We start from the raw sequence: 228,743 nt of genomic DNA, 5'->3' as shown, positions 1-228,743 counted from the left end.
TGAGCCGAAGCTGAGGATGCATTTATTGCATGGTAGCAGAGCGTAGTGTGACATAGTTCCATGTGTCCTTATCGTCCCTCGGGACGTATTGGACACAAGGAGCTTTCTGTGAAGCTGGCGCGTGAGCGATCCGGTGGAGAGATCACTAGTGAGAATGATGACATGAGTAGCGACAAAGAGTGTGAGAGACACTCTCGCCGAAAGTCCAAGGGTTCCTGCTTAAAGCTAATCTGAGCAGGGTAAGCCGACCCCTAAGGCGAGGCCGAAAGGCGTAGTCGATGGGAACCAGGTTAATATTCCTGGGCCAGATGGAAGTGACGGATCTCGAGGGTAGTTCATCCTTATCGGATTGAATGGGCTGCTTAGAGGTCCCTGGAAATAGCTCCATCGCTAGATCGTACCCTAAACCGACACAGGTGGACAGGTAGAGAATACCAAGGCGCTTGAGAGAACTATGTTGAAGGAACTCGGCAAAATACCTCCGTAAGTTCGCGAGAAGGAGGCCCGGTTTCTAGGCAACTAGAGGCTGGGGGCACAAACCAGGGGGTGGCGACTGTTTATTAAAAACACAGGGCTCTGCGAAGTCGTAAGACGACGTATAGGGTCTGACGCCTGCCCGGTGCCTGAAGGTTAAAAGGAGGGGTGAGAGCTCTGAATTGAAGCCCAGGTAAACGGCGGCCGTAACTATAACGGTCCTAAGGTAGCGAAATTCCTTGTCGGGTAAGTTCCGACCTGCACGAATGGCGTAACGACTTCCCCGCTGTCTCCAACATAGACTCAGCGAAATTGAATTACCGGTCAAGATGCCGGTTACCCGCGGTTAGACGGAAAGACCCCGTGCACCTTTACTACAGCTTCACACTGGCATTAGGCCGAACATGTGCAGGATAGGTGGTGGGCTTTGAAACCGAGACGCCAGTCTCGGTGGAGCCTCCCTTGAGATACCACCCTTGTTCTGCTTGATGTCTAACCGCGGACCGTTATCCGGTTCCGGGACCCTGTGTGGCGGGTAGTTTGACTGGGGCGGTCGCCTCCTAAATCGTAACGGAGGCGCGCGAAGGTTGGCTCAGAGCGGTCGGAAATCGCTCGTTGAGTGCAATGGCAGAAGCCAGCCTGACTGCGAGACTGACAAGTCGAGCAGAGTCGAAAGACGGCCATAGTGATCCGGTGGTCCCAAGTGGGAGGGCCATCGCTCAACGGATAAAAGGTACGCCGGGGATAACAGGCTGATACTGCCCAAGAGTCCATATCGACGGCAGTGTTTGGCACCTCGATGTCGGCTCATCTCATCCTGGGGCTGGAGCAGGTCCCAAGGGTACGGCTGTTCGCCGTTTAAAGAGGTACGTGAGCTGGGTTTAGAACGTCGTGAGACAGTTCGGTCCCTATCTTCCGTGGGTGTAGGATACTTGAGAGGAGTTGCCCCTAGTACGAGAGGACCGGGGTGAACGATCCACTGGTGGACCAGTTGTTATGCCAATAGCAGTGCTGGGTAGCTATGATCGGACAGGATAACCGCTGAAGGCATCTAAGCGGGAAGCCCCCCTCAAAACAAGGTATCCCTGAGAGCCGAGGTAGACCACCTCGTCGATAGGCCAGAGATGTAAGCGTGGTAACACGTTCAGTTGACTGGTACTAATTGCTCGATAGGCTTGATTTGATCCAGTAGAAGCAAGACTTCAACTTATCAATCAAAAGCATACACATACAATCAGTTGTACATGACTTGGAACAAACAACGCTCAGCACTTCAGTGGTGACAGCGCAGGAACAGGTATCCCACAGATACCCTACCTCCCGCCGTCCCTCTTAAAAGCAGAGCGCTTGAGGACTTTATTTGGTTTGGTGATCATAGCGCGAGCAAAACACCTGGTCCCATCCCGAACCCAGCCGTTAAGTGCCGTAGCGCCGATGGTACTGCGTCTTAAGACGTGGGAGAGTAGGTCATCGCCAAACCTAATAAGGTCCTCAAATCAGTATCTCTCAACGATGATCAAAATTAAACAAAACCGCCGCAGCTCATAGAGCAGCGGCGGTTTTGCTTTGTGAGGCGGTGGTGTGAATGTACCCCCAAAATGGCCTTCCGAATTTTCGCGACGCAAATGGTACGGGCGCTGCTTAAAATCTCAAGAAAAATATGACTTTTATGTGCGAATCTCCTTGCAGCACCCCCATCATAAGTTTAGAACCTACTTATTGGCGCGGGATGGAGCAGCCCGGTAGCTCGTCAGGCTCATAACCTGAAGGTCGTAGGTTCAAATCCTACTCCCGCAACCAATAAACAAAGGCCTACAGCGTTCATCGCTGTGGGCCTTTTTTTCTGTGTCCGTGCAGTGTCCGGAAATGCGTGTGAGCATAAGAGTCAGAAAAGCTGACCGAAGTAGACCGTACCCCTTTATTTAGGGGAGAAAAACGCCTGCTTAGGGTCCTGCCGCGAACACGCGACTCGCGTTTGCAGAAACTGATCTGGTTTTAAGTGGTGCACGTGAATTCTTGGACCTTTTCAAACCTATTAATCGCTTCGGCATAAGTCGACATTGAGCGTGGATTTGGGTGCGGAGATGAGCCCAATGTTCGGTCGGACTGGAGTCCCTTAGGGCCAACCAGGCGTATCAGAAAGTATAGTCTGCTCTACCCGTCTGGTTCAGCACGGCAACGTGTCTCGTGATGAGGTTCTGAACGTTTCCTGCTTGAACTGTAGATTTCCACGCAGAAGTGAGCCGGGTTTTCCATCGAGAAGTGAGCCACCTTTAAGTTATGTTTCGGGTGTCAGGCTCTGGTCAATGCATGATTGTCCTCCCTCTTTTTCTGCGCCGCTACGGCTGCACTGGCTTTGAAGCGGAAGCTATCGTTTCCGGTCTCCAAGATGTGGCAACGGTGGGTTAGGCGGTCGAGGAGTGCGGTCGTCATCTTAGGATCGCCGAAGACGGTAGCCCATTCGCTGAAGCTCAGGTTCGTGGTGATGACGACGCTGGTGCGCTCGTAGAGTTTGCTGAGCAGATGGAAGAGCAGCGCGCCGCCTGATGCACTGAACGGCAGGTAGCCAAGTTCGTCCAGGATCACGAGATCCAGGCGGACGAGGCTTTCGGCAAGATGCCCAGCTTTGCCTTTTGCCTTCTCTTGCTCGAGCGTGTTGACGAGCTCGATGGTCGAGAAGAAGCGAACCTTGCGGCGGTGATGTTCGACAGCCTGCACGCCAAGGGCTGTCGCGACATGCGTTTTGCCGGTGCCGGGGCCACCGATCAGCACAACGTTCTGGGCACCATCCATGAACTCGCAGCGATGCAGCTGCCTTACAGTGGCCTCGTTGATCTCACTGGCCGCAAAGTCGAAGCCTGACAGTTCTTTATAAGCCGGGAAGCGTGCCGCCTTCATGTGATATGCAATGGAGCGCACCTCCCGTTCTGCGACCTCAGCCTTCAACAACTGGGCAAGCATCGGCACCGCAGCGTCGAATGCTGGTGCGCCTTGTTCCATGAGGTCGGTGACAGCTTGCGCCAGGCCGTGCATCTTCAGGTTGCGGAGCATGATGATGATGGCGCCGCTGGCGGGATCATGACGCATGATGACCTCCGGCGGTCCGGGCCCGCAGACCATCATAGCGTTCGACATTGGCTTCTGGTTCGCGCTGAAGGATCAGCGCCTGCTGCGTATCGATGTCGGGCCCGCCGACCGTCTTTCCGTCGATAAGACGGTGCAGAAGGTTCAGCACATGGGTCTTGGTCGCGACACCTTCAGCCAGGGCCATTTCCACGGCGACCAGCACAGCCTGTTCGTCGTGATGCAGAACCAGCGCCAAGATGTCGACCATCTCCCGGTCACCGCCGGGGCGACGCAACATGAGATCTTGCAGCTGCTTGAGGGCTGGAGGGAATTCGGAAAAGGGGGCACCGTTCCGCAAGGCACCGGGCTTGCGCTGGAGAACGGCCAGGTAATGCCGCCAGTTGTAAATCGTGCGTGGTGGCAATTGGTGGCTGCGCTGGATCACCCGCGTATGTTCGCACAGGATCTGTCCTTCGGCGGCGATCACCAGATGTTCAGGATAAACCCGCAAGCTCACCGGGCGGTTCGCAAATGACGCTGGAACGCTGTAGCGATTGCGTTCAAAGCTGATCAGACAGGTCGGCGATACCCGCTTGCTATGCTCGACAAAGCCATCGAATGCGGGTGGTAATGGCATCAGAGCTGCTTGTTCGGCGGCCCAAACGTCAGCAACGCTCCCGGGTAATGCTGCGTGCGGGATCTTACCCCATAATACGACACACTGCTGTTCCAGCCAGTCGTTCAGAGCCGCAAGATCGGGGAAGTCCGGCATGGGTTGCCACAGTCGATGTCGGGAATCCTGCACGTTCTTCTCGACCTGCCCCTTCTCCCAGCCTGCGGCCGGATTGCAGAACGCTGGCTCAAATACATAGTGGTTCGCCATTGCGAGAAAGCGCATGTTGACCTGTCGCTCCTTTCCGCGACCGACGCGATCGACTGCCGTCTTCATATTGTCGTAAATCCCGCGCCCCGGGATGCCACCGAAGACCCGGAACCCATGCCAATGAGCGTCGAACAGCATCTCGTGCGTTTGTAGCAGATAGGCTCGGACCAGAAAGGCACGGCTGTGCGACAGCTTGATGTGGGCGACTTGCAGCTTCGTGCGCTCACCACCCAGAACGGCAAAATCCTCGCTCCAGTCGAACTGGAACGCCTCGCCCGGGCGGAACGAAAGCGGCACAAAGGTGCCGCGCCCCGTCGTCTGCTGATCCCGTTGCCGATCGGCCCGCCACTCACGCGCAAAAGCCGCAACCCGGCCGTAGGACCCGTCAAATCCGAGAACCATCAGATCGGCATGCAATTGCTTCAGCGTGCGCCGCTGCTTGCGCGACTTGCCGGCCTCCGCCTTCAGCCACCCGGTCAGCTTGTCGACGAACGGATCGAGCTTACTTTGCCGCTCCGGCGTCGTGAACTGCGGCTCGATCGTGCCCGCGTTCAAATATTTGGTGATGGTGTTGCGCGACATCCCCGTGCGACGCGCGATCTCGCGGGTCGATAGTTTCTCGCGCAGTGCCATACGTCGAATGATGTTCAAAAGTCCCATGTGTATCACTCCAATGTCCCCCATTGCGCATCGCGCTGGAGGAAAGGTCACATGGCTCAAATCTCAGTGGAAATTATCTGCTCACCCGGCTCACTTCTGCGTGGAAATCTACACCACTCGGCTGAGGAGGAGAACCGCATTGTTTTGGCCGGATTGCGCGGGGAGGAAAGCATCTCGGCGTTATGTTGCTGCGAGGGCATCTCTGACAACCTATACTACACGTGGTCGAAGGAATTGGTTGAGGCTGGAAAGGGTCGTTTTCCGGCGACACAGCGTGTCAGGCGACATCGCTTGAGGTATAGGAGTTGCGATCGGAGGCCATGGCTCTAAAGGATTGCGTGGCCGACCTCCCCCTTGAGAACCGTCTGCTCATAAAAGCATGATAGGAGCTGGGGAGTTCGAGGGATGAGGTTTCTACTACCCGACAGTCGGCGCTTGCTGCGATGAGAGGGCAGAAATCTAGAAGCTGGAGGTCATTCGCACGGTTAAGGGATCACACCTACCCCTAAAAAGTACCCTTGATATGCTGGGCATCCCGCGCACGACATTTAACCGATGGTATGACCGCTATGTCGAAGGCGGCCTTGATGTATTGGCGGACCGCGCGCCTCGGCCCAAATCGGTCTGGAACCGTATTCCGCAGGGCCCGCGGGATGATCTGATCGAGTTTGCGCTGGAATATGAGGCGCTGACCAGAGCAGTTCAAAGGTAAAACGATCGCCATCAACCAGATGCTCCTCCTTGAACGCCAGATCGGGGCCTTCGTCGAATATTGCAATAACCAGCGTCACCACAGGAGCCTGAACAACGTCATACCAGCCGATGACTACTTTAGTAGGGACAAAGCCATTCTAAGAGAATGAGAAAAAATCAAGGAACAGCCAATCCAATGCCGCCGCTTGAACACCAAAAACAAACCGCATAATCAATTACGCAACCGAGCCAGAGCCTCCAATGCTCAAACTGCTCTGATGTCCCATTTTATGTGACGACGGGCGCGGAACCAATACCAAACCGATGAAACCCCTTACTCAAGCAGAACCAATATATATGGTATGCCACAACAGAGATAAATGCCCACGACCAGTCGGAGGTCTATAGGTGATTCCCCCTTTCTACTTCGCTCTCGCAACCGTCCTTCTTGTGGCGCCTAAGACCCTCGACCATCATTCTGATGCTAGAACATTGGTGACTGCTGATGCCATGTTCAGCATGAACATAAATGATGGCACGCAAGCCGATGGGCCAGGGCTGGCGTTCGGCTTGAACGGCATCACAGATTGGTCGACACAACAGCCATTCATCAATGTATTCAAAACCGCCCGGCCTTGGATCGGTCATAATGAGGGGCGTTGGGGTGGTACGGAGGCGGAGGATCTGGACGCCATGGGGGTGCTTGATCAGAGCGGCTGGCCGACGGAAATCCCCGACGGTCTCACGAGTATAGAAACCTTCATCCTTACCGAATTGCCCGAAGAGGCGACCCATGCGGCGGGTACCTATCATCTGAGCTATGAAGGCAACGGCGAGATCCAGATCGTTAACGGCTCGAATGTGGACTACGAGGGTGGCACGATCACATTTGACTATACGCCCAATAACGGCAGGCTAATAGGCGTGCAGATCCATGAGACTGATACGTTGGACACGGGGGACTACATCCGCGAGATCGAAGTGGTTCATACAGACAATTTGCACGCTCATACCAATGGCGCAATCTTCAATCCGTTGTGGGTTGATGTCATCGATGATGTGCATGCCCTGCGCTTTATGGATTGGATGAATACGAATAATTCAAAGGTCTCGTCTTGGGAAGATGCGACTGGCGTAAACAATTACACTTACGCGTCCGGCGCGCCTGTAGAGATCATGGTGGAATTGGCGAACCAGACTGGCACCGAGCCTTGGTTCACCATTCCTTACCACGCAGATAGCGACTATATCGAGCAGTTCTCAACCTATGTACGCGACTTCCTCAGACCTGAATTGCGGGCGCATTTTGAATTGTCTAACGAAGTCTGGAACTGGCAGTTTGAGCAGGCGCACCAATCCCACGCAGATTCCGTCGATCGCTTTGGCGTCCAGCACGGCGATGGCTGGGTCCAGAACTATGGCGCCAAATCTGCCGAAATGGCCGAGGTCCTTGATAGGATCTTTGCGGATCACGAAGATCGGCTTGTGAAGGTAATAAGCACGCAGACGGGCTGGCTGGGGCTGGAAGACGCCATCCTCAACGCGCCAGCTTGGCAGGAAATGGGTAACGCGCCTCCATACCAAAGCTTTGATACCTATGCGATCACGGGATACTTTGATGGTGGTCTCGGCGGGGACAAGGCAGAGACGGTGCGCGATTGGATCTCTCAGAGCCGCACCGCCGCTGAGACCGCTGCAGACGATCAAGACCTTCTAGGCCAAGCGCGCGCTGCATGGATCGAAGAGCATCAATATGATGTGGCCAATGAGCGCGCCATTCAAGAACTACGGGATGGAACGGTGACTGGCGATAACACCGGCTCTCTGGTCAAATTGATGGAGGTTTTTGAGTACCACGCCAAAGTTGCCCAAGGGCACGGCCTCGATTTAGTGATGTATGAGGGCGGTACGCATATCGTTGGCATTGGAGAGAATGTCGACGATGAAGACCTATCCGAGTTCTTTCAGCAGCTTAACTATTCCGACGGAATGGGCGAACTGTATGGCGAACTCTTGAACAACTGGGAAGCCGCAGGTGGCAGTCTGTTTAATGCTTTTGTCGATGTCGGACGCTCTAGCAAATGGGGAAGCTGGGGGGCTTTGCGTCATTTAAATGATAAAACTGCGCGGTATGAACAACTGATGGCATTTAACAAAGCACACCCGCGCCGCTGGAATGGAGATCTGCCAAATACTCGCAGCGGTTCAGTCGAGCCTGTTGTGGTCAAGGGTTCAGAAGAGCCAGATTGAGCGTAGCTTCCTTCCCACCATAAAAAACATAATTTAATCAGCAGGCTGACATCCGTGCTCATTTGCAGTCTGCTGCGCCGTGGAGCCAGCCGGAAGGCCCTAGCAGCAGGACAGCCCGAAGATGAACAAACCACGCGTACTTGTCATGGCAGAGGCTGCAAACCCTGAATTGGTAAGTGTGCCGCTGGTCGGCTGGTCCTTGGCCAATGCTCTGCGGAGCGTGGCAGATGTACATATCGTCACGCAGGTTCGTAATCGCGATGCTTTCCTTCGGGCGGGGCTGAAAGAAGGGACAGATTTCACCAGCGTAGATACCGAGAAGGTCGCCGCACCGCTTTGGCGTTTTAGCAAACTTTTTGGCCCCGGCGCTTGGACTGCAAAGCAAGCACTCTCTGCCATCCCAGATGCATATTTTGAGCGGATGGTCTGGCAGCGGTTCGGCGCCGGCATCACGGCGGGCGAGTGGGACATCGTCCATCGCGTTACGCCGCTTACGCCGACCAAGCCCAGCTATGTGGCGCGCCAATGCGCAAAGGTTGGGGTTCCTTTTGTATTGGGCCCGCTTAATGGCGGTGTGCCTTGGCCAAAGGGGTTTGACAAAGAGCGCCGCCGCGAAGGGGAATGGCTGTCGTATGTGCGCAGTGCTTACAAGCTGCTTCCCATGCGGGGGGCTACGTTAACGGCGGCTTCTGCCATCATGGTGGGATCAAAATTTACAATGGGTGAAATCCCGCAGGTCCATTCTGCAAAGACAATATACCTTCCCGAGAATGGCATCGATGTTGAGCGTTTCCATCTACAGGCTGCGCCAGCGGCAGGCGATGGCCCGCTGCGAGCCTGTTTCGTGGGGCGAATGGTGCCTTACAAGGGGGCCGATATGTTGATCGAGGCTGCTGCGCCCTTACTCAAAGCGGGCAAGTTGACGCTTACGTTAATTGGCGATGGCCCTATGCTGCCGGAGCTCAAGCAAAGCGTTGTGTCCTTAGGCCTTGATGGCACCGTTGAATTCTCTGGCTGGTTGGTGCACGCGCAAGTTCAAAAGGTTATGGCATCCTGTGATCTATTAACCTTCCCTTCTATTCGTGAATTTGGGGGGGGAGTCGTTTTGGAGGCGATGGCCTTGGGCCTGCCGCCGTTGGTGGTGGATTATGCCGGCCCCGGGGAGCTGGTGCAATCTAAGTGGGGGTACACGATCCCAATCGGGCCGCGTGCGGACATCATAAGGGATCTGCGCGATGCGCTTGAGCAACTTATCATCGAACCGCAGGAATTGCTTAAAAAAGGAATGGCGGCCCGTGCCCGTGTTGAGGAAACCTTCACTTGGTCACAGAAAGCGGCGCAAGTCGCCCAAGTCTATGACTGGGTGCGCGCACCAGTAGGCCCGGCACCGACCCTTATTGATTGAGCGCTACGAGAAGTCTTAACCACGGCTCGGCGCGCAACTTTGACCGATTGCGCCCAATGGACTGGTGAAGCAGAACGGAAAGCTAAAGCCAACCCACCGCAGCCCATACACCAAACGCGCGATTTTCCTGCCCGGCGTGGGGTTATTGGCAGCAAACTCTTGACTTCCCGACCGTCAAACGGTGTACCTGCCCAAAACCTGAATTAGCCCTAGGAAGGGACCATCATGCACGCCTATCGCAGCCATACCTGTGCCGATCTGAGCCTTGAGAACAAGGGTGACAATGTGCGCCTGTCCGGCTGGGTGCACCGGGTACGGGATCACGGCGGCGTGCTGTTTCTCGACCTGCGCGACCACTACGGCATTACCCAAGTGATCTGCGACCCCGACAGCCCTGCCTTCGCCGAAATGGAGAAGGTCCGTGCAGAATGGTGCGTGCGCATCGACGGCACGGTAAAGGCGCGGGATGAAAGCTTGGTTAATCCCAAGCTGCCGACAGGCGCGATCGAAGTCTATGCGCGTGAGATCGAAGTGTTGGGCTCTGCTGCCGAACTGCCGCTGCAAGTATTTGGCGATCAAGAATATCCCGAGGAAACGCGCCTGCGGTATCGTTACCTCGACCTGCGTCGTGAGAAGATGCAAAAGAACATGACGATGCGCTCGGATGTGGTCACCTCGATCCGCAAGCGCATGTGGGATCAAAACTTCCGCGAATTCCAGACGCCGATCATCACCGCCTCCTCCCCCGAAGGCGCGCGCGATTTCCTCGTGCCGTCGCGTCTGCATCCGGGCAAGTTCTATGCGCTGCCGCAGGCGCCGCAGCAGTTCAAACAGCTGCTCATGGTCTCAGGCTTTGACAAATACTTCCAGATCGCGCCTTGCTTCCGCGACGAAGACCCGCGCGCTGACCGTTCGCCGACCGATTTTTACCAACTCGACATGGAAATGTCCTTCGTCACCCAGCAGGATGTATTCGATACGATCCAGCCGGTCATCGCGGGCGTGTTCGAAGAGTTCGGCGGCGGCAAGAAGGTCGACGAGACATGGGAGCAGATTTCCTACAAAGACGCCGCCCTGTGGTATGGCTCCGACAAGCCCGACCTGCGCAACCCTATCAAGATGCAGGTCGTGTCCGACCATTTCCGCGATTCCGGTTTCGCGATCTTTGCCAAATTGCTAGAGCAGGACGGCACCGAAATCCGCGCGATCCCCGCGCCCACAGGTGGCAGCCGCAAGTTTTGCGACCGGATGAACGCCTTTGCGCAAAAGGAAGGTCTGCCCGGTATGGGGTATATCTTCTGGCGCGATCAGGGCAACGGCATGGAAGCCGCTGGCCCTCTGGCCAAGAACATCGGCCCCGAGCGGACCGAGGCAATCCGCCAGCAACTTGGCCTTGAAGTCGGCGATGCAGCCTTCTTCCTTGGTGGTAAGCCCAAGTCGTTTGAAGCGGTCGCAGGTCGTGCGCGAAACGTGATCGGTGAAGAGTTGAATCTCACCGATAAAAACCGCTTCGCCTTTGCATGGATCGTTGATTTCCCGATCTACGAAAAGGACGAAGAAACCGGCAAGATCGACTTTGAGCACAACCCCTTCTCGATGCCGCAAGGCGGGATGGAAGCGCTTCAAGGTGATCCGCTTAAGGTGTTGGGGTACCAGTATGACCTTGCATGCAACGGTTATGAACTGGTGTCGGGCGCAATCCGAAACCACAAGCCCGAGATCATGTTCAAAGCCTTTGAGATCGCCGGCTATGGCGAAGATGAGGTGCGCAAGCGCTTTGGCGGCATGGTTAACGCCTTCCAATACGGCGCACCGCCCCACGGTGGTTGTGCGGCAGGCATCGACCGGATTGTCATGTTGCTGGCAGAAGAGGCGAACATCCGCGAAGTGATCCTGTTCCCGATGAACCAGCGCGCCGAAGACCTGATGATGGACGCCCCCAGCGAGCCCACCAGCGATCAGCTGATGGAGCTGGGTCTGCGGGTCATCCCGCAGGAGTGAACCTGTCTAAATGAACGTCACCCCCGGTTCAGTCGGGGGTGATATTGCCCGGAAGGATGCCCAGCACCAGAACCGGGCAGCCGCCACTGCGCCCGGCGGCGATGCGACTGATCAGCTTGTGCGTGCCAGTGGTGCTGGCTCCGAATTTCGCGCTTACGGTTTTGTCGGTCTCATTGCCGAATTTATCCAAGCAATTTCCCAGTGATTTGAAAAAGTCGTTCGACAATTCACGTGTCACGATGACCCCTACGTCTATGACGCCAGCCTCAAAAAAGCTGCGGAAGGCATAGAGATCGCGGTCGTAGGTCTGGTCTTTGCTGTTCCACTCATAGTCAAAGGCCACGCGTGCGCGCCAGAAGTCGACCATATGGTTGTGGATGAAATCTTCGCGGATGATGCGGTCGACTTCGGGGGCACTGTCGCCCTTGCCGGCGGTCAGTTGCACCAGCAGGTCCGCTTTGATCCGCACTTCCTCATGAAAATTCTCAGCCGCCGCATACTCCGCGAAACGGGTGGTTGCCGACATGCGGTTGCCCCCCGGTGCGCGGATTTCGCTGCGGCTGATCGTGAACTGACGCAGCACGCGGATGATCGCAGCAAGTTCTTCCGGCGCGCGCTGTTGCAGCACGGCAGCGGCGCTGCGGTAGCTGGTGACGGAATAGCGGTCGCGCAGATCGGCAGGCAGCAAGTCTTCGACAAGCCTGTCGCTGTCGAAAACCGCATCGTCGATGCGCCGCGCCAGATTACTCAGCCGCGACACTGGAATTGTAGCTGTAAGTCTTCCAATCGGGCTTGTAATCCGCTTCGGCCTGATTGCCCCAAACGGTCCAACCCTCGCGCACACCGCGCCCAAAAAGTTCGAGGTAGGGGCCCCAAGAGCAGCTTTCGATCAGTTCATATTGCTCATCCGGTTTGCGCGAATGCTCGCGTTTACGGGTCTGCATCATGTTCACCTGACGCCGTCCGGCATCCAAGGTGCGCACGTTCTTGCCGCGCACGCCGAACAGCAAAATTTCGGTCACGTTGCGGAAATAGAACCCCACACCGCGCCCGTCACTGCCGCCATCTTTGCGGATTTTGTGCCAGACGATGTTGGATTTATATTCAAATCCCCAAGCCTTGAGAACCTGCAGTCCTTCAGGCAGCAGCGCGTTTGGCACCCACATGTAACAATGCGCGCGGTCTTCGAGGTGATCGGCCACGGGCAGGGCGCAGATATCCTCAACCGTCATCGTGGGATAACGGGCCAAGCGCTTATGCTCGGGCGCGACCTTGCCGGTGCGGTTGGTGAAGCGCCACGGCGGGTCCGCCATGACGCATCCAAACCGGTCTTTGCCCAGAAAGTCGCGTAGGTCTTGTGATGGATTATCGCTCATATCCAATATATTGCGTTTCCCTGCGCTTTCTTGCAACCGCAACCTGCCCTTAGGGGCTGGATATCCACAAGAACGTTAAGGGAACACATCTAGCAGGTGCAACTGGCTTGGGTCAATCCTCAAGGCTGTCTTCGCGTTTTTTATCAATGAGCTTGGCTTCCTTTTCCTTGCGCTTCAGGAACTTGTCGCCAAATTCGTCGTTCTGCTCTTTACCGATAACCTTCTTGGCGCGGGTGAAAAGCTCGTCTTCTTCCTCGTCCATGTGATGCTCATAATCATGCTTGAGCTGCTTGAAACGAGTCAGCCAAGCGGAGGACGACATGTCAGTTTCGCGCAACTCTTCCATGATGTCGTCAAGCTGCTGGTGCTCATGGACGGAATGGCGCGCGTGATCTTGGCCCCATGTTTCAGACATTAGCTTGGAATAAAACGTCTCTTCCTCGGCTGCGGCATGGGATTTTACGTCATGGTAAAAACGGTCCCAAGCGTCACGGCGTTCGGCGCTGTCGCCTTCTGTGTCGACAATGGTGTTGAGCAACGCGCGATGGTCGTCATGATCGTCTTTGATCGCGTCATAGATGGAGGGCATGGGAAATATCCTTCGGTGTTACCTGTTGGTAACGCCGCAGGGGCAGGCGGGTTCCCGGCTTAAAAGACCACGGCAGCAGCCGCTTGGCTTGCGATCCGTTGAAAGGGGCCATCTGCTTGGGCGTGGACCGCGGCTGCGATAACAACCAAAAGCCCAAAGATATTGGCACCGACAACGATCCAATCGACCGGCTTTTCGGCCTTTGTTGTATGTCTGGTGTCTGTCAGGCTCATCTCACCCTCCTAGGGTGTCGGTTCGATCTATGCATAATGCTGAAGGTTGAATGTGGCATGAATGTGTAAACAGGGGGCCGAGAGAGGGGTCTGTGGCGATTAATTCAAGTTTATTCATCTTGGCGGGCTTGAAGGCGCAGTGCATAACTTAGCCCATGAAGAGCAAACCAGCCGAACGCCCTGTCGGGGCCCCTGTCGAAAATTGGGCACCCCCCGCGCGGCCCAGCGGTGAAACGCTGGCCGGACAGCATGTGTTGTTGGAGCCCCTTTCGGCAGAGCGTCATGCCGCGCTTTTGTACCGCGCCTATGCGGGAGAGGACCACGTTTGGGATTACCTGCCCTATGGGCCATTCTCTTCGGCCTCCCAATACCACCGCTGGGTGCGTGACAGTGAGGGGAAGGCCGATCCCTATTTCTTTGCCGTCAAAAGCCTTGCGCAGGAGCAATGGGTGGGGGTGGCAAGCTTCCTGCGGATCAATCCCGAAGCAGGCAGTATAGAAGTTGGCCACATCAACTTTAGCCCCGCTCTACAGCGCACTCCGGCGGCGACAGAGGCAATATTTCTGATGATGCAATGGGCCTTTGACGCAGGGTATCGGCGGTTCGAATGGAAATGCGATGCGCTGAACGGTCCTTCTCGTCGTGCGGCGCAGCGGTTGGGGTTAAGCTATGAGGGTGTCTTTCGGCAGGCCACGATCGTAAAGGGGCGCAACCGCGACACTGCTTGGTTCGCCGCGGTTGATGCAGAGTGGCCCGCATTGAAAGAGGCGTTCGAGGCTTGGCTTTCCCCCCGTAATTTCGACGCGCATGGACAGCAGGAGGAACGTTTGGGCGATCTGACCCGCCTTGTCCGCGTTGCGAGCGATCCAGCGCTTTAGGCGGCCCATTCGCCGATGGCGTTAAATTGCTATCCTTTCGGCCAACCGGTGCTGGATCATCCCCGCAATATCGGCGGTTTCCGGGCCTGCGGGTTGTCCAAGCGCGCGTTTATGGGCCAATGCCCGCGCCGCTTCTTCCAATCGAAGGTCATTTGCCGAACGGGCCACACCGCAAAGAAATTGCGCTACATAGTCAAGCGTTTGATCATTGGGATGGTCCCCCAGCACACCTGCGATATGGGCGATGTCATCTTGAAACCCGATTAGGTCAGGGGTGACATACTCATCAGGGAGGGCACGTGGCCCAAGCGGGCGGCGCTCTTCGGATAGGGCAGCAAGAATGGCCTGCTGAAAGGACGAAAGCGATGTAATCGGCTTGGCCAAAAAACCATCCACACCAGCGGCGCGGGCGTCAGGTTCTTTATGGATGTCGCCAGAGATGGCGATGATCGCTTCGACCCGCGGTGTGCTTTGTGTCAGTTCGGCGATCAAATCCAACCCGCAGCCATCCGGCAAGCCAAGGTCAACCAGCGCGACGGTGGGGCGGTAGACCTGCAAGTGCCGCCGCGCAGAGCGCAGGCAATCCGCACGCCTGATCCGCGCGCCGGAACGCAGGCACAGCAGGCGCATCGCCTCACAGGCAAAGCGGCTGTCCTCTACCACTAGAACGGTAAGGCCCAGCAGCGGTCGCTCCGCCGTGGGGGTGAGGGTCGGTCTTTCAAAGGGGTCGGTATCGTCCATCATCGCCTCCAACAACAACTGCGGTGCCATCGTTACGCCGTTTTGGCTAACGACGCGTTAACGTGACGCATTGTTGTTCATCGGGTGTGCGGGCATAAAGCGGGCGAAACACGAGGAGCATCCAAGATGATCGGACGTCTTAACCATGTGGCCATCGCCGTGCCGGATCTCGAAGCGGCGGCGGATCAGTATCGCCACGCGCTCGGCGCCAAGGTCGGCGCGCCGCAGGCCGAACCGGATCACGGGGTGACCGTGATCTTCATCGAGCTGCCAAACACCAAGATCGAACTGCTGCACCCGCTGGGCGATGACAGTCCGATCAACGGCTTTTTGGAAAAGAACCCGGCGGGCGGCATCCACCATATCTGCTATGAGGTCGACGATATCATCGCGGCGCGCGATCACCTGAAATCCACCGGCGCGCGGGTGCTGGGTTCGGGCGAGCCTAAGATCGGCGCCCATGGCAAGCCGGTGCTGTTCCTGCATCCCAAAGATTTCAACGGCGCGCTCGTCGAGCTTGAGGAGGTCTGAGCATGGGTATCGTTTCTGGCCTCGTGCTATTTGCCATTATTTGGTCGATGTCGTTCATGATCGCCCTGCCAATCCGGGTGCAAACCCAAGGGGACGCGGGCGAGGTGGTTCCGGGCACCCACGCGGGCGCGCCCGAGCAGCATCATTTGGGCCGCAAGGCGCTGTGGACTACGCTGGTTGCTGCGATCATCTGGGCGATCTGCGCTACGATCATCCTGTCGGGCTGGATCAGCGTGGCGGATATCGAAGGCTGGCTGCATCCGAATGCGGCACCAACGCATGGTACAGGTGGGTAAAAGTCGCCGCGCCTAGGATCGGGATCAGCAGGTTCAGCAGCGGCACCGACAGCGGCACCGCCATCAGCACCCCGGCCATCCAGATGGTTCCCGCATGGCGGCGGCGCAGGCGCTTGGCCTCGTCCCGCCCATGGCGGCGCAGCGCGGCTAGAGTGAAATATTCGCGCCCCAGTAAGAACCCGTTCAGCCCCCAAAAGATGAACAGCGCTGCCGGGGCGAAGAGCAGGTATAGCACCAGCGCCAGCAGGTTTGCCCCTACCAGCACGCCCATGAAGTTGACGGTATCGCGGATCGCATCGCCGATGCCGACACGGTGAGCTGGGGGCAGATGCGGGTAGTGCACCTCTTCCACCGCATCGGCCACGTCATCGAGAAACATCGAGGTGATCGCCGAGGCGACGGGCACCATGAGAAAGACCGAGAGGACCATCAGCAGGATCAGCGCGCTCCAGCTCAGCAGATCGTCGAGCCAGTTGACCTCGCCCAATACCGGAAGCCAAGCGTCTTCGGGCGTAATCCAATCCACCAGATAGGCAAAGCCCGCTGTGGCCGCGACCAGCAGCGCCAGCGACAGGCCAACGCCGAGTAGCACCACCTTGCGAAAGCGCGCATCGCCCAACTGGCCAAGCGCGCGGGTGAAGGACCGCAGGATCGTGCTTACAGCCATGTCGTGATCTCGTCGATGTCAGGACGCGGGCGTTCTGGTGGGGCGGCGGTTTCGGTGCCGATATGGATGATCCCCGCGATGCGCTCATGCGGGGCGAGGGCAAGGCCTTCCTCCATGAATCCCCGGTCGTGGCTAGCCCACCCGCTGAGCCAATTCGCGCCCCAACCCGCGGCGAGGGCGGCGTTGAGCAGCGCAAGGCAGACGGCCCCGGCGGAGTAGGTCTGCTCTAGTGGTGGGATCTTGGGTGAAGGCTTTTGCACCTCAATCACCGCCACAGCGAGGTTGCCTTGATCGAACTGGCCGCGCCCCTTGGCGATGTCCTCAGGCGCAAGGCCAAGAGCCACGCCACGTTGCTCAGCCACTTCGGCCAATCGCGCCATTGCCGCGCGGTCGATGACGACAAAGCGCCACGGCTCCAGCTTGCCGTGATCCGGCGTGCGGGCGGCGGCGGTCAGAAGCGGGCGCAGGGCCTCGGCATCGGGCACCGGCAGCCCAAGCGTCTTGGCCGGGCGCGAACGGCGGTTTTGCAGAAAGGCGAGGGCGGCGGGATCAGGTGTCGGCATTGCGGTCTCTTACAGGTCCAGTTCCCGCGCCATATCGTCAATCGACTGGCGCAGGAAGGCGTCAAAGGCAGGCGAGGGTTGGCGGGCATGCAGGGCGCGGGCCATTGGATCGGGCGCGTCGATCTTGCTGCCGCTGAGCGCGGCAATCGTGGCATGGCCACAGAAGGGGACATAGGCCTCGGAATAGCCGCCCTCATGCACCAGCACCAGCTTGCCGTCACAGACATTTTCAGCGGTGTCGCGAATGCGCTTGGTCATCTCGGCAAAGGTGTCGGCGGTGGCCTGCATCCGCGCCAGCGGATCGACAATTGCTGCGTCATAGCCGCAGGCGACGATAATCATGTCGGGGGCGAAGGCCTCGATCGCGGGGATCACCACGCGGTCCATCGCATGTAGGTACGCGGTGTGGCCTGAGCCCGCGTGCATCGGCAGGTTGATGTTATGGCCTTCGCCAGCACCGCGCCCGCGATCTGCCAGCGCGCCCGTGTCGATGGGGTAATTCCCCTCTTGGTGCAGAGAGATCGTCAGCACGTCATCGCGATCATAATAGATCGCCTCGGTGCCATTGCCGTGGTGCACGTCCCAGTCCAGCACGACGACGCGCTTGGCCAGCCCCTTGGCCTGTGCGGCCTCAATGGCGATGGCGATATTGGCCAACAAGCAGAACCCGTTGGGCAAATCTGGCAGGCAGTGATGCCCCGGCGGGCGGCTGAGCGCATAGGCATTGTCGAGATCGCCGCGTGCCACGGCATCCACCGCGGCGACGGCCAGCCCGGCAGACAACGCGGCCAGTTCATAGCCGCCGCGGGCGAAGGGGACCGCATGGCCCAATTCCCCGCCCCCCGCGTCAGAGAGGCGCTTGAATTCTCCAAGGTAAGTTTCCGGATGCACCCGTGCCAGCGCCTCGCGGCTTGCCGGGGCGGCGCTGCGGGTGTCGAGTTCTGCAAACAGGCCCGTTACCTCCATGAGGTTCTTCATCCGCCGCTTTGTCTCAGGATTCTCGGGAAGACCGCCAGCGGCCAAGGGCTGCACCAACCCGCCCACCGGCATGGTAAATGCGTAGTTCCCGCCCGCGTGCCAAAAGCAGCGTTCATCCCAGAAAAAGCCCGTTGTCATGCTGTGATCCCCTTTATTGTTGCGGGGAAGTTGGCGCAGGGCGGCGGGTTTGTCCATGGGCGGATGGGGGTGAACGCGCGCGGTCGTTTTGGGACAGCGGCGGGATGCGGTATTTGGAAAAGGATGAAGGGGGGAGGGGCGCGTGGTTTGACCGCTTAGCTCTGGGCGCGAGCCTAGCGCCTTGGGGAAAGACGCTAGGTATCGGCGGCCGGTTAGCCGACCATGCCGATGATTTCATAAGTGCGTTTGAGGATCGGCGCGGTGATTTCGCGGGCTTGTTCGGCGCCACGGGCCAAGATGCGGTCGATTTCGCTCGTGTCGGCCATCAGGCGCTGCATCTCTGCGGTGATCGGGCCCATCTTGGACACGGCAAGTTCGGCCAGCGCGGGTTTGAAAGTGCCGAACTGTTGGCCGCCCACCTCGGTCAAGACTTGATCGATAGTTTGATCGCTGAGTGCGGCGTAGATGTTCACAAGATTGCGCGCCTCGGGGCGGTCTTTCAGGCCTTCGGCCTCGGACGGCAGGGCATCTGGGTCGGTCTTGGCCTTGCGGAACTTCTTGGCGATCGTATCGGCATCGTCGGTCAGGTTGATGCGGCTGGCGGGGGAGGGATCGGATTTCGACATTTTCTTGGTGCCGTCGCGCAAGGACATGACGCGGGTTGCTGCCCCTTCGATGACCGGTTCAACCAGCGGGAAGAAATCGACGCCGTAGTCATGGTTGAACTTCGCGGCGATGTCGCGCGTCAATTCAAGGTGCTGCTTTTGGTCTTCGCCCACAGGTACATGGGTGGCGTGGTAGATCAGAATGTCGGCAGCCATCAGCGCAGGATAGGCAAACAGGCCCAGCGAGGCGGCTTCGGCATTTTTGCCTGCCTTGTCCTTCCACTGGGTCATCCGGCCCATCCAGCCCATGCGGGCCACACAGTTGAACACCCAAGCCAGCTGCGCGTGTTCAGGCACTTGGCTTTGGTTGATTAGGATGGATTTTTCCGGGTCGATGCCAGAAGCAATGAAGCCAGCGCAAAGTTCGCGGGTGCTGCGCTTGAGGTCTTCGGGTTTCTGCGGGACGGTGATCGCGTGCAGATCGACCATACAGTAGATGGACTGAACGCCTTGGTCTTGCGCATCGGCAAAGCGTTTTAGTGCACCCAGATAATTGCCCAGATGCAGGTCGCCCGAGGGCTGAATGCCGGAAAACACGCGCGGGGTGAATTGGGTCTCGGACATAGGACGCACCTCTGGGCTGGAAAGTCTTGCGCGGCAGGCTTACTTCTGGCCGCGAACCCCGTCAAGGAGCGCCCATGCAAGACCCTGATCTTCAGCCCCCCGTGAACCCACTGCCGCCGGCAGTTGTTGTGTTGTTTCTGGCCATCGCCGGGGTCGAGGGGGTGCTATCGCTGGCCGAAGCTGGGCTGGTCGGCGGCCCCGGTGCCGTAGGCTGGCGGCTTGGGCTGGTGCGCGACTATGGGTTTTCGGGGCTGATCTTTGACGCGATGATCGGCGCGGGGCAGTTCCCGATTGAGCATCTTTGGCGTTTCGTGACCTATCCGTTTATCCATTTGGGCTTTACCCATGCAATCTTTGCCGTGGTGTTGCTGTTGGCCTTGGGGAAACTGGTGGCCGAAGCGATGGGGCAGTTGGCATTTGTCGTTATTTTTGTCGTGTCGGGCATCGGTGGTGCATTGGTCTATGGGGCGTTGTTGAACGATCCGGTTTGGCTGGCTGGGTCTTATCCCAGTGTCTACGGGCTGATCGGGGGCTATAGTTTTGTGATGTGGCGGCGGCTGCTTGGCTCAGGCGGGCCGCAGTATCAGGCGTTCACGCTGATTGCGCTATTAATGGGGCTACAGCTGTTTTGGGGCATCTTTTTTGAGACTGGCTTGTTGTGGGTTGCGGAACTTGCTGGGTTCTTTTGTGGCTTTGGTCTCAGCTTTCTGGTCGCGCCCGGAGAATGGGCGCGACTGAGGGCGCGGCTGCAGCAGCGTTAACCGCGCCGCATTGCACCTTTGAACTCGGACAGACGGAAGGCGCCGATCAACTGGCCAATGCCGAAGTAGCTGATCGCGGCAATCACAAGCAGCAGCACCAGTGCCAGGCCGCGCCACCATGGCAGGCCCAGCATCGGTTGAAGTGCCGCGTTGCCCAGCCAAAGGGCGACGCCCATCGCCGCAGAGGCGATAAGGATGCGCCAGATGCGTTTGTGGAAACGCGCATCGAATTTAGCCGCCGCGCCATAGCGCCGCGCGCCGATGGCAAGGCAAGCGAACATTGTCCAGCCAGCGAGTGTCGCGGCAATGGCGGGGGCAAGCCAGCCAACCCAAGGGGCCAACCCTACGGCAAGTGCGGCGTTCACCACCATGGCAACCACGGCGAAGCGGAAGGGACGGTGGGTGTCTTCGCGGGCGAAATAGACCGGTTGCAGGATTTTTTGCAAGACAAAGGCGGGCAGGCCGAGGCCGTAGATCATGACCGCAGTCGCAATGGCGGCAGTGTCGTCCACGCTTGATGCGCCTCGCTCAAAAAGCACGGTTACCAATGCGAAGGGAATTACGATCAGCGCCACAGCCGAGGGGATGGTCAGCGCGAGGGAGATTTCTGCTGCGCGGCTCAGCGCGGTTTGCGCACCATCGTTGTCGCCCGCGCGCAGACGACGCGAGAGGTCGGGCAGCAGCACGATGCCCACGGCGATGCCGACAACGCCCAGCGGCAATTGATACAGGCGGTCCGCGGCAAAAAGCCATGAAACGGCTTTGTCATATTGGCTGGCAACCAGTTGGCCCACCACAAGGTTGATCTGCATGACACCAGAGGCAAGCGCGGCGGGCAGGGCGATCACGATCATCGCGCGCATGTCGGGGGTCCAGCGGGGCCGCGAGGGGCGCAGCGCAAAGCCAGCTTGCGCTGCCGCGCGCCACGTCAGTGCCAATTGCGCCACACCTGCCAGCGGGATCGACCAGACCAGCCAAAGCGCCACTTCACCCCCAGTGAGGGTGGCAAAGGTCATCGCGGCGATGACAAAAATGTTCAACAAAACAGGCGCGGCGGCCGCGACGGCAAAGCGTCCCGTGGCGTTCAGAATGCCCGAAAACAGCGCCGCTAGCGACATGCACAGGATATAGGGGAAAGTGATGCGGCCAAAGCCCACTGTGAGGTCAAAGCGCGCATCGCCGCTGAACCCTTCGGCAGTCAGCCAGACCAGACCGGGCATAAAGATCATGCCCAAGGCTGTCAGCGCCAATACGACCAGCGCCAGCCCGTTAAAAGCATCGCGGGCAAAGGCGCCGGCGCCTTCCTCGCCCTCAAGCTTTTTGGCGAACATCGGGACGAAGGCCGCGTTAAACGCGCCTTCGGCAAAGAAGCGGCGGAACATATTGGGCAGGCGGAACGCCGCAACAAAAGCATCCATCACTGGGCCGGGGCCGATCAGCGACAACAGCAGCACTTCGCGCATGAAGCCAAGCACGCGGCTGAGCAAAGTCCAGACACCGACGGTAAAAAAGCCGGACATAAGACGTATAGGTTTCATCGGGGGAGCCTTAAGTTGCGCTGGGGTGATCCCTAGCGCGGGTGCTCAACCTGTGCAATCGGAGTGAATGGCCCCCAAAGCCCACTCAACCTGCTTTGGCGGTGCGGCGCTTATCCACCGGTGGGGTAGATGAAGCCATTTATGGGATAGGTGCTGCCAAAGGCGCCCGGCTGGCTTTCCAATCGCACGGAGGACCAGTCATTGCTTTTTGATACGTCGATCACTGCCATCTTGAGCGAGACTTCGTTGCGCTTCCAATTGGCGTGATCTACCCGAATCTCGCGCGGCGAGACCACATCGGAAACCACAGCGATATGCCCCATTGGCATCGACCCGGTGGCGCTAAAAGCCATCACGGCACCGACGACAGGATCATTGCCCCGCGGATAAAGCCCTTTGGCTTTGCCCCACCATGTCTCTGCGTTGCCGCGAATCTGAATGCCGCTGACATTGCGGGCAAAGGGCACACACCAAACACGTTGGCCCTTAGCGCGCATGTCCTTTGCGGTCTGGACGGCCATAAAGTGACGCTCGGGGTTCAGGCCGCCAAAGTCAAAACTTTCAGGGACATCAGGCGCTTTAGCACAGGCTGCTGTTAGCAAAAGAGTGGCGCAGAGGGCCATAAGGCCTCGGTTCGGCAGTGCGGCGCGTGTGACGCTCATATGTCCCTCATTCATGGAATCCCGCGCTGGTGCCGGGTTGCTTGGGATTTTGAGGATCCGACGTCAAAAGCAAAGCGCGGAAATGCCGATTGGCAAGAATCTGCCGGTTGGCCAAGGCCGAAGGAACTTACCCCTCGGCCCGCTGAACCCCGGCGGCAATCGCTTCGCGCAGGCGTTTCTCTAGGGTGCGCTGTTTGGCTTCGGTATAGTATTTCAGGCCGAACATGTCTTTGACGTAGAAGGTATCGACCACCTGTTCGCCATAGGTCGCGATCACCGCATTCGCGATATAGACGTTTGAGGCAGCCAGGGTGCGCGTCAGATCATACAACAGGCCGGGGCGATCACGGGTGTCGACCTCAATGATCGTATAGATTTCGGACCCTTCATTGTCGAAGGTGATATGCGTTGGCACCTTGAAAGCGCGTTCACGCTTCTTGACCTTATCGCGGGACTTCAACGCATCACGTGCGACGATCTCCCCCCGCAGGGTCTTTTCAATTGTGTCGCGCAGGCGGGGCAGGCGCGAGGCTTCATAAGCGTTGCCTTCGCTATCTTGTATCCAGAAAGCATCGGTCACGAAGCCGTCTTTGGTGGTATAGCTGCGCGCGTCGACGACATTGGCCCCTACCAGCGCGAGCGCGCCCGCAAGCCGTGCAAAGATGCCCGGATGGTCTGCCATGACGAAGCTGGCACGGGTCGCGCCGCGGTCTTCGTCAGGGTGCAGGTCAATGCGGATGTCGTCGTCGCCCATGCCGCGCAGCAGTTCGGCAAAGGCAACATGTGCCGTGACGTGCAAGCCCTGCCAATAGGGCGGGTAATGCCGTGCCGTTTCTTGCTGCAATACCTTGCGGGGCCATTCGGAAAGCGCGGCCCGCAAGGCTTTCTTGGCCTCCGCCCCCCGATTTTCGCGGTTGAGGTCTTCAAGCCCGGTTTCCAACGCCCGCTCTGTCTGACGGTACAGCGCCCGGATCAGCACCGCTTTCCAGTTGTTCCACGTGTTTGGCCCAACGCCGCGTATGTCGCAGACCGTCAGCACACAAAGCAGGTCGAGCCGTTTGACCGTCTGCACCGCCTTGGCAAAATCGCGCACCGTGCGCGGATCGGCAATGTCACGTTTCTGCGCCATGTCCGACATCAGCAGGTGATAGCGTACCAGCCACTCTACCGTGTCGACCTCATCACGCTTTAGGCCCAACCGCGGGCCGATCCGCCGCGCGAGTTTGGCCCCGATGATTGAGTGATCCTCGGGCCGCCCTTTGCCGATGTCATGCAGGAGTAGCGCCACATAAAGCACCTTGCGATTGACCCCGCGTTTAAGGATCGAGGACGCGACGGGTAGCTCTTCCTCCAACTCGCCTTTTTCGATCCGGGCGAGGTTGGCGATACATTGGATGATATGTTCGTCCACCGTATAGGAGTGGTACATGTTGAACTGCATCATCGCGACGATCGGCTCAAACTCGGGGATGAAGGCGCCCAAGACGCCCAATTCGTTCATCCGCCGCAGGGCGCGTTCGGGATTGCCGTGTTTGAGCAACAGATCAAGGAAGATGCGCCGCGCTTCGGGGGTGCGCCGCATGTCGTCGTCGATCAGCGCGAGGTTGGCTTTGATCAACCGCATGGCGTCGGGGTGGATTAACATCCCCGTGCGCAGCGCCTCTTCAAAGATGCGCAGCAGGTTCAGTTTATCTTGCAAAAATTCGTGGTCATCCTTCACCGCAATGCGGTTGTGCACGACTTGAAACCCTTCGCGCATCTTCGGGCGGCGGCGAAAAATGCGTTCAAGCAGCGGTTCGGCCTTCATATGTGAGGCTTCCAACCCGCTGACAAAAATACGGGTCAGATCGCCGACCGCCGTGGCATGCCGGAAATAGGCCTGCATAAAGATCTCGACGCCGCGCCGCCCGCCGATGTCTTGATAGCCCATCGCCTGTGCGACCTGCACCTGCATGTCGAAGGTCAATTGCTCTGTCGCACGGCCTGCCAACAGGTGAAGGTGCCCGCGCACCGCCCAGAGAAAGGCCTCGGCATCGCGGAATGTGTCGTATTCATCGGCACGGAAAACGCCCAAATCAACCAGATCGGCAACCCGGTCGACATCATGGATGAACTTGGCGATCCAGAACAGTGAATGCAGGTCGCGCAGCCCGCCTTTGCCTTCTTTGACGTTGGGCTCCACCACATAGCGCTCACCCTGTTTTAGGTGGCGGTTGTCGCGCTCTTCAAGCTTAGCTTCGATGAAATCTTTCCCTGCACCAGAGAAGAGGTCATTCTTGAGCCGCTCCGAAAGCTCCTCGGCGAGGAGCGCATCGCCGTCGATAAAGCGGTTTTCCAAAAGCGCGGTTTGAATGGTGTAATCATCGGCCCCAAGCCGCAGACAGTCTTCGATCGTGCGGGTGGCATGGCCGACCTTCAGTTTCAGATCCCACAGGATATAGAGCATCGATTCAATGACGCTCTCTGACCAAGCGGTGGCCTTGTAGGGGATGAGGAACAGCAGGTCGACGTCGGAATGTGGTGCCATCTCACCCCGGCCATAGCCGCCCACGCCAATCATGGCGAGCCGTTCGCCGTCGGTCGGGTTCGGATTGGGATGCAGCACTTGCGTGGCGATCTGCAAAACGCAGCGCAGCAATTGGTCGGTAAGATAGGTGTAGGAGGATGTCATCGCCCGCGCGTCAAACGGCGATTCAGCAAAGTTCATGGCGATGGCCTTGCGCCCTGCCCCTTGTGCGTCTCGGATCAGAGGAACGATCTCGCCCCGCAGGGCGGCCCCTTCGAGCGTGCTATCAAGCTGCGAGAGCGCCTGCCAAATGGCCGCGTCGTCAAAGATTTGTTCGGGCGCGCAAATCAGGCGCGGGTGCCTACGCGCGCCTGATGTTGTTGTCGGTTTTGCCAGGTCCAATTCAGAAACCAGCCCCACCAAAGCCACGCGGTGCCGGGTCTAGCACAACGACACGGCTGTTGCGGATGGTGGCCACGGCCAAGGCACGTTCATTGGTGCCGTCGCGGCGCAGGCGGAAGATGCCACTGGCGCCTTGGAACCCAGCTCCTTGGGTCAGTGAAGCACCGGAAAGCGCATTGGATTTACCACCCTTCACCAAAGATCCGACCGCCGCGATTCCGTCAAAGGAAAGCCCAGCCAGCGGATGTGGCTCGCTACCATAGGCGGACTTGTAGCGGTTGGAGAAGGCGCTGCTGGCGGCCGCATCAGGCAGAGCAAACCATCCGCCCTGCACACCGGATAGGTCCAGCGTCTGCTGCGGGATATCCCAGCGGGTTAGACCCACATATTGTGTGGTCGCAGTTTGAATACCCGCTTCGGGGAGAAGCTCCGCGAACAGCGGCAAAGCACTTGCCGAGGACGTCGTGAGAAACAGAGCATTCGCACCGCTGCTTTCGACCGTTGCTTTGACCCGTGGCACGGCAGCCACAACCGATTCTTGGCTAAGCGCGTAATCAACGGTGCCGGCCAGCGTCGCGCCATTGGCACTGATCGCCTGCATGATCGCATCACGGCCCAGTTGGCCGGCAACATCTTGACCATGCAGAATGACCATTTTGTCTTTGCCATTGCGCTTGGCAAAGCTCACCAAACGGTTGGCAGTGTTGGCAAAGGTTGGCCCAAGCACAAAGACGTTGCCACCCGCGATGGTCGGATTGTTCGAGAACGAGATCACGTTGACGCCAGAAGAGGCCACAGCCACGCCTGCCGCATTCGCCGCCTCGCCGTAGACCGGCCCAAGGATGATCTTGGCCCCTTCATTCACAGCCTGCGCAGCAACGGCGGCCGCTTTGCTCGCATTGCCAGCAGTGCCGTAGACGCGCAGGTCAATTTCGACACCATCAAGATCGCGCATCGCAAGGCGTGCGGCGTTTTCAAGGTTTGTAGCCAGCAGTTCGTCGCTGGCGGACCCGCCGCGCGGCACCAAAAGCGCCACGGGAACGGGCGCAGATGTATCAATCTTTGGGCCGCCCGAATTGGCGCCAGACATGGCGACGGGCTGACAGGCTGCCAAAATGACCGCAAAGAGAGGCAGCAATAGCAGGTGCATCTTCTTGCGGAAGGCTCGGAAACAGGCAATCATTTGTATTCACTCCCCGGTGGTGGCAAGACGACGACGGTCGCCGGAACATGGCCGCGATCATAGTCACTGCGAAAGGCGGGTCCAGCGTTGAAATTCCTCAAGACAGAGCTAGCCCCGGGACTGTATTTCGTGGGCGTCCCAATCGGCACGGCGCGCGATATCACGTTGCGCGCGCTGGACACGCTCGCCTCGGCGGATCTGTTGGCGGCAGAGGACACCCGCAGCCTGCGCCGGCTGATGGAAATTCACGGTGTGCCACTTTCAGGCCGCAAGGTTCTAGCCCTGCATGATCACAGCGGCACATCCGTGCAAGAGCGGCTTATCGCGGCAATCCGAGAGGGCAAATCGGTCGCCTATGCGTCCGAGGCCGGGATGCCGCTTATTGCCGATCCGGGCTTTGAATTGGGGCGTGCCGCCGCCGCCGCCGGGGTGATGCTGACCTGCGCTCCCGGCCCCTCAGCGGTGTTGACGGCGTTGGCGCTGGGCGGTTTGCCCACAGATGCATTTTTCTTTGCGGGCTTCCTGCCCAATAGCAAATCTGCGCGTATTGCCGCCTTGGAAAAGCTGCGCGATGTGCCGGGGACTTTGGTTTTCTACGAATCACCAAAGCGGCTTGGGGCGATGCTGCGCGATGCTGCAACCGCGCTGGGCGCAGAACGACAGGCTGCGATGTGCCGGGAGTTGACTAAGAAATTTGAAGAGGTTCAACGCGATACGCTGGAAAACCTAGCCGAGATTCATCAAGCGAAAGCGCCAAAAGGTGAGGTGGTCGTGCTTATTGATCGCGGTCGTTCAGATTCTGTTAATCAAGTTGACCTAGAAACTGATTTGCAACGGGCGCTGAAGGAACTGTCGATGCGCGATGCTGTCGATTTGGTGGCGCAGGCGCATGGTCTGCCCCGGCGGCAGGTCTATCAGGCGGCATTGGCGCTCGGCAAAGATTAGTACAACGGTCGGACTGATGGAAATGGCGCAGAGTGAAACAGGGATGATGCGAACTGCAGCCAAGCGTCAACGGGGCCGCATGGCCTATCATGCCGGGATCGCTGCCGAGAATAGGATCGCGCAAGACTATGAAAGACGTGGCTTTGCCATCGCACGTCGTCGCTGGCGTGGCCGCGCCGGAGAGATTGATTTGATCCTGCGTGATGGGGCCGCCTTGATCTTTGTTGAGGTGAAGCAAAGCCGGAGTTTCGCACGCGCGGCGGAAAGCCTTTCACCCCGACAGATGCGGCGTATCTACCGCTCTGCCGAAGAATTTCTTGCCGGTGAACCTGCTGGCAGCCTGACCGAAGTGCGCTTTGATGTGGCACTCGTTGACGGGCAGGGGGCGACCGAAATCATCGAAAACGCCTTTGGCCACGGCTGACCCATTGCGCATAGGCCCCTGCTGCGCCATCTAGGAAATGATCCCTCAAGCCTGCGCCGCTGGTCCGGGTTGGGTCATGACCATGGTAAGCAGCAGGGAGACTCCGATGAAGATCGCCTTTCAGATGGACCCGATCGGGGACGTGAACATTAATGCCGACAGCAGCTTTCGGCTTGCCGAAGAAGCGCAAGCGCGGGGGCATGAACTGTTTTTCTACACGCCTGATCATTTGGCTTATCAAGAGGGGCGGATCACGGCGCGGGGGTATGACTTTACCGTGCAGCGTGTGCAGGGAGACCACGCCCACTTCGGAGAAGAGCGAGAGGTCGATCTGGCCGACTTTGACGTGGTATGGCTACGTCAAGATCCGCCGTTCGACATGCATTACATCACGTCTACCCATCTATTGGACCGGCTGAAAGAGACCACACTGGTGGTCAACGATCCCTTCTGGGTGCGGAACTACCCAGAGAAACTGATGGTGCTCGACTTCCCGCAACTGACGCCTCCGACCACGATCGCGCGTGATCTCTCTACGATCAAAGCCTTCAAGGCCAAGCATGGCGATGTGATCCTAAAGCCGCTTTACGGCAATGGCGGGGCTGGGGTGTTCCGGCTTGATGCCAATGACCGCAATCTGACCTCTTTGCATGAACTCTTTACCGGATTTTCCCGAGAGCCGCTGATCGTGCAAAAATTTCTGCCTGCCGTGTCGAAGGGGGACAAGCGTGTCATCCTTGTGGACGGAGAGGCCGTGGGCGCAATCAACCGTGTTCCAGCAGAGGGTGAAACGCGGTCGAACATGCATGTGGGCGGGCGGCCAGAGAAGGTCGGGCTAACCGAACGTGATCTAGAAATTTGCGCGGCCATCGGCCCCTTGCTGAAAGAAAAGGGTCAGGTTTTCGTCGGCATCGATGTGATCGGCGACTACCTGACAGAGATTAACGTGACCTCTCCCACCGGCATTCAGGAACTGGAACGGTTTGACGGTGTGAACATCGCTGGCAAGATCTGGGAGGCAATCGAGGCCCGCCGCGGGTGAGCCTGCGTCAGCATCTGTTGAACCGTTGCCTGCGCTTGACTGAGAAACCTTTTTTGGCGCGGGCAAACCCTCAGATTTTGAGGGCCACGATGGAGATGCAAGCGCGGCTCTTTTTCAGGGGGCCGCGTGGCGTGCGAGCGGATTGGCGGGATTTGCCGGGCGCAGGGTCGGCGCTCTGGCTTACGCCGTCGTGCGTTCTAGAAAACCGCGTTATCCTTTACATCCATGGCGGTGGATTTGTATTTGGCAGCCCTGAGACCCACCGCGCCATGGTTGCGCGATTGGCCTTGTTAACCGATGCGCGGGCAGTGCTGCCGCGCTATGGCCGGGTGCCCGATGCGGTCTTCCCCAAACCTGCGGAAGATGTCCGTGCGGCTTGGAATGCGCTGCGCCAAATGGGCATTGCGGCACAGGATATCGTGATCGGCGGCGACAGCGCGGGGGGTGCCTTGGTCTTTGATCTGCTGGCGCAGCTTTGTGGTGAAGGGGCCGCGCTGCCTGTTGGGGCCTTTGCGTTTTCACCTTTGCTGGATATGACTTTTTCAGGCGGCAGTTTTTCAAATAATGCCGAAAGCGACGTGCTTTTGCCTGCGGTCCGCGCAGCAAAGATGGCGCAACTTTACCTTCAAGGGCAAAGCGCAACCAGCCCGCGTGCCAGCCCGCTTTTCGCTGATTTCAACAACGCCCCGGCAGTCTGGCTTACCGTAAGCGACAGCGAGATTCTGCGCGATGACAGCCAGCGTTTCGCCGCGCGACTGCAGGAGGCGGGCGTGCCCGTTACCTTGGAAGAGGCCCATGATTTGCCCCATGTCTGGCCGTTGTTTCAGAACCATCTGCCAGAAGCGCGGCAAACTCTTGCCTCCCTCGCCGATTGGATCAACGCCCTGCCGCGGGATCGGGCAGGCGAAAACTGATCGCTTCGGCCATATGGGGGCGGCGTACCTCCGCCACGCCCTCCAGATCCGCGATGGTGCGCGCCACACGCAACACCCGGTGATAGCCGCGCGCGGAAAGCCGGAAACGTTCTGCGGCGCGGATCAGCAGTTCGCGGGCTTCGGTGTCTGGGCTTACGATTGCTTCTAACATGTCACCCGAAACATCGGCGTTGGCCGACATCCCGCCCTGCCCGGAATAGCGCGTGAGTTGTCGTGCCCGGGCGGCGGCGACCCTTGTGGCGACCTCGGCAGAGCCTTCGGAGCTTGGGGGCAGGTTAAGGTCTGTATAGCTGACCGGTGGCACGTCGACGCGCAGATCAAAACGGTCCATCAGCGGGCCCGAAATGCGGCCCATATAGTCTTCGCCGCAGGCTGGAACACGGGCGCAGGCGCGAGCCGGGTCAGGTAGATAGCCGCATTTACAAGGGTTTGCCGCGGCCACCAGCATGAAACGACAGGGGTATTTCACATGGGCGTTGGCGCGGGCGATCATCACCTCGCCCGTCTCAATCGGCTGGCGCAGGGTTTCAAGCACCGTTCGAGTAAACTCGGGGAACTCATCCATGAAAAGTACGCCGTTGTGGGCCAGAGACACCTCGCCGGGACGCGCGTGGCGCCCACCGCCAATGATCGCGGCCATGGACGCGGTGTGATGTGGCTCGCGGAAGGGGCGGCTGCGAGATATGCCGCCTTCGTCCAGCAGCCCAGCAAGCGAGTGGATCATCGAAGTCTCAAGCGCCTCGGACGCGGTGAGTGGGGGCAGGATGCTGGGCAGTCGCGCCGCCAGCATGGACTTGCCCGATCCCGGTGTGCCAACCAGCATAAGGTGGTGTCGCCCTGCGGCCGCGATTTCCAGCGCACGTTTGGCGCGCTCTTGACCTTTGACTTCGCGCAGGTCGCGGCCCGCCGCGATCAGGGGAACCTCGCCCGGTTCTGCCGGGGTGATCGGCACCTGCCCGGTGTAATGGCGAACCACATCACCTAGATTAGCGGCGGCGATGACCTGCGTTTTGCCCACCCATGCGGCCTCTGCCCCTGACCCTGCGGGGCAAAGCAGGCTGCGGTCATGGGTGGCGGCGGCCATTGCGGCGGGTAGGGCGCCGACAACGGGCATCAGCGTCCCGTCGAGCGAGAGTTCTCCCAAGGCCACGATGTTTTGGGTGATGTCATCAGGCAGGATATCAAGCGCCGAAAGAAGCGCCATTGCGATGGGCAGGTCGAAATGGCTACCTTCTTTGGGCAGGTCAGCGGGGGAGAGATTGACGGTGATGCGCTTTGACGGCAGCGCGATTGCCATGGCGCCAAGGGCCGTGCGCACGCGGTCGCGCGCCTCTGACACCGCCTTGTCGGCCAGCCCCACGATGGAAAAGCCGGGCAAGCCTGCTGTCATCGCACATTGCACTTCGACAAGTCGCGCTTCTACCCCCTGAAATGCGACCGTATAGGCCCGCGATACCATCGTCCGTTCTCCCGCCTTGCTATGGTTAATCGGTAAGCAAGACGGGTTTAGGAATGGTTAACGCAGGTCTTAGTCAGGAGACCGGCCAGTTCCGTTTGGGCAGACCAAGCTCATAGGGGAACGGGTCATATTTGGTTTCCAACCCGGCGGCGCGCCATGCCTTAAAGGCTGGATCGTTGATCGTAGTCTCGCAATACGTTCGTGCCTCAGCCGAGACGGGCAGGTCATAACCGATGATCCGCGCGGCGACCGGCGCATAGAATACATCGGCCAACGAATAGTCACCGAAAAGCCATGGCCCACCACTCTGGGGCTGGCTGCGGGCGTGGCGCCAGAGGTCTTCGATACGCTCTAGGTCTTGCCGGGTGTTGGCATCTGGGGCGAAGGCCTCCCACACATGTTCCAACTGCATCGGGCAGGCTCCGCGCAGCGCGCCAAAGCCTGAGGCCATGGCGGCACATAGCCAGCGTGCAGTCGCGCGTGCGGCAGGATCGGCGGGCCAAAGCCCGGCTTCGGGATGACGTTCGGCCAGTGTTTCTGCCATGGCCAAACTTTCACCCACCACCGTGCCATCAGGCAGACGAAGCACCGGTACCAGTCGCGCGGGCGCAAGGGCGGCGAGATCATCCACCATGGTCCCGCTGTAGAGGCCCGCAAGATGCGTGCGGTACGGCAGATTGAATTTTTCAAGCATCAGCCAGCCCCGGAGGGACCAGCTAGAGAAGGTGCGATCGCCGATATAAAGATCATATGTCATAGGCGGAAAATACTCAGAAGCGGGCGGTCAAGCAAAGCGCTTTGTACGGTCCAAGCTTGCTATGGCGTGTGATTGACCGCTTTGATCTGCCAATTGCCGCTTTCATGCACCAAATGCGTGACGGAGAGATTGTCGATTTTATGGGCCATCGCCTCAAGAGGGCCGCCGCCCTGAGCTTGCTGAACTTGCGTCAGGATCACGCCAAAATGCGCCACGGCAATCACATGCGCTTGCGGGTATGCGGTGTTGATCCTTGCGACCACCCGATCGACGCGGGCTTTGGTCTGGTTCCAGCTTTCACCCTCCGGCGCGACGACATCGCCGGGCGTTTCCCAATAGGCACGGCTGAGGTCGGGGTCGCGGGCGGAAACTTCGGAAAAATGCATCCCGTCCCATGCACCGAAATGCAATTCGCGTAGATCAGGTTCATGGGGCAGGCGGCGGCGCGCGGGCTGTTCTAAGGCATCCGCAGTATGGGCGGCGCGGATCAGATCAGAGGACAGCAGGAGCGCGTCATCAGGTAAATGCAAATTCAGCCGCGCCAGTCGCGGCGCATCGGACAGGTCAGCGGGCACATCGCGCCAGCCGACGAAGTTTTTCTCATGTGTTGGTCCGTGACGCACCCAGTGCCAAGTGGTCATGGCATTTCGCCTTTCAACAGCTGTGGCAAGCCGACAACGACCTGAACGACCGTCTCTGCCTCTGCGGCCAATGCGATGTTCAACCGGCCCTGTGCCTCGCGGAATTGGCGGGCCATGGCGTTATCGGGCACGATCCCCTGACCTACCTCGTTAGAGACGATGACCCAATGCGCCGCACAGTCGCGCAAGGCCGCCAAAAGCGTCGCCTGCGCCGCATCCAAATCGCCGCCTTCCATCAAATGATTGCTAAGCCACATGGTTGCACAGTCAATCAGCACGATTTCGCCAGCAGGCAGTTTCGCCAAGGGTTCCGCCAGATCAAGCGGGCATTCGACAGTGCGCCACCCTGCATCTCGTCTTGATTGATGCTTGTTCACACGTTCTTGAACTTCGTCATCCCAGATGCGCCCGGTGGCGAGGTAAGTCTTTGGCAAGCCACATGAATTTACAAGCGCTTCTGCCCATTCTGACTTCCCCGAAGCCGCGCCGCCTAGGGCAAAGGTATTTCTTGGCAACATCTTCTCACCAAATATTTGAACCAAATGGCATAGCTCTGCGTATCTCTCTCAACGGCGCATAACAAGCCAAGCCATGCTCTTAGGGGGATATCCAAAATGTCATTGCAAACCGCACGCGAATTCTCACTTACCCGCACCGCTATGAAAGCCGAGCTGCTCGATGCCGATACAGAGCTTCGATTGGCCTATGCGTGGCGTGACCAGCGGGACGAGGCCGCGCTGCACCGTTTGATCACCGCCTACATGCGCCTTGCCATTTCCATGGCCGGCAAATTCAAGCGCTACGGTGCCCCGATGAACGACCTGATCCAAGAGGCGGGTCTGGGCCTGATGAAGGCCGCCGACAAATTCGACCCCGACCGTGGCGTGCGTTTCTCGACCTATGCGGTTTGGTGGATCAAGGCGAGCATTCAAGATCATGTGATGCGCAATTGGTCGATGGTGCGGACCGGCTCGACCTCCTCGCAAAAGTCGCTGTTTTTCAACATGCGCCGGGTGCAAGCCCGTCTTGAGCGTGAGGCTTCTGCTGTGGGTGAGACGCTGGACAAGCACCAACTGCGCCAGATGATCTCAACCGAAATTGGTGTGCCGCTGCACGATGTCGAAATGATGGAAGGCCGTCTGTCGGGTTCTGATTATTCGCTGAATGCGACCCAATCTGCCGAAGACGAAGGCCGTGAGTGGATCGAAGCGCTGGCCGATGAAAGCGCTCAGGCCGCTGAGCGGGTTGAGGAAGAGCACGACACAGCCCAATTGCGGAACTGGTTGCTGACGGCGATGCAGGGGCTTTCGGAGCGTGAGCAGTTTATCGTCCGCGAACGTAAACTGCGTGATCCTTCGCGCACCTTGGAGAGCCTCGGTGATGAGCTGAGCCTCAGCAAAGAGCGGGTGCGTCAGTTGGAAGCCGCCGCCTTTGGCAAAATGCGCAAGTCGCTAGAAATGCAATCGCGTGAGGTCTTTGCTTTCTTGGCCTGAGCCGCAGCTCTGACACCACTGGGGCTGGCAGATTGCTGCTGGCCGGATTAAGGTTTCCCGAATGCAATCGGGGGGCCTTTATGCTGTCGGGCAAACATATTCTGCTGATCATCGGGGGCGGCATCGCCGCCTATAAAACACTCGATCTGATCCGCCGCCTGCGGGAGCGTGGGGCGAAAGTGACCCCGGTGCTGACCCGCGCAGGCGAAGAGTTTGTGACTCCGCTGTCGGTTTCCGCGCTGACTGGCGTGAAGGTGTTTCGCGATCTTTTTGACCTCGGGGATGAGGCCGAAATGGGCCATATCCAACTTAGCCGCGCTGCTGATCTGTTGGTCGTGGCCCCGGCCACCGCCGATCTGATGGCTAAGATGGCGCAGGGGTCAGCGAATGATCTGGCGTCTACGCTACTCCTCGCCACTGACACGCCCGTTCTGCTTGCGCCCGCGATGAACGTGCGCATGTGGCAGCACCCGGCGACGCAGCGCAACATTGCTACCTTGCGGGGCGATGGCATTGCGATGGTCGGCCCGAATGATGGCGATATGGCCTGCGGTGAATTTGGCCCGGGGCGGATGGCCGAACCGCTTGAGATTGTCAGCGCCGTTGAGGCGCATCTGGCGGACGGGCCGCTGAAGGGCAAGCGCATCGTCGTCACGTCGGGCCCCACGCATGAGCCGATTGATCCAGTGCGCTATATCGCCAACCGTTCTTCCGGCGCGCAGGGCACGGCGATCGCAAGGGCGCTGGCGGCAATGGGGGCCGAGGTGGTGTTTGTCACCGGACCGGCAGAGGTGCCTCCGCCCGAAGGCGTCGAAGTGGTGGCAATCCAAACGGCACAAGAGATGATGGAAGCGGTCGAGGCTGCCTTGCCTGCCGATGCCGGTGTTTTTGCAGCAGCGGTGGCTGATTGGCACGTTGAAGGGGCAAGCGACCGCAAGCTCAAGAAATCCAAGGACGGGTTGCCGACGTTGTCCTTCGCTGAAAACCCCGACATCCTAAAAACCATAAGCCAACGCACCGAAGGTCGTCCGGCGCTCGTGGTCGGCTTCGCCGCCGAGACCAATGACGTGCTGGCCCATGCCACCGCCAAACGCGCGCGCAAAGGTTGCGATTGGATCGTGGCCAATGATGTTTCTCCCGGCACCGGGATCATGGGCGGGACTGAGAATGCCGTGACGCTTATCACCGATGACGGTGCCGAGGATTGGCCGCGTATGGGGAAAGATGCGGTGGCCGCGCGGTTGGCCCAACGTATCGCAGCCGCGCTGGCCTGAGGGGAGATTATGACCACGATCAAACTTCGCTGGGCCGAAGACGCAGACCAAAACTTGCCGCTGCCCAGCTATGAAAGCGCCGGCGCTGCCGGGGCGGATCTACGCGCGAACCTGCCCGGCGGCGCAGTTACGTTGGCCCCCGGCGCGCGTGCGTTGGTTTCAACCGGTTTGCATATGGCAATCCCGCAGGGCTTTGAGGTGCAGGTCCGGCCCCGCTCTGGGCTGGCGCTGAAACATGGGATCACGCTGATCAACAGCCCCGGCACCATCGACAGTGATTATCGCGGTGTGGTTGGGGTGATCCTTGGCAACACGGGGACTGAGGCATTCACGGTGGAACATGGGGCGCGTGTGGCGCAGATGGTGGTCGCGCCGGTGGTGCAAGCGGGGTTCGATTTGGTTGATAACCTCAATGCAACATCCCGTGGTGCGGGCGGTTTCGGCTCCACCGGGGTGGCCTGATGTTGGCGGTTCTGATTATTGCCTCGGCCCTTTGGTTCGGTGGCGGCGTGCTGGGCATTCCGCGCGGGCTGCGTGCGGGGCTGATCGCAGTGATGTATGTGGCCTTGGTGGCGCTGCATCTGGTTTTCCCGGCAGATCACCCGTTGCGGCTGTCCACGGGCGGCAGCGCCGCACCTTGGCTGCTGCTGGGGGGCTTTGCGGTCTTGGTGGTTCTTTATCGGCAGGGGCTGAACACCCTACGCGCCCGTGCCAATCCGGAGCCTGAGACCCCAGCCACGGATAGTTTTTCCGACAGTGAACTCAACCGCTATGCGCGTCATATCGTATTGCGTGAGGTTGGCGGTGCCGGGCAGAAGGCATTGAAGAATGCGAAGGTGCTGGTTGTCGGGGCAGGCGGGCTTGGTGCGCCTGCGCTGCAATATCTTGCAGCGGCGGGTGTGGGCACCATCGGGGTGATCGACGATGACGAAGTGGAAAACGCCAACCTGCAACGGCAGGTAATCCACAAGGACGCTGCCATCGGCACGCCCAAGGTGTTCTCGGCCCAAGCAGAGATGACCGCCCAAAACCCGCATATCACCGTGCGCCCTTATCATCGTCGCCTGACTGACGAGATCGCCGCCGAACTGGTGGCCGACTATGACCTAGTGCTCGACGGCACCGACAATTTCGACACCCGCTACCGCGTCAACGCCGCTTGCGTCGCGGCAGGTGTGCCGTTGATATCAGGCGCGCTGAGCCAATGGGAAGGGCAGCTTAGCGTCTTTGATCCCGCGCGCGGCGCGCCTTGTTATCGTTGTATCTTCCCCAAGGCCCCTGCCGCCCATCTGGCCCCCTCCTGTGCCGAGGCCGGGGTAATTGGCCCGCTGCCGGGTGTGATCGGCACGATGATGGCACTAGAGGCGGTTAAATTGATTGCCGGTGCGGGTAGCGTGCTGCGCGGGCAGATGATGATCTATGACGGGCTGTACAGTGAGAACCGTCAGATTGCCATTACCCGGCGCGAGGGCTGCGAAACCTGCGGCGGGTGATTGCAAGTCTCTCAGGCTCCCCCCATTTAGGGTGCAAAGGAGACTTTCATGACAAATCCGCTGCTCGCCGAGTGGGATACACCCTTCGGCATCGCCCCCTTTGACCGTATTTCCGACGATGATTTTACCCCCGCATTGCAAGAGGCGCTGGTCGCCCATCGGGCCGAGATCGACGCCATCGCCAGCAACGCTGACGCGCCCACCTTCGCCAATACGGTTGAGGCGCTAGAGGCCTCGGGCCAAGCGCTCGACAATGTGCTGAGTGTATTCTTCACCGTCGCAGGGGCCGATAGCAACCCGGCGCGCGAGGCGTTGCAGCGCGACTTCTCGCCCGAACTGGCAGCGCATCAATCTGCCATCTCTGGTAATGAGGCGCTGTTCGCGCGGATCGCGGCGGTCTGGGAGGCGCGAGATGCGCTGGACCTGACCCAAGAACAGGCGCGGGTCTTGATGCTATCCCACCGTGGCTTTGTCCGCGCAGGTGCGGCGCTGACAGGCGATGCTGCGGAACGTATGAAAGAGATCAAGGCGCGGTTGGCGGTACTGGGCACGCAGTTCACGCAAAACCTGTTGGCGGATGAGCGCGCATGGTTCATGCCGCTGGATGAGGGCGACCTCACCGGCCTGCCTGACTTTGTGACCGACACCGCCCGCGCGGCGGGGGAGGAAAAGGGCGCAGACGGCCCGGTGGTCACGCTCTCGCGCTCGCTGATTGTGCCTTTCTTGCAGTTCTCTGACCGGCGTGATTTGCGCGAGAAGGCGTTTCGCGCATGGGAGGCACGCGGGGCCAATGGTGGTGAGACCGACAACCGTGCCATCGCGGCTGAGACCTTGGCACTGCGCGAAGAACGCGCAACCTTGCTCGGCTATGACAACTTCGCGGCCTACAAGCTGGAAACGGAAATGGCGAAGACGCCAGGCGCTGTGCGCGACCTGTTGATGTCGGTCTGGAAACCCGCCAAGGCACAGGCAGACGCCGATGCCGAGGTGCTGACTGCGCTGATGCGTGAGGACGGGGTGAATGGCGCGTTGGAACCGTGGGACTGGCGCTACTACGCCGAGAAGCGCCGCGCGGCGGAGCATGATCTCGATGAGGCGGCGCTAAAGCCTTACTTCCAGCTCGACCGGATGATCGATGCGGCCTTTGACTGTGCCAATCGGCTGTTTGGGTTGGAGTTCGCCCCGCTCGACGTGCCGCTCTACCACCCCGATTGCCGGGCGTGGGAGGTGACGCGCGAGGGCAAGCATGTGGCGGTTTTCATCGGGGATTATTTCGCGCGCGGCTCGAAACGCTCGGGCGCGTGGTGTTCGGCGATGCGCGCGCAGGCGAAGTTCCCGCGCGCACAGGCGCCGGTGGTGATCAACGTCTGCAACTTCGCCAAAGCCGATCCGGCGCTACTGTCCTACGACGACGCGCGCACCCTGTTTCACGAGTTCGGCCACGCGTTGCACCAGATGTTGTCGGACGTGACCTATGAAAGCGTCAGCGGCACCTCGGTCGCACGGGATTTTGTAGAATTGCCAAGCCAGCTTTATGAACACTGGCTGGATCAGCCCGAAGTGTTGGAGCAATTCGCCACGCATGCCCGCACTGGCGAGGCGATGCCGCGCGCGATGCTCGACAAGGTACTGGCCGCCGCGACATTCGACATGGGGTTCCAGACGGTGGAATATATCGCCTCGGCGCTGGTCGATCTGGAGTTTCACGATGGCGCGGCCCCGGCTGATCCGATGGCGCGACAGGCCGAGGTGCTCAGCAGCATCGGCATGCCGCAAGCGATCCGGATGCGCCACGCCACGCCGCAGTTCGCGCATGTCTTCGCCGGAGACGGCTATTCCAGCGCCTACTACAGCTACATGTGGTCTGAGGTGATGGACGCCGATGCTTTCGCTGCTTTCGAGGAAGCGGGTGGCGCCTTCGATGCCGAGCGGGCTGAGGCGTTGGAAGCTCACATCCTCTCGACCGGCGGCAGCCGTGATCCGGCTGAGCTTTACACGGCGTTCCGGGGGCGTTTGCCGGGGGTCGACGCGCTGCTCAAAGGGCGTGGGCTGGCCGCCTAGGGCGAAAACCGGGGCCGGGGGTCAGTACCCCCGGTCGCGGTCCACGACATGCAGCAGCGGCTCACCAGCCTCGCTGCGGCGAATGTTTTCGGCAATCACCTCCGAGGCCGTGTCGTTTCGCGTCGCGGCCGCGATATGCGGGGTCACGGTGACATGCGGATGCGCCCAATAGGGGTGATCCTCGGGCAGCGGCTCTACCCGGAAGACATCAAGCGTCGCATGGGCGATCTGGCGGCTATCCAGCGCTTCAAGCAGGGCGTCATCGTCAATCAGCGGCCCGCGACCGGGGTTGATGATGAAAGCCCCCTTGGGCATCTGCGCCAGTGTTTCGGCGTTCAGCACGTTTTGCGTGGCGGGCGTGTCGGGCATCAGCAGTACGGCGATCTCGGCGCCCTTCAATGCCTCGGTCAGACCATCATCACCATGCAGGCAGTGCACGCCTTCGATCGACTTTGCGCTCCGCGACCAGCCACTGACGTCAAAGCCAAGCCTAACCAGCGCCTTGGCCACCGCCTGCCCGAGGGCGCCAAGCCCAAAGATCGCCACGCTGCGTTCGCGTGCCAGCGGCTGATCACGCGGCTCCCATTTGGCATCTTGGCGGAGGATGTCGATATCCAGCCCTAAGTGATAGCGCAGCACATGGCCCGTGACCCATTCCACCATGCCATGTGTCAGGCCGAAATCGACCATGCGGGTCAGGGGGACCTTGAGCGTCTCATTGCCGGTGATTTTCTCCACCCCGGCCCAGAGGTTCAGCACCGCTTTGGCGCGGGTATAGGGCGTGAAATCCTGCAAGTCGCTGTTGGGGGCATAGACGATGTAATCGACCTCTTCGGGCGGGAATTTGGTGCCAAGTTGAAAATCTTCGGCCAGCGCTTGGTTTAGCGCCTTGTTCAGCGGCGCTTCGTAGCTGGTCCAGCGTTCGGCCTTGGCAGCGAAGAGAATGTTGATCGTCATGAGTTACCTCGGTCTATGAACATGCGCCGACTGAACAAATCCGAAGGCCAAGAGCAGCACCAGCATGGCAGAACCACCATAGCTGACCATCGGTAGCGGCACGCCGACCACCGGGGCAAGCCCCATAACCATCGACATGTTAACGGCGAAAAAGAGAAAGAAATTAAGCGCGATGCCCAAGGTCAGCAGGCTTGCAAAACGGTCCTTGTTCTTGACCGCAGAGACCACGCAGAACAGGATGATCAACGCATAAAGACACAAGAGCGATACGCCCCCGACAAAGCCGAATTCTTCGGCCAATGTGGTAAAGATAAAGTCGGTATGTTTTTCAGGCAGGAAGTTCAGCCGCGACTGCGTGCCCTGCATATAACCGCGCCCCGACCAACCGCCAGAGCCAAGCGCGATCTTAGATTGTGTGATGTGATACCCCGCCCCGAGCGGATCCTGACTGGGATCAAGGAACGTATCAATGCGGCGATATTGGTAGTCTTTCAGCAATTGCCACGGCGTGCCGCGCGATTGAAAGACGGCTGTGACCAACCCAATGGCCGCCGTAATGACGGCAGCGAAATAGGCCCAGTGCACCCCGGCGAGAAACATCAGCCCGCCCCCCGCCGTAAGCAGCAGGATCGACGTGCCCAGATCGGGCTGCTTCAGCACCAGCGCGGTTGGCACGACGATGATCAAGATCGGCAGCAGCACCCAGAAAGGGCGTGACACCTTTTTAACCGGCAGCCAGTCGTAATAGGCGGCCAGAAACACCACCAACGTGATTTTCATCAACTCTGACGGTTGCAGCCGCATAAAGCCGATGTCGATCCAGCGCTGTGCGCCCATGCCGACAGAGCCAAATAATTCCACCGCGACGAGCAGCACCAGCGTCGCCCCATAGGCCACCCCCGATAGGTTGCGCCAGAGCCAGATCGGCACCATCGCCACGGTGAACATGATTGCCATGCCAATGCCAAACCGCTTCATCTGCGGCTCAGCCCAAGGGTTAAAGGAACCGCCCGCGACTGAGTAGAGCATCAAAAAACCAACGCCCGCGACACTGGCCAACAGGATCGCCAGCGGCCAGTTCATAAACAGGATTTTGCGCAGCCCCGTGGGGACGGATTTGACCGTATGTTCAAGATAGCTCATGCCTGATCGTCCCCTTCCGCGCTGGCGGCGGTTTCGGGGGCGGTATTGCGCAGTTCTTCTTGTTGGGTGGCGATGCGACCCCGGTCAGACTTGGGGTAGGCCTCCAGCGGCGGCTCGCCCCCGGCCATGGCCTGCAACATCACATCGCGCGCAATCGGCGCCGCCGCGGTCGAGCCGCCGCCGCCGTGTTCCACCAACACGCAGGCCGCATATTTGGGTTTGTCGTAGGGCGCAAAGCACACAAAAAGCGCGTGGTCGCGGCGTTCCCACGGCAGGTCGGCGTTGCTGGTCACGCCCCGCGCGCGTTCGGCAGCGGTGATGTTGCGCACCTGACTGGTGCCGGTCTTGCCTGCCATGCGCATCGTGTCGTCGATGATGCGACTGCGATAGCCAGTGCCGCGGCGGTCGTTCACCACGTCGTACATCGCCTTGCGCAATTGGCGTAGGTTGTTTTCGTTCATGCCCATCGGCTCACCGGCACCGCTGGGCTGCTCCACCCCGTCGATGGATTTGATCAGCCGTGGCGTCACGGCGCGCCCAGTGGCAAGCCGTGCGCTCATTACCGCCAATTGCAGCGGGGAGGAGAGGGTGAAACCCTGCCCGATGGAGGCGTTGACTGTGTCCCCCACGACCCAATCCTCACCTCGGGCCGAGCGTTTCCACTGTTTTGTGGGCGCAAGCCCGCCCGCGACCGAAGACAGCGCCAGATCATGTTTAATCCCCAAGCCAAAGCGGTTCGCCATGGCGGTGATCTTTTCAATCCCGACCTTCACCGCGAGGTCATAGTAATAAACGTCGCATGAATGCTTAAGCGAATCTTGCAGATCAACCCAGCCGTGGCCTGCACGCTTCCAGCAGTGGAAACGCCGCCCCGCGACCTCAAGATGGCCGGGGCAATAGGCCGTGTCTTCTGGGGTGACGATACCGTCTTCGATGGCGGCAAGCGCCACGATCATTTTGAAGGTCGAGCCCGGCGGATAAGTGCCCTGCACGGGTTTGTTCACCAAGGGCCGGTATTTAGAATTCAGCAGCGGGTTGTAGTCCGCCGATGAAATGCCGCCGATAAAGAGGTTCGGATCATAGCTGGGCGCCGAGGCGAGCGCTGCCAGATCGCCGTTTTCACAGTCAATAATTACCACGGCAGCGCTTTCCTCGCCCAAACGGGCCTGCACATAGCGTTGCAGGTTGGCATCCACGGTCAGTTGTAGGTCCGCCCCTGCCTGACCTTCGCGGCGCTCAAGTTCGCGCATCACGCGGCCTGTAGCGTTCACCTCGACATGTTTTGTCCCCGCAGAGCCGCGCAGCAGGCTTTCGGCGCGGGCCTCGACATTGATTTTGCCGATTTGGAAACGAGGGATACGCAGCACCTGATCGGGGTCTTCCAGCGCATCAAGGTCCGCTTGGCTTACCCGGCCCACGCGGCCCACCACATGCGCAAAATCAGCACCGCGCGGGTAGACGCGGGTCAGGCCCACTTCGGGTGTGACACCGGGCAGAGCAGGGGCGTTTACGCTGACCTTGCTTACGACCTCCCAGCTGACATCATCAACGATGGTGACCGGCAGGAACGGGGCAGAGCGGGCCATTTCGGCCATCGCACGCTCGCGGGTCTCGTTGTCGATCTCAATGACTTGGGCCAAACGCTCCATCACCGCCGCCACGTCGCCCGCATCTTCGCGCACCATAACGATGCGGTATGAGGGGACGTTATCGGCAAGCTGTACGCCGTTGCGGTCAAAGATCTCGCCCCGGGACGGCGGGATCAGGCGGATGTTGATTCGGTTCTCTTCTGCCAGCAGGCGGAACTGGTCGGCTTGATCGACCTGCAAATAGCGCATTCGGGCGGCCAGTCCGCCCATGAACAGCAGTTGCGCGCCCCCCAACAGGGCAGCGCGGCGGGTCAAGCGCGTGTGGTTTGCATCATTGTCGGCGCGGTTGCGTCTCATTTCATCGGCCTCCGATCACACCCGTTTCCCATGTGCATCAAGATCGCCCGGTGCGGTCTTGCGCACGCCCATGATACCATGTGTTACCGCCACAAGCAGCGGATAAGCGAGTATCGTCAGTGCCAATTCCGTGAGGCTGAGAGTCATAGCAGGCGTGGGGATAAGAGCGAGACTCAGAAGGATGCGATTGGCAAAGATGATCATGGTTAGAATCATGGCCACGGTCAGCCATTCGGCGGCAAAGCTCGCATCGCGCAGGTGTCGCCCTCGCGATTTAAGGTTCTCAACCCCGATTAGCGCTAAGACGGCCCAAAGGCCCGGCGGGCGTTGGAGCAGTAGGTCCGCCAGCAGAAAGACCAGCGCCAGAAACAGAGCAGGCACATACTCAGGTCGCCGCAGCCCCCATGCGCAGGCAAAGCCTAGCAGTAGGTCCGGCCCGGCCCAGCCGCGCGGTGTCGTCTCTAGCGGCAGCAGGTGAAAGAACAAGATCACCAACCCCAAGGCGACAAAGCCCATGCGCATAAGCCACAGGCGGCTGCGCGACAGATCGGTCATTGTTCTAGCCCCACGGGGGCCGCCGGTTCGGCCAAGGGACCATCAGAGGTGATAACATGCGCGGTATCAGGCACTTGTTCGTTGCCGTGGTGGCGCAGAACCCGCAGGAACTCCAGCCGCTCGTAATCTGCGGCCAGCCGCACCCTCAACCGTCCACCGGGGTCTGCGGCAACTTGGCCAATCAGGATGCCCGCCGGGAAAACCCCGCCATCGCCCGAGCTGATCACCCGGTCACCGGGGCGGACCAATTCACGGTTCTCGATGAAATCGAGCGGCGGCGCGGCGCTGTTGTCGCCTGCCACGATGGCGCGTTGTCCCGAAGGCTGGATGGTCGCCGGAATGCGACTGGAGGCGTCGGTCAAGAGGATCACGCGCGCGGTGTTCTTGCCCACACCCGCAATGCGGCCCACAAGGCCAATGCCGTCCATCGTCGCCCAACCCTCGACCAGCCCATCGCGCGCGCCGACGTTCAGCAGTACCGATTGGCGATAGGGCGATCCGCTGTCGGCCAGCACCGTACCGGTGATGAAGGTAAGCCGGGGGTCGAGCCGGACGTTGTTCAGATCCAGCAGGCGGGCGTTCTCTTGCTCAAGCTGAAGGGCTGCTTCTTTCCACGCCTGCATCTGACGCAATTCCGAGCGCAGCTCGCGGTTCTGTTCGCTTAGCCGTTGGTAGCTTTGAAAATCGCGCAGCAGGTTGATCGTGCCGGTCACCGGGGCCATGGCCCAATCAAGATTCGGCACGAAACGATCCGTCACCTGCGCGCGGAAGCGTTCAACGCGGGGGCTGTCGATGCGCCAGAGCAGGAAAATTCCGACCAGCGCCAACACCAGCACAGCCAGCAGCAACCGGCGCAAGGGGCCGGTGAAATCGCTGGAACTGGAACGGTCTTTGGGCATCTGTGCCGAAACTCCCACCCGGTCAGGCGGGGCGGTGTCGCCGCGTGCCGGGTCTGGCTAACTTGCCAGTGTTAACTGTCGTAGTCGATCGCGTGGCGCAGCTGTTTCTCGTATTCCAGCGCCTTGCCGGTGCCGAGGGCCACGCAGTTCAGCGGCTCATCCGCGACTGAGATCGCAAGGCCGGTCTGTTCACGCAGCGCCAGATCAAGATCACCCAGCAGCGCACCGCCGCCGGTCAGCATCACGCCCCGGTCAACGATGTCGGCGGCCAGATCAGGTGGGGTGGTTTCCAGCGCGGTCATCACCGCCTCGCAAATTTGCTGCACCGGTTCGGCCAGCGCCTCGGCGATCTGCGCTTGGGTCACTTCGATTTCTTTTGGCACGCCATTCAGCAGGTCACGGCCCCGGATCTGCATCGAGGTGCCGCGCCCGTCGTCGGGCATCCGTGCCGTACCGATGGAGGTCTTGACCCGCTCGGCAGTCGTTTCACCAATCAGCAGGTTCTGCTGGCGGCGCAGGTAGCTGATGATGCCTTCGTCCATCCGGTCGCCGCCGACGCGGACAGAGCGTGCGTAAACGATGTCGCCCAGCGACAGCACCGCAACTTCGGTGGTGCCGCCGCCGATGTCGACGACCATGTTACCGGTTGGGTCGGTGATTGGCATCCCTGCACCGATGGCCGCAGCGATAGGCTCCGCAATCAGCCCGGCGCGGCGCGCGCCAGCAGAAAGCACCGATTGGCGGATCGCGCGTTTCTCAACCGGGGTCGCACCATGCGGCACGCAGACGATGATCTTGGGTTTGGAAAAGGTCGAACGCTTGTGCACCTTGCGGATGAAGTGCTTGATCATTTCCTCGGCGGTGTCGAAGTCGGCAATGACCCCTTCGCGCATCGGGCGGATTGCCTCAATGCTGCCGGGCGTCCGGCCCAGCATCAGCTTGGCGTCTTCGCCCACGGCGAGCACTTTCTTGACGCCGTCTTTGACGTGATAGGCCACAACCGAAGGTTCGCTGAGAACGATGCCCTTACCCTTGACGTAAACCAGCGTATTCGCGGTGCCGAGGTCGATCGCCATATCGGAGGAGAACAGGCCGCGGAATTGATCGAGGATGGACATAACAGTAGCGGAGCCTTGCAAATATTCGGACAGGCCCGCCAGCATGGGACCACGCGCGGGCTATTGGCTCTTATAGGGCGCACGGGGTCAGGGTGAAAGGGGCAAGACCGCAAAGGTGGCGCGATATTGCCGCCGCGCTATCATAGAGCGGTATATTTAGGGCACAGCACAGGCGGAGGTCGGCGATACCATGCAAAAGATACAGACACTTGGGGTGCATCACATCACCCTCACCGGGGCGGACCGACAAAGCTCGATCGACTTCTGGGAGGGGGTCTTGGGGATGCCTTTCATCTTTGACCAGCCCAATTTGGATGACCCGGACGAGGGGCATCTCTATTTCGATCCGGGCGATGGGCGGCTGATCACGATTTTCACCAATGAGACCCGCAAGCGGGTGCATAACCGCACGCCGATGGATCCGGGCTGCGTGCATCATCTGGCCTTTGAGGTGGACCGCGCGATGTTTGACCAAATCCCCGAGCGGTTAGAGGCGCGGGGCATCGGGCATTCGGGCGTGAAGGATCGAGGCTTTATGCATTCTGTCTATTTCAAGGATCCGCTGGGTCTGTTGATTGAACTGGCCTGCTACACCTTCATCCCGCCGCGCGGGTCGAGCCATGCCGAGGTGATGCTGGAGGCGCATAAGCTGCGGGTTGCGGCGGGGGATGATCATATCCAGCGGCAGCATTTGGCGGATGCGGTGATCAAGATTGTGGAACGGGGGCAGGCGTCGCTGAGTGCGGATCGCGGGGCGAAGAACCCGTATTGATCGTTGGGTTTCCGGTGATGACTGCCACCCCAGCCCGGAATCAAGCCGCAGGCGCCGGGCCATCGCCTGCCCGCCCCTCGGGTAGGCGATTTGGTGAGGCTGGGTGGCACATTGCAAAAACACATCATCGCTGAACCATAAAGTGGCACGAGGCAATGTTGGATCGCCAACCCGCGGGCAGGCGATGGCCCTATAGGCAAAAGGGCGGGGTTTCCCCCGCCCTCCGCATCAACTCACATCTTTGTAGTTAATCTCACGCTTGTCCGTGCCGCCCTTCTCACGCCGCACCAGCAGGCGGTTCAGCGCGTGGATATAGGCCCGCACACTCGCCACTACAGTATCGGTATCGGCAGATTGGCCGGTCACGATGCGGCCCTCTTCCTCCATCCGGACGGACACCGTCGCCTGCGCGTCGGTGCCTTCGGTGACCGCATGCACTTGGTAAAGCTGCAAGCGCGCGGTGTGCGGCACCAGTGCCTTGATGCAGTTGAACGCCGCGTCGACGGGGCCATCGCCCGTTTGGTTCGTGCTCTGCTCTGCGCCATCCACCTCAAGCACCATGTCGGCGGTCTGCGGGCCATCGGTGCCGCAAACGACCTTCATCGACTTAAGGCGAATGCGGTCCTCTTCGGGGTCAGTCGCGGTGCGCATCAGCGCAATCAGGTCATCCTCGTAGATTTCCTTTTTACGGTCGGCCAATTCCTTGAACCGCACGAAGACATCCTTAAGCTGGTTGTCCCCCAGTTCAAACCCGAGGTCTTCGAGCTTGGACCGCAGCGCCGCGCGGCCCGAGTGTTTGCCCATGACGATATTGGTCTCGGTCAGACCCACATCCTCGGGGCGCATGATCTCAAAGGTTTCGGCGTTTTTGAGCATGCCGTCTTGATGGATGCCGCTCTCATGGGCAAAGGCGTTCTTGCCCACGATGGCCTTGTTGAACTGCACTGCAAAGCCCGAGACCGTCGCAACGCGACGCGAGATGTTCATGATCTTGGTGCTGTCGATGCGCGTCTCATAAGGCATGATGTCATTGCGCACCTTCAGCGCCATGACGACCTCTTCGAGCGCCGTGTTGCCCGCGCGTTCGCCCAGACCGTTGATGGTGCATTCCACCTGTCGCGCCCCGGCCTCGACAGCGGCAAGGCTATTGGCCGTCGCCATGCCCAGATCGTTGTGGCAATGGGTGGCAAAGATGATCTCATCCGCGCCGGGCACGTTTTCGAGCAGTTTGGCGATCAGATCGGCGCTTTCGCGCGGGGCCGTATAGCCCACGGTATCGGGGATGTTGATCGTGGTGGCCCCGGCTTTGATGGCGATCTCAACAACACGGTAGAGGTAATCAAGCTCAGTCCGTGTAGCATCCATCGGCGACCATTGCACGTTGTCGCAGAGGTTGCGCGCGTGGGTCACTGTTTCATGGATGCGGTCGGCCATCTCATCCTGGGTCAGGTTCGGAATGGCGCGGTGCAGGGGCGAGGTGCCGATGAAGGTGTGGATGCGCGGCTGGCGGGCGTGTTTCACGGCCTCCCAGCAGCGGTCGATATCGCCCAATTGCGCGCGGGCAAGGCCACAGATCACGGCGTTCTGGCTTTGGCGGGCGATCTCGCTCACCGCGTTAAAGTCGCCTTCGGAAGCGATGGGAAAACCTGCTTCGATGATGTCGACGCCCATCTCATCCAAAAGCTGCGCGATCTCCAGCTTTTCGGCATGGGTCATCGTCGCCCCGGGGGATTGTTCGCCATCCCGCAAGGTGGTGTCAAAAATCAACACACGGTCCTGTTTCGTCATATCGGTCATCCTGGGTTCTTTCTTTGCTGGTATCCTTGGCGCGCAACACATCCCTCTGAGCGGGCGCGCCGAAGGGCACGCTCAGAGGCGAATTAGGTGCAGCAAGTTGGCGCGCAGCAGGCCCGCGCAGTAGCGCGGCAGGGTCGGGATATGGACGGCCTGTGTCATGCGGATAGTTATACGCCGGTCTTTTCAAATGAAAAGGGGGTGTTGAGGGTTTTGTTTGCCCACGCGACTGCACCACCTATCTGCCTATGATAAAGGGAGATGCGGATGCAGCGACAAGCGATACCACGGGAGGCGACAGCGTGAGCGCGCGGGTGCTTGTGATCGGGGCCAGCGGCGGGATCGGCGCGGCGCTGAGCGACACCTTGCGGGCGCGCGGGGATGAGGTAACGGCGCTCTCTCGCGCCCACGATGGGCTGGACCTTAGGGATGAGGCTTCGGTGAATGCGGCGCTGGAGGGGCTTACCGGCCCTTTCGACGCGGTGATCGTCGCCACAGGCGCTTTGGAGATTGACGGCTCTACCCCAGAGAAATCCATCAAGGCAATCTCCCAAAAGGCGATGATGGACCAATTTGCCCTGAACGCGGTTGGCCCGGCCCTCATATTGCGCCACGCGGCCAAGCTGTTGCCGCGCGACCGTCGGGCTGTCTTTGCTGTGCTTTCGGCGCGGGTCGGCTCTATCGGGGACAACCGTTTGGGCGGCTGGATCAGCTACCGCAGCGCCAAGGCGGCGGTGAACCAGATCGTCCATACCGCCGCGATTGAACTCAGCCGCAGCCATCCGCAAAGCATGTGCGTGGCGCTGCACCCCGGCACGGTTGAGACACCCTTTACCGAGAAATATCTGGGCCGCCATCCGGCGGTGCCGCCGGGGGAGGCTGCGGACAATCTGCTGCGGGTGATCGACGAGCTGACCCCGGACAATAGCGGCGGGTTCTTCGATTGGGCCGGAAAGGCGGTGCCGTGGTGAGCCGTTTGATCTTGGTTCTGGGCGATCAACTCTCCCTCAACCTGTCATCGCTACGCGAGGCCGACAAGGCGCGCGATGTGGTGGTCATGGCCGAAGTGGCGCAAGAGGCTGAATATGTGCGCCACCACCCCAAGAAGATCGCGCTGATCTTTGCTGCCATGCGCAAATTTTCCCGCACGCTGGAGAATGACGGCTGGACCCTCCGCTACACCCGGCTGGACGACCCTGAGAACGCAGGCTCTATCGTTGGAGAACTGCTGCGCCGCGCAGAAGAAACCGGTGCGGATGAGGTGATCGTGACGGAACCGGGGGAGTGGCGTCTGATCAGCAAGCTGACCCATGCGCCGATCCCCACCCGCCTTTTGCCAGACGACCGTTTCATCGCCAGCCGCAAACGGTTCGAAGATTGGGCCGAGGGGCGCAAAGCGCTGCGGATGGAGTATTTCTACCGCGAGATGCGCCGCGAGACCGGCCTGTTGATGGAGGGCGACGATCCAGCAGGTGGCAAGTGGAACTTTGACCACGACAACCGCAAACCACCGAAAGAGGGGCTGGACGTCCCCGAGCCGCTCAGCTTTGCGCCGGATGCTGAGACTCAAGCGGTGCTGGACCTTGTTGAGGCCCGCTTTGGGGACAATTTCGGTGATCTCCACCCCTATGACTTTGCCACAACGCGCGAGGAGGCCCTGCAAGTCTTGTCGCATTTCATCGCCCGCGCCCTGCCACAGTTTGGCGATTACCAAGACGCGATGTTGCAGGATCAGCCCTATCTCTTTCACGCGCTGATCTCCCCTTACCTTAACCTCGGCTTGTTGGACCCGATGGAGGTCTGCCGGGCCGCGGAACAAGCATGGCTGGAGGGCGACGTGCCAATCAACGCCGCCGAAGGGTTCATTCGCCAGATCCTAGGTTGGCGGGAATATGTGCGGGGCATCTATTTCCTTGAAGGGCCGGGGTATGTGGCGCGCAACGTGCTGCGCCATGACCGCGACTTGCCTGCCTTTTACTGGGGTGCCGACACGCAGATGAATTGTCTTCGGCAAGCCATCGGGCAAACGCAGAAATACGCCTATGCGCATCACATTCAGCGGCTGATGGTGACGGGAAATTTTGCCCTGCTGGCTGGGATTGATCCGCATCAGGTGCATGAATGGTATCTAGAGGTCTACGCGGATGCCTATGAATGGGTCGAAGCGCCTAATACCGTGGGGATGAGCCAGTTTGCCGATGGCGGGGTGATAGCCTCGAAACCCTATGTTTCGTCGGGAGCTTACATCAACCGGATGTCGGACTATTGCAAAGGGTGCAGCTATAGCGTCAGCGCGAAGGCGGGCGAGAAAGCCTGCCCGTTCAACCTGCTTTATTGGCACTTCCTTGACCGTCACCGTGAGCGGTTTCAGGGCAATGCGCGGATGAGAAATATGTACGCGACATGGGGCCGCATGGATGCGGACCGTCGTGAGGCGATCTTGCGCGATGCGGGCAACTGGTTGCAGCGGTTAGAGGCCGGGGAGACGGTCTAGGCCCGGTCAGCCTTCGGGAGTGGGCCGTGGCGGATGGATATCTTGACTGTCCTGTGGCGCCTCGGTGCGGTCGAACATGCCATAGTCACGGATCACATGGGCAATGCGCAGGTGATAGTCGGTAAAGATCCCCGCGCGCCCTGCCGCCTGCGCGCCGCGATGCGCGGTCAGCTTGCGCCAGTTCTGCACTGCCTCTTCATCACGAAAGAACGAAAGCGACAGCAGCTTTTCGGGGTTGGCCAGGCTCTGGAAACGCTCGACAGAGATAAAGCCGTCGACCTCCTCCAAGAGAGGGCGCATCTTGGCCGCAATATCGAGGTATTCCGCACGGCGGTCGGGGTGGGGGAAGACTTCGAAAATGACGGCGATCATGGTGGCTCCCGGCGGTTGCTGCCCCATGCTAGCCCTAGTTTTCGGACAAAGAAAAGGCCCGGAGATCACTCTCCGGGCTTATGAGATCGCGCACAGCCATCCTATCGGACTAAACGCGTATGACGCAGAGACGGCGGCGGTGGTACTGATGTCTTTACGCCTTAGTCAATCAGTGCCTTGACCAAAAGCGTTGCCGCCGCGGCGAGGTAAATGCTGTCGCCATGCGCGATGTAAACTTCGTCGCGGCGAGGTTGGGGGAGGCCCCGTGTGCGCCAGTTGTTGATAACGACTACTTCTTTTTTGCTGAAATGGTGACCGATATCATGTTGATGGTGCCGCTTCGTGACCTTCTTGGCATTGTGTTTCACCACCTTGGCCTTGCGGCTTTGCTTTGAAGCTTTGGCCTTATGGTTTTGCTTCTCCACCTTCACCTTATCGTTTTGCTTTACCGTCTTTGTCTTGGCGTTGTGACCGTTGTTTTCTTGAACGACTACTCTTTCCGCCACGGCCGTTTGCGGCAGGGCGGTCATCGCGGTGATCGTCAAAGCAAAAATAGTCATGCATCGTTTTATGAAGGTCTGCATTGGGTCCATCCTTGTTGTTCAGTCCTTCTTGAACGTTCCAACAGGATATTTCCGTCGGTCGCCAGACGGGTGGCAATGCTAGGCTTTCCAAAAGGGCGCACGCACTGCCGTGAGCCGGGGGCCGGGGGCGGACCGGTTATTCTGTGACGGACGGGTGGCAATTTGCGCTGCGACCTCTTCTGCGGTCTGCCCTTCGTAACCGGCCGCCACGCAATCATGTACGCTGCCGTTATCATCCAAAAGAATCCGCAGGATGCCGTCCAAAGCGCTATCTTTTGGGATGAGCTTCAACACAGGCAGTGCTGCATCTGCGGGCCCTTGCATCCAATCGCGGTGGGTCTCATTGCGCCAGTGACAAAGCGCCTGAACCTCGGTCTGGTATAGGTCTTTGACAGGATTGAAATCGCCCCTCGGGACCGGCGCGGCCCCCATCGTTGCGACGGTCTTATTCTGTGGAGTGATCAACAGTGCCCCGGCATCATCCGCCAAGACGTGCAGCATCATACCGCGTAGGCGGGGCGCGAAAGCATCTGTGCTTACCTCTGCCCCAAGCGCGGCCAGATTGTCGTGCAGCGCGGAATGCACGCGCCCCTCCTCAGGGATCGCAATCCGGCGAACATTCTCTGGCCCCAAAGCATCCAGCGCAATGGCCGTTGCCAGCGCGGCATCATTCCCTTCGGCCTGTTCGATAAACACCTGAGTGGCGCCCGTTTTCGCAACATGGTCCCGCAGGCCCACGACCATCGCGCGGTAGTCTCGTTCAGGCGCTTCTGGTTGAGGCGCGAGAGTGCCTGCCGCGATTTTCCAGCCGTCCGTCCCACGCTCTAAGTCGACATGGGCGATGGCGTCGTCGAATGCGGGCAGTTGCAGCGCCAGCCTGCCGCCGGGGTTCAGCGCGAATGAAGCACCATCAAACACCTGCTCTTCCTGTCCGCCGGTCATATTGAGGTAGATCAGCGGCAGCTCAGTCTCAATCACCCGCGCGACCATATGGTTTAGCCGCCGGTCCATCGCACCGCGTAGATGGGGTGCGGCATTTGGGATCAAAAGGAACTCGGCCCCGGTCTCGGCCTGTGTTTCGGCCACATCGCTTTCCCAGCCATCCGCGCCGATAGGAGAGCCGATGCGCAGCCCGTCCACCACATAGGGGCCGCTGATCGGGCCAGCGTCGAAGTGAGAGCGTGGCGCGAGGCTGTGTTGAAGCACCCGCTGGGCGATCTTGCCGTCCTGCAAAATCAGGTAGGCGTTATAGACCTGCGTGCCCTCGACCCACGGTGCGCCGAGTGCCAGTGCAGGGCCATCTGCGCAGTGCTCGGCAAGCGTTTTCAAATGAGCCAGTACATCACGTTGAAAGGCAGGGTTGTGATGCAGCCTTTCGGCATCATGCCCGGTCAGGAACAACTCAGGCAGAGCGACCATCTGCGCACCTGCGTCGCGGCCAGCTTCCCACGTTTTGCGTGCCAGTGCCGCATTTCCCGACAAATCACCGACAGTCGGGTTTAATTGCCCAAGGGTGAGGCGAAAGCGGTCTGTCATAGCATGGCTCCGGGCTGGCTGGCGTTTGTCGGATGTAGCAGATCGGCGCAGTGGCGAAACCCCTGTGCGCCTGTGTGCCGCAGCGCATGCGCCGGGCTGGATCGGCCGAAACCGGCGTGCCCGTCTTGCAAACACGTTGCCTCTGCTTCCTATCACCCGTAACCTCAGGGCAAATGACACTTAACGAGATCGGGAATTTCCGCCCATGTTGCACCGCAGCCTGCCCCTCTGTCTGATCGCTCTTCTGGCCACACCGCTTGCGGCGCAGGACGGGCAGGTGCTGACCAAGGAATATGACGACGGCGGCATTTATGAGGGCACGTTTCAAGGCGGCCTTCAGCATGGCACCGGCACCTATAAGCTGCCCAACGGCTATGAATATTCCGGCGAATGGGTTGAAGGCGAGATCAAGGGCGAAGGCGTCGCGCGCTTCCCCAATGGGTCGGTCTATGAGGGTAACTTTGCCAAGGGCAAACCCGAAGGTCTGGGCAAGATCACCTTTGCCGATGGCGGCACCTATGAGGGCGAGTGGGAAGCGGGCGCGATCATGGGGCAAGGCGTGGCGATCTACGCCAATGGCGTGCGCTATGAGGGCGCGTTCCGCAATGCCAAACACCACGGCAAGGGCGTGATGCAAAGCCCCGGTGGCTATGAATACAAAGGCGATTGGGTCGATGGCGTCAAACAGGGCGTCGGCACGATCACCTACCCCGATGGCGCGGTCTATGAAGGCGAGATCGAAGGCGGCAAGCGCAGTGGCGAGGGCACGCTGACCATGCCCGACGGGTTGGTCTATGTGGGCCTGTGGAAAGACGGCCAGATCGACGGGACCGGGACGCTGACCCAGCCCAACGGCGATATCTACGAAGGCACGCTGGTCGCGGGCCGCCGTGAGGGCAAGGGCAAGGTCACCTATGAAAACGGCGACACCTATGAAGGCGACTTTAAGGATGACCGCCGCGATGGGCAGGGCACCTTCACCGGCACCGATGGCTATGTCTACACCGGCTCTTGGGTCGCTGGGCAGATCGAGGGGGAGGGTCAAGTGACCTATCCCGACGGATCGGTTTACGTTGGCACCTTCCGCAATGATTTGGCCGATGGCATGGGCAAGATCACCTATCCCGATGGATCGACCTATGAAGGCGCTTGGCTGGCAGGCGTGATCGAAGGCGAAGGCATCGCGACCTATACCAACGGCGTGGTCTATGAGGGCGAATTCAAAGACGCCCGCAACCATGGCCAAGGGGTGATGACCTATGCCGACGGCTACCGCTATGAGGGGGGCTGGCAGGACGGTCAGCGCCATGGTCAGGGCAAGGCGACTTATCCCGATGGCACTGTCTATGAGGGCGCATTCGCCGACGGCCAGCGCCACGGTCAGGGCAAGATCACTATGGCCAGCGGCTTTGTCTACGAAGGCGATTGGACCGAGGGCGAGATCGAAGGGCAGGGCGTGGCGACCTATGCCAATGGCGATGTCTATGAAGGCACCTTTAAAGCAGGCAAACGGCAGGGCAACGGCACCATGCGCTATGCCAGCGGTGAAGAAGCCTCGGGCGATTGGGAGAACGGCGCGTTGAGCGATGGTACGTCCGAAGAACCGTCGGCAGATGCGCAAGTCACTGAGCCTGCTGCCGAGGCCGTGCCAGCGGATGACGCGCCGGAAGAGAGTGCAGAAGATGAGAGCACAGCGGTCACCCCAGCCCAAAACGCAACAGCAGCAGACGGCGGCTGACCCCCGCCTTTGCTGGACAACGCCCGCGCCCTGTGGCAAGCCCGCGCGCAACAGGAGTACGCCAGATGTCCAACCCCACCGTCACCCGTTTCGCCCCGTCCCCCACTGGCTATATCCACGTGGGCAACCTGCGCACCGCGCTGATGAACTACCTCATCGCGCGCAAGGCAGGCGGCACTTTTATCCTGCGCATTGACGACACCGATCCCGAGCGCAGCCGCGAAGAGTATGTCGACGGCATCAAGCAAGACCTTGAGTGGCTGGGGCTGGAATGGGACCGGGTCGAGCGCCAGTCCGAACGGTTGGACCGCTACCACGCCGCCGCCGAGGACCTGCGCGAAAAGGGCCGTTTCTACGAGGCGTTCGAGACGCCGACAGAGCTGGACCTCAAGCGCAAGAAACAGCTCAACATGGGCAAGCCGCCGGTCTATGACCGCGCCGCGCTGAACCTCTCCGACGATGAGAAAGCCGCGCTGCGCGCCGAGCGTGGCGATGGTGTTTGGCGGTTCAAGCTCGATCACCAGCGGATCGAATGGGATGACGGTATCTTGGGCGATATCTCAATCGACGCGGCTTCGGTTAGTGACCCCGTACTGATCCGTGGCGATGGGCAGATCCTTTATACCTTGGCGAGCGTCGTGGACGACACCGAGATGGGCGTGACCCATGTGGTGCGCGGGTCGGACCATGTGACCAACACCGCGACCCAGATCCAGATCATGCAGGCGCTCGGCAATGGGGCGGTGCCCTCGTTCGCGCACCACTCGCTGCTCACCGGCCCGCAGGGCGAGGCGCTGAGCAAACGCCTTGGCACGCTGGCCCTGCGTGATCTGCGCGAGCAGGGGGTTCAGCCCTTTGCGCTGTTGAGCCTGATGGCGCGGTTGGGGTCCTCTGATCCGGTGGAGCTGCGCACGGATATGGCGGAGTTGATCGAGGGTTTCGACATCAACCGCTTCGGCTCGGCGCCGACCAAGTTTGATGTGCAGGATCTGTTCCCGCTGACCGGGCGCTACCTGCAGCAACTGCCGCTTGAGGCCGTGAAAGGCGACATCATCGCCCTTGGCGTGCCGGAAGACAAAGCCGCGCAGTTCTGGGCGGTCACGCGCGAGAATATCTCGACGCTGAAGGATTTGGGTCCGTGGTGGGCCATGTTCCGCGACGGGGCCGAGCCGGTGATTGCCGAGGAAGACCGCGAATTCGTGGCTCAGGCCATGCTGCTGCTGCCGGAGATGCCCTTTGACGAGCACACGTGGTCAAACTGGACCGCTGCGGTCAAGGAGGCCACCGGGCGCAAGGGGCGTGGGTTGTTCCGGCCCCTGCGTTTGGCGCTGACGGGGCAGGAACACGGGCCAGAGATGGCGCAGGTTCTACCGTTGCTCCAGACCGTCAAAGCACGCGGCTGAGGTGGGCTGAGGGCATTCGGGGGCGCTGCCCCCGGACCCCCGCGGGTATTTGAAAAAGGATGAATTAGAGCGGTTAGAAGTTCTTCTTTGTGAAGGGGACTTCGTCGCGCGATTTCACCTGTAGCGACAAGCGGTCGATGTGGTGATCGACGACGGCCGTTTCTTCTGGCGTTAGGGTCTGGTGGCGCGGGTAGAGGGGCGCTGCGCGGTCGTCCAGAATGGGCGTGTCCCAGCCTTCGGTGGTGTCAAAGAAGCGCGTGGCGCCATCGGTGCCGAACTCGCGTAGGAAGCCTTGGACCACAACATCAAGATAGCTTAGCAGGATGACGTGATCGCCGTGGTCGACCGCGATTTCCAGCGGGATGGCGTAATGGGCGATGTCGGGTGCAGGGACCATATCATGGATCACGGCACCGCCTGAGGCGTGGCGTTCGTAGCTGTATTCACGCTGGTCCAGCGCCGCCCAATCCGCGCCCGGCACGGCGGCGATGAGACCGTCGATCCGGGTGCTTTGATCTTGCACCACGGAGAGGTAGACGATGTCGCGCCCTTCGGCGCGGACCCATTTGCGCCGCCAGCCGTCAAGCCGGGCAGGCCGGGCATCGGGGTAGGCGTGGGTATTGCGATTCACGAGGCTGCCGTAGCCGAAAAAATAGGGGGTCATGCGCGAAAGGTCCTGTATTTGTCGCGTGCACCAAAACATGTGTCGTATCCGGCCACAAGCATGCTTGACGCAGAGGTATGCGGCGGCATACGAAAGGCGCAATCGTCACGGGAGAATCGGTTAACACCGGTGCCGAAGGAGCAACCGCCCCGGAAACTCTCAGGCCCCAGGACCGCGACGTGACCAAAGACTCTGGAGAGAGGCGCGGATGCGCCCGCCGAAGGGATAACGATCTCAGGCGGAAGGACAGAGGGGGCATCATGCGCGGCATTAGCGGCGCTAAGGTGCCGGCGTGGTCAAAAGGTCATCCGGAAGCGACAGGAAAGGCGAACCGGATGAGCGATCTCAAGCAGACGGCATTGCATGATTTGCATGTGGAACTAGGGGCCAAGATGGTGCCCTTTGCGGGCTATTCGATGCCCGTGCAATACCCCCTTGGTGTGATGAAGGAGCATCTGCACACCCGCGCCGCCGCCGGGCTGTTTGATGTGAGCCACATGGGGCAGGTCGCGCTGCGGGCCAAATCTGGCAGCTATGAAGATGTGGGCTTGGCGATGGAGACGCTGGTGCCGGTCGATGTGCTGGGCTTGGGCGAAATGCGCCAGCGCTATGCGATGTTCACGGATGCCACCGGCGGTATTTTGGACGATCTGATGTTGGCCAATCTGGGCGATCATCTTTTTGTCGTGGTCAATGCGGGTTGCAAGGATGACGATATTGCGTTGATGAAATCAGCGCTTTCAGAGACCTGCGAGATTGAGGTGTTGAATGACCGTGCGTTGCTGGCTCTGCAAGGGCCGCAAGCCGAGGCCGCGCTGGCGCGGTTGCAGCCCGCTGTCGCCGATATGAAATTTATGGATGTGGCGCAGGGCGTCGACATTGACGGGATCAAGGTCACGATTTCCCGTTCGGGTTATACCGGCGAAGATGGCTATGAAATCTCGGTTGCCAATGATGACGCGGAGGCGCTGGCGCGTAAGCTGTTGGCGCTGAAGGAGGTCGAGCCTATCGGTCTGGGCGCGCGTGACAGTCTGCGGTTGGAAGGCGGGTTGTGCCTCTATGGGCATGACATCGACACCACGACTACGCCTGTTGAGGCGGCGTTGAACTGGGCAATTCAGAAGGTGCGCCGCAATGATGGTGAGCGCGCGGGCGGTTTCCCGGGTGCGGGTGTGATTTTGCAACAGCTCGCTGACGGTGCGCCCCGCAAACGCGTGGGGCTGCTGCCCGAAGGTCGGGCGCCGATGCGCGAAGGTGTGGCGATTTTCGATGCTGCCGAGGGCGGCAATGAGGTTGGCACGGTGACCTCTGGCGGCTTTGGTCCGACGGTTGGCGGGCCGGTTGCCATGGGCTATGTCACTGCCGAGCATGCGAAGGTCGACACGCCGCTTTGGGGCGAGGTACGCGGCAAGCGCTTGCCATTGACTGTCACGAAAATGCCGTTCGTTGCGGCGAACTTCAAACGCTGAATCTACACAGGGAAATCCAACATGAAATTTACCGAAGAACATGAATGGCTGCGCGTCGAGGGTGACGAAGTGGTCGTAGGCATCACCACTCATGCCGCCGAGCAGCTTGGCGACGTGGTATTCGTGGAGCTGCCCGACGAAGGCACCACCGTCAGCAAGGATGACGAGGTTGTGGTGATCGAATCTGTCAAGGCGGCGTCGGATATCCTCGCCCCTATCGATGGTGAAATCACCGAGGTGAACAGCACGCTCACGGACAACCCTAGCATGGTCAACGACGACCCGCAGGGCGAGGCGTGGTTCTTCAAGATGAAGGTCTCTGACGCGAGCCAAATGGACGACTTCATGGACGAAGCGGCCTACCAGAAATTCATCGGCTAAACCGCCGCGCTGCTGATCACCTGCGTCGCCCGCTTTGGGCGGCGCGCCACAAACAGGGGGCGCCACTGCCGCGCCGTGACGAGGAACCCGATATGAGCTTTAAGCCGACCGAATATTTGCCCTATGATTTCGCCAACCGGCGTCATATCGGCCCGTCCCCTTCCGAAATGTCGCAGATGCTCGACACCGTAGGCGCCGAAAGCCTTGATGCGTTGATCGACGACACGCTGCCCAAGGCAATCCGCGCCAAAGAGCCGCTTGATTTCGGCAAGGCGATGAGCGAGCGCGAAGTGTTGGAGCATATGCGCACGATTGCTGGCAAGAACAAGGTGCTCACCAGCCTCATCGGGCAGGGCTATCACGGCACCGTCACGCCGCCTGCGATCCAGCGGAATATTCTTGAGAACCCCGCGTGGTACACCGCCTACACGCCCTATCAGCCCGAAATTTCTCAAGGCCGTTTGGAAGCGCTGTTGAACTTCCAAACGATGATCAGCGACCTGACCGGTCTTGAGATCGCCAACGCCTCGTTGCTGGACGAAGCGACAGCCTGTGCCGAAGCGATGACCATGGCGCAGCGCGTGTCGAAATCCAAAGCCACGGGCTTCTTTATCGACCGCGATTGCCATCCACAGAACATCGCCGTGATGAAAACGCGCGCCGAGCCTTTGGGCATCGAAATTATCGTCGGCGATCCCGACAAGATGGAAGCCAACAAGGTCTTTGGCGCGATCTTCCAATACCCCGGCACCTATGGCCATGTGCGCGACTTTAGCGATCATATGACCGCGCTGCATAACGCCAAGGCCATCGGCATCGTTACCGCCGATCCGCTGGCGCTGACGCTGTTGAAAGAGCCGGGCGCGATGGGGGCAGATATTGCTGTTGGTTCGACCCAGCGGTTTGGCGTGCCCGAAGGTTATGGCGGCCCGCACGCGGCGTATATGGCCTGCAAAGACGCGATGAAGCGCGCCATGCCGGGGCGGATCGTCGGCGTGTCGATCGACGCGCACGGCAACCGCGCTTACCGCCTATCCCTGCAAACCCGCGAGCAGCACATCCGGCGTGAGAAGGCGACCTCGAACGTTTGCACCGCGCAGGCGCTGCTGGCGGTGATGGCGTCGATGTATGCCGTGTTCCACGGGCCGGAAGGCTTGAAGGCCATCGCACAGCGCATCCACCGCAAGACAGTGCGTCTGGCGAAGGGCCTGGAGGCCGCGGGCTTTGACGTGCAGCCCGAGAGCTATTTCGACACGGTCACCGTTGAGGTCGGCCCCTTGCAGGCCGCGGTGATGAAATCCGCCGTGGACGAAGGCATCAACCTGCGCCGTGTGGGCGGGACCAAGGTTGGCATCACACTGGACGAGCGCACCCGTCCCGACACCATCGAAGCGGTCTGGCGTGCCTTTGGCATTCGTCAGGCGGATGACGATTTTACGCCTGAGTACCGCCTGCCCGATGCGATGGTCCGCACGAGCGACTACCTCACGCACCCGATTTTCCACATGAACCGGGCCGAGACCGAGATGATGCGCTACATGCGCCGCCTTGCGGACCGTGATCTGGCGCTTGACCGGGCGATGATCCCGCTGGGGTCTTGCACGATGAAGCTGAACTCGGCGGCTGAGATGATGCCGGTGACGTGGCGTGAATTCTCGCTGATCCATCCCTTCGTGCCCGCCGATCAGGCGCTTGGCTATCAGGAAATGATCGACGATCTGTCGGACAAGCTGTGCGAGATAACCGGCTATGACGCGATCTCGATGCAGCCGAACTCGGGGGCGCAGGGCGAATATGCGGGGCTTTTGACCATCGCTGCGTATCACCGTGAGCAGGGACAAGGGCACCGGAACATTTGCCTTATTCCGATGAGCGCCCATGGCACCAACCCGGCTTCCGCGCAGATGGTGGGCTGGAAGGTCGTGGTCATCAAGACCGCCGCCAATGGTGACATCGATCTTGACGATTTCCGCGCCAAGGCCGAGCAGCACAGCGAAAACCTCGCCGGTTGCATGATCACCTACCCGTCGACCCACGGCGTGTTCGAGGAAACCGTGCATGAGGTGACCAAGATCACCCATGACCACGGCGGCCAAGTCTATATCGACGGCGCCAATATGAACGCGATGGTGGGCCTGTCGCGCCCCGGCGATCTGGGCGGCGACGTGAGCCACCTGAACCTGCACAAGACCTTCTGCATCCCGCATGGCGGCGGCGGCCCCGGCATGGGGCCCATTGGTGTGAAGTCGCACCTGATCCCGCATCTGCCGGGTCATCCGAATGACGAGGGCGCGGCTGTTTCGGCGGCACCTTATGGTTCGCCTTCCTTGCTGCCGATCTCTTGGTCCTACTGCCTCATGATGGGCGGGGACGGGCTGACACAGGCGACCCGCGCGGCGATCCTCAACGCCAACTACATCGCCAAGCGGCTCGAAGGGGCCTATGACGTGCTCTATAAAGGGCCGAGCGGTCGGGTGGCGCATGAGTGCATCATCGACGTGCGCCCCTATGAGGAAACGGCGGGCATCACCAACGAAGATGTCGCCAAGCGGCTGGTTGACTGCGGCTTCCACGCGCCGACAATGTCATGGCCTGTCGCGGGCACGCTGATGGTGGAACCGACGGAGTCGGAGACCAAGGCCGAGCTTGACCGCTTCTGCGATGCGATGTTGGCGATCCGCGAAGAAATTCGCGAGATCGAAGAGGGCCGCATGGACCGCGCCAACAACCCGCTCAAGAACGCGCCGCATACGGTCGAAGATCTGGTGGTGGAATGGGGCGACCGGCCCTACAGCCGTGAGCAGGGCTGCTTCCCTCCCGGTGCCTTCCGCGTCGACAAATACTGGCCGCCGGTCAACCGCGTCGACAACGTGCATGGCGACCGCAACCTGATCTGCACCTGCCCACCGTTAGAAGACTACGCCGAAGCGGCTGAGTAATCAGGGCACTAAGAAAGTCAAAGGGCGCGGGATCATTCCTGCGCCCTTAGCATATCCGCAGGTCGTGCGTTCAGCGCCTTTAGCGCAAAGCCCAAGCCCGCCAGTACCGTCGCCAACACGCCGCCCGCGATGATCATCAGCGCATTGGGCCAGACCACGGCGAAATCGGTCTCCATGACATAATGACTTACCGCCCAGCCCCCGGTGATCCCGGCCAGCAGTGCCACCGCACCGGCAAAGAGACCGAGCAAGGCCGCCCGCAGCACAAAGCTAGTGGCGATGGCCCGGCGTGATGCGCCCATGGTCTTGAGCAGCGCCGCCTCATAGCTGCGCGCGCCGGTGCCTGCGGCGGCAGCGCCGATCAGCACCATGAAGCCGGTAGCGAGCGTCGCCAGTGCGCCAAAGGAGATGGCCGAGGCCAGCCCGGCAAGCACCGCAGCCACGCGGTCGATGGCGTCCCGCACCCGGATCGCGGTGATGTTGGGGTACTCGCCGGCAAGGTCGCGCAGGATCGCCGCTTCGGCCTCAGGCTCGGCATAGACGGTCGAGATGAAACTATGCGGCGCGCCTGCGAGGGCAGCGGGATTCATTGTCAGGACAAAACCGATCCCGGCGGTGGAGAAATCGACCTCGCGAAAGCTGGCGATTGTGCCGGTGATGTCGCGGCCAAGGATGTTGACAGTAAGAGTGTCACCCAACTCCACCCCGATCTCTTCGGCCTCTTCGGCGGCAAAGCTGATGAGCGGCGGGCCGTTGTAATCTTCGGGCCACCATTCGCCTTCGGTGATCCGCGTGTCTTCGCCCGGCAGAGCGGCATAGGTCACGCCCCTGTCACCACGCACGACCCAATGATCGCCCGCGACTTCGCGGGCAGGGCGGCCATTGATCTCGGTTATCACCCCGCGCAGCATCGGCGCGCTTTCGATGCGCGAGACCGCCGGATCGCCTTCCAGCCGCGCCGTATAGCCCGGCATCTGATCCTTCTGGATATCGACAAAAAAGTAAGAGGGCGCCACATCCGGCAGGTTGCCCGAGATCGCGCGGCGGAGGTTGCCGTCGATCTGGCCCACGGCGGCGAGCACGGACAGCCCCAGTCCAAGCGCCAGCACGACTGCCGTGGCCCCTTCGCCCGGCCCGCCAATCGCGGCCAGCGCCCACCGCAGCCGCGGATGCCCGCGTGCGCGTCGGGCCGCGGCGCGGGAAATCAGGCGCAACAGGGCAGCAGCGAGCGCCAGAACGGCCAGCGTCGCGGCCAGCCCGCCAAGGGTCCAAAGTGTGAGGGACCATGATCCGTTGAACCAGCCCGCGAGCGTCAGCAGCGCCGCTAAAAGCGCGGCAATGGCGATGAGATAGGGCACAGCAGGCCAGGGCGATTGGCGCTGCCAGTCATCGCGGAACAGGGTCGCGGCGCGTACGTCAGCGCTGCGGGCAAGCGGCCAAAGGGTGAAGAGCGCGGCGGTTAGGAGGCCATAGAGCGCGGCTTCGATCAGGGGCATGGGATAGATTGCGAAACGGGCGGGCAGGGGCAAGCTGGCCTCGATCAGCGGCGACAGCAGCAACGGCAGTCCTGCGCCGATCAGCAGGCCAAGCGCCACACCCATCACGGCCAGTATACCCACTTGGATGAAATAGGTTTGAAAGATCGTCGCCCGCGTTGCCCCCATTGCGCGGAAGGTGGCGATCACGGCGGTCTTGCGCTGCAGATAGGCACGCACAGCGGCGGCCACACCGACGCCTCCAACCGCCAGCCCAGAAAGCCCCACCAGCACCAGAAACGCGCTGAGCCGTTCGACAAACCGCGCCACGCCGGGTGCGCCGTTGCGGGCATCGGTCCAGCGCATCCCGGAATCGGCAAAGCGCTCTTTCGCCTCGGCTTCAAGCGGGTCAAGGGCGGTGCCGTCGGGCAACTCTAGTCGGTATTTGCTGTTGAACAGCGTACCAGAAGCCAGCAGCCCCGACCCTTCGAGTGCATCGCGCAGAACCAGCGTGCGCGGGCCAAGGGCAAAGCCGCTGGCGGCGGAATCCGGTTCGCGTTGGATCAGAGCAGAGAGGGTAAATTCTGCCTCACCAAGAGCGAAAGTATCACCGGGAGCGAGTGCGAGGCGGTCGGCCAGCGCCCGCTCCATCACCGCGCCGGGCAGGCCCGTGGCGTCGCGCGCAAGGGCGTCGGCAAGGGGCATGGCGGGGTCCAGTACCATCTGCCCAATCAGCGGATAGAGATCATCAACGGCTTTGACCTGCGTCAGCGCGCGCTCGGATGTGTCGCCTTGGCCTTTCACGGCCATTGAACGGAATTCGACAATCTCGGACACGCGCGTCGCCCGTGCGGCCATCCAGTCACGCTCATCCGCGTTGGCGAAACGATAGGTGAAATCAAGCTCTGCATCGCCGCCCAAAAGTGCGGCTCCTTCGGCTTCCAACCCTGCTTCGATCGCCGCGCGGACAGAGCCGACAGCGGCCAGCGCGGCCACGCCAAGCGCAAGACAGGCCAGCAGTAGGCGAAAGCCACGCAATCCACCGCGCATTTCGCGGCGGGCGAAACGGGCCGCGAGGGACAGGCTCATGCGAGACGCCCGTCGGCCAATTGCACGACTCGGTCGCAGCGTCTGGCCAGATCATCGGCATGGGTAACTAGCACCAGCGTCGCGCCATGGCGGTCGCGTAGCTCAAACAGCAGGTCCATGATCGCGGCCCCATTGCGGCTGTCGAGGCTGCCTGTCGGCTCATCCGCCAGCAGGATCGCCGGGCGCGGGGCGGCGGCGCGGGCGAGGGCCACGCGTTGTTGTTCGCCGCCTGACATCTGGGCGGGGTATTGATCAATCCGGTGGCCAAGACCGACGGCCTCCAACTCGGTGCGGGCGCGGTCAAAGGCGTCCTCCGCCCCTGAAAGCTCAAGCGGGGTGGCGACATTTTCCAGCGCGGTCATGGTCGGGATCAGGTGAAAAGACTGAAAGACGATCCCCATGCGGCCTTGCCGAAACTGGGCCAAACCATCTTCACGCAACGCGCTGAGATCATGGCCGAGGGCCATAACCTTGCCGTCCGTGGCACGCTCCAACCCGCCCATGACCATCAGCAGCGAGGATTTGCCCGATCCGGACGCCCCGGTTAGCGCAATGCTCTCGCCCTGCTGGACCTGCAGCGAAATGCCGCGCAGGATATCGACGGTTCCGGCATTGCCCTTGAGGCTCAGCGTGACATCTTGAAGGTCATAGACAGGGTTGCTCATCAGGCCGCCTTTGTTCTGAGTATCAGTTGGATATGGAGGTCCGTGGAGGATGCGCAAGGTATTGATCTGTTTTGCCTTTATTTTAGGCAGCGCCGCACAGGCCGAGGAGGTTGTGATCGCCGCCCTTGGCGATAGCCTGACCCAAGGCTATGGCCTGCCTGCCGAGGAAGGTTTCGTGCCGCAATTACAGGCATGGCTGGACGCCGAAGGTGTCGACGCGACGATCGTGAACGCGGGCGTTTCGGGCGACACGACGGCGGGCGGCCTTGCACGGGTTGATTGGACTCTGACGCCCGAGGTTGACGCGATGATCGTGACGCTGGGCGGCAACGACATGCTGCGCGGGCTGGACCCGGCGCAGGCGCGGGGCAATATCGACAGCATCCTGACTGCGGCGAAAGGTGTCGATGTGGACGTGCTGCTTGTCGGCATGTCGGCACCGGGGAACTACGGGGCGCAGTACAAAGCGGATTTCGAAGGGCTGTACCCTAAATTGGCCGAAGAGCATGAGACACTGTTTTACCCCGACTTCTTTAACGGGCTTCTTGCTGAGGAAGCGGGGGCGGCGTCGGCGCGAAGTGAGACGATCCGCCGGTATTTCCAAGTCGATGGCATCCACCCCAATGCCGAAGGTGTGGCGTTGATCGTAAAGGACATCGGTCCCTCGGTCGCCAAGCTTGCCGAGCAAGTCGCCGATAAGCACTAACAAAAAACGGACGCCGCAGCGTCCGTTTCAACCCTAAACAGTGGCCCGTTCAGGCCAGCGCGATATTGCTCGCGCTTTCGCGGCCATCGCGGCCTGCTTCGACATCAAAGGTAACCTTTTGATTGTCGGCCAGCCCGGTGAGGCCTGCGCGCTCAACGGCGGAAATATGAACAAAAATGTCTTTGCCGCCGTTATCGGGCGCGATAAAGCCGTAGCCTTTTGTCGTGTTGAACCATTTTACGGTGCCAGTAGCCATGACCCGTGTCTCCCTCTCTGTGATCTGCCCGCAACATGCGGCAGCGCGGCTCGGTCGAATTCGTGATCGCTGGAGCCTTAGGGCAGCCGGGTCGAAAAGTCTTCGCGTCGCAGTTGTGATATTGGAACCCCTGTTTTTAAAATCAAGGATTTTTACGGGCGCATAGGCTCCGAGCAAGGAAGCGCCCATGAAATATCATCTGCCTGTTACAAAACTGGCAGTGCTGCGGGGTTTGTGCAGTAAGGCTCATTTTCAAAAATTTACCAGTTGATAAAAAAATGATTCCATGTGAGCATTTTTAAAACACCAAGAAAACGACAGGGATTTTGATATGGCACATGATGTCTTTGAGCCGGGGATTGTTCCGGGGCGGCTGGCGCCGCAGAACTACAACGAGGGGTTTTCGGACCTGCATCCGCCTTTGGATGAGCATGAAGCGTTGGTCGCGGCGGATCGCTGTTACTTCTGCCACGACGCGCCCTGCATGACGGCCTGTCCGACCGATATCGACATCCCGCTGTTTATCCGCCAGATCGCCACAGGCACGCCGGATGCTGCGGCCAAGACGATCCTGAGCCAGAACATCCTTGGCGGCATGTGCGCGCGGGTCTGCCCGACAGAGACCCTCTGCGAGGAGGTCTGTGTGCGCGAGGTGGCCGAGGGCAAGCCGGTGCTGATTGGCCAATTGCAGCGTTATGCCACGGATCATTTGATGGCGCAGGGCGTGCATCCATTCGAGCGGGCAGCGGCCACAGGCAAACGCATCGCCGTTGTGGGCGCGGGGCCAGCGGGTCTGTCCTGTGCGCACCGTCTCGCAATGCTTGGCCACGACGTTGAGATCATCGACGCGCGGCCCAAGCCCGGCGGGCTCAACGAATATGGCATCGCGGCCTACAAAACGCCGAATGGCTTTGCACAGGCTGAGGTGGATTGGCTGATGCAGATCGGCGGTATCACCTTCCGCCATGAGGTCGCCGTGGGGCGTGATGTCACGCTTGAGGAATTGAAGACCGACTATGACGCGGTTTTCCTTGGCATGGGGTTGGTAGGCGTCAATGCGCTTGGGGCCGAAGGCGAGGATAAGGCCGGGGTCGCCAATGCGGTCGATTTCATCTCGGAGCTGCGCCAGTCGGGCGACATGTCAGGCGTGCCGATTGGCCGCGACGTGGTGGTCATCGGCGGCGGCATGACGGCGGTGGACGCTGCGGTGCAGGCGAAGCTGCTGGGTGCGTTAAATGTGACGCTGGTCTATCGCCGTGGTCGCGACCGGATGAACGCGAGTGTGTTCGAGCAAGACCTCGCGGCTTCCAAAGGGGTGCGGATCGTGACTCATGCGGTGCCGATCGCGGTGCATGGCAATGGCTCGGTGCGCGAGATTGAATTTGAATATGTCGATGAGGCGATGAAGGGCACCGGCCAGACCCTGCGTCTGCAGGCGGATCAGGTGTTCAAGGCCATCGGTCAGACGCTGTTGGGCGACGGGCTTCCCGATCTTGACGGGCGCAAGATCAAGGTTGATGGCACCGGGCGTACCAGCCTTGATCGTGTTTGGGCAGGCGGTGACTGCGCCAGCGGCGGCGATGATCTGACCGTGACTGCCGTGGCTGAGGGCCGCGATGCCGCGATGGACATTCACACCACATTGATGGGGGCGGCGGGCTGAGGCCGCGCCGACAGGGAGACATAACATGGCTGATCTGAGAAGCGAATTTATCGGGATCAAATCCCCCAACCCGTTCTGGCTGGCCTCTGCCCCGCCGACGGACAAGGAATACAACGTGCGCCGCGCCTATGAGGCGGGCTGGGGCGGGGTGGTTTGGAAGACCCTCGGCATGGAAGGCCCGCCGGTGGTTAACGTCAACGGCCCGCGCTATGGCGCGATCTATGGCGCGGACCGGCGGCTTCTGGGGCTGAACAACATTGAGCTCATCACCGACCGCCCGCTGGAAGTGAACCTGCGCGAGATGAAAGCGGTCAAACGCGACTATCCCGACCGCGCGCTCATCGCCTCGATCATGGTGCCTTGCGAGGAGGAAGCGTGGAAAGCGATCCTGCCGCATGTGGAAGAGACCGGCGCGGACGGGATCGAGCTGAACTTTGGTTGTCCGCATGGCATGGCCGAGCGCGGCATGGGGTCTGCCGTGGGGCAGGTGCCGGAATATATCGAAATGGTCACCCGCTGGTGCAAGATGTACACCCGCATGCCAGTGATCGTGAAGCTGACGCCGAATATCACCAATGTGCTTTATCCTGCCGAGGCCGCCAAACGCGGCGGCGCGGATGCGGTGAGCCTGATCAACACGATCAACTCGATCACTTCGGTCGATCTGGACCTCTTTGCGCCAGAACCGATGATCGACGGCAAGGGCACCCATGGCGGCTATTGCGGCCCGGCGGTGAAGCCGATCGCGCTCAACATGGTGGCCGAGATTGCCCGCAACCCCGAGACCCACGGCCTGCCAATCAGTGGTATCGGCGGCGTCACAACGTGGCGCGACGCGGCGGAGTTTCTGGCCCTCGGCGCGGGCAACGTGCAGGTCTGCACGGCGGCAATGACCTATGGCTTCAAGGTGGTCCAAGAGATGATCTCGGGCCTGTCGGAGTATATGGACGAGAAGGGCATGACCTCGGTCGATGAGCTTGTGGGCCGCGCGGTGCCGAATGTCACCGACTGGAACCAGTTGAACCTGAACTACGTCGCCAAGGCGAAGATCGATCAGGATTTGTGCATTTCCTGTGGCCGGTGCTTTGCCGCCTGTGAAGATACCAGCCACCAAGCCATCGCCATGTCGGAGGACCGGACGTTTTCCGTGATCGACGAAGAATGTGTGGCCTGTAACCTTTGCGTCAATGTCTGCCCAGTCGAAGACTGTATCTCGATGGAAGAATTGGCGGTGGGGGCCACGGACTTGCGCACCGGCAAGACGGTGACCCCGGATTACGCTAACTGGACCACGCATCCCAACAACCCTTCTGCCAAAGCGGTTGAGCCGGCAGAGTAAAGGAAAAGCCGCCGCTCTGGCCTCAGGATTTCCTGAGCGCTGGGGCGGCGGTTGCCTCGCGTTGTGTCCGGGTCATCTGTCCCACATTGCGCCGCGCTTCTATCAGCGCCAAGGCTGCATCCCGCGCCATTTGATCGCGCGTGACGGTTCGGCCCTTTGTTGTTTCATCAGAACACACCTCTTTATTTGCAGCCGCCAAGCTGCCTGACAACCCTACATTCATCACTGCCCCATTCATCTGAAGGAGCCCACACCCGCACCCAATTTGGGGCGGAAGTTCTAACAGATCGTAAAATGCAGCCCGCAAGTTCGGGTTATCGTTAACGGCGCGTTTACTGCTCCGGCAGGTCCAACAGCGCGCCAAACATCGCCTGAAGATGCGCCTGCGCGCGGGGGCGGGGATCGGTCTCGGGTCCGAGCAGGATCTGCGCCTGCGCCTCGAAATCCGCGTAGTGCTGCGTCGTCGCCCAGATCGAGAATATAAGGTGCTGCGGGTCCAGTCGGGGCAGTTTGCCCGCCGCCACCCAGCCCGCGATCACGGCGCATTTCTCGTCGAACAGGGGTTTGAGATGGCTGTGCAACTCCGGCTCGATCCGGGGCGCACCTTGCAGAATTTCATTGGCGAAAAGGCGGCTCTCGCGCGGCAATTCGCGCGACATGGTCAGCTTGCGTTCGACATAGTCCAAGATCTCGCGCCGGGGGTCGCCTTCGGGGTCCAGTTCCACCAGCGGGTCAAGCCATGTTTCCATAAGCTGCGACAGCAAAGTGACGTGAATGTCTTCTTTGCCATTGAAGTAATAGAGAATATTCGGTTTGCTCAGCCCAGCCTCGGCGGCGATCTGATCCAGCGTGGCGCCCCGGTAGCCATGTTTCGAGAAGACTTCGAGCGCGGCATCCAGAATCACCCGGCGGTTGCGTCTTTGGATGCGACTGGGTTTCTTGGCGGTGCTTTCGGGCAAGGCAATGATCCTTGGTGCTGCTAAAAAAGGCGTTTGCCGGGTCGGCGGTGGGTTGTTTCAAACCAGTTCTTGACAGAGCCTAACCTAATCGCAATCGTGGATTTACCAAATGGTAAAAAAACAACACGGCCCAAGCCGATGACAGAGGAGTGACCTATGCCCGCGCCCGGAGAGAACCTCAAGATTGATCCCGACCGTCTGTGGGATTCCTTGATGGAAATGGCCAAGATCGGCCCCGGCGTGGCGGGGGGCAACAACCGCCAGACGCTGACGGACGAAGACGCCGAAGGCCGCGCCCTTTTCCAAAGGTGGTGCGAAGCTGCGGGCTGCACCATGGGTCTTGACCAGATGGGCAATATGTTCGCCCAGCGGCAGGGCACCGACCCCGATGCGCTGCCGGTCTATGTGGGCAGCCACCTCGACACCCAGCCCACGGGCGGGAAATACGATGGCATCCTCGGCGTGCTCGGCGGATTGGAGATCATCCGCACGATGAACGATCTGGGCATCAAGACCAAACACCCGATCGTCGTGACCAACTTCACCAACGAAGAAGGCACCCGTTACGCCCCCGCGATGCTGTCGTCGGGGGTTTTTGCTGGCATTCATACGCAGGACTGGGCTTATGAGCGCACCGACGCCGAAGGCAAAACCTTTGGCGATGAGTTGCAACGCATCGGCTGGAAGGGCGACGAGGAAGTGGGCGCGCGCAAGATGCATGCTTTCTTTGAATTGCACATCGAACAAGGCCCGATTTTGGAGGCCGAAGGCAAGGATATCGGCGTCGTCACCCACGGGCAGGGGCTTAGCTGGACGCAGGTGACGATCACCGGCAAGGACAGCCACACCGGTTCTACCCCCATGCCGATGCGCCGGGACGCGGGGCTGGGCATGGCGCGGGTGCTGGAAAAGGTGAACGAAATCGCGCTGAGCCACGCGCCCCATGCAGTGGGGGCCGCGGGCCATATCGAGGTCTATCCAAACTCGCGCAACGTGATCCCCGGCAAGGCGATCTTTACCGTGGATTTCCGCTCACCCGATTTGACCGTGATCGAGGATATGGGCAAGCGACTGCGGGTCGATGCGCAGAAGATCGCGGATGACATGGAGTTGCAGATCGAATTTGAAGAGGTTGGCGGCTTTGACCCTGTGACCTTTGACGAGGGCTGCGTCACCGCAGTGCGCAACGCCGCCGAGCGGTTGGGCTACAGCCATATGAACCTGATTTCGGGGGCGGGGCATGACGCCTGCTGGATCAACCGGGTTGCACCCACGGCGATGGTGATGTGCCCCTGCGTCGATGGCCTAAGCCACAACGAGGCCGAAGAGATCACCAAGGATTGGGCCAAGGCGGGGGCGGATGTGCTGCTCCATGCGGTGCTGGAGACAGCGGAAATAGAGGGCTGAACACGCGGGCGGAGGTCTGGGGTGCAGCCCCGGCCCCCCGACGTGAATTGCCAGAAAAGATGGGGAGAAGACGATGAGCAAGGTAATCAAAGGTGGCATGGTCTGCACGGCGGACCGCACATGGAAAGCCGATGTCCTGATCGAGGGCGAGAAGATCAAGCAGATCGGCGAAGACCTGAAGGGTGACGAATATATCGACGCCGAGGGCGCCTATGTGATCCCCGGCGGGATCGACCCGCATACGCACCTAGAGATGCCTTTCATGGGGACGACCGCCGCCGAGACTTTCGAGACCGGCACATGGGCGGCGGCCTGTGGTGGCACGACGATGGTGGTCGATTTCTGCCTGCCTGGCGCCGATGGCAGCATCAAGAACGCGATCAACGAATGGCACCGCAAATCCGCGCCGCAGATCTGTAGCGACATCGGTTATCATATGGCGGTCACCGGCTGGGACGAAAACGTCTTTAACGAGATGAAAGACGCGGTCGACATGGGGGTGAACAGCTTTAAGCACTTCATGGCCTACAAAGGCGCGTTGATGATCGAAGATGACGAGATGTTCGCGTCGTTCAAGCGCTGTGCGGAACTGGGTGCGTTGCCGATGGTCCATGCTGAGAACGGCAATCTGGTGGCCGAGTTGCAGCAGAAGTACTTCGATCAGGGCATCACCGGGCCAGAGGGCCACGCCTATTCGCGCCCGCCTGAACTGGAGGGCGAGGCGGCAAACCGCGCCATCACCATCGCAGACACGGCAGGTGTGCCGCTCTATATCGTGCATGTCTCCTGCGAGCAGACCCATGAGGCGATCCGTCGGGCGCGGCAGAAGGGGATGCGGGTTTACGGGGAACCGCTGATCCAATTCCTGACGCTGGACGAGTCCGAGTATTTCAACAAAGATTGGGACCACGCCGCGCGCCGCGTCATGTCGCCGCCGTTCCGCTCGAAAGACCACCAAGACAGCCTTTGGGCAGGCTTGCAGTCAGGCAGTTTGCAGGTGGTGGCAACGGACCACGCGGCCTTCAGCACAGAGCAAAAGCGCGCGGGCCGCGATGATTTCCGGATCATTCCCAACGGCTCAAACGGGCTGGAAGAACGTCTGGCCGTGCTCTGGACCGAAGGGGTAGAGACGGGGCGGCTTACGCCCAATGAATTCGTTGCCGCGACCTCGACCAATATCGCCAAGATCCTCAACATCTACCCGAAGAAGGGTGCGATCGTCGAAGGGGCGGATGCCGATATCGTGGTCTGGGATCCGAAGATCACCAAGACGATCAGCCCTGCAAACCACCACTCCATCCTTGATTACAACGTCTTTGAAGGGTTCGAGGTCAAGGCGCAGAGCCGCTATACCCTCAGCCGCGGTGAGGTGATCTGGGCTTGGGGTCAAAACAGCCAGCCGCAACCTGGTCGCGGCCGTTTCGTGCCGCGACCAGCCTTCCCGAGCGCCAACGTCGCGCTCAGCAAGTGGAAGGAGCTCAACAGCCCCAAGATGATCAAGCGCGATCCGCTGAACATTCCGGCGGGGATTTGAGCGATGTAAAACCGCCACGACAATCAGGTAAAGTGCCGCGTTAAAAGCGGCCGACCAACAGGGAAGTAAAATACGTGAATGACAGCCAGAGCGTGATCAGCGCCAGCAATCTAGATCTGACCTTTCAGACCAACGACGGGCCGGTTCATGCGTTGAAAGACGTGAACCTTGAGATCCATAAGGGGGATTTCGTCAGCTTTATTGGCCCCTCGGGCTGTGGCAAGACGACCTTTTTGCGGGTTATGGCCGACCTTGAACAGCCCACCGGCGGGCAGGTCACCATCAACGGTGTCTCGCCCGCCGAAGCGCGCAAATCGCGGGCTTACGGTTATGTGTTCCAGGCGGCGGGGCTTTATCCGTGGCGCACCATCGGCGGCAACATCCGTTTGCCGTTGGAGATCATGGGCATCCCCCGCGCTGAGCAGGCCGAGCGGGTGCAGCGGGTGCTGGAACTGGTGGAACTCAGCGGGTTTGAAAAGAAATTTCCTTGGCAATTGTCGGGTGGGATGCAGCAGCGCGCCTCCATCGCACGGGCGTTGTCGTTCGACGCCGATATCTTGCTGATGGACGAACCCTTTGGCGCGTTGGATGAGATCGTGCGCGACCACCTCAACGAGCAACTGCTGAAGCTCTGGGCGCGGACGGAAAAGACCATCGCTTTCGTCACCCATTCGATCCCCGAAGCGGTCTATCTGTCGACCAAGATCGTGGTGATGAGCCCGCGACCCGGTAGGATCGCGGATGTGATCGAAAGCCCGCTGCCGCGTGAACGCCCCTTGGAAATCCGCGAAAGCCCTGAATTTCTAGAGATCGCGCATCGCGTCCGTGAGGGGCTGCGCGCCGGGCATGGGGACGATTGATGCGTAACATTTTCCCCATTCTAACGGTCGTGGGGCTGTTGATCGTCGTTTGGTACGGCGCAGCCGTCGCGCTCAACGCGCAATGGGCGCGGGATGTGGCAGCGCGGGCCGACAAGACGCTGACATTCTCGGAATTGGTGGCCGACACGTGGTCGCAAGACAAGCCCAAGCTGCCGGCGCCGCATCAGGTCGGTGCCGAACTGTGGGAAACCACGGTGATGAAGAAGGTCACGTCGAAACGCTCGCTGGTCTATCACACATGGGTCACCTTTAGCGCGACCTTCCTTGGTTTTGTCATGGGCACAGCACTTGGCACGCTTCTGGCGGTCGGTATCGTGTTTAACCGCACCATGGACATGTCGATGATGCCTTGGGTGATTGCCAGCCAGACCATCCCGATCTTGGCCATCGCGCCGATGATCATCGTGGTTTTGAATGCCGTGGGCCTCTCGGGCCTGCTGCCTAAGGCGATCATCAGCATGTATCTATCGTTTTTCCCGGTCGTTGTGGGCATGGTCAAAGGGCTGCGCAGCCCGGATCAGATGCAGCTGGACCAGATGCGCACATGGCACGCCAGCGGCTGGCAGACGTTTTGGAAGCTGCGGCTGCCGTCTTCGATGCCGTATTTCTTTACCTCGCTGAAGGTTGGGGTCGCGGCCTCTCTGGTTGGTGCCATTGTGGGCGAGATGCCGACAGGCGCTGTGGCCGGATTGGGCGCACGGCTATTGGCGGGCAGCTATTATGGGCAAACGGTCCAGATTTGGAGCGCGCTTCTTATGGCGGCGGCCTTGGCGGCGGTGATGGTTGGGCTGATCGGGTTGATCCAGCGTGTCACCCTGAAACGGATGGGAATGGCATGATGAGCTGGGTTCTTTTCGCCATCGTCGCTTGGCTGGTGGGCCTTTCGATTAACGTCTGGCTGGCGCGGCAGAAGCCGTCCCGCTGGGCGGCGCTCGCTTCGCCTATTGTCTTTGGCTTGACGCTTATCGCGGTTTGGGAAGGGGTAGTGCGCGGCTTTGACATCAACCAAGTGCTGCTGCCTGCGCCTTCGGTGATCGCTGCGCGGTTCGCGACCTCGTTAGACATTCTGTGGGTCGATTTTGTACAGACCGTCATCAAGGGCGCGCTGAGTGGTTATATCATCGGCTGCGGCGCGGCGTTCCTGACGGCGCTGGCGATTGACCGCTTTCCTTTTCTTCAGCGCGGTCTGCTTCCCGTGGGCAATTTCGTCGCGGCCCTGCCGATCATCGGCATGGCACCGATCATGGTGATGTGGTTCGGTTTTGGTTGGCAATCCAAGGCGGCGATTGTCGTGGTGATGGTGTTCTTCCCGATGCTGGTGAACACGGTGCAGGGGTTGCAGGCCAGCGATTCCATGCAACGTGACCTGATGCGCACCTATGCGGCGGGCTATTGGCGGACGCTGCTGAAACTGCGCCTGCCTGCGGCGATGCCCTTTGTCTTCAACGGGTTGAAGATCGGCACCACGCTGGCGCTGATCGGGGCCATTGTTGCTGAATTTTTCGGCTCTCCGGTGCTTGGCATGGGGTTCCGCATCTCTACTTCGGTCGGACAGCTTGCCCTAGACCTCGTCTGGGCCGAGATTGTCGTGGCGGCGATCGCCGGATCGGCGTTCTATGGTATTATGGCCCTGGTCGAGGGCCGGGTGACCTTCTGGCACCCCAGTCAACGAAGCTGAACAACGACCAACCAAGAGGGAGAATAATGATGAAAAATATCACGAAGATCACCGCAGGGGTCGCCTTGGGCCTTTGGGGCGGGATGGCGCAGGCGGCGGATGACCTGACCTTGCAACTTAAATGGGTCACGCAGGCTCAGTTCGGGGGCTACTATGTGGCCAAGGACAAAGGGTTCTATGAGGAAGAAGGGTTGAACGTCACGATCAAGCCGGGCGGTCCCGATATCGCGCCGGTGCAGGTGCTGCTGGGCGGTGGTGCGGATGTGATGGTTGATTGGCTGCCCTCAGCATTGGCCGCACGGGAAAAGGGTGCGCCGATTGTGAACATCGCACAGCCGTTTGCTAAATCTGGCCTGATGCTGACCTGCCTCAAAGAGCACGGTATCGAGAGCCCCGAAGACTTCCCCGGCAACACGCTCGGTACATGGTTCTTCGGCAATGAGATTCCGCTGCTCAGCTGGATGGGCAAGTTGGGCTATTCGACTGACGGTTCAGACGGTGGTGTGACCATTCAAAAGATCAACTTTAACGTTGATCCGCTGCTGCAAAAGCAAGTCGAATGCGCCACCACCATGACCTACAACGAATATTGGCAGGTGATCGACGCCGGGCTGACACCTGAGGATTTGGTGGTCTTCAAATACGAAGACGAAGGCATTTCGACGCTGGAAGACGGTCTTTATACCACCGAAGAAAATCTTGCAGATCCTGAGATGACCGACAAGTTGGCGCGGTTTGTGCGGGCTTCGATGAAGGGCTGGAAATACGCCGAGGAAAACGTCGAGGAAGCCGCCGAGATTGTGTTGGAGAATGACCAGACCGGTGCGCAGACTGAAAAGCATCAGACCCGGATGATGGGCGAGATCGCCAAGCTGACAATGGGCAGCGATGGCCGTTTGGATGAAGCTGCGTTCGACCGTAGCGCGGAAATCACCATGGAAGGTGGCATGATCACCAAAGCGCCTGAGGGGGCTTGGACCCACGACATCACGGACCAAGCGCTTCAGTAAGGTTTTCTGACGATGACAGGGGAGGGGCTGGCGCAGTGCGCTGGCCCCTTTTTCGTTTATACCAAGGGCCTGCGCCTACCCGCTCGCACCAGAGGTGCGCCCAATTTGGCGTGACGGGCGGGCAGGGAATGGCCCGGCGCCTGCGGTTTGTTTCCGCGCTGAGTGGTTACAGATGGGCTTCAGAGCACCGTAACCTTGGTCCCAATCGGCACGCGTTGGTACAGGTCGACCACATGTTCATTCAACATGCGAATACAACCGTTGGAAACCGAACGCCCGATTGAGTTCGGCTGCGTCGTGCCATGAATGCGGAAATACGTGTCGCGCCCGTTCTGGAACAGGTACAGCGCCCGCGCACCAAGTGGGTTGCCGGGCCCGCCGGGCTGGGCGTCGGTATTGCCGATGAAACGTTGGTACGCCTGCGGCTCGCGCTCGATCATTTCATTGGTCGGTCGCCATGTGGGCCATTCTTTTTTCACGTCAATGGTTGCGGTGCCTGTGAACTCTAGTCCCGCCTTGCCGACACCCACGCCGTAGCGCATCGCCTGACCGGGGGCGGTCACGAAATATAGGTAATGGCTGCGCGGCAGGATCAGTAACTGGCCCGGTGCATATTGACTCTTAACCGGTACGATCTGCGGCTTTGGATCATAGGCGGCGGTGCGGGCCTGCGCCATTAGGGGGAGGGTGGCGGCTGCCACAGTGCTGGTCAGAAAAGTACGGCGGCGCATGGCAGGCTCCATTTTGGGATCATTATTTTGCCGTGCATTCTGCCACGGAGGCATATTTTAGCAAGGCTGGACATAAAAAAACCGACCTGCCGTTGCCAGCAGGTCGGTTAAAATTCTTGGGTCAGGGCCGAAGCCCCCGGCCATTAGGCCAGCGCGATGTTTGTCGCGGACTCGCGGCCGTCACGGCCTGCTTCGATGTCGAAGGTCACTTTCTGGTTGTCGGCCAGGCCGGTCAGGCCAGCGCGCTCAACAGCGGAAATGTGAACGAAAACGTCTTTGCTGCCGCCATCGGGAGCAATAAAGCCGAAGCCTTTAGTTGTGTTGAACCATTTTACGGTGCCAGTGGCCATATCCGTAGTCTCCATATTTATGCCATCCGCTTAAGTGCGATGGCCCGGCGTTGTTGGTCTGGATCGATAGACTGAGCGCCGTATGAGGGAGACAGTGGGTCGAAAAAGATAACGTCTGCACTGCCTATATTGCATCGGGAGGGGATTCGTTCAAGGGGCAACACGTATCTGGCTGTAATGGCGGTAAAAGCGTCGCAATTATCGGCAAATTCCTGCCACGAAATTTCATTATCTCTATATTTTATTGGGAATAGGTTGAAAATGCCCGTCTCGAGTTTGCCTAAAACCTGTCTCATTGCTGCCCGGCGTAGGTGGTTTTCTGCCGGAAAGCCCCAAGAGCGCCTGCCAGCGCCCCCTCATGCGGAGTAATGAGACATGATGCGTATCCTTGCTGTAGACGATGACCCGGTCATCCTTGACCTCCTTACGGGATGTCTGACTGAAAATGACAATTACGAGCTGACCTGCTGCGAAAGCTCGGAAGATGCGCTTGAAATCATGCAGCAGAGCAACCAGCCGTTCGACTCCTTCCTGTTGGACATCATGATGCCCGGCATCAACGGGATCAGCCTGTGTGAGATGATCCGCGATGTGCCATCCTATCGGGCTGTGCCGATCATTATGATCACCGCCAGCAAAGAGCCTGCGATGATGCAGCGGGCCTTTGATGCGGGGGCGACGGATTTTCTGTGCAAACCGCTGGACGGGGTTGAGTTGAGCGCGCGGATCAATGCCGCAAGCATGTTGAATGCCTCGCTTTTACGCGAACGTGAGGCGCAACATACGCTGTCCGAGCTGGCGCAGATGATGAAGATCCGCTTTGACGAAGATTTTGAGCTTGATGTTTCGTCCTGTAGCAATGTTTCCGCGTTGGAGAATTACCTGCTGCGGCTGCCCAGCGGTTGTTTCTCGATGAGCCTGTTCTCTATCTCTGTTGAGGGCGCGCGCGGTATCTATCGCGCGGTCAAGGCACCTGCCTTCCGCCGTCAAATGGAACAGGTGGCCCGTGCGTCGGTTCATTCGCTGGAAGGTATGCGTTTTCATCTGGCCTATGCGGGCAGTGGCCGTTTCATCGGTGTGGTGATGAGCCGCGCACGTTTGAACACCGCCACCATGGCCGAACGGATGCTTGAGCATCTGGAGAGCAGTTGGGATGGCAAAGGCATGAATGGCGGGCTGGCCCCGTCGTTGCAGGTGCATTCCGTGACCGAGCAGCGCCTCTGGTCGGGGCTTTCCGCCAGCAACAAGCTGCGCGAATATCTGCAAAGCTGGGACCCGCTCCATGGTCTGGCGCGGCACGACGAAGACAATCTCTTTGCCCAGCTAGAAACCGCAATCGACGACGATCGCTGAGGGCTCTGCTCGTTCTCAGGGATGCTAGGCCCGTCCGCTTTGCGGGCGGGCTTTTGCGTTGGGTGGGGGGGATGCCTGTATTGCCCTAGGTTGGCAGGCCAACATATAACGCACAAAAAAAGGGGCGACGGTCAACCGTCGCCCCTTTCTCATGCCAGTCGCGCTGTTTAGCGCGCGAATTTTTTGTGTTTCAGGCGCTTCGGCTCAAGCGCATCGGCACCCAGACGGCGCTTCTTGTCTTCTTCGTAATCTTCGAAGTTGCCTTCGAACCATTCCACATGCGCTTCGCCTTCGAAGGCCATGATATGGGTACAGATACGATCAAGGAAAAAGCGGTCGTGCGAAATCACCACGGCACAGCCAGCGAAATCGACCAGCGCATCTTCGAGCGCACGGAGGGTTTCGACGTCAAGATCGTTGGTCGGTTCATCGAGTAGCAGGACGTTGCCGCCTTCTTTGAGCAGCCGCGCCATATGTACGCGGTTACGTTCACCGCCCGACAGCAGGCCGACTTTCTTTTGCTGATCGCCGCCCTTAAAGTTGAACGACGAGCAATAGGCGCGGGAGTTCACCTCGGCGTCACCCAGCTTGATGATCTCGGCCCCGCCGGTGATCGCCTGCCAAACGGTGTCGTCGTGGTTCAGATCATCGCGGCTTTGGTCGACATAGCTGAGATCGACCGTATCACCGTATTCGATGGTGCCTTCGTCTGGTGTTTCATGCCCGGTGAGCATTTTGAACAGCGTCGATTTACCCGCGCCGTTGGGGCCAATCACACCAACGATACCGCCGGGCGGCAGCGAGAAGTCGAGCCCGTCGATCAACTGCTTATCGCCCATGTGCTTCTTCAGTCCTTCGACCTCGATCACCTTGTTGCCCAGGCGCGGGCCATTGGGGATAACAATCTGGGCGCGGCTGAGTTTCTCGCGCTCGGAGGTTTCGGCCATTTCGTTATAGGCGGCGATACGCGCTTTGGATTTCGCCTGACGTGCTTTGGCCCCTTGCCGCATCCATTCAAGTTCGCGCTCAAGCGTCTTTTGCTTGGATTTGTCTTCGCGGGCCTCTTGGCCCAGGCGCTTGGCCTTTTGCTCCAGCCAGTCGGAATAGTTGCCCTCGTAGGGGATGCCGCGGCCACGGTCCAATTCGAGAATCCAGCTGGTAATGTCATCAAGGAAGTAACGGTCGTGAGTGACGGCAAGGATCGTGCCCTTGTAGTCGATCAGGTGCTGTTGCAGCCACGCGATGGTTTCCGCGTCGAGGTGGTTGGTCGGTTCATCGAGCAGCAGCATGTCGGGCGCTTCGAGCAGCAGTTTGCACAGCGCCACGCGGCGGGCCTCACCGCCCGAGAGGTTTTCCGGCATCGCGTCATCGGGCGGGCAGCGCAGCGCTTCCATCGACACGTCGATCTGGCTGTCGAGGTCCCAAAGGTCTTGGGCGTCGATGTCGTCTTGCAGCTTGGCCATCTCTTCGGCGGTTTCGTCCGAGTAATTCATCGCCAGCTCGTTATAGCGATCAAGGATCGCCTTTTTCCCGGCGACACCTTCCATGACGTTCTCGCGCACGGTCTTGGTCGGGTCGAGCTTGGGTTCCTGCGGCAGGTAGCCGACTTTGGCACCCTCTGCGGCCCATGCTTCGCCGGTGAAATCTTTGTCGAGCCCAGCCATAATCTTGAGCAGGGTGGATTTACCCGCGCCGTTGACGCCAACGACACCGATCTTCACGCCGGGCAAGAAGTTCAGGTGGATATTTTCGAATGTCTTCTTGCCCCCGGGATAGGTCTTGGAGACGCCGGACATGTGATAGACGTATTGATAGGCAGCCATTTGGAGAATCCTCGAAACGCGATTTGGGGTTTGAAGTGCAGTATCGTCCGTGCGGGGCAATATCAAACACTCTGTATATCTTGAATCAATCGCCCGGCGGAGCCTTGCGAAATCTGCCCCGTGGTTGACCCCATGACGCAGGGCAGAGGGCGATTGGGCGGTTTTACAATGGTTTGGCGGGCGATCTGCAAAGCCAGAGAGCGAAATTCAGTCGACTTTTCTGCGGTTTTCGCGCTAACATTTCTACAATCTGCGATTGGGCGGCGATTTCTGGCCAGCGCAGAGTAGGAAGACTGAGAGCGGAGTTCACCTTTCGCGGGCGTCGACTTTCAGCACAGCAACAGGGAATTAATCATGTCAAAATCCACAATCGTTGTGGGTCTGGACGGGTCAGAGGCCGGCGCGCGTGCTTTGGCCTTTGCTCAGGCTCAGGCCAAACAGATCGGGGATTGTTCGATCACGGTTTGCTTTGTGATCGAATGGTCGCCTTTCACCTTTCAGACCAAGGAAGAGAACGAGCAGCGCCACATGCGGCGCGAGCAAGAGTTGCAGCGCGCGCATGACGTGGTGCTTGATCCGGCGGTGGCAGAGGCGAAGGCCAGCGGTATTGAGGTCGAGGGGATCGTGCGGCACGGCGACGTGGCCGATATCCTTGAAGGTGTCGCCAAAAAGCGCGGAGCGATCCAGATCGTTGTTGGCCGCGTCGGTGAGCGGGGCCTCAAGCGGCTCTTTGGTGGGGTGACGGGCCGATTGGTCGCAGGCTCCAGCGTGCCGGTCACGATTATTCCCTGAAAGGATAAGCCATGAACAAGCTGTATACCTATGTGATGGCCGTTTTCGCGTCATTGCTGCCGAGCCTTGCCGCTGCGCAAGAGGCTGTCGGCTTCGACGAGCGTATTAACCAGATTTTTGCCGATTACACCGGTTGGTATGTTTCCTTCATTTTCGCCCCGCTGCCGGGTACGAATTTCTCGTGGATCGCGCTTTGGTTGGTTGTGGGCGCGGTGGTTTTCACCGTTTATTTCGGGGCCATCCAGCTCAAAGGATTTTGGCATTCGATCCAACTGGTGCGGGGCGATTATTCCGACCCTGACGATGCGGGCGAAGTAAGCCACTTTCAGGCTTTGGCGACCGCGCTTTCGGGCACCGTGGGGCTGGGCAATATCGCGGGCGTTGCGGTTGCGGTCAGCATCGGTGGGCCGGGCGCGACATTCTGGATGGTGGTTGCGGGCCTCTTCGGCATGGCGACAAAGTTCACCGAATGTACGTTGGGTGTGAAATACCGTAATGAGTTTCCCGACGGCCATGTCTCAGGCGGGCCGATGTATTACATCGTCAAAGGCTTTTCCGAGCGCGGCCTGCCGCTGGGTGGCTTCATGGCGGTGCTGTTCTCGATCTTCACCATCCTCGGCGCACTTGGCGGCGGCAACATGTTCCAAGCTAACCAAGCCCATGCGCAGCTTGCAGGCGTCTTGGGTGACTATCCGGGTTGGATTACGGGCGTCATCCTTGCCGGTGTCACCTTTGCCGTGATCGCGGGCGGTCTGAAATCCATCGCGCGGGTGACTGAGAAAGTCGTGCCCTTCATGGGGGTCTTCTATGTGCTGGTGTCGTTCCTGATCCTGATCATCAACTGGGACATGATCGGTTGGGCCTTTGGTCAGATCTTCATGGGCGCCTTTACCGGTCTCGGTGTCGTAGGCGGCTTTACCGGCGCGTTGATTCAAGGTTTCCGTCGGGCGGCGTTCTCTAACGAAGCAGGCATCGGTTCTGCGGCCATCGCCCACTCGGCGGTGCGTACCAAAGAGCCGGTAACCGAGGGCTATGTCGCCTTGCTGGAGCCGTTCATCGATACGGTGGTGATCTGCACGATGACTGCTTTGGTGATCGTTATCAGCGGCGTGTTGAACCAAGACCCTGCAACCGGGCTTTATATCTGGAACGAAGAAGCGGGCCGGATCGCAACCGAAGGTGACGTGAGTGGCGTGGCGCTGACTTCGGCTGCCTATGCGCGGGCGTTCTCGTGGTTCCCGATTTTGCTGATGATCGCGGTGGTGCTCTTTGCCTTCTCGACGATGATCAGCTGGTCCTACTATGGCCTGAAGGCTTGGACCTACCTGTTCGGCGAAGGGGCGGTGAAGGAGTTGATCTTTAAGATCATCTTCTGCGTCTTCATCGTGATTGGTGCGGCGGCGAGCCTTGGGCCGGTGATCGACTTCAGCGATGCGATGCTCTTCTCCATGGCGATTGTGAACATCATTGCGCTCTACTTCCTGATGCCGATCGTGAAGCGCGAGTTGAACAGCTATGTTGCACGGCTGCGTTCGGGCGAGATCGTGAAGCACAAGTAAGCACCTTGCATTGACAAAGGGCAGCAATGCCCCTCCTTTGGCCCCTGATTTCCGATCGGGGGCCATTTTCTTGCGTAATACCATGCCATTCGCCACAAGTGGGCAGGTCATCGGCCTGCTGGGCGGGTCGTTTGACCCGGCGCATGAGGGGCATGCACATATCACCCGCGAGGCGTTGAAACGGTTCGGGCTGGACCGTGTGTGGTGGCTGCTCAGCCCCGGCAACCCGCTGAAAGAACACGGGCCAGCGCCCATGGCACAGCGCAAGGAACGGGCGCGGGCGGTGATGGATCACCCGCGGGTTGAGATCACCGATATCGAGGCGCAGCTTGGCACCCGCTACACGGCTCAGACGCTGGCGGCGCTGCGGCGGCACTACCCCGGCGTGCGCTTTGTCTGGTTGATGGGGGCCGATAACCTTGCGCAGTTCCACCTTTGGCAAGATTGGCGGCAGATCATGGAGACGGTGCCGGTGGGCGTGCTGGCCCGCCCCGGGCAACGTATCTCGGCCCGGATGAGCCGGGCGGCGGCGCTGTATGCGCCCTACCGGATTGCGGGGCGGAACAGCCAGCTTTTGGGACATGCCACAGCGCCTGCGTGGTGTTTTGTGAATGTGCCGATGGTCGATGTGTCTTCAACAGCGCTGCGCGCCGCCGGGGGCTGGCGCTCAGCGTAGCCGGGCCGAGGTGATGCCAGCGGTGATGATCACCGCAAGCCCCGCCCATGTCAGCGCGTCGGGAAGGGTGCTGAACAGAAACAGGCCTAGCAGCACTGCCGCGATCAGTTGGAAATAGACCAAAGGTGCCAGCCGCGTCGCAGGTGCACGGCGGTAGGCGTAGAGCAGCAGCAGATTGCCCAGCATGGAGAACAACGCGCTGGCCGTCGCCAGCCCGGCCACAGGCAGGGTGGCTTGGGGCAGGTTCATCAGGCCCAAGGGCAGCAGCATCACCGCGCTCATCGCCAGTTGGGTAAAAGTCAGCGCAAGGGGCGCGGCCAGATCGGAAAGCCAGCGCGACATGGTGAGGAACACACCATAGAACAGCCCCGCCGCGACGGCAAAAAGCAGACCCGGCCCGCCTGTGCCGCCCCCCATGCCGGGGCGCACGACCAGCAGCACACCGAAAAACCCAAGTAAGATTAGCGCACTGCGTAGCAGGGTGATGCGCTCGCGCAAGAACAGTGCGGCCAGCAGGTAGCTAACCATCGGCCCGATAAAGAAGGCGGCAAAGACATTGGCGATGGCTTCGGTTTGTAGAGCGGTTTGAATGCAGGTGATCCCCGCCGCCAGCGTTGCCGCCCGCAACCACAACCGCCAGTCGCGCATCAGCGCCCAAGTGCCACGCGGCAGGAACGGCAGCACCATCAACGCGCCAATGGCAAATCGCGACCACGCAACGAAAACCGGAGCCACACCCATCCCAGAGGTCAAAATCTTGCCCGCGCTGTCCCCCGCAGGGATCAGCGACATAGCGATAAACATAATCGGAATGGCGCGTTGCATGACGCTGGGTTAGCAGGTCGGCGGTTTTGTGCAACCGCGAAAGGGGGGCAGGCGTCAGACAGGTTGTGGCCGAACGCCGCATGGGGTTTATATCAGGCCTATGAGCCAGAGATTTACACGACGCATATTCCTTGGAACAGCTGCTGCCGCGATGGCCGCAGCTTCCGCTTGGGCCGAGCCACCGACCACATCGTTGCGCCCCGTCGGGCGCGATGCCGATCTGTACAAACAGGCCATTCCAAATGTGTCAGAGATCATCGCCGACAGCGGGATCACAGGCACGGTCGCCTTTGCCGTGATCGACGTCGACAGCGGTATCTGGCTGGAGGCATCAAATGCCACCGATGGCATCCCGCCCGCCAGCAGTATCAAAGCGATCACCGCGCTATATGCCTTGGATCAACTTGGGCCGGATCATGTGTTTGAAACGCAGTTGCTGGCGACCGGCGGCGTGGTCGATGGGGAAGTGCAGGGCGACCTGATTCTTGTCGGCGGGGGCGACCCGACGCTCGACAGTGACGATCTGGGCCAGATGGCCGAAGAGTTGAAAGAGGCGGGCATCATCGGGGTTAAGGGGGCGTTCAAGGTCTATGAGGGGGCTTTGCCTTTGACCCCTGCAATTGACCCCGAGCAACCCGATCATGTGGGCTATAACCCCGGTGTTTCGGGGATCGCGCTGAACTACAACCGAGTGCATTTCGAATGGAAACGGAATGGCAACGGCTATGACGTGACGATGGAAGGCCGTGCGGCGCGGTATGCGCCTGCGGTACGCGTCGCCACGATGGAAGTGGCTGATCGCAGTGGTCCGGTTTACACCTATGAGAGCCAATCGGGCCGGGATGTTTGGACCGTGGCAAAAGGTGCCTTGGGCAGCGGCGGTGCGCGTTGGTTGCCGATCCGGCGGCCCGGTGTCTATGCGGGGGACATTTTCACCACCATCGCCCGCAGTCATGGCATCAAGCTGGGCGAAGCAGAGTTGATCGACACGGTCCCCCAAGGTGAAACCCTCGTCACCCATCGCAGTGCGGAGTTGCGGCCTATCCTGAAAGATATGCTGGAATATTCCACCAACCTTACGGCTGAGATGGTTGGTCTGGCCGCCAGCGCCCAACGGCTGGGAACGGTGCCAAGCTTGGGTGCCTCTGCCGCCGAGATGAACAAATGGGCGATTGAGGAGCTGGGCATGGAAAACCCGGCGATGATCGACCATTCGGGTCTTGGCGACGACAGCAAGATGACCGTGCATGACATGGCCGGAGGGTTGGCGCGTATTCATGGTACGGGGCTGCGGCCCCTGTTGAAACCTGTGTATCTGCGCGATGATAGTGGCCGACCGGAGCGCGATAATCCCATTGAGATTGATGCCAAGACGGGCACGTTGAACTTTGTCTCGGCGCTCGCCGGGTTCCTGACCACGCCCGAAGATCGTGTGTTGGCCTTTGCGATCCTGACTGCGAACACCGATGAGCGGGCGAAAATCACACGTGCTGAGCGTGAGCGCCCGCCGGGGGCGCGGACATGGAATGGGCGCGCCAAACGTGTGCAGCGTGGTCTGCTTGAGCGTTGGGGGCTGCTTTATAACGCGGCGGTTAAGCCAGAGGCAGAAACGGCCCCGGCGCCTGAGGTTACATCTGAGGAAGCACCGGAGCCTGAAGCCGTTCTGGAGGAATCCTGAAGTCTGCTCAGGTCAGATGCCGCGCCCGCGCGCCGCGCTCGATCGCGGCGGCGTGGAGCCGGTCGATGTTGAGCTCATAGCGGATTTCCTCGAGCAGGCGCAGTTCGGCCTCGTCCAGCGTGCCATCGGCGGCGGCCACGTCGCAGGCCAGTGCATAAGCCGTTTCGTTCAAACGTTCGGGCAGGGCTTCGCGGATTAGGCCAAAGAGGGCATCAAGCCCGTCTTCCTGCTCAAACAGGTCAAAAACCGTTTTGCTGATCATCGCCACGCGGTCGTTGTCGTAGCCCGAGAACACCGGCAGCAGGTTCAGCGCGGATTCGATTTTGACCAGTTCGGCGGTGCGGATGTCTTCGTCCGAGGCCGAGACCGCGATCATCAGCGCGACAAGGCAGTCTTGGGCGCTGAGCGAGAGGGAAGATGTGTCGGGCATCGGGAAATCCTTTGAACAGGTATGTTGCAGCGCAGAATATTGACCCTCAGGGTGCGAAGCAATAGGAACGGGCGACCCCGTGCGCATTGGGCGCAGGGGCGCCAAAAGATGGATGATCTAACATGTCCGAGACCCGAGACGCGGCACTCAGCAGCAAAGCATGGCCCTTTGAAGAAGCGCGCCGGGTGCTCAAACGGTACGCCAAGAAACCGCCAGAGAAGGGTTTTGTGCTGTTTGAAACGGGCTATGGCCCCTCGGGTTTGCCGCATATCGGCACCTTTGGCGAAGTGCTGCGCACCACGATGATCAAGCGCGCCTTTGAAGAAATCAGCGATATTCCGACCAAGTTGGTGTGTTTCTCGGACGATCTGGATGGCATGCGCAAAGTGCCGGGCAATGTGCCGCAGCAAGAGATGCTGGCCGAGCATATGCACCGCCCGCTGACGAGCGTGCCCGATCCCTTTGGCACGCATGAAAGCTTTGGCCATCACAACAACGCCATGCTGCGCCGCTTCCTCGATACCTTTGGGTTCGAGTATGAATTCTATTCCGCGCGCGAATTCTATCGGTCTGGTCAATTCGATGAGGTGCTGCTGCGCGCCTGCGAAAAGTACGACGAGATCATGGCGGTGATGTTGAAGTCGCTGCGCGAAGAGCGGGCGCAGACCTATTCAATCTTCCTGCCGATCCACCCTGAAACCGGTCGCGTAATGTATGTGCCGATGAAAGAGGTCAACGCCAAGAACGGCACGATCACCTTTGACGACGAGGACGGCACCGAGATGACCCTGCCGGTCACTGGCGGCAACGTAAAGCTACAGTGGAAGCCTGACTTTGGCGCGCGTTGGGCTGCGCTGGACGTTGATTTTGAGATGTACGGCAAGGAACATGCGACCAACACGGCGATCTATGACCGGATCTGCGAGATCCTCGGTGGTAAGAAGCCCGAGCATTTCAGCTATGAGCTGTTTCTTGATGAGAACGGTCAGAAGATTTCCAAGTCCTCGGGCAACGGCATTTCGATCGACCAGTGGCTGACCTATGCCAGCACCGAGAGCCTGTCGTATTTCATGTTCCAAAAGCCCAAGACGGCCAAGCGCATGCATTTCGACGTGATCCCCAAGGCGGTGGACGAGTACCACCAGCAGCTGCGAGCCTATGAAACGCAGGACACCAAGGCGCAGCTTAACAACCCGGTTTGGCATATCCACGGCGGCGATGTGCCAAAATCGGATATGGTTGTGCCCTTCTCGATGCTGCTGAACCTCGCGAGCGTGTCGAGTGCCGAAGATAAATCGCAGCTTTGGGGCTTCATCCAGCGCTATGCGCCGGAAGCTACGCCAGAAACCAACCCCGGTATGGATCAAGCCGCTGGTCATGCGGTGCATTATTTCAATGATTTCGTGAAGCCGCAAAAGGTGTTCCGCGCGCCGACTGAACTGGAGCGTGAGGCACTGGAAGACTTGCGCGAGCGGTTGAAGGCTTGGGATGGGGGCTTGGACGCCGAAGCCTTGCAGAGCATGGTTTTCGCGGTTGGTAAAGAGCGTTTCGATCCGCTGCGCGACTGGTTTACTGCGCTGTACGAAGTGCTGCTGGGTGCCAGCCAGGGGCCCCGTTTCGGTGGGTTTATCGCGCTTTATGGTGTGGATGAGACTGTGGCGCTGATCGACGATGCGCTTGCAGGCAAACTGACGACCGCGTGAAACTTTTGCCTCTTGCCCTGCGTGACTTAGATCATTCAGCAAGGGTAAGGGGGAAAGGCAATGCGCAACGCGGTATTTACATTTTTCGGAGGGCTGGTGCTTTCGGCCCTCCTGAGCTTTGGCGCTATGGCGCAGCAGGCCGAGATCGAAGAGACGATCAACAGCCAGTTTGACGCCTTTCGCGCGGATGATTTCGCCGCGGCTTTGGAGTTCGCCACGCCGAATTTGCAGCGCTTTTTCCAGAGCCCCGAAAACTTTCGCAGCATGGTCAGCAATGGTTATCCGATGGTGCAGAACCCCGCTGAGGTTCGTTTTCTGGACCGCCGTGCGGATGGCACGCGGTTTTTCCAAGTGGTGCAGGTCGTTGACCCCAAGGGCTTCACGCATCTGCTGGGCTATTTGATGGAGCAGACCGAAGACGGCTGGCGCATTGGCGCGGTGCAGATCCTTGATGCACCGGGGGCGAATGTGTGATGCCTGTTGCAGCCCATACGCGCGGTGATCACAGCCGCGATTAACACATCGTTGATATTTCCCTGACCTCGCGGTTCGGCATCTCCGAGCCAGAGCAGTTGAGCGGCGCACCTTCCTGAGAGGTGCGGACCGGGGAAAGGAAATGCGATGAACAAGGCGATTACCGACGGTTTGGTGCTGATGCCGACGCCCTTTGCGGCGGGGCTGGATGTTTGGTCAAGCGGCGATGGCACGCCGGGGTCGGACACCTATGAAAGCGCTACCGATGCGGCCTTTGTCCCGGCAGACCAAGATTTCGGCGGGGCGCTGGAATTGCTGAAGACACAGGCCACGCAGCGGCTGCGGTACATGGGCCAGACCACGCTTCTACCGGGCTGCTATTTGCGCGTGACGGCGCGGGTCAAGGCCGTGAGCGGCAACCTACCATCGGTGCGCATTGCAGGCTATCCGGCGCAATCAGGCGGGGGCAAAGTTAGCGGCGTGCCGGAGTTCGGACCGGCCACCACGCTTGCCAGCTACGGCGAGGTGGTCGAGGTCAGCGCGATCATCGGTAGTGGCGACCGTGGCGGGGTCGATATGGTTTGGGGCACGCGGGCGGCCTATGGCCATTTCGGGCTGGACCTGATCGGGCCGACGGGCGGTGTGGTGCGGATCGACGATATCGAAGTCAAAGATGTAACCTCTGTTTTTCTACGGGACATGTTGGCGCAGGTTGATGTGCGCGACTTTGGTGCGGTGGGTAACGGGGTGACCGACGACACCGCCGCTTTTGAAGCTGCCAATGTCGCTGCCGATGGGCGCACGGTTCTGGTGCCTACGGGGAATTATCTACTGAACGGCGATGTCACCTTTGACACGCCGGTAAAATTTGAGGGCCATGTTACCATGCCCGTGGCGGCGATCCTGCTGCTGCGCCGCAACTTTGACCTGCCCAGCTATATTGAGGCATTTGAGAACGAAGAGGTCGCGTTCCTCAAGGCGTTTCAGGCGCTGTTGAACAACGCGGATCACGACTCGCTCGATATGGGTGGGCGCAAGGTGAATGTGACCGGACCACTGGATATGCAGGCGGCGGTGCCTGACAAGACGAGCTATGCCACACGCCGGGTGATCCGCAACGGCCAGCTTGAGGCGGCATCGAGCAGCAATTGGGACACGGTGGTGGTGACCTCGCAGGCGAGCTACTCAACCTCCGACAGTCGCAAGCTGACCAATGTGACCAACATCGCCAATGTGGCCGTGGGCGCGCTGGTCGAAGGCACCGGGGTGGGGCGTGAGATTTATGTGCGATCCAAGAATATCGCGACCCAGGAGGTCACCCTGAATGCGCCGCTGTACGACGCAGCGGGCACCCAAAATTTCACCTTTCGCAAATTTCAATACATGGTGGATTTTAGCGGCTTTGCATCGCTGTCGAAATTCGTGATGGCGGATGTCGAGTTCCAGTGCAACAACCGCTGCAGCGCGATTAATCTTGCTCCCTCGGGGCTGATCTTTCATCAGCCGGCCCAAAGACCGGGGTGTTACCTCGACCGGGGTGGGTTGTCAGGGCATGCTGATTGACCGCTGTCAGTTCCTTTCCGCTGAAGATGCGCTGACCGTGCCGAACCGCAGCAGCATCGCGCTGAACACCAACGCCAACGATGTAAAGCTACGCGATTGCCGCGCGACGAAGTTCCGCCATTTCGCGCTGTTGGCAGGGGGTAATAGCATCGTAACGGGCAACCACTTCTTCCAAGGTGACTCGGTTGAGAACGGTGTGCGTTCGGCGGGGTTGATCCTTGCCTCGGCCCATACAAGTGCGGTGGTGACGGGGAATTACGTCGACAATTGCTTTATCGAATGGACGAACGAGCAAGACCCGACCCCGGCCTTCACCACTGGTTATTCGTTCAGCGCGCTTAGCATCAGCGACAACATCTTCCTGTCGGGCGAGGTTGCGCCGTGGTTCAGCTATATTGTGGTCAAGCCGCATGGGGCAGGGCATTTCCTGAGCGGGGTGAACATCTCGGGCAATCGGTTCCGAAGCTTGATTGGCGGTATTGATCGGGTCGAGCGTGTGGATACGACATTTGCCGATCTTGATCTCTCGCGTTGCAAGAATGTGGTGATGAAGGGTAATTCCTTTCACGCCGTTTCGGCGCAGGTCGAGAATATGGCCGAGATCGAATTTACCCAAACCACACCGTCAAATACATGGGTGATTGATACCTCTGGCCATCTGCCTTTTGGTGGGCAGGCCCTGAATACCGATGCGGTGGTGGCCCATGGTGCGATCCGCAACGGCAACAATGTGGCGCAGTTCGATATGCCTTATGTCACACATGCCGAAGGGCCTGACCGGGATCAGATCCATGTGGTCTGGCCATCCGCAGTGCGGGGCAAAGTCTCGGTGATGGTGAGAATGGACAACCGTTAACTCTCGGTTCGGGACGACACGTCAAATGCCCCTGCCGAAATCGGTGGGGCCATTTGCGTTAAAATTCGCGCCAAAGGCTGACGGTAAGGGCCGAGTTTTCAGGCGCATCAAAGGGCACTTCGCTGCCCAACTGGACGCGGAATTTGCTGAAGCTTGGCGATAGAACGATCGAGGGGGCGAATTTGGCATAGGTTTCGCCCCCGGTGTAGGTAACGAAAACCTGCGTCATACCAGTAACGAGCTCGGTGAAATCGAACCCCGCGGTGGTGTCGAGTTTGATGACCTCTTGCGAGAATCCAAACTCCCATTTTGCGGAGGCATCGATGGTCAGCCAGCCATTGCGTTCGCCGAACGTAAAGCCACGGCCCCATGACAGCCCGGCTCGCAGATGCGGCGAGATGAGCTCATCTGTCCAGCTTGCTCCGGCGCCAAGATCGTAGGCCCAGCGGCCCCGCTCGGTCGGTTCTCCCAAAGGGAAACGCAGGAAGACAGTGGCGCTGCCGTTTTGCAGGCCGAAACGGCTTTGGCCTGTATTGAGGTCAAAGCCAAGGGTCAGGTTCTCGCGCAGTCCGTATTCGATGTAGGTGCTTTGGGTGAGATCGTAAAAGTAGGTTGCAGAGAATGATGTGGAAAGGAAGCTTGTCCCCTCTTCGCGCAGCCACGGCCCAGCGTGGGCGGCTGCAGCGCAGAACTGGTAGGCCAGCAGAGTTAGGCATAGGGCAGATCGCATAGCAGGCTCCTGCAGCGATCTTGGTTAACAGCGGTTAATAAATCGTTTCTTCGGTCGGTCGAACGGAAAAACCCGGCACCAAGAGCACCGGGTTTCAGGGTCGTCTATGTAAGTCGTATCACACGTGGGCTTTGTTGCCGCGTGGGCCTGCAATTAGCCAGACGATGAAGCCCAGCACTGGCAGGATGATGATCCCCAATACCCAAGCAATCTTGGCTGCGCCCGAGGCGCTGGAGGTGATGACCTGATAGATGGCGTAGATGTCGGCGATGAGGACGATAAGCCCTAAAAGTCCATATTCCATTCTGTGTCTCCTCATGAAAGCGTGTATTTCCTATTAAATGCTCAACCCAGCTACGGCCTCTTTGGTTCCGGGGGCCTGTCTTTGACTGGATGAGCCAGAACCCGCCAGCTTGCCCGCTATGCGGGAACTGGCGGTGCCTGCCTTGGGTTTTGTTTCTACATCAACCAAGAAAGGAACAGGCCATGACCGACACCACAGCACCCGCATCGCTGGTTTCCTCAAACAATGTGAACGGCACTGCCGTTTTCAGCGCGGATGGGACCGAAATCGGCCATATCGACCACCTGATGATCGATAAGAAATCCGGCAAAGTCGCCTATGCCGTTATGGGTTTCGGCGGCTTTCTGGGCATAGGCGAAGAACACTATCCTGTGCCATGGAACGCGCTGGACTATGACCCAGCCCGCGATGGTTTCATGACAAACATTGACGAGACGACAGTCAAAGGCGCACCAGAGCGTACCGACAGTTGGTACAGCGACCGCGCATGGCAAGAACGTACCTTTGATCATTACGGGGTGCCTTATTACTGGCTTTGACCGGTCAGATTAGGCATCTGGAGGGAGGCCGCGGCGCCTCCCTTTTTGCTGGGCGGTTCATTGCGCAGCCCATTGTTTTTGAAGCGCAGATCAGGTCTCATGACGAAGGTTGACTGTCAGCCGCGTTTATTAAAAGGGGCCGCCGATGCGCTGTTTGATCGTTATGGGTATGATGCTCACCCTTGCAGGGTGCGGCGTGCCATTCATCCCGCTGATTTAATCGGGCCAATTGCCCAAATTTATAGGAGACCCGTTGATGGAAGCCTTTCTTGATACGCTTGGCGCGGTGGCGCTGATCGCGCTTGTGGTTGTGGGGCTTGCCGCCGGGGCGATTGCCGGGGCTGTCGCAGGCCGGAACCGTCTGCTGTATCTTATTCTGGGGGTGGTTGGCGCGGTGGCGCTGCCTTTCATCCTTGCAGCACTCGGTGTGACGGTCGTGGCGGCAGGGGGCTTGCTGTTGCTGCTGGTTGTTGCGGCAATTGGTGCAGCGCTGGTACTGGCGCTTGTCGCAGCGCTTCGGCGATAGCAGAGCATAATTTTCACGAGTGAGATGCGCGGGCCACCCCAAAATGGCGGCCCGATGCGTTTACCGTTTGCGCCGTTTCACGTTGCCGCCGCGCATGCCGCCTCGGCCAGAGGTACTGCGCCCCGACGCTTTTTGAGCGGCATCGACAGCGCGGTCTACCGCTTGTTGGCGGGCCATCGGATCGTCAGCCACAGCCAGATCGACTGCTTCCAGTCGCTTGACCTCATCGCGCAGCCTTGCGGCCTCTTCGAACTCAAGGTTCTCGGCAGCTTTGCGCATGTCGACCCTAAGCCCATCAAGCACAGTTTGAAGGTTGCCGCCCGCTAGGGGGTTGTCGACCTTGGCAGTGACCCGGTTCATATCGACATCACCCTTGTAGAGCCCGGCCAGAATGTCATCGACGTTCTTTTTGACCGTGGCGGGCGTGATGCCGTGTTCTTCGTTGTAGGCCAGCTGCTTGACACGGCGGCGGTCGGTTTCACCCATCGCCCGTTCCATACTGCCGGTGATGCGGTCGGCATACATGATCACGCGCCCTTCGGCGTTTCGCGCGGCCCGACCAATGGTCTGGATGAGCGAGGTTTCAGAGCGCAGGAAGCCCTCCTTGTCTGCATCCAGAATGGCCACTAGCCCACATTCGGGGATGTCGAGCCCTTCGCGCAACAGGTTGATCCCGATCAACACGTCAAAGGCGCCCAAACGCAAGTCGCGCAGGATCTCGATCCGCTCAATCGTGTCGATGTCAGAGTGCATGTAGCGCACGCGGATGCCCTGTTCGTGCATGTATTCGGTCAGGTCTTCGGCCATCCGCTTGGTTAGCACGGTACACAGGGTCCGGTAGCCATCGGCGGCGACTTTGCGCACCTCATCAAGCAGATCGTCGACCTGCATTTCAACCGGGCGAATCTCAATTTGCGGGTCGATCAGACCTGTCGGGCGAATGATCTGTTCGGTGAATACCCCGCCTGTTTGCTCGATTTCCCACGCCGCGGGCGTGGCCGAGACAAAGACCGACTGCGGGCGCATCGCGTCCCATTCCTCGAACTTGAGGGGGCGGTTGTCCATACAGGATGGCAGGCGGAAGCCATGTTCGGCGAGCGTAAATTTGCGCCGATAGTCGCCCTTGTACATGCCGCCGATCTGCGGGACCGAGACGTGGCTTTCATCCGCGAAGACGATGGCGTTGTCAGGGATGAATTCGAACAGGGTGGGGGGCGGCTCGCCCGGCGCGCGGCCTGTGAGGTAGCGCGAGTAGTTCTCGATCCCATTGCAGACGCCGGTGGCCTCCAGCATCTCGATGTCGAAGTTCGTCCGTTGCTCCAGCCGCTGCGCTTCCAGCAGTTTGCCGTCGGCGACCAGTTGATCCAGCCGTGTGCGCAGCTCTTTCTTGATGCCGATGATCGCCTGAGACATCGTTGGTTTGGGCGTTACATAGTGGCTGTTCGCATAGACGCGGATTTGGTCGAAAGTGTCGGTCTTTTCGCCCGTGAGCGGGTCGAATTCGGTGATGCTCTCCAACTCTTCACCAAAGAAGGACAGCCGCCATGCGCGGTCATCAAGGTGGGCAGGGAAGATTTCGAGACTGTCGCCGCGTACCCGGAATGAACCACGTTGGAAGGCCGCGTCATTGCGTTTGTACTGCTGCGCCACCAGATCGGCGATGACTTTGCGCTGGTCGTAGCTTTCACCCGCTTTCAGATCTTGGGTCATCGCGCCATAGGTCTCGACGCTACCGATACCATAAATACACGACACCGAGGCGACAATAATCACGTCGTCACGCTCCAAGAGCGCCCGGGTGGCGGAGTGGCGCATCCGGTCGATCTGTTCGTTGATCTGGGATTCCTTCTCGATGAAAGTATCCGACCGCGCGACATAGGCCTCGGGCTGGTAGTAGTCGTAGTAGGAAACGAAATATTCCACGGCGTTGTCGGGGAAGAACCCTTTGAACTCCCCGTAAAGCTGGGCCGCGAGCGTTTTATTGGGCGCAAGGATGATTGCCGGACGCTGCGTTTCCTCAATAACCTTGGCCATGGTAAAGGTCTTGCCCGTGCCGGTGGCGCCCAGCAGCACCTGATCGCGCTCACCCGCGTTCACGCCCTCGGTCAACTCTTTGATCGCAGTCGGCTGGTCCCCCGCCGGATCAAACTCAGTGACCAGTTTAAAGCTATGCCCGCCCTCAAGCTTGGGGCGGCTGCGTACATCAGGGGCGGGGTTTGCCAAAAGCGGCATCCCCTCTGATTTATCGGTCTGGGCATAGGGCATCACGGGTATCCTTCGTCGGGCTCCCCATAGGTGCCCTCTTTCGCGCCGTGTTCAAGGGGCAGGGGGCTGCGAAGGTTGCTTTTGGCTCTACTTCATCAGCCGCTTGCGATTCTGCCGCACCTTGCGGGCCAATGGGGCGAGCGAAGCGTTCATAATCTGATCCGGGCTTTTGCCCAGCATCGCTGCCTGTGTGCCAGCGCTGAAGGCTTTGACCATGGCCGGGCCTTTCTCGGCGACCATGCGGTTATTCTCGCCGGGGCGGGCCGGAAGGGCACCTGCCATGGCCAAGATGCGCAAGGACATGACGATTTGGGTTTCAACTGCCAGCGCGGTGAGCTGGCTCTGCATAGCGAAAAGGGCGAAGGGGTTCATCTAGAATGCTCCAATGGGGTTCTAGTAATGTGGTCTCTGCACTGCAGCATGGTAGGTTCTATTTGCATTGTCTTGCATTCCCTTGCTCCTTTGCGTGGAATATTAGATAAAGCGCGTGGTTCCTGAAGCGAGAGTCCCGAAATGCGTGCACGTATCTACCAACCCGCCCGTACAGCGATGTCCTCCGGCACGGCCAAGACCCGTGTCTGGCTGCTTGAGTTTTCGCCAGCGGAAGCACGCAGCGTTGATCCTTTGATGGGGTGGACATCGTCGGATGACACGCAAAGCCAAGTGCGCTTGCAGTTCGACACCCGCGAAGCTGCCGAAGAATACGCCCGCGATCACGGGATCGATGCGCAGGTGCAACTGCCGAACAAGCGCAAACCTAACATCCGCGCGGGCGGCTACGGTGAGAATTTCGCGACCGGGCGTCGTGGGGCGTGGACGCACTGAGGGTGTGTAAGACATACCTAAGATTTTCCCGTGGGAGGCTAAGTTCTTCCCGTGATCAATATGTGGTATTTGGACGCCGTTTTGCGTCAATGTATAGTATCAGGCGGTTTAGGCATGTTTTAAAGCCTGACAGTTTTGAAGCAGTGATAGACTATGCTCCGAACCAGCGAGAGGGATGCGAGGGCGAAACAGAGGCTCGAATTCTGTCTAGTCAGATCAATGGGTCAGATGCGGTAAGAAAAATTGCTGATTTGGAGACCGTTCATTGATGCGAACCGCCCACCGCGCTTTTTGCTGATTACAGATCACGGCCCACTCCTGCCGTTCACCAATGACGCCTTTGCTGCAGTGCAGCTTCACCAAACCAGCCATTTGTGCATCGCGCAGCATTCTTGCAGGGTGATTGTGGGCAGAGCGGACTTAACGGACTTCTGTGACAACCACTCCAATGTCTGCTTCGGCTGGCTCAGCTAGATTTTAATCATTTGTGATCTGGTGTATTGCCGTGCCGCTTGCGCATACTCACGAGCTAAATAATTTTCGCCTACCAAAGCGACTCAGCCTGTCCCAAAGCCTCTGACGAATTACACTATATGAAATATGGTGTGCTGAAATCCACTGCGCACTTGATGTCGTTCTCAACCCGAGAAAACAACTGTTCGTGTGTTGTAGGGTAATGCATCACGCAATAATTCACTGCTGGCAACTTGGGTTTGGTCAATATCTCCGCCACCCGCCCACTTTCAATCAATGGTACAAGGTAGTCTCTGGGAGCTATGCAAACACCTCGACCTGCAGCTGCCAATCCAACCATCGCGTGAAGGCTGTCCACTCGAACGTTGTTTCGAGTCGACAGCCCATAACTGGAAAACCAGTCGCGGATACTTTTCGAGAACCCAGATGTTTTTCCTTGTGTAATGATTTCAAATTCCCGCAGGTTTGAAACCTCGATTTTTCTTCCTGTCGGAACAAGCCCTGGTTTTCCTATCAGTGCAATCTCAACGCCGACGATCTGCTGCACATGGGCGTTGGACTGAAACGGCATTTCCGGAACCACAATGATGTCGAGTTCTCCATCTTCAAGGCTGCCTAATAAACTTCGACTCATGTCGATGGTCAGCTCGAACTGGATATTTGGATTTTCCGCAAAAGAACTCTCAAGGAATTTTGGCAGCCAAGTCAGGCTTGAAAGCTCGGTCACGCCAAGTCTGATATGCGAGAAGGCCGCTTTTTTATCTGGGTTAAATGAGGTCAGGTTTTCAAAACTGGCCACGGTGTCGCGCGCGAGGCTGACAAATTGTTCACCCTGAATCGTCAGTATAGCTTGTCGTTTGGATCGGTCGAAAACCGAGAAGCCCATCGAAGCCTCAAGCTCCTGAACCCTTTTGGTGATCGTTGATTGCGTAAGGTTTAGCTTTCCCGCCGCTCTGTCAAAGGTTCCGCAGTCAACAACTGCCAGCATCGCAATGAGTTGATTGTGCGTAACACCCATTACATTCCCTTTTTCGATGTTATCTCATGCTAATTCATCATTATACTTAATTTATTGAACGAGGCAATCTTGATCATCAATCAGGCAATAATGTGCCAAGTCGTTTCGATTTTGGCTACACATGCGCCGGCCGCCCATTAAGCCAACACAGGAAAGCCAAATGATCCAAGATAACCTCGCCCTCATCGCAGAAATACGTGGTCGCTTTGCCCATGTCGACAGTTGCCCGTTCGAGGGACCACGCGTCTTTTTCGAGAATGCAGGTGGTGCGCTGACGCTAAAATCAGTGGGTGAGACCTCGGCCAAATACGCGCTGATTCCCGACAATCAGGGGCGCGATAATCCGGCGGCTGAGGCACTTACGGTTGTGATCGAAAAGGCGAAGGCTGATCTGGCCTTGTTGATGAATCCTGTTTCAGGTCAGTTCATTTTTGGTGAAACCGGAACCGAGCTTTTGTTCCGTATGATCCGTGTCGCCTGTCTTGATGCACCGAAGGGGTCCAAGATCATCGGCAGTTCTATTGAACACCCCGCCAGCCGAAGCGCCGGATATCACTGGGCTGAGATTACTGGAATGGATTATGTGAATGTACCGCATGATGCTCCCAACGGTCTTGTCACCGCTGAAGATTATGCGTCCTTGATGACGCCAGACGTAGCGGTAGCGACAATTCTGCATGCCTCACCTGTAACGGGCACGGGAATGGATGTGGCCGAAATTTCCAAAGCGATCCGTTCAGTGGCACCAGATTGTGTGATCATTGTTGATGGCATTCAACATGCTGCACATGGTCAGTTAGACTTGGCAGCTTACAATGTAGATGGCTATGCGATTGCGCCCTACAAGGTTTTTTCGCGCCACGGACATGGCATCGCGTGGATTTCGGACAAGATGACCGCGATGTCGCATGAAGTTCTCATGGGTGCGCCTGCTGCTGGCTGGGAATTAGGCACACGCGACGCTGGAGCTTCTGCAGCAATCTCGGATGTTGTCGCCTACTTCGATTGGTTGGGAGGAGAGGTTTCTAACGAGTCCGAACCTCGAAAGCGGATCGAAGCTGCGGGTCGGGCTATTCACGACTACGAAACTCATCTGACAAATGCTCTGATAAATGGAACAGGCAATCTTCCCGGGCTTCGGGTTATGGACGGTGTTACAATTCTGTCCGGTGCAGATAATCCAGCCCGTGAGGGTACGGTTTCATTTGTGATCGACGGACACCCATCCCCTGAGATTGTAACAATCTTAAAAAATCAGGGAATTCGCACGCACGCCCGCTCAGCAGACCACTACAGCGGCAACGTTCTTAAGCCGTTAAATATGACGGACTGCATTCGTATTTCCATGTGCCATTACAACACCACGCAAGAAGTTGCTCAAGTGTTGGGTGCAATAAACGAGATCGTCAATCAGACGCACAACTAACTATTAACTCGCAGAGCTAAGGGAGGATATCATGCTCAATTCCATCAAGAAATCCGCCATCGTGGCGACATTAGCTGCTTTTACGGCAGCATCGCCAGCGCTGGCCGACTTTCCGGAGAAACCGGTAAAAATGATCGTCGCCTTCGGTGCAGGCGGCAGCACTGACCTAATGGCACGGATTTTCGCTAAATATATGGGTGAAGAACTTGGTCAACGTTTTGTCGTTGAAAACCGCACAGGTGCTGGTGGTGAAATTGGCTGGGTGACACTCGCAAACTCACCGGCAGATGGGTATACAATCGGCCTGATCAACTCTCCTGTCATCGAGGCCTATCCGATCACCCGTGCGGATACGATTGGGTATCAGATGGACCAGTTTAGACCCCTGATCAATGTCGTGACTGATCCCGGCGTTCTGGCCGTGGCTGTCGATAGCCCTTACGAAACACTGGCAGACTTCGTGGCTGCAGCCAAAGCAAACCCAAACACCATCACCATATCACATGAAGGTGTCGGCGGGGACGACCATCTTGCTGCTTTGAATTTGACCAGCCAGGCTGAAATCGAAGTGAACTTCGTAGCTTTCGACGGTAATGCCGAAGCCACCGCAGCCCTTTTAGGCGGCCATATTGATGCCTTTGAGGGCAACATGTCGGAAGCTGCAGCACAAATCTCAGAAGGTACTGTTCGTGCATTGGCAGTATGGTCATCTGAGCGGATGGTTCAAATCCCTGATATTCCAACTGGGGCAGAGCAAGGTTATGATGTGATCAGTGCCGCTTCTCGGGGCATTGCGGTACCAGCAGGTATACCGCAAGAAGCGTATGAACCGCTTCTTGCGGTCGCACAATCAGTCGTCGCGAACGAAAGCTTTCTTGCAGAGTTAGCTGAGCTAAATATGCCAGTCGTACCAATCGTGGGTGATGATTTTGTAGCTTATATCAACAATAGCCACGAGACGCTGAGAACCATGTGGGAAGCTAACCCCTGGTTGGAACAGTAAGAATCAAACTTAAAAATTAAATACGCGAGGGCAGTCATGACACAGACATTGCGCGACCGGTTAATAGCATCGACACTGATTTTGCTAAGCTTGTTGGCAATCTGGGTTGCCCTCGATTTCAGGGGAGACGGGTACGTCTTCCCAATGGCCATGGCCGGCCTCTTGGCCGTGGTTTGCCTACTAAAACTAATACTTCCGGGTGAAAATCCAGACATCGAAAAGGAAGAGTTGGAATCCATCAATTGGAACCGCTTCCTGCTTTGGTCAGTCTTCGCGGTTTTGTTTTATATCCTAGCTGAACCTTTGGGCGTCTTCATCGTCATCCCGGCCTTCATGTTCGCGGTGCTTAAATTCCTCGCCCACCTTAAGATCACCACAGCAGCGCTCATAGCGGTCCTGTTTACCGCCACGATCTTCTTCGTTTTCGAACTACTTCTCGAGGTTCCAACACCTGTCGGAATTCTTGACGGCATCATCAGATAGGATCGACAATGGACGCTGTTCTTACAGGCTTACTCAATGTTTTAACCATAGAGGCAATGACGGTTCTGGTTATAGGAACCGTGGCCGGTATGATTATCGGCGCTTTGCCGGGGCTTTCATCCACAATGGGTGTCGCCTTGGTGATCCCCATAACTTTTTCCATGTCTCCTGAAAACTCTCTTATCCTGCTTGGCGCTGTCTATGTCAGTTCGGTATATGGCGGGTCAATCACGGCCATTTTATTGCGAACGCCCGGCACCGATGCGTCTATAGCTACGGCGCTTGACGGCTATCCGCTTGCTGCGGCAGGTCGTGGGGCAGAAGCACTCGGAATGGCAACAGTGGCCTCGCTTGTTGGCGGGACATTCAGTGTTGTGGTGTTGATTGCAATCGCACCCCCACTCTCAAAGGTGGCGCTCGCATTTGGACCGCAAGAATACACCATTCTCGCGATTTTTGGCATGGTGACGATTGTCGGCGTTGTGTCTGAGAACCCACTGAACGGAGCCATCACTGCGTTTGCAGGTTTGTTTCTGGCAACAGTTGGCCTTGATAACTTCACTGGCGGTCAACGCTACACACTTGGCATGAGCGAGATGTTTGACGGCATTCCTTTGCTTCCAGCACTAATCGGCCTTTTTTCTGTCTCTCAGGCCATCGCGCTGAGCTTGCCTAAAACGGGAGGTATTCTTGCAGATGATGTATCCCTTTCGGCTACGGGGCGCGGATTGCCTGCCTGGCTGAATCTACGCCGCTGTTTCCGTACCATGATGAAATCGTCGGTTATTGGGTCTATCGTTGGTATCTTACCAGGCGCAGGCACCAGCATCGCAGCTTTCATTTCTTATAATGAAGCGCGTCGGACATCCAAGACCCCTGAAAAATTTGGCAAAGGTGAACTGGAAGGTGTCGCCGCTTCTGAGGCCGCAAACAATGCGGTTACCGGCGGTACGCTTATTCCCACGTTAACGCTTGGCATTCCCGGAAACGCTGTAACGGCTGTGTTTATCGGTGGTTTGACGATCCACGGTATGATCCCTGGTCCCAAACTATTCACGGAGTTTGCCGATGTGACCTACACTCTGATCTTTTCCCTCTTTATCGCCAATATCCTTTTTGGCGTTCTTGGCCTATTGGCGGGCAAATATATTGTGCATGTAACTCGCGTACCGGGCGGCATTCTGGGCCCGATGATCATGACCTTCAGTGTTCTCGGCACCTATGCGCTGCGCAATAACATGTTTGACGTCGGACTGGCACTGGCCTTTGGCTTCATCGGTTTCTTCATGGAACGCTGGCGTTATCCAGCTGCCCCGTTTGTGATCGCACTGATCTTGGGCCCGATCCTTGAGGTAAATTTCCGTCGGTCCATGCAAATTTCAAATTGGGATATCACAACCTTCTTTACCCGCCCGCTATCACTGGCATTGATCGCTCTTGTTATTGCGGCAGTACTTTACCCCGTCATGCAACGTCGAAAAACAGGGGCTAGTTTCTAATAAAATGGTGTCCTTCTTAAATGAAGGCCGCCCTTCGTGCAACGCGCAGCATTGGTCAAAATTGGGCTCTAAGCCGAATTGCGGTGGTGCAGCACTCGACTTTGCGTTCTCAGCGCCCCCTTGGAGTTGCTCCGATGACCGCTGTCAGCCCTATGCGGACCCAAATCTAGCAGGTTGCTGTACCGGCGGGCACATGCAGGTCGGGCGGATTGCAGGCATTCGCTGCGTTCCGAACCGAGGTCTGCTCAGCGAACAACTTGACATAGGAGTTTCATTTCTGAACTTGTAAGAGGAACCAAAAGCTTCCTAACCCAAAGGTACGCCGTGGCAGAGAAAGCTAACCATCACTATGTTCCCCAACTCTATTTGCGGAACTTTGCGGATGGAATTGGTCGTAAATCACGGGTTTTCACTTTTGATTCCACCACCAACGAGACATTTAAAACCTCGGTCCGAAACGTTGCAAGCAAGAGACACTTCAATCGCATAGAGATCGATGGAGTTGATCCAAACTATTTGGAAGATGGTCTCGCTGAAATGGAGGGTGAACTCGCACCTTTCCTCGCTGAAGTAGTTAGTGAAAAGCGTTTTCGAACCTCAGAACATTTCGATTGGACCATGAATTTGGCCGCGCAGCTCTCGGTGCGAAATCCGCGCATGCGTGGCCAGTTGGAGAAACTCCACAAGGACATTGCGGAACGTATTGCAAGCCTTTCCGTTTCGACCAGGGAGATTTGGGAGAGCCAACGAAAGCGGATGCAAGAAGCTGGCAAGGCATTCAATACGAAGGTCACGTACGAGCAGGCTAAGAAATTTCATGACGATAAAAACTACGACATCGCGATTGATCAGACCCATTTGATCAAACTCGAAATGAAGATGGTTGAAACAGTACTTACCGAGCTTGGGAACCGGAACTGGTGTTTCGTATCGCCACCGGATGGCCATATTTTCATTACCTGTGACGATCCAGTTGTGTTGTCATGGAGAGATCAGAAGGAAAGAGGTTCTTACGGGCCTGGTCATGGGCTCATGGACACTCTGATAACTTTTTCCTTGTCCAGTGATTTACTCCTACTCGGTACATTCGAGAATTTGCCACCTGTCATGCGCTATGATGCATTGCAGGTTGCTGATGCGAACACCCACATTGCCAGATATTCGACCAAGCAAATTTATGCTCGGAGCAGTGACTTCAATATCCACACGCCGACGAAATTTTTCGCTTCGGGCAGCGAGCTTGCCACGCTTATGAGGCGGGCAAACAGACAAGCACAGTAGAATTTTCATCAGAGAATAGATGCGTGTGTTGTCGATGGTCGGAATCATAGGCCTGTGCCCAAACAGCACTTTTGCCGCCTTGGGAACAAGCGTCAGCAATGGGCCTTCCATGCCATTCAGCGAGGCCCAGCGGCCTGGACTTTTCAAAGGTCGCAATCTGCGCGTAGCTGACCCTGGTGGATGGTGCAGCATATGTGGCCGACCATCCGCCCCGAGAAAGGCAGCTTTGATCGTTTCGATAGAGCACACTCGCTGTTGCAGCGAAGGTCCGGTTTCCGCCAATTCCGTTGAAAAACTATTTGCTGCAACTTCAAAATACTAAAATGTGGGAAGCTGTTCTCCGATGAGACAATAGGGGCCCGGGGTGGCGCTAAAATTTCCATAGTTTGGAATTTTGTTCTGCCAAATTCGGCTTCAGCACGCTGTAGGAGAGTTTTCCAACACAATCCGCCCTTGCGCGTCCGAAATGCGTCCCTTGAGGTTCCCCGATTTACAGTATTTTCTACACCTCGGAAATGACTGACACTTCAGCGCACATGAATCTCGTCTCAAAATCCTTCCTGGGGTTCTTAGTTGATCCTCTCGCCCGACATCCAAGGTCCCTGACCCTGCAAGACAGGGGCATTGCCGCGCTTGGTGCGGGTTCGCCCTGGATAGGGTTTGACACAATCGCGACGCGCCCTTCAATAAGGAATGGCTTCCTCTCTTCGTCTCTGTCGTTCGATCTCGGGGACGGCCGGAATCTGACCTTGCCGGCGGTGGACGCGTCCGCAGCAAGAAATTTTGCAGATGCGGCTGCCACCGCCTGGACGGATTTTAACCGGGCGGAGTTGGAAAATGAGGAGGCGGCGGTTCTGCGCATCCTGCACGCGCTCGATGCGCTCAAGGTGCCGGACGCATATCCCGCAGCATGCCACGTCGCGCCGCTGCAGCGCGATGCTGCCGATCTAAACAGCCGGGTGCTTTCTAAGCTGAATTCGGAGGCCGTTGGCGACGAAGTCATGTCCCGAATTGCCCCGATCATTGCGTTCGCATCCGATCCGAATGCCGTCCGTAACGTCTCTATCGAGACCTTTGTGAAGGGTCAGCTCCTGCGCTGGAAGGATTTTTTCGGCACGGTCGAGACTATGCCACTGACGCTGGAGCAGCGCCTGTCGGTGGTCGTCGACGAAGATGCGACGCTGGTTCTGGCAGGGGCGGGCTCCGGCAAAACAAGCGTGATCACTGCCAAGGCCGCATACTTGGTCAAGGCGGAGATACGGAAACCGAGCGAGCTCCTGCTGCTGGCCTTTGCGAAAGACGCCGCGACCGAGATGTCAGAGCGGATCGAATCGCGGTGTGGGGTCCCCGTGGCGGCCCGCACCTTCCATGCATTGGCCTATGAGATCATCGGCGAGGTAGAAGGCGAAAAGCCACCCTTGACGCCGACCGCAACAGACGACAAGGCGTTCTTGTCCCTGATGAAGGAGATCCTGCGGCACGTCGTAGCGACCGCCAATGATATCGCGCAGACCGTGATTGGTTGGTTCGCCGGTTTCTTCGACGACTTTCCGACAGAATGGGACTTCAAGACGAAGCACGAATGGTATGCGCAGATCGAAAGCCGCAACCTGCGGACGCTGCAAGGCGAGACAGTGAACAGCTTCGAAGAGCTTCTGATCGCCAACTGGCTGTTCCGGAACGGCATCGCTTACGAATACGAGCCAACCTACGAACACAAACTCCAGAAGACCGGTCGCCGCGTCTACACGCCCGATTTCCGGCTGACAGAAAGCGGCGTCTACATCGAACATTTCGGTGTGCGAAAGAAACGCGGCAGGGACGGCGTAGAGGAGCTGACCACCGCGCCTTACGTCGATCGCGAGGAATACCTTGAAAGCATGGACTGGAAACGGCAGGTCCATGCCGAGCACGAGACGGTATTGGTCGAGACCTACAGTTGGGAGCGAGAGGAAGGGCGGCTGCTCGATGCGCTTGCCGAAAAGCTCGAACCGCATGTCACGCTGCGGCCGATCCCGAACATCGAGATTTATGATCGTGTAGCCGAGGTTGGGGTGGTGGACAGCTTCACATCGCTGATGGGCACCTTCCTGCGTCACTTCAAGAACGGTGGCTACCGGGTGGAGGACTGCTCCGACAAAGCACGGACGCTGAAGATGGGGAAGCGGGCCGAGGCTTTCCTAACGATCTTCGGGGCCGTGTTCCGAGAATATCAGTACCGCTTGGGCGATCGGATCGACTTCGAGGATATGGTGAACCGCGCCACCGCCCTCGTCCAAAGCGGACGCTACCAGAGCCCGTTCCGGCACATCCTCGTCGACGAGTTCCAAGACATCTCGACCGGACGGGCGAAGTTGATTCAGGCCCTCAAACGCCAGCATTCCGATGCCAAGGTGTTTGCCGTTGGTGATGACTGGCAATCGATATACCGCTTCGCCGGGTCGGACATCCATATCATGCGCAACTTCGGCGCGGAATTCGGCGGCTCCTATGCAGGGGGCGCCGGTGTCCATCGGACCGTCGACCTCGGTCGGACCTTTCGATCGGTGGACAAGATCGCTCTGGCTGCACGACGTTTCGTTCTGCGCAACCCAGCACAGATCACCAAGACGGTGATCCCCGCCGGCGAGACGGACGAGCCGTCAATCAGGATCGCTTGGACGCGCCGCGACACCGGGGAGTCGGTCTTGAACGACGCGGTTGCTGCTCTTACCGCCACAGAAGGGAAGGGCGGCGGGAAACCGTCCATCCTGATCCTCGGTCGATATCAGTTCCTAAGGCCCGATGTCGTCCAGCTTCAGCGCCAGAACCCCGGGGCGACGATCACCTTCAAGACCATCCATTCCTCGAAGGGCCTGGAAGCGGATCACGTGATCATCCTCGGCGCTGACAACGCCAAGATGGGTTTTCCGTCAATGATCGTGGACGACCCTCTGCTTAGTCTGGTATCGCCCGAAGCCGAGCCCTACCCGAATGCCGAAGAGCGGCGCGTCATGTATGTCGCCGTAACCCGGGCCCGACGGACAGTGACCATCCTGGCATCCGAAGCGCGCCCCTCGGTCTTCGTCGAGGAGCTGATGAAAGAGCCCGAATTCGGCGTGGTCGTGCCCACGGAGGCCCAAAATCACACCCACACCTGTCCGGGTTGCAGCGGGCGTCTGCTTCACATGGCTGGAAAGGATGGGCGCGACTGGTATCGCTGCGAACATGTGAAGCTGTGCGGCAGTCGAATGCCCGCGTGTCCGGCCTGCGGTGTCGGCCTCCCTGTCCGTTCTCGGACCCGTGGAGAACTGGTTTGCGGAGATTGCGGGCAAAGCCAGCCGGCTTGTCCGAGTTGCGACGCAGGATGGCTTGTAGAACGGCGCGGCCGCTATGGAGCATTTCTTAGCTGTGTCCGCTTCCCAGACTGCGACGGCAAAGCCAAGCTGCAGAAAAGTGCATGACATGCTGTAAGGGGGCTGCCCAGCCGCCATCGGCGCGGCCTTCGACGACTGAGCAATTTGGCCCCTAATGCTGAGAAGCTGACAGACTGGTTGCTGTCTGAGCAGCGTAATTCACGGATGGAACGGCGAACTGCCAAGCAGATGCATGCGGACCTGGTTCGGGCGGTAGCTATCGCCATTCACATGGGTGAGCGGGTCCAGAAGAGCCTTGGCTTTCTCGAGGAGTGAAATGCGGGCAGCCTAAGCTGCCTGCGCTAAGGTCAATTTTTTAGATCCTTAGAGGTCCGCCGCCTTTTTAATTGCCCGCCCGCCTTGCATGATCAGCTGTAGGTGAGCACCCTGTCGAGTTAGCAAGTCGAGGTTTTCAAGTGGATTGCCGTCAACAGCTATGATGTCGGCGTAAGCCCCAGCAGCGATCACTCCCACTTCACCTTCCATCCGCAGAACCTTAGCGGCATCCACGGTGGCTGAGCGGATCACTGCATCCGCAGGGATATAACGGCCGCGTAACGGGAATTCTCCCGACTGTTCTGTTTGCATTCCGCCGAGCAGGTCCGAACCGTAGCCCATGGTCACCCCCGCATCGTGCAGTTTTACCAGTCTTTCCAGACCCGCTTCACGGACGTCAGAAACCTTGGCGACCGATTCCGGCGGAAGGCCGAACTCTGCGCCCTTACGGGCCAGAAGGTCATAGGTGATGTTCGTCGGCACCACGATGGCTCCTTCACGAGCCACACGATCGATTGTCTGGTCACTTATTAGGTTGCCATGTTCAATGCAGGTGATGCCGCAATCGAGCGCACGCACGATGGCTTCATCGGCATACAGATGCGCGGCGACATAAGTGCCAAAGCCGTTTGCGACCTCGACCAGCGCCTTTAGTTCGTCGACTGAATAGACGAGATAGCCGACTGGGTCCGATGGCGAGGATACGCCACCATCCGCCATGACTTTCAAGAACTGCGCGCCGCCCTTCAACTCCTCACGTGCGGCACGCAGCAACTCGGGTTTACCGTCGCAGAGCCGCCCCATTGTGCCGAGCGCCTGAGCGTACCAGCCCACATCGCGGTTGTCATATGGACCACGGTAATCAGTGTGACCGCCGGTCTGCGACAGGGCCTTCCCACAGATCACGAGACGAGGCGCAGTAAAGTGGCCTTCTTCTACTGCTTGCTGCAGACCGCGGTCGGCACCGCCAAGATCACGCACCGTGGTAAAGCCGCGCATGATCATGTTCTTCATTAAGGTCCCCGCGCGCGCCGCCACCAGTGAAGATGGCAGTGAGGCATTTAGACCAAGGTTCGCGTTCGTGGCGATCGTATGGACGTGACAGTCGATCAAGCCTGGCATGACAGTCAGACCATTTAGGTCTAAGTTTTCTGCCGCGTCGAAGGATACTTGCGGGCTCACTTCTCGGATGCGGCCATCTTCGATGGCGATCTGCATTGGTTCGGTCGGTTGAAGAGCTGTGCCGTCAACTATACGGGCATTCTTGATAAGCAGAGTGGTCATTTACGTTATCCTTTTGGTGTCAGATCAGCGCAGGTGCGAGTGTCTGCGCGATTGATGCAATTTCAGCCATGTCCTCCGGCGCATAGCTATCCCTAGCCGCATTCAACGACAGCACTCCGAGGCAGCGCCCCCCCCAGAGCACAGGGGCGCACGCACAGGCTTCACAGTCTTTGGAGAGGATCAATTCGGCGTCGGGGAAAGCCCAGAACACGTCCTCCCGCGAGTTGCCGAGCCAACTACGGCCGCTATCCAGTACCACCTTGCCCCATTCGGTCAGGCCCATAGGCTTAAGCGCTCCAACCGGGTAATCGGCTTCAGAGCTATGCATCCGCATGACGTTTCCGGTACCAGGGAGGTTCTTTAGGATGGTTAAGAAACGGAAACCGAAACGAGCCTCGCAAGTGTCCTGTACTGCGCTAAACAGGGTGTGTGGTTGATTCAGGTGGGTCTGCGCACGCAAAAGCACAGCGAGATCGGTGTTCAATAAAGTCATTATTTTATCCATATAGGAAGTTTGGGAGCCACAGGGCGATGCTCGGGAAGACAGCTAGCAACAACACCCCGAGCAGCATTAATGCAAAGAATGGTAGCGCTGCTCGGGCTACATAGCTGATCGAACGACCCGAGATGCCCTGAAGAACGAAGAGGTTAAAGCCCACAGGCGGGGTCACCTGTGCCATTTCAACCATCAACACGAGATAGACACCAAACCAGATCGGATCAAAACCCGCCTGCAGCGCCAACGGAAGCGAGATCGGCAAACTCATCACCACAATCGACGTACCGTCGAGGAAAAAGCCGAGACCGAGGTAGAAAAGCGACAGCACCACCAAAAGCCCCCAAGGCGGCAGCTGCAGCGACGCAATACCTTTTGCCACATCCGCGGGGATGTGCAGGTATCCGATCGCGGTGGACATGAAGGCTGCAGCTATCAGAATTGAACAGACCATGGTTGAGGTCCGTAATGCACCCAACAAAGTATCACGCAGCAAAACCAGTGAGAACTGACGTGTCAACAAGGCGATAGCGATGGCAGTAATGACGCCGACGGCTGCGGCCTCTGAGGGGGTGGCAATACCGGTATAGATCGACCCTAGAACGATAGTCATCAACACAGCCAGCGGAACTAGGTCCCAAATCGCGCGCAGGAAGTCTAGCGCATTGCGCGTCTCACGCTTTGCTGGAACCAATGAAGGATTCAGCGTGGTGCGGAGCATGATATAGCCCGAATAAAGTGCGCTGATCATCAACCCTGGCAACACACCAGCGGCGAAGAGGCGCGAGATCGATTGCTCGGCAAGGATGCCGTAGACGATCATTACGATCGAGGGCGGGATCAGCAACCCTAGACTGCCAGCGCCAGCAAGTGAGCCCAGCGACAGCCGGTCGTCGTAACCACGCGCCCCTAGCTCACGGGTGGTGATACGGCCGACGGTGGCAGTTGTGGCAGGGGATGAGCCAGAGACGGCAGCGAAGAGTGTGCATCCCAATACGTTCGTGTGTAAAAGGCGACCGGGAATGTAATCGACGAACGGGGACAATCCACGGAACAGCCGAGATGAGATGTCAGTACGGAAGATGATCTCGCCCATCCAGATAAACATTGGAATGGCCGAAAGCTCCCAGCTGGTGGAATAGCGGTATATGATACCCGCAGCGATGGAGCCGATACGCGATAGTTCCATGCCGTGTAGGAAAAACAACGCAGCCGTTGCCACAAGAGCCAACGAGATGAAAACCCAAACGCCAAGTCCGAGAAATAGTAAAAGAAAGCCTAGCGTGGCAGCGGCGGTTAATAACGTGTCCATATGATATCTCCGAGGGGTCGGCTTATTCGACCGGCGTGGCAAGCGGCGCATGCGGGGCGGGTGACGGGTGTCCGGTGATGTGACGCAGACCGTGCGCGACTGCCGCCAGCGCAAACAGGGCCAGACCCACCATAATTGCACCTTCGGGAATCCAAGTTGGCACTGCGGCGACAGACGAAGACACCGTACCACGGGACCACGCCCGCGCGACGCGGATCCAGAACATCCAAGCCAACCCTGCAGACATTGCACCGGCCATCAATGCTGATGCGGCGGTAAGCAACTGTTGTGCCCGCTCAGGCAAGCGGTCGAGTACGAGGCCGACACGGATTAGATCCCCGTGTTCCAGAACGTATCCCAATGACCAAATGATGCAGATGCTAATCGCGTAGCCAACAAATTCGTCGAGGACAAACGTTGAGGTAGCGAAGAAGCTGCGCAGAATGATCTCGTATATGATGTGGCCTACCATATAGAGCAGCGCACATGCGGCGATTACCGCAGCCAGTCGCGAAAGGCCGAAAACGATCGAAAAAAAGCGGGTCATGCGGACCTCCAAGAGAAAAATATGCGCGAGCAGCACTGACGGCTGCCCGCGCAAGTCGGGGAGGAATTAGCGGTCCTTGTAAGCAGTCATGATCGACTGGGCACGCTCACCAGTTTCTTCGAGCCATTTGTCGATGAAAGGTTGTGCGGCGACGGACAGGGCCTGAGAAAACTCTGCAGGGATTTCTTCAGTCACAGTCATGCCATTTTCACGCATAGTGGCAAAATCGTTGGCAGTCGCATCCGCGAGAAGCCCCCACCCATAGTTTTCCGCCTCGGTCGCAGCTTCTTTAACAGCGGCCTGTTCATTTTCGCTCAGATCGTCCCAGGCATCGCGGTTAAGGTGGATTGCTTGCAGCGAAGACGCATAGTTTACATTCGTGAAATCTGACTGCATTTCCCACAACTGCGCGCCGACGCCACCATTGGCGGAGGTAAGGACGGCATCGATCGCATTGGTTGAAAGCTGCGCCGGAACATCTGCCCAGGAAATCTGGATCGGAAAGCCCCCAGCGTTCTTAACGGTCTCCGTGGAAGCGACATCATAGGTGCGGACCTTCACGTCTTCGAGGTCGGCGGTGGAGGTGAAGGGCTTTTTGCCCCAGAGACCCGAAGACGGCCAGGGTGTTACCAGCAGCAGCATCTGGTCGTTTTCTTCGAGAACCTTTTCATAATCCGGCTTCGCTAGCTCATAAAGATCATGGACATCCTTAGACGTCGGAGCAAGGAACGGCAGCGATGACAGTTGGAATATGGGGTTGATACCGGTCCAAAATACGAAGGCCGAAGACGCTGCTTGCAAAGCGCCATCACCAACGGCGTCGAAATGGTCTACACTTTTGTATCCGAGCGCTGCGCCATGGTGGACGGTGATTTCGACTTCACCACCGGTCTTTTCGGCCACAGCCTTAGCGAAGTAATCAGCGGTTTTCCCCTGCAGTGAACTGACCGGATATTCGCTGGACAGATCCCAGGTGGCGGCAAAGGCTGATGTGGCGGTTGCAAGGCTGAGGCCTGCTAGGGCTCCAAGTAGGGTTCCATTGTACATGTGATATTCCTTGTTGTGTTCATGTGACCGAGCTGTCTCTTCACCTCGCTCACAATGCGGTTGGACGCTTACGAGCAGAGCTGTTCGCAGAATGCAGTCAGAACTGTTCGTAAATCAAGATGGGACATGCGAAAACTGGCCTTGAAAGCAAAAAAAAGCGTATTCCGCTTTGAATTTACGTTAAGCAACTGAAAAGTTTAGCATTTTGGCGGCTGATTTATGGGCGTCTTTATCCGGAACGACTGCAATGACCGGAGTCAGGCCTTTCTGGCCATTTGTTTCCAAAGCTCAATTAGCTTTTTTGCTGTCTGTGGATCTGAATCGAAACTTTGGTGTATAGCGATTCCTCGAAGTACAGAGAGGTGCAGCTGTACCTTAAGTCCAGCGTCCGTATCGTCTGCATTTTCACCAATCAGTCGCGCGGCGATCCGGTCACGCTCTCGGATCCATTTCACTAGAATATCACGAAGTGCGCGGCCCAGCTCGTTGTTTTGGCGAGAGGCCAACATCAACTCCATCGCGGCTATGTAGTGGCTATTTGAAAAAATAGTACTCCACAGCGCGTCAACTAGCTCATCCACAGAGAGCTGGTTCTTGTCAGGGTCGAGCGCGAAAGGATAGTCGTCTCTCCACTCACTGACCAATTTTTCGAATGCTGCAACCAGCATGTCATTTCGAGTTGGGAACTGATGTGTAAGCGCCCCCCGTGACACTTGTGCCCTTTTGGCGATAAGGGGAGTCGAGATCTGTGCATAGCCAACGTCTACCAATGCCCGAAGCGTCGCCTCGCATACCTTGTTCCGGGTTTCTTGAGATCGCTCTGCTTGCGTACGCCGGGTCTGTGCGGAAGGGAGTGACGTGGTATCGGCGCTCATATTCTGTTCCCGGCGGTAAACATACAAACGACGTTACCTGTTTTTGTGCGCCTTGCAAATGATGGCGACTTCATTTTGCAGGTTAATAAGGTTGTCGGCTACTATGGTGCGAGTAGAAATCGCGTATTGATGCTCTTATCTGAAAGCTCGTGCCAACCGGCGTTGCAGAGTTCGTCCGACTATTCGGGCTTAAGTGACGCTCATATATTCCAAAGCCAACCAAAGACGGGAAGTTGTTGCCTCTTTCGGCGGCTGGAATGCGCTCCGTTTCCCGCAAATGTGAGCGTAAATTATGCAGACGGGCCAGGACGGCACTTATGCAGCTCCGCTGAGCATTTAAAAAACAAACAATCTTGACTGCTTTTAAAAAAGCTCCCAACCTAACTAAACATAAGAATCCAAATAGACATCTCAGGGAGCATAAACATGATTAAGCGTCTTCTCGCAGGAATGGTGATCTCGGGCATAGCCGGAGTCGCGGCGGCCGAAGTGGAGTTTACAGCAAATTCGTTCTACGCGGCCGAACATCCTCATTCGAAGTATGGCTACATTGAATGGGCCAAAATGGTTGAAGAAATGTCTGGCGGAGAACTGAAGCCAAACGTCTACACCGGTACCGTGCTGCTCGCGCCGCGTGCAAACCTGCAAGGTATTCGCGACAACGTGGTTCAGGTTGCGCATCATGCGGCAGTATACACCCCCTCGGAGATGCCTGTTGCAAACAGCATCCAGGAACTGGGCTTTAACTATTCCGATCCGCTGACGATGATTTTAGCCTCGACCGATTTTAGTATGAACAACGAAACACAGCTTCAGGAATGGGCCGAAAAGGGGGTCGTGTATCTTGGTTCTTATGCGACGCCGCCCTATGTCCTGTTCTGCCGTGAACCCGTGCGTACGCTGGAAGAATTCAAAGGAAAGCGTATCCGCACGGCCGGATCGAGCGTGTCGCAGTGGGTTGAAAAAGCAGGGGGCATCCCCGTCAACGTCCCCTCCAGCGAAATGTATACCGGCCTTGAGCGCGGGACACTCGACTGTGCTTCGAATGCCGCAAATGATCTCATTGACCGGTCGCTCTGGGAAGTCGCGGAACATACGACGATGCTGTCGACAGGCATGTATTGGACGGGCCCACAGTGGGGCTTCAACCCTGAATTCTGGTCTGGGCTTAGCACCGAGCATCGCGAAATTCTGTTGGAAGCAACCGCACGTGCCATGTCGCGCATGATTGTCGAGTATGTCGGCAGCGCCGAAGAAAAGCTCGCTTTGGCCAAGGAGAAGGGCAACAATGTCTATGAACCGGGCGAAGACCTGCTTGCGTCGGCTGAGGAGTACCGCGCGAACTCCGTGGAAACCGCTTACCAGACCTCGCAAGAGACCTATGGGCTGAGCAACGGCAAAGAGGTCATTGATGACTTCATCGCGACCTATGAAAAATGGGAAGACTTGCTGACCGGCGTTGACCGTACTGATGAAAACGCGGTTGCTGAACTGGCCTTGCGCGAGATCTACAGCAAAATCGACGCCTCCACTTACGGCATTCAATAATACTGAGAAGGGGGCGCGCGTGGCGATCGCGCGCGCCTTTATGATGGAGCGCGGGCACATGGCAGAACGAAAACGACGCACTCAGGCCGAACGGTCTCATGAGACGACTTCTAGCCTTCTTGAGGCCACGCTGGCGTGTATCAAGGACAAGGGGCTCATTAACACCTCAACGACTGAGGTGGCACGACGTGCAAAAGTTTCACGGGGTGCGCTGTTGCATCACTTCCCAACCAAAGAAGAATTGATGGCCGAGGCGCTCCGATCTCTACTTTTACGTGAGACAGAAGAAGCCGAACGTGCGGCGAATTCTGTCGTGGAGGATTCACTCACCGTTGACCAATTCCTCGACTTCGTCTGGGAACGCTTCTCCGGAGATCTCTACATGGTGTCGATGGAGTTTGTTAACGCCGCACGAACCGACCATAAAATAAAGGCTGCTTTGGTCCCCGTCGGGCAAGACTTTAATGAGGCCTACGGTCGTATCTGGGAGAAGATCGATGGGCCGTCCGATGACCCCGTTGTGCAGATGCGCCAAAAAGTCGAAATTACCGCGATCATGTGTCTGGCGCGTGGAATGGCAACGCAGACAATCTGGCGCGATGACCCCGACCTTTTCCGCGCGACGATCAATTACTGGAAAGGGCTTCTGAAGCTTTCCCGTAAACATCAAAATTCCGAGCGCGCGTCATGAGCGGGGTGGAAACACGCGGAGAAGGCGGCACGCTCTCCGTTCTTGACCGCAGTATATACCTGCTGAACCGGGGATTTCTCGTTTTTGCAGCTGTGGCGCTCATCCTGATGATGTTCCATGTCACTGTTGAGGTCGCGGGCCGTGCGACCGGTGCCTTCACCATGATCGGCACGTTAGAAGTCGTGTCCTTCTACTATATGATCATGCTGGTCATGCTGCCGATGGGCTTTGTTGAACTGCGAAATGAACATATACGGGTTGATCTCTTTGTTCAGTGGATGCCCGCTCCACTCCAGTTTATTCTCTACGTACTTAGTTGCCTTATGAGCATGACTTTCTTTGCAATGATGTTCTGGCAAAGTTTCTATGATGCGCTGAATTCGACCCAGCGAATGGAAACCATCATGTCGAATTTCATCTTCTACATCTGGCCAAGCCGCTGGGCTTTGCCGATCGGTTTCTTTGGGTTGTTGTTGGCATCGCTCTCCAACCTTCTGAAATCCATTCGCCATAGAAAGGCGCTGTAACGTGGACAATACGACTGTTGGAGTAATCGCCGTGGGGGTCACGCTTTTGCTCATCGCACTACGCTTTCCGATTGGCGTCGTCTTGGGACTAGTCTCAATCGCGGGCATTGCCGAGATCACCAATATGCGCATCGCATGGGGTGTGGTGTCAGCAACCCCGTTCGATTTCATCGGTCAATGGGAACTGACTGCAGCGCCGATGTTCCTCTTCATGGGGTATCTGGCCACGGAAGGGAAATTGACCAGCGGGCTGTTTGGCGCTCTCAGGCTGTTTCTTGCGCGGCTCCCCGGTGGCCTGGCGATTTCGAGTGTCGGGGCCTGCACCTTTTTCGCGGCGGCCTCAGGCTCCAGTGTTGCCACAGCGGCGGCCATGTCGCGCATCGCTGTGCCTGAGATGCTCAAAAACGGGTATGATAAGGGATTGGCCACTGGCACAATCGCGGCCTCAGGCACATTGGGTTCGCTTATTCCGCCCAGCGTATTGCTCATCCTTTATGGCGTATATGCGCAGGTTTCGGTCGGGCAGTTGTTCATGGCCGGTTTCATTCCCGGACTGATTTCGGCCTTGCTGTATGGAATGATGATTGTGGCGCGCGTCAAGGCAAAGCCGAGCCTCGCCGGGACTGTTGTGGTCGAGGCAACGCGGGCGGAAAAGCTTGAGGCGCTTAAAGAAATCTGGCCCCTGCCGACCCTGATCCTTTTGGTTCTCGGCGGGATATTCAGCGGCTATTTCTCACCCACTGAAGCAGGCGCGTTGGGTGCATTTTTTGCACTTTGCATCGCCTTGATACGCAGATCGATCAACTGGCTCGAGTTCAAGGCCGCCGTGGTCAGCGCCTTGCAGAGCACCGCGTCGATCTTTCTGATCCTCATCGGTTCGGTTTTGTTCACCAAGTTTTTGGCCATGTCGCGCTTGCCGACCGCCTTTTCCGAAATGATCCTCTCGGTGAGCGACAGCCAGTGGTGGATCCTCTTTGCGGTCGCAGTGATTTATCTCCTCCTCGGGATGCTAATCGACTCCATTGGGCTGTTGCTGCTCACCCTGCCGCTGATCCTTCCGCTTGTAGATGCCGCGGGGATTGATGCCATATGGTTCGGCATTATTGTCATCAAGCTGCTCGAAGTTGGGCTGGTGACACCGCCAATCGGGCTGAACGTCTATGTCATCAAGGGTGCCCTGGGCGACCTTGTGACCCTGCCCGAAGTGTTTCGTGGAGTGGCGTGGTTCATTGTAATGGACTTCGTCGCCTTGCTTCTGATCATCCTGATCCCCGCATTGTCACTCTGGCTTCCGTCGCTGCTCTATCAATGACCGAATGCGTCCTCGCTCCAGGCATCCGCTGATGGCGGATCGTTAAGACTCATAACGCTACCAATAAGAAAAAAGGAACTCGCATGACTATGCAGATTATTCGAAACGCCCGCATCATTGACGGATCGCGGGACCGTGCAACAGACTCGCAGGACATCGTCATCGAGAACGGCATTTTTCAGGAAGTATCGGACAAGGTCTCGTTGCAATGCGACAATGAGATCGATGCGAAAGATCACTACGTGATGCCCGGCTTGATCGACTGCCATGTGCATGTGATCGCCACGACGGCTGACCTCAAAGCGAATGCCGACCTGCCCAACTCACTGCTTGCCTACCGCATGATGGCGCTGATGAAGAACATGATCTCGCGTGGCTTCACGACGGTCCGCGATCTGGGCGGCGCAGATGTCGGCATCGTTGATGCAATTGAGGAAGGTCTGCTGGTCGCGCCCCGTCTGGTGATCTGCGGAAAAGCACTGTCGCAAACCGGGGGGCATACGGACTACCGTGGCCGATACAATCCACGCAGTGTGGATTACTATCGTGATCAAATCGGCGCGATGGGGAGGATCGTCGATGGCGTCGACGACCTGCGCCGCGCTTGCCGCGAAGAGATCAAGGGCGGGGCAAATTTCATCAAACTTATGGCCAATGGCGGTGTCTCTTCACCGACTGATCCTATCGGATTCTTGGGTTTCTCTGTGGCAGAGCTTGAAGCAGCGGTCGAAGAGGCGTCCAACGCAGAAACCTATGTCGCAGGCCATCTATATACCGATGAGGCGATCAACCGGGCCTTGGACGCTGGTGTTTACTCGATCGAGCACGCAAACCTGATCAAACGCGAAACTGCCCGCCGCGTGGCCGAAAAAGGGGCGGTCGTGGTCCCGACCAACATCACGTATGAACTCCTTGGTACGCGGGGCGCCGATTTCGGTCTGCCGCCTGAATCGATCGCAAAGGTCGCTGACGTGCGGGACGCAGGGTTGGAGGCCCTGAGCATGCTTCATGAAGAAGGAGTGCTGATGGGCTATGGCTCAGATCTTCTGGGGGGCATGCAGCAGTATCAGTCGGGCGAATTCCCTCTGCGCGGTCGCTTCCTCCCGGCCCATGACGTGATCCGCTCAGCAACCTTGGATGCCGCTAAGGTGATGCGAATGGAGGGGCAGATCGGCTGCATCGCAGAAGGGGCGCATGCGGATCTTATCATGGTGCGGAGCAATCCGTTGGACGACCTTTCAGTGCTTGACGGGCAGGGCGAGCACATCAATGCGATCATGAAGGATGGTCGCTTCGTAAAGACAATATAAGGCTGCTCAAACCGGGGGGAGGTTCCCCCCGGTCTCAACGAGACGACTATCATCGTGCCCCCTCCTTAACCGGAAAATAAGCTGATACTCCCGCTAAAATAGGTCCCGACGGGACGGTGGGAAACCGGAACTCCTACCGGTACCAACGGGCCGGTTCTCGCGACCAAGAGCTTCTTAACCTCAATCCCTTCAGTATGTTATTGGATGGCTGACCTAGGTGTTTGATCCCATGGTTTGATGGTGCGATCCTTTCGCAGGAATGGAAGGAAGCATTATGGGACAAGTTCGTCACTGAAGCGCCACGACCACGCACGCTGTCAGAGCTGCAATACAGCGATCGCAATCTTCGCTCGCGCAGCTGAGCAAGGAGCTTGGGATCAATCCCAAAACTGTGGCAAAATGGCGCAAACGCCAGACCGTCGAAGACCTCAAGACCGGGCCGAGGGAGCCGCGCTCAACTGTCTTGACGGAAGCCGCGGAGGCAACCATCGTCGCATTCAGACGGCATACATTGTTGCCGCTGGACGACTGCCTCTATGCGCTGCAACCGACGATCCCACATCTGACGCGTTCTGCTTTGCATCGGTGCCTTCAGCGTCACGGCATCTCTCGACTGCCTGATGTGGAAGGTGACAAGCCAAAGCGACAGAAGTTCAAGCGCTACCCCATCGGTTTCTTTCATATCGATATTGCCGAGGTTCAGACCGCTGAAGGCAAGCTCTACTTGTTCGTGGGCATTGGTCGCACAAGCAAGTTTGCGGTGACCCAACTCGTCGAGAAGGCAGACAGGAAGACCGCCTGGGAGTTCTTGCAGGTCATGCTCGAAGCAGTGCCTTATCGCGTCCACACCATTTTGACCGACAACGGCATCCAGTTCGCTGAGCAACCGCGCAATCGCAACACCGTATATTCAAGGCCAATGCGTTTCGACATGATCTGTGAGGCCAATAGTATAGAGCATCGCCTTACCAAACCAAACCATCCGTGGACCAACGGTCAGGTAGAGCGCATGAACCGCACGAACAAAGACGCGACGGTCAAGCGTTTCCACTACGATGACCACGACCAACTGCGCACCCACTTGGCGGACTTCATGGCAGCCTACAACTTCGCGCGCAGGGTCAAGACCCTCGGCGGTCTCACGCCCTAAGAATACATCTGCAAGATCTGGACATCCGAGCCAGACAGATTCATCCTAAACCCGATCCACCAGATGCCGGGACTGAACACCTAATAATGATTTTGCGGGCTTATGAAACCCGCAACAATTTCAACCTGCAATTTGCTCACTTACCATACCTAATTTTTTCACAAATTCGGCCTCTTTCTTTTCCAGCGTAGGCAGCAAGCTCGCGATGCTTACCGCTAGTGGCCGTCCGGCTGTTTCCACTGAGTGAGGAAGCGTGACAGCGATCGCACCTGCTCCGGATGTCACCTTCCCACGCGAGAAGGCATACCCGTTCGTTCTCGCTGCGCTTATCGTCTCTAGCGTCTTTTTCAAATCAATCTGAGCGTCCTTGATCTCGGAATTTGTGCGCCTAATAATTGCAGATACTTCTCTGTCATCCAAGTGGCTCAGAAGTATCTGACCTGTCGCGGAGGTAGCTGCCAAACGTCTGGAGCCAATAGGAATATGGTATCGCAAGTTACCCCTTGCGGGAACGACGTAGATATAATGGCTGTAAATACCGATCCGCGTTGCGACGACAACGGCTTCATGTGTTTCTTCTGATAGCCAGTTCAGAGCATCAATGAGTCGGCCATCTCGGATTGGCCCGCGGTCCAGCCATGCGCCAAGCAGCGTAACGCGCGGGGTGGGAAGATAGGTCTTATCTTTTTCATTGTAGTCGAGGTACCCGTGGTCCTTCAGGCTCCGTAGGAGCATCGACATAGATGATTGGGGGATATTTAGATCGGCGGCGATCTCTTTTGCGGTAGCAGAGCGACGGCTCTGCAAGAAAAATTCAAATACATGAAGCGTGCGGAGAGCGGATTTAACTGACGTCTGTACATCAGCCGGACCTGCGCTCGGCGCTGTCTGGAATACCTTGTCCGTTGATTTATGGTCCACCGGCGCCTCCAAATCATATATGTGATTTATTATATCTAGTATGTGATGGGGATTGTCAACTGGGGCGATCCGTCGTTATCTCGATTAACGTCAAATTCGACCGGGGAGGATCGTAGATGTCGGTGTTCGAATTTCAGTCTGTCACTTTGCCAGAAGCAGCAGAGGTCGCGCGTGTTGAAATTCGCGAGTTCTTACGGAGCGAGATTGCTGAAAGGAGGTTCGAACCACATCGCTGCTCTTGGAGCTCTTTTGACGCAAGCTTCAGTCGGCGCTTAGGTGAAGCGGGGTTTATTGGGGTGACCTGGCCTGAGGAATACGGCGGGCGGAATGCATCAACACTGACACGTTTCGTTATCACGGAGGAACTTCTCGCTGCAGGCTCTCCTTGTGGTGCTCATTGGGTCGCGGATAGGCAGTCAGGGCCTCAAATGCTCAGATACGGTTCGGACGCCGCCAAGACGCATATTTTACCACGTATAGCCGCAGGGACTTGTTTTTTCGGGATTGGTATGAGTGAGCCCAATGCGGGATCTGACCTAGCGTCCGTGAAAACCAAGGCGGTCAAAGTCGACGGTGGCTATGCAATCACGGGTCAGAAAATTTGGACGAGTAACGCGCACCGTGTGCATTATCTCATCGTTCTGGCAAGAACCGGAGATCGCGGCGAAAGTAGGCATGAAGGGCTGACCCAGTTCATCGTGGACATGACTTCAGACGGGATCTCGCCCCGCGCGATCCATGATCTTGCTGGAAACCACGAGTTCAACGAAGTGTTTTTTGATGATTGTTTCGTTCCTGATGAGATGATCATGGGCGAAGTCGATGAAGGCTGGAATTTGGTAACGGGCGAATTGGCGTTCGAGCGTTCAGGTCCGGATAGGTTTCTTTCCGATTATCAACTGTTCCGTGGCTTGGTAGATCAAGCAGGCACTACGCCGGATCGCAGCGATGCAGTTCAAATCGGCGCGATGGTCAGTAAGCTTGCAAGCTTACGTAAAATGTCTGTGGCGATTGCGGGTATGCTCGATCAGGGCGAACAACCGGTCGTTCAAGCAGCGATGGTCAAAGAGCTTGGCACGGCTTTCGAGCGTTCAGTTCCAGAAATTGCGCGCCGAATGGTCTCTGTGGAGCCAAGGCAGATCGCACAAAACGATTTTGTCGAAGTCATGGCTGATACCATTCTGCGGGCTCCCTCTTTCACACTGCGCGGCGGAACGCGCGAAATTCTCAAAAGCATGATCGCGCGCGGACTTGGGTTGCGTTGATAATATCTGGAGAGCTAGAGATGAACGACGATTTCGGAGAGATCATACAGGGTCAATTCAAAAAGCTGCTTGAGAAGCACGTTGATCGCACCGTGCTTGAAAAGGCTGATGGCCAAGAGACGCTTAATGAGCTGTGGGGAATTATTGAGGAGTCCGGCTTCTTCTTGGCTCTTGTATCGGAAGAAAATGGTGGCATTGGACTGGACCCAGTCTTAGCTTTCCAACTTATCGCCACAGCCAGCTATTTTGGGTTGCCTCTGCCGTTTGGGGAAACACTCGCAGTTGCAGGGTTGTTGAACATGCCCTTTCGGGGAGTCGCAACGCTGTCTAGCGGCGCCGCTGGGGAGCATGCCAGGGTAGCCTATGGCGCAGACGCCGATCATTTGCTTATTGCCTTAGACGGAAAGTGGCTGCTGGCACCTTCTTCATCCATCACATCGACACGCGGGATCAACCTAGCTGGAGAGCCACGTGACGCGTTAATAGTGGAAACTGGCCAACTGCATGAACCAGTATCGTGGCTCGAACATGGAAGCCTCGAAAGCGTCGGGGCCTTAGTGCGTTCTGCCCAGATGCGGGGTGCAATGCAAAGAGCGCTTGAAATGTCGGTTTCATACGCACTGGAGCGTGAGCAATTCGGTCGACCAATTTCAAAATTTCAGGCGGTCCAACATATGCTCGCCGACGCCGCAGGAGAATTCGCAGCAGCGAGCGCTCTTGTGGACAACGCCGCTGAAGCTTGGGGTACGCCTGAATTCACCTTCTGCTCAGCACTTGCAAAATCACGCACCGGACAAGCTGCAGGAAAGCTAAGCGAGATTGCGCATCAGATTCACGGTGCCATTGGTTTCACCAAGGAACACGATCTGAATTTTTTTTCGCGCAGGTTGTGGTCTTGGCGAGACGAATTCGGAAGCGAAGCCGTCTGGGAGGAGTATCTCGGCCGTAAGGTTTGTAAGGCGGGAGGCGTAAACCTTTGGGACACGATCATATCCGCGACCAAGGGAGCAACGGCATGACTGTTACTCCCAATCAGGGCCCTTTAAGTGGCGTGCGCGTTGTAGATTTAACCAATGTTATCATGGGGCCTTACGCCACACATATCCTAGCAGACATGGGTGCAGACGTTGTCAAAGTCGAGAGTGCCGCCGGGGATAGTTTGCGCGGTTACCGCCCTGCGCGTTCCGACGACATGTCTGGTGCTTTCATGCATCTTAATCGGAACAAAAGATCAATTGTACTGGATTTGAAATCTGCGGACGGGCGTGCCGCACTGGATCGGCTACTTGAAGGCGCCGATGTATTTGTACACGCCTTGCGACCCAAGGCGATCACGCGTTTGGGCTATTCGCCCACAGAGGTAAGAGCTCTGAATCCCGAAATTATCTATTGTGGGGCATATGGTTTTTCCGTTGACGGCCCCTACGCAGACAAGGCCGCCTACGACGATATCATACAGGCAGGCTCCGGTATTGCTTCGATCTCAGCGCGGGTCAGCGCAGACGGGGAGCCCGCTTTCGTTCCAACCGTCCTTTGCGACAAGCTGGGGGGGCAGGCTATCGCGTATGCCATCTTAGCCGCCCTGTTCGCTCGTGAAAAAGGTGCTGGCGGGCAGGATATCGAAGTGCCAATGTTCGAAACCTCTATCGAGTTCATGATGCTTGAGCATATGGGAGGATTTAGTTTTGAACCAAGCATCGGGAAGCCCGGATTCTCTCGAATACTCAGTAAATTCCGTAAACCGTTCCGCACCTCTGATGGTCACTGTTGTATTCTGCCTTACAGCGATCGCAACTGGCAGGACTTCTATGATTTTGTGGGCTGCTCAGAACTTGCTGCAGATCCGAAGTACAGCAAGCTGAGCATTCGCGTTCAGAACATAGACGACCTCTATGCCCTGATTGAAAAACATGCCGCTGGGCAAAGTACTGCAGACTGGGTAGCGTTTTGTGACAGGAAAAGTATACCGTGTATGCCCGTTTTGTCATTCGAAGACATCGTGGAAGATTCTCACGTCAAAGCGGTAAAGTTATTTCAGGCAGCCAATCATCCGACGGAAGGTGCCTACAAAGCTATTCGGAGCCCAATAAAATTTAGCGGATCCGAGTTTTCGGTCAGACGGCACGCCCCTAAATTGGGTCAGCATACCATTGAAATATTAAACGAAATCGGCATGGACGCTTTTGGCGAAACCGCGCCTTCAAGGGAGTAAGGTCGATGTCAGACAATTTAACATTCAACATAGATGAAAATGGTGTCGCGCTGATCACTTTGAACCGTCCAAAGCGCCTGAATGCCTTTACCTTTGAAATGATCGACGCTTGGCATGCCGCTTTGTTGGAATCTAAAAGCAATCCTGAGGTCAAAGTTATTGTTATAACTGGCGCAGGTAAGGCTTTTTGCTCGGGCGGCGATATTGTCGAAATGGTGGACCGTTTGGATCAAACACCGGCCCAGCGCAAAGCCGAACTGTTTGAACGCATTCAGCGCATCCCCCTCGCCTTGGAAGACATGGACAAACCCGTTATCGCAGCAATGAACGGTGCTGCGGCCGGAGCGGGTCTGGATCTAGCGCTTATGTGTGACTTAAGAATTGCGGCCCGATCCGCCAAGTTCGGCGAGACTTACACTAAGGTCGGCATCGTTCCGGGGGCGGGCGGGGCATGGTTCCTACCGCGGTTAGTTGGCACTGCCAAGGCGCTTGAGCTGTTTTGGACAGCAGAATTTCTGTCCGCTGAAAAGGCAGAAGAAATAGGCATGGTCAACCGGGTCGTCGATGATGCGGATCTAATGAATGTGACGTATGCGATGGCCCGGAAAATTGCCGCGTCCCCACAACAATCCGTGCGAATGATAAAGCGCGCCGTGCTCGCAGGGATGAGAAGTGATCTGCGAACCCATCTGGATATGATCTCGTCCCACTATGCCATCGTGACATCGGGAAAAGATCATCAAGAAGCTGTAGTTCGCTTTGTTGAAAAGCGCAGCTGACAGAAAACAACTAGGGAGAGAAAAATGAAAAAGATTAAAATAATGTCAGGATTGGTCGCGTTCGTCATTCCTATGATCGCGAGCTCGGTCTTCGCTCAGGATTTCACTTTGCGTGTCGCTGATAGTTTTCCGACGACACACCAATACTCCAAAAATACTCAAGACTGGTTGGACCTGGTGGTGGAAAAAACCAATGGCCGGATCGCATTTAAATACTTCCCCGCAGAACAATTGGCAAAATCCGCTGACCTGCTGGATGCAGCACAAAATGGCCTTGCAGATATCGTCTATGCTCCACCGCTCTATCTGTCCGACCGCCTACCATTGTCTACAGTTACAGCGTTGCCTTTGGTGGGCAATGTCACGGATCAACAGGCGCTTAATGATGCGTTTAACGAACTCGTTCTTACCGACCTTAATGAAACCGAAATTTTGCCGCTGGGTGTTCGGGCAATTCGTTCGCTGGTTACTGCCCCTTATCAGGTTATGAGCCGTGGGGAGAAGTTCGATACAGTCGAACAGCTTCAAGGCGTGAAGTTGCGGTCTTCTGGCGGTGTTCAAGAACGCAGTGTCGAAGCGCTTGGCGCGGTTCCAGTCGCGATCCCCGCACCTGATCTATACCCCGCTTTGCAGCGAGGTACTGTGGACGGAACTCTATTTAATCTACCGACGGCTGCTGGTTATAAGTTGCAGGAGCAGATCAATTATTCCACCGACAATATCAACCTTGGTCTTTTTCCTGCCCTCTATGTGATTAACGAAGATGTCTGGAGATCTCTGCCTGAAGACATCCAGGTGGCAATTATTGAAGCCGCTAGGGAAGTAATTCCTGCGGTCGTTCAGGCTGACAAAGATCGGATTTCCGAGTTCGCCGATGGTCTCATTGAGAACGGCGGCGGCTTATATCAGATTGAAGATTCGCAATTAGAAGATTGGAATACCAAGTTGAGCGGGGTGCGCCAAGCGTGGGTAGACAGCCTCGAAGCACAGGGTAAACCGGCACAGGCAATTTTGGATCGCTGGTCTGCTTTGGTTACCAAATAAGCAGCAGTGCTCAATCATTCATGATTGGGCACATTTGTGGCGGGCGGAGAATACAAATGAAAACGATAAAGCGTCTCCTTGCGGCTGTCGAAAATGTTTTAGTCATTTTTGGAGCCTTGGCATTGTTTTTACTTATGGTTTTGGTGGCCGGAGATGCGGGTGGAAGGTATTTTCTTAACGCTCCTATTTCCGGCGTCTACGAAATCAGCGAGTTTTACTTGATGATTTCGATCGTTTTCCTAAGTTTCGCGCATACTCAAAGAAAGGGTGCTCACGTACGGGTTGATTTCGTGCTCGAACGACTGCCGAAACCAGCGGCGCGCATTTTCGAATTCACCTATCTTGTGTCCGCTGCCATCGTGTTCGGCTTGGTTGCATATGTTGCGGCAAAGAACGGTTTGAAGAATATTGCCCTGAACCGTTGGACAACCGGAGTGGTTGCAATTCCAACTGGCCCCTCATGGCTTATTATGGCCCTGGGCACAGCGGTTTTTACCGTGAGGCTGTGTATAGATGCGGTCGAAATCCTTTTTACATCTGGCGAAGGAGATGATGGCGTGGCCGACGTGAACCCGCACTCAGCCGATGGTGGTGATACATGATAGCCCTAGTCATCATGCTGATATTAGTTGTCCTGATCGTCATGGGGATGCCAATTGCGTTTTCATTGATCATATGCGGCGCGCTGGGCTTGTACATCGAAGCGGGCCCTGGAGCGATGCTTAGCGTTCTTCAAACAACACCGTATCGCACAGCGGCAAGCTTTTTACTATCGACCGTTCCGTTATTTATATTAATGGCTGAACTTCTGGCACGAGGCGCCGTCGTGCGAGACCTATATCGCGCATGCTATCTGTGGATGGGTCATATTCGCGGCGGTCTTGCACTGGCGGCGATTGCAGCAAGTGTCGGGTTTGCGGTGCTTTCCGGCTCGTCAACAGCCGCGGCAGCAGCGATGTCGCGCATATCTATGCCTGAAATGCGGCGGTACGGCTATAGCGATCGCTTCGCGCTTGGCGTCATTGCCATCGGTGGCACACTTTCAATTATGATACCGCCTAGCCTTCCATTGATATTGTATGGCGTGCTCACAGAAACTTCGATTGGGCGTTTGTTTTTAGCAGGTGTCATCCCCGGCTTGTTAACAGCTGGCGTTTATGTAGTGACAATTATCATTCAGGTGCGACGCAATCCTGAAATAGCGCCTCCGACAGAGCGACACTCGTGGTCTGACCGCTGGGGAAGCCTGCCTAAGACATGGCCCGCAATAGCGTTGGTGTTACTTGTTCTGGGGGGGATATATTCAGGCGCAATTACTGCCACCGAAGCGGCAGCTGTTGGCGCAAGCGGCGCGATGGTTATCTCAATTGCCGTCGGGGGCCTCCGTTGGGGCGGCTTTGTCGAAGCGTTCCGGGCCACGCTCGGATCTACTTCTATGATTTTTGCCATCGTGATCGGTGCAATGGTGTTTAGTTACTTTTTAGCAATCACCGAAGTGCCGCAGAACTTAGTGCTGTGGGTTTCGGAACTTCCCTTGCCGAATTGGGGCATCCTGATCATCATTATTCTGCTATACCTTGTACTTGGCTTCTTTATCGATCAGATCGCCATCATAATCCTTACCCTGCCGCTGATTTTTCCGTTGGTGATGTCGCTCGGCTATGACCCTATTTGGTTCGGTATCATTGTAACTAAAACAGCCGAGATGGGTTTGGTATCGCCACCACTTGGAATGAATGTCTTCGTTGCGTGCGGCGCGACAAACACCAAAGTCGAAGATGGATTTCGTGGTGTCACGCCGTTTTTGTTCGGGGATGTACTGCTACTAATACTTCTCATTGCATTCCCAAATATCGTGACCTATTTGCCATCGCTAATGTAAGTTTGTTTATTGACACTGCTCTGCAGGAACGGCTTTGTCGCACAAATCGGGGTTTGAGCGGACTTCCCCTTTTCAAGACGGATTTATCCTGCGTGGGTATGCCCAGAGCGGTGTCGCGGTTGAGCAACGCGATCCGGACCTGGAGCTCAGCGACCTGTCGGTCGAAGTCTCTGGCCATAAGGCCTTGGCCAAGGAGTTTGACGCAGTGCATTTTTCTTCCTGCGGCGATGAGCCCGCGACGTCGGGTACGCATCCGCGACGGTGCGCAGCAATGGACGCTGTTGCGCGATCTGCACAGACCGGGGCATTGGAGCGAGAGCTATCATGTGCCAACTTGGGGCGAATATGGCCGCCACGATGAGCGACGGACCAATGCAGATGCAGAGCTATCGGATCAGATCAGGCGGCTCCACCGCGGCGACGCACCACCCGAATTGCATCGGATGATTGAGCGCCAAACCGTGCCACTGCGCGACGATATGTTGCAAAAGGAAACATGAACAAAGCCCATTCAAAATCATCGAGTGTGAAGCACTCATTTTGTTCAAGGTGCTGAACCCCCGCCGGTAGGCCGTTCACATTATTAAGCTCACCAAAGTGGGTCATTTGACCCTTGAAAGGCAAGTTTCAGCCATTTGGACGAAGGCTCACATAATAGGTCTGCCTTTGCAGTCGCATAGCGCGGCCAATGCCACCGGGGAAGAGGACTATTTTGCAGCAAGTCTCTTGTGGCAATTGGAAGGGTTGGAAAGCAGAACTCCTAACGGTCCAAACAGGCCCGTTTTCGGGGCCAAGAGGTTATTTATACTCATCGATTCAGTGTGTTGAGGGACTTCCCGCCTAAAGAGGAACCGGAACCCGAAGCGGAACTCAATCTTAGATCTACCTCGGTTAATGATCTGCGCTGTATCCGCATTTCCAATGCGGTTTCTCCTTTCTCAGGTTCGGTGTGATGGGGTCTCTGTTACGTCGGAAGGATCACTCGTGGCATCGGTCCACGTAGGCCTCGTTTTCGAGAGGGGCTCGAAGATCGGACGTTCGCTGAACGCAGCGTTTGGGCCCCGGTCCCCTCCACTGACCATCATCGTGTCGTAGCAAAGTCATCCAGCAATGCCTGTTTCGCCGCTGTCAGCGATATTGCCCATTCCTGCCAAAAGGTGTTGTCAGTCAGATATCGCTGAGTCCGGCACCTAAAACCCGGACGAGGCCCGTCAGAGAATTGAGCATGAATGTCAGCCGAGTGCGGGGCCGTCGCGACGTTCGTGATCTCCAAGCCAAGCGCGAACTTTGCTCAGCGATTCGCTTTCCCCGAGGTGGATACCCTTGTTTCCCGGATCGGGTCCACCTGTTCGCTCGTTTGGACGGGGTGAAAACCGCCCCTTTGAGTTAGGAAACAGTTTGTTTCCAAGCTCAACGGGCGTGCGAAAGAGTCATTTGAACCGTCGCTTCGGGTTGTCCTGCTTGGAGAATTCGCTTTTCGAAAAGGCTTCAAGTGACTGTTTTCGCAAAGCTATGTGTTTCCCATGCTCCGGCCAAGCCTCTAAGCGAACTGCCGAACACGCGCGTTCACCCTACCAATTCAATCTCTGCCTCTCCGTTCCCAATGGGGGGCAGGTTCGACTGCTTAAAGGAAATGAACATGCACGCAGCCGCTAGCCTCCGGGCTTTTATTGAACTTCATCTAACCGCGTTTCGGGCGGTGATTTCCGGCACTGATCCAGAAGGCACGGATATGGATGCACCGAGGCTCGAAGAATGGACGCCTGTCTTGCGCGGCGCCCAGTTGTCGCTGGCAGGAAATGTGGAAGGCCATCCGGCGCTCGGAAAGACGCAGATTGTCACGTCACCGTTGATCCATGTTTCTGAGGGCGACCAATGGGCGCGTACGCTTTCGCGCTGGTACCGTCTCGGAGCGCCGCTTGCGACAGATACCGCGAATGCTTTTCCAGAAACCGCGGTTGCGGGGTACTGCGCAATATTGGCGCCCGATGTCCTTAGTGTTCCTTTGCGTTTCGCCAGGCGTCTTACCGATAAGCGTCCAGATCGAATGGCCGAACAGGCCTTTGAGTTAGGATTCGATGATTTGGTCCCGGTGCTGACCCTGGTGGCAAGAACATGGCCGACCATCGGTGATGAAAAAGTCATTATATAACAGAATTTTAGATTGGTCTGAAAATATTTCAAAAATAATCTCTGAGTTTTTTCACAACCTCCTCGTACCTCCATCCTTATGAGACGACGGCGTTCTACCGCGCCTCGAAAAACCAATCGGCGGTCCCAGCCATAGCTCTGAAACCTCGGTTTCAGAGGACGGAGGAGGCTTGCCTAAACGAAAGACGACAAGATGAGTTTCGACGACACCTACCTTCATAGCCGCGCCACGCGGACCATCCTGAAGAAATCTCCGTTCCACTTCGTTGGTCAGATGACTTTCCTGAATGCGAACGGCAAATCGCAGGCAATGCAGTACAACAGTCTGCTGGAATATCACGTGGCGATCTGCAGCCGTTACCGGCCGGACGTCGTGGATGTTGAAGAGCAGATCGCGCCTATCATGGTACGTCACGGCACAGTGCAGGCGACCCCGTACTGGTTTGACTTGCGGCTGACCCATCGGAACGGGCAGCGTACCGCCATTTCGGTAAAGCCGCAGCGTAAGGCCGAGCGCCATGTGTTTCGCGCTAAGATGGAAGCTGTCACCAGGGTCGCGACGATGGAGGCTGCCAATAGGGTTTGCGTCGCGACAGAGCGCAATGTCGACCCAATCGAACTGGCGAATGCCAAGTTGTTTCATGCTGCGCGGCACCCTGATCCGTACATGGATGAGAAAGTAACTGCGGCGCTGGACGCACTGACGGAGCCTATGTCGATCCGCGATTTTCTTGGCGCGTGCGGCATTGGTTCGACTGGATTTTGGAGTGTGATCCGGCTGATCCACTCCGGAGCTGTCAAGGTCCTCGCGGCGGAGCGCATCACGCCCTGGACTATTATCGCGCACGGGGAAAATATCTAATGCCAGTCTCGCTGAAGCCCCGCCGCAAACTGCTGGAGGAAGGGTGCCGTTTCCGCATCGGCCCGCGCCCTGCTGAGGTAATTGCCGTACGCCCTGAGGGGTATGTCGTCATCTGGGAGGAGTGGACTGATCCCAAGACAGGTGTCGTAAATGACCCTGTCCACGAATTGCTGAATTATCCGCGTGTTGAAACCGAGAATAGCCATGGCCAGTTGGTGATCCTCAGCCGGCCCGGAGTGCAGGATGCTGATCCGTCCTACATTCCCCGCCATTGGCGGACTCACAAGGAAACTTCGCGGATGCTTGTCCGCAAAGCGTGCGCGCTCGGAGCAAAGGAGTTGATGGCCGAAGAGCGGATCGGAATGACGCGTCAAGCCTTCGAGCAAGATGCCGAACTGATCATTGCGCGGGCCCGGACTGTGCATGCCCGGCTCGTGCAGGAGGTCCTCGCCAGTCGACCCAGGCGCGGAGCCCGGCCGACGCTGTATGGCCAAGAGGCAGTGCGAAAGCCTTTTGTCTTTGACCTCACTGTTAAGAACGGAGATCCGACGTCAAAAGGAGCCTCCATCTACAAATGGCTTGGAAAGCTGAATCGTTTTGGAGAAGACGGACTGTATGACAAGCTCCGGAAATGCGGTGGAAAGTCGGGGCACTCGGAAGAGCTGGCGGATTTTGTCACGTCAGTGCTCGACGACCTGATCGATCAGGAACGGCAAGAGATCAACTCGCTGCATGACAGTGTTCTGGCTGCGATCAACAATGAAAACAAGCGGCGGGTCAGCGCAGAACTGCCGCTACCTACCTTGTCTAACCGCGTAAGCAAAGCATTTGTGCGTAAACAAGCCGCGCGCCTCGGGCGGGCTGCACTAGTGACGCGGCAGCGCGGCTTTGATGAGGCCTATAAGGACATGCACGCCTTGGGTGTCGGTATCACGACCCTCAGGGCGCTCGAACGTGTCGAGATCGATGAGTACACCATTGACCTTACACTATTGTTGCGGCTGACGGGGATCTTCAAGCTGCTGACTCCGGCAGAGGCAAAGGTCCTTGGAATGGACGGACAGCCTAAACGCGTGGTGATCTCTGCCGCAATCGACGTACATACACGCTGCCTTTTGGCACTCCAGATCGTGCCGAAAGGGATCACGGGGGTTTTGAAGCAGACGCTCGAGATGATCTATACAGACAAGACTACGATCTCCGATGCCGCTGGCTGCAAATATGACTGGTTCCAGCACGGAGCGCCCGAGGAAGTCGTAATGGATCGTGGCGGATCCTACATCTCGGATGAAGCTTATCATATCTTGGCGTCTCTCGGGATCACCAACCTCGGTACCCCAGCCGGAAAACCCTGGTTGCGGCCGTTCATCGAGCGTGTCTTCGGCACGATGCACAAGACTTTCCTGCAAAGGTTCTCTGGCCGCAATTTTTCCAACGTCGTTGAACGTGGCCGCAATGATCCGGCAGCGCGGGCGACGCTTACGTTGGAAGAATTCCTGAGCTGGCTGGTCCGGTGGACGGTCGACGGATATCACAACAGGCGCCAGGAAGGTCTAGGCATGACGCCACTTCAGGCGTGGAAAGATGCGACCGAAGATGCGCCTGTAAGGGGACTCAGCAGTTCAGAAATGCGCCTTGCATTTGGTACTAGGGTCAAGCGGAAACTGGGACGGCATGGCGTAACCATCAACCGGGTAAATTACCAGGGAAAGTATCTGGACAACCTCTGGTTCGGCCCTGATGGCGACAATAAACACCTCGAGGTTTGCTACTGGCACGGTGATATCGGCACAATTGACGTGCGTGCCGATGCTGGAGAGTGGAAGACAATCCTTGCTGCCGATGAGCGCTGGATTGGGAAGACTGAAATGGACGTGCGCGAGTGGTTGGTATCCCGCCGGGAGATTGATCCGGAGGCGGAGGCTACACGGCTCGAACTTGTCTACGAAATGGACCAGCGTTCACGCTCCCTGAAGGCCATGAATGGGCTGCTGGCTAGGCCACGTGATGCCAAGGGCCTGGAACAGGCAGACACCTACTTTGCACAGTACACGGATACTGCAGAGCGCCGGCACCTCGCCGGGCCTCACCGCGACTTGCTGGCAGATGAAGTCGAAGTCACAGGGCAGGAAACAGGGGCTTCGCCACTGGACGCTGCTGACACGGTTGGGCTTCCGGCCGACGACGATCTTCTGGAGTGACCTAGCGGCCCTCCTGCCGCCGAGCGAAGTGGGAGGGCCGATAATGTTAGCATCATTAATAAGTTGCGCGAAATTTACAAAACTCCTGAAAAACCGCTGAGTTCTTTCGCGAGTCCCTCATATTTCCGCCCTACAACAGAAAACCCCAAGGAGTACCCTCCCATGACGACCCTTTTGTCCACCTCTCTGACGCCCGCCAGCACCAAGCCCGAAAAGCTCGCGTGGCTGATGGATCGCTACTTTCGCCTCGACCGCGACGACGCCCTGATCAGCAGGCTCCATATGTTGTTCGCGTCTGATGAGAACGGCGAACTGACTTCCGAGCCCCGCGTCGACCCGCTGACCCGCGAAACCCGCGGCTTGATGCTGGTCGGCAATTCCGGCACCGGGAAGTCCGCGCTGACGATGCGGACGCTGCGTGCCCTGCCTATGTTCGAACTGGCCGGTCGCGAACGCGAGGGCAACACTCTCTATGTTACGGTGCCGCCCGAGGCTACGATCAAGAGCCTTGCAGGACGGATCGCGAAGGATCTTGGCTACATTGAAATCAACCCGCGTGCGAAAGCCTACGAGGCTTGGGATGTGGCGCGTCACCGCATGCACGAACGTGGCATCCGCTTGCTGGTGATCGACGAGACGCACCACCTGCTGCGCAGGGGGTCCGGTCGCGATGTGGAAGGTGCGGTACAGACGCTCAAGTCCCTTCTGCAGGGTGAATGGCCGGTCGCAGTAATTATTGCTGGGGTCCATAAATTGCGCAACGGCATCATGACTGACCCGGAAACGGATCGTCGTTTCCCAAAGTTCGAACTGACTTCCATCTTGGAAGGATCACGTGAGGCGCAGACATTTGCGCGCAGCATGCAGCTTTGTGCCGATAAGGTTGGCCTGTCACTGCCAAAGGATGCGCATTTGCCCGAACGTATCGTCTTCGCTGAAGGGGGCGTGGTGGGCCGGTGTATTTGGCTCGCTAAAGCGGTGCTCAGCAGGGCGCTGGACGAAGAGCGCGCTGAAGTAACACTTCAGGACGCCAGGTTGCAGTTCGAACTGGAATACGGTGCCTTCCCCATGTCGCCTTTTGCACAGGGATCGTGGGTTAACGTCCGGCAGGCCCTGCTTGATGGGGGCTGGTCGCGGTGACACAGCTGCTCCCTTACATTCCGTTCGCGCCCCGCGAAACTCTCTTGTCCTACGCGGGGCGCCTCGCGGCGATCCACACGGGGCAGGGTATCACCCGGCTTCTGGCTGACATGCGCATCAATTCGGAGCATTTCACCCTCGGTCGCGATGATGCCGTCGCGCAGTTCGCCGAGGTGGTGGATGTGGACTTGGCACTCCTTCAGCGGTCCAACATGCGCGCGATGGGGCCTGATGTCATGTTCCGCGAAGAGCGTGTGCAAAAGACCTTTCTTGTCCGCGCGGCGGACAAGTACTGCCCGGTTTGCTTGGCCGAGGATGGGTCTCATCGTGGGTGGAAGCAGCGTCTGAATTGGTGTTTCGCACCTGTGCATCGTTGCCCTGACCACGGAGTCTTCCTGAGCCGCCTGTCGACGCCCACCCGCACCTTTCAAGAAGCTGCGGGGCAGCTGGACTGGGAGGTGAGAGAAGCGAAAGGGAAGTCTCCGGCCTACCTGCATTGGCTTGAGGCCCGTCTGTGGGCGGGAGCCACAACGGACCCCTGGCTCGACGAGCAGTCAATACAGCAAGTGCTGGACGCCTGTCTGATGGTGGGGAGCACGCTGACCCACGGCCACCGGCAGCCGGCGAAGAAGCTTTCTCCAATTAAGCAGGAAGCGGCCATCCAGGTTGGCTTTGATCATTTCATCCATGGACCGGAGGGGGTTACCATGGCCTTGGATGAGATCCGTGAGAACTCTCCAGCACGCGCTGTCCAAGCTGGGCCACTGGCGCACTACGGCCTGTTGTTCGATTGGCTGGACCGTCGGAGCAAAGGGTACGAACCGGGTCCGATCCGCGATATCCTGAGGGATCATATCATCAAACATGACGCCGTGGACATCGGTACAAAAGTCCTTGGCGTGGAGGTCAGGAAACGGCGGTATCACAGTGTCCAGAGCCTCGCGGAAACCCTTGGTATCAATCGCACCCGGATGTCACGCCTCCTTCAGAAGTTGAACCGCGTTCCGCAGGGGGCCACTGATGCAGAGAGTGGATTACTCAGGTTCGAAGCAGACGAAATTGCTACACTGGTGTCAGACTTCGAAACTGCTGTCCCACTGTCAGACGTACCCGACTATATCGGCGCTTCTCTCACTCAAATGCAGGCTCTCTATGCGGCGAACCTGCTCTTGCCACTGGTTCCGCGCAATTCCCGGGGCGCGGTCCGGAATGTGGTCTTCGCCAAGCGGCATCTCGACACGTTTCTGGTGCCTTTCGAAGCATTGCCGAAAGTGGACCAATCTCAGGTCGAGGGTCTCCATTCTATTGCATATACCTGTCAGCGTGGAGGCGGCACGACTGCCGAAGTGGTCAAGGCCATCGTAGATGGCGATCTTTCTGCGTTTCGACTGCCTGACAAAAGTGGGTTGGCAGCTATCGTCCTCTCTCCTCTGGAGGCCATCGCGCGCCGCGCCATCTGATCTCATTTTAACGATTTTTGCCAAGGGTCCGCATTGCGGACCCTTTTTTTTGTTCGGGCAGTCCAAAGGGGCGGGAAGAACTTAGCTTTGTTACGGGAAAAACTTAGAGTTTTGACATTTTTACGTGTTTTTAAGGTGCTGATATCTATGTATAAAAATGGGCAAATTCTCGTGGCGGGAAAAACTTGGTATAGTTTTACAGGGTGTAAGAAATACCTAAGATTTTCCCGTGATTTATATATGGTGCAGCGATGTCCTTTAGCGACAGTATCTGGCCCTGCGACCTAGGTCACCGCGGTCTTCCCTGAGCTCCAACGCGTTTCCGGTACCGAGCTCGACCAGCGGCGTTCGACCTGGGTTCTCCTGCACAGCAATCTGCGCTGGGTGCGTCGGGTCCGGTTCTTCGTCGACTACCTTTGCAGCGCGCTGTAGGAACGACGCGCGGCATTTATGGGATCTTAATTTGATCGACTTCCCGTTAAGGCCTTTAGGATAATCACCCGGGCTTCGGGCAAATGCCTCCACGCACTGATAAAGCCCGTCTTAAATTAACTTCACCATACTTTCTGCACCTGTTCGAAAAGCGCCGCGACCACGGGGTCTAGCATCCTTTCCTCGAAGGCAATGAGTGCAAGACAAGCGGGCACGTGCAGTCTCTCGCTGACGGACAGGCCAGAACTCTGACGTTCATGTAGCGCGATGGACTCTCGGCATAGGCTTAGTCCCACACCAGATCGGACCATTTCCAGCATAGAGGCTTCATGATCTACTAGGGCGACCACCTTCTGGTGACACCCATGGCGCGCAAAGATGTTTGCCAAAAGACGATGATGGGCCGAAGCGGGCGAGGTGCCGATCCAAGGAAGAGCAGCAAGCTGCGCCCAATCGTCGGAGGCGAGCTGCGCCTCCCAGCCTGCGGGCGCAATGACGCGATAGGAGAATTCAGCTAGCGTTTTGGTATGCAACCGCCGTGTCGAAGGAATCGAATCCACTTCATTTGGATCGGTGAGGTAGAAGCCTGCATCAAGCTGGCGTCCCTTGAGCATGCGCAGGATGTCCCCGCTGATACCGTGTACCAACTCTGTAGTCACTTTGGGATGGGCCTTGCCCAACTGGCTTAGCAACCGTCCAAGACGTATGAACTCGGGATCGACAATCGTGCCGATTTTCAGTTTGCCTGACAGCTCACCAAACTGCGTGCTCGCGCGGCGATGGAAATCGGACATGGCAGCGATAACCTGCTCAGCCAGCGGTAACAGTGCCGTGCCATCAGGCGTAAGCACCAAGCCGCGCGGCGATCGGGTGAACAGGGTGACACCTAGGTCCGTGCTTAGTCGTTTGATCTGATGGCTGAGCGCGGGTTGGGTGAGGTTAAGCACCTCGGCTGCACGCGAGACGCTGCCCTCACGCGCAACGGTTGCGAAAGCCAGAATTCCATTCACGTTCGTCAGCCTGTCCATATTAAAATCTTTAATATCAGGTGAAGGAATTTGTCATTAGGAAAGCTGCGCTTGGCTAACTAAACCTAGGCGGATGTTGCAGCGGCCTGGGGCCTTTGGAGTAGTGAGTTGCGCGGTTCGATCGCAGCGAGCCCCTCGCAGGAATGCTGCAGCGATGACAAAGGGGAGGCCGGGCGGTGTCGCAAGCCGAGAGTGAATTCGACTTTATCGTCATTGGGGGCGGTTCCGCAGGGTGTCTTCTGGCCAATCGGCTAAGCGCGGATCCGAGCAACCGGGTTCTGCTGCTCGAAGCGGGGCGGCGGGACAACTATCACTGGATCCATATTCCTGTCGGGTACCTCTATTGCATCGGCAATCCACGTACCGATTGGATGTACAATACCGAGGCCGATCCTGGGCTGAACGGCCGGGTCTTACGCTATCCGCGCGGCAAAGCTTTAGGAGGCTGCTCTTCTATCAACGGCATGATCTATATGCGCGGGCAGGCCAGAGACTACGACAATTGGGCGTCCCTTAGCGGGGACGAGGACTGGGGCTGGGAAAGCTCGCTGCGCGATTTCATGGCGCATGAGGATCATCAAAAGCTTGACGAGGGCGCCGACCCGACCACGGGCGACAACAGCCGATTTTCCGACATGCATGGGCATGGCGGGGAATGGAGAGTTGAAAAGCAGCGGCTGCGCTGGGACGTCTTGGATAGCTTTGCCGATGCGGCAGAACAGGCAGGAATCGAGAAGACAGAAGATTTCAATTCTGGTGACAACGCAGGTGTTGGCTATTTTGACGTGAACCAGCGCTCTGGTTGGCGGTGGAATACGTCTAAAGCTTTCTTGCGGCCCGCCAAGGATCGGCAGAACCTGACTGTCTGGACTGAAGCTCAGGTGGAGAAGCTGGTATTTGAAACTAATCCGCAAGGACAGCTACGCTGCAACGGCGCGCGGGTTCAACGTAAAGGGCGGACGGTTGAGGTGACCGCGTGGCGTGAGACAGTTCTATCAGCTGGCGCGATTAACTCCCCACAGATATTGCAACTATCGGGTATTGGCCCGGCAAACTTGTTAAAGACGCATGGCATCGAGGTGGTGCGAGACGTGCCTGTGGGGGAAAACCTTCAGGATCACCTGCAGATCCGTGCGGTCTATAAAGTGGCGGGGACACGAACACTGAACACATTGGCGGGAAACCTTTTGGGTAAGGCCGCCATTGGGGCAGAATATCTCTTCAAGCGTTCTGGCCCGATGAGCATGTCCCCCAGTCAGCTCGGGGCGTTCACGCGCTCGGACCCGAAACGGACCTATGCAAATCTCGAATATCACGTGCAACCTCTGAGCCTCGAAGCCTTTGGTGACGACCTTCATAAGTTTCCGGCAATTACGGTCAGCGTTTGCAACCTCAACCCCTCCAGTCGCGGGCATGTCCGGATTCGGTCTGCAAATTTCCGCGATGCGCCGATGATCTCGCCAAATTATTTGGCGACAGAAGACGACCGCAAAGTTGCCGCGGACAGCCTGCGCCAAGTGCGCGAGATTATGGCGAAGCCCGCGATGCGACCTTATGAGCCGGAGGAATACAAGCCGGGGCCCCAATATCAAAGCGACGCAGATCTCGCCAAACTCGCGGGAGATATCGCCAATACGATCTTTCACCCTGCCGGTACGGTCAGAATGGGGAGGCTTGACGATGATAGCGCCGTTCTCGACCCGCACCTGCGACTGAAAGGTGTAGTAGGGCTGCGGGTGGTCGATGCCAGCGTCATGCCGGAAATAGTCAGCGGAAACACCAATTCGCCCACCTTGATGATCGCGGAAAAAGCAGCACGCTGGATTCTTGCCGGCCAGTAGACACCCCATTTCCCGAGGAGGAAATATGCGAAACACTAAATCCAACCTTCCTTTGACCGGGGTAAAAGTTATCGACTTCGGCCAATATATCGCTGGTCCTGCTGTGGCGATGTTGCTGGGGGATCTGGGCGCAACTGTCGTACATATTGATCCCCCGGATGGACCGATGTGGGACAGCCCCGCCAATGCTGCGCTGATGCGCAATAAGATGGTTGTGACGCTTGACTTGAAATCAGAAGAAGGGCTGGCGCAGGCACGGGCGCTTTGCGCCGAGGCTGACATCATTGTTGAAAACTTCCGGCCCGGCAAACTGGCCGCACTCGGAATCGACTTTACCAAGATGCGCACCGCGCGGCCCGAGTTGATCACCGTGTCTATCCCCGGGTTTGCCTCCAACGATGCCGAACGACGCGAACAACGCGCGTTTGAAAGCGTCGTTGCGGCTAGTTCCGGCGTCTTTACGGACATGGGTCTAAACCGCGTCCTTATGGGGTTGAACCCGTCCTTCTCTCCCTTGCCGCTGTCGTCGGCCTATGCCTCGCAAATTGCAGCCTCGGCCACCGTGCTGGCGCTTCAGTCGCGGCAATTGTCCGGTTTGGGAGATCATATCGAAGTGCCGCTGGCCGCCGCGGTGATGGAAGGACTGTGCTATAGTTCAATCAAGGTCGCAGATATGCCGCAGCGCTATCTGACGCAGCGCGAGATCGAAATTGAACGCCGCCGCGTCGAAGGTCTGCCAATGAACGTTTCATATGAGGATTTGCAGGAACTGCTGGATCCGTTTTTTCGCAGCTACATGTGCAAGGACGGGCGTATGTTCTACGTCGTTTGCCCCAGCCATAAACACCATGCCCGGCGCTGTCTTGAGGTGTTGGGCCTCTATGACGAAATGGTTGAGGAGGGGCTTCAGGAAGAAGACGACACCTACAAGCCGCAGGCAGAGTGGGAGACGGATACCTCACTTGGTGTCTATCCGATGCCGAAACCTTGGGCAGATAAGATCGCTGCTCGGATGAAAGAGGTCTTTATGACCCGGACCTCTCATGAGTGGAAACGCATGTTCGGGCGGGCTGGAATTCCGGGCGCACCGCAACGTTGGTTGCAAGAGTGGATTAATGACGAATACGCCGAAGCTTCCGGCCTGATGATCGACGTCGATGATCCGATTTACGGAGAGATGACCCAACCCGGTCCTGTAGTGTGGATGGAGGAAAGCGGCGAAGAGGCGCTGGCCCCCGCACCGCGCCAATGGGTCGAATTCGATGTGGCCCTGAAGGCTTTGCGCAAACTTCGGACTGATATCCCCGAACCGGAAGAGGGCATTGATCAGGAGGGCTGGCTCTCGGGCGTTCGAGTATTGGACATGTGTAACGTGATCGCAGGGCCGCATGCCGCAAGCTATCTGGCGCGGTTCGGTGCTGAAGTGATCAAATTGGACCCGGCCACGCCGCTTTACGACAGCTGGAACACCGTGATTTACGGGATGAGCCAAGGGCGGGGAAAGAAATCCATTCTGGCGGACATCAAATCTGAGCACGGCCGCAAGGTTTTTGAAGACCTTGTGAAATCGGTTGATGTGATCTTTTGGAATGCGCCCGACAGTCAGATCCGTCGGATGGGCCTTGATGCTGAAAGCCTGCGTAAGCTGAATCCCGAAGCGATCTTTTGTAAACTTGACTGCTTCAGCGGCGTTCAGCGCGGTGTGCGGACCGATTACATCGGCTATGACGACCTCGTACAGGCTACAACGGGGATCATGCTGCGCTTTGGCGGTGCGATGGACCGGCCCGAAGAGCACGCCCATGTGGGTACCATTGACGTAATGTGCGGCTTCGGCGGGGCTTTGGCTGTGGCGGCGTCGCTTTACCAGAAACACCGTTTCGGTCGGATCGGGCGGGGGCGTACCTCGCTTAGTTCAAACAGCGGCCTGCTGCAAATCCCCTTCGCCTATGATTTCCGGGGACGGGGCCTCTTCGATGAGCCCTCAGGGCCGGAAGTGAATGGTTATGACCCGCTCAGCCGTTTTTACAGTACCGCTTCGGGGGTCTATATCCTGCTCAGCGCTTATGAAGCAGACGTCCCTCGTTTTTGTGCTGTGGAAGGACTCGAAGAACTGCCCAATGTGCCTGCGGATGAGCGTGCCGCTTTTCTGGCGGGAGCTTTCCAGTCCCACTCCGCAACCGAATGGATCGCCCGGTTGCGCAGTGCCGATATCGGCTGTGCGTTGTGCAATAACATCGACGAATTACGCTCCGAAAATATGCGCGAGCCGGACGGCTCGCCGGGCACCGAACGGGGCAGTTACTCATTTTCGCAGTATGCTGACCATCCCAGCGGCCATGAGGTCATTCAACTTGACCCCTATGCCGTGCGACCGGCGCGGGGGCGGGTCTTTGCGTTGTCGCCAACCGAGAAGTTCGGAGCCTCCACGCGCAGGGTTCTGGCCGAGCTAGGCTATTCCGATGGCGCGATCGAGCGGATGTTGAAATCGGGGCAGATCAGCGAAAGCTGGAGCGGAGAATACCTACCTAGCTAGCAAAAAATGAGGGCGGCGCTGAACGGGCTGCCCTTCTATTGCGGCGCATTCGGACAACCGAGGTGCTGCGTTACCCGAAGGGTTCGGACCAGTCATGTCGTGCACCGGTGTACGGCAAGTGGAGGAGGCTGTCTGGATCTTATTGCCATGATGGAGGATATATGGCCTACAAACCACCCTTAATGGATTTGCGTATCGCAACCACACGCCGGGGATTCTACTCCGGCTTTACCCGCAGTGTCGCTATTCCATCGAAAATTCTGGTGAGCGCCCTTATCGTCTGGGCGATAACCGTCCCAGAGAATGCTGCTTCTGTACTGAACGCGCTCAATGGCGCAATGCTGAGCAGTTTTGCCAGTTGGTACATTTGGGTGGTCGCGCTCTTTTTACTGCTTTGCATCGGTTTGGCGCTTGTGCCCTCAACCGGCCGCCTGGTGCTCGGGCTGCCTGATGACAAGCCTGAATTCTCGCGGTTTTCGTGGTTCTCAATGATGTTTGGCGCGGGAATTGGCATTGGCATGCTGACCTTCGCAACTGCTGAGCCAATGTACCACTTCGCAAACAATCCCAATGTCATCATGGGCGAGACGACTGGTTCGGCAAGCAGCAATGTGACGGCGGCCTACGTCTGGTCTTTTCTGCATTGGGGTTTTTCGGCTTGGGCCTGCTATGCGCTGGTTGGGCTGTCGTTGGCCTATTTCTCCTATCGCCGCGGCTTGCCGCTTACAGTCCGTTCCGGCCTCACGCCCCTTTTCGGAAAGCACCTATCCGGCATTGGTGGGCATATCGTCGATATTGTCGCTGTGGTTGCCACGATCCTCGGCGTAGCCCAGACCTTGGGCTTTGGCGTTGAGCAGTTTGTCGCGGGGCTTAGTCGTATCGGATTTGGCGATTGGATAATATCTGAGAATGGCAAACCGTCGGCCATGGGGATCGTGGTAGCACTGATTGTTATCCTCGGGGCCTCCACGCTCTCGGCCCTTTCAGGGGCCGGGAAGGGGATCAAGTGGCTGTCTAACTTAAATATGGGGCTGAGCTTTTTCCTATTGGCATTCTTTATTCTCTTCGGGTCCACCTTCTTTGGTCTCGGATCATTGCTATCTGGGCTTTCTGCTTATCTGGTAGAGCTGCCCGGAATGCTGTTCACCGTTTGGCATGCGGATGGAACTGAGACGGGTGACGCGTTGGCCGCATGGCAGGGGGGGTGGTCTGTTTTCTATTGGGCATGGTGGATCGCCTTCGCCCCCTTCGTCGGTGTGTTCTTGGCGCGTATTTCACGGGGGCGGAGCATTCGTGAGTACGTGTTGGGGGCAATCGTTATCCCTTCGTTGATGTGTTTCGTTTGGTTCACAATTGTCGGCGGCACAGCGATCGATCTTACCCTAAATGCCACAGCAGGAGATGCGATTTCAGGTGCTGGTCAGGAAAGCCAACTCTTCGTAATGCTCGACCTCATCCTGGCAGATGGATTGGCATGGGGGATGGCTGCGATTGTTGTGGTTTTGTTGCTGACCTATTTAGTTACAACAGCAGACTCGGCGATCTTGATCGTGAACACGATCAACGCGGCGGGGGAGGAAAACCCAAAGGGTCGTGCCCACATCGTCTTTTGGGGCGTGGCGCTCAGCCTTGTCGTAGGCGGCTTGCTGCTGGTTGGAGGGCTCAATGCCATCAAGACAGCGATGGTGATCGGGGCGTTGCCCTTCAGCTTCGTTATGTTCTTGATGTGCATCGCGCTAATTAAGGCGGTCATTCGTGACGCCATTCGCGACAAGAACGGTGTTCAAAGTTTCTACGCCGCAGAATAGTGGTTTTGCGGGGGTGCATGCTCTGCGCCCCCGCTTATTGTACTTAGGTTCGAGAAAGATGCGATTGGAGCACTGCTCGATAGCGACATCAGGTTTGCGTCGGGAACCGCCGCTGTAAATCCGCAACCTGTTCAGCTGTGAGAGGCCGCGTTTCCATCGCTTGGAGTGCAAGAAACAGTTTTGCGGTCTCCTCCAACTCCTCGGTTGCATAGACCGCGTCGGACAGCGATTTCGCCGATACAACCGGCCCATGGTTCGCCAACAGAACCGCATGGTGGTCCGAGGCCATTTCGCCGACTGCCTTCGCCAATTCCATATCCCCCGGAGCGAAATAGGGCACCAGGGGGAGTTTGCCGACACGCATAACGTAGTAAGCCGTTAAAGGCGGGAGGACATCTTTGTGGTTAATGCATTTCAGGCAGCTTACGGCGACAGAATGGGTCGAGTGTAAATGTACGATGGCCGATGCGCCGGACCGTTTGGCATACATGGCCATATGCAAAAACGCTTCTTTGGTGGGGGCATCGCCTGAGATGTGGCGGCCTTCGGTGTCCAGCAATGACAGGCGCGCTGGATCGAGGTCTCCCATGGAGGAACCGGTTGGGGTCATCAGCCAACCGTCGTCGACCCGCACGCTGATGTTCCCAGAGGAACCGAAACTGAGCCCCCGGTTATAAAGCGACGCTGCACGGCGCACGATGTCTTCTCGGATTTTCGCATCACTCATGGCAGCACCTTTAAGGCATCTTCGAAAAAGCTGGGCTGCCCGAAGTTCCCAGACTTCAGCGCCAATGTTAAGGGGCGGTCCAATGCTTGGGTCCACGGCACGCCTGGCGCGATCTCGGGGCCAATTTCGAGCGTTTTGATATTCAGGGCCGAGACGACCGCGCCGGAGGTTTCTCCTCCTGCGACTACCAGCCGGTGAAAACCCGCCTCGGCGAGACGCAGGGCAAGGGCGCTTAGGGTATCTTCCATCATCTGCCCAGAGGCGGCCACGCCGTAGCGTTTCTGGATGCCTGCTACTTCTTCTGGATCAGCCGACCCGTAGATGATCACTGGACTACCGCTAGGCTGAGCTTTTGCCCATTCTGCCAATTCAGTCACCATATCCTCACCCGCTGCGACCCTATCGATATCCACCTTTGCGTGAGGCCACATTGCCTTGGCCTGTGCGAGCTGTGCGCGCGTGGCGGCCGAGCAACTGCCCGCCAAAATCAGCGCACGGCCGTTGGTGGCCGAGAAGTTGATGTCTTGCCTAAGGGTCATTTGGCCGCGCACCCGGAAATTGTCCGGCAGGCCGAGCGCGATACCTGAGCCGCCGGTGATCAGCTTGTGATCCGCCGCAGCTTGGCCGATGGTCCTCAGTTCGGCATCGTCTAGCGCGTCGATGACGGCGTATGAATGGCCTCCGGCTATCAGCGCTTCCATGCTTACGCGGATCGCCTCCACGCCTTGCTGAACGATTGGGGCAGGGATGAGCCCTACCTTGCCGGAGGACTGCGCCTCCATAAGACGCATAAGGTTGGAATCGCGCATTGGCGTTAGAGGGTGATCCTTCATTGAGCTTTCCGCCAAGGGCAGCTCTCCGACAAAGAGCACACCGTTGTAGATCGTGCGGCCATTCTTAGGAAAAGCAGGGCAGATCAATGTGAGTTCGCAGCTCATCGCTTGGCGAAGCGCATCGGCGACCGGCCCGATGTTTCCTTTCGGTGTCGAATCGAATGTTGAGCAGTATTTGAATAGGATCTGTTCAGCGCCTTCTGACCGGAGCCACTTCAGCGCGGCCAAGGACTCGGCAATTGCATCCTCTACCGGCGCCGTTCGTGATTTCAGCGCGACAACAACCGCATCCGCATCGCCATAGGACGCCTCGGGGCCGGGCACCCCGATGATCTGAACCACCCGCATACCTTCACCGACCAACGTATTGGCAAGATCTGTGGCACCGGTGAAATCATCGGCAATGGCGCCAAGAACGATGGGCATTTCGATATCCTTTCAAATCAGTAGCGCGACGCGCAAGCCGCGATAGGCAGACCTGTGCAGGCGCGGCCGATCGTGACAATTGCAGGGTAACGCGCTTGCTGGCCCGCACATCCGCAGCGCGGGCCGCGTCGGATTACCCTTTGAGGCCGCCCACGACTTCGCGTGTTGTTGCTAAGGTGCCCATGTCGCCGCCGAACTCCATCGGGCGCAGTGCATTGGCGGCAAAACCTTTGTCGACTGACGCGTCAATCAGGGCTGCCGCGTCAGTATAGCGGTTGTCGCCAGAGCGTTCGCCAAGGTAGTCCAGCATCAAAGCGCCGCTGAGGATCGCGGCAAGGGGGTTGGCCTTGTCCTGACCCATAATGTCGGGGGCGCTGCCGTGGGCTGGCTGGAAAAGACCGTTGTCATCGCCAATCTCGGCGCAGGCCGCCATGCCCATGCCGCCGACCAAACCACCGCCCAAGTCAGACAGAATGTCGCCGAACATATTCTCCATTACCATGACATCGAAATCCCAAGGACGCCGCACCAGATCAAGCGCTTGGGCGTCGACGTAGTTATAATTTGCCTCGATGTCGGGATAGTTCGGTTTGATCTCGTCAAAGATCTTGCGGAAGAAAGCCATCGACGTGAAAACATTGGCCTTATCGACACAAGTCACGCGACCCGGCTTGCCGCGCTCTTTGCGTTTCTGGGCCAGTTTGAACGCGAAGTTGTGAAGCTTTTCTGTAGTTGCGCGGGTGATGCGCAGGGTGTCGCGCACCTCTGTATCGCCGATCACTTCGCTGCGTTTATGGGCCGCGGCGGAATAGAACAGCCCTTCGGTGGACTCGCGCAGGATCACCATATCGATATGCGCCGCACGAGGATCGGCTAGCCGTTGGGGCGCGTTGGGGTAGGCCTTGATGGGGCGAATGCCAGCGTAAAGGCCAAAGCGGTCGCGCAGGCGCAGGTGAGGTGAGATTTCTGTGCCATCATCATGGCGGATCGAGGGCAGGCCGATCGCGCCTAGGAAGATGGCATCTGCCTCGCCTGCGCGTTCTTCGCCACCGGGCTCAATGTCATGGCCGGTTTCAGCATAGTAGCCCGCGCCTGCGTTGATCTCGTCATAGGAAAGGGCAGGGGCGCCGCTTATTTCGCAGGCTGCATTGACGACTTCGATGGTCGCATCTGCGACATCAATACCGATCCCATCCCCACGGATAAGGGCGATTTTCAAACCAGAAGCCATGTCATTTTCCTTGGACTTAAAATTTCACTTTGGTCGAAGGCAGCCCACACGAACGTGCGTGCACCTCTGACGAACGCCACAGCTGAGGGACAAACCATGCACTTTCGTTGTGCCGCTCTGGTTCGACAAAACACGCTGTAATGCTCCCACTCAGTCTGCAATTCGCACGGCATCACTTCGCCACGTATTGATCTGCGTATGCGTTGATGCATTGATAGTCAATGGGTTTCGGGTTATCTTCTCGTGGCGCTGAACGAGAGGGAGCGGTTGGAATGAATTCGAGCAAGGTCAAATCGGCAGAGGCCGAGAAACCGGTCTCGCAGGCTGCTCGTGTTGCGGCCATTCTTCAGGGGATGATCACGAACAACGAGCTGCCGCCCGGCTCCAATTACCTAGAAGCCGAACTTGGGGAGATGTTGAGCGTTTCGCGCACCCCGATCCGCGAAGCTGCGGTAATTTTGGCCTCCCGTGGTTTGGTCGAAATCCGGCCTCGGCATGGTATCCGCGTTCTGCCTCTGACCATCGCTGACATGGTAGAAATCTATGACATCTTGATTGAGCTTGAGCCGTTGGCCGCCTTTAAGGCCGCTGAGTTGGCTTATCCAGAAAAGGACCTGCGTGGGTTGGATGAGAGCCTAACGCAAATGGAAAGCGCTCTGCTGCAAGAAGACCGCAAAGAATGGGCGGCGGCGGATGATCGTTTCCATCAGGGGTTGGTGTCCCTGTCGGGGAGTCGACGTCTGGAGGAGGTGATTGCGATGTACAGCACGCAGGTGCATCGCGTGCGGTTGCTGACCCTCTATATGCGCCCGCTGCCCCACGCCTCGAACGAAAACCACCGCGCGCTTTATGATGCGATCCGCAACGCGGAGCCTGAGCGTGCCCGCGACCTGCACCATGAGCATCGGGTGAAGGCGAAAGCATTGTTGATCTCATTGCTAGAACAGAACAACCTGTCGCGGTTTTGAGCAAAGCGATACGCTGGGCAGGCGTATCGCCTGAGATGCGGCAAGCCTAGACCTCCAATTTGCGGCCTTCGTCGGCAGAGCGATAGATTGCATGCTCAATCTCGATCACACGCAGATAATCGCGGGCCTCATTTTCTAGTGCGGTGCCGTTCAGCAGCGCCGATACAACATGTTCTTGCAGGGCTTTTGTGCAATCCCCGCCGAATCCCTCATGCTGGTCGGGGGGCGAAATTTCTTCAGCCTCTAGCGCGCCGAAAGGGCGGACCCAGATTGATCCGTCACCATAGAGCGTAAGCGCCCCTTCGGTTCCTTCAATCAACGCCTCGCCCATGGTGCGGCGGGTGTTATCGGCAGCGTGATCCAGACTGCGGTTGGCGTCAAAGAGGGCTCTTACTCCACCGGGATGGTCAAAAGTAACGTAACCCGCATCCTCGCCCGCAATCACCGGGTTCACGCGGCGCAGATCAGCGTAGACATGGCTTGGTTCGCCAAAGAGATACCGGAAAGTATCGACCCAATGAACGCCTGTCTCATGGATCAAGAAGCGCTCCATCTTTTGGAAATACGGCTGGCGGGCAAGATAGGCGTCTGGGCCCTGCCCATCACCCGGGCGTAACCGAAAGCTGGCCTGTAGCGTGGTGCCGATCCGTCCTGCCTGAAGAGCAGCTTTGATTTTGCGGTACCACGGCTGAAAGCGGAAGTTCTCATGCACGACAAGTGGCACGCCTGCCTCTTCCGCCAGTTGGGTGATTTCGCGGGCTTCTTGCAATGATGTGCAGAAGGGCTTTTGGCAAATGATCGCTTGCGGGCTTCGGGCGAGCGCCTTGCGAATGGCTTCTGCGTGCCCCACGGGGGGGAGGATGATGTCGACGATATCGGGGTTTGTTGCCAAAAGGGCGTCGATATTGTCAAAGGCTGGGGCGCCAAAGGCTTTTGCTTTTTCGGGCGAACGATCTGCGACCCCAACAAGGGTCACGCCCTCTATGCGTTGCCATCCGCTGATGTGGAACTGGCTGAAATAGCCAGCCCCCAGACAAGCGATCCGTAAAGTCATGTCATTCTTCCCTTTTCTTTCTCAGCGCGGCCTTTGGGTGTTGCTTAACCCATTGCGTCGGTTACGCCCAATCTTGTTAGCACCGCAGATTTCAGGTGCGTCTCGCGACCAAGTCCGGGCTGGGCAAAAGTGTAGAAACGCCCCTTTAGTCTGACGTGTGAGTTGACAACACATTTGTTAATGCATACGCAGATAAATGCAATAGGCACCGTATCCATTGGGAGGATGAGATGAAAACCAAATTTGCACTGGTCGCGCTTGCCGCGACGCTAAGCACCGGGCTGACCGCTTCGGCGCAGGCGCAAGAATACCCATTCCGCGATATTACCGACGTTGTCGTTTGGGGCGCGGGTGGCGGCACCGACAGCATCAACCGGATGATCATGGCCGAGATGGAGAAACATCTGCCGGTTTCGATCAACGTGACCAACCAGACAGGTGGCGTGGCTGGATCCAACGGTATGGTCTTTGTCCAGAACCAACCCGACGACGGCTATACACTTGCGGGCATCTCTGAATCCAATGTGACAGCTGCCGTTCAGGGCGGCTGGGATCAGAAGTTTGATTTTTGGTATCCCTTCATCATCGGTGGCTCGCCCGATCTGATCTCGGTCCCCGCAGACAGCCCTTATAGCACGCTACAAGAGCTTATGGATGCCGCGATGGCAGAGCCGGGTTCTATTCCCGCCGCCGCTTCGGGCGCAGGGTCGATCCACCACTTGAACCTGCTGGCCATCGAAAAAGGCGCGGAAGTATCGTTCAAGTTCATCCCCTATGAAGGCTCCGCTGCGGGCCAAGAAGCCGCGATGGCGGGTGAAGTGGAACTGGTCGTGACTTCCTTGGCCGAGCAGGCGCCCTTGATCGAAGGTGGCAAGCTGCGTCCGCTGGCAATGCTGACACCCGAAGAAGGCAAGCTGGGCGAGACCACAATCCCATCCGCATTTGACATGTATGACGGGCTAGAAGCCTATCTTCCGCTCAAGCAATCTATCGGTTTTGGCGTTGCGAACTCTGCATCCGACGACGTGAAGACCACGCTGACCGAGGCATTCGATAAGGCGATGGCGTCAGATACAGTGGCTGAGTGGGCAGCGGCGAACTACTACGATATCGGTGGCCAGTCCGGCGATGAAGCGCAGGCAATTTTCTCTAAGCTGGAAAGCACCTTTGCCTATACGCTGAAAGAACTCGGTTCGACCACTGTCGACCCGGAAAGCCTTGGCATTGAAAAGCCTTAACAATCACTGAAAACAAGATGGATCGGGGCGCGCATCTGCGCCCCGTTTCGCCGATTGAGGGGGAGCAAGATGGGTATCGAAAAACTGCAGGCAGAACTGGACAAAGATCTAGAGATGCTGCGTGCACGCGATTTCTGGGGCGCTCTTGCGCTGATCTGCTGTGCGGTTTTCTTTCTCTGGCGCACAAGTTTCATTCCCTTTCTGGGAGAGAACCGCGCCGGGGTGAGCGGGGCAGAGTGGTATAACTCCGCTGCAATCGTTCCTTTTGGCATCTGGTTTGCAATGCTCCTACTGGGATTGGTGTTGCTGCGCATCGCGATCAAGGCAGGGGGCGCAAAACGGGCATTTTCCGCCGTCGGCCTTGGCTGGGACCGCCAAGAGGCCATCCGCATCGGTTCAATCGCGGTCATCATGGGCATGTTCATTTTTGCTCTCGTTCCGCGTGTGGATTTCATCCTTGCCAGTGGTCTGGTGATTACTGCGCTGATTTACGGATTTCACGCGGGTCGGGTCGAGCGGATGCTGCAGTCGGCAGTTGCCGTGATTTTGCCCGGGATTTACGCACTCTTCATGCACTTTCCGCAGGCAGAGTGGAACAAAGCTCATGATGACGATTGGCTGGTGATGGCCGCATGGGTGCTACTGACCCTTTGGATGTTTGCACATGATCGCAGCCGCATCGCGCGGGCGACACCTTGGGTTGCGGTGCTGACCCCGCTGATACTTGTGACCGCCATGGCCTTTGGGTTTCGGCAGAACGTGCCAAACCGGGGCGGGCTGCTGTTTTCAAAAATTGAGTATCACTACTACGTCACTCTTCGTCCGCTTTGGAGAAACTGATGGAATTCTTCCTATCACAGTTGCAAGGTTTCGGTGGGGCTTTTGCTGCCCTCGTCACGGATCCGATTACCTATCCCTATATCATCATTTCGGTTTTTCTGGGCATTGTCTTTGGCGCGTTGCCGGGGCTGACGGCGACCTTGGCGGTCACGATCCTCACCGGCTTTTTTGGTAATAAAATTCCGCTCGATTATGCGCTGATTGCCCTGTTGGGCGCCTACGTGGGCGCAATCTACGGCGGGTCTTACCCTTCGATATTGCTGAACATTCCCGGCACGGCAGCCAGCGCGGCCACGGCGATGGACGGCCACCCACTCGCCAAACAGGGACGGGGGGCAGAGGCCTTGGGGCTGACCACCACGGGCAGCTTCATCGGCACACTCATCGGGACGGCTGCCCTGTTGGTCTTTGTCTGGGCGCTTTTGTTGATTTCGCAATCCATCGCCAGCCCTGAAAAGGCGCTGTTGGCGCTATTTGGGATTCTGCTGTCCGGTACACTGATGTCCGAAGACCTTGTGGTTAAAGGCTGGATCGCAGGGCTTGCGGGACTGGCGATGGCGATGGTCGGGCTTGACCCGTTGCTGAGCGAGCCGCGCTATACCTTTGGTTGGTCTTATCTGTTGTCAGGGTTTCAGGTCGTGCCGGTGCTGATGGGGGCCTTTGCGATCCCGCAGATCATTGATGGGCTGCGTCAGATTGATGCGGGCAAAGTCATCGCGCTCAAGGGACGTATCCTGCCCAACCTCGCAGCCATCCGGCGGCATATGCCCACCATTGCCCGCTCTGGCGTGATCGGCACGGGAGTGGGTGCGCTGCCGGGCGTGGGCGAGGACGTGGCCGGTTGGGTCAGCTACGGTGTTGGCAAATCAGCCAGCCACGATGGCAAGAACTTCGGCAAGGGATCAATCGAAGGGCTACTGTCGTCTGAGACGGCAAATAATGCCTGCATCGGCGGTGCGCTGATCCCGTTGCTGGTCTTGGGTATTCCCGGCTCTCCTCCCGCGGCAGCGTTGATGGGGGCGTTTAAGATCAACAACATCATCCCCGGGCCGACGATTGATCCCTCAATCATTTTGCGGGTCTGCGCGATCATGGTGCTGGCGTCGCTGACCATGTTCATCATGGGCCTGTTCACTGCGCGGGTTTTCATTCAGATCCTGCGCCTGCCGCAGACTGTTTTTCTGCCCGTCGTGCTGATCTTGACCACCATTGGCAGTTTTAGCGTGGGAGGCGGGATTAATGATCTCTACCTCATGCTGGGCGTGGGTGCGCTGGCTTACTTTATGAACCTGATGCGATATCCGATCGCACCGCTGGTCATCGGCGTTATTCTGGGTGGACTATTCGATGAAACCTTCCGCCGCTCTTTGCTGCTGAGCGATGGCGACCTGTCAGGCTTTTTCACCCGACCCACCGCCGCAGTCTTGCTGGCGCTGAACGTGGCGCTGATTGCCGGGCAGTTGCCGGTGGTTCGCCGTACATTCGCAAAATTGAGGACTAGATAATGTTTGCCATCTGCGTGACCTTTCGTATCGCAACAGGGCAGATGGAGGATTTCATGCCTCTGATGCTTGATAACGCCGATACCTCTAAAAAGCTTGAACCGGGCTGCCACCGCTTCGACGTGCTTACCGATGCGGATAAGCCTGATGAGGTGTTCCTCTATGAGCTTTACACGGATAGCGCGGCCTTTGATGCCCACTGCGACAGCGCCCATTTCAAAGCATTTAGCGCGGCCACGGCTGATATGGTGGTAGGCAAAGACGTAACGAGCTGGAGCACTGTAGCATCATGAGTGAATGGGAGGTTCATGCGGTCAAATACGCAGATCGCAACGCGCGGGTGAGAGGCGACAGCTTTGTTTTTGATGACCGGCACGACGTGGCCCACCCGATGGATTATTTCATCTGGGTTTTGCGCCAAGGAGAGCGGGTGATCCTCGTTGATACGGGCTATGATGCGGCTGAAGCCGACGCGCGCGGCCGCCCGATCCAGCTTGATCCGCGCAGTGCTTTGGCGCCCTTGGGCATCACACCCGAAGCAGTCGAGACCGTGATCGTGACTCACCTTCATTACGACCACGCAGGCGGCCTGCATCTTTTCCCCAATGCGCAATTGCATATCCAAGCAGCTGAGATGGCCTATGCCACGGGGCCTTGCATGTGCCATGATACGCTGCGGATGCCCTTTTCTTCGGGACATATCTGTGAAGCGGTCAAACGTCTCTACTCCGGCAAGGTGATCTTCCATGATGGCGATGCCGAGGTCGCAAAGGGGGTCACGGTCCACCGTATCGGGGGGCATAGCCGGGGGCTGCAAGCCGTGCGGGTGCTCACATCGGCGGGCTGGCTCGTGCTGGCCTCTGACGCTGCGCATTTTTATGAGAACTTCCAAAGCCGCAAACCCTTTCCCATCGTGGTCGATATGCAGGACATGCTGGAGGGTTTTACAACGATCGAGCGGCTCGCCAGCCGACCTGAATTGATTGTGCCCGGACATGATCCCTTGGTCATGTCATCCTTCCCAAGTGACAAGGCGGATCACATCGTGCGGTTGGACCGTGGTCCCAAGCCGTCCTCCACTTGATCTAGGCCCCCGAGGCTCCCTTCCCAAACCGAAAGCTCGACGATGACCCGCATTCAAACCAAGAACGGAACCCCCATCTCGCGATTGGGATTTGGCGCCATGCAATTTGGCCGTACGGCGGATGTGGGCAACGCCAAAGAGATGTTTGAGACCTGCGTCGCGGCGGGAATCAATCACTTCGATACGGCCTATAGCTATAATGGCGGCGCGTCTGAGAGCATGTTGGGGCAGATCTTGGGATCGAATGTCGATGATCTGATCATCGGTACGAAAGCCCCCAATGATCGGCCCGCCACTTCGGGCAACTTATACGCCGCCTTGGATGAAAGCCGCAAACGGCTGGGCGTGGATGGGGTGGATATCTATTACCTACACCGTTTTGACGCTGAAACACCTTTCGAAGAGACATTTGCCACCTTGGCCAAGATGCAGTCTCAAGGGCTGATACGCTACATCGGCGTGTCGAACTTTGCGGCTTGGCAGATCATGAAGGCGCAAGCGGTGTGTAAGGCGATCGGCACCCAGATTGATGTCTGCCAACCGATGTATAACCTTGTAAAACGACAGGTAGAGGTCGAAATTCTTCCGGCCTGCGCGGACCAAGACATTGCCGTTAGTCCTTTTTCGCCCTTGGGTGGGGGCTTGTTGACCGGGAAATACGTCAAAGGTGCCGAGGGGCGTTTGCAAGACGACAAGACCTATGCCGCACGCTATGGGCAGCCATGGATGCACGAGGTTGCGCGTGATTTGGCCACGCTATCGCAGCGTCTGGGTATTGCGGCCACCACCCTTGCCGTGGCGTGGGTTGCCCGGCACCCGGCGGTGACGTCAGCGCTTATTTCGGGCCGGAATGTTGACCAGTTGCAGCCTTCACTGGATGCGATGGGCTTGGACTTGTCCGGGGATAGCTACGCTGAAATTTCGCAACTAAGCCCGAAACCGACGCCCGCGACGGATCGGTCGGAGGAGACCTAAGCGCGATCGGTCGGTGAAACTAAAGCGCCTTCACCGCGCATAAATGTGAAACCTCGAAACGACCCCTTCATTGACATCATTCTGCGTTGCGGCAATGTTCCGGGGCATCCACGCCATCAACAAAGCCTCGCAGCTCACTTCGTTCGGCCAGTGCAGCAGCAACTTGTTCTGCGATCTTTACTTCTCGCGAACTGAAGGCCGAATTGCCGCGCAAGTAATTAATCGTACCCAGAACCGATCGGTCACGAACAATCGGAACATTCAACACAGCATTGAGTCCGAGCCCGAGAATGGTTTCGTAATCCGAAAATGCCCATCTGATGTCGGCGGCTCCAAAACCGAGGTTGATCTCTCGGTCGATCAACACCTTTTTGCCCCACTCCGTATCCCGCTTTGGCTTGCGACCGCTGACAGGATAGCTATCGGGCAGGGTGGAGCGAAGGCGTTCCACCTCCATCGTTGCGGCGTGGAAGCGCATCGCGGTGAACAACTCATTGTCGAGAGCTTTACCGCAGAGGTCAAAAGCCTCCTCCAGCGGGGTGTTCTGATCGGCAATGCGTTTGCAAATGTCCGTTGTCATGGTTTCGCTCCGATCTTGGCCGTGCCCGCGCGCCGCGGGTCGGCGACGGCGTCCACGCCAGACCCGCCGCGCAGGGCGATACAGATCCCGCCCGCCATCCAGGTTCGGGCGGGCCATTCTTCAAGGTCATGTCCGCGTGCGCGTAATTCCTTGGCCTGCTCCAGTGGCAGATCGGCTTCGTACAGCACCTTGTTGGGATGGACGTCATGTGGCGCGAAGCTGCCGGGATAGGCATAGGAAGCCACGCGGGGCGCCTCGACCGCCACGTGCGCGGGCTGCCCGAGGTCCAGCATGCCTAGCAACACCTGCGCCATAGCTTGGATCTGGACATCACCGCCGGGCGTGCCCATGGCGAGCCAAGGTTTGCCATCCTTCAGCCCCAGAATAGGGTTCGGTGTGAGCCGCGGCCGCTTGCCCGGAGCGAGCGCATTTAGGTGACCGGGGATCGCACGGCTCTGCGACCCGCGCGAGGAAACCGACAGCCCGGTGCCGGGGATCACCACAGTGTCGTAGCTTGGATCGCTCGGGGTGGCGGAGAAGATGTTGCCGGCGCCGTCGATGACGCTGACGTGGGATGTATCGGCGCAGCCCACCTCGAACACCGGGCGTTCGCCCGAAGCCGCAAGAGCCGGGGCCGCGGGGGCGGGGAGCGGATCGGAGTTCTCCTGAATGCTGCGCAGCCGGTCCGCGATGAAGGCGGGGTCCAGCAGTGCCTCGGGGGCGATCTGCATGTAGCGGGGGTCGGTGACATGCGCTTCGCGGTCGGCGAACACGCGCTTCAGCACTTCGAGCAGGAAATGCAGGTTAATCTTCTCTCCGTCGCGGGTGGCGTCAGGGCCAGCCTGCTCAAGCATGACAAGCGTCTGCGCCATTGAGATGCCCTGGCACCACGCACCGCAGCAGTGGATTTGCGTGCCCCGGAATTCCACGGCGAAGGTCGGCTCCTCGCGGACCTCGTAGGAGGCGAGGTCCTCGGCCCGCAGTAGGCCGCCGTTCTCGGCGTGAAAGGCAACGATCTTTTGCGCGATCGGGCCAGTGTAGAAAGCCGCGCGGGCGGCGGCCAGGCCTTCGCGCCGATCACCTCCTTCGGCACGGGCGGCGCTTTCGGCGTCGATCAGCAGTTGCAGGGTGTTCGCAAGGTCGGTCTGGACGAAAAGCTCTCCGACCTTCGACGGGCGGCCATCGGGCAGGAAGATCGCCGCAGTGGACGGAAAGCGCGCGTATTTCTCCTTCCGCGAGGCGATAAAATCGGCCAGCAGGGGATAGACCTCGAAACCGTCGCGCGCGGCCTGCACGGCCTCTTGGGCGACATCGCCGAAACCGAGGGTGCCGTGGGTCGCCAGAACCTTGATCCAGCTTGCCGGAGCGGCGGGGACGACGGTGCGCAGCAGGCCCTCGGGCACGTGGTCACCGTGATCGCGCTGCATCTGCACCACGTCAGCGGCCTGCGGCCAGACCCCAACACCGTCGTAGCTGGTTACATGCTCGCGCGCCGCGTCATAAAGGATCACCGGTGCGACCCCAGCAAAGGACACCAGATCGGGCTGCACAACGGCCAGCGCTATCCCGGCGGCCACCCCGGCATCCACGGCGTTGCCGCCTGCGCGCAGCACCCGCTCCGCGGCCCCGGTCGCGATGGGATGTCCGGTGGCCACTGCCCATTCTTCGCTCATCTCCACCCTCTCAACGCTGCAATGTATTCCTATGACAATTATTAACTACGTAGTTGACAAGTGCAATACCCCTCGTTCTATGATAGTTGTATGGAAAGCTCTTCAGATAGACTATCCCTCGAGACCTTGGTCGCTGCATGGGAAGACACGGCCCCCGATGGCAAGGGCCGACCCAAGTACCTGCGTCTGAGCGAGGCGTTCACCCGGTGTATTCAGGATGGCACCTTCGCGCCCGGCGGCCAGCTTCCCGGCGAGACCGAGATTGCCGCCGCGCTGCCCATCGGCCTTTCCACGGTGCAAAAGGGCCTGTCGCGGTTGGTTGAGCAGGGGCTGATCGTGCGCCACCGCAAGCGCGGCAGCTTCATCGCGGATGCGCGCCATCAGGTGCCCGAGGTTCATGTCTACCGCTTCCGCGACCCCGAGACCGGCGACTGGAAGATGCCCTATACCCGGGTGGTCGATATCCAGTGCCTGCCCACCGCTGAATCCGGGCCGCTGCTCATCGGCTTCGAGGCCGAGCAGGTGATCCGCATCGACCGGCTGGTCTGGGTCACCGGATCGCAACCTGCCTTCGGCACCATGTACCTGCGCTGCGACCACGCTGAGGCACTGCTGTCGCGCCCCTTGGAGGAGCTGCACGGTATTTCCTACCACCGCATGCTCTGGGAGCAGTTCCAGATCCGCACCGCCAAGGTCCGCCACGAGGCGCGCGCCGATCTGCTGTCGCGACAGGCGTGCCAGTATCTCGACCTTGCCGCGCCTCATGTGGGGATGATCTGGGACGCTCATGAACATGACGCTCAAGACAGGCTGCAACTGATCCAACGCTTCGAATTGCCCCGGGGCCACCGCCCAATGGAACTGGTGGAAAGCAAACCGGGCTTCTGACGACCAAAAAAACAAACAACCCAATCAACAGTGGAGAGACCATGAAACGTATTCTGACGACCACCGCCGCTACCGCCCTGCTGGCCGCCGGGCCCGCGCTGGCCGAATGGAACCCTGACGGCCCGATCCGCCTGTGGATCGGCTATGGAGCCGGCGGCGGGACCGACGTGCAGGGCCGGACCCTTGCGAAGGAGATCGAGGCCAAGCGTGGCTGGCAGGTGATCCCCGAAAACAAAGCGGGTGACGACGGCACCGTGATGTCGGCGCAGCTCAAGGGAGAGGCACCCGACGGTCAGACCTTGGGCTTTGCGATCACCACGACCTATGATTTCGCGCCGATGAACAGCGATAACCTGTCGCCCGAGGATTTCACCTATATCACCACAACCGCAGGCTCGCAGATGGCCGTGCTGGCGCGCGCCGAAAGTGGCTGGAAGACGCTCGACGATCTCAAAGCCGCTGCCGCCAATGAACCCATCGTCTGGGCCAACTGGGGCACGCAGGTCGAGGCCGGAGCCGAAATCGTTGCCCGCGCGCTCGGGATCGACGTGAACCACCTGCGCATGAAGGGTGGTCGAGGCACGCTCAATGCGCTGGTGTCGATGGACGCCAACGTCGCCTGGGGTGGCGGTGTGCAGAAACCGCTGGTTGAGGCGGGCGAACTTGTGATCCTCTCCTCCGCCGAGACCGGTCCGGTGGCTCTTGCTCCAGAAATGCCGACGCTGATGGATCAGGGCATCGACCTGAACCTCGGCTACCAGTATATCATTACCGGCCCCGCGGGCATGCCTGACGAGATCCGCGACGAGATCGGCAGCGTAATCGCCGAGATCCTCGCCGACCCCGAGAGCGAGACACGCCAGTTCATCGAAAAGCAGTACCCACCTGCACCGATCGTGACGCAGGGCGCGGAGCTGCGCGAGCAGATCCTCTCGACCTATGAGGCCAACGTTTCAATGATGAAGGCACTGGCCGAATGACGCGAGGTCCCGTGGACACCGATGAAGGCGCCCCCTCTGGGGGGCGCTGGAACCTCTGGCTGGGCGGGGGCACGCTGGCGCTTGTCGCGCTCTGCCTTCTGGTTTGGTTCCCGCGGGACATCAGCAGCGGATTCCTGAAAAAGAGCCTGACCGGCAATACCATTCCCGGTGACGCCTTCTTTCCCACGCTGCTGGTTCTGCTGATGGTGCCGCTGGCGCTCTTGCTGATTGCGGGAGAGTTGCGGTCCAAAGGTCGCGAGGCGGGAGAGCCTGTTGGGCGGCTCGGCCTCGACAACGTCCTGTTTCTTGCCCGCGCCGGTCTCGTCACCGCCGCATCGCTGGCGCTGATGACATGGGGCGGGCCGCTGGTGGTCTGGGCCAGCAACGCCGCGGGCCTCACGGATTTTTCCGGCTACCGAGCGGCCTCGGGGCGGTTTCCCTACAACGTGGCTGGGTTCTTCCTCGGCGGTACGGCGCTAAGCGCCAGCTATATTTACATCACCCGCCGCAGTCTGCGGACGCGCGACATCGTGGTCGCCATGCTCTCGACGGCCTTTTTGATCCTGCTGTTTGCCGGGTTGCTCGACAACATTCAACTGCCGCCGAACGCCGACCTCTGAAGGACACCCCTTGGACCTATTGCTGCAATATCTCGTGCTCGGAATCACTTCCGTCTTCACAGCCGCCGATGGCGGCCTGTGGCTCTTGCCTATGGGCATGGTACTGACCGGGGTCGTCATCGGGATACTCGTTGGCGCCACCCCGGGGCTCTCGGGGCCCTTTGCCATGGCCATCGCCCTACCGGTGCTGGTCTCGATCTTCGGCTACGGGAACGAGGCGCTCTATCCGGTGCTGGGCTGTCTTCTGGGGATCATGAAGGGCGCAACTGTAGGCGGCGCGGTGCCAGCGATCCTGTTCAACACCCCCGGCACGCCCGATGCCTTCCTGACCACGGTGGACGGCTATCCGCTGGCGCAAAAAGGACAAGGGCGCCGGGCAATCCAGACGGCGCATTTCGCCTCCGTCGTTGGGGACAACTTTTCCGACCTCGTGCTTTTTATCGCCGCCCCTGTCCTGGCGGTGGCAGTTGAGCGGGTGCTGGACCTGCCCGAGAAATCCGCCCTCATCATCCTATCGCTCTGCTTCATGGCGGCCGTGGTCGGCAAGGCCCCCCTGAAAGGCTTGATCGGCGGCCTTCTGGGGATGTTCGTTTCACTCGTGGGGACAACGATGTCGGGCGACGGGCCGCGCATGACGCTTGGCATCCCCGAGCTGGGCGGCGGTCTGCCGCTGACCTCCTGCGTACTGGGCGTGCTGGTACTGTCCGAAGTACTGATTGCGGTCGAAGACATGTGCCGCGATAGGGCGGCGGCTAAGGGGCCGGTCTCCGCTCCCGAAATGGGGCCGCGGCTGAGCTGGGGCGAGCGTTGGCGGATGATGCCGGCGATCTTGCGCGGCGCCGGAATCGGCACGATGATCGGCGCGCTGCCGGGGATCGGCACCACCACCGCTGCGACCCTGTCGCATGACACCGCACGGCGCCGCTCGAAATCGCCCGACTCCTTCGGCAAAGGCGCGATCGAGGGCGTGGTGGCGACGGAATCGGCTAACTCGGCCGTTTCCGGCGCAAACCTCATTCCGGTAATGAGCCTTGGCATTCCTGGCAATTTCGCCGCTGTCTTCATCATCCTTGCGGTGGAGACCATCGGCGATTTCGCCTTCGGGCCGCAGGTTTTCCGCTTCACCCCGATCAAGGAGATCGAGGGGTTCGACACGATCATGAACCGCGACTTGGTCATGGCCTTCGGCCTCTTTACGATGATGGTGATCGCCAACCTCTGCAACTGGAGCGTCGGCAGTTTCCTGATGGGCCAGTTGGGCCGTCTTATTCGGATTCCGAAGGACGTGATGTTACCGGTGATCCTGACCGTCTCGCTCACCGCGGCCTATGTGCAGGACGGCGGCTATGTTGGCCTGCTGAGCGCCTGTGTCTTTGCCGTGATCGGCTACGTGCTGCGGCGCCTGGAAATCTCGATCCTGCCCTTTGTCATCGGTTTCTTGCTGGCGCCGGCGCTCGAGGGGCTGATCCGCGGCAGTTTCACCGCCTCGGGCGGCGATCCCTGGTTTCTACTGAAATCGCCCATCGCGCTTGTGATGTTGTCACTGTCAATTTGGTTGCTGGTGCGGATGTTCCGCCAAAGCCGCACGGTGAGCTAACTTTCATAGGCAGTGCTCTCTGCTCTTACGAGGTAATAGAAAGTGAGACTGAAAAGACTTAAGCTGGGCTAGCAACTGTATTTCTCAAGCGCTCTGAGTGCGCCATTTCTGATCTGCTTTCACGAGCGCATTGACGATTGTGACGAGTTTTCGCGCAACGGCTGTGATGATAACCTTGTGTGATTTTCCGGCGTTGCGCAGTCGATCGGCGAAGATTCTGAGGACTGGGTTGTGATGGCTGGCAACGAGGGCAGCTTGGAACATGACATGCCGAAGCAGTCGTCGACCACCGGCAATTGCACGCTTGCCGCGCATCGCGCCGCTGTCGTGGGCAATGGGGGCAAGGCCCGTGAGCGCTGCGGCCTGCTCGCCTGAGATTTGGCCGAGTTCGGGCATCTCGGCGATCAACATGGTGCTGGCGACAGGGCCAATGCCAGGAACGGAGCGCAAGATGTTGGCGGTTTTGGCAAGCGTTTCATCCGCCGCAATGGCCTGTTCGATCTGAGCCTCAAGGTCTGCTATTTGGTGGTCGAGAAGGGTTTTCAACTCATCATCCATACTCGCAAATATGTCAGACGACCCCAACTTCCCATGCGCCTTGACCTGCGCCAGAAGTCGCTTCCGCGTTTCCACGAGCTGACCGCGTTTTGATACCAAGGCTCTGAGAACGCGTATCTTTTCGTGCGGCAGGTTGCGCCCGGCATCAGGTCTGAAGACCATGAACCGCGCGATAAGCTCCGCGTCGATCCGGTCCGTCTTGGCGCGTGTGCCACGGCTGGCGGCGAAGGCTTTGATCTGAGCGGGTGGCAATTGCCGTGTCGCGATTGCTGCGGCATCCAGAGCAGACCACAAGCGCCATTCTTGCCCACCAGTCGCCTCAAAGCACACAAGCGCGTTGAGTGAAGCCGCCAGGTCGGCAATCTGCGCGTGGCCTTCCTCAGTGTTGGGCAGGCGCTGTCGCTGTCCGCCTGGCAGGCAGTGAATATCCAGCCAATCGCGGCTGACATCTGTGCCGATGATCGCAGAGTGTGTTAACTTATCCATGTTCTCTTCCTTCTGGTCCGTGGTCCTGATTGGCCACATTCAACTGTTCGAGATGATGAAGAGAGACGGCGCTGGCTCGCTAGCAAACGTGGTCAAACCCACAAGGCTCAGACGCCATACACCGCCCCGTCAGCGACCTCGGCCAAGGCGGCTGACGGGGGCAACATAGCAAAACTGAGATACAGAAGGCTCAGGACCCGTTGATTTCAGATTGGTTGCGTGGTTCACGGCTCCGAAAACGGCGTGGTGACATGTCTGATCTCTTCTGGCTGAGCGACGCACAGATGGCGCGTCTGGAACCCTATTTCCCGAAATCCCACGGTAAGCCGCGCGTCTACGACCAGCGCGTTCTTAGTGGAATTATCTTCATAAACCGCAATGGATTACGGTGGCATGATGCGCCGAAAGAGTATGGTCCAAACAAGACTCTATACAACCGTTGGAAGCGGTGGAGCGACAAGGGCATCTTTACGCAGATGATGGCTGGCCTGGCAGCTCAGCACGGCGAGAAGAATACAGTGATGATCGATGCGACCTATCTGAAAGCCCATCACACCGCGTCCAGCCTGAGCGCAAAAAAGGGGGGGCGTGGCCGCCTGATCGGTCGCACCAAGGGCGGCATGAATACGAAGCTGCATGCTATCTGCGACAGTCAGGGGCGCCCGATTAACTTCTTTGTCTCAGCCGGACAAGTCAGCGATTACAGCGGGGCGAAGGCGCTGCTCAGCAGCCTGCCGGACGTCGACTGGTTGCTCGGAGATCGCGGCTATGATGCAGATTGGTTCAGGGAAGCGTTGGAAGACAAAGGGATACGCTCCTGCATCCCCGGGCGAAAACAACGTAAGATCCCCGTCAAATATGACAAGCGCCGCTACAAACGCCGCAACCGCATTGAGATCATGTTCGGCAGGCTAAAGGACTGGCGTCGTGTCGCAATCAGATATGATAGATGCCCGAGGGTATTCGGCTCGGCCATAGCTCTCGCCGCAATCGGCATGTTCTGGCGATGAAACGAAAACGAGTCCTGACCCTTCTGTATCTCAGTTTTGCTATGTTGCCCCCGTCAGCCGCCTTGGCCGAGGTCGCTGACGGGGCGGTGTATGGCGTCTGAGCCTTGTGGGTTTGACCACGTTTGCTAGCGAGCCAGCGCCGTCTCTCTTCATCATCTCGAACAGTTGAATGTGGCCAATCAGGACCACGGACCAGAAGGAAGAGAACATGGATAAGTTAACACACTCTGCGATCATCGGCACAGATGTCAGCCGCGATTGGCTGGATATTCACTGCCTGCCAGGCGGACAGCGACAGCGCCTGCCCAACACTGAGGAAGGCCACGCGCAGATTGCCGACCTGGCGGCTTCACTCAACGCGCTTGTGTGCTTTGAGGCGACTGGTGGGCAAGAATGGCGCTTGTGGTCTGCTCTGGATGCCGCAGCAATCGCGACACGGCAATTGCCACCCGCTCAGATCAAAGCCTTCGCCGCCAGCCGTGGCACACGCGCCAAGACGGACCGGATCGACGCGGAGCTTATCGCGCGGTTCATGGTCTTCAGACCTGATGCCGGGCGCAACCTGCCGCACGAAAAGATACGCGTTCTCAGAGCCTTGGTATCAAAACGCGGTCAGCTCGTGGAAACGCGGAAGCGACTTCTGGCGCAGGTCAAGGCGCATGGGAAGTTGGGGTCGTCTGACATATTTGCGAGTATGGATGATGAGTTGAAAACCCTTCTCGACCACCAAATAGCAGACCTTGAGGCTCAGATCGAACAGGCCATTGCGGCGGATGAAACGCTTGCCAAAACCGCCAACATCTTGCGCTCCGTTCCTGGCATTGGCCCTGTCGCCAGCACCATGTTGATCGCCGAGATGCCCGAACTCGGCCAAATCTCAGGCGAGCAGGCCGCAGCGCTCACGGGCCTTGCCCCCATTGCCCACGACAGCGGCGCGATGCGCGGCAAGCGTGCAATTGCCGGTGGTCGACGACTGCTTCGGCATGTCATGTTCCAAGCTGCCCTCGTTGCCAGCCATCACAACCCAGTCCTCAGAATCTTCGCCGATCGACTGCGCAACGCCGGAAAATCACACAAGGTTATCATCACAGCCGTTGCGCGAAAACTCGTCACAATCGTCAATGCGCTCGTGAAAGCAGATCAGAAATGGCGCACTCAGAGCGCTTGAGAAATACAGTTGCTAGGGCGCCAGTCTACTGGACGGAGAATAGCGCGTCACCTCTCGACAGTCGGGCATCAAAGCACATATCGAATAGGGACAGCTACATAGGCCCGTTTGTTTTGCCCGACCGCATTTCACCCCTGATCCTTTTCCGTAACCAGACCTTCCGCTCTTTGTGGATCGCCGCGCTGGCGTCGAACTTTGGCGGGCTGGTGCAGGCGGTTGGGGCCGCGTGGCTTATGACCTCACTGTCGGATTCGCAGAATATGGTGGCGCTGGTGCAGGGCTCGGTGGCGCTGCCAATCATGATCTTCTCGTTATTGGCGGGCGTCTTCGCCGACAATTTCGACCGCCGCCGGGTCATGTTAATCGCGCAGAGCTTTATGTTCGGCGTCTCGATCCTGCTGACCTTCATGGCGTTTGAGGGCTGGCTCACGCCTTGGCTACTTTTGGCTTTTACCTTTTCCATCGGCTGCGGCACGGCGCTGCATAACCCGTCATGGCAGGCCACCATGGGTGATATTGTCAGCCGAGAGGAACTGCCCTCGGCAGTGTCGCTGAACTCCATGGGGTTCAACCTGATGCGCAGTATCGGGCCAGCCGCGGGTGGGGCAATTGTTGCGCTTGCGGGGGCGGCGGCGGCCTTTGCCGTCAATGCGCTGAGCTATGTGGCGATCATTCTTGCCTTGCTTCGGTGGAAAGCGCCGCTGCGCGATACGCATTTGCCGCGTGAGCCGATGGGCAGCGCCTTCTCCGCCGGGCTGCGCTATGTGGCCATGTCACCCAATCTGATGCGGGTCATTTTGCGCGGTTTTTGGTTCGGGCTGTCGGCTATCGCGCTGCTGGCGCTTTTGCCGGTCGTGGTGCGCGAGACATTGCAGGCAACGGCTTTTGTCTATGGTATTATGCTGGGTTGTTTCGGCATGGGGGCGGTGTTTGGCGCGTTGGCGAACGCGGGGCTGCGGGCGCGGTTTCGGAACGAGATGATTGCGCGTGGCGGTTTTGTTGGCTTTGCCCTTAGCTGTGCCGTGCTGGCGGTAAGCGCGCAGCCCGTCCTGTCGGGTGCTGCGCTGATGCTCGCTGGCGCGTGCTGGGTGTTGTCGCTGTCGATGTTTAACGTGACGATCCAGCTTTCAACGCCGCGATGGGTTGTGGGCCGGGTAATCGCGCTTTATCAGACCGGCACCTTCGGGGGCATGGCGGCAGGCAGTCTGATCTGGGGGATCGTCGCCGACCGGGGCGGGCCGGAAACCGCGCTCGCCGGGGCCAGTGTGATGCTGCTGATTGGTGCGCTGATCGGTCTGCGGCTGCCGCTGCCCGAGTTTAGCGGGCTCGACCTTGATCCGCTCAACCGCTTCAAAGAGCCCGACACGCGGTTTGATCTTAGCTATCGCAGCGGGCCGGTGATGGTCATGGTTGATTATGAGATCGCGCAGGCGGATGTGCCGGAGTTTCTAACTGCGATGAGCCTCCGGCGTCGGGTACGCATCCGCGATGGTGCGCAGCAATGGGCGCTATTGCGTGATCTGCACCGACCAGAGCATTGGAGCGAAAGTTACCATGTGCCCACGTGGGGTGAATACGTCCGTCACAACGAGCGGCGGACCAATGCGGATGCAGAGCTATCGGATCAGATCAGGCGGCTACATCGAGGGGACACCCCGCCCGAAGTGCACCGTATGATCGAGCGCCAAACCGTGCCACTGCGCGACGACATGCAGCAAAAAGAGACGTAAGCGGCGCGGTATTGCAGGGGCCGTGTTTCCGCGGTTCTTGACCCGCAGCAGCTTTGGAGTTGGGCCGGGGGTGGAGCCGCCGATGGTGCCTGTATCCGGCCCACGATCACTACATTCCTAAAGCGGAAGCGTCCCTTGCCTACCTGCGGCGGTTCTAGTGTTGCATCGACGGTGAAATTCGACGGTGATTTTCGGCGGGGCAAAGGCGCTGGTGTTTAAATCGCGCTCCGCTTGAACCGTTAAACACCCCCCATAGACAACAGCTGTGCGTCGCTCCATTGGCGGGGGGATTGCCCATACATGCGTTTGAATTCCCGACTGAATTGCGAGGCGCTGACATAGCCCACGTCCAGCGCCGCTTCGCTGACGGTGGTCCCAGCGGCGATCTTCATGGCCGCATTGTTCAGGCGCATGGATTTGACGAACTGAATGGGGGACATCGTCGTAACCTGTTTGAATTTACGGTGGAATACCGCACGGCTCATCCCGGCACGCAGGGCCATTTCGTCGATAGAGATTGGCGCGTCCAGATGGGCCGTGACATGTGAAATGGCGCGGGCGATGGCATTGCCCGCTCCGAATGCCCGCCGCGCAAAGATGCCTGCGTCACCTTTCAGAATGGCATAGTAAAGCTCGCGGCGCCGCGCATCACCAAGCACGGCGCGATCGGTCTCGCTTTCGTCCAGAGTAAGCAACCGCAGCAGCGCATCCGAGAATGCATCATCCCATTGCGCCAACCTGATTCCCTGCGCCCGCAGATCGCCGGGGGCAGGGGGGATGTGGTCCCCGGCATTCTCCATCTCTAGCGCCAGTTCGGCCATCACCCACGGGTCAAGGGCGATGTAAACGCCGTGAAGCGGCGTCTTAGAAGAGGCGGTGGGCGTGCCCGCCTTGACCGGCATCGACATGGGGCAGCACATATAGCGGCTGTCATCATAGACATAGCGTTTGCCGTCTAGCACGGCCTCTTTTGCGCCGCTGACGATGGCGATGACAGAGGGTTCATAAACCGCCGGAGCGCAGGGAATGGCGCTGGTCGCGCGAAACAGATGCACACCTTTAATGCCTGTCTCGGTCAGCCCATCGCGGAGGCTGCGCCGTTCTATAATCTGTTTGATCTGTGATTTTGTCATACCGCCCATCTAACGAACCAAGGTTGACCAAATCAATGGCGTTGAGAGGATCGGGCAAGTAAACGCGACGATCTGGCCTGTTTGCCTGTAGGGGTGAGATTTATCTGCAAGGTCAACGGGGCGCGATGCCTCTTCAACAGTAAGGAGCGAGACCATGGCAGACAAGACTTTCGGAGCAAACGGCTGGACACCTGAGCGCATCGGCTCGTTGGTGGGGAAAACCTATGTCATCACCGGGGCCAACGCTGGGGCAGGATTTCAGGCCGCGCGGACCTTGCTAAGCAAAGGCGCGAAGGTCGTGATGCTGAACCGCAGTGCAGAGCGGTCGGCAGAGGCTGTGGCAAAGCTGAAAGACGAATACGGCACCTCGGCGCAGGTCAGCTTTGTTCGGATGGATCTGGCCGATCTGGACACGGTGCGCAGCGCTGCGGCGGAGGTTCTGAGCGATGTTCCCCGGATCGACGCGCTGATCTGCAACGCCGCCATCGCGCAGGTGCCAAGCCGCCAGTTGACCAATGCGGGGCATGAAAGCCAGTTGGGCACCAATCACTACGGCCACTTGCTGCTCTGCGGGCTGTTGTTCGACCGGATCGAAGAGACGGCGGGCCGGATCGTGGTGGTGGCGAGCCTTGGCTACAAGATGGGCCTGCGCACCATCCAGTTCGACGACATGAACTGGGACAAGAACTACCGCGCCAACCCAGCCTATAGTCAGAGCAAGCTGGCGCAGATGATGTTTGCCTATGAATTGCAGGACCGCGTCGCGCGGGCGGGAAAGAACGTTGAGGTCTATGTCTGTCACCCCGGTGCCTCGGCCACCTCTTTGATCAGCACCAGCGGTGGCCTGATGACGCGGTTCACGTGGTGGCTCATGTCGAAACTGCCGATCGTTCAAACAGCAGAGCGGGGCGCCTATCCAGAGGTCATGTGCGCCACCGAAGACGGGCTGGAACAGCGCGCTCTTTATGGCCCCACAGGCCGGATGGAGATGGTCGGCCCGGTCGGGCGCGGATCGCTGGAGCCCTATGCCTATGACAAAGCCACGATGGTCAAACTCTGGCAGCGGTCCGAGGAAGAGACCGGTTTTCACTGGGCCGTGTGAGGTGGGGCGGGGCATGCCACTGCCCCGCCAAACCCTGCGAAATCAGGCGCACTAGGATCTGGTGCAGAGTGTCGTTTCGTATGTCAATTGCACAATAAAGTTGCAGTTTATCAGCCGTCAGTGGACAATTCTTGCCAAATGAGATCATTCGGTTAGTCTCTGATCTCGGGTCGTCCAACCAAAAGCGTATTTTAAAGTAAGCAAACGGGCGATCACTCTGGGAGGAGGAAACATGACTGACACTAAAAAGTTCAACCGACGTTCGTTCCTGACGAAGTCCGCACTTGCTGGGGGGGCCGCTACCGGGAGCATGCTGGCCGCACCGGCGGTGTTGGCCCAAGCGCCGATCGTCATCAAGATGCAGACGTCGTGGAACGACGCCAACATCTGGCAAGACTTTGCTCGCGATTACGCGACACGGGTGGAGGAGATGTCGGGAGGGCGTCTCAAGGTCGACGTGCTGCCTGCCGGCGCGGTCGTGGCGGCGTTTCAGGTGCTTGATGCCGTGAACGACGGTCTGATCGACGCGGCGCATTCGGTGCCCGTCTATTGGTACGGCAAGAACAAAGCCGCATCGCTCTTTGGCACCGGGCCGGTCTTTGGCGGTTCTGCCACCACCATGCTGTCGTGGTTCTACCAAGGTGGCGGTCAGGAGCTTTATAACGAGCTGACCCAAGATATCATGGGCCTCGACGTTGTAGGCTACATGGGCTTCCCGATGTTTGCGCAGCCCTTTGGCTGGTTCAAGGATGAGGTGAACTCCGTCGACGATCTGCAGGGCTTCAAGTACCGCACCGTGGGTCTGGCCGCCGATCTGATGGCCAAGCTGGGCATGTCGGTCGCACAATTGCCGGGCGGGGAAATCGTGCCTGCGATGGAGCGTGGCGTGATCGACGCCTTTGAGTTCAACAACCCGTCGTCGGACAAAGACTTTGGCGCGCAGGACGTGGCCAAGAACTACTACCTGTCGTCCTATCACCAAGCGTCTGAGAGCTTTGAGTTCCTGTTCTCCAAGATGTTCCTCGAAGACCTCGACCCAGATCTTCAGGCGATCCTGAAATATGCCGTCGAGGCGGTCTCGACCGCGAACACAGCCAAGGCGATGGACCGCTATTCGGCGGACCTTCAGTTCTTGCAGAACGAGGCTGGCGTGACCGTGCGGCGCACGTCCAAAGATATCTTGGATGCGCAGCTTAAGGCATGGGATGAACTGATCCCCGAGTTGGAATCCGATCCCTTCATGAAAAAGACCCTCGACAGCCAGCGCGAATGGGTCGACCGCGTGGCCTATTACGAGTTGATGAACTCGCCGGATTACGGTCTTGCTTACGAGCATTACTTCCCCGGCAAGATCAAACTCTGATCCCGCAATCCCATAACATCACCGCGAACTCCGGCGCATCAGCGCGCCGGGGTTCGTGCGAGATACCGAGGGCATCATGATATCTTTCATTCGGTTCGCCGATAACCTTTCTGCATGGTTCGGCAAGGCTTTCGCTTGGCTCATTTTGCTGATGTCCATCGGCACGGGCTACGAAGTTTTTGTGCGCTATGTGCTGAACAATCCCACCGCTTGGGCGCTGGACGTGTCCTTCATCATGTATGGCACGCTCTTTATGATGGGTGGGGCTTATACCCTGTCGCGCGGGGGGCATGTGCGGGGGGATTTCCTCTATCGGCTGTTCCAGGCGCGCACCCAAGGCATGATCGACCTCGTGCTCTATATCATCTTCTTTTTCCCCGGGGTCACAGCGCTGATCCTCGCGGGGTGGAAATACGCCGCTCGGTCTTGGTCATATGGCGAAGTGTCGGTCAACAGCCCGGCGGGTGTGCCGATCTATCAATTCAAGGCGATCATCGTGGCGGCGGGGATCCTGCTGTTCATCCAAGGCATTGCGCAGGTTTGCCGCTGTATCATCGCCATACGTTCCAACTACTGGCTCGAAGCCGAGGAAGACGTCTTTGAGACAGAAGACCTCATGATGCGCGAAGCCAACAAGGCCGAGAAAGGCCATCTCACATGACCGATCCGCAAATCGCCCTGATGATGCTTGGGCTGTTCATTGTCTTTGTTTTCCTGGGCTTTCCGATTGCTTTCACGCTGATGGCGATGGGCATTGGCTTTGGCTACTACGCCTATTTCGACGCGCGCCGTATGTGGCGCAGCTTTGACCGGCTGGATGAGGGGGCCGGCCAGTGGGAGCAATGGACCACGTGGTTCGAGGGGTTATTCAACAACCGAATATTTGACCTTTTCGTGAACCAGACTTTCACGGTCATGTCGAACGAAGTGCTGACCGCCGTGCCGCTGTTCCTCTTCATGGGCTATATCGTGGAGCGGTCGAACATCGTTAACCGTCTGTTCACCACGCTCAACATCGCGTCGAAAAATATCCCCGGTTCAATGGGCGTGGCCGCGCTGATCACCTGCGCGCTTTTCGCCACCGCCACTGGGATCGTTGGCGCGGTTGTGACGCTGATGGGGCTGCTGGCGCTGCCCGCGATGCTGAAAGCGCGCTATGATCCGTCTTTCGCGGCAGGCATCATCTGTGCGGGCGGCACGTTGGGCATTCTGATCCCGCCCTCGATCATGCTGATCGTCTATGCGGCGGCGACGAACGTCTCTATCGTGCGGCTTTACGCGGCGGCGCTTCTGCCGGGGCTGACGTTGGTCGGGCTTTATCTGGTCTACATCATCGGGCGGTCGTTGTTGCAGCCGTCTTCGGCCCCACGTCCCACAGCGGATGAGGTGCCGGACATGCCGATGGGCAGGCTCTTGTTGATGATCGCCACCTCCTTCCTGCCGCTCGCGTTTTTGATCTTCGCGGTGCTGGGGTCGATCCTCTTTGGTTTGGCAACACCGACCGAGGCGGCGTCGATTGGGGCGCTGGGCGGCATCTTCCTCGCCTTCATCTACCGGGCGATGACATGGCAGCGGATGCGCGAGAGCGTCTACCTCACGGTGCGCACTACGGCGATGGTTTGCTGGCTTTTCGTTGGCTCCTACACCTTCTCGGCGGTGTTCTCTTACCTTGGGGGAGAGCATGTGATTTCCGAGTTCGTACAGTCGCTGAACCTCTCGCCGATCATGTTCCTGATCCTTGCGCAGCTCATCATCTTCCTGCTGGGCTGGCCGCTGGAATGGTCCGAGATCATCATCATCTTCGTGCCGATCTTCTTGCCCCTGCTGGCGGTGTTCGAGATTGATCCGCTGTTCTTTGGCATCCTTGTGGCGCTGAACCTGCAGACCAGTTTCTTAACGCCACCGATGGCCATGTCGGCCTATTACCTCAAGGGGATCGCCCCGCCCGAGTTGCGTCTCACGCAGATTTTCGCGGGCGTGATGCCGTTCCTCTTCTGCGTGATCCTGTCGATGGTGCTGATGTATGTCTTCCCGCAGATCGTCTTCTACCTTCCGGAGGTGTTCTATGGGCGCTGAGGCAAAGATGACCGCCGCAGCAGCGCTCGGCGTGGTCGAGCTGCGGGACCGTTTGGCAAGCGGCGCATTGGACGCGCTGGCGCTGGTGGAAAGCTACATCGCGCGGATCGAAGCGCGCGAGGAGGTCGTGGGCGCTTGGGCGTGGTTCGATCCCGAGTTCGCCCGCGCACAGGCTCGCACGCTCGACAGTTATCGTCGGGCGGGCCGACCGCTTGGGCGGTTGCACGGGCTGCCGGTGGGGCTGAAAGACGTGATCGACACCCGCAGCATTCCCACGGAAAACGGCGCGGCCCAAGACAAGGGGCGCGTGCCGCTGCGCGATGCTTTCATCGTGGAGCGGCTCAAGGCCGAGGGCGCGATCATCATGGGCAAGACGGTCACGACCGAACTGGCCTTCATGCATCCGGGCAAAACTACCAATCCGCATAATCCGGGGCACAGCCCCGGCGGCTCGTCCCAAGGTTCGGCGGCGGCTGTGGCGGATGGAATGGTGCCGCTGGCCATCGGCACGCAGACGGGCGGCTCGGTGATCCGGCCTGCGTCTTTTTGCGGGGTGACGGGGTATAAACCCACCTTCGGTGCGATCCCACGGCGCGGGGTGCTGACGCAGTCACCCTCGCTCGACACCATCGGTGTCTTTGCCAGTGATCCCGCCGGTGCGGCGCTGCTGGCCGAGGTGCTATTCGGCCATGATCCCGAAGACAGCGCCACCGAACTTGCCCCCAAGCCCGCGCTTTTGGCGCAGACCACCACCGCGCCGCCGATCCCGCCGGTCTTTGGTTTTGTTCGCCCGCCGGGGTGGGAGGATGCCGACCCGCAGCTTCACGCGGCTTTCGAAGAATTGGTCGCAGCGCTCGGTGATCAGGCGTTCGAACTGCCCCTGCCGTCGGTCTTCGACGGGGCGGCAGAGGCGCGCAAACGCATCAACTTTGCCGAGATGGCCTATCACTATTACCCCTATCTGCGCGATGGGGCCGACCTGCTGTCACCCTCGACCCGCGAGGCGATGGAGACGGGCAACAAGGTGCTGGCCCGCGATTACCAATCGGCCCGCGACCTGCCCAAAGTGCTGACCGCTGCGCTGGAAGAATTGCTGACTCGCTGCGACGTGCTTTTGTGCCCCTCCGCCACCGGCCCCGCACCGCGCGGGTTGGAGACGACCGGCGATCCGATTTTCAACGGTCTGTGGACGCTCTGCGGTAGCCCCTGTGTGAACGTGCCTTTGATGACATCGGAAGACGGGTTGCCGATGGGCGTGCAACTGGTCGGCGGTCACGGCCAAGACGGACGCCTAATGCGCAGCGCCCAGTGGCTTTTCGACTGGGCCGATGGCGCAACCCAATGAGGATTATACCATGAACCGTTTACTTGCCCTTTTCGCCTTTGCCGCGATTGCGGTCTTTTTGCTGATCCTTGCTGTTGAGGTGCCCAGCATCGATCTGATCATCATCGTCGCGGTCACGCTGGCCTTCGTAGCCTATGATTTCTTTACCTCCAGCAAAAAGAACCGGGACTGACCGATGAGTAGACCTGTCATCTGGATTACCCGCAGGCTTTCGGACGCCACGCTTGAACGGGCGCGGCGTAATTATGAGGTGATCTGGGATCCCGCCGACGAACCCGGCAGTGCCGAAGATATCATCGCGATGAGCACGCGGGTCGATGGTATGATCCCCTGTCACTCCGAGCATTTCAGCGCCGATGTGGTGGCCCAGCTTGACCCTCGGCTCAAGATCATCGCCAACCACTCCGTCGGGGTAGATCACTGCGACCTGCCCAGCCTCAAGGGGCGGGGAATTGTCGTGACGAACACGCCCGGTGTTCTGTCGGATGCCACGGCGGAATTGGCGCTAATGCTGATGCTGGGTGCCGCGCGTCTTGCGGTGGCGGGTGATCGGCTGGTGCGCAGCGGGCAGTGGCAGTCGTGGTCGCCTGCGATGCTGGTGGGCAAACAGGTCTCTGGTGCGCGGCTGGGGATTATCGGAATGGGCGGCGTGGGGCGGGCCTTTGCCCGCAAGGCGCGGGGGTTGGATATGGAGATCCACTACCACAACCGCCGTCGTCTAACCGCCGAACAAGAGGCGGGCGCGACTTATCACGCCGATTTGGACGCGCTGCTGGCGGTGTCGGATTTCTTGTCACTGCATTGCCCGGCCACGCCGGAAACCACCGGTTTCATGAACGCCGCGCGTTTGGCGCAGATGCCCCAGGGCTGTGTGATCGTGAATACTGCGCGGGGCAATCTGGTGGATGAGACAGCGTTGCTTGATGCGCTGTCCTCGGGCCATGTGGGGGCGGCGGGGTTGGATTGCTTTGTCACCGAACCGGGCGGCAATCCGGCATTTGCGGGCCATGACAACGTGATAATGATGCCGCATGTGGGCAGTGCCACCGTGGCGACGCGCGATGCGATGGGGTTCAAGGCGCTTGATAACCTCGACCATTTCTTTCGAGGTGAGACGCCGCCAGACCAATTGTAGATGCGGTGGTAGGCCGCCGCATGCCCCTCAGGCCACGCCCGGCGGTTGTGCGGGTTCACCGCGGCGAAGCCATGACGGCAGGGGCAGGGTGATGATTGCAAGGCAGCCAATCACCAGCGCCACGCCGATCCAGCCTAGGGGGGGAAGGCGCTCTTTGACGATCAGCACGGCCAGTATCGCCGCGACCACAGGTTCAAAAAGGGTGATCACCGTCGCCGTGCTTGCCTCAACCCGTGCAAGGCCAAAGCCAAAGCTGATGTAGCCCAGAAACATCGGCACCGCAGCCATGTAGAGACCCACGGCGGCGTTCGTCCATGATGCCAGAAAAGGCCCGCCCGAAAGCAGCAGCACTGGCATCAACATCAGCCCCCCAAGGCCAAAGGTCGCGCCCATGGCGACCGACGACCGCGTGCCTTGAAGCATCATCTTCCGCGCGCTCCATGAATAAAGCGCGTAGGTAAAGCCGCCGATCAGCCCAAGGAAAACCCCCGCCGGTACGGATGTTCCGCCCGCCATCTCGACGTGCGCGGCCCCTTCGGCAAGGCAGATAAGGCCCATACCCAATAGTCCGACCGTAGCGCCGATACTCCAGCGCAAAGTCAGGCGGCGCCGGTCTAGCAGATATTCAATCAGCGCCGAAAGAAGCGGGGCAGACCCGATGGTGATGACCGTGCCCACCGTCACACCGGCCAGCCGCATAGAACCATAAAATGCCAACGGATAGATCGCCACGGCTATCGCGCCGATTGCCAAAAGGCGGCGTTGGTCCCAGAGCTGCGTGCGGTGGCGCAGAATGCCGCGCCCGGCCAAAAGCGCCTGCGCGATGCCGCCCACGCCCATAGCTGCCGCGCCGATGGCGGCGGCGCTGACATCGGGGGCAAAGGTGGCGGCGGTCCCGGTTGTGCCCCAGACCACGGCGGCGAAAAGAATGGCGATAACACCCCAGCGGTGACCTTCTATCATGTCAGTGCTTTCAGCATATCATCGGCCATCGCCCGTGCGGCCAGAACCCGTGCGCTGTTGCCCTCTAGTCCCGCACGCGCCATCGCCCCTTCAAGCAGGAAAGCAATATGCGCAGCAAGCGGGGCGGCACGTTCTGGCGCGTCGTGGAAAAGCTCGGTCAGCTGTTTTGCCAAGATGCTTTCAACCTCTTCCTTATGCCGCCGCACCGCCGCGCGTCCGATGTCGCCTGCCTCTAGCTCGGCCGCCGCGTTCAACAGGCCGCAGCCACGAAAGCCACGTTCATAGGCAAATTCCGCGTGATCTTGATAAGCGTCGAAAACGGCCAAGATGCGGGCCTGCGGGGTCTTTGCCGACGCGGCCCGCGCGTCATAAAGTGCCAGCCATTCCGCATGACGCGCCTCTAGGTAGTGGCTCACCAAGTCCGCCTTGGAGGTGAAATTATTGTAGAGGCTTTTCTTGGCCACACCTGCGCGTTCGACGATGGCGTCAATGCCCGTGCCATTGATGCCGTGGTTATAGAACAGCACCATCGCGGCCTGCATCAGCCTGTCATAGGCGGGGCGTTTGGGTGGGGTCTCGGACATGGTTGCTCCTGTAAGTAGGTAGATCGGTATACCTACTCACTTCGCAGAGCAAGACCCGTTTTAATCAGCGCGGTGCATGGAGTGCCTTGCTCACCCATTTCGCAGCATTAACGGCAGCCTCTCCGTGAAGTGGCCAGGTCTGTGTCAGCCCTTCGATAATCACCAGCAGCTCGGTCTCCGCGCCTTCCAGCGCCGTGGCGGCAGCGGCTTTGGCTGCAACCTCTTGTTTATGACGGATCAGCAGCGCACGCAGGCTTTCGCTCCCCGGATCAGCGGCGACGGCGGCGTGAAACAGGCAGCCATGAGAGGTTTCGGTCTCCATCCATTGCCCAACGCGTGACAGTATCACCTCCAGCGCGTCTGCTGGATTATCCGGCAAGCCATTAAAAACCAACGTCAAATAACGCTGCTGCCGATTCTCCAGGGCTGCCAATACCATCTCGGCCCGTGAGGGTGCGTATTTGTATAACGTGCGAAGACTTACCCCCGCCGCATCGCGCAGGTCTTCGACACTGGGTTCGGCAAAGCCTCGGCTGGCGAAAGCACGTTCAAGCCCGGCGGCGATCTTGTTCTTTGTATTCGTCATGCTTGACGATGTAGAGGGGTCCCTCTACCTGTGCAAGTAGAGTAACCATTCTACATGTAAGGACCCCATGCAATGACCCTACCGAAAACGATGAAAGCGATTGTGCTGACCGGCCACGGCGGTTTGGATAAGTTGGAGTTGCGCGAAGATATGCCCGTGCCGCAGCCCTCAGCGGGGGAGGTGTTGGTCCGTGTCGGTGCTTCGGCGGTGAATAACACTGACGTCAACACGCGCACGGGCTGGTATTCCAAGGCGGTGCGCGGTGATACCGGATCGGCGGCAACCGAAGGCTATGGCGGGGCATCGGACGCCGATGGCGCGTGGTCTGGCGCGCTCAGCTTTCCGCGTATCCAAGGTGCGGACTGCTGCGGAGAGATCGTTGCCGTGGGCGAAGGCGTTGATGCTGGGCGGATTGGCGAGCGGGTTTTGCTGCGCCCCATGTGTGGCCCGATGGCTGCCGGACCTGACGCATTAATTACCTTCGGGTCAGAGCGGGACGGCGGATTTGCTGAATATACCACATCCGAGGCCACCAATGCGCTTGTGATTGACAGTACACTTTCTGATCTTGAACTTGCGTCCTTTCCCTGCGCCTTTTCCACCGCCGAAGGCATGATCCAGCGTGCGGGTTTGGGCGCGGAACGGGTGTTGATCACGGGGGCATCAGGCGGGGTCGGCTCGGCTGCGGTGCAGCTTGCCAAGCGGCGCGGTGCGCATGTGACGGCTCAAACGAGCCCAGCCAAGATAGACGCGCTAAAGGCGCTCGGCGCGGATGAGGCGCTGGACCGTGATGCCACATTGCCCGAGGGCGCATTCGATGTGGTGCTTGACCTCGTGGGCGGCGGGCGCTGGCCCGATCTGTTGGATGCGCTGGTGACGCGCGGGCGCTATGTGACCTCGGGGGCGATTGCCGGGCCGATTGTCGAGTTGGACCTGCGTACGCTTTATCTCAAAGATCTGACACTGATCGGCAGCACGCGGCAGGAACCGGGGGTGTTTAGCGATCTTGTAGGGTATATTGAACGCGGCGAAATCAGGCCCTTGCTGGCGGAGAGTTACCCCCTGAAAAACCTACGCCGCGCGCAGGAGGCGTTTTTGGAGAAATCCCATATGGGTAAGATTGGCATTCAGGTGGCTGCGTAAATCAATTCTACGCCGCACGCATAACGCGGGCGGCCATTTCCGCTGTCAATAAATAAATCAGATTGATTTATTTATTGACTCAGAGCCGTTCATTTGGGATTTGTGCTGACGAAGCAGCGCAGAAACCGGAGGGGAGGCCAGTTTGCAGCACGTCCAGACTTTCGCCGACCGAACCGCACGCGGCTCAAACCAAAGCGGGATGCGGGCGCATAACGAACGGCTTGTCCTGTCGCTTATCCGCCGTAGTGGTCCGACCTCAAAGGCTGAGATCGCCCGTCTGACTGGCCTATCCGCGCAGACCGTTTCTGTCATTATGCGTGCGCTCGAAGCGGATGGGCTTCTGAGAAAAGGCGCGCGAGTGCGGGGTCGGGTGGGGCAGCCTTCGGTGCCGATCAGTCTTAATCCAGAGGGGGCGTTCTTTCTGGGATTAAAGCTGGGGCGGCGTAGCGTAGAGCTGATCTTGACCGATTTTCAGGGCCAAGTGACGCGCCAAAGCAGCGAGGTTTATGACCATCCAAGCCCCGCCGCCGTTATGAAATTTGCAACGCTTGCCTTGCGGAACACGCTTGCGTCGCTGTGCGCCGATCAACTGGCGCGCGTTGCGGGCTTGGGCGTTGCGCTACCCTTTGGCATGTGGGAGTGGGAGGTCGCCAGCGGCGATCTAAGCGCTTGGCGTGATTTTGATATCGCAGCGGCTTTGGCTGAGGTGGTTAAGATGCCGATCTACCTGTGTAATGACACCTCTGCGGCTTGCGGGGCGGAATTGGTCTTTGGTGCACAGGACAAGCCACGCGATTTTTTGTATTTTTACATCGGCTATTTCGTTGGCGGCGGGCTGGTGTTGGACAGCAAGCTTTACACTGGCAAGAGCGGCAATGCGGGGGCGCTCGGCTCCATGCCGCTGGCCGGAGCCGCAGGGCCGCAGTTGGTTGACGTTGCCTCTTTGGCGACATTAGAGGCGATGCTGCACGATGCTGGAGAGACGCGCCGCGGCAGTTGGAGCGACCCGGCGGCTTGGAGCTTTTCCGAGAATATTTTTGAACAATGGCTTGATGGCGCCGCCGATGCCTTGGGGCAGGCGATCCGAGCAGCTGCTAGTCTTATTGATTTCGATACAGTGATGATTGACGGTTCTTTGCCTGCAACGGTCCGCGCGGCCATCGTTGCGCGCTGCCGTCGCTATCTAGCCGCGCAGCCCCTACCGGGGGTGACCCTTCCCGAGTTGCGCGAAGGCACCGTCGGCAGTGTCGCCCGCGCGCTCGGCGCGGCGAGCCTGCCGCTTTCTGACCGTTTCCTCGTCGACCGCGACGCATTCTTGAAAGGCTGACTAATGATTCTTTGCTGCGGAGAAGCCCTGATCGATATGATCCCGACCCCGACCAAGGCGGGCCCCGATGGCTTTGTGCCCCATGCGGGCGGGGCGGTGTTCAACACGGCCATCGCCTTGGGGCGGCTCGGCGCGCAGGTCGGTATGCTGTCGGGCCTGTCGTCTGACATGTTCGGGCGGCAGTTGGTCGATGGGCTGAAGGCAAGCCATGTGGATGTGTCCCATGTCGTCCTGTCCGACCGTCCGACGACGCTGGCCTTTGTTCGGCTGGTCGGCGGCCATGCAACCTATGATTTCTATGATGAAAACTCGGCAGGGCGGATGATCACACCCGCGGATATGCCCGCCCTCTCGAGCGAGGTCTCGGCGCTTTATTTTGGTGGGATCAGTCTGGCCTGCGAGCCGGGGGCGGATGCCTATGCAGACCTGCTGGCGCGCAACGCCGAAGGCCGTGCGGTGATGGTCGACCCCAACATCCGCCCCGGTTTCATCAAGGATATCGAACGCTACCGTCAAAGGCTCGACCTGATGCTGGCGCTCTCGGATATCGTGAAGGTCTCGGACGAGGATTTGAACTGGATCAACCCCGCGCCCCTGTCGCTGCGCGATAAGGTGGCCGAGTTGTTGGCCAAGGGGCCGTCGGTTGTCATCCTGACCCGCGGGGGCGAGGGGGCAACGGGCTATCTGGCAAATGGCGAAGAGGTGCACGTCCCCGCCGTGAAAGCCGAAATCGTCGATACGGTGGGGGCGGGTGATACCTTTAACGCAGGCGTTTTGGCCAAGATGTCCGAGCTGGGGCAACTGCATAAATCCGCCCTCGGCAGCCTTGCGCCCGAGGTGCTGACCGAAGCGCTCGCCTATGGCGCGCGCGTTGCCGCCGTGACCGTCTCGCGTGCGGGGGCGAACCCGCCTTGGGTAGAGGAAATATGAAATGTTGAAGAACCGCCTATCTTTTTCGCTCAGATATGTTAGCGCTACCAGTGTTCGCCCGGAGGAGGGCGCGAAGGGGATGGTGATGGCTTTGGGCAATCTAAAACATGGTGCCTTAGGGCGCCCAAGCAGGCAGGAGGGCTGACCCCATGGTATCGCGCGTAATCCCCGTTGATCCTTTCGACCTCGTTATTTTCGGCGCGACCGGCGATCTTGCTCGGCGCAAGATCCTGCCCGGGCTGTTCCACCGTTTCACCGTCGGCCAGATGCCCGAAGGCGCACGGATCGTCGGCGCGGCCCGCTCCGAGCTTGATGCGGACAGTTTCCGCAAGATGATCCGCGACAGCCTTTTGGAGTTTGCCCCCAAGCTCGCGCAAGAAAGCGCCGCCTTGGAGCTGTTCCTTGGCATGGTGCATTACGTGCGCGTGGATGCGTCGGGCGATGCGGGCTGGGCGGGCCTGAAAGACCTGATGCGCGACGATGTTGTGCGGGCCTTCTATCTCTCGGTCTCGCCCTCCCTATTCGGCACGATCGGCGGCAAGCTGCATGACCACGGTATCGCCACCCGCGACAGCCGGATCGTTGTCGAAAAGCCCTTTGGCCATGATCTGGAAACCGCGCAGGCGTTGAACGCCGATCTGCGGGCCAATTTCGATGAGAGCCAAATTTACCGCATCGACCACTATCTCGGCAAAGAAACGGTGCAGAACCTCATGGCGCTGCGTTTCGCCAATGCGCTATGGGAGCCGCTGTGGAATTCCACCCATATCGATCATGTGCAGATTACGGTTTCCGAGAGCCTCGGCGTCGAAGGGCGGGGGGAGTACTACGATAAATCGGGTGCCATGCGCGACATGGTGCAGAACCACCTGATGCAGCTTTTGTGTCTCACGGCGATGGAGCCGCCCTCGCGTTTTGACCCCAATGCGGTGCGTGATGAAAAGGTTAAGGTGATCGAGGCGCTGGAGCCTGTGGCGCAGAAGGACATCGCCCGCGGCCAGTACCGCGCCGCGCAGGGCGAGGGCAGCTATCGCGATCATGCGGGCGATCCCGACAGCCGCACCGAAAGCTTCGTCGCCATGAAGGTCAAAATCGCCAATTGGCGGTGGGCGGGCACGCCCTTCTATCTGCGCACGGGCAAAAAGCTGCGCGGGCGCAGTTCCGAGATTGCGGTGATCTTCCGCGACCCGCCGCATATGATCTTCCCGGCAATGGAGGGCCATAAAGGCAACGCCCTGATCATTCGCCTGCAGCCGGACGAAGGCATCACCCTGCGCAACACGATCAAAGACCCCGGCCCCGGCGGCATGCGCTTGGCCGAAGTGTCGCTGGATATGACCTTTGCTGACGCCTTGGGCGAACAGGCCACTCCGCAAGACGCCTATGAGCGGCTGATCATGGATGTGATCCGCGGCGATCAGACCCTGTTCATGCGCGGGGACGAGGTCGAAGCCGCTTGGGCTTGGGCCGACCCGATCATTCACGGCTGGGAAGAGACCCGGCAACCTCCGTACCCCTATGACCCCGGCAGCTCAGGCCCCGAAGAGGCGCTGATGCTGATGCACCGCGACGGCCGCCGCTGGCGCGAGATCACACGAAAGGACGACCAATGACCCTGCATTCCACGATTGACCGCGTCACCGACCGTATCATTGCCCGCAGTGAGGCGACCCGGCGCCCCTACCTCGACCGAATGGAAGCCGCCCGCGCCAAGGGACCAGCCCGCGCGCATTTGTCCTGTAGCGGACAGGCCCATGCCTATGCCGCGTCTGGTGAAGACAAGGACCGACTGGCGACCACTAGCGCAGGCAACCTCGGGATCGTGACCACCTATAACGACATGCTCTCGGCGCATCAGCCGTTTGAGCGTTACCCCGATCTGATCCGCGAGGCCGTGCGCGCGGCGGGCGGCACCGCGCAGGTGGCGGGCGGGGTGCCTGCCATGTGTGACGGGGTGACCCAAGGCGAGGCGGGGATGGAGCTATCGCTGTTTTCGCGCGATGTGATCGCCTTGGCGGCCTCTGTGGCGCTGAGCCACAACACATTCGATGCGGCGGTCTTTCTTGGGGTCTGCGACAAGATCGTGCCGGGGCTGGTGATCGCGGCGCAGGCGTTCGGGCACCTGCCAGCTGTCTTCCTGCCCGCCGGTCCAATGGAGAGCGGCCTGTCGAATGATGAGAAAGCCAAGGTGCGCCAGCAGTTCGCCGCGGGCGAAGTCGGGCGCGACGCGCTGATGGCTGCCGAAATGGCCGCCTATCACGGGCCGGGCACCTGCACCTTTTACGGCACCGCCAACACCAACCAGATGTTGATGGAGTTCATGGGGCTGCACCTGCCGGGGGCCAGTTTCGTGCCGCCGAACGGATTGCTGCGCGATGCGCTGACGCAAGAGGGCGCGAAACGGGCGCTGGCGTTGAGCGCTCTGGGCAATGATTATACCCCCGTCGCCTCGGTTCTGGATGAAAAGGCCTTTGTGAACGGCATCGTCGGGCTCAACGCCACGGGCGGGTCGACCAACCTGCTGATCCACCTCATCGCCATGGCGCGGGCCGGGGGGATCATTCTGGATTGGGAAGATTTCTCAGACATCTCCGACATCACGCCGCTGCTGGCGCGGGTTTACCCCAACGGTCTGGCCGATGTGAACCATTTCCACGCGGCGGGCGGCCTTGGCTATATGATCGGCGAATTGCTGACATCCGGCCATCTGCATCCCGACACCCATACCGTCGCCGGGCAGGGGTTGGAGCATTACACGTCTGAGCCAAAGCTAAAGGCTGAGGGGCTGGTTTGGGAGAAGGGCGCGGGCGAAAGCCTGAACGAGAAGATCCTCCGCCCCGCCAGCGATCCCTTCCAGCCCACCGGCGGGTTGCGGCGCATGGCCGGATCGCTCGGCACAGCCTGTATGAAGGTCTCTGCCGTGGCGCCCGAACACCACATCATTGAGGCTCCGGCGCGGGTGTTTGCGGATCAGAACGAGGTGAAAGCCGCGTTCAAAGCCGGAGAACTGACCGACGATGTGATCGTTGTCGTCCGTTTCCAAGGGCCAAAGGCCAATGGCATGCCTGAATTACACAGCCTCACGCCGCTTTTGTCGATCCTTCAGGGGCGCGGCCAGAAGGTGGCGCTGGTTACTGATGGGCGCATGTCGGGTGCGTCGGGCAAGGTGCCTGCGGCGATCCACGTCAGCCCCGAGGCGGTCGACGGCGGCCCCATCGCGCGGGTGCAGAATGGCGATATGCTGCGGGTTGACGCGGTGGCGGGTACGCTTGACGTGCTGGCCGAAGGGTTTGATGAACGTCCCAGCGTCACCGCCGATCTTTCTGCTTATCATGCCGGGACGGGGCGCGAGTTGTTCGCTATGTTCCGCAATACAGTCGGTTCTGCTACCACCGGCGCAACCATTTTTGGAGGCTGATTCATGACCCTTTCTGCAAAAGACGCCAGCCGTCGCACCCGAGAAATCTGTGCGCTTGCGCCGATCGTGCCCGTGCTGGTGATCGAAGATGTCGCCCACGCCCGGCCACTGGCCGAGGCGCTGGTCGCCGGAGGGTTGCCTGCGTTGGAAGTGACCCTGCGCACGCCTGCCGCACTTGATGCGATTGCAGCCATGGCAGAGGTCGCGGGCGGTCATGTGGGCGCGGGAACCCTGATCACCCCCGAAGATGTGCGGGCGGCGAAACGGGCGGGGGCGACCTTTGGCGTTTCACCCGGTGCCACCGACGCGCTGATCGCCGCTTGCGAAGAAGAAGACCTGCCACTGCTGGCCGGTGCCGCCACGGCGACCGAGGCGATGCGGCTTCTGGAACGTGGCTATGACATGCTGAAATTCTTTCCTGCCGAAGCCTCGGGCGGAGCGCCCGCACTGAAAGCCATCGGCGCGCCGTTGCCTCAGATCACTTTCTGTCCGACTGGCGGTGTCAGCCCCGATAATGTTGAAAGCTACTTGAGCCTGCCCAATGTGCTCTGCGCGGGCGGCAGCTGGGTGGCTCCGAAAAAGCTGATCGACGCACAGGATTGGGCTGCCATCGAAGCGCTTGCCCGCGCGGCGGCGCAATCAGGCAAGCAGGCCGGATAACAACTCGCAGCTACGGAGCCTGTCGCTAACAAAGCACCGCGCTTGCGCGTGGCGAGAACTTGTCATTATATTGACTAAAGTTTACGCGAGACGGGTTTCGTCAAGTGGGGGTAAGATGGGCCGGCAAAAGATCCGCAATATGGAAGAGTTCGCCGCCGTCAGTGGCATCTCTCGGCCTACGCTGTCGAAATACTTCAACGATGCCGACAGCGTGCGTCGCTCTACTCGGGAGCGGATCGAGGTGGCGCTGAGCCAGTATGATTACCGCCCCAACGTTTACGCTGTGAACCAGAACCGCCGCAAAACCCGAAACATCGGCGTCGTGGTGCCCAACCTCGCTGACCCGTTTTTTTCAGAGATTGGCCGTGAGGTGGAACTGGCCTGTCTGGCGGCAGGGTATAGCCCTATCCTGCTCAGTTCACACGGCAAGCCAGCACAGGAGCGGGCCAATCTCGACTCGCTTCGGGCGCTCAAACCGGCGGGCGTGCTGTTGGCCCCATTTGGCAAAGCCTCGGACCGGGGGGCGATCGAGCGCTTTTGCAAAGATGTGCCAGTGGTGACCTTTGACGCGAATGTCGAAGGCGTGTGTGAGGCCTTTGCGGGTACGGATAACTTTCAAAGCGTGGAACTGATCGTCGAATACCTCTGCCGCAGTGGCGAACCGCCTTGTTTCTTTGAGATGAAGACCCCCAGCAACCCGAACGCCAACAAGCGCCGCCAAGCCTATCTTGAGGCAATGGAACGTCACGGTTTTGCCCCGCATATCCATCAGGTGCCGGGCGAGGGATGGAATTTTGAAGAGATCGGCGCGACCGAAGGCGGAAAGCTGATTTCGGCGAGAGCGTTCGAGACGGATACGGTGCTGTGCTCTAACGACCGTCTGGCGATTGGGATGCTGTCAGCCGCCTATGAGCTAGGGGTGCGGGTCGGTCACGGCAAAGATTGCGCCATGCGGATCGCGGGGCAGGATGACCACCCATTCTCGCGCTACACCTGCCCGCCTCTGACCACCATCGCGCAGGATTACGGCGCTATCGCGAATCGCGCGGCAAGCACGTTGTTCCGCATTATTGAAAGCGAAACCCGCCTGACCGAGCGCGAAGAAACGCTGTTTGATGGCAAATTGGTGATGCGCGCCTCGGCGTAAGTCATTGAGTTCGCAAGTTGCTCAGAAAATAGTTATCGCGCGTAAAATTTAATTTGACTGCGCGTTATGTGGGCCGTTAGTCTCATTCCATCATCTGTAGAGGGAGGAACTATTGATGTTCTCGAATAAATCATTGCACGCTGCGACGGCCCTGTCCCTGATCATGGGCGGCGGCGCTTTTGCTGAGACGATCACCATCGCCACCGTGAACAACGGCGACATGATCCGGATGCAAGGCTACACCGACAAATTCACAGAAGAGACCGGCCACGAAGTGGAGTGGGTCACGTTGGAAGAGAACGTGCTGCGCCAGCGCGTCACCACCGACATCTCGACCAAGGGCGGTTCTTTCGACATCATGACCATCGGCATGTATGAAACGCCGATCTGGGGTGCAAACGGCTGGCTGGTGCCGCTGGACAACCTGAGCGAAGACTATGACGCGGACGATATCCTGCCCGCCATGGCCGGTGGTCTGAGCCACGAAGGCACGCTTTACGCGGCACCTTTCTATGGCGAAAGCTCCATGATCATGTACCGCACTGATCTGATGGAAAAAGCCGGCATGGAAATGCCGAAAGACCCGACTTGGGAATTCATCCGCGAAGCCGCCGCCGCCATGACCGATCGTGAAAACGACATCAACGGCATCTGCCTGCGCGGCAAGGCCGGTTGGGGTGAAGGCGGCGCGCTGATCACGGCGATGTCCAACTCCTTTGGCGCACGCTGGTTCGACGAGGACTGGAACGCCCAGTTCGACACCGAGGCTTGGGCCAACACGATCAACTTCTACAAAGACCTGATGGATGAGAGCGGCCCTGCGGGCTACGCCTCTAACGGTTTCAACGAAAACCTGTCGCTGTTCCAACAGGGCAAATGCGGCATGTGGATCGACGCCACAGTGGCGGCGTCCTTCGTGACCAATGCCGATGATTCCACCGTGGCCGACCAGGTTGGTTTCGCGCTGGCACCGGACACAGGTCTTGGCAAACGTTCCAACTGGCTCTGGGCATGGGCGCTGGCGATCCCGGCGGGCACTCAGAAAGAAGATGCCGCGAAAGAGTTCATCGAATGGGCCACCTCGAAAGACTACATTGAGCTGGTTGCCGAGAACGAAGGTTGGGCCAACGTTCCTCCCGGCGCGCGTAAGTCGCTCTATGAGAACCCTGAGTACCAAAAAGTGCCTTTCGCACAGATGACGCTCGACTCGATCCTGTCGGCTGATCCTGAGAACTCCACCGTTGATCCGACGCCTTACGTCGGCGTTCAGTTCGCCGCGATCCCAGAGTTTGCAGGCATCGCGACCGACGTGAGCCAAGAGTTCTCTGCCGCCTATGCCGGTCAGCAGACCGTCGAAGAGGCACTTGAGAAGGCACAGGACCTGACCAACGACGCAATGGAAGCTGCTGGCTACCGCTAAGCCGCCGCTTCTCCGGCACAAAGGGCGGCGGACACCGCCGCCCTTTTCCGCCCCACCACCAAATATGATACCCTTCACCTAAACGCGGCATCCGCCGCCTGCAGAGGAGATGTGCCCGATGGCTACCCAACATTCCCGATCAGCGGCACGCCTGATGATGGCCCCTGCGGTGGTCTTGCTCCTTGGATGGATGCTCATCCCGCTGACCATGACGCTCTATTTTTCCTTCAAGAAATACCTGCCGATGCGCGGCGGTGATCTGGGCTGGGTGGGGTTCGACAACTACGTACGTTTCGTCACCTCGAGCGCCTTCTGGCCCTCGGTGATGACCACGCTGATTATCGTCGGCGGTGTGCTGGCGATCACGGTTGGCTTGGGCATCTTGCTCGCCATCCTGTTGAACCAGCCGATGTGGGGGCAGGGCTTTGTCCGCATCCTCGTTATCGCGCCCTTCTTTGTTATGCCCACCGTTTCGGCGCTGGTGTGGAAGAACATGTTCATGGACCCAAACTATGGCCTGTTCGCGCATCTGTGGGAGTTCTTCGGCGCGACCCCGGTGCAATGGATGAGCCAAGCGTCGCTGTCGTCTATCGTAATCATCGTATCGTGGCAGTGGCTGCCCTTTGCGACGCTGATCCTGCTGACCGCGATCCAATCGCTCGACCGCGAGCAGCTGGACGCCGCCGAGATGGACGGCGCCCCCGCCACCAAACGTTTCGCCTATATCACCCTGCCGCATCTGGGCCGCGCGATCACCGTGGTGATCTTGATCCAGACGATCTTTCTCTTGTCGATCTTTGCGGAGATTTTCGTGACCACAGGCGGTGCCTTTGGGACCAAAACACTGACCTATCTCATCTTCCAGCGGGTGCTGGAAAGCCAGAACATCGGCCTCGGATCGGCAGGCGGTGTCTATGCAATCATTCTCGCCAACATCGTTGCCATCTTCCTGATGCGCATCGTCGGCAAGAACCTGGACGCCTGAGGAGGAGACATCATGGCACGCGCAGTCACCAGACAACGCAAGATCGTCAACACGGCCCTCGCATGGGGCATCGGTTTCCTGATCTTCTTCCCCATTCTTTGGACCATCCTCACCAGCTTCAAGACCGAAGCGCAGGCCATCGCCGATCCGCCGATCTTCCTCGGCTTTGATTGGACGCTGGCCAACTACGAGGCGGTTCTGGAGCGGTCCAACTACGGGCGGTTCTTGTGGAACTCGATCATCATCGCCGGGGGCTCAACCGTCCTTGGCATCCTGATCGCGGTGCCCGCCGCATGGTCGATGGCCTTTGTGCCCGGCAAGCGGACCAAGGATATCCTGCTTTGGATGCTCTCGACCAAGATGCTGCCAGCGGTCGGCGTGCTCTACCCGATCTACCTGCTCTGCATCCAGTTTGGGGTACTCGACAGCAAGATCGCTTTGGTCATCATCTTGATGCTCATCAACCTGCCGATCATCGTCTGGATGCTTTATACCTACTTCCGCGAAATCCCCGGCGAGATCTTGGAAGCGGCACGGATGGATGGGGCAAGCCTGCGTGAAGAGGTGCTTTACGTCCTCACGCCCATGGCGATCCCCGGCATTGCCTCCACCTTGCTGCTGAACTTCATCCTCGCATGGAACGAAGCCTTCTGGACGCTCAACCTCACCGCGGCCAAAGCGGCACCGCTCACGGCCTTCATCGCGAGCTATTCCAGCCCCGAAGGCCTTTTCTACGCCAAGCTCAGCGCGGCCTCCACCATGGCCATCGCGCCAATCCTCATCCTCGGCTGGTTCAGCCAGAAACAACTCGTCAGCGGCCTGACTTTCGGCGCAGTCAAGTAAGCAAGGGACAGTCACATGGGACAAATTAAACTCAATCAGGTTTCCAAAAGCTTCGGCGATGTGGAAGTCATTCCGCCCCTTGATCTGACCATCGAAGACGGCGAATTCACCGTCTTCGTCGGCCCCTCGGGCTGCGGGAAATCGACACTGCTGCGGCTGATTGCGGGGTTGGAGGATATCACCTCGGGCCATATCGACATCGACGGCACGGATGCGACCCATGTGCCGCCCGCGAAACGCGGTCTGGCGATGGTGTTCCAATCCTACGCGCTTTATCCGCATATGTCGGTGCGCAAGAACATCGCCTTTCCGATGAAGATGGCCGGGCTGTCCGTGGATGAGCAGAACCGCCGGATTGAAGCGGCTGCGAAGGCGCTGAACCTGACCGACTATCTTGATCGTCGTCCGGGCCAACTGTCTGGCGGTCAGCGCCAGCGGGTCGCCATTGGCCGTGCCATTGTGCGGGAGCCTTCGGCGTTCCTGTTCGACGAGCCGCTGTCGAACCTCGATGCCGCGCTGCGGGTGGGGATGCGTCTGGAGATCAGCGAGCTGCACAAGCGGCTGGCGACAACGATGATCTACGTCACCCACGATCAGGTCGAAGCGATGACCATGGCCGACAAGATCGTCGTTCTGCGCGCGGGCTATATCGAACAGGTCGGCACCCCGCTTGAGCTTTACTACAAGCCGCGCAACGAGTTCGTCGCCGGGTTTATCGGGTCGCCCAAGATGAACCTCATCAAAGGCGCCGAAGCCGAAGCCCGCGGCGCGCCGACCATCGGTATACGGCCCGAGCATTTTGACGTGTCCACCACCGAGGGCGCGTGGGAAGGCACCATCGGCGTGGCCGAGCATCTGGGCTCTGACACCTTCTTGCACATCCACGGCGTTGCGGGCTGTGACCCGATGACCGTGCGTGTGGACGGGGAGTTGTCGGTCAAACATGGCGACCGGATTTTCCTCACCCCGCAGGCGGACAAGCTGCACCGGTTCGACGCACAGGGCCTTCGGGTCGAGTGATGCAAGCGACAGGAACGACAGGCCGACCCCCGCACCCTTTCCCCGGTGCGCGGCCCTACAAGGATGTGGATCATGGATAAATTGGTAGACCTCTCAAACGCGACGCTCGGTGATCTCGACATAGCACACCCCACCTATGATCGCAGCGCCCTGACCCCCGGCATCGTGCATATCGGCGTCGGCAATTTCCACCGCGCGCATCAGGCGTGGTATCTGCACCGTTTGATGCAGGACGGGCAGGCGCATGACTGGGCGATCCTCGGCGCCGGCGTGCGCCCCTATGATGCGGCGATGCGCGAGAAGCTCTTGGCGCAGGACTGTCTGACGACGCTGATCGAACTCGACCCCGCGCAGACCTCGGCCGAGGTTGTGGGCTCCATGATCGACTACCTGCCGATCGAAGAAGGCAACGGCGCGTTGATCCGCGCCATGGCCGATCCGGCCATTCGCATCGTCGGGCTGACGGTGACCGAAAGCGGCTATTACATTGATCCGGTGAGCAAAGGCTTTGATGCCGCTCACGCCGATATCGTCCATGACGCGGCCAATCCTGAAACCCCGCGCACGGCCTTTGGGGCCATTGTCGCCGCACTCCGTTTGCGGCGCGATGCGGGGCAGGGGCCGTTCACCGGGCTCAGCTGCGACAACCTGCAAGGCAATGGTGATATTCTGCGCCAAGCGGTCGTTTCCCTCGCGCAGCTGTCCGACCCGGCGCTGGCCGATTGGATCGAAGCGAACGGCAGTTTCCCCAACTCCATGGTCGATTGCATCGCCCCGGCCACCGGCCCTGCCGAGATTGCGCAGGCGCGGGAGTTTGGCGTGAACGACGCCGCCCCCGTCACGCATGAAGCCTTCCGCCAATGGGTGATCGAAGACGACTTCTGCGCAGGCCGCCCGGATTGGGATCAGGTGGGGGCCACCTTCTCGGACGATGTGCATGACTATGAAAAGATGAAGATCCGTATCCTCAACGCGGGCCATCAGGTTTTGGCCAATGTCGGTGAGGTGCTGGGGATTGAGACGATTTCGGCCACCATGGCGCATCCGGCGATCCGCGGGATGTTCCACCGCGTGCAGGCCGAAGAGATCACCCAGACGGTCGCCCCGGTGCCGGGCATGACGCCACTGGCATACCTCGATCTGATCGAACAGCGCTTCTCGAACCCGCGCATCGTCGACACCACCCGCCGCGTCGCCTTTGACGGCTCGGCACGGCACACGGGGTTCGTTTTGCCAATCCTGCGGGATCAACTCGCAGCGGGGCGTTCAGTCAGTGGCTTGGCCTTGGTCGAGGCGCTTTGGGCGCGGATGTGTGCGGGCACGCGTGAAAACGGCAGTGAGATCGTAGCGAATGATCCGATCTGGGACGCATTGCAATCCATCGCGCAGGCCGCGCGGGAGCGGCCCGAAGCTTGGCTAGAGCAAGACCGCATCTATGGCGATCTGGCGCAGGCCGAAGCCTTCCGTGATGCTTTTGTCGCTTGGCTCACGCTGATCTGGGACGCGGGCGCAGTCGCGGCGATGAACGCCTATACGCAGGTCGATCAAAGCAACGGTCGCGCAAGCAAAGCAGGGTGACCCCCAATTAGCTCTGGTCGGGTTTCAAGAACCCGACCAGCAGCGCCGACAGTGCCACCATGATCGCCGCGGCCCCCAGCATCAGGGGCAGCCCGCCGATCTGATAGCTCAGGCCCGACATCAACGTGCCCAACAGCCGCCCGGCCGCATTGGCCATGTAGTAGAACCCCACATCCATCGTCACCCGCTCGGCCTTGGTGAAAGACAGGATGAGGTAGGAGTGCAGGGACGAGTTCACCGCAAAGACCGCGCCAAAGGCCAGCAGGCCAATGACCAACATCGCGGTGAGCCATGTTTGCGGTCCGTCGCTGAACAGGGCGGCCAGCGTCAGCGCCGCAGGCACGGCGGCAAGTGACCATGCCCATCCTTTCGCGGCTGAGATCAGGGCCTCCGCCGGGCGGGATTTCGCGCGGAGCAGGCGTGGGGCGTAGATCTGCACCATGCCGTAGAGGATCACCCAGACCGCCATGAATGTGCCGATCATGAAAAAGGCCGCGCGGTTGCTTTCCTCCGTGCCGTCCGACAGGACCGCGTAGAAGTAGATGGGAATGCCCACCACAAACCAAACATCCCGCGCGCCGAACAGAAACACCCGCGCCGCGCTGAGCCAGTTCACATTGGCGGATTTGGAGAAGACCTCAGAAAACTTCGCCCCCTTGCGCCCCTTGGGCAGGCCGGGCGGCATGGCGGTCAGCACGGCGATCAGGATCAGCGCAAGGATCGCTGCCATGCCGAGCACCGCCCAGACAAAGCCGAGCGTCGCCAGCAACGCCGCGCCGATCAGAAAACCGAGACCCTTAACCATGTTCTTGGAGCCCGTCAGCAGCGCCACCCAGCGAAACAGCCCGCCATCCTCAGCCGGGGCCAGCAGTTTGACGGCGGATTTCGACGACATCTTGGCCAAATCCTTGGCCACGCCGCTGGCACCCTGCACCAGCATGACGAAAACAACCGAAGCACTGACCGCCCAAGACGGATCAAGCTGCGCCAGCGCCAGCAGCGCCACGATCTGCAAGCCCAGCCCGGCATAGAGCGTCGAGGCCAGCCCGAACCGCGCCGCGATCCAGCCCGCGCAGAGGTTGGTGACAACGCCCGCGATCTCATAAAGCACAAAGAGATAGGCCAGTTGCACCGGCGAAAAGCCAAGCCGGTGGAAATGCAGCAGTACCAACATGCGCAACGCGCCATCGGTCAGCATGAAAGCCCAATAGGCCGCCGTGACCGCGATATAGGCCGAAAGCCCCTCGGGGCGGGTCGCGCTCTGGCTCACAGGCTTGCCCCGACCATCAGCGCTACATCGACCAAACGGTGCGCATAGCCCATTTCATTGTCGTACCACGCATAGATTTTCACCTGCGTGCCGTTCACCACCATGGTTGAGGGCGCGTCGATGATGCTTGAACGGGTATCATTGGTATAATCGGTCGAGACCAGCGGGCGTTCTTCATAGCCTAGGATGTCTTTCAATTCCCCTTCGGCGGCGGCTTTGAACAGGGCGTTTACCTCTTCGACAGTCGTCTCACGCTCCACCTCGAAGACGCAATCGGTCAGCGAGGCGTTGAGCAGCGGCACCCGCACCGCATGGCCATTCAAACGGCCTTTGAGTTCGGGATAGATCAGTGTGATCGCCGTGGCGCTGCCGGTGGTCGTCGGGATCAGCGAGTTCAGGGCCGAGCGTGCGCGGCGCAGGTCTTTGGCAGGGCGGTCGACGATGGTTTGCGTGTTGGTCACATCGTGGATCGTGGTGATGGAACCGTGTTTGATTTTCATCGCCTCATGGATCACCTTCACCACGGGGGCGAGGCAGTTGGTCGTGCAGCTTGCCGCCGTGACGATCCGGTGCCTTGCGGGATCATAAACGCCATCGTTGACGCCATAGACGATATTCGCCGCATCAACGTCTTTTACCGGGGCCGAGATCACGACCTTCTTCATCCCCGCCTCGAAATAGGGGGCGAGTTTGGCCTCGGTTTTGAAAGCCCCGGTACAGTCGATCACCACATCCACACCGTCGAGCGGCAGCGCGCTGAGGTCGCGGGTGCCGATGAAGGGCAGGCGGGTGCCGTTGATGCTCACGCTGTCGGCATCATGGGCGAAATCCGCCTGCCAGCGCCCGTGCACCGTGTCGAACTCCAGCAGATGTGCGTGCATCTCTGGGTCGCCCACTGCGTCGTTGATCCAGGCGATATCTGCGCCCTGATCCAGCAGGGGTTTCAGGGCGAGCTTGCCGATGCGGCCAAGGCCGTTGATGGCATAGACGGTCATGCGGAGAATCCTTCTTTGTCGGTTTGGCCCGCGTCATCGAGCGCTTTTTGCAGCGAAATACGGTCGAGCGAGGTCAGCGGCAGGCTGGTAAAGCCCAACATTCGGTTGCGCAGGGTGCCATAGGCTTGTTGAAAGGCGAGGCTCTTTTCGGCATCGGATCCTTCGACCTTGACCGGATCGGGCAGGCCCCAATGCGCGGTGATCGGCTGGCCCGGCCAAGTGGGGCATTCTTCGTTGGCCGCCTGATTGCAAACGGTAAATACAAAATCGAACGCCGGGGCATCTTCGGCTTGGAATTCTGACACGTTTTTTGAGCGCAGTTGCGATACGTCATGGCCCTTCTGCTTAAGGACTTCCACCGCGTAGGGGTTCAATTGTGACTGCGGCCGGGTGCCTGCGGAATAGACATTGAAACGGTCCTCAGCGAGATCGCGTAAGATGCTTTCGGCAAAGATCGAGCGGGCAGAATTGCCGGTGCAGATGAACAGGACATTGAATTTTCTGTCAGTCATGAGAGCATTTCCATGTATGGAGGGGGTGGTGTTAGGGGTGCAAATCTCGGGCCGTCCACGGCAGCAGTCGATCAGTAGATAATTGATCGTGTCACGGGCGGCAGTCAGATCAACCGCATAGCGCAGGGAGGTGCCGACACGTTCCTGAGTGACCAAACCAACCTGCATAAGCGCGCCGACATAGGTTGAAAGGGTGTTGGGTTTCAGCCCAAGCGCCTGTGCCAATTCGGTTGCGGGAACGCGGTCGGGATAGCGGCGCATGAGCAGCCGAAACAGCGCGAGCCGCTGCGGGTGGCCAAGGGTGGCAAGGCGATTGGGGATCTCTTGTTCCATAATTCATGAATTACGGAATTAGGCGCAATTTTGCAAGTGAAGTTTTTGTAACCGGGATGTTCGGCACAGTGGGCGAAACGCTGGGGCGTCGCGTCGATTCATCGGACCCTATAATTTCTACCAGCTTTACAAATGCGAACTGCCGCGATCAGTCAAGATGCGCCAAAAATTTAATCAAATTATAACAAATGCTTGGGGTTCTGATGCGCGAATCTTGTTATTCGGGTTTGTGGCTGCACTGAATGGAAGCCACATAAGACCTGCGCGCTACGGCTGACGCGACCTTTCAGCAGGGCCTGCCATTTGGCCCTGTCGCGGTCCTCGCCCTGAAAATCGCGCCCCTGTCCGGTGTTTTGGACAATTGTGTTTTTGTAGGGGGTGTCAGATTTTCGGGCGGGGGTCGTTCTAACCTACCGTGCCGCTTATTCCATGCAGCCTGCAGCCACCCGTCGCTTACAAGAAATGCGCGCGTTTGACCTTAGGTAATGGAGTCAAAATTGCAACGCTTTGTTCGGTTTCCCGTATTTCGGGAAATCAATTGCCGCTCGGCATGTTCCCTCATCGGTTGAGGCACCCTAAGAAGAACGCTCAATCTTTAATCAAAACAATATCTGAGCGCCGCCCTATGGTGACCCCACTTTCCGACCGCTATCTCGCATTGAAAGAACAACGACCAGACATCAAACCAGACGAAATGTTGCAGGTTTTGGCACAGGACATGGGGCTGAATAACCTGTCCTATCTGGGGTTTCATAATACGAACCCGGGCGACAGCGATCCGGTTATTCATTCAACCTACGACACCGCTTGGCTGACCCGCTATCAAGAGGAAAACTATCACCTTATTGATCCGGTGGTGGACAGATCGCTTGAAGGCACCTTGCCCGTCGACTGGACCGAACTTCCAAAGGTTGACCGGATGACCCGCAACTTCTTTGGGGAGGCGATGGAGTTCGGCGTGCGGCAAAACGGTGTGTCGATCCCCATTCGGGACCATGCGCATGGCAAGGCGGTGCTGACGTTGAACTCTGACCTGCGCATTCACGAATGGCGCAAATACAAGCGCGGGATCATTGCCGATGCGATCTATCTGGGCTGCCTGATTCAAAGCGATATGGTGGCCAGTATCGGCAAGGGGCAGCCCGCACCGAGGCTAAGCAATCGCGAGAAAGAAGTGCTGAAATGGGCGGCGGTGGGCAAAACCGCGTGGGAGACGGCGCAGGTAATGACCGTGTCCAACAGCACGGTGAATCACCACCTCTATAACGCCTGCGCCAAACTGGACGTGACCAATAAAACCCATGCGGTTGCCAAGGCGATCCGGGCGCAGATCATTACGATCTGACCTCAACCTGTCTTTGCATCAAACCGCCCTTCGCGGTAAGCCGCCGCCAGCATAGGAGAGCAACATGGAACTGCGCGACAAACGTATTTTGGTTACCGGCGGAAGCGACGGGATTGGGCGGCACATTTGCCTGAAACTAGCAGAGACTGGCGCGCGGCTGGCCATTCTGGGCCGCGATGAGGTTCGGCTGCAAGCTGTCGCCGATGCCTGCAAAGCCGCAGGCGCGCCGGATGCGGTGGGGCTGGTGTGCGATCTGCAAGACCCGTCTGCTATTGCCCGGACCGCCTCAGAGGTGGTGGCACGCTTTGGCGGGCTTGATATCCTGATCAACAACGCAGGAATTTGGCACAAAGCCGGGCCGCTCGACACGATCGCGCCCGAAATGCTGCAAGCCACGGTGCAAACCAATTTGACGGGGTTGATGCAAATGACACAGGCAGCTCTGCCTGCGCTGCGCGACAATGACGAAGCGATCATCCTGAATGTCGTGTCAAAATCCGGTGTCGTGGCGCAGGCCGGGCAGTCGGTCTACACGGCCACGAAATACGGCGTGCGCGGTTTTACCGAAGTGCTGAAGGCTGACGAGGAAAATACCGGCGTGCGGGTTGGCGGGCTTTACCAGTCTGGCACCAATACCGGCATGTTTGCCAAAGCCGGAGAAGACGTGCCGAACCATATCTTTACTGAACCGGATGATCTGGCCGATGTGGTGGTCTTTGTCCTGTCACGCCCGCCGAAACTGTGGATTCACGACATACGTATTGAACTGTAGGCGGGGCAGGGGCCGTCAGGCCGTTTGCTGCAGCGTGCCTTCGTCACCTTGGGGCGCTGGATTGTTTTCGGCCCCGATGCCAAACTCGACATGAAAGGTCGATCCAACGCCGACTTCGCTTTCGTAAAATAAGTCTCCCGCCATCTGCCGCGCCAGTTGGCGGGAGATATGCAGCCCTAGGCCGGACCCTTGGGTTGATTTTTGACCGTCGTCATCCAGCTGCCCAAAGCGGCCAAAGACCCGTTCTTCCATCCCCTCAGGAATGCCGCGCCCCTTGTCTGAAATAGAGATCCGCACCCGGCCATTATTCGTGGTCAGTGTACCCTCAACAGTGGCGCCCACATTTGAGAATTTCACCGCATTGGAGACCAGATTATCGACCACTTGCCGGATGGCAAAGGCATCGCCCAAGACCACGGCGGGCTGGCCCAGTTTGCCGATATCAAGCCGCACGCCGCGCTCATGGGCGTACATGCGGTTTTCCTCAATGCTCTCTTTCAGCAGGGCAGGCAGATCGACGGGCAGCCATTCAAGCGACAACGCCTGTACCTCAAGTTTTTGCACCAATAGGATATTGTCCACCAATCGTGACAGGCGCACCCCATTGCGATGGGCGATATCCAAGGACGACCGCAGCGGCCCTTTGACCTCGCCCAACTTCCCGCTCAGCGCCAATGCCAATCCCCCCTTCAACGAGGTCAGCGGCGTGCGCAGTTCATGGCTCACGACAGAGATGAATTCATCCTTGGCGCGGTTGGCTTCATCGGCCTCTTTCAGGGCTTTCTCAAGCGCTGTTGTGGTGGCGATCTGCTTGGTTACATCGACAAAAGTAACGCTCCAGCCGATGGCCGGACCTGCGGGGGCGAGTGGGTTTTCGATGGGGTGAATGCGTGGCTCATAGAGGCGTCCATTACAGGTGATATGGGACGCACCGACGTCGTTGGTCTGCGCCTCGATTCCGGCGATCAGGTCCGTCGCGAATTCCGGTTCAGACAATAGCCCGCTGCGTTTCGCCGCCGCGTTCGAGCGGACAATATGGCGCCGTGCATCAAGCAGGATCAGCGGCTCGCTCATCGTGTCAAACAGGGTCGATTGCCCAACCGAGGGCATGTCCATGGTCTTGTTCGTCACCAGCAGCCACGAGAAGGCTAATATCCCCAAGGTGAACATGAAGGCCGTCGGGTCCAGCCCCAACACCGTGAAACCAAAGAAGGCATAGGCCGCGTTTGCTGCCAATGGGGTAAGGGTGATGACCAGCAGCATCGTCAACAGTGGCCAGGCGGCCCGCTTGGCGCGGGAAAATGCGCGGCCCAGCCAGACCAAGGTCGCCATGACAAAGCAGTAAAGCACGGCTAGGATCAGGAAATATCCCGGTCCATGCAAAAAGGTAATCTGATCCCCATCCGGCGGGATCGCCGTTTCTGCCGTATAGACCAGATGATGCCAGTCATTCGTCGCCGCGAGGCCAAATGCACCCAGCGGTATAGCGATAAGGGCCAAAAGGCTCAGCCGCCCCCGCGCGCGGTTCGAAGGACCGACATAGTCGAAGATAAAGAATGACCATGCGACCGGAACTAAACCATGCCCCAACCAAGCCAATTGCGCTTGCCGCATCTGGCATTGATAGGGTGTTGTCGCGGCTTCGGCCCCTACCATCATCAAGGTCCAGATCATGCCGACGAATGTCAGCGCATAGTAAACCTTGGCTTGGAATTTTTGAAACTTAAGCGTCCAAAGCGCGACTGCTGCGGCGATCAAGCTGACGGCGAGCACGGTCCAGTAGACCGGGTCAAGCATCAGCCCTTGAAAACACGTTAGCATGGCGAAAAGACCTATGAGCTAAATACATTGTGCGCAGATCAGCATGAAAATGCGGCGCAAGTTTGGCAGACTAGTGGCGTATTGTGGCAGGTCAATGCAACCCTTGGATGTTAAGCAAGGGGGGTGGCTTGTTAATTATCGAGGGTTTGGCGCTTGAGTCAGCCATCAGAGATGTCCTTATAAGGCGGCTCAACGCGAAAATTTGCGACATTCTTGAGGTGGGGCGCTAGAGATTTCGGCGCTGCGTAAGATCAAGCTTATATGCGGGCTTAGAAAGCGCATAGGCGTCTAGCCAAGGTGTGGGTGGATCAATGGCCACAGCGCTAGCCCGGAATCGCGATGCACGAGCCGGGCCGAGCGAAAACCGATACTCGCTCTGGTTAGGTGAGATGAAAATACCGTTAAAAAGAGCGGTCTTTGACAACGTTTCGACGCATTCCTTCAGCAACACTTCCTTAATTATTTTGAGGTTAAAGAATGCTTACAGTCGCTCATTCTATGCATGGTGACCACGATATGACGCTGGTTCTGCTGGCGGCGCTTTTGTGCATTTTCGGCAGTTGGGTGTTCACAAACCTTTACCGGCATGCGCTAAGGCAGACGCCGCGTCAGGCCTTGCTGTGGTATTTTATGACCGCTGTCACCTCTGGTATTTCCGTTTGGTGCACACATTTCATCGCCATTCTGGCCTATCAGCCTGATGCTCCGGTAACCTTTGATCTGGGTCTGACGTTCGCATCGCTGGTGATCGCGATCCTTGGGTGTACACTGGGCATTCTGATCGCCGGGATGTTCCGCCTTTGGATGACAACCGTTATCGGCGGGGTGATCTTGGGGCTGGCGATCTCGGCCATGCACTACACTGGGATGGTCGCCTATCGGGTTGAAGGGATGATTCATTGGGATGAGAACTACCTCATCGCCTCAGTTATATTTGCCATGCTGTTTTCGACCTTCGCGTTATTCTTTGGCGCGCAGAACGGGAAATTTACCACGCTCAACATGACACTGACCTTTGGGGCGGCGATCATTGGGCTTCATTTTACCGGGATGGCTGCCTTTCATGTGACACCCACGAATTTGATGGCTGGGCACAGCAACCCTGCTGAGTTCAAGCTGCTGGCGCTTGTCATCGCAGGAACGGCGGCGCTGATCGTTCTTGGTGGGTTGTTCACCTATTTTATCGAGAACCGCACGCGGATGGAGAATATCCACGAGTTGCGTCAGGCGCGGGATGAAGCGCGCAATGCCAGCCGCGCTAAATCAGAGTTCATGAGCGTTCTAAGCCACGAGTTGCGCACGCCGCTGACCATTATCAACGGTTACGCGAGTTTTTTGACGAATCTCAAGGGGCATACGATAGCCAAGCTGAAACCGAATGAGCCGATCACCAAGGTTCACTTTGATGATTTGGGCGATCAGACAGAGCGTTACGGCGGCCGCATCAAATCGGCAGGCGATCACCTGCTAACGATCATCAATGAGCTTCTGGATTACACAAGTATTGAACTTAACTCGATCAAACTGAACAGAACCTCCTTTCAAGCTGGTGATTTGCTGGCCGAGCTGCAGGAGCAGTTTCAGGGCCTGGCGAGAGAGAAACAGTCGTCATTGGAAATTGAGTTTGATGAGTTCAACGTTTTCGCCGACCGTGGGCGCTGCAAGCAAATCTTGATTAACCTGCTTGGCAATGCGCTGAAATTCTCATCGGCCTCAAACATACGAATGCGCGCCAGAATGATCGGCGATACCTGCCGACTTGAGGTTGAGGACAATGGCTGCGGGATGCCGGCAGAAGACTTGGAACGGATTTTCCAAGCCTTTATCCAAGCTGAAACAGCGACCAAAAGCGCCGATGGGGGCACCGGTCTGGGCCTTGCGATCAGTAGAAAACTAGCCGCGGCACATGATGGCGAAATTGGCGTGGAAAGCACCGTTGGTGTTGGGACAAAGTTCACCGTTGATCTGCCGGAATGCGCTTCGGTTATCGTTGCGGAAAAAGCGCTCGCTGCGGCTTGAATGATCCAATCGGTCGAGGTTTGGGCCGATGAATTTCGGCCCTGACGGAGTGGGCTTCACAATCTGGTTGATAAGGCATTTCGTGAAGTTGCTGCCAGCCAGTGAAAGCACAATGCGGCGAAATCCGCGGCACAAAGTGGTGCCAAAGAAAATAGCTTTGTGCATTCGGGCTTTATGAAAAGTGGCGCTCCCTGAAGGATTCGAACCCTCGGCCTGCCGATTAGAAGTCGGCTGCTCTATCCAGCTGAGCTAAGGGAGCACTCGCCTGCTTATAGGGGCAAGCCTTAGCGCGCATCAAGAGGAACCCGACGCGGGCCGGGTGGGTTGGGCTATCATCTGATATAGAAACCAACGGAGGAAAGCCATGTATCTGCGCAATATCCTAATCGGGGCCACTTTGGCCGCCACTGGCGCCGCAGCGGTGCAGGCCGAAGGCCATATGCAAACGGCAGCAACCGCTCAGGTGGCCGGGAATTCTAATGATATTTCAGGCAGTGTTACACTAAACACGACCGCTTCGGGTCGGACATTGGTCAAGATCGATGTGACGGGCGTTCCGGCTGGAACTCATGGCGTCCATCTGCATGAAACTGGCGATTGTTCTGCGGAGGATTTCAAATCGGCAGGCGGTCATATCGCGGGCGATCATCAGCATGGCGTGCTTGTCGAAGGTGGGCCGCATCCGGGTGACATGCCGAATATGACTGTCGGTGATGATGGCGTGTTGAAGGCCGAAGTCTTTCTTGATCTGTTAGAAATTGACAGCATGATCAAAGACGATGACGGCGCGGCCTTTGTTATACACGACGGCTCGGATGACTATACATCTCAGCCAGCGGGTGACGCAGGATCGCGTATTGCTTGCGGTGTGTTTGAGGCATCTTGATTCGACTTGAAGCCTAGAGAACGCACAGCCTTGCCCCATGATTGGGGCAGGGTGGTTGAGGTTGAGATTTGGGATGTCGCAGGGTTGAGTAGGTTTCCCCGGTGCCATTTCCCGAAAAAACTCTGCCTTCGCAAAACTGAAGGTGAAGGAAGACCTATCTGACAAGGGTAAGAGGCCACAGTGCTGCGGATGAGAATCGAACTTTCGCACTCAGAGTGACGCGCAGCAACGAGCGTAAGTCGAGAGATCATCGCCAGCGCGACGAGTATCTTATATGACAAGACGGGTGTCTTATATGATGAAGTGTGGGGTTCATGGTGCTGCTGGAGAGAATCGAACTCTCGACCTCTCCCTTACCAAGGGAGTGCTCTACCTCTGAGCTACAGCAGCGCCGTGGGCGGGTGATTAGCCGCAATCGAAATGGGGCGCAACCCCTGATCTGGACGCTTCGTGCACCCTGCGCTAGATAGGCGGCATGGCAAAGCAAAACGCTTCAGAAAAGACCGCAAAAACACCGAGCGCTCGTGAGGCGCGGTTGAAGGCTGCGCTGAAGGCCAATATGGGCCGGCGCAAGGCGCAGGCGCGTGCGCGGGCCGAGGATGTGGCGCAGGATACAGGCAATGACCCCCAAGGGTCGGAAAAGGACAGCTGAACGATGGATTCGATTCTGGTCAGGGGCGGCGGCGAGCTGAACGGGCAAATTCCCATTGCGGGGGCCAAGAACGCCTGTCTGGCGCTGATGCCGGCGACGCTGCTGAGCGAAGAGCCGCTGACGCTGACCAACGCGCCCCGCCTGAGCGACATCCGAACAATGACCGAGCTGCTGCGTTCTTTGGGGGCCGAAGTGACCTCTATGCAAGACGGCAAGGTCATCACAATGGCCAGCCATGGTGAGATCAACACCCGCGCGGAATACGACATCGTGCGTAAGATGCGGGCGTCTAACCTTGTGCTGGGTCCGCTGCTGGCCCGTGAAGGCCATGCCGAAGTTTCCCTCCCCGGTGGCTGCGCCATTGGCGCGCGGCCGATGGATATCCACACCGATGGGCTGGCGAAGATGGGCGCAGAAATCGATCTGCGTGACGGCTATCTCTATGCCAAGGCTGAGGGCGGTAAGCTCAAGGGGGCGGTGATCGACTTCCCCTTCGCCTCGGTCGGTGCGACCGAGAATATCCTGATGGCCGCAACGCTGGCAAAAGGTACGACCGTCATCAACAACGCCGCGCGGGAGCCTGAGATCGTCGATCTCGCGGACTGTCTGCGGGCCATGGGCGCGCAGATTGAAGGTGACGGCACACCGAGCATTACCATTCAGGGCGTCGACAGCCTGCATGGGGCGACCCACAAGGTGGTGACCGACCGTATCGAATTGGGCACCTATATGCTTGCCCCTGCCTTTTGCGGCGGGGAAGTCGAACTGCTGGGTGGGCGGATCGACTTGTTGCAGGCCTTCTGTGAAAAGCTCGACGCGGCAGGGATTGAAGTGACTGAGACCGAAGCAGGCCTCAAGGTCGCGCGGCGCAACGGGCGCATCTCGGCGGTGGATGTCACGACCGAGCCTTTCCCCGGCTTCCCCACCGATCTTCAGGCGCAGATGATGGCCCTGCTCTGCACGGCGGAAGGGACCTCCGTGTTGGAGGAAAAGATTTTCGAGAATCGCTTTATGCATGCGCCGGAACTGATTCGCATGGGAGCAAAGATTGACGTGCATGGCGGCACGGCCAAGGTCACCGGGGTTGAAAAGCTCAAAGGCGCGCCGGTGATGGCGACCGATCTGCGGGCCTCCATCTCGCTCATCCTTGCCGGGCTGGCCGCCACAGGAGAGACCACGGTAAGCCGGGTCTACCACCTTGATCGCGGCTATGAGCATGTGGTGTCGAAATTGCGCGGCGTGGGTGCGGATATCGAAAGGATCAGCGGCAAATGACCGAAGATGCACGTTTCGAAGACGGTCGCGAAGCACCCCTGAACCTCGGCGCATTGGATGCCGAGGATCTGACGGTGATTGCGTCACTTACGCAAGACGCGGTGTTCCCCGCCTCTGAGATGCGCTGGCATCGCACCGGAGCGCGCTTTGCCTTGCTGCTGAACCGCTTGCGGCACGAAGACACGGGCGCTGCACGGCACGCGCCTGAACGTGTGCAATCAATACTGATGTTCAACAATGTGCAGCGTGTGGCGAGCCAAGGCGTGCCCAAGGGCGATGCTGATACGATCCTATCGCTGCTCGACATCACTTTTGAGGAAAGCGACGCACCGTCGGGCCATGTCACGCTGACATTGGCCGGGGATGGCGCTATTCGCTTGGAAGTCGAAGCGCTGGAAGTGACCCTCAAGGACGTGACGCGCCCCTATGTCGCCCCCTCCAAGAAACGGCCCGTTCACCCTGAGTGACATCCCGTCACGGTGGCAAGGATCGCGAGATGCCTGAACTTAAACAGAATAGATTTACCCGGGGTCGTCTGACCGCTTTACTGACAGAGGTGTCCGGCTGGGCGCTGATCCTGTTGGGGGTTGCGGTCGGCGCGGCGCAGTTGCTTGTGTCTCTATCGGTCGCCACGCTGGTCGTGCCCCTTGCCCTGATCTCGGGCGGTTTGTCGGCCATTCTTGTGGCGCAAGTGGCGCGGGCCATCTTTGACAACGCCCAAGACACCCGCGCTATGCGGCTTGCGCAGCGCTCCGCCCCCGGTGCTGCCGTCAAAACCTCGGGCCTGCGTACCGAACCCAGTCTGCGCCGTCCTTCCGAGCCGTAACACTTTTTGGCCAGCCCGCTGCGGCTGCCCCCCATTCGAAAGCCTGCACCCATGCCCGTCACGCTCGATGCCTCCGCCCCCGATTTCGAAACCGCCTTTGACAAACTGCTCAACGCCAAGCGTGAGGACAGCCCCGATGTAGATGCCGTGGTGGCGGATATCATCGCCGATGTGCGTGTGCGGGGCGACGCCGCAGTTATCGCACTGACCGAAAAGTTCGACCGCGTGACCCTGACGCCCGAGACACTGCGCATTAGTGTGGCAGAGGTTGACGCCGCCGTTGCCGAAGTCTCCCCCGAAGACCGCAAGGCGCTGGAACTCGCCGCCGACCGCATCCGCGCCTACCACGCCCGCCAACTGCCCGAAGACGCGGAGTGGACCGACCCCGATGGCGCCACGCTGGGCTGGCGCTGGACCCCGGTTTCGGCTGCGGGCCTTTATGTGCCCGGCGGACTGGCGAGCTACCCTTCGTCGGTTTTGATGAACGCAGTCCCGGCCAAGGTTGCGGGCGTGGAGCGCCTCGCCATGGTGGTGCCGGCGCCCGACGGCGTGCTGAACCCGCTGGTCCTGCTGGCCGCCCGCATCGCCGGAGTGGATGAGATTTACCGCATCGGCGGCGCGCAGGCCGTGGCGGCGCTGGCCTATGGCACCGATACGATCCCCCCGGTGGACAAGATAACCGGCCCGGGCAACGCCTTTGTCGCCGCCGCGAAACGGCGCGTTTTCGGCAAAGTCGGCATCGACATGATCGCGGGGCCATCCGAGATCCTCGTCATCGCCGATGGTGACAATGATCCCGATTTCATCGCCCTTGATCTGCTCAGCCAAGCCGAGCATGACGAGAGCGCGCAGAGCATTCTGGTCACCACCGACCCCGCCTTTGCGCGCGCGGTGGAAGAGGCGGTCGAAAAGCGTCTTCTGACCTTGGAGCGCCGCGCCATCGCGGGCGCAAGCTGGCGCGACAACGGGGCCATTATCACCGTGGCGGACCTCGACGCCGCCGCAGCCCTCAGCAACCGCATCGCGCCGGAGCACCTTGAGCTTTGCGTGACGGACCCAAAGGCCCTGTCGGAAAAGATCACCCATGCGGGCGCGATTTTCCTTGGCCAATGGACGCCCGAGGCGATTGGCGATTACGTCGGCGGGCCGAACCACGTTCTGCCCACGGCGCGTTCGGCGCGGTTCTCATCGGGCCTGTCGGTGCTTGATTTCATGAAGCGCACTACGTTGGCGCAGATGTCGCCTGCTGCCCTTAAGGCGATCGGACCCGCGGCAGAGCGGCTGGCCCAATCCGAAAGTCTTGAGGCGCATGGGCTGTCGGTTACCGCACGTCTGCGCAAGCTGAACGACTAGGGCAGGGCGATGGCAACGCCATCCCGCATTGCCCCGCCCCCGGTGCTGCGCTATCCAAGATAGGTATCGCCAGCAAAAAGGATGCGCCGATGACCCGCATCACCCATATCGCGCTTGATGACGCGAACATGCCGCCGCCCACGCCTGAGATCGATCAGGAGCGTAAGGTAGCCATGTTCGATCTGCTGGAAGAGAACAGCTTTGTCCTGCCTGAGCGCGAAAAAGGCCCGGTGCCGTCCGGCCCGTATCACCTGTCTTTGTCGATCCGCGATAAGCGGCTGGTGTTTGACGTGGAAACCGAAGCAGCTGAAAAAGCAGCGGAATTCCACCTCTCCCTCGGGCCGTTCCGGCAGGTGGTGAAGGATTACTTCCAGATCTGCGAAAGCTATTTCGAGGCGGTCAAGAAGCTGCCCCCTAGCCAGATCGAAACCATCGACATGGCCCGGCGCGGTATCCACAACGAAGGCAGCCGCGTGCTTCAAGAACGTCTTTCCGGCAAGGCCGAGATCGACACCGACACCGCCCGGCGGCTTTTTACCCTGATCTGCGTTTTGCATTTCGGCGGATAAATGACGCAGCCACTGCCCCAATCCGTGTTGTTTTGCTGCGACCATAACGCGGTGCGGTCGCCCATGGCTGAGGGATTGATGAAGAAATTCTACGGCACCGGCACCTATGTGCAATCCGTGGGCGTCAAAAATGATATGGAGATCGACGGTTTCTCTATCGCTGTTTGCAGTGAGTTGGATGTCGAACTGGCCCGGCACCGCAGCCGCAGTTTCGATGAGATGGAGGAATGGGGCGATGATCTGGGGTCATTCGATCTGGTGATCGCACTCAGCCCTGCCAGCCAACGTCGGGCGCTGGAACTGACGCGGTTTTACCATCTGGATGTGGAGTATTGGCCGATCCTGGACCCTACAGGGCTGGGCGAGGGGCGGGAGGCCAAGCTTAGCCAATTCCGCGCCGCCCGCGATCAGATCGTCGGACGGCTGATTGACCGTTTCGGCACGCCGTTGAACGAGAGTTAAGCCCGCTTTAAAGCATTTCTAATTTAACCTGAGGCATATCCGGCAGCCTGAAAGTAGTTTGAACACTCCTGCGGGGAGTACATTGCGCAGATATCGCCAAGGGCTTCGAACACCGAGGTGAATGATCGCGCACTGATGCGTCTGAGGTGAGACTTCAATTTGGAGAAAGCCAACTCAATCGGGTTCAGATCTGGTGAATATGGCGGCAGATAGAGGAACCAGCACCCATGAGCCTTGAGCGCCGCAGCGGCTTCTTTGTTGCGATGGGTCGCGAGGTTGTCGAGAACGACTGCCGTGCCTGGCGCGATCTCGGGGATCAGGACCTTTTGCACATAGGCCGCGAAAGCAGGGCCATCCATCGCGCCTTTGATTACCCAAGGTGCGATCAGAGCCTCATGTGTCAGCCCCGCAATCAGGGTTTGGGTTCCCCAACTGCCGAAGGGCGCATCCATCGTCAGGCGTTCGCCACGCGGAGCCCAACCGCGCAGCCGGGTGAGATTCGTTTTGACCGCTGTTTCATCAATAAAGACAACGCGTTCCGGCATCCGCGCAATGGCTGGCAAACGGTGTGTGAACCAGTCCTCACGTCGTCGCCTCACCTTGGCACGGTAACGTTCGGTAGCGACCAGTGACTTTTTTTGTGCGTGAACCCGAGGCGCTTTAGCAGATGCCCGATAGCAGAGTGCTGGACCTGCAGTCCGGTTGCATCAGCAAGCGCATCACGCAGCTCAAACAATGTGATATCAGGGTCTTGAGCAATCAACTCTTCGAAAAAACCAACATGGGGTGCCAATTTCCCTGACCCTTTTGGACGCCCCTGCACGCCCGGATCAGCCCGGCCCGTCGTTTGGATCTGATGCCGCCATCGTGCGCCCGTTGCTGGCGACAGCTTCAAGCGCGCTGCCGCCGCTCGCCCGCTTAACCCTTCCTCAATAAATCTCTGAAACCGCGCCCGAAGCGCTGATGGCAAAGGTGCTGACATAGTTCATCCTCCCAAACAGGATGAATCACAATCAGACCAGTTTGGGAATCCCCGGCGATTCAGGTTTTGTTAGAAACGCTTTAAGTGCTGGAACAAGCCGCAGCGGCGCTCTGGCCGAAGGCTTTCCAGGTGCTCCAGAAAGCATTGTGGCTTTTGTTGTCGGACTGACGCATTTCCTGCAACCGATGCGGATCGCGGAAAATCTTGGCCCCTTGGCGCTGGTCAGAGCGGGACAATGTTTGATCTGCCACAGCCTGAACACAGCCACAGCGCGTATGGCTTGATTCCCGCCGCGCATCGGCCAAACAGGCCTTTTGAATTGGCCCTGTCGCAAAAAGCACCGGAGACGGAGCGAAACGCCCCACGGCGGCATCGCTGGAATACCGCGACCCACCACAGCCCGCCAAGACGACAAGCGCCATCAAACTTACAACTGTACGCATTGATTTGCCCTATTGTTTTGGACCGTGGGGTTTTTCCCCTTGTCGGCCCGATCTGCTCTGCCGAACATTATGCCGCAAAAAGGGGCTTCGTGCAATTCTCCTTTGGAGGGGTATTGGCTCTCAGCCCGCGATAAAGCGCCGTGAAGGGCGCGAAGCGGGCTCTGGCACGCTCAAGGCCAATTGACGCAGGCGCAGCACTGCGCCATATCCCCTTGCATGACACCGCTTGAAAACATCCGCAATTTCTCCATCGTGGCGCATATCGACCACGGCAAATCCACGCTGGCCGACCGGTTGATCCAACTTACCGGCACGGTCGCCGAACGCGACATGCAAAGCCAGCTTCTGGATAACATGGATATCGAGCGGGAGCGGGGCATCACCATCAAGGCCAACACCGTCCGCATCGAATACCCGGCCAAGGACGGCAAGACCTATGTGCTGAACCTGATCGACACGCCCGGACACGTCGACTTCGCCTATGAGGTCGCGCGCTCCATGCATGCGGTCGAAGGCTCGCTGTTGGTCGTCGACGCCACCCAAGGCGTTGAGGCGCAGACGCTGGCCAATGTCTATACCGCCATCGATGCGGATCATGAGATCGTGCCGGTCTTGAACAAGGTCGACCTGCCCGCCTCTGACCCCGATCGCGTGCGCGAACAGATCGAGGACGTGATCGGCATCGACGCCTCCGAGGCCTGCCTGATCTCTGCCAAGACCGGCGTCGGCATCCCCGACGTGCTGGAAGCGATCGTGAACAAACTGCCCGCGCCCAAGGGCGGCGACCCCGATGCGCCGCTCAAGGCGATGCTGGTGGACAGTAAATATGACCAATACCTCGGCGTGATCTGTATCGTCCGGATCATCGACGGCACCCTGAAAAAGGGCGACCGCATTCGCATGATTAAGACCGGCGGCACCTATGACGTGGACGATGTGGGCGTGTACCGGCCCAAGATGACCGGCGTCGAAAGCCTCGGCCCAGGCGAGATCGGCTATCTCAACGCTTCGATCAAACAGGTCCGCGACACCCGTGTCGGTGACACGATCACCCATGAGAAGCGCAAGTGTGAAACCCCGCTGCCGGGCTTTAAGCCGTCCGTTCCGGTGGTTTTCTGTGGTCTCTTCCCGGTCGATGCCAATGATTTCGAAGACATGCGCGATGCGATCGAAAAGCTCGCCCTGAACGATGCCTCCTTCACCTATGAGATGGAAACCTCTGCCGCGCTTGGCTTTGGCTTCCGCTGCGGCTTCCTTGGCCTGCTGCACCTCGAAGTGATCCGCGACCGGCTTGAGCGTGAGTATGACATCGACCTCATCACCACCGCGCCTTCGGTGATCTATCACGTTCACATGAAGGACGGCGAGATGCAAGAGTTGCACAACCCCGCCGACATGCCCGACATGACGCTTGTGGACCACATGCAAGAGCCGCGGATCAAGGCGACGATCCTCGTGCCCGACGAATACCTCGGCGACGTGCTGAAGCTCTGCCAAGATCGCCGCGGCATTCAGGAAGACCTGACCTATGCAGGTTCGCGGGCGATGGTCGTCTATGATCTGCCGCTGAACGAGGTGGTGTTTGATTTTTATGACCGGCTGAAATCGGTCACCAAGGGCTACGCTAGCTTTGACTACCAGATGATCGGCTACCGTCAGGACAATCTGGTCAAAATGCAGATCCTTGTGAACGACGAGCCTGTCGACGCGCTTTCGACCATGGTGCACCGCGACCGCGCCGAGATGCGCGGCCGAGCGATGGTGGAAAAGCTTAAAGACCTGATCCCGCGCCACATGTTCAAAATCCCGATCCAAGCGGCCATCGGCGGCAAGGTGATCGCGCGCGAGACGTTGTCGGCGATGCGTAAGGACGTGACCGCGAAGTGCTACGGTGGGGATGCGACGCGGAAGAAGAAGCTGCTGGAAAAGCAGAAGGCCGGTAAGAAGAAGATGCGCCAGTTCGGGAAGGTGGACATCCCGCAGGAGGCGTTTATTTCCGCACTAAAAATGGACAGCTAAAAGCTGGCCATTTTTAGTGCGCGCGGGAGGCAGCGTATTGCGCAGCAATGCGCGTTCCCGCTCGGTTGTGTTTGGGGACATTGGTTCACGCTGGAAGCTCTTGGGCTTTCTTGAGGGTGAGCGGGGACTTCAGGGTGAGCGGGGACTTCGCTTCCTCGCTAGGACCACCTTCCACTTCCCAGCAGTGTACACCGCTCCCGCCATATGCGACCTTCCGCACCAAACAGCCCCGCCACAGGACCGCCACCCATGACCACCCCCTGCATCCTCTGCGTTGCCATCACCGGCTCCGTCCCCACCAAAGCCGCGAACCCCGCCGTGCCGATCTCGATCGCCGAGCAGGTCGAGTCGACCCACGCAGCCTTCGAGGCCGGGGCCTCCATCTGCCACGCCCATGTGCGCAACGATGATGAGACCCCGTCCTCCGACCCCGATAAATTCGCGCGGCTGATGGAAGGCGTGCAAAAGCATTGCCCCGGCATGATCATCCAATTCTCCACCGGCGGGCGCTCGGGCGCGGGGCGGGAGCGGGGCGGGATGCTCTCGCTGCGGCCGGACATGGCGTCGCTCTCGGTCGGGTCCAACAACTTCCCGACACGGGTTTACGAGAACCCGCCGGAATTGGTCGATTGGCTGGCCTCGGAGATGCGGACCTATGAGGTGAAGCCCGAAATCGAGGCTTTTGACCTGAGCCACATCCACAAGTCCGCCGAGATGAACCGCGACGGGCGCATTCCCGGCCAGCTTTACGTGCAATTCGTCATGGGCGTGAAAAACGCCATGCCGGTGGACCGTGAGACCTTTGATTTCTATATCCAGACGCTGAACCGCCTTGCGCCCGACGCGCAGTGGTGTGCCGCCGGGATCGGGCCGAACCAGATCGTGCTGAACGAATGGGCCATCGCCGCGGGCGGTCATACACGCGCGGGGCTGGAAGACAACGTGCGGCTGGACCGCGACAGGCTGGCGCCGTCGAACGCCGCGCTGATCCAGCGGGCGGCGGATCTCTGCGCAAAATACGAGCGTCCGGTCGCCACGCCTGCACAAGCGCGTGAGATTCTGGGCCTGCGCCCGGCATAGGCTTGCCGCAAGAAGGGCGCTGCGTTGAAATGCGGGGCGGGGCAGCTATGTCCCGTTCCAGTAACCAACAGGAGCCTGAAATGTCCCAGACCCGCCGCCATTTCCTTGCCACCTCCGCCGCCGCTGCTGGCATCGTAACCCTGCTGCCCTTCGCCGCCCGCGCCGCTGCGCATAGCGGTGACACATTCGATACCAGCGCAGGCCCGATCACGGTGCATCCGGTCGACCACGCCTCTATCGTGCTAGAGACACCTGCGGGCGTGATCTATGTCGATCCAGTGGGCGAGCCTGCGCAGTACAGCGACTTCCCCGCCGCCGATCTGATCCTCATCACCCATGAGCATGGCGACCACTACAATGCCGATACGCTTGCCGCACTAGCTGGCGATGACGTGGAGATCATCACTAACCCCGCCGTTTTCGACATGCTGCCCGAGGCGCTTGCCGCCAAGGCCAGTAAGATTGCCAATGGTGAAAATACAGAGTTCAACGGCCTGCCGATCAACGCGATCCCGGCCTATAACACCACCGAAGAGCGCAAGAAATTCCACCCCGAGGGCCGCGACAACGGGTATATCCTCGGGTTTGAAGGGTTCCGCGTCTACATTTCGGGTGACACCGAAGATACGCCAGAGATGCGCAGTCTGACCGACATTTCTCTGGCCTTTGTCTGTATGAACCTGCCGTTCACCATGGATTCCAACGCCGCCGCCTCAGCCGTGGCTGAGTTCAAGCCGACCTACGTCTACCCCTACCATTTCCGGGGCAAAGACGGCGGCACGCAAGACCCAGAAGAGTTTGCCAAACGTGTCGGCACCGATGTCGAGGTCAAACTCGGCGGCTGGTACGAAAGTTAAAACGTTGCGGCCACGCCCATTGGGGTGTGGCCGACCCTTTCGACTGTTCCCGCACAGGTCGCGATGTGACCCGTCTCCGAACCTCCTGTATTATCTTCTTATACAATGAATTCAGTGCTCTAGGCGCTCTCCCTTCCCAAGTCAGAAGTTTTGCTTGATCGCCCCAAGTTCGCGGACTAGCGTGGCCTGCGACAAATGTGAAACAATGGTTCACATTGCGAAACAAGTCTCTGGGAGGAGCCGACATGACAATTTTCAAACACCTGAGCTGCGCCGCAGCTCTGGCGCTAGCTGCCGGCGCGGTGAGCGCTGAAACCGTTTTGATTCACGGTGAAGCAGGGCCAAACCGCGGTGCGCGCGCCGATGCGTTGCAGTGGTTCGCCGATCAAGTTGCCGAACGCTCGGACGGCGATATCCGATTCGACATTCAGTGGGGCGGCGCGCTGTTCAAGGCGAACGCAGCCGTGCAATCCATCGCCGATGGCGTGGCTGACACAGGTTCGGTCATCGCCGTGTACTATCCGCAGGAAATGGCGGGCTACGGCATTGCTGACCTGCCGGTAAACAACCCCGACGCTTGGGTCGGTATGCGCGCCACGGATGAGCTGATGCGCTCCAGCCAAGCGGTCCAAGACGATCTGGCCGACAAGAATCTCGTCTATATCGGCACTTGGACGACCTCTCAGGTAAACATCGGTTGCAAGGGCGGCGCGATCAAATCCGTGGCGGATATCTCGGGCAAGAAGGTCCGCGGCGTGGGCGCCTACGGCAAGGTCTTTGGCGAGCAGGGCGCGAACATGGTCAACATGTCGATCTATGACGCCTACCAAGGTCTCGACACCGGGCTGATCGACTGCTCGCAGGGCTATAGCTATGCCGTCGCAGCGCTGAAGCAGGCCGAGGTCATGGACAGCTACACGATCCTTGATTGGGGTCAGGTCGGCGGTTTGGGCATCTTCATGAACAAAGACATGCACGACAGCCTGACACCTGAGCAGCAGGAAACGCTGGCTTCCGTGGGGTCGGACATGGCGGATGAATTTGGCCGTATGATCACCGAGGCCAACGACAACGCCATTGCATCGATGAAAGAGCAGGGCGTCGAAGTCATCACCCTCCCCGAAGAAGACCGCGCTCAACTGGTCGAAGCGGGTCAGAAGTTCCTCGACGAATGGCAGCAGACGGCCGATTCTGCGGGCCTGCCCGGAGAGCAACTGCTGGAAGAGTATAAAGGCCTCATCGCCAAATACACCGAGCAGCGTGACGCGGACGGTTATCCTTGGGAAGCCAAAAGCAACTAAGCGCTAAATAAGGGGAGGGGCAGCAATGTTGGTAAATCTGGAGAAAATTCTGTTGGGATTGGGCGCTTTGGCGGTGATCGCTTTGGGGGTGCTGATCACCTCCAACGTGATCGCCCGCGCGCTCTTTGCCAGTCAGGTGCCCGATAGTGTGACCATGGTGCGTGAGCTCATGGTTGCGGCCATCCTGCTGCCCCTTGCCGCTGCGACCGCTGCACGCGCGCATGTCTCCGTGGCATTCGTGACGGACCGGTTTCCCGACCGCGCCCGTTCGGTGCTGATCGTGGCGGGCTCTGCCATCGGGATGCTGGCGCTAGCCCCGCTGATCTATTCCGGCGGGCGCGAGTTCTTTGCTGTGGTCGAGAAGGGCAGCTTTTTCTACGGCGACCTGAACCTGCCGAAATGGCCCGGGCGGCTACTGTTCCTGATCGGAATGATCGCGACCTTCCTGCGACTGGCTGAGCTGACGTGGCGCGATGGGCGCACCGTTCTTGCCGGTGGCGCGGTGTCGGACGAACAACAACATGCTGCTGACCTGATGGTTGAAAAGGACGTGCTGTAATGGATGCTTCGACCATCGGAATGATCGCCTTTGCCGCGGTGCTGATCCTGCTTGCCCTGCGCGTGCCAATCGCCTTTACGCTGGCCTCCGTGGCGACCGTTGCCACCTTCTTCATCTTCGCCTTCCGCACCGGCACCTTCATGCCCGAACGTGCGATCCGGGCGACCACCTCGATGGTGTTCTCGAACTCCTTCGACCTTATTCATTCTTACGATCTGTCGATGATTCCGCTTTTCGTGGCGCTTGGACATATCGCGTATCGCGCTGATATTACGACAAAAATCTACCATGCGGCCAAGGTTTGGCTGACCCGCCTGCCGGGTGGGGTGGCCATGGCGAGCGTTATGGGCTGCGGCGGTTTTTCCGCGATCACCGGCTCATCCATCGCCTGCGCCTCGACCATGGGTAAAATCTGCACGCCCGAGATGCTGCGCATGGGCTATGACCCACGTCTGGCCACAGCCAGCGTCGCGGCAGGCGGCACATTGGGGTCGCTGATCCCGCCGTCGGTTCTGTTCATCATCTACGGTATCTTTACCGAGACTTCGATCTCGTCCCTGTTCCTCGCTGGCGTCCTGCCGGGCTTGCTGACGCTGGCTGGCTTTGTGCTGGTCATCGCCGTTTGGGTCTGGCGCGATCCGGCCATCGCACCGTCGACAGCGCAACGTTACACTGCGGGCGAACGTTGGCAGGCCGCACTGGAAAGCTGGCCTGCGATCCTGCTGTTCGTGCTGATCATCGGGGGCATCTACGGCGGTATCTTCACCGCAACCGAAGCGGCTGCTGTTTGCGTCGTCTCGGCCACGCTGATCGGTTTCGCGCAGCGTAAACTGGATTGGGCGGGCCTTTGGGAGGCGGTAAAAGAAACCTGCGTGCAGACTTCTGCGATCTTCCTGATTGCTGCCAGTGCCAAGATCTTTGTGGCCTTCGTTGCGCTGACAGGGGTCGCGGGCACCATCGTGGGCTTCGTATCCGACGCGCAGATGTCGCTGGTTGTGCTGATGCTCTGCATTGCGCTGATCTATCTGCTGCTCGGCATGTTCCTTGACCCAATCGGCATCATGGTGCTGACCCTGCCGTTGATGATCCCACTGGTGGAAAGCTATGACCTTAACCTCATCTGGTTCGGCGTCGTGGTCATCAAACTGCTGGAGATCGGCCTGATTACACCGCCCGTCGGCCTGAACGTCTTTGTCATCGCCAATGTGGTGGGCCGTGAGGCACCGATTGATAAGATCTTTGCGGGCATCACGCGGTTCCTCAGCGTCGATTTCATCGTGTTGATCCTGATCATGTCCTTCCCGATGATCTCACTTCTGATCCCGATGGCTGCGCGATGAATCAGGCGGCGTCAGATACCGTTACGGACCGTAAGTTCGCCAATACGCTGGCGCGGGGCCTCGGGATTCTGCGCGCCTTTCGCGCCAGTGACAGCGGGCTAAGCCATGCCCAGATTGCCGAGCGGACGGGGTTGCCAAAACCTACCGTTTCGCGGCTGACCTATACGCTGTGCGAATTGGGCTATCTGGCGCATGGCGGACGCAACGATAAGTTTCGCCTTGGGCCATCGGCGATTGCGCTTGGCTCGGTCGCGTCTGTGGCGGTCAGTTTCGTTGATATGGCGTCTGATGCGATGCAACAACTGGCGGATGAGACCCGCACGCTGGCACTGATCGCGGTGCGCGATGGGGATCGGATGATGCTGGTGCGCACATGGCGTCCGCATACTGCCTCGACCATCTGGCTGGAGCCGGGTCACCGCATCCCGGTCTATGGTTCGTCTTCGGGCCTCGCCACGCTGGCCAGTCTTGACGAAGATCGTTTTGATGCGCTCGACCCTGATGAGCGGCTGCGCGATTACCGCCGCGATGGCTATGAACAACTGCTGGCGCAAGGCTATGTCCTTGCCCCACCTGAAACGCGCTATGCGCGCAGCATCAACGCCGTGAGCGTACCCTACTACGCCGGAGAGTTCGGCGAGCCTGTGGCCTTCACCTGCGGAGCTTTGCCGGGCGACTTGCCCGACAGCCGCATTCTGTCACAAGTGGGGCCAGCGCTGCGTGACGTGGTCAGCGGCATCGAACAACGCACCGGACGGGCACCGGCCCTATCCCGGCGCGGATAGATCAAGGAGTTATCTACATGACCGACAAGATTGCCTATTCCCGCCATGACGACATTGTCGTGCTGCGCATCGAAAACCCGCCCGTCAACGCGCTGAGCCAAGCCGTGCGCCAAGGTCTGGCCGAGGGCATGGACCGCGCCGAGGCCGAAGACGGCGTGCGCGCCGTGATGATCGTGGGCGAAGGCCGCGCCTTTATCGCAGGCGCCGACATCACCGAATTTGGCAAGCCGCCGATGGAGCCGTTCCTGCCCGACCTGTGCAACCGGATCGAAGCCTCGCCGCTTTTGGTCGTGGCCTCCATGCATGGTGTGAGCCTTGGTGGCGGTCTCGAAGTCGCACTCTCGGCGCATTACCGGATCGCCCAGCCTTCGGCGCGGGTGGGTCTGCCCGAAGTGCACCTTGGCCTGATCCCCGGTGCTGGCGGCACCCAGCGTCTGCCGCGTCTGATTGGCGTTGAACCCGCGCTGGATGCCATCACCACGGGCCGCCACATCAAAGCGCCGCAGGCGCTTGAGATGGGCATCGTAGACCGTGTGGAAGAGGGCGACCCGCAGGAAGTAGGCCTCGCCTACGTTCGAGAGCTGCTCGACAGCGGTGCCGAGCGTCGCCCGATCTGCGACATGCCCGCGCCTGCACCCATCGACTGGGATGTCGCCTATGAAGCGACGCTGAAAAAGGGCCGTGGCCAGATTTCCCCCGCCGAGGCCGTGCGCGCCGTGCAGGCGGGTGTTGAGAAGCCGTTTGAGGACGGCATGAAAGCCGAGCGCCGCATCTTCTCGGAACTGATGAACACCGACCAGCGGCAGGGCATGATCCACGCCTTCTTCTCCGAACGAGCCGTCAGCAACCTGCCCGAGCTGAAGGGCGTCGAGCCGCGCGACTTGAAAGCCATCGGCGTGATCGGTGGCGGCACAATGGGCGCAGGCATCGCCACGGCGGCGCTGCTGTCGGGTTTCAATGTCGTGCTGATCGAGATGAAGGATGAGGCCGCCAAAGCCGCCCATGACCGCATCTCAGGCAACCTGCAAGGCGCTCTGAAACGCGGCAAGATTGACCAAGCGAAATTCGACACGCTGACAGGAGAGGCGCTGACCGTCTCTACCGAATACGACAGCCTGTCAGATGTCGATCTGGTCGTCGAAGCTGTTTTCGAAAACATGGACGTCAAAAAACAGGTCTTCGGCAAGCTAGACGCGGTCTGCAAACCGGGCTGCGTGTTGGCGTCCAACACCTCCTATCTGGACGTAGATGAAATCGCCGCCAGCACCTCGCGCCCCGGCGATGTGATTGGGCTGCACTTCTTCTCGCCCGCCCATGTGATGAAATTGCTTGAGGTCGTTGTCGCCGACAAGACCGCGCCTGACGTCGTCGCCACGGGCTTCGCGCTTGGCAAAGCGCTTGGCAAGATCAGCGTCCGCGCGGGCGTCTGCGACGGCTTCATCGGCAACCGCATCCTTGCCACCTATCGCACGGCTGCGGATCACATGGTTCTTGATGGCGCTAGCCCCTATAAAATCGATGAGGCGCTTGAGAAATTCGGCTTTGCTATGGGCCCCTTCGCGGTGGCCGACCTGGCTGGACTGGACATCGGCTGGGCCACGCGAAAGCGCAAAGCAGCAACACGCCACCCCGAAGAGCGGGTGCCGACCTATATCGACCGTCTGTGTGAGCAGGGCCACTTTGGCCAGAAGACCGGCCAAGGCTACTACATCTACGAGAAGGGCAAACGCGGCGGTACGCCGAACCCAGAAATCACCCGCCTGATCGAAGAAGAGCAAAAAGAGCGCGGCATTACCCCGCGCGAGTTCACCGAGGCCGAAATCGTACGCCGCTACATGTCTGCCATGGTCAATGAGGCCGCCAAGGTGCTCGAAGAGGGCATCGCCAAACGCCCGCTCGACATCGATATGACGCTGCTCTTTGGCTACGGCTTCCCGCGTTATTGGGGCGGCCCGATGAAATGGGCCGATATTCAGGGCCTGCCCAACGTCCTCGCCGCGATCGAAGGCTTTGCCGAGAAAGACCCGTGGTTCTGGAAACCAGCGCCGCTGCTGGTCGAATTGGTCAAGACCAACCGCACTTTTGATGATCTGAACAAGGAAGCTGCCAAATGAAACAGGCTGTCATCGTCTCCGCCGTCCGTACCGGGCTGGCCAAATCCTTCCGCGGGTCGTTCAACATGACCCACGGTGCCACCATGGGCGGCCATGTCGTCGCCGAAGCGGTCAAACGCTCGGGCGTCGATCCCTCAGCTATCGAAGACGTGATGATCGGCTGCGGCTACCCCGAAGGGGCTACGGGGTCGAACATCGCGCGCCAGATCGCCCTGCGCGCGGGCTTGCCGGTGACCGCATCGGGCGTGACCGTGAACCGCTTTTGCTCGTCCGGTCTGCAAACCGTCGCCATGGCCGCCAATGCGATCTGCATGGAGGGCGCAGGCCCGATGGTCGCGGGCGGGGTCGAAAGCATCTCAATGATCCAGCCGGATGTGAAATCGGTCAAGGAAGCCTGGCTGCTGGAGCATAAGCCCGAAGTCTATATGGCGATGATCGACACCGCCGACATCGTGGCGAAGCGATACAACATCAGCCGCGAGGATCAGGACGCCTATGGCCTGCGCAGCCAGCAGTTGATTGCCGCCGCGCAAGAGGCCGGTCTCTTCGACGACGAGATCGTGCCGATGCAGACCACCATGGGCGTGCAGGACAAGGAAACCAAGGAGGTATCCACCCGCGAGGTCACCGTGGACCGCGATGAATGCAACCGGCCCGGCACCACGCTCGAAGGGCTTGCGGGTCTGACGCCCGTGCGCGGCGAGGGGGCCTTCATCACCGCGGGCAACGCCAGCCAGCTTTCCGACGGGGCTGCGGCCCTCGTGCTGATGGACAGCAAAGAGGCCGAGCAGCAGGGCCTGCAAGCCATGGGCGCGTTCCGTGGCTTCGCCGTCGCCGGCTGCGAACCCGATGAGATGGGCATTGGCCCGGTCTTTGCCGTGCCGCGTCTGCTGGAACGTCATGGTCTGACCGTGGATGACATCGACATCTGGGAGTTGAACGAAGCCTTCGCAAGCCAAGCGCTTTACTGCCGCGACAAACTCGGCATCGACCCCGACAAGTGCAACGTGAACGGCGGCTCCATCGCCATCGGCCACCCCTTCGGCATGACCGGGGCGCGGATGACCGGCCACATTCTGCGCGAAGGCCACCGCCGCGGCGCAAAACTCGGCGTGGTGACGATGTGCATCGGCGGCGGCATGGGGGCGGCTGGCCTCTTCGAAATCTACTAAAGGGGGCCGACATGGACCTGAGCTATACCGATGAAGAACGCGCCTTCCGCGAGGACGTGCGGGCCTTTCTGGCCGAAAAACTACCCAAAGACCTGTCTGACAAGGTCAAGCGCGGTGAAGAACTGGGCAAAGAAGGCCATGAGCGCTGGCACGCCATCCTGAACGATCAGGGTTGGCTGGCGACCAATTGGCCCAAGGAATTTGGCGGGGCCGCGTGGAACGCCGTGCAACGCCATATTTTCGAGGAAGAAGCCGCCGCCGCCCATGCGCCGCGCATCGTGCCGTTTGGCCTGTCGATGCTGGCCCCCGTGCTGCAAAAGTTCGGCTCGAAAGAGCAGCAGGACTACTGGCTGCCGCGGATTCTGTCGGGCGAAGACTGGTGGTGTCAGGGCTATTCCGAGCCGGGCGCGGGGTCCGACCTCGCTTCGCTGAAATGCGCGGCTGTAAAAGACGGCGACCATTATATCGTCAACGGTCAAAAGACGTGGACGACGCTGGGCCAGCACGCCAACATGATCTTCTGCCTCGTACGCACCGACAAAGATGTGAAGCAGCAAGAGGGCATCTCTTTCCTGCTGATCGACATGGACACGCCCGGCATCACCGTGCGCCCGATCATCCTGCTGGATGGCGGCGCTGAAGTGAATGAGGTCTTCTTTGACAATGTCAAAGTGCCTGCCGAGAACCTTGTCGGCGAAGAGAACAAGGGCTGGACCTACGCCAAATACCTGCTGACCCATGAGCGCACCAACATCGCCGGTGTGGGCTTTAGCCAAGCGGGTCTGTCTTCGGTCAAACGCATTGCCAAATCCGAAATGGCCGGGGGCCGTCCGCTGATCGAAAACCCGCATTTCGCCGCCCGTGTGGCACAGGCGGAGATTGATCTGATGGCGATGGCGACGACCAACCTGCGCATCATCTCCAAGGCCGCAGCAGGGCAGGCACCGGGGGTGGAAAGCTCCATGCTGAAGGTCAAAGGCACGATCATCCGTCAGGAGATCAACGACCTCGCCCGCCGTGCGGCTGGCGTCTATGCGATGCCCTTCGCCTCGGAAGCGGTGGCAGGCAGCAACGACGCGCTGCCCGATCCGAACGAGGCCGGTCCGGTGGCCGCGCAGTATTTCAACAACCGTAAGCTGTCGATCTTTGGCGGCTCGAACGAGATCCAGCGGCAGATCATCGCCAAGACCATGCTGGGAGGTGCAAAATGAATTTCGACCTGACCGAAGAACGCCAGATGCTGCAAGACAGCCTGCGCCGTTTCCTGCGGGATAAATACGACACCGCCACGCGCAATGGCATTCTGGAAAGCGAAGCTGGTTTCTCTGCTGATATCTGGAACGGCTTGGCCGAATTGGGCGTCATCGGCGCGCTGTTCACCGAAGACCAAGGCGGCTTTGGCGGCGCGGGTTTCGACATCGCAGTTGTGTTCGAAGAACTGGGCCGCGCGGGTGTGGTTGAGCCCTTGCTCGACAGCGCCGTGCTCGCTGGTGGGCTGATTGCCGATCTGGGCACTGAAGCGCAGCAGGAGCATATCGAGGCACTGATCGGTGGCGCGTTGCAACTGGCCTTTGCGCATGGCGAGCCGACCAGCCGCTATGATCTTGAGCGCGTCACCACCACCGCGTCGCAAAACGGCAGTGACATCGTGTTGAATGGCCGCAAAGCCGTCGTCGCCAATGCCGAGGCTGCCGACATGCTCGTCGTGTCTGCCCGCGAAAGCGGTGAGGCTGGTGATCAGGCGGGCATCTCGCTGTTCCTTGTGCCAGCGGATACCAAAGGGCTCACCGTCACGGGCTATGCCCTGCTGGCCGGTGGCCGCGCCGCCGAAGTCACGTTGGATGATGTCACCCTGCCCGAAAGCGCCCGTCTGGGCGAGGCGGGCAAGGCGTTTGACGCGATTGAGGCCCGTGTGGCCGTGGCGACCACCGCGCTTTGTTCAGAGACATTGGGCGCGATGGAAACCGCTTGTGAATTGACCCGCGAATACCTCGGCACGCGCAAGCAGTTTGGCCGCCCTATTGGCAGCTTCCAAGCCTTGGCGCACCGTATGTCGGACCTGCTGATTGACCTTGAACAGGCGCGCTCTGCCGTGATCAACGCCGCAGGCCATCTGGCCGACGACCGCGCCAGCCGCGAGCGTCACGTTTCGGCTGCCAAGAACCTGATGGGCCGCGTGGGCCGTCTGGTGGCCGAAGACACGATCCAGATGCACGGCGGCATCGCCATGACCCAAGAATATGAGCTTGCGCATATCGCCAAACGTATCACCATGGCGGACCACCGCTTTGGCGACATTGATCATCATCTGGAGCGGTTCATTGCACTTTCCGCCGCATGAGGCACCGACCAGCGGGGTTCAGCAGCTTATCGGGTTTCAACCCGATCTGTCGAACCCCGATGGCAGCACCCGCGTCACGCTCGATATCGGCCCACAGCACCTGAACGTCTCTGGCGTGCTGCATGGTGGGTTGCATACGCTGCTCTTGGATGTGGCCACGGGTTTTGCCTGCGCGCGGCACTGCGCGATGAGTGGGCCTTTCGTGCCGATGCTGACCCTGTCGCTGACCACCGATTACATTTTGGCGGTGCGCGAGGGGCAAGTTGTTGCCACGGGGCGCGTGACAGGTGGGGGGTATAAAATCCTCTATGCCGAGGCGCAGTTGCATGATGCCGAAGGCAAGCTGCTGTCGCGCGCGACGGGCGTTTTCAAAAGGGCAAAAACATGAGCGCACGGATCGAAGATCGCGGTGATCGGTTGATCGTCTGGAACGGCAATGCCGAGAAGCGCGGTGCACTGACGCCTGAGCTTTATGAGGCGATTGCAGAAGCGATGCGCATGGCTGAAGACCCGCGCATCCGCGCGGTGATCCTCACTTCTGAGGGGCGCTTTTTCTGTGCGGGGGGCGACCTTAACGTGCTGATCGAACGCCGCAAGCTGAGCGAGGATGAACGCCGCGAGCGGGTGGACGGTCTGCATGATCTGGTGCGATCCATGCGCGCCTGCCCGGTGCCCGTCATCGCCGCCATCGAAGGTGGCGCTGCCGGGGCGGGGCTGTCTCTGGCGTTGGCCTGCGACATGATCGTAGCCTGCGAAGAGGCGCAGTTTACTGCCGCCTATGTGAAGGCTGGTCTGGTGCCTGACGCGGGGCTTACCGCGTCGCTTTCCCGGCTCCTGCCGCGGCCTCTGGCGATGGAGATGTGCCTTTTGGGCCGCCCTGTCATGGCGATGCGTTTTGCGGAACTGGGCGCGGTGAACCGCATCTGCCCCAACGGTAAAGCCTTGGACGAAGCGCTGATGCTGGCCGATACGCTGGCCGCTGGCCCGCGTGCGGCACAAGCTGTGATCCGTCAGTTGGTTGCGCAAGCCTATGAGACCGACGAGGCCGATCAGCTTGACGCCGAGCGCAACGCCATGGCGCATGCCGCGGGCGGGGATGAGGCCGCCGAAGGGATCGCGGCCTTTTTGGATAAACGTAAGCCCCGGTTTTAAACCGGGCGGCGGCACTCGGAGGAGGGGGTCGCAAATAGGCAGGAGGAGACACCCATGAATGCCAGGGTACAGGATTTTCTAGCTGAGCAATTGGCGACCCGACCAGAGGCACCCGCGCTGAGTGACGCCAGCGGCGCCGCGTGGAGCTACGCCGATTTGGACCGTGCGCGCGTGGCCTTGGCCGCTGAGTTGCGCAGCGCGGGTGTGCAGGCGGGCGACCGCGTGCTTTTGATGGTAGAGAACTGCGTTTCCGCCGTGGCCGGCCTTTATGCCGCGTGGGAGTTGGACGCCGTGGCGATCCCGGTGAACGCCCGCCAAACTGAGGCCGAAGTCACCCGTATCATTGACCACGCGACCCCGGCGGCGGTGCTGCTGACTTGCGATGTGTCCCCCGAAGCGGCGGCCCACGCGGCGCGGCTGAATGCGCGCGAACTTTCCGGCGCATTTGGCAGCCTGCATCTGGCCACGCCACTGCCCAGCACCCCCGACGCCGATCTGCATGATGTGGCAGTGCTGCTTTATACCACTGGCACCACAGGCGATCCCAAGGGCGTGATGTTGACCCATTCCAACCTGCGCTTCGGCGCGCGGGCGTCAGCAGATCTGCGGCAGATGGTGCCGGGCGATGTGGTTTACGGCGTGCTGCCGATGACCCATGTCTTCGGCCTTGTCTCGGTGTTGATGGCCGCGGTGAGTGCGGGCGCAAAAGTGCGGCAGGACTCCCGTTTCTCGGCGGCAAAGCTTCATGCTGCGACCCACGAAGATGTCACTATCCTTCCGGCGGTGCCGCAGATGCACGCGCTGGTGATGCAATACTCCCGCGAGGGCGGCATGGCGAAACTTGCCAGCCCAACGCTGCGCTATGTCTCTTCTGGCGGCGCACCGCTGGATCCTGCATGGAAGCGTAAGGCCGAGGCTTTCTATGAACTGCCCCTGCAAAACGGCTTTGGCATGACCGAGACATGCTCGGGCGCATCCGCCACCACCAACGAACTTGGCTCGCCCGATACCTCGGTCGGCCCTGTCACGCCGGGCACCGAATGCAAGATCGACGACCAAGCCCCCGGCGGCAATGGCGCGGGCGAAGGCGAAGTGTTGGTGCGCGGCCCGCATGTGATGAAGGGCTATTACCGCAACCCAACCGAGACCGACAAAGCCATTGACGCCGATGGTTGGCTGCACACAGGCGATCTGGGCAAGGTTGAGGAAAACGGGCGGCTGCATATCCTTGGCCGCAGTAAGGAATTGATCATCCACGGCGGCTTTAACGTCTATCCACCCGAGGTTGAGGCCGCGCTGAACGATCATCCGCGTGTGGTGCAATCAGCGGTCGTCGGACGACGCCACGAAGGGGATGAGGAAGTGCTGGCCTTTGTGCAGGTGGCACCGGGCGATGATGTGACAGTGGAAGAGTTGCGCGGCTTCGTCAAAGAACGGCTGACAGGCTATAAACGCCCGTCGCAAATTATCATCGCCAGTGAACTGCCCGCCGCGCCCACGGGCAAGATCCTAAAGCACCGCCTGCTGACGGCCTTTGCCGACCAATTGGCGTGATGCGCCAGGGCGCGGTTACCGCCGCGCCCTGAAATACGATCAGACGTAGGTGCCTTCGGCAGCGGCACGGATCGCACGGATGTTTTCGCCGTAGGGCGCGGGGTTAGTGACAGCCCCCCCCTTGAACGCCGCCGATCCTGCGACAAGCACATCGGCCCCGGCTTGCGCCACCAGCGGTGCGGTCTTTGGGTCAACGCCGCCGTCAATCTCAATATGGATGGGGCGATCGCCGATCATTTCGCGCAGGGATTTGATCTTGGCAGTCATGTCGATGAATTTTTGCCCGCCGAAGCCGGGGTTCACGGTCATCACGCAGATCAGATCGGTCATATCGAGGATATCGGCCACGGCGCTTGCAGGGGTGCCGGGGTTCAGCGCCACACCTGCTTTCGCGCCTGCGCCACGGATCGCCTGCAAGGTGCGGTGGATATGCGGGCCAGCCTCAACATGGGCGGTGATCACATCGGCCCCGGCTTGGGCGAACGCATCAATATAAGGATCAACTGGCGAGATCATCAGATGCACGTCCATGACGCCCTTGATATGGGGCCGGATCGCCGCGCACATCGCCGGGCCAAAGGTAATGTTGGGCACGAAATGCCCGTCCATCACATCCACATGCACCCAGTCCGCGCCTTGGGCCTCAATGGCTTCGCATTCGGCCCCGAAGTTGGCGAAATCGGCGGCGAGGATGGAGGGGGCGATCTTGATTGAACGGTCGAAACTCATGGGGGCAGCCCTTTGTTGCTCAGGTTGGCCCCTCATAGCGGCTGCGCGCTTTTTGCGAAAGGGGCTAGAGATCGACCTCCAGCACGCCGCCTGCCTCTGCCGCGCGGGATTGGCAGAGGATGATCGCGCCTTCGCGCTGCTTGGCGGAGAGCACGAAGTCGCGGTGTTCGACCGCGCCGCTGCGCAGCCCGCATTTACAGACGCCGCAGATGCCGTCGCTGCATTTCAGATCCACCGGCACCCCCGCCGCGATCAGTGCATCGGCGGCGGTTTGTTCGGCTGAGACGGCGATTTCACGGCCAGAGCTGAGTTTCAGCGTGAAGGCGTGGTTCACATAGTCCGGCACTTCGGGGGTAGAGAAATATTCTAGATGCCGTGCGTCTTCGGGGATGCCTGCGGCTTCGGCTGCGGCCATGACCGATTGCATGTAGGCGTCCGCGCCGCAGGTGTAGACATGGGCGCCCGGTACGGCGTGATCCATGATGGCAGGCAGGTCGGCGCGGGTGCTCTCGGATGAGATATGCAGGTGAACGCGGTCGGCCCAAGGGGCCTGCGCGAGTTCCTCGGCAAAGGCCGCCGCTTCTCGGTCGGAGGCGGAGTAATGCAGGTCAAAGGGTCGCCCAAGGGCGTGCAGGCGATGGGCAAAAGCGATCATCGGCGTGATGCCGATACCGCCGCCCATGAGCAGGCTATGCGGCGCATCTTCGATCAGTTCAAAGTGGTTCATTGGCTTGCCGACAAAGATCCGTCGCCCCTTGGTAAAGACCCGGTGCAGCAGGGCTGATCCGCCTCGGCCCGCGTCTTCGCGCAGCACCGCGATGCGATAGCGTTTGCGGTCGGTCGGGTCGCCCAGCAGGGAATAGGGGCGCAGGAATTCCGGCGCGACAACCAGATCGAGATGCGCGCCGGCGGTCCATGCAGGCAGGTCGTGGCCTTCGGGGTGGGCGATGTCGTAAAGGGCGGTGGTCGCGTTCAGGTGGGTGACTTGCGTGATGCGCAGATCAAGCACGGGGGTGTCGCTGCCAACTTTGTAAAGATGCAAGTGATCGGTCTCGCCCGCTGCGGTTTTGCGGCGGTGTTCATCCGCGCTCAGCAGCGCGGCATGGGCGGCAATCCCGGCCTCGCGGTTCATCGGATCGGGGTAGGGCCAAGGGTGCGGGGCCAGCGGGGCGGGATAGACGGCAAGGGTTTGATCCTCGAATTTGAGGTCGAGATCGGGTTGCAGGTCACGGGCGTTCACCGGCTGGGCAGGCGTGTCGAACTGGCCTGAGGGCTTGCGCTCGATGTCCCACCACCACTTTTTGACCGGGTTCAGACGGCCCTTGCCGACCTTGTCATCCAGCTTGGCCAGCAGCGGTGCTGCGGCGGGAATGTTCGACGCGGCCCAGCGGAAGGGGGCCTCGGCGAAGAGCCCTTCGAGGTTCCACGGGCAGGTCTTCATGCAGCGTCCGCACATCGCACCACCTTGGTTGGTGATCCTGTAGGTGGCGCATTTCTGGCTGTCGGATTTCCAGATTTCATAGCCGTTGAACATCTTTTTTGGCCCGGCGGTGATTGCGCCCGAGGGGCATTCACGGGCGCATTTGTTGCAGGCTTCGCAGAACTTTTGCAGGCCAAAGTCGATGGGCTTGTCATGGGCAACGGGCAGGGTGGTGGTCACCACGCCGGATTTCAGGCGCGGGCCGAGGAAGGGGTTCAGGATCACTTCGCCGATGCGAGAGACTTCGCCCAAGCCCGCGAGCAACAGCAGCGGCGGTTGCAGCACGTCGCCATCCATCACCGTATGCGCTTTGGCCGAGTGGCCCAAGTTGCGCAGGTGCTGCGCCATCACGCCGCCCAACATCGAAAACCGCAGATAGGCGCGCATGGATTGCGACACGGCGATCCAGTCGTCGCCCGAGGACCCCTCCATCGTGTCAAAGCCTTGGTCGATGATGAGGCTCAGGGCTTGATCATGCGGCGGGGTGATCGGAGTGCCGGTGGCGTCATGGCTGTACCACGTCCAGTCCGGGCAGGCCGAGAGGCCCGCCGCATCGGCGCCGAGGAAATAGCTCGCTGCCTTGAGGTTGGCGGCATTGCGGGCGGTGTCTGTCATCGCAGGGGCGGCATCGTTCACCGGGCCATCTTGCAGCAGGATCAACGCTCCCAGCAGACGGCGCTGCGCGGCAGAAGGAGCGGATTTGACCACATGGTGCCCACCTTTCATGGCGTTCTGCACCTTTGGCCCCATGTCGCCAAACTGTCCGCGTGCGAAAAGATCGCCGCGTTTCGGCACGCGCGGGACATTGGGCGCGTCGATATAGGTGGTCGGCTCGTCCACCCGTTTCAGCGTCTCAAACGGATGCGGCCCGGCGGCATAGTCGCGCCGCGCATAAGGATCAACATCGCGCGCGCTGACCCCGCCATGGGTGCCCAGCTGCCAGTGCGGGCCTTTGAGCACAGACCACGGCTGATCGGCCAGCGGGGCGAGCGGCATATCGGGCGCGAGGTCCATGTCGGTGGTAACAACCGCCAACCCGAAACGCGCGCCCACCCACGGGGCTTGCAGTGTGCTGTCTTCCCAAACCGCCAACCCCGCCGCCACGGCCAGTTGGGCGAGGTTCACATCAGCGGTGGTGGCGGAATGCACCTTGGCGGCGAAACCCAATTGGCGGATGTATTCGGCCAGCACGGTGGCGTTTTCGGTGCCGCGTAGGCAGGCGCGTTCGGCTTGGGCGTCCATGATCCAATCGCTGCCCAATTCATCCTCGCGCGGATCGCGGGGATAGGCGGTGAGGACCACCAGCGCGTGGCCGTGAGTATCGATCGAGGTTTCGGGCGCGTCCACCGCGTCGCGCAGGTTCGCCATGATGACATCGACCCCGGCGGCGAGCGTTTTGGTCTGGCGGCTGCGCAGTCCTTCCGCCAATTGCGCGGTGCCCTCGCTTCGGCGCGGAGTAGCGAGACGCGCCTCTTGTGGCAGAGCGCAGACGCCCATCATCGAGGCGTCGTTGTAATAGCCGAATGATTTGAGGTGATTGGCGCGCTCCACCGGGCTGTCGGGGATCACCGCGCCTGCGGTGTTGATCGGCCCGTCGCGCAGCACGTCCATCATCGCTTGGAAGGGCGCCATGGCGTTGCATATGCTTTGGGGCGTCTCGGGCCGCTCAAAACGCAGCAACGGCATGGGCGCGTCCGGCAGTTGGTCATGGGGGGCATGCGACCGGCGCAGCCGCTCCAACGGGAAGGGGCCGAGGTGCATGGGGCGGGTCTTGGATGAAAAGAGCTTCATGGCAAATCGATGCCATGCTTTGAAATGAGATGCCAGTCCTGGTTGTGGTCGCTGAGGGCGCTCTCGCTTGACTTTCGGCGCAGCCGCCGACCATGCTGCGGCAAAATTGGAGGAGTGAGATCATGACCCTGTTCAACCGCCGTCAGGCCATCGCAACCTTGGGCGCTGCAACCGCCGTCGGGCTGGCGGCACCGGCATTGGCGCAGAACCGCAAGATCACCGTGGGCGCGCTGCGTTTCACCAGCCACGCGGGCAGCTTTGTCGGCTTTGAGCGGGACTATTTCAAAGACGCCGGGCTGGACGTTGAACTGCGCTTTTTCGAGGCCGCGCAGCCGATGGCCGTGGCGATTGCCAGCGGCGATGTGGATTATGCGGTAACGGCGATTTCCGGCGGTCTGGTGTCCTTGGCGCAAAAGGGCGCGGTCAAGGTCATCGGTGGCGCGCTGCAAGAAGAGCAGGGCATCGACGGGCAGAAGTTCCTCGTCTCCGACGCGGCCTATCAGGCCGGCATCACCGAACCCGGCATGCTGGATGGCAAAAGCTTTGGCATGACGCAGGCGGGGTCGTCCTTCCACTACATGGGCTCCAAAATGGCTGAGGCCGAGGGGATCAACCTCAAATTCAAGCCGCTGCAAAAGGTCGGCGCGGTGATCGGTGCACTGAAGTCGGGCCAGATCGATGCGTGGTCGATCGTGCCGCATATCGCCAAGCCGTTGGCCGGGTCGGGTGCCGTTCATATCATCGGCGATGTGGCGGCCTATCTGCCGGATTATCAGGTGACCACGGTCTTTACTTCGACCAAGAACGCCAGCGATGAGCAGGAGATGACCAAGAATTTCCTTGCGGGCTATTCCAAAGGTGTCGCCGACTATAACGCCGCGATGATCGCCAAGGACAGCGGCGATGCGGGCGTGGATGAGATGGTCGATCTGATCCATAAATATGTCTACACCGACCGCCCGCGCGACAAGGCAGCACCCTCAATCATCAACGGCACCATGCGGTTGAACGAAGGTGCCAAGTTGAACGTCGCCTCTGTACGCGACCAGTTGGATTGGTTTCAGTCCGAAGGGCTGGTCGACAGCGACATCACGCTGGAGACGCTGGTCGACACCTCTTATGTCGAGACGGCGGGCAGCTAAGCGCGCCACTGGCGTTTTGAAGTCATTCTAAAAGGCGCGTCCGAAATGGGCGCGCCTTTGTTTTTGGCCGCGCGCAGGGGCGATTTTAGGCGGGCGTGACTGGCAATGCCGCCCCGTAAAGATACCTTTGAAGCTGATACAGGGCCAAGCCCCTGACCAGTAGACGGGAACGTTCAGTGAGCGACGGCAGCTTTTTCGCCCTAGACGGCTATCATTTCGCCTTGGGGGCCGTCGGGGCGGTTGTCATCCTTGCTCATTGGCTGCCGCGATTTGTCAGCCGACGCGAGCCCGCGGCATCAGGGCTTTTGATCCTTTTGGGCATGGGTATTTTCGCCCTAGTCCCCGGTGTGCCGATATTCCCCGACCCGCGCATCTATCCCTTCCCGTGGGAGATGGTGTCAGAGCTTTGCGTGATCGTCGCCTTATTCGCGACGGGGCTGCGCATTGATAAACTCTCGGACTGGTCCCGCTGGGGTCCAACGGCGCGGCTCTTGGCGCTGACCATGCCGCTGACGATCCTGTCGGTCGCGCTGATGGGCTGGGCCTTTGCGGGGATGACCGCAGCCGGGGCGATTTTACTGGGCGCGGTGATGGCACCCACCGATCCGGTTTTGGCCGCTGACGTGCAGGTCGGCCCGCCGCAGGAAGGGGGCGAACATCCGGTGCGTTTTGCCCTGACCACAGAGGCGGCGCTGAACGATGGTTTGGCCTTTCC

General features: G+C 59.0%; 203 protein-coding genes, 3 tRNA genes, 2 rRNA genes, 4 pseudogenes and 1 riboswitch (2 of these 213 cut by a window edge). Of the genes and pseudogenes, 136 read left to right on the top strand and 76 right to left on the bottom strand.

The window, feature by feature from the left end; genetic code table 11:
- The 3 genes from DSM110093_RS15030 to DSM110093_RS15020 form a co-directional block, all read left to right on the top strand.
- Positions 1–1,657, top strand: a 23S ribosomal RNA gene (locus DSM110093_RS15030); it begins 1,177 nt to the left of the window's first position.
- Positions 1,658–1,838: 181 nt separating this feature from the next.
- Positions 1,839–1,953, top strand: a 5S ribosomal RNA gene (rrf, locus tag DSM110093_RS15025).
- Positions 1,954–2,197: 244 nt separating this feature from the next.
- Positions 2,198–2,274, top strand: a tRNA-Met gene (locus DSM110093_RS15020).
- Positions 2,275–2,766: 492 nt separating this feature from the next.
- Here DSM110093_RS15020 and istB read toward each other — a convergent pair.
- Complete coding sequence (gene istB / locus DSM110093_RS15015) at positions 2,767–3,561, bottom strand: IS21-like element helper ATPase IstB (protein WP_243265841.1); 795 nt, start codon at positions 3,559–3,561, stop codon at positions 2,767–2,769.
- Positions 3,551–5,083 carry an IS21 family transposase gene (istA, locus tag DSM110093_RS15010; RefSeq protein WP_243265840.1) on the bottom strand — a complete coding sequence of 511 codons (1,533 nt, stop codon included), beginning with the start codon at positions 5,081–5,083 and terminating at the stop codon, positions 3,551–3,553. Before istA ends, istB begins: the two co-directional genes overlap by 11 nt.
- Before the next feature lie 117 nt (positions 5,084–5,200).
- Here istA and DSM110093_RS15005 point away from each other — a divergent pair.
- From DSM110093_RS15005 to aspS, 4 genes and pseudogenes are all read left to right on the top strand, one after another.
- Positions 5,201–5,762, top strand: a pseudogene (locus tag DSM110093_RS15005) (helix-turn-helix domain-containing protein); the annotation flags it as partial.
- A gap of 509 nt (positions 5,763–6,271) precedes the next feature.
- Positions 6,272–8,026, top strand: a complete 1,755-nt coding sequence (locus DSM110093_RS15000; RefSeq protein ID WP_243265839.1) for a hypothetical protein — start codon at positions 6,272–6,274, stop codon at positions 8,024–8,026.
- A gap of 121 nt (positions 8,027–8,147) precedes the next feature.
- Positions 8,148–9,431 carry a glycosyltransferase family 4 protein gene (locus tag DSM110093_RS14995; protein WP_243265838.1) on the top strand — a complete coding sequence of 428 codons (1,284 nt, stop codon included), beginning with the start codon at positions 8,148–8,150 and terminating at the stop codon, positions 9,429–9,431.
- A 225-nt stretch (positions 9,432–9,656) separates the two neighbouring features.
- The gene (gene aspS, locus DSM110093_RS14990) at positions 9,657–11,432 is read left to right on the top strand and encodes an aspartate--tRNA ligase (RefSeq protein ID WP_243265837.1); all 1,776 of its coding nucleotides are present in this window, start codon (positions 9,657–9,659) and stop codon (positions 11,430–11,432) included.
- A gap of 28 nt (positions 11,433–11,460) precedes the next feature.
- Here the strand turns inward: aspS and DSM110093_RS14985 are convergent, their stop codons facing one another.
- The 4 genes from DSM110093_RS14985 to DSM110093_RS14970 form a co-directional block, all read right to left on the bottom strand.
- Positions 11,461–12,192, bottom strand: a complete 732-nt coding sequence (locus tag DSM110093_RS14985) for a BglII/BstYI family type II restriction endonuclease (RefSeq protein ID WP_243265836.1) — start codon at positions 12,190–12,192, stop codon at positions 11,461–11,463.
- Complete coding sequence (locus DSM110093_RS14980; RefSeq protein WP_243265835.1) at positions 12,176–12,808, bottom strand: MT-A70 family methyltransferase; 633 nt, start codon at positions 12,806–12,808, stop codon at positions 12,176–12,178. Before DSM110093_RS14980 ends, DSM110093_RS14985 begins: the two co-directional genes overlap by 17 nt.
- A 112-nt stretch (positions 12,809–12,920) precedes the next feature.
- On the bottom strand, positions 12,921–13,397 hold the full coding sequence (locus DSM110093_RS14975; RefSeq protein WP_243265834.1) for a hemerythrin domain-containing protein: 477 nt from the start codon (positions 13,395–13,397) through the stop codon (positions 12,921–12,923).
- Between the two features lie 59 nt (positions 13,398–13,456).
- On the bottom strand, positions 13,457–13,630 hold the full coding sequence (locus tag DSM110093_RS14970; RefSeq protein WP_243265833.1) for a hypothetical protein: 174 nt from the start codon (positions 13,628–13,630) through the stop codon (positions 13,457–13,459).
- A 155-nt stretch (positions 13,631–13,785) separates the two neighbouring features.
- Here DSM110093_RS14970 and DSM110093_RS14965 point away from each other — a divergent pair, with 155 nt between their 5' ends.
- Entirely contained in the window at positions 13,786–14,508 is a 723-nt protein-coding gene (locus tag DSM110093_RS14965; RefSeq protein WP_243265832.1) for a GNAT family protein, read from the top strand.
- 21 nt (positions 14,509–14,529) lie between these two features.
- Here the strand turns inward: DSM110093_RS14965 and DSM110093_RS14960 are convergent, their stop codons facing one another.
- A complete protein-coding gene (locus DSM110093_RS14960; protein WP_243267730.1) occupies positions 14,530–15,249 on the bottom strand; it encodes a response regulator in 720 nt (239 codons plus the stop codon).
- 126 nt (positions 15,250–15,375) lie between these two features.
- On the opposite strand from DSM110093_RS14960, the gene mce reads away from it, so the two are divergent.
- Both mce and DSM110093_RS14950 read left to right on the top strand, forming a co-directional pair.
- The gene (mce, locus tag DSM110093_RS14955; RefSeq protein WP_243265831.1) at positions 15,376–15,780 is read left to right on the top strand and encodes a methylmalonyl-CoA epimerase; all 405 of its coding nucleotides are present in this window, start codon (positions 15,376–15,378) and stop codon (positions 15,778–15,780) included.
- 2 nt (positions 15,781–15,782) lie between these two features.
- Positions 15,783–16,076, top strand: a complete 294-nt coding sequence (locus DSM110093_RS14950; protein ID WP_243265830.1) for a DUF1467 family protein — start codon at positions 15,783–15,785, stop codon at positions 16,074–16,076.
- Here DSM110093_RS14950 and DSM110093_RS14945 read toward each other — a convergent pair.
- From DSM110093_RS14945 to trpS, 4 genes are all read right to left on the bottom strand, one after another.
- On the bottom strand, positions 16,009–16,743 hold the full coding sequence (locus tag DSM110093_RS14945; RefSeq protein WP_243265829.1) for an EI24 domain-containing protein: 735 nt from the start codon (positions 16,741–16,743) through the stop codon (positions 16,009–16,011). The genes DSM110093_RS14950 and DSM110093_RS14945 overlap by 68 nt on opposite strands.
- A complete protein-coding gene (locus tag DSM110093_RS14940; RefSeq protein WP_243265828.1) occupies positions 16,734–17,306 on the bottom strand; it encodes a nitroreductase family protein in 573 nt (190 codons plus the stop codon). The genes DSM110093_RS14945 and DSM110093_RS14940 overlap by 10 nt, the downstream gene beginning before the upstream one ends.
- Before the next feature lie 9 nt (positions 17,307–17,315).
- Entirely contained in the window at positions 17,316–18,422 is a 1,107-nt protein-coding gene (locus DSM110093_RS14935; protein ID WP_243265827.1) for a class II histone deacetylase, read from the bottom strand.
- A gap of 212 nt (positions 18,423–18,634) precedes the next feature.
- Positions 18,635–19,651: a tryptophan--tRNA ligase gene (gene trpS, locus DSM110093_RS14930; protein WP_243265826.1), complete on the bottom strand. Its 1,017-nt coding sequence runs from the start codon at positions 19,649–19,651 to the stop codon at positions 18,635–18,637.
- Positions 19,652–19,725: 74 nt separating this feature from the next.
- On the opposite strand from trpS, the gene DSM110093_RS14925 reads away from it, so the two are divergent.
- Positions 19,726–20,412 carry a rhomboid family intramembrane serine protease gene (locus DSM110093_RS14925; protein ID WP_243265825.1) on the top strand — a complete coding sequence of 229 codons (687 nt, stop codon included), beginning with the start codon at positions 19,726–19,728 and terminating at the stop codon, positions 20,410–20,412.
- Here the strand turns inward: DSM110093_RS14925 and murJ are convergent.
- The 4 genes from murJ to DSM110093_RS14905 all read right to left on the bottom strand — a co-directional run bounded on the left by murJ (position 20,409) and on the right by DSM110093_RS14905 (position 26,703).
- On the bottom strand, positions 20,409–21,950 hold the full coding sequence (gene murJ, locus DSM110093_RS14920) for a murein biosynthesis integral membrane protein MurJ (RefSeq protein ID WP_243265824.1): 1,542 nt from the start codon (positions 21,948–21,950) through the stop codon (positions 20,409–20,411). The genes DSM110093_RS14925 and murJ overlap by 4 nt on opposite strands.
- Before the next feature lie 110 nt (positions 21,951–22,060).
- Positions 22,061–22,612, bottom strand: a complete 552-nt coding sequence (locus tag DSM110093_RS14915; RefSeq protein WP_243265823.1) for a CHAP domain-containing protein — start codon at positions 22,610–22,612, stop codon at positions 22,061–22,063.
- 127 nt (positions 22,613–22,739) lie between these two features.
- Positions 22,740–25,520, bottom strand: a complete 2,781-nt coding sequence (locus DSM110093_RS14910; protein WP_243265822.1) for a [protein-PII] uridylyltransferase — start codon at positions 25,518–25,520, stop codon at positions 22,740–22,742.
- A gap of 1 nt (position 25,521) precedes the next feature.
- Positions 25,522–26,703 carry a penicillin-binding protein activator gene (locus tag DSM110093_RS14905; RefSeq protein WP_243265821.1) on the bottom strand — a complete coding sequence of 394 codons (1,182 nt, stop codon included), beginning with the start codon at positions 26,701–26,703 and terminating at the stop codon, positions 25,522–25,524.
- Positions 26,704–26,790: 87 nt separating this feature from the next.
- Between DSM110093_RS14905 and rsmI the strand changes: the two genes are divergently transcribed.
- The 4 genes from rsmI (at position 26,791) to DSM110093_RS14885 (ending at position 30,028) form a co-directional block, all read left to right on the top strand.
- Positions 26,791–27,648 (top strand): 16S rRNA (cytidine(1402)-2'-O)-methyltransferase, encoded by an 858-nt coding sequence (gene rsmI, locus DSM110093_RS14900; RefSeq protein WP_243265820.1) that lies wholly within the window; start codon positions 26,791–26,793, stop codon positions 27,646–27,648.
- Positions 27,649–27,694: 46 nt separating this feature from the next.
- Positions 27,695–28,072: a YraN family protein gene (locus tag DSM110093_RS14895; protein WP_243267729.1), complete on the top strand. Its 378-nt coding sequence runs from the start codon at positions 27,695–27,697 to the stop codon at positions 28,070–28,072.
- A 106-nt stretch (positions 28,073–28,178) separates the two neighbouring features.
- Complete coding sequence (gshB, locus tag DSM110093_RS14890; protein ID WP_093928006.1) at positions 28,179–29,114, top strand: glutathione synthase; 936 nt, start codon at positions 28,179–28,181, stop codon at positions 29,112–29,114.
- A 131-nt stretch (positions 29,115–29,245) separates the two neighbouring features.
- Positions 29,246–30,028: an alpha/beta hydrolase gene (locus tag DSM110093_RS14885; protein ID WP_243265819.1), complete on the top strand. Its 783-nt coding sequence runs from the start codon at positions 29,246–29,248 to the stop codon at positions 30,026–30,028.
- Here the strand turns inward: DSM110093_RS14885 and DSM110093_RS14880 are convergent.
- The 4 genes from DSM110093_RS14880 to cobU all read right to left on the bottom strand — a co-directional run bounded on the left by DSM110093_RS14880 (position 29,991) and on the right by cobU (position 33,424).
- Positions 29,991–31,508, bottom strand: coding sequence for a YifB family Mg chelatase-like AAA ATPase (locus tag DSM110093_RS14880; protein ID WP_243265818.1), 1,518 nt, complete (start codon positions 31,506–31,508; stop codon positions 29,991–29,993). The two genes, DSM110093_RS14885 and DSM110093_RS14880, sit on opposite strands and share 38 nt — an antisense overlap.
- A 73-nt stretch (positions 31,509–31,581) precedes the next feature.
- Positions 31,582–32,265, bottom strand: a complete 684-nt coding sequence (locus DSM110093_RS14875) for a glutathione S-transferase (RefSeq protein ID WP_243265817.1) — start codon at positions 32,263–32,265, stop codon at positions 31,582–31,584.
- Positions 32,266–32,324: 59 nt separating this feature from the next.
- A complete protein-coding gene (locus tag DSM110093_RS14870; protein ID WP_243265816.1) occupies positions 32,325–32,906 on the bottom strand; it encodes a histidine phosphatase family protein in 582 nt (193 codons plus the stop codon).
- Positions 32,903–33,424 carry a bifunctional adenosylcobinamide kinase/adenosylcobinamide-phosphate guanylyltransferase gene (gene cobU, locus DSM110093_RS14865; protein ID WP_243265815.1) on the bottom strand — a complete coding sequence of 174 codons (522 nt, stop codon included), beginning with the start codon at positions 33,422–33,424 and terminating at the stop codon, positions 32,903–32,905. Before cobU ends, DSM110093_RS14870 begins: the two co-directional genes overlap by 4 nt.
- Positions 33,425–33,520: 96 nt before the next feature.
- On the opposite strand from cobU, the gene DSM110093_RS14860 reads away from it, so the two are divergent.
- The 5 genes from DSM110093_RS14860 to DSM110093_RS14840 all read left to right on the top strand — a co-directional run bounded on the left by DSM110093_RS14860 (position 33,521) and on the right by DSM110093_RS14840 (position 39,227).
- Positions 33,521–34,399 carry an RNA polymerase factor sigma-32 gene (locus tag DSM110093_RS14860; RefSeq protein ID WP_093928012.1) on the top strand — a complete coding sequence of 293 codons (879 nt, stop codon included), beginning with the start codon at positions 33,521–33,523 and terminating at the stop codon, positions 34,397–34,399.
- A gap of 80 nt (positions 34,400–34,479) precedes the next feature.
- Entirely contained in the window at positions 34,480–35,673 is a 1,194-nt protein-coding gene (gene coaBC, locus DSM110093_RS14855; protein ID WP_243265814.1) for a bifunctional phosphopantothenoylcysteine decarboxylase/phosphopantothenate--cysteine ligase CoaBC, read from the top strand.
- Positions 35,674–35,682: 9 nt separating this feature from the next.
- Positions 35,683–36,135: a dUTP diphosphatase gene (gene dut, locus DSM110093_RS14850; protein WP_243265813.1), complete on the top strand. Its 453-nt coding sequence runs from the start codon at positions 35,683–35,685 to the stop codon at positions 36,133–36,135.
- A complete protein-coding gene (gene moeB, locus DSM110093_RS14845; protein WP_243265812.1) occupies positions 36,135–37,166 on the top strand; it encodes a molybdopterin-synthase adenylyltransferase MoeB in 1,032 nt (343 codons plus the stop codon). The genes dut and moeB overlap by 1 nt, the downstream gene beginning before the upstream one ends.
- A 48-nt stretch (positions 37,167–37,214) precedes the next feature.
- Positions 37,215–39,227, top strand: a complete 2,013-nt coding sequence (locus DSM110093_RS14840; RefSeq protein ID WP_243265811.1) for a M3 family metallopeptidase — start codon at positions 37,215–37,217, stop codon at positions 39,225–39,227.
- A 21-nt stretch (positions 39,228–39,248) separates the two neighbouring features.
- On the opposite strand, the gene DSM110093_RS14835 is transcribed toward DSM110093_RS14840, so the two are convergent.
- The 6 genes from DSM110093_RS14835 to DSM110093_RS14810 form a co-directional block, all read right to left on the bottom strand.
- Entirely contained in the window at positions 39,249–40,184 is a 936-nt protein-coding gene (locus tag DSM110093_RS14835; protein WP_243265810.1) for a glyoxylate/hydroxypyruvate reductase A, read from the bottom strand.
- Between the two features lie 3 nt (positions 40,185–40,187).
- Positions 40,188–41,327, bottom strand: a complete 1,140-nt coding sequence (gene rodA / locus DSM110093_RS14830) for a rod shape-determining protein RodA (protein WP_093928018.1) — start codon at positions 41,325–41,327, stop codon at positions 40,188–40,190.
- A complete protein-coding gene (mrdA, locus tag DSM110093_RS14825; protein WP_243265809.1) occupies positions 41,324–43,273 on the bottom strand; it encodes a penicillin-binding protein 2 in 1,950 nt (649 codons plus the stop codon). The genes rodA and mrdA overlap by 4 nt, the downstream gene beginning before the upstream one ends.
- Before the next feature lie 15 nt (positions 43,274–43,288).
- Positions 43,289–43,828, bottom strand: coding sequence for a rod shape-determining protein MreD (locus tag DSM110093_RS14820; RefSeq protein ID WP_243265808.1), 540 nt, complete (start codon positions 43,826–43,828; stop codon positions 43,289–43,291).
- Positions 43,825–44,727, bottom strand: a complete 903-nt coding sequence (gene mreC, locus DSM110093_RS14815; RefSeq protein WP_243265807.1) for a rod shape-determining protein MreC — start codon at positions 44,725–44,727, stop codon at positions 43,825–43,827. The genes DSM110093_RS14820 and mreC overlap by 4 nt, the downstream gene beginning before the upstream one ends.
- Positions 44,728–44,798: 71 nt before the next feature.
- Positions 44,799–45,845 carry a rod shape-determining protein gene (locus DSM110093_RS14810; RefSeq protein ID WP_040700660.1) on the bottom strand — a complete coding sequence of 349 codons (1,047 nt, stop codon included), beginning with the start codon at positions 45,843–45,845 and terminating at the stop codon, positions 44,799–44,801.
- Positions 45,846–46,035: 190 nt separating this feature from the next.
- Here DSM110093_RS14810 and DSM110093_RS14805 point away from each other — a divergent pair, with 190 nt between their 5' ends.
- Positions 46,036–46,617 carry a VOC family protein gene (locus tag DSM110093_RS14805; protein WP_243265806.1) on the top strand — a complete coding sequence of 194 codons (582 nt, stop codon included), beginning with the start codon at positions 46,036–46,038 and terminating at the stop codon, positions 46,615–46,617.
- A gap of 228 nt (positions 46,618–46,845) precedes the next feature.
- Here DSM110093_RS14805 and DSM110093_RS14800 read toward each other — a convergent pair whose 3' ends face one another.
- On the bottom strand, positions 46,846–48,414 hold the full coding sequence (locus tag DSM110093_RS14800; RefSeq protein WP_243265805.1) for a 2-isopropylmalate synthase: 1,569 nt from the start codon (positions 48,412–48,414) through the stop codon (positions 46,846–46,848).
- A gap of 299 nt (positions 48,415–48,713) precedes the next feature.
- Between DSM110093_RS14800 and DSM110093_RS14795 the strand changes: the two genes are divergently transcribed.
- Both DSM110093_RS14795 and DSM110093_RS14790 read left to right on the top strand, forming a co-directional pair.
- Entirely contained in the window at positions 48,714–49,382 is a 669-nt protein-coding gene (locus DSM110093_RS14795) for an SDR family NAD(P)-dependent oxidoreductase (protein WP_243265804.1), read from the top strand.
- Entirely contained in the window at positions 49,379–50,905 is a 1,527-nt protein-coding gene (locus tag DSM110093_RS14790) for a cryptochrome/photolyase family protein (protein WP_243265803.1), read from the top strand. Before DSM110093_RS14795 ends, DSM110093_RS14790 begins: the two co-directional genes overlap by 4 nt.
- A 6-nt stretch (positions 50,906–50,911) precedes the next feature.
- Here DSM110093_RS14790 and DSM110093_RS14785 read toward each other — a convergent pair whose 3' ends face one another.
- From DSM110093_RS14785 to DSM110093_RS14775, 3 genes are all read right to left on the bottom strand, one after another.
- Positions 50,912–51,277, bottom strand: coding sequence for an antibiotic biosynthesis monooxygenase (locus DSM110093_RS14785; RefSeq protein ID WP_243265802.1), 366 nt, complete (start codon positions 51,275–51,277; stop codon positions 50,912–50,914).
- A gap of 161 nt (positions 51,278–51,438) precedes the next feature.
- On the bottom strand, positions 51,439–51,861 hold the full coding sequence (locus DSM110093_RS14780) for a hypothetical protein (RefSeq protein WP_243265801.1): 423 nt from the start codon (positions 51,859–51,861) through the stop codon (positions 51,439–51,441).
- A gap of 78 nt (positions 51,862–51,939) precedes the next feature.
- Entirely contained in the window at positions 51,940–53,397 is a 1,458-nt protein-coding gene (locus tag DSM110093_RS14775) for a nitrilase-related carbon-nitrogen hydrolase (protein WP_243265800.1), read from the bottom strand.
- 205 nt (positions 53,398–53,602) lie between these two features.
- Between DSM110093_RS14775 and DSM110093_RS14770 the strand changes: the two genes are divergently transcribed.
- Together DSM110093_RS14770 and gltX are read left to right on the top strand one after the other, a co-directional pair.
- On the top strand, positions 53,603–55,135 hold the full coding sequence (locus DSM110093_RS14770; protein WP_243265799.1) for a 2-isopropylmalate synthase: 1,533 nt from the start codon (positions 53,603–53,605) through the stop codon (positions 55,133–55,135).
- A gap of 65 nt (positions 55,136–55,200) precedes the next feature.
- On the top strand, positions 55,201–56,538 hold the full coding sequence (gene gltX / locus DSM110093_RS14765) for a glutamate--tRNA ligase (protein WP_243265798.1): 1,338 nt from the start codon (positions 55,201–55,203) through the stop codon (positions 56,536–56,538).
- Positions 56,539–56,611: 73 nt separating this feature from the next.
- Here gltX and DSM110093_RS14760 read toward each other — a convergent pair whose 3' ends face one another.
- Positions 56,612–57,202 carry a gamma-glutamylcyclotransferase family protein gene (locus DSM110093_RS14760; protein WP_243265797.1) on the bottom strand — a complete coding sequence of 197 codons (591 nt, stop codon included), beginning with the start codon at positions 57,200–57,202 and terminating at the stop codon, positions 56,612–56,614.
- 98 nt (positions 57,203–57,300) lie between these two features.
- A riboswitch (glycine riboswitch) is annotated at positions 57,301–57,387 on the top strand.
- 150 nt (positions 57,388–57,537) lie between these two features.
- Between DSM110093_RS14760 and gcvT the strand changes: the two genes are divergently transcribed.
- From gcvT to gcvP, 3 genes are all read left to right on the top strand, one after another.
- Positions 57,538–58,671: a glycine cleavage system aminomethyltransferase GcvT gene (gene gcvT / locus DSM110093_RS14755; protein ID WP_243265796.1), complete on the top strand. Its 1,134-nt coding sequence runs from the start codon at positions 57,538–57,540 to the stop codon at positions 58,669–58,671.
- A 21-nt stretch (positions 58,672–58,692) separates the two neighbouring features.
- Positions 58,693–59,052, top strand: coding sequence for a glycine cleavage system protein GcvH (gcvH, locus tag DSM110093_RS14750; protein ID WP_243265795.1), 360 nt, complete (start codon positions 58,693–58,695; stop codon positions 59,050–59,052).
- A 92-nt stretch (positions 59,053–59,144) separates the two neighbouring features.
- Positions 59,145–61,991, top strand: a complete 2,847-nt coding sequence (gene gcvP, locus DSM110093_RS14745) for an aminomethyl-transferring glycine dehydrogenase (RefSeq protein WP_243265794.1) — start codon at positions 59,145–59,147, stop codon at positions 61,989–61,991.
- 32 nt (positions 61,992–62,023) lie between these two features.
- Here gcvP and DSM110093_RS14740 read toward each other — a convergent pair whose 3' ends face one another.
- Both DSM110093_RS14740 and DSM110093_RS14735 read right to left on the bottom strand, forming a co-directional pair.
- A complete protein-coding gene (locus DSM110093_RS14740; protein WP_243265793.1) occupies positions 62,024–64,555 on the bottom strand; it encodes an FtsX-like permease family protein in 2,532 nt (843 codons plus the stop codon).
- The gene (locus DSM110093_RS14735; RefSeq protein ID WP_243265792.1) at positions 64,552–65,220 is read right to left on the bottom strand and encodes an ATP-binding cassette domain-containing protein; all 669 of its coding nucleotides are present in this window, start codon (positions 65,218–65,220) and stop codon (positions 64,552–64,554) included. The genes DSM110093_RS14740 and DSM110093_RS14735 overlap by 4 nt, the downstream gene beginning before the upstream one ends.
- 49 nt (positions 65,221–65,269) lie before the next feature.
- On the opposite strand from DSM110093_RS14735, the gene DSM110093_RS14730 reads away from it, so the two are divergent.
- Positions 65,270–65,926, top strand: a complete 657-nt coding sequence (locus DSM110093_RS14730; RefSeq protein ID WP_243265791.1) for an arylesterase — start codon at positions 65,270–65,272, stop codon at positions 65,924–65,926.
- 49 nt (positions 65,927–65,975) lie between these two features.
- Here the strand turns inward: DSM110093_RS14730 and DSM110093_RS14725 are convergent, their stop codons facing one another.
- Positions 65,976–66,182 (bottom strand): cold-shock protein, encoded by a 207-nt coding sequence (locus DSM110093_RS14725; protein ID WP_243265790.1) that lies wholly within the window; start codon positions 66,180–66,182, stop codon positions 65,976–65,978.
- Positions 66,183–66,513: 331 nt separating this feature from the next.
- On the opposite strand from DSM110093_RS14725, the gene DSM110093_RS14720 reads away from it, so the two are divergent.
- Both DSM110093_RS14720 and preA read left to right on the top strand, forming a co-directional pair.
- Positions 66,514–67,845, top strand: a complete 1,332-nt coding sequence (locus DSM110093_RS14720; protein WP_243265789.1) for an NAD(P)-dependent oxidoreductase — start codon at positions 66,514–66,516, stop codon at positions 67,843–67,845.
- A gap of 25 nt (positions 67,846–67,870) precedes the next feature.
- Positions 67,871–69,184, top strand: coding sequence for an NAD-dependent dihydropyrimidine dehydrogenase subunit PreA (preA, locus tag DSM110093_RS14715; RefSeq protein ID WP_243265788.1), 1,314 nt, complete (start codon positions 67,871–67,873; stop codon positions 69,182–69,184).
- Between the two features lie 332 nt (positions 69,185–69,516).
- On the opposite strand, the gene DSM110093_RS14710 is transcribed toward preA, so the two are convergent.
- Positions 69,517–70,143: a TetR family transcriptional regulator C-terminal domain-containing protein gene (locus DSM110093_RS14710; RefSeq protein ID WP_243265787.1), complete on the bottom strand. Its 627-nt coding sequence runs from the start codon at positions 70,141–70,143 to the stop codon at positions 69,517–69,519.
- 156 nt (positions 70,144–70,299) lie between these two features.
- On the opposite strand from DSM110093_RS14710, the gene DSM110093_RS14705 reads away from it, so the two are divergent.
- The 6 genes from DSM110093_RS14705 to DSM110093_RS14680 all read left to right on the top strand — a co-directional run bounded on the left by DSM110093_RS14705 (position 70,300) and on the right by DSM110093_RS14680 (position 76,653).
- Entirely contained in the window at positions 70,300–71,550 is a 1,251-nt protein-coding gene (locus DSM110093_RS14705) for a Zn-dependent hydrolase (RefSeq protein WP_243265786.1), read from the top strand.
- A gap of 73 nt (positions 71,551–71,623) precedes the next feature.
- A complete protein-coding gene (hydA, locus tag DSM110093_RS14700) occupies positions 71,624–73,084 on the top strand; it encodes a dihydropyrimidinase (RefSeq protein ID WP_243265785.1) in 1,461 nt (486 codons plus the stop codon).
- Positions 73,085–73,158: 74 nt separating this feature from the next.
- Entirely contained in the window at positions 73,159–73,944 is a 786-nt protein-coding gene (locus DSM110093_RS14695) for an ABC transporter ATP-binding protein (RefSeq protein WP_243265784.1), read from the top strand.
- Positions 73,944–74,804, top strand: a complete 861-nt coding sequence (locus DSM110093_RS14690) for an ABC transporter permease (RefSeq protein ID WP_243265783.1) — start codon at positions 73,944–73,946, stop codon at positions 74,802–74,804. Before DSM110093_RS14695 ends, DSM110093_RS14690 begins: the two co-directional genes overlap by 1 nt.
- Positions 74,804–75,643, top strand: coding sequence for an ABC transporter permease (locus DSM110093_RS14685; protein ID WP_243265782.1), 840 nt, complete (start codon positions 74,804–74,806; stop codon positions 75,641–75,643). The genes DSM110093_RS14690 and DSM110093_RS14685 overlap by 1 nt, the downstream gene beginning before the upstream one ends.
- Positions 75,644–75,672: 29 nt before the next feature.
- The gene (locus DSM110093_RS14680) at positions 75,673–76,653 is read left to right on the top strand and encodes an ABC transporter substrate-binding protein (RefSeq protein ID WP_243265781.1); all 981 of its coding nucleotides are present in this window, start codon (positions 75,673–75,675) and stop codon (positions 76,651–76,653) included.
- 179 nt (positions 76,654–76,832) lie between these two features.
- On the opposite strand, the gene DSM110093_RS14675 is transcribed toward DSM110093_RS14680, so the two are convergent.
- Together DSM110093_RS14675 and DSM110093_RS14670 are read right to left on the bottom strand one after the other, a co-directional pair.
- Positions 76,833–77,384 (bottom strand): L,D-transpeptidase, encoded by a 552-nt coding sequence (locus DSM110093_RS14675; RefSeq protein ID WP_243265780.1) that lies wholly within the window; start codon positions 77,382–77,384, stop codon positions 76,833–76,835.
- Between the two features lie 143 nt (positions 77,385–77,527).
- A complete protein-coding gene (locus DSM110093_RS14670; protein ID WP_007117950.1) occupies positions 77,528–77,734 on the bottom strand; it encodes a cold-shock protein in 207 nt (68 codons plus the stop codon).
- A gap of 375 nt (positions 77,735–78,109) precedes the next feature.
- Here DSM110093_RS14670 and DSM110093_RS14665 point away from each other — a divergent pair, with 375 nt between their 5' ends.
- On the top strand, positions 78,110–79,087 hold the full coding sequence (locus DSM110093_RS14665; RefSeq protein ID WP_243261489.1) for a response regulator: 978 nt from the start codon (positions 78,110–78,112) through the stop codon (positions 79,085–79,087).
- 167 nt (positions 79,088–79,254) lie between these two features.
- On the opposite strand, the gene ettA is transcribed toward DSM110093_RS14665, so the two are convergent.
- Complete coding sequence (gene ettA, locus DSM110093_RS14660) at positions 79,255–80,910, bottom strand: energy-dependent translational throttle protein EttA (protein WP_243265779.1); 1,656 nt, start codon at positions 80,908–80,910, stop codon at positions 79,255–79,257.
- Between the two features lie 354 nt (positions 80,911–81,264).
- Here ettA and DSM110093_RS14655 point away from each other — a divergent pair, with 354 nt between their 5' ends.
- From DSM110093_RS14655 to DSM110093_RS14645, 3 genes are all read left to right on the top strand, one after another.
- Positions 81,265–81,702, top strand: coding sequence for a universal stress protein (locus DSM110093_RS14655; RefSeq protein WP_243261487.1), 438 nt, complete (start codon positions 81,265–81,267; stop codon positions 81,700–81,702).
- 11 nt (positions 81,703–81,713) lie between these two features.
- Positions 81,714–83,261, top strand: a complete 1,548-nt coding sequence (locus DSM110093_RS14650; RefSeq protein ID WP_243265778.1) for an alanine/glycine:cation symporter family protein — start codon at positions 81,714–81,716, stop codon at positions 83,259–83,261.
- 82 nt (positions 83,262–83,343) lie between these two features.
- Positions 83,344–83,937, top strand: a complete 594-nt coding sequence (locus DSM110093_RS14645; protein ID WP_243265777.1) for a nicotinate-nucleotide adenylyltransferase — start codon at positions 83,344–83,346, stop codon at positions 83,935–83,937.
- Here DSM110093_RS14645 and DSM110093_RS14640 read toward each other — a convergent pair.
- Positions 83,929–84,762 (bottom strand): DMT family transporter, encoded by an 834-nt coding sequence (locus DSM110093_RS14640; protein ID WP_243265776.1) that lies wholly within the window; start codon positions 84,760–84,762, stop codon positions 83,929–83,931. The two genes, DSM110093_RS14645 and DSM110093_RS14640, sit on opposite strands and share 9 nt — an antisense overlap.
- A 151-nt stretch (positions 84,763–84,913) precedes the next feature.
- On the opposite strand from DSM110093_RS14640, the gene dacB reads away from it, so the two are divergent.
- A complete protein-coding gene (gene dacB, locus DSM110093_RS14635) occupies positions 84,914–86,440 on the top strand; it encodes a D-alanyl-D-alanine carboxypeptidase/D-alanyl-D-alanine-endopeptidase (RefSeq protein ID WP_243265775.1) in 1,527 nt (508 codons plus the stop codon).
- Positions 86,441–86,447: 7 nt separating this feature from the next.
- Here the strand turns inward: dacB and DSM110093_RS14630 are convergent, their stop codons facing one another.
- Positions 86,448–86,870, bottom strand: a complete 423-nt coding sequence (locus DSM110093_RS14630) for a tellurite resistance TerB family protein (protein WP_243265774.1) — start codon at positions 86,868–86,870, stop codon at positions 86,448–86,450.
- 122 nt (positions 86,871–86,992) lie between these two features.
- On the opposite strand from DSM110093_RS14630, the gene DSM110093_RS14625 reads away from it, so the two are divergent.
- The 3 genes and pseudogenes from DSM110093_RS14625 to DSM110093_RS14615 all read left to right on the top strand — a co-directional run bounded on the left by DSM110093_RS14625 (position 86,993) and on the right by DSM110093_RS14615 (position 91,466).
- Positions 86,993–88,573, top strand: a complete 1,581-nt coding sequence (locus DSM110093_RS14625; RefSeq protein WP_243265773.1) for a lysine--tRNA ligase — start codon at positions 86,993–86,995, stop codon at positions 88,571–88,573.
- Positions 88,574–88,633: 60 nt separating this feature from the next.
- Positions 88,634–89,047: a DUF4864 domain-containing protein gene (locus DSM110093_RS14620; RefSeq protein ID WP_243265772.1), complete on the top strand. Its 414-nt coding sequence runs from the start codon at positions 88,634–88,636 to the stop codon at positions 89,045–89,047.
- Positions 89,048–89,194: 147 nt separating this feature from the next.
- Positions 89,195–91,466, top strand: a pseudogene (locus DSM110093_RS14615) (glycosyl hydrolase family 28-related protein).
- Between the two features lie 58 nt (positions 91,467–91,524).
- Here the strand turns inward: DSM110093_RS14615 and DSM110093_RS14610 are convergent.
- A complete protein-coding gene (locus tag DSM110093_RS14610) occupies positions 91,525–92,196 on the bottom strand; it encodes a hypothetical protein (RefSeq protein ID WP_243265771.1) in 672 nt (223 codons plus the stop codon).
- Between the two features lie 118 nt (positions 92,197–92,314).
- Positions 92,315–92,500 carry a PLDc N-terminal domain-containing protein gene (locus tag DSM110093_RS14605; RefSeq protein ID WP_093928056.1) on the bottom strand — a complete coding sequence of 62 codons (186 nt, stop codon included), beginning with the start codon at positions 92,498–92,500 and terminating at the stop codon, positions 92,315–92,317.
- 182 nt (positions 92,501–92,682) lie between these two features.
- Between DSM110093_RS14605 and DSM110093_RS14600 the strand changes: the two genes are divergently transcribed.
- Both DSM110093_RS14600 and DSM110093_RS14595 read left to right on the top strand, forming a co-directional pair.
- Positions 92,683–93,039: a PRC-barrel domain-containing protein gene (locus DSM110093_RS14600; RefSeq protein WP_243265770.1), complete on the top strand. Its 357-nt coding sequence runs from the start codon at positions 92,683–92,685 to the stop codon at positions 93,037–93,039.
- Positions 93,040–93,295: 256 nt separating this feature from the next.
- Positions 93,296–93,565, top strand: coding sequence for a hypothetical protein (locus DSM110093_RS14595; RefSeq protein WP_067622034.1), 270 nt, complete (start codon positions 93,296–93,298; stop codon positions 93,563–93,565).
- Positions 93,566–93,625: 60 nt separating this feature from the next.
- Here DSM110093_RS14595 and uvrB read toward each other — a convergent pair whose 3' ends face one another.
- Positions 93,626–95,830 carry an excinuclease ABC subunit UvrB gene (uvrB, locus tag DSM110093_RS14590; protein WP_243265769.1) on the bottom strand — a complete coding sequence of 735 codons (2,205 nt, stop codon included), beginning with the start codon at positions 95,828–95,830 and terminating at the stop codon, positions 93,626–93,628.
- An 87-nt stretch (positions 95,831–95,917) separates the two neighbouring features.
- The gene (locus DSM110093_RS14585) at positions 95,918–96,202 is read right to left on the bottom strand and encodes an antifreeze protein (protein WP_243265768.1); all 285 of its coding nucleotides are present in this window, start codon (positions 96,200–96,202) and stop codon (positions 95,918–95,920) included.
- A gap of 141 nt (positions 96,203–96,343) precedes the next feature.
- Between DSM110093_RS14585 and DSM110093_RS14580 the strand changes: the two genes are divergently transcribed.
- On the top strand, positions 96,344–96,655 hold the full coding sequence (locus DSM110093_RS14580) for an ETC complex I subunit (RefSeq protein ID WP_067622040.1): 312 nt from the start codon (positions 96,344–96,346) through the stop codon (positions 96,653–96,655).
- A 216-nt stretch (positions 96,656–96,871) separates the two neighbouring features.
- Here DSM110093_RS14580 and DSM110093_RS14575 read toward each other — a convergent pair whose 3' ends face one another.
- Both DSM110093_RS14575 and DSM110093_RS14570 read right to left on the bottom strand, forming a co-directional pair.
- Positions 96,872–97,045: a hypothetical protein gene (locus tag DSM110093_RS14575; protein WP_243265767.1), complete on the bottom strand. Its 174-nt coding sequence runs from the start codon at positions 97,043–97,045 to the stop codon at positions 96,872–96,874.
- Between the two features lie 199 nt (positions 97,046–97,244).
- Entirely contained in the window at positions 97,245–98,147 is a 903-nt protein-coding gene (locus DSM110093_RS14570) for a LysR family transcriptional regulator (RefSeq protein ID WP_243265766.1), read from the bottom strand.
- A 160-nt stretch (positions 98,148–98,307) separates the two neighbouring features.
- On the opposite strand from DSM110093_RS14570, the gene DSM110093_RS14565 reads away from it, so the two are divergent.
- From DSM110093_RS14565 to DSM110093_RS14540, 6 genes are all read left to right on the top strand, one after another.
- Positions 98,308–99,573 (top strand): aminotransferase class V-fold PLP-dependent enzyme, encoded by a 1,266-nt coding sequence (locus DSM110093_RS14565; RefSeq protein WP_243265765.1) that lies wholly within the window; start codon positions 98,308–98,310, stop codon positions 99,571–99,573.
- A 31-nt stretch (positions 99,574–99,604) separates the two neighbouring features.
- On the top strand, positions 99,605–100,576 hold the full coding sequence (locus DSM110093_RS14560) for a tripartite tricarboxylate transporter substrate binding protein (protein WP_243265764.1): 972 nt from the start codon (positions 99,605–99,607) through the stop codon (positions 100,574–100,576).
- A gap of 36 nt (positions 100,577–100,612) precedes the next feature.
- Positions 100,613–101,059 carry a tripartite tricarboxylate transporter TctB family protein gene (locus DSM110093_RS14555; RefSeq protein ID WP_243265763.1) on the top strand — a complete coding sequence of 149 codons (447 nt, stop codon included), beginning with the start codon at positions 100,613–100,615 and terminating at the stop codon, positions 101,057–101,059.
- Positions 101,060–101,067: 8 nt separating this feature from the next.
- Complete coding sequence (locus DSM110093_RS14550; RefSeq protein ID WP_243265762.1) at positions 101,068–102,558, top strand: tripartite tricarboxylate transporter permease; 1,491 nt, start codon at positions 101,068–101,070, stop codon at positions 102,556–102,558.
- 324 nt (positions 102,559–102,882) lie between these two features.
- Complete coding sequence (locus DSM110093_RS14545; RefSeq protein WP_243265761.1) at positions 102,883–103,839, top strand: DUF4238 domain-containing protein; 957 nt, start codon at positions 102,883–102,885, stop codon at positions 103,837–103,839.
- A gap of 515 nt (positions 103,840–104,354) precedes the next feature.
- The gene (locus DSM110093_RS14540; RefSeq protein WP_243265760.1) at positions 104,355–107,282 is read left to right on the top strand and encodes a UvrD-helicase domain-containing protein; all 2,928 of its coding nucleotides are present in this window, start codon (positions 104,355–104,357) and stop codon (positions 107,280–107,282) included.
- Between the two features lie 276 nt (positions 107,283–107,558).
- On the opposite strand, the gene DSM110093_RS14535 is transcribed toward DSM110093_RS14540, so the two are convergent.
- The 6 genes from DSM110093_RS14535 to DSM110093_RS14510 all read right to left on the bottom strand — a co-directional run bounded on the left by DSM110093_RS14535 (position 107,559) and on the right by DSM110093_RS14510 (position 113,071).
- Positions 107,559–108,794: an amidohydrolase family protein gene (locus DSM110093_RS14535; RefSeq protein ID WP_243265759.1), complete on the bottom strand. Its 1,236-nt coding sequence runs from the start codon at positions 108,792–108,794 to the stop codon at positions 107,559–107,561.
- Positions 108,795–108,813: 19 nt separating this feature from the next.
- Positions 108,814–109,287: a GAF domain-containing protein gene (locus tag DSM110093_RS14530; RefSeq protein ID WP_243265758.1), complete on the bottom strand. Its 474-nt coding sequence runs from the start codon at positions 109,285–109,287 to the stop codon at positions 108,814–108,816.
- 4 nt (positions 109,288–109,291) lie between these two features.
- The gene (locus tag DSM110093_RS14525; RefSeq protein ID WP_243265757.1) at positions 109,292–110,602 is read right to left on the bottom strand and encodes a TRAP transporter large permease subunit; all 1,311 of its coding nucleotides are present in this window, start codon (positions 110,600–110,602) and stop codon (positions 109,292–109,294) included.
- A 22-nt stretch (positions 110,603–110,624) separates the two neighbouring features.
- Positions 110,625–111,149, bottom strand: coding sequence for a TRAP transporter small permease (locus DSM110093_RS14520; protein WP_243265756.1), 525 nt, complete (start codon positions 111,147–111,149; stop codon positions 110,625–110,627).
- Positions 111,150–111,215: 66 nt separating this feature from the next.
- A complete protein-coding gene (locus DSM110093_RS14515) occupies positions 111,216–112,196 on the bottom strand; it encodes a TRAP transporter substrate-binding protein (RefSeq protein ID WP_243265755.1) in 981 nt (326 codons plus the stop codon).
- Between the two features lie 257 nt (positions 112,197–112,453).
- Positions 112,454–113,071 (bottom strand): TetR/AcrR family transcriptional regulator, encoded by a 618-nt coding sequence (locus DSM110093_RS14510; protein WP_243265754.1) that lies wholly within the window; start codon positions 113,069–113,071, stop codon positions 112,454–112,456.
- Between the two features lie 426 nt (positions 113,072–113,497).
- Between DSM110093_RS14510 and DSM110093_RS14505 the strand changes: the two genes are divergently transcribed.
- The 6 genes and pseudogenes from DSM110093_RS14505 to DSM110093_RS14480 all read left to right on the top strand — a co-directional run bounded on the left by DSM110093_RS14505 (position 113,498) and on the right by DSM110093_RS14480 (position 119,693).
- Entirely contained in the window at positions 113,498–114,619 is a 1,122-nt protein-coding gene (locus DSM110093_RS14505) for a C4-dicarboxylate TRAP transporter substrate-binding protein (RefSeq protein WP_243265753.1), read from the top strand.
- Positions 114,620–114,638: 19 nt separating this feature from the next.
- The gene (locus DSM110093_RS14500) at positions 114,639–115,310 is read left to right on the top strand and encodes a TetR/AcrR family transcriptional regulator (protein WP_243265752.1); all 672 of its coding nucleotides are present in this window, start codon (positions 114,639–114,641) and stop codon (positions 115,308–115,310) included.
- Positions 115,307–115,837, top strand: coding sequence for a TRAP transporter small permease (locus DSM110093_RS14495; RefSeq protein ID WP_243265751.1), 531 nt, complete (start codon positions 115,307–115,309; stop codon positions 115,835–115,837). Before DSM110093_RS14500 ends, DSM110093_RS14495 begins: the two co-directional genes overlap by 4 nt.
- Before the next feature lies 1 nt (position 115,838).
- Entirely contained in the window at positions 115,839–117,149 is a 1,311-nt protein-coding gene (locus DSM110093_RS14490; RefSeq protein ID WP_243265750.1) for a TRAP transporter large permease, read from the top strand.
- Between the two features lie 83 nt (positions 117,150–117,232).
- Positions 117,233–118,459 carry an amidohydrolase family protein gene (locus tag DSM110093_RS14485; RefSeq protein WP_243265749.1) on the top strand — a complete coding sequence of 409 codons (1,227 nt, stop codon included), beginning with the start codon at positions 117,233–117,235 and terminating at the stop codon, positions 118,457–118,459.
- A gap of 328 nt (positions 118,460–118,787) precedes the next feature.
- A pseudogene (locus DSM110093_RS14480) lies at positions 118,788–119,693 on the top strand (IS481 family transposase).
- Between the two features lie 36 nt (positions 119,694–119,729).
- Here DSM110093_RS14480 and DSM110093_RS14475 read toward each other — a convergent pair.
- The gene (locus DSM110093_RS14475; protein WP_243265748.1) at positions 119,730–120,530 is read right to left on the bottom strand and encodes an IclR family transcriptional regulator C-terminal domain-containing protein; all 801 of its coding nucleotides are present in this window, start codon (positions 120,528–120,530) and stop codon (positions 119,730–119,732) included.
- A 116-nt stretch (positions 120,531–120,646) separates the two neighbouring features.
- Between DSM110093_RS14475 and DSM110093_RS14470 the strand changes: the two genes are divergently transcribed.
- Genes DSM110093_RS14470 through DSM110093_RS14440 form a run of 7 tightly spaced genes read left to right on the top strand, consistent with a single transcriptional unit; the run spans position 120,647 to position 127,712 of the window.
- A complete protein-coding gene (locus DSM110093_RS14470) occupies positions 120,647–121,795 on the top strand; it encodes an acyl-CoA dehydrogenase family protein (protein ID WP_243265747.1) in 1,149 nt (382 codons plus the stop codon).
- A gap of 20 nt (positions 121,796–121,815) precedes the next feature.
- Entirely contained in the window at positions 121,816–122,814 is a 999-nt protein-coding gene (locus tag DSM110093_RS14465) for an acyl-CoA dehydrogenase (protein WP_243265746.1), read from the top strand.
- Positions 122,811–124,007, top strand: coding sequence for a CoA transferase (locus DSM110093_RS14460; protein ID WP_243265745.1), 1,197 nt, complete (start codon positions 122,811–122,813; stop codon positions 124,005–124,007). The genes DSM110093_RS14465 and DSM110093_RS14460 overlap by 4 nt, the downstream gene beginning before the upstream one ends.
- Positions 124,008–124,012: 5 nt before the next feature.
- On the top strand, positions 124,013–124,786 hold the full coding sequence (locus tag DSM110093_RS14455) for an enoyl-CoA hydratase-related protein (RefSeq protein ID WP_243265744.1): 774 nt from the start codon (positions 124,013–124,015) through the stop codon (positions 124,784–124,786).
- 24 nt (positions 124,787–124,810) lie between these two features.
- Positions 124,811–125,830, top strand: a complete 1,020-nt coding sequence (gene dctP, locus DSM110093_RS14450; protein ID WP_243265743.1) for a TRAP transporter substrate-binding protein DctP — start codon at positions 124,811–124,813, stop codon at positions 125,828–125,830.
- 56 nt (positions 125,831–125,886) lie between these two features.
- Positions 125,887–126,432, top strand: coding sequence for a TRAP transporter small permease (locus DSM110093_RS14445; protein WP_243265742.1), 546 nt, complete (start codon positions 125,887–125,889; stop codon positions 126,430–126,432).
- Positions 126,429–127,712 carry a TRAP transporter large permease subunit gene (locus DSM110093_RS14440; RefSeq protein ID WP_243265741.1) on the top strand — a complete coding sequence of 428 codons (1,284 nt, stop codon included), beginning with the start codon at positions 126,429–126,431 and terminating at the stop codon, positions 127,710–127,712. Before DSM110093_RS14445 ends, DSM110093_RS14440 begins: the two co-directional genes overlap by 4 nt.
- Here the strand turns inward: DSM110093_RS14440 and DSM110093_RS14435 are convergent.
- A pseudogene (locus DSM110093_RS14435) lies at positions 127,666–127,942 on the bottom strand (hypothetical protein); the annotation flags it as partial. The gene DSM110093_RS14440 and the pseudogene DSM110093_RS14435 overlap by 47 nt on opposite strands.
- Between DSM110093_RS14435 and DSM110093_RS14430 the strand changes: the two are divergent.
- The 6 genes from DSM110093_RS14430 to DSM110093_RS14405 all read left to right on the top strand — a co-directional run bounded on the left by DSM110093_RS14430 (position 127,940) and on the right by DSM110093_RS14405 (position 135,526).
- The gene (locus DSM110093_RS14430; RefSeq protein ID WP_243265740.1) at positions 127,940–128,212 is read left to right on the top strand and encodes an MFS transporter; all 273 of its coding nucleotides are present in this window, start codon (positions 127,940–127,942) and stop codon (positions 128,210–128,212) included. The pseudogene DSM110093_RS14435 and the gene DSM110093_RS14430 overlap by 3 nt on opposite strands.
- A gap of 1,139 nt (positions 128,213–129,351) precedes the next feature.
- Positions 129,352–129,864, top strand: a complete 513-nt coding sequence (locus DSM110093_RS14425; protein ID WP_243265739.1) for a DUF6634 family protein — start codon at positions 129,352–129,354, stop codon at positions 129,862–129,864.
- Between the two features lie 192 nt (positions 129,865–130,056).
- The gene (locus DSM110093_RS14420) at positions 130,057–130,725 is read left to right on the top strand and encodes a hypothetical protein (RefSeq protein WP_243265738.1); all 669 of its coding nucleotides are present in this window, start codon (positions 130,057–130,059) and stop codon (positions 130,723–130,725) included.
- A complete protein-coding gene (locus DSM110093_RS14415; RefSeq protein ID WP_243265737.1) occupies positions 130,725–132,926 on the top strand; it encodes a hypothetical protein in 2,202 nt (733 codons plus the stop codon). Before DSM110093_RS14420 ends, DSM110093_RS14415 begins: the two co-directional genes overlap by 1 nt.
- Positions 132,927–133,088: 162 nt before the next feature.
- Entirely contained in the window at positions 133,089–134,066 is a 978-nt protein-coding gene (locus DSM110093_RS14410) for a TniB family NTP-binding protein (RefSeq protein ID WP_243265736.1), read from the top strand.
- Positions 134,063–135,526 (top strand): TniQ family protein, encoded by a 1,464-nt coding sequence (locus tag DSM110093_RS14405; protein ID WP_243265735.1) that lies wholly within the window; start codon positions 134,063–134,065, stop codon positions 135,524–135,526. The genes DSM110093_RS14410 and DSM110093_RS14405 overlap by 4 nt, the downstream gene beginning before the upstream one ends.
- 554 nt (positions 135,527–136,080) lie before the next feature.
- Here DSM110093_RS14405 and DSM110093_RS14400 read toward each other — a convergent pair.
- Complete coding sequence (locus DSM110093_RS14400) at positions 136,081–136,986, bottom strand: LysR family transcriptional regulator (RefSeq protein ID WP_243265734.1); 906 nt, start codon at positions 136,984–136,986, stop codon at positions 136,081–136,083.
- A gap of 176 nt (positions 136,987–137,162) precedes the next feature.
- Between DSM110093_RS14400 and DSM110093_RS14395 the strand changes: the two genes are divergently transcribed.
- The 3 genes from DSM110093_RS14395 to DSM110093_RS14385 all read left to right on the top strand — a co-directional run bounded on the left by DSM110093_RS14395 (position 137,163) and on the right by DSM110093_RS14385 (position 143,171).
- Positions 137,163–138,827 carry a GMC family oxidoreductase N-terminal domain-containing protein gene (locus DSM110093_RS14395; protein WP_243265733.1) on the top strand — a complete coding sequence of 555 codons (1,665 nt, stop codon included), beginning with the start codon at positions 137,163–137,165 and terminating at the stop codon, positions 138,825–138,827.
- A 25-nt stretch (positions 138,828–138,852) separates the two neighbouring features.
- The gene (locus DSM110093_RS14390; protein WP_243265732.1) at positions 138,853–141,363 is read left to right on the top strand and encodes a CoA transferase; all 2,511 of its coding nucleotides are present in this window, start codon (positions 138,853–138,855) and stop codon (positions 141,361–141,363) included.
- Between the two features lie 161 nt (positions 141,364–141,524).
- On the top strand, positions 141,525–143,171 hold the full coding sequence (locus DSM110093_RS14385; RefSeq protein WP_243265731.1) for a BCCT family transporter: 1,647 nt from the start codon (positions 141,525–141,527) through the stop codon (positions 143,169–143,171).
- An 88-nt stretch (positions 143,172–143,259) separates the two neighbouring features.
- Here DSM110093_RS14385 and otnC read toward each other — a convergent pair whose 3' ends face one another.
- The 3 genes from otnC to DSM110093_RS14370 all read right to left on the bottom strand — a co-directional run bounded on the left by otnC (position 143,260) and on the right by DSM110093_RS14370 (position 146,388).
- Positions 143,260–143,898, bottom strand: a complete 639-nt coding sequence (otnC, locus tag DSM110093_RS14380; protein WP_243265730.1) for a 3-oxo-tetronate 4-phosphate decarboxylase — start codon at positions 143,896–143,898, stop codon at positions 143,260–143,262.
- The gene (gene otnK / locus DSM110093_RS14375; protein WP_347568630.1) at positions 143,895–145,157 is read right to left on the bottom strand and encodes a 3-oxo-tetronate kinase; all 1,263 of its coding nucleotides are present in this window, start codon (positions 145,155–145,157) and stop codon (positions 143,895–143,897) included. The genes otnC and otnK overlap by 4 nt, the downstream gene beginning before the upstream one ends.
- Positions 145,158–145,290: 133 nt before the next feature.
- A complete protein-coding gene (locus DSM110093_RS14370) occupies positions 145,291–146,388 on the bottom strand; it encodes an isocitrate/isopropylmalate family dehydrogenase (RefSeq protein WP_243265729.1) in 1,098 nt (365 codons plus the stop codon).
- Positions 146,389–146,660: 272 nt separating this feature from the next.
- On the opposite strand from DSM110093_RS14370, the gene DSM110093_RS14365 reads away from it, so the two are divergent.
- Positions 146,661–147,356: a GntR family transcriptional regulator gene (locus DSM110093_RS14365; RefSeq protein WP_243265728.1), complete on the top strand. Its 696-nt coding sequence runs from the start codon at positions 146,661–146,663 to the stop codon at positions 147,354–147,356.
- Between the two features lie 46 nt (positions 147,357–147,402).
- On the opposite strand, the gene DSM110093_RS14360 is transcribed toward DSM110093_RS14365, so the two are convergent.
- Positions 147,403–148,410 (bottom strand): Gfo/Idh/MocA family oxidoreductase, encoded by a 1,008-nt coding sequence (locus tag DSM110093_RS14360; protein ID WP_243265727.1) that lies wholly within the window; start codon positions 148,408–148,410, stop codon positions 147,403–147,405.
- Positions 148,411–148,640: 230 nt separating this feature from the next.
- Between DSM110093_RS14360 and DSM110093_RS14355 the strand changes: the two genes are divergently transcribed.
- The 6 genes from DSM110093_RS14355 to DSM110093_RS14330 all read left to right on the top strand — a co-directional run bounded on the left by DSM110093_RS14355 (position 148,641) and on the right by DSM110093_RS14330 (position 154,049).
- A complete protein-coding gene (locus DSM110093_RS14355; protein ID WP_243265726.1) occupies positions 148,641–149,648 on the top strand; it encodes a tripartite tricarboxylate transporter substrate binding protein in 1,008 nt (335 codons plus the stop codon).
- Positions 149,649–149,717: 69 nt separating this feature from the next.
- Complete coding sequence (locus DSM110093_RS14350) at positions 149,718–150,488, top strand: hypothetical protein (protein ID WP_243265725.1); 771 nt, start codon at positions 149,718–149,720, stop codon at positions 150,486–150,488.
- Complete coding sequence (locus DSM110093_RS14345; protein WP_243265724.1) at positions 150,488–151,993, top strand: tripartite tricarboxylate transporter permease; 1,506 nt, start codon at positions 150,488–150,490, stop codon at positions 151,991–151,993. Before DSM110093_RS14350 ends, DSM110093_RS14345 begins: the two co-directional genes overlap by 1 nt.
- A complete protein-coding gene (locus DSM110093_RS14340; RefSeq protein WP_243265723.1) occupies positions 151,993–152,283 on the top strand; it encodes a putative quinol monooxygenase in 291 nt (96 codons plus the stop codon). The genes DSM110093_RS14345 and DSM110093_RS14340 overlap by 1 nt, the downstream gene beginning before the upstream one ends.
- Positions 152,280–153,074 (top strand): N-acyl homoserine lactonase family protein, encoded by a 795-nt coding sequence (locus tag DSM110093_RS14335; protein WP_243265722.1) that lies wholly within the window; start codon positions 152,280–152,282, stop codon positions 153,072–153,074. Before DSM110093_RS14340 ends, DSM110093_RS14335 begins: the two co-directional genes overlap by 4 nt.
- 42 nt (positions 153,075–153,116) lie before the next feature.
- Entirely contained in the window at positions 153,117–154,049 is a 933-nt protein-coding gene (locus tag DSM110093_RS14330; RefSeq protein WP_243265721.1) for an aldo/keto reductase, read from the top strand.
- 76 nt (positions 154,050–154,125) lie between these two features.
- On the opposite strand, the gene DSM110093_RS14325 is transcribed toward DSM110093_RS14330, so the two are convergent.
- Both DSM110093_RS14325 and DSM110093_RS14320 read right to left on the bottom strand, forming a co-directional pair.
- Positions 154,126–154,629 (bottom strand): GAF domain-containing protein, encoded by a 504-nt coding sequence (locus DSM110093_RS14325; RefSeq protein ID WP_243265720.1) that lies wholly within the window; start codon positions 154,627–154,629, stop codon positions 154,126–154,128.
- Positions 154,626–156,302, bottom strand: a complete 1,677-nt coding sequence (locus DSM110093_RS14320; RefSeq protein WP_243265719.1) for a gamma-glutamyltransferase — start codon at positions 156,300–156,302, stop codon at positions 154,626–154,628. Before DSM110093_RS14320 ends, DSM110093_RS14325 begins: the two co-directional genes overlap by 4 nt.
- A 90-nt stretch (positions 156,303–156,392) precedes the next feature.
- Here DSM110093_RS14320 and DSM110093_RS14315 point away from each other — a divergent pair, with 90 nt between their 5' ends.
- From DSM110093_RS14315 to DSM110093_RS14300, 4 genes are read left to right on the top strand one after another with little or no spacing between them, the layout of a single operon-like run.
- Positions 156,393–157,190, top strand: coding sequence for a GntR family transcriptional regulator (locus tag DSM110093_RS14315; RefSeq protein WP_243265718.1), 798 nt, complete (start codon positions 156,393–156,395; stop codon positions 157,188–157,190).
- Between the two features lie 41 nt (positions 157,191–157,231).
- Positions 157,232–158,170, top strand: coding sequence for a tripartite tricarboxylate transporter substrate binding protein (locus tag DSM110093_RS14310; protein WP_243265717.1), 939 nt, complete (start codon positions 157,232–157,234; stop codon positions 158,168–158,170).
- Positions 158,167–158,790 (top strand): hypothetical protein, encoded by a 624-nt coding sequence (locus DSM110093_RS14305; RefSeq protein WP_243265716.1) that lies wholly within the window; start codon positions 158,167–158,169, stop codon positions 158,788–158,790. The genes DSM110093_RS14310 and DSM110093_RS14305 overlap by 4 nt, the downstream gene beginning before the upstream one ends.
- Before the next feature lie 10 nt (positions 158,791–158,800).
- Positions 158,801–160,387, top strand: coding sequence for a tripartite tricarboxylate transporter permease (locus DSM110093_RS14300; protein WP_243265715.1), 1,587 nt, complete (start codon positions 158,801–158,803; stop codon positions 160,385–160,387).
- Positions 160,388–160,471: 84 nt separating this feature from the next.
- Here the strand turns inward: DSM110093_RS14300 and DSM110093_RS14295 are convergent, their stop codons facing one another.
- Positions 160,472–161,431 (bottom strand): IS110 family transposase, encoded by a 960-nt coding sequence (locus DSM110093_RS14295; RefSeq protein WP_243265498.1) that lies wholly within the window; start codon positions 161,429–161,431, stop codon positions 160,472–160,474.
- A gap of 251 nt (positions 161,432–161,682) precedes the next feature.
- Between DSM110093_RS14295 and DSM110093_RS14290 the strand changes: the two genes are divergently transcribed.
- From DSM110093_RS14290 to DSM110093_RS14280, 3 genes are all read left to right on the top strand, one after another.
- Entirely contained in the window at positions 161,683–162,441 is a 759-nt protein-coding gene (locus DSM110093_RS14290; RefSeq protein ID WP_243265714.1) for an IS5 family transposase, read from the top strand.
- A gap of 208 nt (positions 162,442–162,649) precedes the next feature.
- Complete coding sequence (locus DSM110093_RS14285; protein ID WP_243265498.1) at positions 162,650–163,609, top strand: IS110 family transposase; 960 nt, start codon at positions 162,650–162,652, stop codon at positions 163,607–163,609.
- A 113-nt stretch (positions 163,610–163,722) separates the two neighbouring features.
- A complete protein-coding gene (locus DSM110093_RS14280) occupies positions 163,723–165,339 on the top strand; it encodes an MFS transporter (protein ID WP_243265713.1) in 1,617 nt (538 codons plus the stop codon).
- 239 nt (positions 165,340–165,578) lie between these two features.
- Here the strand turns inward: DSM110093_RS14280 and DSM110093_RS14275 are convergent, their stop codons facing one another.
- Entirely contained in the window at positions 165,579–166,472 is an 894-nt protein-coding gene (locus DSM110093_RS14275; RefSeq protein WP_243265712.1) for an AraC family transcriptional regulator, read from the bottom strand.
- A gap of 154 nt (positions 166,473–166,626) precedes the next feature.
- Here DSM110093_RS14275 and DSM110093_RS14270 point away from each other — a divergent pair, with 154 nt between their 5' ends.
- From DSM110093_RS14270 to DSM110093_RS14240, 7 genes are all read left to right on the top strand, one after another.
- A complete protein-coding gene (locus DSM110093_RS14270; protein WP_243265711.1) occupies positions 166,627–167,574 on the top strand; it encodes an SDR family oxidoreductase in 948 nt (315 codons plus the stop codon).
- Positions 167,575–167,806: 232 nt separating this feature from the next.
- Positions 167,807–168,937, top strand: a complete 1,131-nt coding sequence (locus DSM110093_RS14265; RefSeq protein WP_243265710.1) for a TRAP transporter substrate-binding protein — start codon at positions 167,807–167,809, stop codon at positions 168,935–168,937.
- A gap of 76 nt (positions 168,938–169,013) precedes the next feature.
- Complete coding sequence (locus DSM110093_RS14260; protein WP_243265709.1) at positions 169,014–169,598, top strand: TRAP transporter small permease subunit; 585 nt, start codon at positions 169,014–169,016, stop codon at positions 169,596–169,598.
- A complete protein-coding gene (locus DSM110093_RS14255) occupies positions 169,595–171,013 on the top strand; it encodes a TRAP transporter large permease subunit (protein WP_243265708.1) in 1,419 nt (472 codons plus the stop codon). The genes DSM110093_RS14260 and DSM110093_RS14255 overlap by 4 nt, the downstream gene beginning before the upstream one ends.
- Positions 171,003–172,358 (top strand): amidase, encoded by a 1,356-nt coding sequence (locus tag DSM110093_RS14250; RefSeq protein WP_243265707.1) that lies wholly within the window; start codon positions 171,003–171,005, stop codon positions 172,356–172,358. Before DSM110093_RS14255 ends, DSM110093_RS14250 begins: the two co-directional genes overlap by 11 nt.
- A 10-nt stretch (positions 172,359–172,368) precedes the next feature.
- Positions 172,369–172,530, top strand: coding sequence for a hypothetical protein (locus DSM110093_RS14245; protein WP_243265706.1), 162 nt, complete (start codon positions 172,369–172,371; stop codon positions 172,528–172,530).
- A gap of 3 nt (positions 172,531–172,533) precedes the next feature.
- On the top strand, positions 172,534–173,493 hold the full coding sequence (locus DSM110093_RS14240; RefSeq protein ID WP_243265705.1) for a D-glycerate dehydrogenase: 960 nt from the start codon (positions 172,534–172,536) through the stop codon (positions 173,491–173,493).
- Between the two features lie 27 nt (positions 173,494–173,520).
- On the opposite strand, the gene DSM110093_RS14235 is transcribed toward DSM110093_RS14240, so the two are convergent.
- The 3 genes from DSM110093_RS14235 to DSM110093_RS14225 all read right to left on the bottom strand — a co-directional run bounded on the left by DSM110093_RS14235 (position 173,521) and on the right by DSM110093_RS14225 (position 175,626).
- Complete coding sequence (locus DSM110093_RS14235) at positions 173,521–174,456, bottom strand: EamA family transporter (protein WP_243265704.1); 936 nt, start codon at positions 174,454–174,456, stop codon at positions 173,521–173,523.
- Entirely contained in the window at positions 174,453–175,040 is a 588-nt protein-coding gene (locus tag DSM110093_RS14230) for a TetR/AcrR family transcriptional regulator (RefSeq protein WP_243265703.1), read from the bottom strand. Before DSM110093_RS14230 ends, DSM110093_RS14235 begins: the two co-directional genes overlap by 4 nt.
- A gap of 64 nt (positions 175,041–175,104) precedes the next feature.
- Positions 175,105–175,626, bottom strand: a complete 522-nt coding sequence (locus tag DSM110093_RS14225; RefSeq protein WP_243265702.1) for a TetR/AcrR family transcriptional regulator — start codon at positions 175,624–175,626, stop codon at positions 175,105–175,107.
- 72 nt (positions 175,627–175,698) lie between these two features.
- Between DSM110093_RS14225 and DSM110093_RS14220 the strand changes: the two genes are divergently transcribed.
- From DSM110093_RS14220 to DSM110093_RS14165, 12 genes are all read left to right on the top strand, one after another.
- Entirely contained in the window at positions 175,699–176,769 is a 1,071-nt protein-coding gene (locus DSM110093_RS14220; protein ID WP_243265701.1) for an alcohol dehydrogenase family protein, read from the top strand.
- A gap of 199 nt (positions 176,770–176,968) precedes the next feature.
- On the top strand, positions 176,969–178,096 hold the full coding sequence (locus DSM110093_RS14215) for an ROK family transcriptional regulator (RefSeq protein ID WP_243267727.1): 1,128 nt from the start codon (positions 176,969–176,971) through the stop codon (positions 178,094–178,096).
- A gap of 3 nt (positions 178,097–178,099) precedes the next feature.
- On the top strand, positions 178,100–179,026 hold the full coding sequence (locus DSM110093_RS14210) for a carbohydrate kinase (protein WP_243265700.1): 927 nt from the start codon (positions 178,100–178,102) through the stop codon (positions 179,024–179,026).
- Positions 179,027–179,175: 149 nt separating this feature from the next.
- A complete protein-coding gene (zwf, locus tag DSM110093_RS14205) occupies positions 179,176–180,639 on the top strand; it encodes a glucose-6-phosphate dehydrogenase (protein WP_243265699.1) in 1,464 nt (487 codons plus the stop codon).
- Positions 180,636–182,444, top strand: a complete 1,809-nt coding sequence (gene edd, locus DSM110093_RS14200; RefSeq protein WP_243265698.1) for a phosphogluconate dehydratase — start codon at positions 180,636–180,638, stop codon at positions 182,442–182,444. Before zwf ends, edd begins: the two co-directional genes overlap by 4 nt.
- 3 nt (positions 182,445–182,447) lie before the next feature.
- Positions 182,448–183,104, top strand: coding sequence for a bifunctional 4-hydroxy-2-oxoglutarate aldolase/2-dehydro-3-deoxy-phosphogluconate aldolase (gene eda, locus DSM110093_RS14195; RefSeq protein ID WP_243265697.1), 657 nt, complete (start codon positions 182,448–182,450; stop codon positions 183,102–183,104).
- Positions 183,105–183,219: 115 nt separating this feature from the next.
- On the top strand, positions 183,220–184,251 hold the full coding sequence (locus DSM110093_RS14190; protein ID WP_243265696.1) for a LacI family DNA-binding transcriptional regulator: 1,032 nt from the start codon (positions 183,220–183,222) through the stop codon (positions 184,249–184,251).
- Positions 184,252–184,366: 115 nt separating this feature from the next.
- Positions 184,367–185,671: a sugar ABC transporter substrate-binding protein gene (locus tag DSM110093_RS14185; protein ID WP_243265695.1), complete on the top strand. Its 1,305-nt coding sequence runs from the start codon at positions 184,367–184,369 to the stop codon at positions 185,669–185,671.
- A gap of 118 nt (positions 185,672–185,789) precedes the next feature.
- Positions 185,790–186,656: a sugar ABC transporter permease gene (locus DSM110093_RS14180; protein WP_093928110.1), complete on the top strand. Its 867-nt coding sequence runs from the start codon at positions 185,790–185,792 to the stop codon at positions 186,654–186,656.
- A 12-nt stretch (positions 186,657–186,668) separates the two neighbouring features.
- A complete protein-coding gene (locus DSM110093_RS14175; RefSeq protein WP_067625898.1) occupies positions 186,669–187,499 on the top strand; it encodes a carbohydrate ABC transporter permease in 831 nt (276 codons plus the stop codon).
- A gap of 15 nt (positions 187,500–187,514) precedes the next feature.
- Complete coding sequence (locus DSM110093_RS14170) at positions 187,515–188,519, top strand: ABC transporter ATP-binding protein (RefSeq protein ID WP_243265694.1); 1,005 nt, start codon at positions 187,515–187,517, stop codon at positions 188,517–188,519.
- Between the two features lie 72 nt (positions 188,520–188,591).
- Positions 188,592–190,097, top strand: coding sequence for a mannitol dehydrogenase family protein (locus DSM110093_RS14165; protein ID WP_243265693.1), 1,506 nt, complete (start codon positions 188,592–188,594; stop codon positions 190,095–190,097).
- Positions 190,098–190,104: 7 nt separating this feature from the next.
- Here the strand turns inward: DSM110093_RS14165 and arsJ are convergent, their stop codons facing one another.
- The 3 genes from arsJ to DSM110093_RS14150 are packed head-to-tail and all read right to left on the bottom strand — an operon-like array spanning position 190,105 to position 193,207.
- On the bottom strand, positions 190,105–191,367 hold the full coding sequence (gene arsJ / locus DSM110093_RS14160) for an organoarsenical effux MFS transporter ArsJ (protein WP_243265692.1): 1,263 nt from the start codon (positions 191,365–191,367) through the stop codon (positions 190,105–190,107).
- Positions 191,364–192,362 (bottom strand): ArsJ-associated glyceraldehyde-3-phosphate dehydrogenase, encoded by a 999-nt coding sequence (locus DSM110093_RS14155; RefSeq protein ID WP_243265691.1) that lies wholly within the window; start codon positions 192,360–192,362, stop codon positions 191,364–191,366. Before DSM110093_RS14155 ends, arsJ begins: the two co-directional genes overlap by 4 nt.
- Positions 192,359–193,207, bottom strand: a complete 849-nt coding sequence (locus DSM110093_RS14150) for a helix-turn-helix domain-containing protein (protein ID WP_243265690.1) — start codon at positions 193,205–193,207, stop codon at positions 192,359–192,361. The genes DSM110093_RS14155 and DSM110093_RS14150 overlap by 4 nt, the downstream gene beginning before the upstream one ends.
- A 625-nt stretch (positions 193,208–193,832) precedes the next feature.
- Here DSM110093_RS14150 and DSM110093_RS14145 point away from each other — a divergent pair.
- Both DSM110093_RS14145 and DSM110093_RS14140 read left to right on the top strand, forming a co-directional pair.
- Complete coding sequence (locus tag DSM110093_RS14145; protein WP_243265689.1) at positions 193,833–194,552, top strand: LuxR family transcriptional regulator; 720 nt, start codon at positions 193,833–193,835, stop codon at positions 194,550–194,552.
- Between the two features lie 64 nt (positions 194,553–194,616).
- Positions 194,617–195,324: an SDR family oxidoreductase gene (locus DSM110093_RS14140; protein ID WP_243265688.1), complete on the top strand. Its 708-nt coding sequence runs from the start codon at positions 194,617–194,619 to the stop codon at positions 195,322–195,324.
- A gap of 15 nt (positions 195,325–195,339) precedes the next feature.
- Here the strand turns inward: DSM110093_RS14140 and DSM110093_RS14135 are convergent, their stop codons facing one another.
- On the bottom strand, positions 195,340–197,145 hold the full coding sequence (locus DSM110093_RS14135; protein WP_243265687.1) for a histidine kinase N-terminal 7TM domain-containing protein: 1,806 nt from the start codon (positions 197,143–197,145) through the stop codon (positions 195,340–195,342).
- 477 nt (positions 197,146–197,622) lie between these two features.
- Here DSM110093_RS14135 and DSM110093_RS14130 point away from each other — a divergent pair, with 477 nt between their 5' ends.
- Positions 197,623–199,164, top strand: coding sequence for an MHYT domain-containing protein (locus tag DSM110093_RS14130; RefSeq protein WP_243265686.1), 1,542 nt, complete (start codon positions 197,623–197,625; stop codon positions 199,162–199,164).
- Positions 199,165–199,346: 182 nt separating this feature from the next.
- On the opposite strand, the gene DSM110093_RS14125 is transcribed toward DSM110093_RS14130, so the two are convergent.
- A tRNA-Arg gene (locus DSM110093_RS14125) sits at positions 199,347–199,423 on the bottom strand.
- 105 nt (positions 199,424–199,528) lie between these two features.
- Here DSM110093_RS14125 and DSM110093_RS14120 point away from each other — a divergent pair.
- Positions 199,529–200,050, top strand: coding sequence for a superoxide dismutase family protein (locus tag DSM110093_RS14120; protein ID WP_243265685.1), 522 nt, complete (start codon positions 199,529–199,531; stop codon positions 200,048–200,050).
- 315 nt (positions 200,051–200,365) lie between these two features.
- Here the strand turns inward: DSM110093_RS14120 and DSM110093_RS14115 are convergent.
- Positions 200,366–200,440: transfer RNA gene (locus tag DSM110093_RS14115), tRNA-Thr, on the bottom strand.
- Between the two features lie 85 nt (positions 200,441–200,525).
- Between DSM110093_RS14115 and DSM110093_RS14110 the strand changes: the two genes are divergently transcribed.
- The 7 genes from DSM110093_RS14110 to DSM110093_RS14080 all read left to right on the top strand — a co-directional run bounded on the left by DSM110093_RS14110 (position 200,526) and on the right by DSM110093_RS14080 (position 205,187).
- Complete coding sequence (locus tag DSM110093_RS14110; RefSeq protein WP_093928122.1) at positions 200,526–200,702, top strand: hypothetical protein; 177 nt, start codon at positions 200,526–200,528, stop codon at positions 200,700–200,702.
- A gap of 3 nt (positions 200,703–200,705) precedes the next feature.
- A complete protein-coding gene (gene murA, locus DSM110093_RS14105) occupies positions 200,706–201,977 on the top strand; it encodes a UDP-N-acetylglucosamine 1-carboxyvinyltransferase (protein WP_243265684.1) in 1,272 nt (423 codons plus the stop codon).
- Entirely contained in the window at positions 201,974–202,444 is a 471-nt protein-coding gene (locus DSM110093_RS14100) for a DUF2948 family protein (RefSeq protein ID WP_243261424.1), read from the top strand. The genes murA and DSM110093_RS14100 overlap by 4 nt, the downstream gene beginning before the upstream one ends.
- A 29-nt stretch (positions 202,445–202,473) precedes the next feature.
- Positions 202,474–202,803 carry a hypothetical protein gene (locus DSM110093_RS14095; RefSeq protein ID WP_243265683.1) on the top strand — a complete coding sequence of 110 codons (330 nt, stop codon included), beginning with the start codon at positions 202,474–202,476 and terminating at the stop codon, positions 202,801–202,803.
- Positions 202,804–202,854: 51 nt separating this feature from the next.
- The gene (gene hisD, locus DSM110093_RS14090; protein WP_243265682.1) at positions 202,855–204,156 is read left to right on the top strand and encodes a histidinol dehydrogenase; all 1,302 of its coding nucleotides are present in this window, start codon (positions 202,855–202,857) and stop codon (positions 204,154–204,156) included.
- An 89-nt stretch (positions 204,157–204,245) separates the two neighbouring features.
- Positions 204,246–204,725 (top strand): UPF0262 family protein, encoded by a 480-nt coding sequence (locus DSM110093_RS14085; protein WP_007117728.1) that lies wholly within the window; start codon positions 204,246–204,248, stop codon positions 204,723–204,725.
- The gene (locus tag DSM110093_RS14080; protein ID WP_243265681.1) at positions 204,726–205,187 is read left to right on the top strand and encodes a low molecular weight phosphatase family protein; all 462 of its coding nucleotides are present in this window, start codon (positions 204,726–204,728) and stop codon (positions 205,185–205,187) included.
- A 23-nt stretch (positions 205,188–205,210) separates the two neighbouring features.
- On the opposite strand, the gene DSM110093_RS14075 is transcribed toward DSM110093_RS14080, so the two are convergent.
- The 3 genes from DSM110093_RS14075 to DSM110093_RS14065 form a co-directional block, all read right to left on the bottom strand.
- The gene (locus tag DSM110093_RS14075) at positions 205,211–205,732 is read right to left on the bottom strand and encodes an IS630 family transposase (protein ID WP_243265680.1); all 522 of its coding nucleotides are present in this window, start codon (positions 205,730–205,732) and stop codon (positions 205,211–205,213) included.
- 50 nt (positions 205,733–205,782) lie between these two features.
- Positions 205,783–206,169 carry a helix-turn-helix domain-containing protein gene (locus tag DSM110093_RS14070; protein WP_243265679.1) on the bottom strand — a complete coding sequence of 129 codons (387 nt, stop codon included), beginning with the start codon at positions 206,167–206,169 and terminating at the stop codon, positions 205,783–205,785.
- 80 nt (positions 206,170–206,249) lie between these two features.
- Positions 206,250–206,612: a hypothetical protein gene (locus DSM110093_RS14065; RefSeq protein WP_243265678.1), complete on the bottom strand. Its 363-nt coding sequence runs from the start codon at positions 206,610–206,612 to the stop codon at positions 206,250–206,252.
- A 216-nt stretch (positions 206,613–206,828) separates the two neighbouring features.
- On the opposite strand from DSM110093_RS14065, the gene lepA reads away from it, so the two are divergent.
- From lepA to DSM110093_RS13995, 14 genes are all read left to right on the top strand, one after another.
- The gene (lepA, locus tag DSM110093_RS14060; RefSeq protein ID WP_243265677.1) at positions 206,829–208,631 is read left to right on the top strand and encodes a translation elongation factor 4; all 1,803 of its coding nucleotides are present in this window, start codon (positions 206,829–206,831) and stop codon (positions 208,629–208,631) included.
- Between the two features lie 249 nt (positions 208,632–208,880).
- On the top strand, positions 208,881–209,711 hold the full coding sequence (locus DSM110093_RS14055; protein WP_243265676.1) for a 3-keto-5-aminohexanoate cleavage protein: 831 nt from the start codon (positions 208,881–208,883) through the stop codon (positions 209,709–209,711).
- Between the two features lie 80 nt (positions 209,712–209,791).
- Positions 209,792–210,568 carry an MBL fold metallo-hydrolase gene (locus tag DSM110093_RS14050; protein ID WP_243265675.1) on the top strand — a complete coding sequence of 259 codons (777 nt, stop codon included), beginning with the start codon at positions 209,792–209,794 and terminating at the stop codon, positions 210,566–210,568.
- 245 nt (positions 210,569–210,813) lie between these two features.
- Positions 210,814–211,869: a C4-dicarboxylate TRAP transporter substrate-binding protein gene (locus DSM110093_RS14045; RefSeq protein WP_243265674.1), complete on the top strand. Its 1,056-nt coding sequence runs from the start codon at positions 210,814–210,816 to the stop codon at positions 211,867–211,869.
- Positions 211,870–211,894: 25 nt separating this feature from the next.
- Complete coding sequence (locus DSM110093_RS14040; protein ID WP_243265673.1) at positions 211,895–212,428, top strand: TRAP transporter small permease subunit; 534 nt, start codon at positions 211,895–211,897, stop codon at positions 212,426–212,428.
- On the top strand, positions 212,428–213,768 hold the full coding sequence (locus DSM110093_RS14035) for a TRAP transporter large permease (protein WP_243265672.1): 1,341 nt from the start codon (positions 212,428–212,430) through the stop codon (positions 213,766–213,768). The genes DSM110093_RS14040 and DSM110093_RS14035 overlap by 1 nt, the downstream gene beginning before the upstream one ends.
- Complete coding sequence (locus DSM110093_RS14030) at positions 213,765–214,553, top strand: helix-turn-helix domain-containing protein (RefSeq protein ID WP_243265671.1); 789 nt, start codon at positions 213,765–213,767, stop codon at positions 214,551–214,553. Before DSM110093_RS14035 ends, DSM110093_RS14030 begins: the two co-directional genes overlap by 4 nt.
- A gap of 17 nt (positions 214,554–214,570) precedes the next feature.
- Entirely contained in the window at positions 214,571–216,667 is a 2,097-nt protein-coding gene (locus tag DSM110093_RS14025) for a 3-hydroxyacyl-CoA dehydrogenase NAD-binding domain-containing protein (RefSeq protein WP_243265670.1), read from the top strand.
- Positions 216,664–217,839: an acetyl-CoA C-acyltransferase gene (locus DSM110093_RS14020; protein WP_243265669.1), complete on the top strand. Its 1,176-nt coding sequence runs from the start codon at positions 216,664–216,666 to the stop codon at positions 217,837–217,839. The genes DSM110093_RS14025 and DSM110093_RS14020 overlap by 4 nt, the downstream gene beginning before the upstream one ends.
- Before the next feature lie 11 nt (positions 217,840–217,850).
- Entirely contained in the window at positions 217,851–219,050 is a 1,200-nt protein-coding gene (locus DSM110093_RS14015) for an acyl-CoA dehydrogenase family protein (protein WP_243265668.1), read from the top strand.
- Entirely contained in the window at positions 219,047–220,180 is a 1,134-nt protein-coding gene (locus tag DSM110093_RS14010) for an acyl-CoA dehydrogenase (RefSeq protein WP_243265667.1), read from the top strand. Before DSM110093_RS14015 ends, DSM110093_RS14010 begins: the two co-directional genes overlap by 4 nt.
- Complete coding sequence (locus DSM110093_RS14005; RefSeq protein ID WP_243265666.1) at positions 220,161–220,568, top strand: PaaI family thioesterase; 408 nt, start codon at positions 220,161–220,163, stop codon at positions 220,566–220,568. Before DSM110093_RS14010 ends, DSM110093_RS14005 begins: the two co-directional genes overlap by 20 nt.
- A complete protein-coding gene (locus DSM110093_RS14000) occupies positions 220,565–221,332 on the top strand; it encodes an enoyl-CoA hydratase family protein (RefSeq protein ID WP_243265665.1) in 768 nt (255 codons plus the stop codon). Before DSM110093_RS14005 ends, DSM110093_RS14000 begins: the two co-directional genes overlap by 4 nt.
- A gap of 54 nt (positions 221,333–221,386) precedes the next feature.
- Positions 221,387–222,886: a class I adenylate-forming enzyme family protein gene (locus tag DSM110093_RS13995; protein ID WP_243265664.1), complete on the top strand. Its 1,500-nt coding sequence runs from the start codon at positions 221,387–221,389 to the stop codon at positions 222,884–222,886.
- Between the two features lie 39 nt (positions 222,887–222,925).
- On the opposite strand, the gene rpe is transcribed toward DSM110093_RS13995, so the two are convergent.
- Both rpe and DSM110093_RS13985 read right to left on the bottom strand, forming a co-directional pair.
- Positions 222,926–223,615, bottom strand: a complete 690-nt coding sequence (gene rpe / locus DSM110093_RS13990; RefSeq protein WP_243265663.1) for a ribulose-phosphate 3-epimerase — start codon at positions 223,613–223,615, stop codon at positions 222,926–222,928.
- A gap of 64 nt (positions 223,616–223,679) precedes the next feature.
- Positions 223,680–226,886 carry a 4Fe-4S double cluster binding domain-containing protein gene (locus tag DSM110093_RS13985; protein ID WP_243265662.1) on the bottom strand — a complete coding sequence of 1,069 codons (3,207 nt, stop codon included), beginning with the start codon at positions 226,884–226,886 and terminating at the stop codon, positions 223,680–223,682.
- A 122-nt stretch (positions 226,887–227,008) separates the two neighbouring features.
- Here DSM110093_RS13985 and DSM110093_RS13980 point away from each other — a divergent pair, with 122 nt between their 5' ends.
- On the top strand, positions 227,009–228,028 hold the full coding sequence (locus DSM110093_RS13980) for an ABC transporter substrate-binding protein (protein WP_243265661.1): 1,020 nt from the start codon (positions 227,009–227,011) through the stop codon (positions 228,026–228,028).
- A 176-nt stretch (positions 228,029–228,204) separates the two neighbouring features.
- Positions 228,205–228,743: the 5' portion of a cation:proton antiporter gene (locus DSM110093_RS13975; RefSeq protein ID WP_243265660.1), read on the top strand. Its footprint extends 721 nt past the window's final position; only the first 539 of its 1,260 coding nucleotides appear in the window; it begins with the start codon at positions 228,205–228,207; the stop codon falls past the right edge of the window.

This window comes from Sulfitobacter sp. DSM 110093, assembly GCF_022788715.1.
Classification (GTDB): domain Bacteria; phylum Pseudomonadota; class Alphaproteobacteria; order Rhodobacterales; family Rhodobacteraceae; genus Sulfitobacter.
The sequence above is the reverse complement of the archived record's forward strand: the minus strand, read 5'-3'. Positions and strand labels throughout refer to the sequence as shown.

Bases quoted from the DNA above. Each gene is read 5' to 3' on its own strand.
- DSM110093_RS14725 (WP_243265790.1), bottom strand. From the start codon at position 66,182: ATGGCTACTGGCACCGTAAAATGGTTCAACACGACAAAAGGCTACGGC.
- DSM110093_RS14330 (WP_243265721.1), top strand. From the start codon at position 153,117: ATGACCCGCATTCAAACCAAGAACGGAACCCCCATCTCGCGATTGGGA.
- preA (WP_243265788.1), top strand. From the start codon at position 67,871: ATGGCTGATCTGAGAAGCGAATTTATCGGGATCAAATCCCCCAACCCG.
- DSM110093_RS14840 (WP_243265811.1), top strand. From the start codon at position 37,215: ATGACAAATCCGCTGCTCGCCGAGTGGGATACACCCTTCGGCATCGCC.
- DSM110093_RS14880 (WP_243265818.1), bottom strand. From the start codon at position 31,508: ATGGTATCGCGGGCCTATACGGTCGCATTTCAGGGGGTAGAAGCGCGA.
- DSM110093_RS13980 (WP_243265661.1), top strand. From the start codon at position 227,009: ATGACCCTGTTCAACCGCCGTCAGGCCATCGCAACCTTGGGCGCTGCA.
- DSM110093_RS14245 (WP_243265706.1), top strand. From the start codon at position 172,369: ATGAACCGTTTACTTGCCCTTTTCGCCTTTGCCGCGATTGCGGTCTTT.
- DSM110093_RS14975 (WP_243265834.1), bottom strand. From the start codon at position 13,397: ATGCCCTCCATCTATGACGCGATCAAAGACGATCATGACGACCATCGC.
- DSM110093_RS14085 (WP_007117728.1), top strand. From the start codon at position 204,246: ATGACCCGCATCACCCATATCGCGCTTGATGACGCGAACATGCCGCCG.
- DSM110093_RS14035 (WP_243265672.1), top strand. From the start codon at position 212,428: ATGGATGCTTCGACCATCGGAATGATCGCCTTTGCCGCGGTGCTGATC.
- DSM110093_RS14950 (WP_243265830.1), top strand. From the start codon at position 15,783: ATGGGTATCGTTTCTGGCCTCGTGCTATTTGCCATTATTTGGTCGATG.
- mreC (WP_243265807.1), bottom strand. From the start codon at position 44,727: ATGCCCAAAGACCGTTCCAGTTCCAGCGATTTCACCGGCCCCTTGCGC.
- DSM110093_RS14230 (WP_243265703.1), bottom strand. From the start codon at position 175,040: ATGTCCGAGACCCCACCCAAACGCCCCGCCTATGACAGGCTGATGCAG.
- rpe (WP_243265663.1), bottom strand. From the start codon at position 223,615: ATGAGTTTCGACCGTTCAATCAAGATCGCCCCCTCCATCCTCGCCGCC.
- DSM110093_RS14265 (WP_243265710.1), top strand. From the start codon at position 167,807: ATGACTGACACTAAAAAGTTCAACCGACGTTCGTTCCTGACGAAGTCC.
- DSM110093_RS14960 (WP_243267730.1), bottom strand. From the start codon at position 15,249: ATGGACGATACCGACCCCTTTGAAAGACCGACCCTCACCCCCACGGCG.
- DSM110093_RS14580 (WP_067622040.1), top strand. From the start codon at position 96,344: ATGCGTGCACGTATCTACCAACCCGCCCGTACAGCGATGTCCTCCGGC.
- gcvH (WP_243265795.1), top strand. From the start codon at position 58,693: ATGAAATTTACCGAAGAACATGAATGGCTGCGCGTCGAGGGTGACGAA.
- DSM110093_RS14285 (WP_243265498.1), top strand. From the start codon at position 162,650: ATGGATAAGTTAACACACTCTGCGATCATCGGCACAGATGTCAGCCGC.
- DSM110093_RS14000 (WP_243265665.1), top strand. From the start codon at position 220,565: ATGAGCGCACGGATCGAAGATCGCGGTGATCGGTTGATCGTCTGGAAC.
- DSM110093_RS14460 (WP_243265745.1), top strand. From the start codon at position 122,811: ATGACTGTTACTCCCAATCAGGGCCCTTTAAGTGGCGTGCGCGTTGTA.
- DSM110093_RS14255 (WP_243265708.1), top strand. From the start codon at position 169,595: ATGACCGATCCGCAAATCGCCCTGATGATGCTTGGGCTGTTCATTGTC.
- DSM110093_RS14980 (WP_243265835.1), bottom strand. From the start codon at position 12,808: ATGAGCGATAATCCATCACAAGACCTACGCGACTTTCTGGGCAAAGAC.
- DSM110093_RS14175 (WP_067625898.1), top strand. From the start codon at position 186,669: ATGGCACGCGCAGTCACCAGACAACGCAAGATCGTCAACACGGCCCTC.
- DSM110093_RS14020 (WP_243265669.1), top strand. From the start codon at position 216,664: ATGAAACAGGCTGTCATCGTCTCCGCCGTCCGTACCGGGCTGGCCAAA.
- DSM110093_RS14470 (WP_243265747.1), top strand. From the start codon at position 120,647: ATGTCGGTGTTCGAATTTCAGTCTGTCACTTTGCCAGAAGCAGCAGAG.
- DSM110093_RS14150 (WP_243265690.1), bottom strand. From the start codon at position 193,207: ATGGAACAAGAGATCCCCAATCGCCTTGCCACCCTTGGCCACCCGCAG.
- hisD (WP_243265682.1), top strand. From the start codon at position 202,855: ATGCCCGTCACGCTCGATGCCTCCGCCCCCGATTTCGAAACCGCCTTT.
- DSM110093_RS14080 (WP_243265681.1), top strand. From the start codon at position 204,726: ATGACGCAGCCACTGCCCCAATCCGTGTTGTTTTGCTGCGACCATAAC.
- DSM110093_RS14970 (WP_243265833.1), bottom strand. From the start codon at position 13,630: ATGAGCCTGACAGACACCAGACATACAACAAAGGCCGAAAAGCCGGTC.
- DSM110093_RS14015 (WP_243265668.1), top strand. From the start codon at position 217,851: ATGGACCTGAGCTATACCGATGAAGAACGCGCCTTCCGCGAGGACGTG.
- DSM110093_RS14895 (WP_243267729.1), top strand. From the start codon at position 27,695: ATGCGAACTGCAGCCAAGCGTCAACGGGGCCGCATGGCCTATCATGCC.
- DSM110093_RS14310 (WP_243265717.1), top strand. From the start codon at position 157,232: ATGAAACGTATTCTGACGACCACCGCCGCTACCGCCCTGCTGGCCGCC.
- DSM110093_RS14670 (WP_007117950.1), bottom strand. From the start codon at position 77,734: ATGGCCACTGGCACCGTAAAATGGTTCAACACAACTAAAGGCTTCGGC.
- murJ (WP_243265824.1), bottom strand. From the start codon at position 21,950: ATGAAACCTATACGTCTTATGTCCGGCTTTTTTACCGTCGGTGTCTGG.
- DSM110093_RS14045 (WP_243265674.1), top strand. From the start codon at position 210,814: ATGACAATTTTCAAACACCTGAGCTGCGCCGCAGCTCTGGCGCTAGCT.
- DSM110093_RS14070 (WP_243265679.1), bottom strand. From the start codon at position 206,169: ATGTCAGCACCTTTGCCATCAGCGCTTCGGGCGCGGTTTCAGAGATTT.
- DSM110093_RS14630 (WP_243265774.1), bottom strand. From the start codon at position 86,870: ATGCCCGACACATCTTCCCTCTCGCTCAGCGCCCAAGACTGCCTTGTC.
- DSM110093_RS14180 (WP_093928110.1), top strand. From the start codon at position 185,790: ATGGCTACCCAACATTCCCGATCAGCGGCACGCCTGATGATGGCCCCT.
- DSM110093_RS14260 (WP_243265709.1), top strand. From the start codon at position 169,014: ATGATATCTTTCATTCGGTTCGCCGATAACCTTTCTGCATGGTTCGGC.
- DSM110093_RS14820 (WP_243265808.1), bottom strand. From the start codon at position 43,828: ATGACCGATCTGTCGCGCAGCCGCCTGTGGCTTATGCGCATGGGCTTT.
- lepA (WP_243265677.1), top strand. From the start codon at position 206,829: ATGACACCGCTTGAAAACATCCGCAATTTCTCCATCGTGGCGCATATC.
- DSM110093_RS14220 (WP_243265701.1), top strand. From the start codon at position 175,699: ATGACCCTACCGAAAACGATGAAAGCGATTGTGCTGACCGGCCACGGC.
- DSM110093_RS14720 (WP_243265789.1), top strand. From the start codon at position 66,514: ATGGCACATGATGTCTTTGAGCCGGGGATTGTTCCGGGGCGGCTGGCG.
- DSM110093_RS14240 (WP_243265705.1), top strand. From the start codon at position 172,534: ATGAGTAGACCTGTCATCTGGATTACCCGCAGGCTTTCGGACGCCACG.
- coaBC (WP_243265814.1), top strand. From the start codon at position 34,480: ATGCTGTCGGGCAAACATATTCTGCTGATCATCGGGGGCGGCATCGCC.
- DSM110093_RS14915 (WP_243265823.1), bottom strand. From the start codon at position 22,612: ATGAGCGTCACACGCGCCGCACTGCCGAACCGAGGCCTTATGGCCCTC.
- DSM110093_RS14520 (WP_243265756.1), bottom strand. From the start codon at position 111,149: ATGACCCGCTTTTTTTCGATCGTTTTCGGCCTTTCGCGACTGGCTGCG.
- DSM110093_RS14370 (WP_243265729.1), bottom strand. From the start codon at position 146,388: ATGGCTTCTGGTTTGAAAATCGCCCTTATCCGTGGGGATGGGATCGGT.
- DSM110093_RS14130 (WP_243265686.1), top strand. From the start codon at position 197,623: ATGCTTACAGTCGCTCATTCTATGCATGGTGACCACGATATGACGCTG.
- DSM110093_RS14940 (WP_243265828.1), bottom strand. From the start codon at position 17,306: ATGCCGACACCTGATCCCGCCGCCCTCGCCTTTCTGCAAAACCGCCGT.
- DSM110093_RS14575 (WP_243265767.1), bottom strand. From the start codon at position 97,045: ATGCTGCGCGATGCACAAATGGCTGGTTTGGTGAAGCTGCACTGCAGC.
- DSM110093_RS14770 (WP_243265799.1), top strand. From the start codon at position 53,603: ATGTTGCACCGCAGCCTGCCCCTCTGTCTGATCGCTCTTCTGGCCACA.
- DSM110093_RS14925 (WP_243265825.1), top strand. From the start codon at position 19,726: ATGCAAGACCCTGATCTTCAGCCCCCCGTGAACCCACTGCCGCCGGCA.
- DSM110093_RS14270 (WP_243265711.1), top strand. From the start codon at position 166,627: ATGGCAGACAAGACTTTCGGAGCAAACGGCTGGACACCTGAGCGCATC.
- DSM110093_RS14495 (WP_243265751.1), top strand. From the start codon at position 115,307: ATGAGCGGGGTGGAAACACGCGGAGAAGGCGGCACGCTCTCCGTTCTT.
- DSM110093_RS14145 (WP_243265689.1), top strand. From the start codon at position 193,833: ATGGTGACCCCACTTTCCGACCGCTATCTCGCATTGAAAGAACAACGA.
- DSM110093_RS14010 (WP_243265667.1), top strand. From the start codon at position 219,047: ATGAATTTCGACCTGACCGAAGAACGCCAGATGCTGCAAGACAGCCTG.
- DSM110093_RS14945 (WP_243265829.1), bottom strand. From the start codon at position 16,743: ATGGCTGTAAGCACGATCCTGCGGTCCTTCACCCGCGCGCTTGGCCAG.
- DSM110093_RS14555 (WP_243265763.1), top strand. From the start codon at position 100,613: ATGACACAGACATTGCGCGACCGGTTAATAGCATCGACACTGATTTTG.
- DSM110093_RS14325 (WP_243265720.1), bottom strand. From the start codon at position 154,629: ATGACAACGGACATTTGCAAACGCATTGCCGATCAGAACACCCCGCTG.
- otnC (WP_243265730.1), bottom strand. From the start codon at position 143,898: ATGAGTGATGCGAAAATCCGAGAAGACATCGTGCGCCGTGCAGCGTCG.
- DSM110093_RS14785 (WP_243265802.1), bottom strand. From the start codon at position 51,277: ATGATCGCCGTCATTTTCGAAGTCTTCCCCCACCCCGACCGCCGTGCG.
- DSM110093_RS14030 (WP_243265671.1), top strand. From the start codon at position 213,765: ATGAATCAGGCGGCGTCAGATACCGTTACGGACCGTAAGTTCGCCAAT.
- DSM110093_RS14335 (WP_243265722.1), top strand. From the start codon at position 152,280: ATGAGTGAATGGGAGGTTCATGCGGTCAAATACGCAGATCGCAACGCG.
- eda (WP_243265697.1), top strand. From the start codon at position 182,448: ATGACCCTTTCTGCAAAAGACGCCAGCCGTCGCACCCGAGAAATCTGT.
- DSM110093_RS14595 (WP_067622034.1), top strand. From the start codon at position 93,296: ATGGAAGCCTTTCTTGATACGCTTGGCGCGGTGGCGCTGATCGCGCTT.
- DSM110093_RS14570 (WP_243265766.1), bottom strand. From the start codon at position 98,147: ATGGGTGTTACGCACAATCAACTCATTGCGATGCTGGCAGTTGTTGAC.
- dacB (WP_243265775.1), top strand. From the start codon at position 84,914: ATGGCCGCAGCTTCCGCTTGGGCCGAGCCACCGACCACATCGTTGCGC.
- DSM110093_RS14385 (WP_243265731.1), top strand. From the start codon at position 141,525: ATGGCCTACAAACCACCCTTAATGGATTTGCGTATCGCAACCACACGC.
- DSM110093_RS14430 (WP_243265740.1), top strand. From the start codon at position 127,940: ATGAGCCCGCGACGTCGGGTACGCATCCGCGACGGTGCGCAGCAATGG.
- DSM110093_RS14225 (WP_243265702.1), bottom strand. From the start codon at position 175,626: ATGACGAATACAAAGAACAAGATCGCCGCCGGGCTTGAACGTGCTTTC.
- DSM110093_RS14425 (WP_243265739.1), top strand. From the start codon at position 129,352: ATGCACGCAGCCGCTAGCCTCCGGGCTTTTATTGAACTTCATCTAACC.
- DSM110093_RS14440 (WP_243265741.1), top strand. From the start codon at position 126,429: ATGATAGCCCTAGTCATCATGCTGATATTAGTTGTCCTGATCGTCATG.
- DSM110093_RS14625 (WP_243265773.1), top strand. From the start codon at position 86,993: ATGTCCGAGACCCGAGACGCGGCACTCAGCAGCAAAGCATGGCCCTTT.
- DSM110093_RS14875 (WP_243265817.1), bottom strand. From the start codon at position 32,265: ATGACATATGATCTTTATATCGGCGATCGCACCTTCTCTAGCTGGTCC.
- DSM110093_RS14055 (WP_243265676.1), top strand. From the start codon at position 208,881: ATGACCACCCCCTGCATCCTCTGCGTTGCCATCACCGGCTCCGTCCCC.
- DSM110093_RS14365 (WP_243265728.1), top strand. From the start codon at position 146,661: ATGAATTCGAGCAAGGTCAAATCGGCAGAGGCCGAGAAACCGGTCTCG.
- cobU (WP_243265815.1), bottom strand. From the start codon at position 33,424: ATGTTGCCAAGAAATACCTTTGCCCTAGGCGGCGCGGCTTCGGGGAAG.
- DSM110093_RS14095 (WP_243265683.1), top strand. From the start codon at position 202,474: ATGCCTGAACTTAAACAGAATAGATTTACCCGGGGTCGTCTGACCGCT.
- DSM110093_RS14485 (WP_243265749.1), top strand. From the start codon at position 117,233: ATGACTATGCAGATTATTCGAAACGCCCGCATCATTGACGGATCGCGG.
- DSM110093_RS14690 (WP_243265783.1), top strand. From the start codon at position 73,944: ATGCGTAACATTTTCCCCATTCTAACGGTCGTGGGGCTGTTGATCGTC.
- DSM110093_RS14410 (WP_243265736.1), top strand. From the start codon at position 133,089: ATGACGACCCTTTTGTCCACCTCTCTGACGCCCGCCAGCACCAAGCCC.
- DSM110093_RS14100 (WP_243261424.1), top strand. From the start codon at position 201,974: ATGACCGAAGATGCACGTTTCGAAGACGGTCGCGAAGCACCCCTGAAC.
- DSM110093_RS14600 (WP_243265770.1), top strand. From the start codon at position 92,683: ATGACCGACACCACAGCACCCGCATCGCTGGTTTCCTCAAACAATGTG.
- moeB (WP_243265812.1), top strand. From the start codon at position 36,135: ATGTTGGCGGTTCTGATTATTGCCTCGGCCCTTTGGTTCGGTGGCGGC.
- DSM110093_RS14345 (WP_243265724.1), top strand. From the start codon at position 150,488: ATGGAATTCTTCCTATCACAGTTGCAAGGTTTCGGTGGGGCTTTTGCT.
- DSM110093_RS14210 (WP_243265700.1), top strand. From the start codon at position 178,100: ATGATTCTTTGCTGCGGAGAAGCCCTGATCGATATGATCCCGACCCCG.
- uvrB (WP_243265769.1), bottom strand. From the start codon at position 95,830: ATGCCCTATGCCCAGACCGATAAATCAGAGGGGATGCCGCTTTTGGCA.
- gcvT (WP_243265796.1), top strand. From the start codon at position 57,538: ATGAGCGATCTCAAGCAGACGGCATTGCATGATTTGCATGTGGAACTA.
- DSM110093_RS14835 (WP_243265810.1), bottom strand. From the start codon at position 40,184: ATGACGATCAACATTCTCTTCGCTGCCAAGGCCGAACGCTGGACCAGC.
- DSM110093_RS14680 (WP_243265781.1), top strand. From the start codon at position 75,673: ATGAAAAATATCACGAAGATCACCGCAGGGGTCGCCTTGGGCCTTTGG.
- DSM110093_RS14525 (WP_243265757.1), bottom strand. From the start codon at position 110,602: ATGGACACGTTATTAACCGCCGCTGCCACGCTAGGCTTTCTTTTACTA.
- DSM110093_RS14025 (WP_243265670.1), top strand. From the start codon at position 214,571: ATGACCGACAAGATTGCCTATTCCCGCCATGACGACATTGTCGTGCTG.
- aspS (WP_243265837.1), top strand. From the start codon at position 9,657: ATGCACGCCTATCGCAGCCATACCTGTGCCGATCTGAGCCTTGAGAAC.
- DSM110093_RS14560 (WP_243265764.1), top strand. From the start codon at position 99,605: ATGCTCAATTCCATCAAGAAATCCGCCATCGTGGCGACATTAGCTGCT.
- DSM110093_RS14780 (WP_243265801.1), bottom strand. From the start codon at position 51,861: ATGCAGACCTTCATAAAACGATGCATGACTATTTTTGCTTTGACGATC.
- DSM110093_RS14315 (WP_243265718.1), top strand. From the start codon at position 156,393: ATGGAAAGCTCTTCAGATAGACTATCCCTCGAGACCTTGGTCGCTGCA.
- DSM110093_RS14340 (WP_243265723.1), top strand. From the start codon at position 151,993: ATGTTTGCCATCTGCGTGACCTTTCGTATCGCAACAGGGCAGATGGAG.
- istA (WP_243265840.1), bottom strand. From the start codon at position 5,083: ATGGGACTTTTGAACATCATTCGACGTATGGCACTGCGCGAGAAACTA.
- DSM110093_RS14455 (WP_243265744.1), top strand. From the start codon at position 124,013: ATGTCAGACAATTTAACATTCAACATAGATGAAAATGGTGTCGCGCTG.
- DSM110093_RS14730 (WP_243265791.1), top strand. From the start codon at position 65,270: ATGCGCAAGGTATTGATCTGTTTTGCCTTTATTTTAGGCAGCGCCGCA.
- DSM110093_RS14530 (WP_243265758.1), bottom strand. From the start codon at position 109,287: ATGACTTTATTGAACACCGATCTCGCTGTGCTTTTGCGTGCGCAGACC.
- DSM110093_RS14535 (WP_243265759.1), bottom strand. From the start codon at position 108,794: ATGACCACTCTGCTTATCAAGAATGCCCGTATAGTTGACGGCACAGCT.
- rodA (WP_093928018.1), bottom strand. From the start codon at position 41,327: ATGAGCTATCTTGAACATACGGTCAAATCCGTCCCCACGGGGCTGCGC.
- otnK (WP_347568630.1), bottom strand. From the start codon at position 145,157: ATGCCCATCGTTCTTGGCGCCATTGCCGATGATTTCACCGGTGCCACA.
- DSM110093_RS14705 (WP_243265786.1), top strand. From the start codon at position 70,300: ATGCCCGCGCCCGGAGAGAACCTCAAGATTGATCCCGACCGTCTGTGG.
- DSM110093_RS14110 (WP_093928122.1), top strand. From the start codon at position 200,526: ATGGCAAAGCAAAACGCTTCAGAAAAGACCGCAAAAACACCGAGCGCT.
- DSM110093_RS14540 (WP_243265760.1), top strand. From the start codon at position 104,355: ATGACTGACACTTCAGCGCACATGAATCTCGTCTCAAAATCCTTCCTG.
- dctP (WP_243265743.1), top strand. From the start codon at position 124,811: ATGAAAAAGATTAAAATAATGTCAGGATTGGTCGCGTTCGTCATTCCT.
- DSM110093_RS14935 (WP_243265827.1), bottom strand. From the start codon at position 18,422: ATGACAACGGGCTTTTTCTGGGATGAACGCTGCTTTTGGCACGCGGGC.
- DSM110093_RS14675 (WP_243265780.1), bottom strand. From the start codon at position 77,384: ATGCGCCGCCGTACTTTTCTGACCAGCACTGTGGCAGCCGCCACCCTC.
- DSM110093_RS14170 (WP_243265694.1), top strand. From the start codon at position 187,515: ATGGGACAAATTAAACTCAATCAGGTTTCCAAAAGCTTCGGCGATGTG.
- DSM110093_RS14610 (WP_243265771.1), bottom strand. From the start codon at position 92,196: ATGCGATCTGCCCTATGCCTAACTCTGCTGGCCTACCAGTTCTGCGCT.
- DSM110093_RS14250 (WP_243265707.1), top strand. From the start codon at position 171,003: ATGGGCGCTGAGGCAAAGATGACCGCCGCAGCAGCGCTCGGCGTGGTC.
- DSM110093_RS14190 (WP_243265696.1), top strand. From the start codon at position 183,220: ATGGGCCGGCAAAAGATCCGCAATATGGAAGAGTTCGCCGCCGTCAGT.
- DSM110093_RS14075 (WP_243265680.1), bottom strand. From the start codon at position 205,732: ATGCCGGAACGCGTTGTCTTTATTGATGAAACAGCGGTCAAAACGAAT.
- DSM110093_RS14235 (WP_243265704.1), bottom strand. From the start codon at position 174,456: ATGATAGAAGGTCACCGCTGGGGTGTTATCGCCATTCTTTTCGCCGCC.
- DSM110093_RS14735 (WP_243265792.1), bottom strand. From the start codon at position 65,220: ATGAGCAACCCTGTCTATGACCTTCAAGATGTCACGCTGAGCCTCAAG.
- DSM110093_RS14800 (WP_243265805.1), bottom strand. From the start codon at position 48,414: ATGACCGATATGACGAAACAGGACCGTGTGTTGATTTTTGACACCACC.
- DSM110093_RS14585 (WP_243265768.1), bottom strand. From the start codon at position 96,202: ATGAACCCCTTCGCCCTTTTCGCTATGCAGAGCCAGCTCACCGCGCTG.
- DSM110093_RS14665 (WP_243261489.1), top strand. From the start codon at position 78,110: ATGATGCGTATCCTTGCTGTAGACGATGACCCGGTCATCCTTGACCTC.
- DSM110093_RS14155 (WP_243265691.1), bottom strand. From the start codon at position 192,362: ATGACCGTCTATGCCATCAACGGCCTTGGCCGCATCGGCAAGCTCGCC.
- mce (WP_243265831.1), top strand. From the start codon at position 15,376: ATGATCGGACGTCTTAACCATGTGGCCATCGCCGTGCCGGATCTCGAA.
- DSM110093_RS14810 (WP_040700660.1), bottom strand. From the start codon at position 45,845: ATGTCCATCCTCGATCAATTCCGCGGCCTGTTCTCCTCCGATATGGCG.
- gltX (WP_243265798.1), top strand. From the start codon at position 55,201: ATGTCCAACCCCACCGTCACCCGTTTCGCCCCGTCCCCCACTGGCTAT.
- DSM110093_RS14400 (WP_243265734.1), bottom strand. From the start codon at position 136,986: ATGGACAGGCTGACGAACGTGAATGGAATTCTGGCTTTCGCAACCGTT.
- DSM110093_RS14275 (WP_243265712.1), bottom strand. From the start codon at position 166,472: ATGACAAAATCACAGATCAAACAGATTATAGAACGGCGCAGCCTCCGC.
- DSM110093_RS14550 (WP_243265762.1), top strand. From the start codon at position 101,068: ATGGACGCTGTTCTTACAGGCTTACTCAATGTTTTAACCATAGAGGCA.
- DSM110093_RS14870 (WP_243265816.1), bottom strand. From the start codon at position 32,906: ATGACCACTTGGCACTGGGTGCGTCACGGACCAACACATGAGAAAAAC.
- DSM110093_RS14065 (WP_243265678.1), bottom strand. From the start codon at position 206,612: ATGCGTACAGTTGTAAGTTTGATGGCGCTTGTCGTCTTGGCGGGCTGT.
- DSM110093_RS14290 (WP_243265714.1), top strand. From the start codon at position 161,683: ATGTCTGATCTCTTCTGGCTGAGCGACGCACAGATGGCGCGTCTGGAA.
- trpS (WP_243265826.1), bottom strand. From the start codon at position 19,651: ATGTCCGAGACCCAATTCACCCCGCGCGTGTTTTCCGGCATTCAGCCC.
- DSM110093_RS14685 (WP_243265782.1), top strand. From the start codon at position 74,804: ATGAGCTGGGTTCTTTTCGCCATCGTCGCTTGGCTGGTGGGCCTTTCG.
- DSM110093_RS14295 (WP_243265498.1), bottom strand. From the start codon at position 161,431: ATGGATAAGTTAACACACTCTGCGATCATCGGCACAGATGTCAGCCGC.
- edd (WP_243265698.1), top strand. From the start codon at position 180,636: ATGACCCTGCATTCCACGATTGACCGCGTCACCGACCGTATCATTGCC.
- DSM110093_RS14465 (WP_243265746.1), top strand. From the start codon at position 121,816: ATGAACGACGATTTCGGAGAGATCATACAGGGTCAATTCAAAAAGCTG.
- DSM110093_RS14515 (WP_243265755.1), bottom strand. From the start codon at position 112,196: ATGTACAATGGAACCCTACTTGGAGCCCTAGCAGGCCTCAGCCTTGCA.
- DSM110093_RS14305 (WP_243265716.1), top strand. From the start codon at position 158,167: ATGACGCGAGGTCCCGTGGACACCGATGAAGGCGCCCCCTCTGGGGGG.
- gshB (WP_093928006.1), top strand. From the start codon at position 28,179: ATGAAGATCGCCTTTCAGATGGACCCGATCGGGGACGTGAACATTAAT.
- DSM110093_RS14420 (WP_243265738.1), top strand. From the start codon at position 130,057: ATGAGTTTCGACGACACCTACCTTCATAGCCGCGCCACGCGGACCATC.
- murA (WP_243265684.1), top strand. From the start codon at position 200,706: ATGGATTCGATTCTGGTCAGGGGCGGCGGCGAGCTGAACGGGCAAATT.
- DSM110093_RS14620 (WP_243265772.1), top strand. From the start codon at position 88,634: ATGCGCAACGCGGTATTTACATTTTTCGGAGGGCTGGTGCTTTCGGCC.
- DSM110093_RS14605 (WP_093928056.1), bottom strand. From the start codon at position 92,500: ATGGAATATGGACTTTTAGGGCTTATCGTCCTCATCGCCGACATCTAC.
- istB (WP_243265841.1), bottom strand. From the start codon at position 3,561: ATGCGTCATGATCCCGCCAGCGGCGCCATCATCATCATGCTCCGCAAC.
- DSM110093_RS14050 (WP_243265675.1), top strand. From the start codon at position 209,792: ATGTCCCAGACCCGCCGCCATTTCCTTGCCACCTCCGCCGCCGCTGCT.
- DSM110093_RS14650 (WP_243265778.1), top strand. From the start codon at position 81,714: ATGAACAAGCTGTATACCTATGTGATGGCCGTTTTCGCGTCATTGCTG.
- gcvP (WP_243265794.1), top strand. From the start codon at position 59,145: ATGAGCTTTAAGCCGACCGAATATTTGCCCTATGATTTCGCCAACCGG.
- ettA (WP_243265779.1), bottom strand. From the start codon at position 80,910: ATGGCTGCCTATCAATACGTCTATCACATGTCCGGCGTCTCCAAGACC.
- DSM110093_RS14135 (WP_243265687.1), bottom strand. From the start codon at position 197,145: ATGCTAACGTGTTTTCAAGGGCTGATGCTTGACCCGGTCTACTGGACC.
- DSM110093_RS14040 (WP_243265673.1), top strand. From the start codon at position 211,895: ATGTTGGTAAATCTGGAGAAAATTCTGTTGGGATTGGGCGCTTTGGCG.
- DSM110093_RS13985 (WP_243265662.1), bottom strand. From the start codon at position 226,886: ATGAAGCTCTTTTCATCCAAGACCCGCCCCATGCACCTCGGCCCCTTC.
- DSM110093_RS14760 (WP_243265797.1), bottom strand. From the start codon at position 57,202: ATGACCCCCTATTTTTTCGGCTACGGCAGCCTCGTGAATCGCAATACC.
- DSM110093_RS14510 (WP_243265754.1), bottom strand. From the start codon at position 113,071: ATGAGCGCCGATACCACGTCACTCCCTTCCGCACAGACCCGGCGTACG.
- DSM110093_RS14350 (WP_243265725.1), top strand. From the start codon at position 149,718: ATGGGTATCGAAAAACTGCAGGCAGAACTGGACAAAGATCTAGAGATG.
- DSM110093_RS14185 (WP_243265695.1), top strand. From the start codon at position 184,367: ATGTTCTCGAATAAATCATTGCACGCTGCGACGGCCCTGTCCCTGATC.
- DSM110093_RS14505 (WP_243265753.1), top strand. From the start codon at position 113,498: ATGATTAAGCGTCTTCTCGCAGGAATGGTGATCTCGGGCATAGCCGGA.
- DSM110093_RS14860 (WP_093928012.1), top strand. From the start codon at position 33,521: ATGTCATTGCAAACCGCACGCGAATTCTCACTTACCCGCACCGCTATG.
- DSM110093_RS14655 (WP_243261487.1), top strand. From the start codon at position 81,265: ATGTCAAAATCCACAATCGTTGTGGGTCTGGACGGGTCAGAGGCCGGC.
- DSM110093_RS14140 (WP_243265688.1), top strand. From the start codon at position 194,617: ATGGAACTGCGCGACAAACGTATTTTGGTTACCGGCGGAAGCGACGGG.
- DSM110093_RS14565 (WP_243265765.1), top strand. From the start codon at position 98,308: ATGATCCAAGATAACCTCGCCCTCATCGCAGAAATACGTGGTCGCTTT.
- DSM110093_RS13995 (WP_243265664.1), top strand. From the start codon at position 221,387: ATGAATGCCAGGGTACAGGATTTTCTAGCTGAGCAATTGGCGACCCGA.
- mrdA (WP_243265809.1), bottom strand. From the start codon at position 43,273: ATGAGACGCAACCGCGCCGACAATGATGCAAACCACACGCGCTTGACC.
- DSM110093_RS14775 (WP_243265800.1), bottom strand. From the start codon at position 53,397: ATGACAGACCGCTTTCGCCTCACCCTTGGGCAATTAAACCCGACTGTC.
- DSM110093_RS14445 (WP_243265742.1), top strand. From the start codon at position 125,887: ATGAAAACGATAAAGCGTCTCCTTGCGGCTGTCGAAAATGTTTTAGTC.
- DSM110093_RS14120 (WP_243265685.1), top strand. From the start codon at position 199,529: ATGTATCTGCGCAATATCCTAATCGGGGCCACTTTGGCCGCCACTGGC.
- DSM110093_RS14740 (WP_243265793.1), bottom strand. From the start codon at position 64,555: ATGAGCCTGTCCCTCGCGGCCCGTTTCGCCCGCCGCGAAATGCGCGGT.
- DSM110093_RS14390 (WP_243265732.1), top strand. From the start codon at position 138,853: ATGCGAAACACTAAATCCAACCTTCCTTTGACCGGGGTAAAAGTTATC.
- DSM110093_RS14995 (WP_243265838.1), top strand. From the start codon at position 8,148: ATGAACAAACCACGCGTACTTGTCATGGCAGAGGCTGCAAACCCTGAA.
- DSM110093_RS14640 (WP_243265776.1), bottom strand. From the start codon at position 84,762: ATGCAACGCGCCATTCCGATTATGTTTATCGCTATGTCGCTGATCCCT.
- zwf (WP_243265699.1), top strand. From the start codon at position 179,176: ATGGTATCGCGCGTAATCCCCGTTGATCCTTTCGACCTCGTTATTTTC.
- DSM110093_RS14965 (WP_243265832.1), top strand. From the start codon at position 13,786: ATGAAGAGCAAACCAGCCGAACGCCCTGTCGGGGCCCCTGTCGAAAAT.
- DSM110093_RS14355 (WP_243265726.1), top strand. From the start codon at position 148,641: ATGAAAACCAAATTTGCACTGGTCGCGCTTGCCGCGACGCTAAGCACC.
- DSM110093_RS14165 (WP_243265693.1), top strand. From the start codon at position 188,592: ATGGATAAATTGGTAGACCTCTCAAACGCGACGCTCGGTGATCTCGAC.
- DSM110093_RS14645 (WP_243265777.1), top strand. From the start codon at position 83,344: ATGCCATTCGCCACAAGTGGGCAGGTCATCGGCCTGCTGGGCGGGTCG.
- DSM110093_RS14215 (WP_243267727.1), top strand. From the start codon at position 176,969: ATGCGGGCGCATAACGAACGGCTTGTCCTGTCGCTTATCCGCCGTAGT.
- DSM110093_RS14905 (WP_243265821.1), bottom strand. From the start codon at position 26,703: ATGATTGCCTGTTTCCGAGCCTTCCGCAAGAAGATGCACCTGCTATTG.
- hydA (WP_243265785.1), top strand. From the start codon at position 71,624: ATGAGCAAGGTAATCAAAGGTGGCATGGTCTGCACGGCGGACCGCACA.
- DSM110093_RS14360 (WP_243265727.1), bottom strand. From the start codon at position 148,410: ATGACTTTACGGATCGCTTGTCTGGGGGCTGGCTATTTCAGCCAGTTC.
- DSM110093_RS14320 (WP_243265719.1), bottom strand. From the start codon at position 156,302: ATGAGCGAAGAATGGGCAGTGGCCACCGGACATCCCATCGCGACCGGG.
- DSM110093_RS14805 (WP_243265806.1), top strand. From the start codon at position 46,036: ATGCAAAAGATACAGACACTTGGGGTGCATCACATCACCCTCACCGGG.
- DSM110093_RS14415 (WP_243265737.1), top strand. From the start codon at position 130,725: ATGCCAGTCTCGCTGAAGCCCCGCCGCAAACTGCTGGAGGAAGGGTGC.
- dut (WP_243265813.1), top strand. From the start codon at position 35,683: ATGACCACGATCAAACTTCGCTGGGCCGAAGACGCAGACCAAAACTTG.